General features: G+C 66.1%; 215 protein-coding genes, 2 pseudogenes and 1 riboswitch (1 of these 218 only partly in view). Of the genes and pseudogenes, 100 read left to right on the top strand and 117 right to left on the bottom strand.

Going from position 1 to position 225741, the window contains the following annotated elements; genetic code table 11:
* The first annotated feature begins 336 nt into the window (after positions 1-336).
* Positions 337-1263 carry a MerR family transcriptional regulator gene (locus tag AC6I21_RS13125; RefSeq protein WP_497762571.1) on the top strand — a complete coding sequence of 309 codons (927 nt, stop codon included), beginning with the start codon at positions 337-339 and terminating at the stop codon, positions 1261-1263.
* 43 nt (positions 1264-1306) lie between these two features.
* Here AC6I21_RS13125 and AC6I21_RS13130 read toward each other — a convergent pair whose 3' ends face one another.
* Complete coding sequence (locus tag AC6I21_RS13130) at positions 1307-1510, bottom strand: helix-turn-helix domain-containing protein (protein WP_054821201.1); 204 nt, start codon at positions 1508-1510, stop codon at positions 1307-1309.
* Between the two features lie 220 nt (positions 1511-1730).
* Between AC6I21_RS13130 and AC6I21_RS13135 the strand changes: the two genes are divergently transcribed.
* Positions 1731-2216, top strand: coding sequence for an Lrp/AsnC family transcriptional regulator (locus AC6I21_RS13135; protein WP_138175877.1), 486 nt, complete (start codon positions 1731-1733; stop codon positions 2214-2216).
* Positions 2217-2245: 29 nt separating this feature from the next.
* On the opposite strand, the gene AC6I21_RS13140 is transcribed toward AC6I21_RS13135, so the two are convergent.
* The 6 genes from AC6I21_RS13140 to AC6I21_RS13165 all read right to left on the bottom strand — a co-directional run bounded on the left by AC6I21_RS13140 (position 2246) and on the right by AC6I21_RS13165 (position 8590).
* Positions 2246-2863 (bottom strand): TetR/AcrR family transcriptional regulator, encoded by a 618-nt coding sequence (locus AC6I21_RS13140; RefSeq protein WP_138926771.1) that lies wholly within the window; start codon positions 2861-2863, stop codon positions 2246-2248.
* Between the two features lie 120 nt (positions 2864-2983).
* Positions 2984-4183: an MFS transporter gene (locus AC6I21_RS13145; protein WP_497762572.1), complete on the bottom strand. Its 1200-nt coding sequence runs from the start codon at positions 4181-4183 to the stop codon at positions 2984-2986.
* 10 nt (positions 4184-4193) lie between these two features.
* Positions 4194-4598, bottom strand: coding sequence for an arsenate reductase/protein-tyrosine-phosphatase family protein (locus AC6I21_RS13150; protein WP_138175873.1), 405 nt, complete (start codon positions 4596-4598; stop codon positions 4194-4196).
* A 119-nt stretch (positions 4599-4717) separates the two neighbouring features.
* On the bottom strand, positions 4718-6229 hold the full coding sequence (locus tag AC6I21_RS13155) for an APC family permease (protein ID WP_138175871.1): 1512 nt from the start codon (positions 6227-6229) through the stop codon (positions 4718-4720).
* 70 nt (positions 6230-6299) lie between these two features.
* On the bottom strand, positions 6300-7169 hold the full coding sequence (locus AC6I21_RS13160; protein WP_138926773.1) for a universal stress protein: 870 nt from the start codon (positions 7167-7169) through the stop codon (positions 6300-6302).
* Positions 7166-8590, bottom strand: a complete 1425-nt coding sequence (locus tag AC6I21_RS13165; protein ID WP_497762573.1) for a flavin monoamine oxidase family protein — start codon at positions 8588-8590, stop codon at positions 7166-7168. The genes AC6I21_RS13160 and AC6I21_RS13165 overlap by 4 nt, the downstream gene beginning before the upstream one ends.
* Before the next feature lie 107 nt (positions 8591-8697).
* On the opposite strand from AC6I21_RS13165, the gene AC6I21_RS13170 reads away from it, so the two are divergent.
* Both AC6I21_RS13170 and AC6I21_RS13175 read left to right on the top strand, forming a co-directional pair.
* Entirely contained in the window at positions 8698-9342 is a 645-nt protein-coding gene (locus AC6I21_RS13170; RefSeq protein ID WP_346921259.1) for a TetR/AcrR family transcriptional regulator, read from the top strand.
* A 2-nt stretch (positions 9343-9344) separates the two neighbouring features.
* Positions 9345-9560: a LapA family protein gene (locus AC6I21_RS13175; protein ID WP_343832281.1), complete on the top strand. Its 216-nt coding sequence runs from the start codon at positions 9345-9347 to the stop codon at positions 9558-9560.
* A 41-nt stretch (positions 9561-9601) separates the two neighbouring features.
* Here the strand turns inward: AC6I21_RS13175 and AC6I21_RS13180 are convergent, their stop codons facing one another.
* From AC6I21_RS13180 to AC6I21_RS13190, 3 genes are all read right to left on the bottom strand, one after another.
* On the bottom strand, positions 9602-9790 hold the full coding sequence (locus AC6I21_RS13180) for a hypothetical protein (RefSeq protein WP_138175861.1): 189 nt from the start codon (positions 9788-9790) through the stop codon (positions 9602-9604).
* A gap of 172 nt (positions 9791-9962) precedes the next feature.
* Positions 9963-10334, bottom strand: a complete 372-nt coding sequence (locus AC6I21_RS13185; protein ID WP_054821156.1) for a hypothetical protein — start codon at positions 10332-10334, stop codon at positions 9963-9965.
* A 418-nt stretch (positions 10335-10752) separates the two neighbouring features.
* A complete protein-coding gene (locus AC6I21_RS13190; RefSeq protein ID WP_054821157.1) occupies positions 10753-10995 on the bottom strand; it encodes a hypothetical protein in 243 nt (80 codons plus the stop codon).
* Positions 10996-11465: 470 nt separating this feature from the next.
* On the opposite strand from AC6I21_RS13190, the gene AC6I21_RS13195 reads away from it, so the two are divergent.
* On the top strand, positions 11466-12152 hold the full coding sequence (locus AC6I21_RS13195) for an SDR family oxidoreductase (RefSeq protein WP_138175857.1): 687 nt from the start codon (positions 11466-11468) through the stop codon (positions 12150-12152).
* Positions 12153-12248: 96 nt separating this feature from the next.
* Here AC6I21_RS13195 and AC6I21_RS13200 read toward each other — a convergent pair whose 3' ends face one another.
* The 5 genes from AC6I21_RS13200 to AC6I21_RS13220 all read right to left on the bottom strand — a co-directional run bounded on the left by AC6I21_RS13200 (position 12249) and on the right by AC6I21_RS13220 (position 16046).
* Positions 12249-12737, bottom strand: coding sequence for an Lrp/AsnC family transcriptional regulator (locus AC6I21_RS13200; RefSeq protein ID WP_374700247.1), 489 nt, complete (start codon positions 12735-12737; stop codon positions 12249-12251).
* A gap of 97 nt (positions 12738-12834) precedes the next feature.
* A complete protein-coding gene (locus tag AC6I21_RS13205; protein ID WP_497762574.1) occupies positions 12835-13317 on the bottom strand; it encodes a DedA family protein in 483 nt (160 codons plus the stop codon).
* Between the two features lie 10 nt (positions 13318-13327).
* Entirely contained in the window at positions 13328-14575 is a 1248-nt protein-coding gene (locus AC6I21_RS13210) for an MFS transporter (RefSeq protein WP_497762575.1), read from the bottom strand.
* Positions 14576-14591: 16 nt separating this feature from the next.
* The gene (locus AC6I21_RS13215; protein WP_497762576.1) at positions 14592-15728 is read right to left on the bottom strand and encodes an NAD(P)/FAD-dependent oxidoreductase; all 1137 of its coding nucleotides are present in this window, start codon (positions 15726-15728) and stop codon (positions 14592-14594) included.
* Positions 15729-16046 (bottom strand): bifunctional 3-phenylpropionate/cinnamic acid dioxygenase ferredoxin subunit, encoded by a 318-nt coding sequence (locus AC6I21_RS13220; protein WP_246049577.1) that lies wholly within the window; start codon positions 16044-16046, stop codon positions 15729-15731. It lies immediately after the preceding gene.
* Positions 16047-16230: 184 nt separating this feature from the next.
* On the opposite strand from AC6I21_RS13220, the gene AC6I21_RS13225 reads away from it, so the two are divergent.
* The 3 genes from AC6I21_RS13225 to AC6I21_RS13235 all read left to right on the top strand — a co-directional run bounded on the left by AC6I21_RS13225 (position 16231) and on the right by AC6I21_RS13235 (position 18804).
* Positions 16231-16680, top strand: a complete 450-nt coding sequence (locus tag AC6I21_RS13225) for a MarR family winged helix-turn-helix transcriptional regulator (protein WP_396277306.1) — start codon at positions 16231-16233, stop codon at positions 16678-16680.
* Positions 16681-16885: 205 nt separating this feature from the next.
* Positions 16886-17007, top strand: a riboswitch (SAM riboswitch).
* Positions 17008-17038: 31 nt separating this feature from the next.
* Positions 17039-17578 (top strand): OsmC family protein, encoded by a 540-nt coding sequence (locus tag AC6I21_RS13230; RefSeq protein WP_497762577.1) that lies wholly within the window; start codon positions 17039-17041, stop codon positions 17576-17578.
* Between the two features lie 68 nt (positions 17579-17646).
* Positions 17647-18804: a cytochrome P450 gene (locus tag AC6I21_RS13235; RefSeq protein ID WP_497762578.1), complete on the top strand. Its 1158-nt coding sequence runs from the start codon at positions 17647-17649 to the stop codon at positions 18802-18804.
* A 97-nt stretch (positions 18805-18901) separates the two neighbouring features.
* On the opposite strand, the gene AC6I21_RS13240 is transcribed toward AC6I21_RS13235, so the two are convergent.
* Complete coding sequence (locus tag AC6I21_RS13240) at positions 18902-19612, bottom strand: FadR/GntR family transcriptional regulator (RefSeq protein WP_138175845.1); 711 nt, start codon at positions 19610-19612, stop codon at positions 18902-18904.
* Positions 19613-19657: 45 nt separating this feature from the next.
* Complete coding sequence (locus AC6I21_RS13245; RefSeq protein ID WP_497762579.1) at positions 19658-21337, bottom strand: L-lactate permease; 1680 nt, start codon at positions 21335-21337, stop codon at positions 19658-19660.
* Between the two features lie 145 nt (positions 21338-21482).
* Here AC6I21_RS13245 and AC6I21_RS13250 point away from each other — a divergent pair, with 145 nt between their 5' ends.
* The 3 genes from AC6I21_RS13250 to AC6I21_RS13260 are packed head-to-tail and all read left to right on the top strand — an operon-like array spanning position 21483 to position 24345.
* On the top strand, positions 21483-22247 hold the full coding sequence (locus AC6I21_RS13250) for a (Fe-S)-binding protein (protein WP_054821375.1): 765 nt from the start codon (positions 21483-21485) through the stop codon (positions 22245-22247).
* Complete coding sequence (locus AC6I21_RS13255) at positions 22244-23716, top strand: LutB/LldF family L-lactate oxidation iron-sulfur protein (protein ID WP_212743883.1); 1473 nt, start codon at positions 22244-22246, stop codon at positions 23714-23716. Before AC6I21_RS13250 ends, AC6I21_RS13255 begins: the two co-directional genes overlap by 4 nt.
* Positions 23713-24345: a LutC/YkgG family protein gene (locus tag AC6I21_RS13260; protein WP_497762580.1), complete on the top strand. Its 633-nt coding sequence runs from the start codon at positions 23713-23715 to the stop codon at positions 24343-24345. The genes AC6I21_RS13255 and AC6I21_RS13260 overlap by 4 nt, the downstream gene beginning before the upstream one ends.
* Before the next feature lie 318 nt (positions 24346-24663).
* Here AC6I21_RS13260 and AC6I21_RS13265 read toward each other — a convergent pair whose 3' ends face one another.
* The gene (locus AC6I21_RS13265; protein ID WP_391495594.1) at positions 24664-26484 is read right to left on the bottom strand and encodes an L-aspartate oxidase; all 1821 of its coding nucleotides are present in this window, start codon (positions 26482-26484) and stop codon (positions 24664-24666) included.
* 98 nt (positions 26485-26582) lie between these two features.
* On the opposite strand from AC6I21_RS13265, the gene AC6I21_RS13270 reads away from it, so the two are divergent.
* The gene (locus AC6I21_RS13270; protein WP_497762581.1) at positions 26583-27530 is read left to right on the top strand and encodes a LysR family transcriptional regulator; all 948 of its coding nucleotides are present in this window, start codon (positions 26583-26585) and stop codon (positions 27528-27530) included.
* On the opposite strand, the gene bioD is transcribed toward AC6I21_RS13270, so the two are convergent.
* From bioD to arfB, 6 genes are all read right to left on the bottom strand, one after another.
* Positions 27496-28284: a dethiobiotin synthase gene (bioD, locus tag AC6I21_RS13275; protein WP_497762582.1), complete on the bottom strand. Its 789-nt coding sequence runs from the start codon at positions 28282-28284 to the stop codon at positions 27496-27498. The two genes, AC6I21_RS13270 and bioD, sit on opposite strands and share 35 nt — an antisense overlap.
* A complete protein-coding gene (locus AC6I21_RS13280; protein ID WP_497762583.1) occupies positions 28281-29468 on the bottom strand; it encodes a cytochrome P450 in 1188 nt (395 codons plus the stop codon). The genes bioD and AC6I21_RS13280 overlap by 4 nt, the downstream gene beginning before the upstream one ends.
* On the bottom strand, positions 29465-30694 hold the full coding sequence (locus AC6I21_RS13285; RefSeq protein ID WP_138926788.1) for an aminotransferase class I/II-fold pyridoxal phosphate-dependent enzyme: 1230 nt from the start codon (positions 30692-30694) through the stop codon (positions 29465-29467). The genes AC6I21_RS13280 and AC6I21_RS13285 overlap by 4 nt, the downstream gene beginning before the upstream one ends.
* Positions 30684-32024, bottom strand: a complete 1341-nt coding sequence (gene bioA, locus AC6I21_RS13290; protein WP_446753739.1) for an adenosylmethionine--8-amino-7-oxononanoate transaminase — start codon at positions 32022-32024, stop codon at positions 30684-30686. Before bioA ends, AC6I21_RS13285 begins: the two co-directional genes overlap by 11 nt.
* Positions 32025-32077: 53 nt before the next feature.
* A complete protein-coding gene (gene bioB, locus AC6I21_RS13295) occupies positions 32078-33346 on the bottom strand; it encodes a biotin synthase BioB (RefSeq protein WP_497762584.1) in 1269 nt (422 codons plus the stop codon).
* A 516-nt stretch (positions 33347-33862) separates the two neighbouring features.
* Positions 33863-34282 (bottom strand): alternative ribosome rescue aminoacyl-tRNA hydrolase ArfB, encoded by a 420-nt coding sequence (gene arfB, locus AC6I21_RS13300; protein WP_138926791.1) that lies wholly within the window; start codon positions 34280-34282, stop codon positions 33863-33865.
* A gap of 305 nt (positions 34283-34587) precedes the next feature.
* On the opposite strand from arfB, the gene AC6I21_RS13305 reads away from it, so the two are divergent.
* A complete protein-coding gene (locus AC6I21_RS13305) occupies positions 34588-34803 on the top strand; it encodes a hypothetical protein (RefSeq protein WP_497762585.1) in 216 nt (71 codons plus the stop codon).
* 124 nt (positions 34804-34927) lie between these two features.
* Complete coding sequence (locus AC6I21_RS13310) at positions 34928-35911, top strand: diaminopimelate dehydrogenase (RefSeq protein WP_138926793.1); 984 nt, start codon at positions 34928-34930, stop codon at positions 35909-35911.
* Between the two features lie 110 nt (positions 35912-36021).
* Here AC6I21_RS13310 and AC6I21_RS13315 read toward each other — a convergent pair whose 3' ends face one another.
* Positions 36022-36576 (bottom strand): YceI family protein, encoded by a 555-nt coding sequence (locus AC6I21_RS13315; RefSeq protein WP_246049585.1) that lies wholly within the window; start codon positions 36574-36576, stop codon positions 36022-36024.
* A gap of 369 nt (positions 36577-36945) precedes the next feature.
* Here AC6I21_RS13315 and AC6I21_RS13320 point away from each other — a divergent pair, with 369 nt between their 5' ends.
* Entirely contained in the window at positions 36946-37599 is a 654-nt protein-coding gene (locus AC6I21_RS13320; protein ID WP_138926794.1) for an isochorismatase family protein, read from the top strand.
* Between the two features lie 197 nt (positions 37600-37796).
* On the opposite strand, the gene AC6I21_RS13325 is transcribed toward AC6I21_RS13320, so the two are convergent.
* From AC6I21_RS13325 to AC6I21_RS13340, 4 genes are all read right to left on the bottom strand, one after another.
* Complete coding sequence (locus tag AC6I21_RS13325; protein ID WP_138926795.1) at positions 37797-38777, bottom strand: glycine betaine ABC transporter substrate-binding protein; 981 nt, start codon at positions 38775-38777, stop codon at positions 37797-37799.
* Complete coding sequence (locus AC6I21_RS13330; protein ID WP_138926796.1) at positions 38774-39502, bottom strand: ABC transporter permease; 729 nt, start codon at positions 39500-39502, stop codon at positions 38774-38776. Before AC6I21_RS13330 ends, AC6I21_RS13325 begins: the two co-directional genes overlap by 4 nt.
* On the bottom strand, positions 39499-40683 hold the full coding sequence (locus AC6I21_RS13335) for an ABC transporter ATP-binding protein (RefSeq protein WP_138176147.1): 1185 nt from the start codon (positions 40681-40683) through the stop codon (positions 39499-39501). Before AC6I21_RS13335 ends, AC6I21_RS13330 begins: the two co-directional genes overlap by 4 nt.
* Before the next feature lie 121 nt (positions 40684-40804).
* Positions 40805-41446, bottom strand: coding sequence for an ABC transporter permease (locus AC6I21_RS13340; protein WP_138926797.1), 642 nt, complete (start codon positions 41444-41446; stop codon positions 40805-40807).
* Positions 41447-41658: 212 nt separating this feature from the next.
* On the opposite strand from AC6I21_RS13340, the gene AC6I21_RS13345 reads away from it, so the two are divergent.
* The 3 genes from AC6I21_RS13345 to AC6I21_RS13355 all read left to right on the top strand — a co-directional run bounded on the left by AC6I21_RS13345 (position 41659) and on the right by AC6I21_RS13355 (position 44625).
* On the top strand, positions 41659-42516 hold the full coding sequence (locus tag AC6I21_RS13345; protein ID WP_138926798.1) for a fumarylacetoacetate hydrolase family protein: 858 nt from the start codon (positions 41659-41661) through the stop codon (positions 42514-42516).
* Positions 42517-42518: 2 nt separating this feature from the next.
* Positions 42519-43016 (top strand): ribonuclease E activity regulator RraA, encoded by a 498-nt coding sequence (gene rraA, locus AC6I21_RS13350; RefSeq protein WP_138926799.1) that lies wholly within the window; start codon positions 42519-42521, stop codon positions 43014-43016.
* A 103-nt stretch (positions 43017-43119) separates the two neighbouring features.
* A complete protein-coding gene (locus AC6I21_RS13355; protein ID WP_138926800.1) occupies positions 43120-44625 on the top strand; it encodes an alanine/glycine:cation symporter family protein in 1506 nt (501 codons plus the stop codon).
* A gap of 129 nt (positions 44626-44754) precedes the next feature.
* Here the strand turns inward: AC6I21_RS13355 and AC6I21_RS13360 are convergent, their stop codons facing one another.
* Positions 44755-45600, bottom strand: coding sequence for an HpcH/HpaI aldolase/citrate lyase family protein (locus AC6I21_RS13360; RefSeq protein WP_138175807.1), 846 nt, complete (start codon positions 45598-45600; stop codon positions 44755-44757).
* Between the two features lie 219 nt (positions 45601-45819).
* On the opposite strand from AC6I21_RS13360, the gene cycA reads away from it, so the two are divergent.
* On the top strand, positions 45820-47280 hold the full coding sequence (cycA, locus tag AC6I21_RS13365; protein WP_175419423.1) for a D-serine/D-alanine/glycine transporter: 1461 nt from the start codon (positions 45820-45822) through the stop codon (positions 47278-47280).
* A 38-nt stretch (positions 47281-47318) separates the two neighbouring features.
* On the opposite strand, the gene AC6I21_RS13370 is transcribed toward cycA, so the two are convergent.
* The 9 genes from AC6I21_RS13370 to AC6I21_RS13410 form a co-directional block, all read right to left on the bottom strand.
* A complete protein-coding gene (locus AC6I21_RS13370; RefSeq protein ID WP_138926802.1) occupies positions 47319-47741 on the bottom strand; it encodes a DUF4262 domain-containing protein in 423 nt (140 codons plus the stop codon).
* A 153-nt stretch (positions 47742-47894) separates the two neighbouring features.
* On the bottom strand, positions 47895-48344 hold the full coding sequence (locus AC6I21_RS13375; RefSeq protein WP_138926803.1) for a DUF4262 domain-containing protein: 450 nt from the start codon (positions 48342-48344) through the stop codon (positions 47895-47897).
* A gap of 217 nt (positions 48345-48561) precedes the next feature.
* Positions 48562-49737 (bottom strand): NAD(P)-dependent malic enzyme, encoded by a 1176-nt coding sequence (locus AC6I21_RS13380; RefSeq protein WP_138926804.1) that lies wholly within the window; start codon positions 49735-49737, stop codon positions 48562-48564.
* Positions 49738-50075: 338 nt separating this feature from the next.
* On the bottom strand, positions 50076-51677 hold the full coding sequence (locus AC6I21_RS13385; RefSeq protein WP_497762586.1) for a sulfatase family protein: 1602 nt from the start codon (positions 51675-51677) through the stop codon (positions 50076-50078).
* Positions 51674-52495, bottom strand: a complete 822-nt coding sequence (locus AC6I21_RS13390) for an ABC transporter ATP-binding protein (RefSeq protein WP_054820595.1) — start codon at positions 52493-52495, stop codon at positions 51674-51676. Before AC6I21_RS13390 ends, AC6I21_RS13385 begins: the two co-directional genes overlap by 4 nt.
* Complete coding sequence (locus tag AC6I21_RS13395) at positions 52492-53268, bottom strand: ABC transporter permease (RefSeq protein WP_054820594.1); 777 nt, start codon at positions 53266-53268, stop codon at positions 52492-52494. Before AC6I21_RS13395 ends, AC6I21_RS13390 begins: the two co-directional genes overlap by 4 nt.
* Positions 53265-54131, bottom strand: a complete 867-nt coding sequence (locus AC6I21_RS13400) for an ABC transporter permease (protein ID WP_360027453.1) — start codon at positions 54129-54131, stop codon at positions 53265-53267. Before AC6I21_RS13400 ends, AC6I21_RS13395 begins: the two co-directional genes overlap by 4 nt.
* Positions 54103-55191, bottom strand: a complete 1089-nt coding sequence (locus AC6I21_RS13405) for an ABC transporter substrate-binding protein (protein WP_497762587.1) — start codon at positions 55189-55191, stop codon at positions 54103-54105. The genes AC6I21_RS13400 and AC6I21_RS13405 overlap by 29 nt, the downstream gene beginning before the upstream one ends.
* 97 nt (positions 55192-55288) lie before the next feature.
* Entirely contained in the window at positions 55289-56872 is a 1584-nt protein-coding gene (locus tag AC6I21_RS13410) for an amidohydrolase (protein ID WP_497762588.1), read from the bottom strand.
* A gap of 314 nt (positions 56873-57186) precedes the next feature.
* On the opposite strand from AC6I21_RS13410, the gene AC6I21_RS13415 reads away from it, so the two are divergent.
* From AC6I21_RS13415 to AC6I21_RS13430, 4 genes are all read left to right on the top strand, one after another.
* Positions 57187-57834 (top strand): TetR/AcrR family transcriptional regulator, encoded by a 648-nt coding sequence (locus tag AC6I21_RS13415; RefSeq protein WP_497762589.1) that lies wholly within the window; start codon positions 57187-57189, stop codon positions 57832-57834.
* Positions 57831-58790 (top strand): formylglycine-generating enzyme family protein, encoded by a 960-nt coding sequence (locus tag AC6I21_RS13420; protein ID WP_497762590.1) that lies wholly within the window; start codon positions 57831-57833, stop codon positions 58788-58790. Before AC6I21_RS13415 ends, AC6I21_RS13420 begins: the two co-directional genes overlap by 4 nt.
* Positions 58791-58829: 39 nt before the next feature.
* Positions 58830-59246: a helix-turn-helix domain-containing protein gene (locus tag AC6I21_RS13425; RefSeq protein ID WP_497762591.1), complete on the top strand. Its 417-nt coding sequence runs from the start codon at positions 58830-58832 to the stop codon at positions 59244-59246.
* A gap of 145 nt (positions 59247-59391) precedes the next feature.
* Positions 59392-60639, top strand: coding sequence for an aminotransferase-like domain-containing protein (locus tag AC6I21_RS13430; protein WP_497762592.1), 1248 nt, complete (start codon positions 59392-59394; stop codon positions 60637-60639).
* 119 nt (positions 60640-60758) lie between these two features.
* Here AC6I21_RS13430 and AC6I21_RS13435 read toward each other — a convergent pair whose 3' ends face one another.
* From AC6I21_RS13435 to AC6I21_RS13445, 3 genes are read right to left on the bottom strand one after another with little or no spacing between them, the layout of a single operon-like run.
* The gene (locus AC6I21_RS13435; protein ID WP_342773560.1) at positions 60759-61544 is read right to left on the bottom strand and encodes an IclR family transcriptional regulator domain-containing protein; all 786 of its coding nucleotides are present in this window, start codon (positions 61542-61544) and stop codon (positions 60759-60761) included.
* Between the two features lie 23 nt (positions 61545-61567).
* Positions 61568-63409, bottom strand: coding sequence for a bifunctional sugar phosphate isomerase/epimerase/4-hydroxyphenylpyruvate dioxygenase family protein (locus tag AC6I21_RS13440; protein ID WP_497762593.1), 1842 nt, complete (start codon positions 63407-63409; stop codon positions 61568-61570).
* Complete coding sequence (locus AC6I21_RS13445) at positions 63409-64281, bottom strand: shikimate dehydrogenase (protein WP_138926813.1); 873 nt, start codon at positions 64279-64281, stop codon at positions 63409-63411. The genes AC6I21_RS13440 and AC6I21_RS13445 overlap by 1 nt, the downstream gene beginning before the upstream one ends.
* Positions 64282-64554: 273 nt before the next feature.
* On the opposite strand from AC6I21_RS13445, the gene AC6I21_RS13450 reads away from it, so the two are divergent.
* On the top strand, positions 64555-65895 hold the full coding sequence (locus AC6I21_RS13450) for an MFS transporter (RefSeq protein WP_138175775.1): 1341 nt from the start codon (positions 64555-64557) through the stop codon (positions 65893-65895).
* A gap of 18 nt (positions 65896-65913) precedes the next feature.
* Here AC6I21_RS13450 and AC6I21_RS13455 read toward each other — a convergent pair whose 3' ends face one another.
* Positions 65914-66699: a 3-hydroxybutyrate dehydrogenase gene (locus AC6I21_RS13455; protein WP_497762594.1), complete on the bottom strand. Its 786-nt coding sequence runs from the start codon at positions 66697-66699 to the stop codon at positions 65914-65916.
* A 169-nt stretch (positions 66700-66868) separates the two neighbouring features.
* On the opposite strand from AC6I21_RS13455, the gene AC6I21_RS13460 reads away from it, so the two are divergent.
* A complete protein-coding gene (locus AC6I21_RS13460) occupies positions 66869-67588 on the top strand; it encodes an NUDIX hydrolase (RefSeq protein WP_497762595.1) in 720 nt (239 codons plus the stop codon).
* Between the two features lie 42 nt (positions 67589-67630).
* On the opposite strand, the gene AC6I21_RS13465 is transcribed toward AC6I21_RS13460, so the two are convergent.
* Together AC6I21_RS13465 and AC6I21_RS13470 are read right to left on the bottom strand one after the other, a co-directional pair.
* Positions 67631-68077 (bottom strand): hypothetical protein, encoded by a 447-nt coding sequence (locus tag AC6I21_RS13465; RefSeq protein ID WP_497762596.1) that lies wholly within the window; start codon positions 68075-68077, stop codon positions 67631-67633.
* A 143-nt stretch (positions 68078-68220) separates the two neighbouring features.
* Positions 68221-68685, bottom strand: coding sequence for a hypothetical protein (locus tag AC6I21_RS13470; protein ID WP_497762597.1), 465 nt, complete (start codon positions 68683-68685; stop codon positions 68221-68223).
* Positions 68686-68856: 171 nt separating this feature from the next.
* On the opposite strand from AC6I21_RS13470, the gene AC6I21_RS13475 reads away from it, so the two are divergent.
* Positions 68857-69429 (top strand): MarR family winged helix-turn-helix transcriptional regulator, encoded by a 573-nt coding sequence (locus AC6I21_RS13475; RefSeq protein WP_497762598.1) that lies wholly within the window; start codon positions 68857-68859, stop codon positions 69427-69429.
* A 213-nt stretch (positions 69430-69642) separates the two neighbouring features.
* Positions 69643-69843 carry a hypothetical protein gene (locus tag AC6I21_RS13480; RefSeq protein ID WP_497762599.1) on the top strand — a complete coding sequence of 67 codons (201 nt, stop codon included), beginning with the start codon at positions 69643-69645 and terminating at the stop codon, positions 69841-69843.
* A gap of 137 nt (positions 69844-69980) precedes the next feature.
* On the opposite strand, the gene AC6I21_RS13485 is transcribed toward AC6I21_RS13480, so the two are convergent.
* The 5 genes from AC6I21_RS13485 to AC6I21_RS13505 all read right to left on the bottom strand — a co-directional run bounded on the left by AC6I21_RS13485 (position 69981) and on the right by AC6I21_RS13505 (position 74689).
* On the bottom strand, positions 69981-71117 hold the full coding sequence (locus AC6I21_RS13485; RefSeq protein WP_360027054.1) for an acyl-CoA dehydrogenase family protein: 1137 nt from the start codon (positions 71115-71117) through the stop codon (positions 69981-69983).
* Between the two features lie 101 nt (positions 71118-71218).
* Positions 71219-72061: an MBL fold metallo-hydrolase gene (locus AC6I21_RS13490; protein WP_497762600.1), complete on the bottom strand. Its 843-nt coding sequence runs from the start codon at positions 72059-72061 to the stop codon at positions 71219-71221.
* Positions 72062-72105: 44 nt separating this feature from the next.
* A complete protein-coding gene (locus tag AC6I21_RS13495; protein ID WP_138926821.1) occupies positions 72106-72903 on the bottom strand; it encodes an amino acid ABC transporter ATP-binding protein in 798 nt (265 codons plus the stop codon).
* Between the two features lie 2 nt (positions 72904-72905).
* Positions 72906-73766: an amino acid ABC transporter permease gene (locus AC6I21_RS13500; protein WP_138175755.1), complete on the bottom strand. Its 861-nt coding sequence runs from the start codon at positions 73764-73766 to the stop codon at positions 72906-72908.
* Positions 73763-74689 carry an ABC transporter substrate-binding protein gene (locus AC6I21_RS13505; protein WP_497762601.1) on the bottom strand — a complete coding sequence of 309 codons (927 nt, stop codon included), beginning with the start codon at positions 74687-74689 and terminating at the stop codon, positions 73763-73765. Before AC6I21_RS13505 ends, AC6I21_RS13500 begins: the two co-directional genes overlap by 4 nt.
* Before the next feature lie 113 nt (positions 74690-74802).
* On the opposite strand from AC6I21_RS13505, the gene AC6I21_RS13510 reads away from it, so the two are divergent.
* From AC6I21_RS13510 to AC6I21_RS13550, 9 genes are all read left to right on the top strand, one after another.
* Positions 74803-75555, top strand: coding sequence for an IclR family transcriptional regulator domain-containing protein (locus AC6I21_RS13510; protein WP_217496530.1), 753 nt, complete (start codon positions 74803-74805; stop codon positions 75553-75555).
* A 117-nt stretch (positions 75556-75672) separates the two neighbouring features.
* Positions 75673-76053, top strand: a complete 381-nt coding sequence (locus AC6I21_RS13515; protein ID WP_054821840.1) for a YidH family protein — start codon at positions 75673-75675, stop codon at positions 76051-76053.
* Positions 76054-76074: 21 nt separating this feature from the next.
* Positions 76075-76407, top strand: coding sequence for a DUF202 domain-containing protein (locus AC6I21_RS13520; protein ID WP_138175749.1), 333 nt, complete (start codon positions 76075-76077; stop codon positions 76405-76407).
* A 112-nt stretch (positions 76408-76519) separates the two neighbouring features.
* Complete coding sequence (locus AC6I21_RS13525; protein WP_396277340.1) at positions 76520-77128, top strand: NAD(P)-dependent oxidoreductase; 609 nt, start codon at positions 76520-76522, stop codon at positions 77126-77128.
* Positions 77129-77244: 116 nt separating this feature from the next.
* Positions 77245-78909: an ABC transporter substrate-binding protein gene (locus AC6I21_RS13530; RefSeq protein WP_497762602.1), complete on the top strand. Its 1665-nt coding sequence runs from the start codon at positions 77245-77247 to the stop codon at positions 78907-78909.
* A gap of 17 nt (positions 78910-78926) precedes the next feature.
* Positions 78927-79862 (top strand): ABC transporter permease, encoded by a 936-nt coding sequence (locus AC6I21_RS13535; RefSeq protein ID WP_396277342.1) that lies wholly within the window; start codon positions 78927-78929, stop codon positions 79860-79862.
* Complete coding sequence (locus tag AC6I21_RS13540) at positions 79859-80656, top strand: ABC transporter permease (protein WP_497762603.1); 798 nt, start codon at positions 79859-79861, stop codon at positions 80654-80656. The genes AC6I21_RS13535 and AC6I21_RS13540 overlap by 4 nt, the downstream gene beginning before the upstream one ends.
* Positions 80653-82284, top strand: coding sequence for a dipeptide ABC transporter ATP-binding protein (locus tag AC6I21_RS13545; RefSeq protein WP_497762604.1), 1632 nt, complete (start codon positions 80653-80655; stop codon positions 82282-82284). The genes AC6I21_RS13540 and AC6I21_RS13545 overlap by 4 nt, the downstream gene beginning before the upstream one ends.
* A gap of 79 nt (positions 82285-82363) precedes the next feature.
* Positions 82364-83293: a LysR substrate-binding domain-containing protein gene (locus tag AC6I21_RS13550; RefSeq protein WP_138175739.1), complete on the top strand. Its 930-nt coding sequence runs from the start codon at positions 82364-82366 to the stop codon at positions 83291-83293.
* A 50-nt stretch (positions 83294-83343) separates the two neighbouring features.
* Here AC6I21_RS13550 and AC6I21_RS13555 read toward each other — a convergent pair whose 3' ends face one another.
* The 3 genes from AC6I21_RS13555 to AC6I21_RS13565 all read right to left on the bottom strand — a co-directional run bounded on the left by AC6I21_RS13555 (position 83344) and on the right by AC6I21_RS13565 (position 87567).
* The gene (locus AC6I21_RS13555; RefSeq protein ID WP_346922417.1) at positions 83344-84681 is read right to left on the bottom strand and encodes an MFS transporter; all 1338 of its coding nucleotides are present in this window, start codon (positions 84679-84681) and stop codon (positions 83344-83346) included.
* Positions 84678-85718, bottom strand: a complete 1041-nt coding sequence (locus AC6I21_RS13560; protein WP_497762605.1) for an MBL fold metallo-hydrolase — start codon at positions 85716-85718, stop codon at positions 84678-84680. Before AC6I21_RS13560 ends, AC6I21_RS13555 begins: the two co-directional genes overlap by 4 nt.
* 160 nt (positions 85719-85878) lie before the next feature.
* A complete protein-coding gene (locus AC6I21_RS13565; RefSeq protein ID WP_138926833.1) occupies positions 85879-87567 on the bottom strand; it encodes a long-chain-fatty-acid--CoA ligase in 1689 nt (562 codons plus the stop codon).
* Between the two features lie 404 nt (positions 87568-87971).
* On the opposite strand from AC6I21_RS13565, the gene AC6I21_RS13570 reads away from it, so the two are divergent.
* Entirely contained in the window at positions 87972-89096 is a 1125-nt protein-coding gene (locus AC6I21_RS13570; protein WP_346922419.1) for a YkvI family membrane protein, read from the top strand.
* Positions 89097-89167: 71 nt separating this feature from the next.
* Here the strand turns inward: AC6I21_RS13570 and AC6I21_RS13575 are convergent, their stop codons facing one another.
* Both AC6I21_RS13575 and AC6I21_RS13580 read right to left on the bottom strand, forming a co-directional pair.
* Positions 89168-90583: a pyridoxal phosphate-dependent decarboxylase family protein gene (locus AC6I21_RS13575; RefSeq protein ID WP_497762606.1), complete on the bottom strand. Its 1416-nt coding sequence runs from the start codon at positions 90581-90583 to the stop codon at positions 89168-89170.
* 85 nt (positions 90584-90668) lie between these two features.
* Positions 90669-91439, bottom strand: coding sequence for an IclR family transcriptional regulator (locus AC6I21_RS13580; protein ID WP_138926841.1), 771 nt, complete (start codon positions 91437-91439; stop codon positions 90669-90671).
* 371 nt (positions 91440-91810) lie between these two features.
* On the opposite strand from AC6I21_RS13580, the gene AC6I21_RS13585 reads away from it, so the two are divergent.
* The 5 genes from AC6I21_RS13585 to AC6I21_RS13605 all read left to right on the top strand — a co-directional run bounded on the left by AC6I21_RS13585 (position 91811) and on the right by AC6I21_RS13605 (position 96863).
* Positions 91811-92827 carry a DNA topoisomerase IB gene (locus tag AC6I21_RS13585; RefSeq protein ID WP_497762607.1) on the top strand — a complete coding sequence of 339 codons (1017 nt, stop codon included), beginning with the start codon at positions 91811-91813 and terminating at the stop codon, positions 92825-92827.
* Positions 92828-92985: 158 nt separating this feature from the next.
* Positions 92986-93690: a CoA transferase subunit A gene (locus AC6I21_RS13590; protein ID WP_497762608.1), complete on the top strand. Its 705-nt coding sequence runs from the start codon at positions 92986-92988 to the stop codon at positions 93688-93690.
* Between the two features lie 2 nt (positions 93691-93692).
* The gene (locus AC6I21_RS13595; RefSeq protein WP_346922431.1) at positions 93693-94343 is read left to right on the top strand and encodes a 3-oxoacid CoA-transferase subunit B; all 651 of its coding nucleotides are present in this window, start codon (positions 93693-93695) and stop codon (positions 94341-94343) included.
* Positions 94340-95509 carry an acetyl-CoA C-acyltransferase gene (locus tag AC6I21_RS13600; RefSeq protein WP_138926843.1) on the top strand — a complete coding sequence of 390 codons (1170 nt, stop codon included), beginning with the start codon at positions 94340-94342 and terminating at the stop codon, positions 95507-95509. The genes AC6I21_RS13595 and AC6I21_RS13600 overlap by 4 nt, the downstream gene beginning before the upstream one ends.
* A gap of 160 nt (positions 95510-95669) precedes the next feature.
* The gene (locus tag AC6I21_RS13605) at positions 95670-96863 is read left to right on the top strand and encodes an NAD(P)/FAD-dependent oxidoreductase (protein WP_497762609.1); all 1194 of its coding nucleotides are present in this window, start codon (positions 95670-95672) and stop codon (positions 96861-96863) included.
* A 90-nt stretch (positions 96864-96953) separates the two neighbouring features.
* On the opposite strand, the gene AC6I21_RS13610 is transcribed toward AC6I21_RS13605, so the two are convergent.
* The 3 genes from AC6I21_RS13610 to AC6I21_RS13620 all read right to left on the bottom strand — a co-directional run bounded on the left by AC6I21_RS13610 (position 96954) and on the right by AC6I21_RS13620 (position 98392).
* Positions 96954-97517, bottom strand: a complete 564-nt coding sequence (locus AC6I21_RS13610; RefSeq protein WP_138175717.1) for a histidine phosphatase family protein — start codon at positions 97515-97517, stop codon at positions 96954-96956.
* A gap of 366 nt (positions 97518-97883) precedes the next feature.
* On the bottom strand, positions 97884-98150 hold the full coding sequence (locus AC6I21_RS13615) for a Txe/YoeB family addiction module toxin (RefSeq protein WP_497762610.1): 267 nt from the start codon (positions 98148-98150) through the stop codon (positions 97884-97886).
* Positions 98147-98392: a type II toxin-antitoxin system Phd/YefM family antitoxin gene (locus AC6I21_RS13620; RefSeq protein ID WP_054821143.1), complete on the bottom strand. Its 246-nt coding sequence runs from the start codon at positions 98390-98392 to the stop codon at positions 98147-98149. Before AC6I21_RS13620 ends, AC6I21_RS13615 begins: the two co-directional genes overlap by 4 nt.
* A 218-nt stretch (positions 98393-98610) precedes the next feature.
* Here AC6I21_RS13620 and AC6I21_RS13625 point away from each other — a divergent pair, with 218 nt between their 5' ends.
* Entirely contained in the window at positions 98611-99558 is a 948-nt protein-coding gene (locus tag AC6I21_RS13625) for a beta-ketoacyl-ACP synthase III (protein ID WP_138926847.1), read from the top strand.
* Between the two features lie 63 nt (positions 99559-99621).
* Positions 99622-100011 (top strand): VOC family protein, encoded by a 390-nt coding sequence (locus tag AC6I21_RS13630; protein WP_054821144.1) that lies wholly within the window; start codon positions 99622-99624, stop codon positions 100009-100011.
* Positions 100012-100105: 94 nt separating this feature from the next.
* Here the strand turns inward: AC6I21_RS13630 and AC6I21_RS13635 are convergent, their stop codons facing one another.
* Positions 100106-101203, bottom strand: coding sequence for an NAD(P)-dependent alcohol dehydrogenase (locus AC6I21_RS13635; RefSeq protein WP_497762611.1), 1098 nt, complete (start codon positions 101201-101203; stop codon positions 100106-100108).
* Between the two features lie 385 nt (positions 101204-101588).
* Between AC6I21_RS13635 and AC6I21_RS13640 the strand changes: the two genes are divergently transcribed.
* From AC6I21_RS13640 to AC6I21_RS13660, 5 genes are all read left to right on the top strand, one after another.
* Positions 101589-102293 carry a FadR/GntR family transcriptional regulator gene (locus AC6I21_RS13640; protein ID WP_497762612.1) on the top strand — a complete coding sequence of 235 codons (705 nt, stop codon included), beginning with the start codon at positions 101589-101591 and terminating at the stop codon, positions 102291-102293.
* Between the two features lie 56 nt (positions 102294-102349).
* The gene (locus tag AC6I21_RS13645) at positions 102350-103384 is read left to right on the top strand and encodes an asparaginase (protein WP_497762613.1); all 1035 of its coding nucleotides are present in this window, start codon (positions 102350-102352) and stop codon (positions 103382-103384) included.
* A gap of 120 nt (positions 103385-103504) precedes the next feature.
* Positions 103505-104920, top strand: coding sequence for an aspartate ammonia-lyase (locus AC6I21_RS13650; RefSeq protein WP_138175703.1), 1416 nt, complete (start codon positions 103505-103507; stop codon positions 104918-104920).
* Positions 104921-104941: 21 nt separating this feature from the next.
* A complete protein-coding gene (locus AC6I21_RS13655) occupies positions 104942-106435 on the top strand; it encodes an amino acid permease (RefSeq protein WP_138175701.1) in 1494 nt (497 codons plus the stop codon).
* A 158-nt stretch (positions 106436-106593) separates the two neighbouring features.
* Entirely contained in the window at positions 106594-106911 is a 318-nt protein-coding gene (locus tag AC6I21_RS13660; RefSeq protein ID WP_497762614.1) for a helix-turn-helix domain-containing protein, read from the top strand.
* Positions 106912-107009: 98 nt separating this feature from the next.
* Here AC6I21_RS13660 and AC6I21_RS13665 read toward each other — a convergent pair whose 3' ends face one another.
* A complete protein-coding gene (locus AC6I21_RS13665; RefSeq protein WP_497762615.1) occupies positions 107010-107792 on the bottom strand; it encodes a hypothetical protein in 783 nt (260 codons plus the stop codon).
* Between the two features lie 191 nt (positions 107793-107983).
* On the opposite strand from AC6I21_RS13665, the gene AC6I21_RS13670 reads away from it, so the two are divergent.
* Positions 107984-110086: an alpha/beta fold hydrolase gene (locus AC6I21_RS13670; RefSeq protein ID WP_497762616.1), complete on the top strand. Its 2103-nt coding sequence runs from the start codon at positions 107984-107986 to the stop codon at positions 110084-110086.
* Positions 110087-110139: 53 nt separating this feature from the next.
* On the opposite strand, the gene AC6I21_RS13675 is transcribed toward AC6I21_RS13670, so the two are convergent.
* The 5 genes from AC6I21_RS13675 to AC6I21_RS13695 all read right to left on the bottom strand — a co-directional run bounded on the left by AC6I21_RS13675 (position 110140) and on the right by AC6I21_RS13695 (position 115750).
* Positions 110140-110823 (bottom strand): DsbA family oxidoreductase, encoded by a 684-nt coding sequence (locus AC6I21_RS13675; protein ID WP_497762617.1) that lies wholly within the window; start codon positions 110821-110823, stop codon positions 110140-110142.
* 123 nt (positions 110824-110946) lie between these two features.
* Complete coding sequence (locus AC6I21_RS13680) at positions 110947-112368, bottom strand: dihydrolipoamide acetyltransferase family protein (RefSeq protein ID WP_497762618.1); 1422 nt, start codon at positions 112366-112368, stop codon at positions 110947-110949.
* A gap of 21 nt (positions 112369-112389) precedes the next feature.
* Complete coding sequence (locus tag AC6I21_RS13685) at positions 112390-113355, bottom strand: alpha-ketoacid dehydrogenase subunit beta (protein ID WP_138176137.1); 966 nt, start codon at positions 113353-113355, stop codon at positions 112390-112392.
* A gap of 14 nt (positions 113356-113369) precedes the next feature.
* Positions 113370-114515, bottom strand: coding sequence for a pyruvate dehydrogenase (acetyl-transferring) E1 component subunit alpha (pdhA, locus tag AC6I21_RS13690; protein ID WP_175419427.1), 1146 nt, complete (start codon positions 114513-114515; stop codon positions 113370-113372).
* Between the two features lie 119 nt (positions 114516-114634).
* Positions 114635-115750, bottom strand: a complete 1116-nt coding sequence (locus AC6I21_RS13695; protein WP_497762619.1) for a histidinol-phosphate transaminase — start codon at positions 115748-115750, stop codon at positions 114635-114637.
* 82 nt (positions 115751-115832) lie between these two features.
* Between AC6I21_RS13695 and AC6I21_RS13700 the strand changes: the two genes are divergently transcribed.
* Positions 115833-116216, top strand: coding sequence for a phage holin family protein (locus AC6I21_RS13700; protein ID WP_138175687.1), 384 nt, complete (start codon positions 115833-115835; stop codon positions 116214-116216).
* Between the two features lie 9 nt (positions 116217-116225).
* Here AC6I21_RS13700 and AC6I21_RS13705 read toward each other — a convergent pair whose 3' ends face one another.
* The gene (locus AC6I21_RS13705; RefSeq protein WP_497762620.1) at positions 116226-117578 is read right to left on the bottom strand and encodes an alpha/beta hydrolase family protein; all 1353 of its coding nucleotides are present in this window, start codon (positions 117576-117578) and stop codon (positions 116226-116228) included.
* A gap of 2 nt (positions 117579-117580) precedes the next feature.
* A complete protein-coding gene (locus tag AC6I21_RS13710) occupies positions 117581-117850 on the bottom strand; it encodes a hypothetical protein (RefSeq protein WP_396277366.1) in 270 nt (89 codons plus the stop codon).
* 161 nt (positions 117851-118011) lie between these two features.
* Here AC6I21_RS13710 and purB point away from each other — a divergent pair, with 161 nt between their 5' ends.
* On the top strand, positions 118012-119418 hold the full coding sequence (gene purB, locus AC6I21_RS13715) for an adenylosuccinate lyase (RefSeq protein ID WP_497762621.1): 1407 nt from the start codon (positions 118012-118014) through the stop codon (positions 119416-119418).
* 107 nt (positions 119419-119525) lie between these two features.
* Here the strand turns inward: purB and AC6I21_RS13720 are convergent, their stop codons facing one another.
* The 5 genes from AC6I21_RS13720 to AC6I21_RS13740 form a co-directional block, all read right to left on the bottom strand.
* Positions 119526-121070 carry a nucleobase:cation symporter-2 family protein gene (locus AC6I21_RS13720; protein ID WP_171021176.1) on the bottom strand — a complete coding sequence of 515 codons (1545 nt, stop codon included), beginning with the start codon at positions 121068-121070 and terminating at the stop codon, positions 119526-119528.
* A gap of 142 nt (positions 121071-121212) precedes the next feature.
* Positions 121213-122079, bottom strand: coding sequence for a xanthine dehydrogenase accessory protein XdhC (gene xdhC / locus AC6I21_RS13725; RefSeq protein WP_497762622.1), 867 nt, complete (start codon positions 122077-122079; stop codon positions 121213-121215).
* Positions 122076-124436, bottom strand: coding sequence for a xanthine dehydrogenase molybdopterin binding subunit (gene xdhB / locus AC6I21_RS13730; protein WP_497762623.1), 2361 nt, complete (start codon positions 124434-124436; stop codon positions 122076-122078). The genes xdhC and xdhB overlap by 4 nt, the downstream gene beginning before the upstream one ends.
* On the bottom strand, positions 124433-125944 hold the full coding sequence (locus AC6I21_RS13735; protein WP_446754630.1) for a xanthine dehydrogenase small subunit: 1512 nt from the start codon (positions 125942-125944) through the stop codon (positions 124433-124435). The genes xdhB and AC6I21_RS13735 overlap by 4 nt, the downstream gene beginning before the upstream one ends.
* 368 nt (positions 125945-126312) lie before the next feature.
* Positions 126313-126798: a nucleoside deaminase gene (locus AC6I21_RS13740; protein ID WP_054821614.1), complete on the bottom strand. Its 486-nt coding sequence runs from the start codon at positions 126796-126798 to the stop codon at positions 126313-126315.
* 474 nt (positions 126799-127272) lie between these two features.
* Between AC6I21_RS13740 and AC6I21_RS13745 the strand changes: the two genes are divergently transcribed.
* The 3 genes from AC6I21_RS13745 to AC6I21_RS13755 all read left to right on the top strand — a co-directional run bounded on the left by AC6I21_RS13745 (position 127273) and on the right by AC6I21_RS13755 (position 130004).
* Entirely contained in the window at positions 127273-127974 is a 702-nt protein-coding gene (locus tag AC6I21_RS13745; RefSeq protein WP_446754631.1) for a PepSY domain-containing protein, read from the top strand.
* 494 nt (positions 127975-128468) lie between these two features.
* Positions 128469-129263 (top strand): sigma-70 family RNA polymerase sigma factor, encoded by a 795-nt coding sequence (locus AC6I21_RS13750; protein ID WP_497762624.1) that lies wholly within the window; start codon positions 128469-128471, stop codon positions 129261-129263.
* An 18-nt stretch (positions 129264-129281) separates the two neighbouring features.
* A complete protein-coding gene (locus AC6I21_RS13755) occupies positions 129282-130004 on the top strand; it encodes a hypothetical protein (RefSeq protein WP_497762625.1) in 723 nt (240 codons plus the stop codon).
* A 21-nt stretch (positions 130005-130025) separates the two neighbouring features.
* On the opposite strand, the gene AC6I21_RS13760 is transcribed toward AC6I21_RS13755, so the two are convergent.
* Positions 130026-130994, bottom strand: a complete 969-nt coding sequence (locus AC6I21_RS13760; RefSeq protein ID WP_497763428.1) for a glycosyltransferase family 9 protein — start codon at positions 130992-130994, stop codon at positions 130026-130028.
* 206 nt (positions 130995-131200) lie between these two features.
* On the opposite strand from AC6I21_RS13760, the gene AC6I21_RS13765 reads away from it, so the two are divergent.
* The 8 genes from AC6I21_RS13765 to AC6I21_RS13800 all read left to right on the top strand — a co-directional run bounded on the left by AC6I21_RS13765 (position 131201) and on the right by AC6I21_RS13800 (position 139488).
* Positions 131201-131767 carry a D-glycero-alpha-D-manno-heptose-1,7-bisphosphate 7-phosphatase gene (locus AC6I21_RS13765; protein ID WP_446754634.1) on the top strand — a complete coding sequence of 189 codons (567 nt, stop codon included), beginning with the start codon at positions 131201-131203 and terminating at the stop codon, positions 131765-131767.
* The gene (locus tag AC6I21_RS13770; RefSeq protein ID WP_497762626.1) at positions 131764-132852 is read left to right on the top strand and encodes a glycosyltransferase family 9 protein; all 1089 of its coding nucleotides are present in this window, start codon (positions 131764-131766) and stop codon (positions 132850-132852) included. The genes AC6I21_RS13765 and AC6I21_RS13770 overlap by 4 nt, the downstream gene beginning before the upstream one ends.
* Entirely contained in the window at positions 132849-133862 is a 1014-nt protein-coding gene (locus AC6I21_RS13775) for a glycosyltransferase (protein ID WP_497762627.1), read from the top strand. The genes AC6I21_RS13770 and AC6I21_RS13775 overlap by 4 nt, the downstream gene beginning before the upstream one ends.
* The gene (locus AC6I21_RS13780) at positions 133859-135109 is read left to right on the top strand and encodes a glycosyltransferase (RefSeq protein ID WP_497762628.1); all 1251 of its coding nucleotides are present in this window, start codon (positions 133859-133861) and stop codon (positions 135107-135109) included. The genes AC6I21_RS13775 and AC6I21_RS13780 overlap by 4 nt, the downstream gene beginning before the upstream one ends.
* Positions 135109-135759, top strand: a complete 651-nt coding sequence (locus AC6I21_RS13785) for a D-sedoheptulose-7-phosphate isomerase (RefSeq protein ID WP_138926867.1) — start codon at positions 135109-135111, stop codon at positions 135757-135759. The genes AC6I21_RS13780 and AC6I21_RS13785 overlap by 1 nt, the downstream gene beginning before the upstream one ends.
* A complete protein-coding gene (locus AC6I21_RS13790; protein WP_497763429.1) occupies positions 135759-137138 on the top strand; it encodes a PfkB family carbohydrate kinase in 1380 nt (459 codons plus the stop codon). The genes AC6I21_RS13785 and AC6I21_RS13790 overlap by 1 nt, the downstream gene beginning before the upstream one ends.
* 59 nt (positions 137139-137197) lie before the next feature.
* Complete coding sequence (locus AC6I21_RS13795) at positions 137198-137902, top strand: SDR family oxidoreductase (protein WP_497762629.1); 705 nt, start codon at positions 137198-137200, stop codon at positions 137900-137902.
* Positions 137903-138156: 254 nt separating this feature from the next.
* Complete coding sequence (locus AC6I21_RS13800; RefSeq protein ID WP_497762630.1) at positions 138157-139488, top strand: MICOS complex subunit MIC60; 1332 nt, start codon at positions 138157-138159, stop codon at positions 139486-139488.
* Positions 139489-139596: 108 nt separating this feature from the next.
* On the opposite strand, the gene AC6I21_RS13805 is transcribed toward AC6I21_RS13800, so the two are convergent.
* Positions 139597-140784, bottom strand: a complete 1188-nt coding sequence (locus AC6I21_RS13805) for a glycosyltransferase family 9 protein (RefSeq protein WP_497762631.1) — start codon at positions 140782-140784, stop codon at positions 139597-139599.
* 257 nt (positions 140785-141041) lie between these two features.
* On the opposite strand from AC6I21_RS13805, the gene AC6I21_RS13810 reads away from it, so the two are divergent.
* From AC6I21_RS13810 to AC6I21_RS13820, 3 genes are read left to right on the top strand one after another with little or no spacing between them, the layout of a single operon-like run.
* Positions 141042-142451, top strand: coding sequence for an aldehyde dehydrogenase family protein (locus AC6I21_RS13810; protein ID WP_497762632.1), 1410 nt, complete (start codon positions 141042-141044; stop codon positions 142449-142451).
* Positions 142448-143995 (top strand): D-glycero-beta-D-manno-heptose 1-phosphate adenylyltransferase, encoded by a 1548-nt coding sequence (rfaE2, locus tag AC6I21_RS13815; protein ID WP_497762633.1) that lies wholly within the window; start codon positions 142448-142450, stop codon positions 143993-143995. The genes AC6I21_RS13810 and rfaE2 overlap by 4 nt, the downstream gene beginning before the upstream one ends.
* A 1-nt stretch (position 143996) precedes the next feature.
* Entirely contained in the window at positions 143997-144836 is an 840-nt protein-coding gene (locus AC6I21_RS13820; RefSeq protein ID WP_497762634.1) for a glycosyltransferase family 2 protein, read from the top strand.
* A 78-nt stretch (positions 144837-144914) separates the two neighbouring features.
* On the opposite strand, the gene AC6I21_RS13825 is transcribed toward AC6I21_RS13820, so the two are convergent.
* On the bottom strand, positions 144915-145193 hold the full coding sequence (locus AC6I21_RS13825) for a hypothetical protein (protein ID WP_138175643.1): 279 nt from the start codon (positions 145191-145193) through the stop codon (positions 144915-144917).
* 277 nt (positions 145194-145470) lie between these two features.
* Between AC6I21_RS13825 and AC6I21_RS13830 the strand changes: the two genes are divergently transcribed.
* Positions 145471-147072, top strand: a complete 1602-nt coding sequence (locus AC6I21_RS13830; protein ID WP_497762635.1) for a long-chain-fatty-acid--CoA ligase — start codon at positions 145471-145473, stop codon at positions 147070-147072.
* Positions 147073-147148: 76 nt separating this feature from the next.
* Here AC6I21_RS13830 and AC6I21_RS13835 read toward each other — a convergent pair whose 3' ends face one another.
* Complete coding sequence (locus tag AC6I21_RS13835; protein WP_497762636.1) at positions 147149-147964, bottom strand: enoyl-CoA hydratase/isomerase family protein; 816 nt, start codon at positions 147962-147964, stop codon at positions 147149-147151.
* 92 nt (positions 147965-148056) lie between these two features.
* Positions 148057-148839 carry an AraC family transcriptional regulator gene (locus AC6I21_RS13840; protein WP_497762637.1) on the bottom strand — a complete coding sequence of 261 codons (783 nt, stop codon included), beginning with the start codon at positions 148837-148839 and terminating at the stop codon, positions 148057-148059.
* Between the two features lie 152 nt (positions 148840-148991).
* On the opposite strand from AC6I21_RS13840, the gene AC6I21_RS13845 reads away from it, so the two are divergent.
* Positions 148992-150350 carry a CynX/NimT family MFS transporter gene (locus AC6I21_RS13845; protein ID WP_497762638.1) on the top strand — a complete coding sequence of 453 codons (1359 nt, stop codon included), beginning with the start codon at positions 148992-148994 and terminating at the stop codon, positions 150348-150350.
* Between the two features lie 172 nt (positions 150351-150522).
* Positions 150523-151023 carry a DUF456 domain-containing protein gene (locus AC6I21_RS13850; protein WP_138926875.1) on the top strand — a complete coding sequence of 167 codons (501 nt, stop codon included), beginning with the start codon at positions 150523-150525 and terminating at the stop codon, positions 151021-151023.
* A 19-nt stretch (positions 151024-151042) separates the two neighbouring features.
* Here AC6I21_RS13850 and AC6I21_RS13855 read toward each other — a convergent pair.
* From AC6I21_RS13855 to AC6I21_RS13870, 4 genes and pseudogenes are all read right to left on the bottom strand, one after another.
* Positions 151043-151649 (bottom strand): annotated as a pseudogene (locus AC6I21_RS13855) (response regulator transcription factor).
* Positions 151646-152770 (bottom strand): sensor histidine kinase, encoded by a 1125-nt coding sequence (locus tag AC6I21_RS13860; protein WP_497762639.1) that lies wholly within the window; start codon positions 152768-152770, stop codon positions 151646-151648. The pseudogene AC6I21_RS13855 and the gene AC6I21_RS13860 overlap by 4 nt, the downstream one beginning before the upstream one ends.
* Positions 152767-153522 carry an ABC transporter permease gene (locus AC6I21_RS13865; protein WP_138926878.1) on the bottom strand — a complete coding sequence of 252 codons (756 nt, stop codon included), beginning with the start codon at positions 153520-153522 and terminating at the stop codon, positions 152767-152769. Before AC6I21_RS13865 ends, AC6I21_RS13860 begins: the two co-directional genes overlap by 4 nt.
* Positions 153519-154436 carry an ABC transporter ATP-binding protein gene (locus AC6I21_RS13870; RefSeq protein WP_497762640.1) on the bottom strand — a complete coding sequence of 306 codons (918 nt, stop codon included), beginning with the start codon at positions 154434-154436 and terminating at the stop codon, positions 153519-153521. Before AC6I21_RS13870 ends, AC6I21_RS13865 begins: the two co-directional genes overlap by 4 nt.
* Before the next feature lie 162 nt (positions 154437-154598).
* On the opposite strand from AC6I21_RS13870, the gene AC6I21_RS13875 reads away from it, so the two are divergent.
* Positions 154599-155354 carry a DedA family protein gene (locus AC6I21_RS13875; protein WP_175419432.1) on the top strand — a complete coding sequence of 252 codons (756 nt, stop codon included), beginning with the start codon at positions 154599-154601 and terminating at the stop codon, positions 155352-155354.
* Positions 155355-155420: 66 nt separating this feature from the next.
* On the opposite strand, the gene AC6I21_RS13880 is transcribed toward AC6I21_RS13875, so the two are convergent.
* From AC6I21_RS13880 to AC6I21_RS13905, 6 genes are all read right to left on the bottom strand, one after another.
* Complete coding sequence (locus AC6I21_RS13880; protein ID WP_138926880.1) at positions 155421-155777, bottom strand: DUF2695 domain-containing protein; 357 nt, start codon at positions 155775-155777, stop codon at positions 155421-155423.
* Positions 155778-155908: 131 nt separating this feature from the next.
* A complete protein-coding gene (locus AC6I21_RS13885; RefSeq protein WP_497762641.1) occupies positions 155909-157099 on the bottom strand; it encodes a pyridoxal phosphate-dependent aminotransferase in 1191 nt (396 codons plus the stop codon).
* Complete coding sequence (locus AC6I21_RS13890) at positions 157096-157581, bottom strand: carboxymuconolactone decarboxylase family protein (RefSeq protein WP_497762642.1); 486 nt, start codon at positions 157579-157581, stop codon at positions 157096-157098. The genes AC6I21_RS13885 and AC6I21_RS13890 overlap by 4 nt, the downstream gene beginning before the upstream one ends.
* A 139-nt stretch (positions 157582-157720) precedes the next feature.
* Complete coding sequence (locus tag AC6I21_RS13895) at positions 157721-158362, bottom strand: CueP family metal-binding protein (protein WP_497762643.1); 642 nt, start codon at positions 158360-158362, stop codon at positions 157721-157723.
* A 77-nt stretch (positions 158363-158439) separates the two neighbouring features.
* Entirely contained in the window at positions 158440-159027 is a 588-nt protein-coding gene (locus AC6I21_RS13900) for a DUF305 domain-containing protein (RefSeq protein WP_497762644.1), read from the bottom strand.
* Positions 159028-159146: 119 nt separating this feature from the next.
* On the bottom strand, positions 159147-159602 hold the full coding sequence (locus tag AC6I21_RS13905) for a DUF6153 family protein (protein WP_138175618.1): 456 nt from the start codon (positions 159600-159602) through the stop codon (positions 159147-159149).
* Positions 159603-159855: 253 nt separating this feature from the next.
* Between AC6I21_RS13905 and AC6I21_RS13910 the strand changes: the two genes are divergently transcribed.
* The 11 genes and pseudogenes from AC6I21_RS13910 (at position 159856) to AC6I21_RS13960 (ending at position 171237) form a co-directional block, all read left to right on the top strand.
* Positions 159856-162135 carry a heavy metal translocating P-type ATPase gene (locus AC6I21_RS13910; protein WP_497762645.1) on the top strand — a complete coding sequence of 760 codons (2280 nt, stop codon included), beginning with the start codon at positions 159856-159858 and terminating at the stop codon, positions 162133-162135.
* 224 nt (positions 162136-162359) lie between these two features.
* Complete coding sequence (locus AC6I21_RS13915) at positions 162360-162983, top strand: TetR/AcrR family transcriptional regulator (protein ID WP_497762646.1); 624 nt, start codon at positions 162360-162362, stop codon at positions 162981-162983.
* A 151-nt stretch (positions 162984-163134) separates the two neighbouring features.
* Positions 163135-163893 (top strand): annotated as a pseudogene (locus AC6I21_RS13920) (MFS transporter); the annotation flags it as partial.
* A gap of 58 nt (positions 163894-163951) precedes the next feature.
* Entirely contained in the window at positions 163952-164644 is a 693-nt protein-coding gene (locus tag AC6I21_RS13925; RefSeq protein WP_497762647.1) for an MFS transporter, read from the top strand.
* 255 nt (positions 164645-164899) lie between these two features.
* Positions 164900-166231 carry an MFS transporter gene (locus tag AC6I21_RS13930; RefSeq protein WP_497762648.1) on the top strand — a complete coding sequence of 444 codons (1332 nt, stop codon included), beginning with the start codon at positions 164900-164902 and terminating at the stop codon, positions 166229-166231.
* Between the two features lie 56 nt (positions 166232-166287).
* Positions 166288-166938: a GntR family transcriptional regulator gene (locus AC6I21_RS13935; protein WP_497762649.1), complete on the top strand. Its 651-nt coding sequence runs from the start codon at positions 166288-166290 to the stop codon at positions 166936-166938.
* A gap of 358 nt (positions 166939-167296) precedes the next feature.
* Complete coding sequence (locus AC6I21_RS13940; RefSeq protein ID WP_497762650.1) at positions 167297-167974, top strand: DUF2848 family protein; 678 nt, start codon at positions 167297-167299, stop codon at positions 167972-167974.
* 4 nt (positions 167975-167978) lie between these two features.
* Positions 167979-169448, top strand: coding sequence for a 4-hydroxyphenylacetate 3-hydroxylase family protein (locus tag AC6I21_RS13945; protein ID WP_497762651.1), 1470 nt, complete (start codon positions 167979-167981; stop codon positions 169446-169448).
* Positions 169449-169465: 17 nt separating this feature from the next.
* Positions 169466-169819, top strand: coding sequence for a cupin domain-containing protein (locus AC6I21_RS13950; RefSeq protein WP_497762652.1), 354 nt, complete (start codon positions 169466-169468; stop codon positions 169817-169819).
* 3 nt (positions 169820-169822) lie between these two features.
* Positions 169823-170347, top strand: a complete 525-nt coding sequence (locus tag AC6I21_RS13955; RefSeq protein ID WP_497762653.1) for a flavin reductase family protein — start codon at positions 169823-169825, stop codon at positions 170345-170347.
* Positions 170348-170442: 95 nt separating this feature from the next.
* Positions 170443-171237, top strand: a complete 795-nt coding sequence (locus AC6I21_RS13960) for a carbon-nitrogen hydrolase family protein (protein WP_497762654.1) — start codon at positions 170443-170445, stop codon at positions 171235-171237.
* Positions 171238-171469: 232 nt separating this feature from the next.
* On the opposite strand, the gene rlmN is transcribed toward AC6I21_RS13960, so the two are convergent.
* The 5 genes from rlmN to AC6I21_RS13985 all read right to left on the bottom strand — a co-directional run bounded on the left by rlmN (position 171470) and on the right by AC6I21_RS13985 (position 177244).
* The gene (gene rlmN / locus AC6I21_RS13965) at positions 171470-172765 is read right to left on the bottom strand and encodes a dual-specificity RNA methyltransferase RlmN (RefSeq protein ID WP_497762655.1); all 1296 of its coding nucleotides are present in this window, start codon (positions 172763-172765) and stop codon (positions 171470-171472) included.
* 66 nt (positions 172766-172831) lie between these two features.
* Positions 172832-174007 (bottom strand): FAD-dependent oxidoreductase, encoded by a 1176-nt coding sequence (locus AC6I21_RS13970; RefSeq protein ID WP_497762656.1) that lies wholly within the window; start codon positions 174005-174007, stop codon positions 172832-172834.
* On the bottom strand, positions 173997-174707 hold the full coding sequence (locus tag AC6I21_RS13975; protein WP_497762657.1) for a class I SAM-dependent methyltransferase: 711 nt from the start codon (positions 174705-174707) through the stop codon (positions 173997-173999). The genes AC6I21_RS13970 and AC6I21_RS13975 overlap by 11 nt, the downstream gene beginning before the upstream one ends.
* Complete coding sequence (locus tag AC6I21_RS13980; protein WP_497762658.1) at positions 174704-175855, bottom strand: type III polyketide synthase; 1152 nt, start codon at positions 175853-175855, stop codon at positions 174704-174706. Before AC6I21_RS13980 ends, AC6I21_RS13975 begins: the two co-directional genes overlap by 4 nt.
* A 240-nt stretch (positions 175856-176095) precedes the next feature.
* Positions 176096-177244, bottom strand: coding sequence for a hypothetical protein (locus AC6I21_RS13985; RefSeq protein WP_497762659.1), 1149 nt, complete (start codon positions 177242-177244; stop codon positions 176096-176098).
* A 234-nt stretch (positions 177245-177478) separates the two neighbouring features.
* Here AC6I21_RS13985 and AC6I21_RS13990 point away from each other — a divergent pair, with 234 nt between their 5' ends.
* From AC6I21_RS13990 to AC6I21_RS14000, 3 genes are read left to right on the top strand one after another with little or no spacing between them, the layout of a single operon-like run.
* Positions 177479-179050 (top strand): carboxyl transferase domain-containing protein, encoded by a 1572-nt coding sequence (locus AC6I21_RS13990; protein WP_497762660.1) that lies wholly within the window; start codon positions 177479-177481, stop codon positions 179048-179050.
* Between the two features lie 2 nt (positions 179051-179052).
* Positions 179053-181068, top strand: coding sequence for an acetyl/propionyl/methylcrotonyl-CoA carboxylase subunit alpha (locus AC6I21_RS13995; RefSeq protein ID WP_138926893.1), 2016 nt, complete (start codon positions 179053-179055; stop codon positions 181066-181068).
* A 5-nt stretch (positions 181069-181073) separates the two neighbouring features.
* Positions 181074-181859, top strand: a complete 786-nt coding sequence (locus AC6I21_RS14000; protein ID WP_497762661.1) for an HpcH/HpaI aldolase/citrate lyase family protein — start codon at positions 181074-181076, stop codon at positions 181857-181859.
* Here AC6I21_RS14000 and AC6I21_RS14005 read toward each other — a convergent pair.
* From AC6I21_RS14005 to AC6I21_RS14020, 4 genes are all read right to left on the bottom strand, one after another.
* Positions 181856-182599: a sulfite exporter TauE/SafE family protein gene (locus AC6I21_RS14005; RefSeq protein WP_497762662.1), complete on the bottom strand. Its 744-nt coding sequence runs from the start codon at positions 182597-182599 to the stop codon at positions 181856-181858. The two genes, AC6I21_RS14000 and AC6I21_RS14005, sit on opposite strands and share 4 nt — an antisense overlap.
* 85 nt (positions 182600-182684) lie before the next feature.
* Positions 182685-184214 carry an APC family permease gene (locus AC6I21_RS14010; protein ID WP_497762663.1) on the bottom strand — a complete coding sequence of 510 codons (1530 nt, stop codon included), beginning with the start codon at positions 184212-184214 and terminating at the stop codon, positions 182685-182687.
* The gene (locus AC6I21_RS14015) at positions 184211-185320 is read right to left on the bottom strand and encodes an agmatine deiminase family protein (RefSeq protein ID WP_497762664.1); all 1110 of its coding nucleotides are present in this window, start codon (positions 185318-185320) and stop codon (positions 184211-184213) included. Before AC6I21_RS14015 ends, AC6I21_RS14010 begins: the two co-directional genes overlap by 4 nt.
* Positions 185313-186290, bottom strand: coding sequence for a nitrilase-related carbon-nitrogen hydrolase (locus AC6I21_RS14020; protein WP_497762665.1), 978 nt, complete (start codon positions 186288-186290; stop codon positions 185313-185315). Before AC6I21_RS14020 ends, AC6I21_RS14015 begins: the two co-directional genes overlap by 8 nt.
* 151 nt (positions 186291-186441) lie before the next feature.
* Here AC6I21_RS14020 and AC6I21_RS14025 point away from each other — a divergent pair, with 151 nt between their 5' ends.
* Positions 186442-187056 (top strand): TetR/AcrR family transcriptional regulator C-terminal domain-containing protein, encoded by a 615-nt coding sequence (locus AC6I21_RS14025; RefSeq protein ID WP_497762666.1) that lies wholly within the window; start codon positions 186442-186444, stop codon positions 187054-187056.
* Between the two features lie 28 nt (positions 187057-187084).
* Here AC6I21_RS14025 and glsA read toward each other — a convergent pair whose 3' ends face one another.
* Positions 187085-188119, bottom strand: coding sequence for a glutaminase A (gene glsA / locus AC6I21_RS14030; RefSeq protein ID WP_171021167.1), 1035 nt, complete (start codon positions 188117-188119; stop codon positions 187085-187087).
* 119 nt (positions 188120-188238) lie between these two features.
* Positions 188239-189246, bottom strand: coding sequence for an AsnC family transcriptional regulator (locus tag AC6I21_RS14035; protein WP_497762667.1), 1008 nt, complete (start codon positions 189244-189246; stop codon positions 188239-188241).
* A 109-nt stretch (positions 189247-189355) separates the two neighbouring features.
* Between AC6I21_RS14035 and AC6I21_RS14040 the strand changes: the two genes are divergently transcribed.
* The 7 genes from AC6I21_RS14040 to AC6I21_RS14070 all read left to right on the top strand — a co-directional run bounded on the left by AC6I21_RS14040 (position 189356) and on the right by AC6I21_RS14070 (position 196303).
* On the top strand, positions 189356-190831 hold the full coding sequence (locus tag AC6I21_RS14040) for an MFS transporter (protein WP_497762668.1): 1476 nt from the start codon (positions 189356-189358) through the stop codon (positions 190829-190831).
* Positions 190832-190923: 92 nt separating this feature from the next.
* Entirely contained in the window at positions 190924-192165 is a 1242-nt protein-coding gene (locus tag AC6I21_RS14045) for a M20 family metallopeptidase (RefSeq protein WP_497762669.1), read from the top strand.
* A gap of 143 nt (positions 192166-192308) precedes the next feature.
* Entirely contained in the window at positions 192309-192731 is a 423-nt protein-coding gene (locus AC6I21_RS14050) for an acyl-CoA thioesterase (protein WP_138175586.1), read from the top strand.
* Between the two features lie 236 nt (positions 192732-192967).
* Positions 192968-193387, top strand: coding sequence for a VOC family protein (locus tag AC6I21_RS14055; RefSeq protein ID WP_497762670.1), 420 nt, complete (start codon positions 192968-192970; stop codon positions 193385-193387).
* 116 nt (positions 193388-193503) lie between these two features.
* On the top strand, positions 193504-194775 hold the full coding sequence (locus AC6I21_RS14060; RefSeq protein ID WP_138926899.1) for a sensor histidine kinase: 1272 nt from the start codon (positions 193504-193506) through the stop codon (positions 194773-194775).
* Entirely contained in the window at positions 194763-195452 is a 690-nt protein-coding gene (locus tag AC6I21_RS14065) for a response regulator transcription factor (protein ID WP_054821067.1), read from the top strand. Before AC6I21_RS14060 ends, AC6I21_RS14065 begins: the two co-directional genes overlap by 13 nt.
* Complete coding sequence (locus tag AC6I21_RS14070; RefSeq protein ID WP_497762671.1) at positions 195449-196303, top strand: hypothetical protein; 855 nt, start codon at positions 195449-195451, stop codon at positions 196301-196303. Before AC6I21_RS14065 ends, AC6I21_RS14070 begins: the two co-directional genes overlap by 4 nt.
* Positions 196304-196437: 134 nt before the next feature.
* On the opposite strand, the gene AC6I21_RS14075 is transcribed toward AC6I21_RS14070, so the two are convergent.
* The 3 genes from AC6I21_RS14075 to AC6I21_RS14085 all read right to left on the bottom strand — a co-directional run bounded on the left by AC6I21_RS14075 (position 196438) and on the right by AC6I21_RS14085 (position 198677).
* On the bottom strand, positions 196438-197256 hold the full coding sequence (locus AC6I21_RS14075; RefSeq protein WP_497762672.1) for a PspA/IM30 family protein: 819 nt from the start codon (positions 197254-197256) through the stop codon (positions 196438-196440).
* A 230-nt stretch (positions 197257-197486) separates the two neighbouring features.
* The gene (locus AC6I21_RS14080) at positions 197487-197660 is read right to left on the bottom strand and encodes a hypothetical protein (RefSeq protein ID WP_497762673.1); all 174 of its coding nucleotides are present in this window, start codon (positions 197658-197660) and stop codon (positions 197487-197489) included.
* A gap of 174 nt (positions 197661-197834) precedes the next feature.
* Positions 197835-198677, bottom strand: coding sequence for a GNAT family N-acetyltransferase (locus tag AC6I21_RS14085; RefSeq protein WP_497762674.1), 843 nt, complete (start codon positions 198675-198677; stop codon positions 197835-197837).
* Positions 198678-199312: 635 nt separating this feature from the next.
* Here AC6I21_RS14085 and AC6I21_RS14090 point away from each other — a divergent pair.
* The gene (locus AC6I21_RS14090; protein WP_054821063.1) at positions 199313-199501 is read left to right on the top strand and encodes a hypothetical protein; all 189 of its coding nucleotides are present in this window, start codon (positions 199313-199315) and stop codon (positions 199499-199501) included.
* 43 nt (positions 199502-199544) lie between these two features.
* Positions 199545-199745, top strand: a complete 201-nt coding sequence (locus tag AC6I21_RS14095; RefSeq protein WP_054821062.1) for a DUF6480 family protein — start codon at positions 199545-199547, stop codon at positions 199743-199745.
* A gap of 129 nt (positions 199746-199874) precedes the next feature.
* Here AC6I21_RS14095 and AC6I21_RS14100 read toward each other — a convergent pair whose 3' ends face one another.
* The 6 genes from AC6I21_RS14100 to fdhD all read right to left on the bottom strand — a co-directional run bounded on the left by AC6I21_RS14100 (position 199875) and on the right by fdhD (position 207259).
* Positions 199875-200351 carry a pyridoxamine 5'-phosphate oxidase family protein gene (locus AC6I21_RS14100; RefSeq protein WP_446753423.1) on the bottom strand — a complete coding sequence of 159 codons (477 nt, stop codon included), beginning with the start codon at positions 200349-200351 and terminating at the stop codon, positions 199875-199877.
* A 151-nt stretch (positions 200352-200502) separates the two neighbouring features.
* Positions 200503-200967, bottom strand: a complete 465-nt coding sequence (locus AC6I21_RS14105) for a hypothetical protein (protein ID WP_138926903.1) — start codon at positions 200965-200967, stop codon at positions 200503-200505.
* A gap of 559 nt (positions 200968-201526) precedes the next feature.
* On the bottom strand, positions 201527-202717 hold the full coding sequence (locus AC6I21_RS14110) for a sensor histidine kinase (protein WP_497762675.1): 1191 nt from the start codon (positions 202715-202717) through the stop codon (positions 201527-201529).
* Between the two features lie 57 nt (positions 202718-202774).
* A complete protein-coding gene (locus AC6I21_RS14115) occupies positions 202775-204007 on the bottom strand; it encodes a CynX/NimT family MFS transporter (protein ID WP_497762676.1) in 1233 nt (410 codons plus the stop codon).
* A gap of 48 nt (positions 204008-204055) precedes the next feature.
* Positions 204056-206377, bottom strand: coding sequence for an FdhF/YdeP family oxidoreductase (locus AC6I21_RS14120; RefSeq protein ID WP_497762677.1), 2322 nt, complete (start codon positions 206375-206377; stop codon positions 204056-204058).
* A 51-nt stretch (positions 206378-206428) separates the two neighbouring features.
* On the bottom strand, positions 206429-207259 hold the full coding sequence (gene fdhD, locus AC6I21_RS14125) for a formate dehydrogenase accessory sulfurtransferase FdhD (RefSeq protein WP_421014344.1): 831 nt from the start codon (positions 207257-207259) through the stop codon (positions 206429-206431).
* A 461-nt stretch (positions 207260-207720) separates the two neighbouring features.
* On the opposite strand from fdhD, the gene AC6I21_RS14130 reads away from it, so the two are divergent.
* Positions 207721-208176, top strand: a complete 456-nt coding sequence (locus tag AC6I21_RS14130; RefSeq protein WP_138175560.1) for a DUF4383 domain-containing protein — start codon at positions 207721-207723, stop codon at positions 208174-208176.
* A 130-nt stretch (positions 208177-208306) separates the two neighbouring features.
* On the opposite strand, the gene AC6I21_RS14135 is transcribed toward AC6I21_RS14130, so the two are convergent.
* The 3 genes from AC6I21_RS14135 to murJ all read right to left on the bottom strand — a co-directional run bounded on the left by AC6I21_RS14135 (position 208307) and on the right by murJ (position 212663).
* The gene (locus tag AC6I21_RS14135; protein ID WP_497762678.1) at positions 208307-209605 is read right to left on the bottom strand and encodes a carboxylate--amine ligase; all 1299 of its coding nucleotides are present in this window, start codon (positions 209603-209605) and stop codon (positions 208307-208309) included.
* Between the two features lie 17 nt (positions 209606-209622).
* Entirely contained in the window at positions 209623-210768 is a 1146-nt protein-coding gene (locus tag AC6I21_RS14140; RefSeq protein WP_497762679.1) for a lipid II:glycine glycyltransferase FemX, read from the bottom strand.
* A gap of 122 nt (positions 210769-210890) precedes the next feature.
* Positions 210891-212663, bottom strand: coding sequence for a murein biosynthesis integral membrane protein MurJ (murJ, locus tag AC6I21_RS14145; protein ID WP_497762680.1), 1773 nt, complete (start codon positions 212661-212663; stop codon positions 210891-210893).
* 343 nt (positions 212664-213006) lie between these two features.
* Between murJ and AC6I21_RS14150 the strand changes: the two genes are divergently transcribed.
* The 3 genes from AC6I21_RS14150 (at position 213007) to AC6I21_RS14160 (ending at position 216299) form a co-directional block, all read left to right on the top strand.
* The gene (locus tag AC6I21_RS14150) at positions 213007-213336 is read left to right on the top strand and encodes a metal-sensitive transcriptional regulator (RefSeq protein ID WP_138175554.1); all 330 of its coding nucleotides are present in this window, start codon (positions 213007-213009) and stop codon (positions 213334-213336) included.
* 113 nt (positions 213337-213449) lie between these two features.
* Positions 213450-213776: a heavy-metal-associated domain-containing protein gene (locus AC6I21_RS14155; RefSeq protein ID WP_497762681.1), complete on the top strand. Its 327-nt coding sequence runs from the start codon at positions 213450-213452 to the stop codon at positions 213774-213776.
* 48 nt (positions 213777-213824) lie between these two features.
* Entirely contained in the window at positions 213825-216299 is a 2475-nt protein-coding gene (locus AC6I21_RS14160; RefSeq protein ID WP_497763430.1) for a heavy metal translocating P-type ATPase, read from the top strand.
* 182 nt (positions 216300-216481) lie between these two features.
* Here the strand turns inward: AC6I21_RS14160 and AC6I21_RS14165 are convergent, their stop codons facing one another.
* From AC6I21_RS14165 to AC6I21_RS14175, 3 genes are all read right to left on the bottom strand, one after another.
* Positions 216482-218101 carry an MFS transporter gene (locus tag AC6I21_RS14165; protein WP_497763431.1) on the bottom strand — a complete coding sequence of 540 codons (1620 nt, stop codon included), beginning with the start codon at positions 218099-218101 and terminating at the stop codon, positions 216482-216484.
* Between the two features lie 213 nt (positions 218102-218314).
* Positions 218315-219898, bottom strand: a complete 1584-nt coding sequence (locus AC6I21_RS14170) for a GMC family oxidoreductase (protein ID WP_343832611.1) — start codon at positions 219896-219898, stop codon at positions 218315-218317.
* A gap of 130 nt (positions 219899-220028) precedes the next feature.
* Positions 220029-220934 carry an EamA family transporter gene (locus AC6I21_RS14175; protein WP_497762682.1) on the bottom strand — a complete coding sequence of 302 codons (906 nt, stop codon included), beginning with the start codon at positions 220932-220934 and terminating at the stop codon, positions 220029-220031.
* A 219-nt stretch (positions 220935-221153) separates the two neighbouring features.
* On the opposite strand from AC6I21_RS14175, the gene AC6I21_RS14180 reads away from it, so the two are divergent.
* Both AC6I21_RS14180 and AC6I21_RS14185 read left to right on the top strand, forming a co-directional pair.
* Positions 221154-221699: a CGNR zinc finger domain-containing protein gene (locus AC6I21_RS14180; protein ID WP_054821190.1), complete on the top strand. Its 546-nt coding sequence runs from the start codon at positions 221154-221156 to the stop codon at positions 221697-221699.
* A 147-nt stretch (positions 221700-221846) separates the two neighbouring features.
* Entirely contained in the window at positions 221847-222155 is a 309-nt protein-coding gene (locus AC6I21_RS14185) for a hypothetical protein (protein ID WP_054821189.1), read from the top strand.
* Between the two features lie 120 nt (positions 222156-222275).
* Here AC6I21_RS14185 and AC6I21_RS14190 read toward each other — a convergent pair whose 3' ends face one another.
* The 4 genes from AC6I21_RS14190 to AC6I21_RS14205 form a co-directional block, all read right to left on the bottom strand.
* Positions 222276-222578: a hypothetical protein gene (locus AC6I21_RS14190; RefSeq protein WP_246049608.1), complete on the bottom strand. Its 303-nt coding sequence runs from the start codon at positions 222576-222578 to the stop codon at positions 222276-222278.
* A gap of 27 nt (positions 222579-222605) precedes the next feature.
* Positions 222606-223178 (bottom strand): DUF308 domain-containing protein, encoded by a 573-nt coding sequence (locus tag AC6I21_RS14195; protein ID WP_421014351.1) that lies wholly within the window; start codon positions 223176-223178, stop codon positions 222606-222608.
* Positions 223179-223273: 95 nt separating this feature from the next.
* On the bottom strand, positions 223274-224515 hold the full coding sequence (locus tag AC6I21_RS14200) for an alpha-hydroxy acid oxidase (protein WP_497763432.1): 1242 nt from the start codon (positions 224513-224515) through the stop codon (positions 223274-223276).
* Between the two features lie 71 nt (positions 224516-224586).
* Positions 224587-225741, bottom strand: partial view of an MFS transporter gene (locus AC6I21_RS14205; protein WP_497762683.1) — the 3' portion only. 168 nt of this gene lie beyond the right edge of the window; the window shows 1155 of its 1323 coding nt (coding positions 169-1323); the start codon falls outside the window, past its right edge; it ends in the stop codon at positions 224587-224589.

Genomic DNA, 225741 nt, shown 5'->3' on the forward strand with positions numbered 1-225741 from the left:
GCGGGTCAAGGATTTGCGGGGCCGACAGGTGGGTTGGGGAAGGACCGGGGAGACATGGGCCAAGAGCATCAATATTGCCGCGTCCGGAATAGCTACGGGCAACCGCTGAACATGCAGATGGTCCGAAACGCTTCGCTCTGCCACGAAGCCTTTCGGACCATCTGTAGTGTTTCTGCTGACCCGGTTCGGCTGGTAAGCGTCCTCTGCACCCTGAACATGAATATGCTTGGTTCGCGTTCCGGTGGGTCATCGGCCCCGCTGGCGGTAGCCCTCGGTTGCCTGTTCTGGTTCTAGTAAATACGCATTCGACAGACTGAGCAATAGGCACATTAATCGTTGATCAATCTGATCAAGCGACGACGAGTCGCCTGTCGATTCCTGGTCATTCTGCCGAAAAAGCTAGTGGATGTGACTTGCGACATATCTGATTGGACGCGAAACCCCCTTGACCCTGACGTTGCGTCAACCTTTAGCGTTGTGGGCATGCAAGCCAATTCCTCCCGCCCAGTCGAGCGCTACTCGATCCAACAGGTCGCCAAGGCCGCGTCGGTCACCAGCCGCACCCTGCGGCACTATGACCACATCGGGCTGCTTGAGCCGGTTGAGGTTTCCACCGCCGGATACCGCCTCTACGACCAGGCATCGATCGTGCGGCTGCAACGGATTCTGCTGCTGCGCAACATGGGCATGGAGCTCAAGGCCATCGGCGCCATCCTGGATCAGGAGCAGGACCAGATTGCGGCACTCACCGAACACATTGAGGTATTGAAAGGACAGCGCGCGGCCTTGGATCGGCAATTGGAAACCCTGCAGAAAACCATTGAAAGGCTCAACCGAGGAGAGAGCATGGACTTAAATGAATCCTTCGAAGGAATCAACGAACAATACCGGAAGGAGGTCATCGAGCGCTGGGGCGAAGAGAGCTACAGCGCTTCTGACCGCTGGTGGAAAGCCCTGTCCGCAGACGACCGGGGAGATTTCATGGCGCAGTCCAAGGCCCTGATCGCGGCGTGGACCAATGCCGGGACACGGGGCCTGAGCCCCGATTCGGCCGAGGCCCAGCAGCTGGCGGCAGAACACGTGCGGTGGCTGCGTGGCATTCCCGGCACCCCAGGCCACGGGAGTGACGACCCCAGCGTCCTGCACCGGTACGTGCGCAACCTCGCGGAAATGTACGTGGCGGATCAGCGCTTTGGCGATACCTACGGGGGCCAGGCACAGTTTGTGCACGATGCCCTGATCCACCATCTCGACCAGCAGTAGCCCCGACCGGGCACCGGTCAATCCCCGGTGCCCGGAAGGGTTCTCACTTGGTTTCGCGGGCAATGTCCTCCCGCGCCTCCGCGTACCGCCGTTGAATGTAGTTCTCCAGCTCCACACGCTCCACCCGCCACATCCCGCGTCCACCGATCTGGATCGCCGGCAGCTCTCCGCTTTTGACCAGGGCACGCACCTGGGGCAGCTTCACATTCAGCTCTTCGGCAACATCTTCGAGGCGTAGGAATCTCATAACCAACACGTTACGTCCATTAGCTGTCTTTGGGTTCGATTTACTGCGGTTTTGTGGATAACCGTGCGTTTCGGTTAGCCGAGAGGACCTTCCGGGCAGCCGACACATTACCGGTCATACCGTGCAACACGCTTGGGGGTGGCTGATCATTTTGACTAGTATTTCACGAAGGCAACCCGCCTGATTGTTCGATTTGACGCTACCGCGCAGGAGAGACCCCATGATCCCGGAGACGTATCAGCTCGATGAAACCGACCGGCGGATCCTGCTGGCGCTGGACAACGATCCCCGGGTGCCGATCATGATGTTGGCCCAGCAGTTGGGCCTGGCCCGCGGAACCGTGCAGACCCGGCTGGAGCGCCTGGCGCACTCCGGCGCCCTGCGCCCTAACACTGCACGCATTCGTCCGGCCGCACTGGGGCGTGGGGTCTCCGCTGTGGTCAGCGCCGAGCTGGATCAGGCGCGGCTGGATGAATCGATTGAGGCCCTGCGCCAGATTCCCGAGGTATTGGAGTGTGTGGCTCCGGCCGGGGACACCGACCTGCTGATCCGGGTGGCCGCCAAGGACCCGGATGACCTTTACCGCGTCAGCGAGGTCATCCGGCTGTGCCCGGGCATCACCCGCACCTCGACCTCGATGATCCTGCGCGACGTGATCCCCTACCGCACCACCGCCATGCTCAAGCACGACACCGCCACCAAGTAGCCGCGAGCCTTCCGGCTGCCCTGCCGAGCCTAGTTCACCGCAGCTTCTTCAGGCACATCCGCCCGCAATTCGCTGATGCGCCGGCGCAGGTGCCCGGCATGCTGTTGAATTGTTTCTTCCCGGTCATCAAGCTGAACCATCACGTGTGCCCCCACCGTCAGCGTCAGCAGCTCATCGGCCACCGTTGACGGGTCCCACCGGCTGTGCAGCTGCCCGAGGCTCACCGCCTGATGCAGGTACATCACGGCCAGGTTGCGCCAGGGACTGAGGTTGCGCAAGAATGCCTTGCTCAGTTCCAGGTTGCCAATGGACTGCTCCCAAAAGGTCAGCAGCACCCGGGCCAGTTCCTTGTTGTCCTGCCGGTCGGGCAGGGTCTGCTCGAAGATCGCCGAGACCGCGTCCATCCCCTGCAGCCCGGAGACAGTGCGCTGCAGACGCTCAACCAGGACCGCGGTGGCGTACTGGCTGGTGGCCATCAGGATCTCGTCCTTGCCCTCGAAGTATCGTTTGAGGGCACCATTGGCGTACCCGGCGGCCGCCGCGATCTCTCGCATGGTCGCCGCCCGGAAGCCGCCGTCGATGATCAGCTTTTTGGTGGCCAGCACGATTTCCAGGCGCCGCTGATCATGGTCGATAATTTTCGGCACCAAGTACCTCCTCGGGCTGAAGTTCAGCGTCGGGGTTTCCAGCTGGGAATTTCATGAGTGCAGTCCTCGTTCCCAGGGAACCTGTGATAGCGGGCCACACCAGCTTACTGAGCGTTGCGGTTAACTACCAGATTTTACCGGCTGCATCTTGGGTCCGGCCAACAGTGTCCGATTGCTGAGCACGCAAACCAAGCTGAGCACGCACAGCACCCCCAGCAGGAGGATGAAATACAGCGGGTCGGCGAACAGCCGCCACAGTGAGAGCAGCGTGGGAATCAGGAAGCCGATGTAGCACACCGAGTAAAACCGTCCAGTCAGCTTGCCCACCTCGCCGGGACCGGCCAACGCCAGCACCTGGCCCAGCCCACCCAGCAGCAGGATCCCGTTCGCGCAGCCGGCCAGCACCGAGGCCACCAGGCCCAGGGCGGTGGAACCGGTCAACGCCACGGAGATCATCACCAGGTAGGTGGTGATCGCGGTCAGCAGTCCAATGACCAGCAGCCTTGCCGTTCCCGGCCGGTCCCAGCGCCGGGCAAAGGGCTGGATCAGGGCCCCCAGGCCCATGGTGACCGCCACGGTGATGGTGGAGAACAACAGGCTCGCCCCGGCACCCCTACCGGTCAGCGCCGGGACCACCGCGAAGCCGCTGGTGGCCAGGCCAAAGACCCAGGGGGCCATGGGCAGTACCAGGCGGTTGAAGATCTTCAGGCCCTGCGCGCTGGTGCCCTGCACCGCCTGCTGCACCGGTTCCCGCCGGGGAGTGCCGGGTTGGAAGGCAATGAGCACCAGCCAGGCTGCGGCCGTGATCGCGTGCACCAGGTAGGCCAGTTCCGGGTTCCAGGTCGCCCCCACCAGGGCACCGGAGATCACCGGTCCGACCGCGAAGCCCAGCGACGTGCACAGTCCGGCGCGCACCGCACCGCTGGCCCCGGGGCTGACCTCCTTGATCCAGCTGGTCGCCGCAACCATGGCCAGGCCCATGCCCACCCCGGTCAGCACCCGGCCGGCATGCAGCCACACCTCGGCCTGGGCGCCGAGCATCAGCAGCACCGATCCCCCAATCGAGGCGATCAGCGCCAGCAGGGTGAAGGGCTTGCGTCCCAGCCGGTCCGCCCAGGAACCGGCGAACACCAGCATCGGCAGCAGACCCACCACGTAGCTGGCCAGCACCAGGAACGCGGCCACCTCGCTCAGCTCGCGGTGCTGCTGGTACCAGCCGATCAGGGAGACGTACTGGTTGGCGCACCAGCCGGTGAGCACCAGACAAATTCCGGGGAACCACCAGGAGCCGGCGCGCTGCGTCCGGATGGCCGCGGTCACCGCCGTGATGCTACTGCCCCAGGTCGTAGCTCAGCGAGCGGACCCGCTCGGCGATCTCGTCACGGATCCGGCGCATCCGCTCGGCCCCGGTGTAGCCCTCGTCGCTGGGTTCGGAAAGGATCCAGCGTTCGGTGCGCACCGAGGAGTCGAACGTCGGCTGCGCCTCGCTGCCCAGGATCACCACCCGGTCCACGGTGGCCACCACCTGCGGGTCGATGGCCTTGGGTGTTCCGGCGGACATGTCCGCCCCGGTTTCGGCGATCACCTGCACCGATTCGGGGTTGATGCCCCCGCCCGGGTTGGTCCCTGCGGAGTAGGCGGTGATCTTCCCGTCGGAGAAGTGCTCCATCAGCGCGGCGGCCATCTGGGATTTGCCGGCGTTGCGCGAGCAGATGAACAGTACTGAGTTACCCATGCAGTCATTCAACCACCCCAACGAACAATAGCGGCAACCCGCCGTCCAATTGTTATGCCGTGGCCATGGTGGCCGTCCGGCGCAACAACCTGGCGGGTGCCGCTATTGCGTGGGGGGTGCTAGCGCTTGGTCTTGATCGTCTCCCCGCGGAAGAACGCCGGGTGCTTGACGCGCATGACCAGCATGATCACCACGCCCAGGGCCAGCACGCCGACCCCGAGGATGAACACCATGCCCACCCCGCCAATCGAGGAGCCCGAACCGTAGGCCGGGTCCATGGAGTCGATGCAGGTGCGCACGAACATCACCAGCAGCACCACGCCGCCGATCAGCGGAGCCAGGAACTTGAACAGGATGTTGCGCACCGAGTCGAACAGTTCGGTGCGGAAGTACCACACGCAGGCCAGCGCGGTCAGCCCGTAGTAGAAGCAGATCATCATGCCCAGTGCGGTAATGGTGTCCCACAGCGCGTTCTCGGACAGGATGCGGGTCACCACGTAGAACCCGGCCGCGGCCACGGCCGCGGTGACGGTGGCCACCGACGGGGACATGAAGCGCGGGGAGATCCGCGCGTACTTCTCCGGCAGCGCCTTGTAGTAGCCCATGGACAGGATGGTGCGCGCCGGGGAGACCAGGGTGGACTGCAGCGAGGCGGCGGAGGAGGAGAGGATCGCCAGGCTCATCAGGATGGCCAGCGGACCCATCACCGGCCCGGAGAGCACCGCGAAGATCGATTCCTGGTTCTCCGGGTTGCCGGCGCCCAGGCCCTCGGTTCCGATGCCGGCGTAGTAGATAACGCCCAGGGACACGGCCATGTACAGGGCGATGATGATCAGCACCGTCAAGGTGGCCGCGCGCCCCGGAACCTTCTCCGGATCGGTGGTCTCCTCGTTCATGGTCAAGGTGACGTCCCAGCCCCAGAAAATGAAGATGGACAGGCTCACGCCCGCGGCAAAGGCGGTGAAGGACTCCACCGCGGCCGGGTTGAACATCTCCAGGGTGATCGGCGTGCGGTCAAAGGGCTCGGGGTTGGTGAAGCACATGATCGCGAACAACAGCAGCACCGCCACCTGGAAGCCCACCAGCACGTACTGGAACGCCTTGGTGGCGTTCAGCCCGCGGTAGGAGATCCAGGTCGCGGCCGCCACGAACACCAAGGTGGTGGGAATGTTGATCCACAGGTTGCGGGTCAGCTCCGCGATCCATTCCTGCCCGGTCAGCTGCGCGATGAGCAGGTAGAAGAAGTCCACCGCCACGGCCGCCAGGTTGGAGAGCACAATCACCGTCGCGGCGATCAGCCCCCAGCCGCCCATCCAGCCGATCAGCGGACCAAACGCGCGGGTGGCCCAGGTGAAGCTGGTGCCCGAATCGGGCATCACATTGTTCAGCTCCCGGTAGCCCAGCGCCACCAGCAGCATGGGCAGGAACCCGGCCAGGAAGATGGCCGGCAGGTTCGTGCCCACCTCGGCCACCGTCGGGCCCAGGGCGGCGGTGAGCGTGTAGGCGGGGGCGATACAGGAAATGCCGATCACCACGGTGCCCAGCACGCCCACGGTGCCCTTGCTCAGGCCCTTTTCATGCAGGCCGCTATCGGACCCCGGCGGGTGCTCCCGCTGCACATCGTTAGACATCTACGGTTCCTTGCTCGTCGTTGAGGTGTACATCCCGGGCAGCTGGGTGCGCGGGCAGGAATGGAAGGCGCTACCGGCCCGACCCGCCGCTGCGGTGTGGAACCACCGCCATCGGCACGGGCAGGTGGCGCAGCATGCGCTGGGCCTTGGAGCCCAGGAACAACCGGCGCGGCGGGGCCAGACGGGAGGAGCCGAAGACGGCCAGTTCCCCGTCCAGCCAGCCGATGGAGGCGATCGCCTCATCGATGCTGGCCCCGGTGACCACTTCCGGCTCCACGTGCTCGCCCAGCCCGCTGGTCAGCTCGTCGAGCTGTTGGCGGGTGGCGCGCAGCACCGGGCTGTCTTCCCCGGCCTGCTCCTGGCTGGTCACCAGCGTGGCCACGCGCAGCCCAATGCCCAGGCGTTCGGCGCTGCGCACCGCCTGGTCGATGACCTCCCCGGCCCCGGGCAGGTCCCCGACGAAGGCGGTGATCCGCGAGATCCTGCCCTTGGCCTGGCGCAGCGCGGCCACCCCGCGCGGGTTGGACATCAGCACCGGCACCGGTGAGGCGTGCAGCAGGCTGGTGGCCACCGCACCGGGGGCGAAGAACCCGGCCTTGTGGCGGCTGCGCCCGCCGAGCACGATCGCCTCGGCCCCGGTCTCGGCGGCCAGCTCGATCAGCCCGTGCGCCACCGAGGAGACGGTGCGGGCGGTGACCCGGGCGCTGATGCCCTCCGGCACCAGCGCCAGCGCCTGCTCGGCCCAGCGGTCCGCCTGGGCGGAGAGCACGGTGTGGTACCCGTGGTCCCCTCCCGGGTAGGTGGCCTGGAAGGGGGTGTCCTCCGGCAGCACCATGGCCAGTTCCAGCGAATCGACCGCGCGGTCGCTGATCAGCGCGCAGGCCAGCTCGATGGCCTCGGCCCCGCGCTCGTCTGCGGTGTAGCCGATCAGCAGTTTCATGCGTCGACCTTGTTGCCGGCCACGAAGGAGTCCACCCCGTCGTAGTTCTGGTCGTACTCGGTGCCCTCCAGGGCGGCCACGATGCGCGCGGCGGTGCGACGGCCCATGCGCACGGCCCCATCCACGTGCTGGTAGCCCTCTCCGGCCAGGTCGGAGGAGGAGAAGTAGATCGGGCCGACGTTATCGTTCTGTGCCGGGCCGAAGCGGTACAGCCCGCCCAGGTCATAGCTGGTGGCGTAGGCCCCGCGGGTCCATTCCTCGCTGCCGAAGTCGGAGAGGTAGAAGACCTTGGGCTCCAGGGCCTTGGGGCCCAGGTACTCGGCCATGGCCTTGAGGATGTGCTGCTTGCGTTCGCCCTCGTTGAGGGCGAAGACCTCATCGGCCTTCACGTCGGAGACGAAGCCGACCAGGGTGCCGGTACTCTCCCCGTGGTAGGTGTTGTCGTAGATTTCCTGGACCAGGCTGGTCGGGCCGAAGCAGGTGCCCGACAGTCCCTCTTCACGCCAGAACGGGGTGTCGTAGACCGCGTGCACCTTGATGACCAGGCCCATGGACTGGTGCTGGTGGGTGATGTGCTGCTTGCGCGGCAGCGGCGGCTCGTAGCTGATGCGCGAGTACAGGTTCGGCGGGATGGCCAGGATCACCTTGCGGGCCTTGACGCTCAGGTCCTTGCCGTGGGCGGTGACCCCGTCCTCGGACCATTCCAGGCGCAGCACCGGGTTGTCCAGGAACAGCACGCCCTCCTCCAGGCGGGCGGCCAGGGCCTTGGAGACTCCCTGCATGGTGCCCACGATGCGGCGGTCCAGGATGAAGTCCTCATCGACCAGGTTGTCGAAGGAGCCGGCGGAAGCGGCCATCAGCACGGCCTGCAGCGCGGAGAAGGTGTGGGCCGGCTTGGTGAGCATGCCCCCGGCGATGAACAGCCCCACGTTCTGGCAGGCGACCTCGTCATCGCTGTGCTGGGCCAGGAAGTGGTGGAAGGAGATCTTGTCCAGCTCCTGGGCCTGCGGGTGGTTCCACGGGTGGTCCGGATCCATCTGGGCGGAAAGGTCGTTGAGCAGCCCGATCAGCTTGTTCATCTCGGCCACGGTGGATTCGGCGACCGGGAAGTCCTCGCCCTCATAGCGGATGGACTCGCCCTCGGCGGTGCGGTAGACGCTCTTGCCCTGCTTGTGGCGCTCGAAGGTTTCCAGGCCCAGCTCACCGATCAGCGAGTACAGGGCGGTCTGGTCCGGGCTGATCCACTGCCCGCCGATCTCAATAGTCGCCCCGTCCATGGTCTCGGTCCAGGTGCGCCCGCCCACGCGGTCGCGGGCCTCGAGCACGGCCACGGACTTGCCCGCCTTCTGCAGTTCGTAGGCCGCGGTCAGCCCGGAAGGTCCCGCTCCAACGATGACAACGTCGCGTTCCAGCTGTTTCATGATCGATCTCTCCTGAAGACTATAAAATGAACATGATTCATTTACGCATTAAAGCATAGAATGTTTTCAGGCAAATGTGAAGCAGACCACGTCAGGGGAGACATTTCATGGGCACGACGGCACCGCGGCGCGCCGGCCGACCACGCACGGCCATCCTGGACCGGGCACGGATCACCCAGCACGCCATGGGCGTGGTTCTTGAGTCAGGCTACGAGTCTCTGACCATGCAGCGCCTGGCCCGATCCCTGGGGGTCTCCCCCTCGGCGCTGTACAACCACGTCTCCTCCAAGAACGACCTGTTGCAATGGATCCAGGAAACGGTGATGGATGAGGTGGACCGGGACTGCTTTGACACGATGGAGCTGGGTGCGGCCCTGGAAACCTGGGCGGTGAGCTACCGGTCGGTGTTTGCCCGGCATGTTCCGCTCATCCCGGTGATCGCGGTGCTGCCGGTGGCTGACTCCCCGAACACCCTGACCATGTATGAACGGGTGGCGCGGGCGCTGCATGAGCACGGGGTGCCCCAGGAGCAGATCGTGCCGATCATCGTGGCACTGGAGTCCTTCATTTTCGGCTCGGCCATCGACACCTCGGCGCCTGCGGACATCTTCGACCCCGGAGAGCATCAGGCCAGCGCGCAGTTCTTTAGTCGCTCGCTGGATGCCCAGCAGGCCACGGGACGGCGCAACTCGGATGACGCCTTTACGATCGGCCTGCGCGCGATGATCACCGGTCTGCTGAAGGGAAGGTAGGCATGCAGGAACAGAAACCGCACTGGATTCAGCGCATCACCATCAAGCAGTGGAGCGCGGTGGCATTGACCGTGATCGCGCTGGTCTTCATCCTGCAGAACCTCTACCGGGTCCGCGTGCAGCTGTTGTTCTTCCACACCAGCGCACCGCTGTGGGCGGTCATGCTTGGCACGCTGGTGGTCGGCTACTTGATCGGGCGCTTCTCCACCCGGCGGTGACCCGGCCAAGGCGGATGGGCTAGAACCTCCCGGACTCGACGCTATTCGTCGAGGATGGCCCACTCCCCCACGGCTTCGTTGTTCGAATCGAACACGTCCTCCTGGGCGCCGGCCTCCATGGGATACAGCTCCAGGTTCTTCGCCCAGTGCCGCAAGATCTCCTGCAGCTCCTCACGGGGCTTGAGCTGCATGGTTTCCGTGTCGAAATTTACCTCTAGGACGAAACGCATCAGGAACTTCCAATCTCTCGGATTGTGGTCATCCTATGCCTTCGTGCGCCGAAAAAGCGAGAAACGCACACGTGAGTCGCGCAATGGCCTTCAGAGGCAGCGGCGGGCATGAAAAAAGCGGGACCACTGGTCCCGCGATTTTTCTCCCCGTCCACGGCGATCGCCGTGGCCATTACATTGGGTAGTAGCTGTAGGCCGCCGACAAATTGTCCAGCAGCTCACTGCCTCCGACCTTGTAGGCCAGCAACAGCAGCCCGCCAAAGACTGCGCCGGTGAAGGCGCTGAAGCCCAGCGACAGCTTCGCCAGCGAGCGAACTTCCTTGCGGCTCACGGCGGCTTCGTCGTTCAGGTAGGTCTGCACGCTCTGCCCGAAGGTGGCTGCCGGAGTCAACGCCGGCACGCCCAGCACGTTGGCGGCGGTGTCAGTGGCCCCGTCCCGCAGGTACGCCACGGTCTGGCGGTTCTTGCGGTCCTGGCGCAGCTTTACGATGTTCGATCCGTGACGAGCCAAGAGGATGTCTTCACCGAGTGGGATCGTACTCATAATCGCTGCTCCTTAGAAAATTGTCGGGGTGTTATTTACAAGCTAACAGCCTTTTTTGACCCCTTAATACAAAACCCCGCTATTCGTTCACAACCTCACATGCCAATGTGAGCGGAACCGCATGATTCCGGGGCAAAACCGGTGACTTGGGGCACCTCACGCACCGCCGCGAAAGGATCTGGAGGCGGCCAAAACAAATGTTGTTGAACTTTTAACCAAACGTTTTTACCACGTTTGCTTGGTTCAGCGGAGGCAATGCTGTGGCAGGCGTCGGCCGCGGGTCGCTGCGTGGAAGGTCTTGCCGCCGCGCGACTACCGGTCGCCAAGGGGTGCGCCGGATGCCGGGCAGCGCATGGCAAAGGGTCCACAGCCTTCGCTGCGGACCCTTTGCGGTCTCTTGCTGTATTTCTAGGCGCCGCTACGCTGTCTTGGGCTTGCCGCTGCGTGCCTCGTGGCGCGCATGCTTCACCTGCGCGCGCAGCTCGTCGTTGCTCACTGCCGGATCCACACGCAACCCCAGCTGCTGGGCCTTGGCCAGCAGGTCCTCGCGGATCTCAGTGGCGTGCGTACGCCGGTAGCCCACGACCAGGACAGCACTGATGATTCCCAGCGCCACAATGGTCAATAATGCGGTCAGTACCAACACGTCAAATTGCTGCATCTGCCATCCTCCTTCCAATCTCCCACTAACTTCAACAACCGCAACCATCGATACATTCCCAAAACATGCCTAGTCACAACGGCAAGAGGGAAAACCCTGGAGCGGCAGAATCCAAAGAGGGGATTAACTATCCTAGCAAGAATATTCGAATAAAGCATACTTTGTGTTCAATTACGCTTTGGAGACGGACCTAGCCAGTACTGCACGGGAGGTGCCCAGGGAGGCGCCCCGGCTTTTATCGGTAAACCACCGGCGAAAGAACCTTCAGGCTTCGACAGCTTGATGCCGGTTCGGGGACGGGCTTCCTAACCCCCGCCGTCATGCCATCTTGTGAACGTCCTGGCCAGGCGGTAGCGTCCACAGTAGGTCCTGAAAGCCGGGACAACGAAGACCAACCACGTCGGAGGGCCGGCGGGCCCAGGGCCTGCCGCGAAGACAGAAACTGTCGCCGATCACGAAGGAGTCGGATCATGGCTGAAAAGCGTCGTGTCGTAATTGTCGGGGGTCACGGAAAGGTCGCCCTGCTCGCTGCCCCGCGGCTCGTCCGGGAGGGGTTCGAGGTCCATTCGCTGATCCGCAATCCGGAACACATCACCGATATCCGTGCGGTGGGTGCCACCCCGGTGGAAGTTGATATTGAAACCGCCAGTGCCGAAGAACTGGCCAAGACCTTTACCGGAGCCGATGCCGTCGTGTTCTCGGCCGGTGCCGGCGGCGGAGATCCCGAGCGCACCAACGCCGTGGACTATGAGGCGGCGGTGCGCACCATGCAAGCCGCCAAGCAGGCCGGAGTCAACCGCTATGTCATGGTCTCCTACGCGCGCGCCCTGGTGGACGTCGACAACCTGGACCCGAAGGATTCGTTCTATCCTTATGCCAAGGCCAAGCACGACGCGGATGAGTACCTGCGCGGCACGAGCCTGGAGTACACCATCCTGGGGCCCGGCGCCCTGACCCTGGAGCCGGCCACAAAGAAGCTGCGCCTGGCCGACAGCCGCGGCCGCATTTCCGGGCACGAACCGGCGGGCACCGAGGGGCGCACCGCCCGGGAAAACGTTGCGGAAATGATCGCGTACGTGCTGGCCCACAATGCCGGAATCCGCCAGACCGTGAATTTCTTTGACGGAGACACCCCGATGAGCAAGATCGTCTCCTAACGCTCAACAAACTTCAGTGGCCAGTTCCCAAGGCCTGAGCAACGAAACGTCCAGGGAAGCACCGTGGTGCGGCCCTGGACGTTTTGCTGCGGGACTTCAGTATTCGGCGCTGCCGTGGCTGTGCTCAAAGACCAGTGAGGTCTGGGTGGTCGCCACGGCCGGGTTCGAGGACAGGTAGTCGAGCACGAACTGGCGCACGTCCGCGGAGTTGCGCACCGCCACGTGCAGCACGAAATCGTCGGCGCCGCCCAGGAAGAACAGCTGACGCACTCCGGGCTTGGCCTGCATGTCCTGGGCGAAGGTCGACATCAGGTGCCGGGCGCCGGGACGGATGCGAACGAAGATTAGCGCCTCCAGCTCTCGTCCGAGCACCTGCGGATCCACCTCGATGGTGAACCGGGAAATCACGCCGGTATCACGCAGCTGATTCAGCCGGGCCAGGCAGGTCGAGGGGGCGATGCCCAGCTCCTCGGCCAGGGAGTTGTTCGTGCGGCGGGAGTTCTCCGACAGCAGCCTGAGCAGTTTACGGTCCAGCTCATCGAGCTGCGCACGCTTGATCTCGGCCGAGACCGGATTATTCACCACTGTCGCACCTGCTTTCCCCTGGTTCGGCACTTGGGCGCCGGCCTGCAGTGCCGATACCTGCACCTTTGACTGACGTTGTGATTCACCATCATAGGTCTCACTTGATTTCTTCCGGGCCTATTACCCGGCGGGCGCGCTTCCTGCGACGCAGGATCAGCCACAGCGCCATGGCCAGCAGCACCACGATGCCCACCAGCCACGGCCAGTCCAGCGCGATCCACGCATAGATGAACGCCAGGCCCACGGTGGTGTACACCAACGCCCAGATCAGACAGCCGACAATCACCGCCGGCAGGTAGCGCCGCAGCGGCATCCGGGTGATTCCGGCGGTCGCGTTCACCGCCGTCTGCACCCCCACGGTCAAGAAGCTCAGCGGCACGGCGAAGACGCCCCACCGGGCCAGCAGGGCCTGGGACTTGAGGTAGATCGGGCCGCGCAGCACCCGCTGGAAACGCGTCTGCTTCACCCCCGCGGCGATGCTGTGCCCGATCCAGTAGGTGGTGTTCGCGCGGATCATCGCCCCAAGGAAGAAGAACAGGTACGTCACCAGGTAGGGCGCGTCCTCGATCCACTGCATCATGGCAACGCGCCTACGGGACCATCTTGATGCGGCGCACCAGCAGCCCGCCGGCCACGCTGACCACCGCGGCGCAGACAAACAGGGTGGGGTACCCACCCAGCCAGCTCACCGCGATCCAGGCGATCAGGGGCGCGAAGACCTGCGGCAGGGAGTTGGCGATGTTGATGACGCCCAGGTCCTTGGCCCGGGAATCGGCGTGCGGCAGCACCTGGGTCAGCAGCGCGTAGTCCACCGCCAGGAAGGAGCCGAATCCCAGTCCGAGCAGCACCGCTCCGCCGATCGCCACCGGGAAGGAGGGGGCCACGGCCATGACCAGCGCCGCGGCGGCCACAATCAGGGAGGAGATCACCACGTAGCGCTTGCGCTTGCCGTCCCGGTCGGAGAGCTTGCCGGCCACCACCGAGGAGAGGATCACAAAACCGGCGTAGATGCTGCTGAGCACCAGCACCCCGGCGGCCGGTTCGGGATGATTCAGCCCATCCTGCAGGAAGTACAGCAGGTAGACCAGGATCAGCTGGCTGGAAAGGTATAGCAGGAAGCGGGTCAGCCAGGCCCAGCCGAAGTCCGGGTAGCGGACCGGGTTGATCCAGAAGCTGCGCAGGAAGCTGCCCCAGGCGAACTCCTCGCGGGCGCTGGCCGGCAGCACCACGTCCTGGCGCAGCAGCACGAAGGGCACCGAGCACAGGGCAATCACCACCGCGACGATCGCGTAGCCGAACACCAGGTCGCTGGCGGCGACCATGCCGATGCCGGCGCCCACCAGGATGCCCAGGGTCTGGGCCAGGGCGATCAGCCCACCCACGGTGCCGCGCTGGGCGACCGGGACCTTGTCCGGCACGACGGCGAGCACCGCGGCCAGCGCGGCGTTGCCCGCGGCCTGCATCAGTGCCCAGCCCAGCACCAGCACCGTGACGGTCTGTGCGGTGGACATCAGCAGCAGGGCCAGCGCACCGCCCAGGGTACCGGCCACGATCCAGGGGACGCGGCGGCCAAAGCGGGAGGTGGTTCGGTCGCTGAGGGCGCCGAACAACGGGTTCGCGATCATCGAGACGACCGCGCCCACGCCGGTCACCAGCGACAGGGTGGCGTTTTTCTGCTGCGGGGAGATCGCCTCGGAGTGCAGTCCCAGCAACACCTGGATGGGTGCGAAGAAGCCGACGTTGATGCCGATGTGCACAATCAGTACCGCGGCGATCCAGCCGACGCCCACGCGAGCGGTGGGGGTCCGGAGTGCTTCGACTGCCTTGTTAGATTCCATGCTGCTGCGTACCCGCCTACCGTTTGCGACCCAGATTGCGCGGAGTGATCCCCGGATCTTCCAGGTCGGTGATGGGCGGGGTGATCTCCTGTTCAATCAATTTTCGCACGGCCCGGCCCATCAGCCCGCCATCGACCATGGAGGCGGCCACCAGGCGGTCCTGCCCATCCAGGCCGAAGAGCACCTGGATCTTGCCCTGCCGGGTGTGGCGGGCCACGGTGCGCGCCACCGCGGTGAAGTCCCCGACGACTTCCACGTGGGATTCGTGGCGGTCGGACCAGAACCAGGGCACCTTGCGCCGTGGGGCGCTGGTGCCCATGATCGTTGCGGCGGCGAGCGCCGCATCCTCATTGGCCCGGTCCCAGTGGCGCAGGGGGCGGGCACCGGCCTCGCGGGCCACATCCCCGATCGCCAGCACCTGGGGGACGCTGGTGCGCATGCCCGCGTCCACAATGATGCCATTGTTCGTTTCCAGGCCCAGGGTGTCGGCCAGGGTGAGGTTCGGCTCCACCCCGATCGCGGCCACCACGACGTCGGCCTCGATGCTCTCCTGATTGACCTCGACACTGTTTTCGGTGATCCGCTCGGCCATCCCGGTCACCACCCGGATCCCGTTCAGCCGATGGTCCTCGTGCAGCTGGCGGGCCATGGGTTCGCCAAAGGCGGTGACCAGCGGCACCTGCTGGTTGCTGATCAAGGTGACCATGGCACCGAACTGTCGGGCCGCGGCGGCGAATTCGGCCCCGATGAGCCCGGCACCGATGACCACCACCTGGGTTCCGAAGGCGCCGAAGGACAGCTTCTGTGACAGGTCCTCGGCGTCCTTGGCCGTATGGATCACCCGGGCATGTTCGGCCCCGGGCACCTGCAGTCTCCTTGGCGTGGTTCCGGTGGCGAGCACCAGCCAGTCCTGTTCGGATTCCGGTGCCTGGACCTGGTCAATGCGCTGCGGCTGCAGCTGCACCGAGTGCTCAATAAACCATGCCGGGGGTGCGAGGTTGACCCGTTCCAGCGTCTTGCTCAGGGGCGGGCGATCGTAGGGCAGCCCCTCCGGATCGCTGAGCGTGATGTTTCCGGCATAGCCCGCCTGGATCAGCGTGTGGGCCAGGGAGAAACCGGCGACCCCGGCCCCGACGATATGCACTGAACCCATTTAGAAGTGCAGCTCCAGCATCCCGTCGATGACCTCCACCTTGTAGGTGCGCGCATCAACATAGGCTGGCAGGCACAGGACCTTGCCGGTCTTGAGGTTAAACCGGGAAGCGTGCAGCGGGCATTCGACTTCGCAGTCTTCAATCCATCCTTCGGACAGGGAGGCGACTTCGTGGGTGCACTCATCCTGCAGGGCGTAGAAGTTGCCGTCCTCCGCATGAAAGATGGCGATGTCCTCCTTGGCTCCGCTGTCATCGGATTCGACCTTCAGCGCCTCGCCGACCGGAATCATGTCGACTGGACCCACCGTGTAGCTCACTGCTTCTCCTTCGGTTCTAAAATTAGTCTTTCTCATCTTGTCACCTTCTGCGGACGCTCACGTAGTAGCTCGGTCACGTCCCGCTGGGCGTATCCCTGGGCCAGCGTTTCCTGTTCCGGCGTGGGAAGCCCGAACAGGTCGGGGCAGATCATGGCCGGGGTGTGCGCCCGCCTAGAATGGTTCCATGCATGACGAAGAACTTTTCACCACGGTGGAAAGAGAGTTCACCACGACCTTGTTGCGCGCCCGCCAGACCCTGGTTCAGCGCGCCAAGGCGATCCACCCGCAGCTGCAGGCCCCTGGTTACCGGATCCTGGCTATCCTGGTGCATCACGATTCCCAGCAGCAGGGGTTCCTTGCCGAATCGCTGCAGCTGGACAAGGCCACGATTTCCCGGCTGGTCAAGCAGTTGGAGACCCAGGGACTGATCACCCGGACCGCGGATCCCAAGGATGGCCGGGCCCAGCTGGTGTCCATCACCGAGCGGGCGCGCGACGCCTGGTACGCCAGCGGTCAGGCGCAGCGCCAGCGCCTGCGGGACAAGCTGGAGGACTGGTCCACCGAGGACGTGCAACGTTTCGCCGATCTGCTGCACCGTTTGAACGACAACTCCGACGCCGCCGACGCCGGTTAACCGCAGCCGCAGACAAAGGGTGCGCAGCGTGGTGCCGCTTGCCATGAGGGCCGGGGTGCTGCTGGACGCAACACCTCATTGGTCCACCGCCGTGCTCCCCCATCGCCCGGCCCGAACGTGACCTACCTCCGCACATGACTCGATGACGAAACATGACGCGGCTCGTTGTCCACCCCGCCCGATGCGGGATAGAACAGAAACACTGAATCACGAGTTCCGACCGTACAAGCCCTGGCTGGTCGGACGGCAACCCTATTTGCGCCATTGTGCGGGGTGCCCCAGGTGATGATTCGACGCTGTTGAAGGCCAGCAGCGTAAGCGATGGCGCCCCCTTGCGCCAGAAAGGGGAAGATTTCCCATGACCAGCACCCTGACCCTCGCCGAGGACCGCGCCCAGCGACTGGATGCCGCCGCGCAGGCATGGAACGAACGGCTGTCGGCCGACCCCGCCAACGGCAGCTTGTCCTTCACCGTCACCGGCAGCGGTACCGGTGCGGTCGCCAGCGACATCAAGGCCGGACGGCACACCTTCCAGGTCGACGAGCCGGCGCCGCTGGCCGGGGACGACGCGGCCGCCAGCCCGGTCGAGTACGCGCTGGCCGCGCTGGCCTCCTGCCAGATCGTGGTCTACCGCCTCTACGCCCAGCAGCTGGGGATCCAGGTGGATGACATCAAGGTCACCGCGAACGGAGATCTGGATGTGCACGGCCTGTTCGGCGCCGCCCCGTCGGTGCGCCCCGGTTTTACCGGTGTTCAGCTGGATGTGCAGCTCACCGGCCCGGAATCCACCGAACGCTATCTTGAGCTGCAGCGGGTGGTCGATGAGCACTGCCCGGTGCTGGACGTTTTCAAGAACCCGGTACCGGTGAGCGTCAACGTCCTCGTGTCCGGACGCTAGCCAGGGCCTTGTCCGGTCCGCCTGCCAGCGCGTAGCCTGAGGCCAGGCGAGCATTGGAGGAAAGCAGCATGTCAGCATCAGCCGCGCCGGACTGGGACCCACGGGCCCCGGAGGTGCTAGAGGACCAGATTGCCGCCTACGACCGCCTCCGGGCCCAGTGCCCCGTCGCCCACAGCGAGTTCCTCGGCTACTCGGTGCTGGGGCACGAAGATGCGCTGCGGGTGCTACGTGATCCGGAAAAGTTCAGCAACGCCGTCTCCCAGCGGCTGACCGTGCCCAATGGCATGGATCCACCGGAGCACACCGTCTACCGGGCGGTCAATGACCGCTACTTCACCCCGGAGCTGATGCGCCGCTTCGAGCCGGTGTGCCGGGAAGTGGCGCTCAGCCTGCTCCGGGAGCTGCCGCTGCACGAACCGGTCGACGTGATTGAGCAGCTGGCCGAGGTCTATGCACTGCGCGCCCAGAGCGCGTTCCTGGGGTGGCCGCGGGAGCTGGAGGAACCGCTGCGCGCCTGGACCGCGAAGAACCGCACGGCCACCTTGGCCCAGGACCGACCGGCGATGAAGGCCATCGCCGTGGAGTTTGACGGATACATTCGCCAGCTGCTCCAGCAGCGGCGCGAGGCCGGCCACCGCGCGCCGAAGGACCTGACGACCCAACTGCTGCATGAACAGGTGTACGGCCGGGCGCTGAACGACGAGGAGCTGGTCAGCCTGTTGCGCAACTGGACGGTCGGTGAGCTGGGCACCATTGCCGCCAGTGTCGGGATCCTGGCCAATTTCCTGGCCACCCACCCGGAAATCCAGACCCGTCTGCGCGAGGATCCCTCGCTGATCGGGGCGGCCAACGACGAGATCCTGCGGGCGCACGCCCCGCTGATTGCCAACCGCCGGGTGACCACCCGGGATGTGGAAGTCAACGGGCGGCTGATCCCGGCCGGTGAGCGGGTGACCGTGGTGTGGGCTTCGGCCAACCGCGATGAGAGCGTGTTCGGGGACCCGGATGAGTTCCGCCTGGACCGGGACCCGGGGCTGAACCTGCTGTACGGGGCGGGCATCCACATCTGCCCCGGGGCGCCGCTGGCACGGCTGGAGTTGCGGGTGCTGGTCGAAGAACTGCTCAAGCGCACCAGCAGCATTGCCCCGGCCCCCGGCGCCCAGGCACCGGCCCGGGCCCACTACCCCGGCAGCGGGTACTCCACGCTGCCGCTGCAGCTGGACTGAACCGGCCGCGGGCCACCAACCGCCAGCAGGCGCCGTCTCCTTTGGTGGGGGACGGCGCCTGCTGGCGGTAAGGAAACTGCCGGGTCCGGAACCCGGCCTAGAAGCGGGTCTGCTGGTAGAACCAGTTGATGTGTTCCTCCAGCATGTGCGCGGCCCGTTCCCGGTTGTTGTTGGCAAACGCGCGGTGGATTGCCTTGTGCTGGCGGCGCAGCACCTTCACGATCGGCTGCCAGGTCGCATCGTCCGGGATGGCCGAGGCCACGTAGTCGCTGATCGAGTGGCGCAGGGATTCCATCATCGCCTCCACCACTGAGTTGCCGGCCATCGAGGAGAGCAGCACATGGAACTCGGCGTCAATGCGGTGGAACTCGTCGCGGGAAAGCTGCGGGTCATCCATGCGCATGATCAACACCGCGGTGCGCTCGATCACCTGTTGGGCGTGGATCGGGTCGCGCGGGGTCATCTGCGCCGCCCAGGTCTCCAGCAGGATCCGGGACTCCACGATCTCCCGGACCTGGATGCCCTTGGCCGCCACGTGCAGGCGCAGCGCCTGGGACAGCCCGGCCGAGGGGTTGGAGATGATCACCGCCCCGGAGTTCGGGCCCGAACCGGTGGAGGTGCGCACCACGCCCATCACGTCCAGGATGCGGATTGCGTCGCGCACCGAGGCCCGGGAGATCCCGTGGGTTTCGGCCAGCGCCCGCTCCCCGGGCAGCTGATCGCCCAGATTCAGCTTCCCGGTTCGCAGGTCACGCTCAATGGCCTCCAGGACCACCTGGTAGGCACGCGGAGTTGGCTTTGTAGACATCAGAACCCATTTTAGTGTGTTGCGCCGTTGGCCAGGGCCACGGGCCTAGTGCGGCAGCATCCAGCTGAGCACCGGGGTGGACTGCAGGTAGACCAGCACGCACAGCACCAGCAGCATGCCCACCGACCAGCCGGCCACCTTCTTCAGGATCACCGACTCCTGGCCTTCCATCTTCACCGCGGTCGCCGCGATGGCCAGGTTCTGCGGGGAGATCAGCTTGCCGACCACGCCGCCGGAGGTGTTGGCGGCCACCAGCAGGGTCGGGTCGATGCCCGCATTGACCCCGGCGGTCTGCTGCAGCTTGGCGAACAGGGCGTTCGCGCTGGTGTCCGAGCCGGTCACCGCGGTGCCGATCCAGCCCAGGATGGGTGAGAGGAAGGCGAACGCGCCACCGGCCCCGGCCATCCAGGTGCCGATGGTGATGGTCTGCCCGGACAGGTTCATCACGTAGGCCAGGCCCAGCACCGAGAGGATGGTCAGCGCCGCGAAGCGCATGTTGTACACGGTGCGCCCGATCTCGACGATCGCGTTGCCCACGGCGATCGGGTACTTGCCCCCGTCATCGAACTTGGAGTACACGATGGCCACGATCAGCCCGGTGATCAGCAGCAGGGTGCCGGGGGTGGAGAGCCAGTTGAAGTTGTAGATCGTCGAGGAGACCGCCTCGCCGTTGCCGTCCACGATGTTCCCGTGCAGCCCCGGCCAGCCGAACTTCACGTCGGTGGCGGCCAGCGCCGCCGGGATGTCCACGCCCAGGCGCCACAGCTTGGCCACACCGAAGATCAGGATCACCAGCACGTAGGGGAACAACGCCATCCAGGTCGCCCCCGGGCGCAGGTTGCGGTTCGCGTCCACCGGCTTGGCCAGCGCCTCGGGGGTGAGGATGCGCTCGCGGGCCTCGTCGGCGCCCTTGGGCTTCCACACCTGCAAGAAGAGCACCGCAACGCCCAGGCCCACCAGCGAGGCGACGATGTCGGTCAGTTCATAGGAGAAGTAGGTCGCGCACAGCCACTGGGCGATGGCGAAGGAAATGCCGATCACCAGGGTCACCGGAAGGGTCTGGCGCATGCTGCGCCACCCGGCGATGACCAGCACCAGCACGGTGGGAACGAACAGGGCCAGCACCGGGGACTGGTGTCCGACGGTGGCGCCGATCTCCCCGGCCGGGATCCCGGTCAGCGCACCGGCGGTGGTGATCGGGATGGCCACGGCGCCAAAGGCCACCGGGGCGGTGTTGGCGATCAGCACGGCGCTGGCCGCACGCAGCGGGGAGAGCCCCAGGGCCAGCAGCATGGTGGCGGTGATCGCCACCGGGGCACCGAACCCGGCCAGCGCCTCCAGCAGGCCGCCGAAGCAGAACGCGATCAGCACGGTCTGGATGCGCACATCCCCGCCGCCGATCACGTCAAAGACCCGGCGCAGATCCTCGAAGCGCCCGGAGACCACGGTGACCTGGTAGAGCCAGATCGCCATGACCACGATCCACACGATGGGGAAGGCGCCGAACACCACGCCCATCACCCCGGAGTTGATGGCCAGCCCCACCGGCATCTGCCAGCCAAAGATCGCCACGATGATCGCGACCAAAAGGGAGCTGAGTCCGGCATAGTGGGCTTTGACCTTAACTACGGCCAGCATGACGAAGAAGGTGAGCAGCGGGATCAGGGCGACCAGCGCGGAAATGGCCACGCTGCCGGCGATCGGCTCGGTTGATGGTGTAAACACGGTGTGGGCGTCCTTACTAGTGATGGTCAGACCACATATGGTCAGACCACCGATAATACAAGGTGAGTGCTATCACAACAAGTCTTGACGGGATCCGGAAGATGCGCCTAGTATGGTCAGACCACACAGCGAGAGAGTTATTCTTATGCGTATTGCACTCTTTGCCACCTGCATCGTCGACGCGATGTACCCGGAAACGGCCAAGTCCACGGTGAAAATCCTGGAACGCCTTGGCCATGAGGTGATCTTCCCGGCCGGCCAGGCCTGCTGCGGACAGATGCACATGAATTCCGGCTACATGCCCGAGGCGCTGCCGGTGGTTGAAAACCATGTCCAGGCCTTCGAGCGCGCCGACTACGACGTGGCCGTGGCACCCTCCGGATCCTGCGTCTCCTCACTGAAGCACCAGCACGGCATGCTGGCCGAGCGGCTGGGCAAGCCGGACCTGAAGTCCCGCGCCGCGGAGGTCGCCGGACGCACCTACGAGCTCTCGCAGCTGCTCACCGACGTCTTGGGCATCACCAACGCCGCCGAACAGCTGGGCAGCTACTTCCCGCACAGCGTCACCTACCACCCCTCCTGCCACGGCATGCGCCTGCTGAAGCTGGGCGACCGGCAGCTGGACCTGCTCAAGTCGGTGGGCGGGATTACAGTGGAGGAGCTGCCCGAGGCAGACCAGTGCTGCGGCTTTGGCGGCACCTTCTCCATCAAGAACTCCGATGTCTCCTCGGCGATGCTGCAGGACAAGGCCCGCAACATCGCCTCCACCGGCGCCTCGCTGTGCGTCGGCGGAGACGTCTCCTGCCTGATGCACATCGGTGGCGGGCTCTCACGCAATGGCCAGAAGCCGGGCACCATGCACCTGGCCAACATCCTGGCCAGCACGAAGGAAGAGATGGTGGCACTGTGAGTCAGGTATTTTTGGGCATGCCGGCGGCCGGGGAAGGCAACCTGTTTGCCGATGAGTCCTTCCCGAAGGCCGCCCACCACGAGCTGCAGAACACCCAGCTGCGCGCGAACCTGCGCCACGCCACCCACTCCATCCGCGACAAGCGGCTGCGCGTGGTCGGCGAGCTGCCGGACTGGGAGTCGCTGCGCAACGCCGGGGAGGCGATCAAGAACCAGGCGATGGCACGGCTGGATGAGCGCCTGGAGGAGTTCGAGAAGAACTTCACCGCCCGCGGCGGCATCATCCACTGGGCCCGCGACGCGGCCGAGGCGAACCAGATCGTCACCGACCTGATCAAGCAGACCGGCTCCACCGAGGTGGTCAAGGTCAAGTCCATGGCCACCCAGGAAATCGGCTTAAACGAGCACCTGGAAACCCAGGGCATTGCCGCCTTCGAAACCGACCTGGCCGAACTGATCGTGCAGCTGGACCACGACAAGCCCAGCCACATCCTGGTCCCGGCGATCCACAAGAACCGCACCGAGGTGCGCGACATCTTCCTGCGCGAGATGCCGGATGTGGATCCGAACCTGACCAATGAGCCGGCCAAGCTGGCCGAGGCCTCGCGCAAGCACCTGCGCAAGAAGTTCCTCTCCACCAAGGTGGCGATCTCCGGGGCCAACTTCGCCCTGGCGGACACCGGCACCCTGGGCGTGGTGGAGTCCGAGGGCAACGGGCGCATGTGCCTGACCCTGCCCGAAACCCTGATCACCGTGATGGGGATCGAGAAGGTGCTGCCCTCCTGGCAGGACATCGAGGTCTTCATGCAGCTGCTGCCGCGCTCCTCCACCGGGGAGCGGATGAACCCGTACACCTCGCTGTGGACCGGGGTCACCGAGAACGACGGGCCGCAGAACGTGCACCTGGTGCTGATGGACAACGGGCGCACCCGGGCGCTGTCGGATCGCTTCGGGCGCAGCGCGCTGAACTGCATCCGCTGCTCGGCGTGCATGAACGTCTGCCCGGTCTACGAACGCACCGGCGGGCACGCCTACGGCTCGACCTACCCGGGCCCGATCGGCGCGATCCTCTCCCCGCTGCTGACCGGCATCGAGGCCGAGGAGAACAACTCCCTGCCCTACGCCTCCTCACTGTGCGGCGCCTGCTTTGACGCCTGCCCGGTGAAGATCAACATCCCCGAAATCCTGGTGCACCTGCGCGGGGAGGACGTGGATTCCCAGCGCGGCAAGAAGCTGCTGCCCACCCAGATGGACCTGCTGATGAAGGGCGGCTCCTGGGCGCTGGGCAAGGGCCGGAACCTGGACCTGCTGGAAAAGGGGCTGCCGCTGGGCAAGCTGGCCGCCGGCCGGGACAAGAAGATCAAGCGCCTGCCGGGCATCGCGGCGGGCTGGACCGCCAGCCGCGACATCCCGGCACCGCCAAGCAAGTCCTTCCGCGACTGGTGGAAGAGCGAGAAGGAGGGCAAATGAGCGCCAAGGAAGAGATCCTGGGCCGGATCCGCACCGCGCTGGCCGATAACCCGCGCGTGGAACCGGTGGTGCGCGACTACCGCACCACCTCGCAGCTCAGCGAAACCGAGGTCATCGAGCTGCTGGTGGACCGCCTGGTGGACTACAAGGCCGGGGTGGATGTCATCGAGGCCGAGCAGATCGCCACCCACGTCGCCGCGAAGCTGGCCACCGCCCGCTCGGTGGTCTACCCGCACGGGCTGGACACTGGTTGGCTTCAGCAGCTGCCCGAGTCCATTGAGCGGCGCATCGACGCCCCGGGCCACGCCCTGGACATCCCGGTGCTCGATGAGACCAGCGCCGTGGTGACCTCCTCGGCGGTGTCCATCGCCGAGTCCGGCACCATCATCCTGGACGGCGAACCCGACCAGGGCCGGCGCGCGATCTCCCTGGTGCCCGATCACCACGTGTGCATCGTGCCGGTCTCCACGATCGTGCAGCTGCTGCCCGAGGCCATGCCGCGCATGGACGTGACCCGCCCGCAAACCTGGATTTCCGGGCCGAGCGCCACCAGCGACATCGAGCTGGAGCGCGTCGAGGGCGTGCACGGGCCGCGCACCCTGGATGTGCTGATCGTGCGCGGGCTATAGACCCCTGCGCCCCCATTCGATGGCCGGTTTCCCCGTTCCAAAATCTCCAAGGGAAGCCGGCCATTGCTTGTACGACCGCCCAATAGGCTGCGCATCGCGCGCAGAAGATTCGGCTGCTCGGGAATGCTGGATGCTCTCCCTTACCCCTGGTCGCGACATGCTCCACTATGAGGGATTCTTGTGTCCTTTTGCCTCGGTAAATTGACGAATGCACGGTTTCTTCGGTGCCGAACTGGGCGAACTTCCGGTTGTTGTCCTCAGCCTGCTTAAAGCCCCGCAGGAGTGCGATGGCTCCAACGGGTCTCTAAACTCGCGGGACTACTCCACCAGCTTCCCGGCCGTGTCCACCTCACCGATCAGCTCACTGATCTCGGCGGGCACCGGCGGGATCGACTCGCGCACCACCCCGCCGTGCGGGGACCAGACCAGGTTCACCTGCAGCTGCGGATCCTGCTCGGGGTAGTCGCTGCGGTTGTGGCAGCCACGCGTTTCGCGCCGTTCCAGCGCCGCCTCCAGGGTGGCCCGGGCGGAGAGCGCCGCGGATTTCAGGTCATAGGCGTGCGCCAGGTCCTGGAAGCCGGCAATGTCCGGGTGGATTCCCACGTTGGCCATCCGCGCTTCGATCTCATCCAGCCGGCGCAGCCCTTCGAGCAGGCCCGCCTCGTCACGCACCACCCCGGCGCACTCGGTCATCATGTCCCGGATCGCCCGTTGCAGGGAGCGCACGTTTTCCTGTCCGTCAGCGGCCAGCAGCCGCTCCAGCTCGCTGCGGGCCCGTGTCACCGCGGCGGCCGAACGGGTGTGGGACTCAAGCCCGGCCGAATACTCGGCGGCCGCCCGGCCCACGATCCGCCCAAACACCAGCAACTCAATCAGCGAGTTGCCGCCCAGGCGGTTCGCCCCGTGCAGGCCGCTGGAGGCCTCACCGATCGCGTAGAGCCCCTCCACGTGCGTGGAGTGGTCTTCGGGACGCACCCACACCCCACCCATGGAGTAGTGCGCGGTCGGCGCGATCTCGATGGGTTCGCGGGTGATGTCCAGCATCTGCACCTCCAGCATGGTCTGGTACACCCGCGGCAGCCGCTCCATGATCAGCTGGCGCGGCAGATGGGAGATGTCCAGCCAGACCCCGCCCTTCTTGGTGCCGCGTCCTTCCTTGATTTCCGTGTAGGCCGCCAGCGCCACCCGGTCGCGGGTGGACAGTTCCATGCGCTGCGGGTCGTAGCGTTCCATGAACCGCTCCCCCAGCCCGTTGCGCAGGATGCCGCCCTCGCCGCGGGCTGCCTCGGAGATCAGGGTGCCGGCCGCGTTTTCCGGTTCAATGATTCCCGAGGGGTGGAACTGCACCAGCTCCGGGTCGCGCAGCCGGGCCCCGGCCTCCACCGCCAGGCGGAAGGAGTCCCCGGTGTTCTCATCGCGTCGGGAAGAGGTCCGCCGCCAGATGCGGTTGTGTCCGCCGGCGGCCAGGATCACCGCATCGGCGTGGATCAGGTAGCGGGTGCCGTTGTTCACGTCGAAGCCGTACGCGCCGAACACGCGGTTGTCATGAGTGAGGATGTCGGTGATGTACACGGTATCCAGGATGGGGACCTGCAGCTGTTCACTGCGGCGGACCAGGCTGCGCTGGATTTCCAGGCCCGTGTAGTCCCCGGCGAACGCGGTGCGGCGGAAGGTATGGGCGCCAAAGAAGCGCTGGGAGATCCGTCCGTCCTCTTCACGGGCAAAACCCATCCCGTAGCGTTCCAGGTCCGCGATGCCCTCGGCCGCTCCCTGCGCCACAATCTGCACGGTGTGCGGGTTGGCCAGGTAATAGCTTTCCTTGATGGTGTCCGCCGCATGCTGCTGCCAGCTGTCCTCGGCGTCCATGGTTCCCAGCGCGGCGTTGATGCCCCCGGCGGCCAGGGAGGTGTGGGCGTCGTGGCGGGGGCGCTTGCCCACGGCCAGCACGTCCACCCCCAGTTCGGCCAGTTCAATGGCTGCGCGCAGCCCGGATCCGCCGGTGCCGATCACCAGCACGCCGGTGGAGATCTTGCGTTCCCGGATCTTGCCGGTGCCGCCATCGAACCGGTGGCCGGTGGCGTTGTCGTTGGATTCGTTGTTCGTGGTGTCGCCGTTGTTGCCCGCGACGGAGCTGTTCATACCCATGGCTTCCACGCTAGAAACCCGGAAACCATTAGTCCAATGAATTATTTTTCTGGTTTCGATGCGTTTTTGCTATTGTCCTTTAGGTTGGAGCCATGAACCTCGACCAGCTCAAGAGTTTCCTGACCGTCGCGGACCTGGGTCACTTCACCCGGGCCGCCGAGCAGCTGCACCTGGCCCAGCCCTCGCTGAGTCGGCAGATCGCCACCCTGGAATCCGAGCTGGGATCCCAGCTTTTCCACCGCGCCCGCGGCAACATCACCCTCACCCCGGCCGGGGAAGCGCTGGTGCCGCTGGCTTCCCGGATGCTGGCCGATGCCGACCGGATCCGCCACCAGATGCAGGAGCTGGCTGGGCTGCGTGCCGGCCGGGTGCGGCTGGGTGCCCCGCCCTCGATGTGCATTTCCCTGGTCGCCATGGTGCTGGGTGAGTTCCACCGGCGCTATCCGGGAATCGAGCTGCACTTGAGCGAGGCCGGTTCGCGTCTGCTGCTGGAGCAGCTCTCGGCCGGTCAACTGGATTTGGCCCTGGTGGTGGCCTCCGAGCACGAACCGGCCGCCTTCGAGTCCCTGGATGACATTCCGCTGCTCTCGGAGGAGCTCATGGTCATTGCCGCCAAGGCCGGCCAGCTGCCGGCGGGGCAGGGCCCGCTGAGCCTGGCCCAGTTGGCCCCGGTCCCGCAGATCGCCTTCTCCCCCAGCTATGACCTGCGGGCAGCCACCATGCAGGCCTATCGCAGCTGTAATCTGGAACCGAACGTGGTCCTGGAGGGCGGGGAGATGGATGCGGTGCTGCGTTTCGTGCAGCTCGGCCTGGGTGTGGCGGTCGTACCGGCCACGGTGCTGCTGGACCGCAGCGAGTTCCATACCCGCCGGCTGGAGCAGCCCTCCCTGACCCGCACCATTTCCCTGGCTCACCGCAAGGATGTGGGGTTGACCCGGGCGGCGGCGGCCATGCAGCAGATGATCACCGCCACCGCCGCGCAGCTGGCCGGGCGCAGCCCCGCGATCAACGCCCTGGCCGCACCCGGTGCGCAGCGCTGACCCGCGCTTCCCACAGCTCCCCGGTCTGGGCAATCTTCTGCCCGGCGGCGTGCAGTCGTGCGGTGAGCGTTCCCGCGCCCTGCCGAACCACGCCAGCCGGCGGGCCGGGCGCCCACGTCCAGCCGAAGTTTGCGGCCAGCCCGCGCAGGTTCGCGCGGTTCACTTCGTGCAGCGCCTGCGGTTGCCCCGGCCAGCTGCCCATCACGAGCAGGCCCTCACGCAGCCCACGCTGGCTGGCCGCTTCCAGCGTCAGTTCGGTGTGGTTCAGGGTTCCCAGATCCGGTCGCGTCACCAGGACCGGCCGGGCGTGCAGTTCCCTGGCCAGGTCCGCCAAGGTCTGCTGCTGCTGCGTGAGCTTCACCAGCAGGCCGCCGGCCCCCTCCACAAGCACCACCTGATGGGTGCGGGCCAGTTCCCCCACCCGACGCACATGCTCCTGCAGACTCGGCAGTGAACCGGCGCCGCCGCTGGGACGACGCCGCGCTTCCTGGCCCAGCGCATCCAGTGGCGCCATCGCCGGGGCCAGACGCACCCCTTCGGCCACGGTGAGCTGGGCGGGGTGCGACAGCCAGCGCGCGACCGCCTGCACGTCCCCTTCCTCGCCCGGCCCCACCCCCGTCTGGGTGGGCTTGTAGACCGCCACGCGGTGGCCGCGCTGCAGGGCGGCTGCGGCCAGGACCGCGGTGACTACGGTCTTGCCGACCTCGGTATCGGTCCCGGTGACCGCCAGGATCCTGGCGGCATCCCCGCTCATGCCCGCACCCCGGCCGCAGCCAGCCGTGCCGGTACCGTGAGCGGGGCCTGGAAGGAGAGCAGATGCAGCCAAGGCGTTTCCGGCTCGGTCAGGGTCAGTCCCGGGAGCTGTTGCGCTGCGGTGCGCAGCACTTCCTCGGCCTGCATCCGGGCCAGCCCGGCCCCCAGGCACCGGTGCACTCCCAGTCCAAAGGCCAGCGAATCATCCTGCTCCCGGCCCAGTTGGCCTCCGGACAGCTGCAACACCAGCTGCTGGCCAGCCAAGAATTGCTCACCGCCACATACCGTGTCCCGGGCCACGACGCGCCGCCAGGTCGGCACCGAGGACTGGGCGGCCAGAACCGCACCGACCAGCTGCGCGGCGGTGTGTGGGTTGTGGGCGCACTGCTCCCAGCGGCCCCGGTCCAGCGCGGTGTGCAGGACGGTGTGGATGAGCAATGCCGTGGTCTCCTGGCCGGCGATGGTCAAAAAGTAGCCCAGCGAGCGGATCCGGTCCGCGTCCACCCCTTCCCGGTGCAGTTCGGCGTAGAGGTTTCCGTCCCCGGCGGCGATGGCCTGCAGGACGCTCTGGCGCAGCCAGGCGTGGAATTGCGCGGCGGTGCGTGCCAGCTCCAGCTGGCGCTGGTGATCCGGCCACCCCCAGAACAATTCCAGTGAGTGGCGGCTGAAGCGCTTGAGCAGGTCCGCCGGCGGCACCGGCACCCCGCTCAGGCGCTGCATCACCTCTGCCGGAATCGGCGCGGCCAGCCGTGCGCTCAGGTCCACCGGTTCCCTCTCGGTCCCGGCGGCCAGATCCTCGCAGATCTCCCGCGCCCGACGCTGCACGAACCCGCGTTGGGCGGCCACCTTGGCGGGGCTGAAGAACCCGGCAACGATGCGCCGCACCCGGCGGTGCTCCTGCCCGCTGGCGCTGGCCAGCACCGGTGGCAGGAAGAACTTTTCGGCCGCGAGGATCCGCAATGCGCTCGGGGCCAGGTCGATCGCGGTGAGCAGCGCATTATCCGGGGTGAACAGTTCCGGGCGCAGCAGGATCCGGCGCACCTGCTGCGGATCCTCGATGATGCGGTAGCGTTCGGTGATTTGTGGCGGGTAGGCCCGGTGCAGGTTTCCGCCCAACGGCGCCCGTCGTGTTGTCGTTGCCGGTGGGCCGGGCATGCTGGGTTCGGTGGCGAACGGGCAGCTCATGAATGCTCCTCCTGGGTGACGGTGCTGATGATGGCGTGCAGTGCCTCCTGCAGCACAGTGGTTTCATGGTGGGCGTGCCCGGTGATGCGCAACCGGGAGATGCCATCCGGAACACTGGGCGGGCGAAAGCAGGCCACGGAAATCCCCTGCACCGCCAGGCATCCGGTGGCGCGGACCGCGGTGGCGGGACTGCCCATCCGCACCGAAAGGATCGGCCCGGTCCCACGCTCCACCCGCGCGTCCCAGCCGGGAGCCGCGACCAGGGTGTTCCCGATCAGCTCAACGTTGCGCATCAGCCGGGCGCGCCGCGGGGCGTCGGCCAGCTGCAGGGCTGCGCGGGCGGCCCCGGCGGCGGCGGGGTTCAATGCGGTGTCAAAGATAAAGGTCCGTGCGGTGTTCAGCAGGTGCTCGCGCAGCAGGCCCGCCTGCTGACCACCGAGCAGCACTGCCCCGCCTTGGGCGGCCAGTGCCTTGGACAGGGTTGCGGTGACCAGCACGTGGGCGCTGTGCTGCAGCCCGGCAGCACGCACTGCGCTGCCGCCGGGGGTGGCCGCCAGGGAGTGCGCCTCGTCAACCACCAGCAACGCACCGTACTCTTGGCATAAGCGGGCCGCAGCGCCCAGGTCGGCACTGTCCCCCAGCACCGAGTACAGGGACTCAACCACCACCGCCACCCGTGAGGGCGCACGGCTTGCCCGGGCCTGCTGCCGGTGTTCCTCCAGGATCCGTCTCATCCCAGCCAGGTCATTGTGCCCGGCGGTGCGCACCGCGGCCCCGGAAAGCCGGGCGCCGTCCACCAGGCTCGCATGGGCGTGGGCGTCGAGGATGAACAGACTGCCGGGACCGCCCAGTGCCTGCAACAGGCCCAGGTTGGCGGTGTACCCGCTGGAGAACACCAAAGCGGCATCCCGTCCGGTGTAGCGGCACAAGGCGTCTTCCAGCTCCCGGTGCACCGGCAGCGTGCCGGTGGCGATGCGGCTGGCTCCGGCGCCGGCGCCCTGCTCCTGCAGCGCCTGGGTCGCGGCCTGCCGCACCGCCGGGTGCCCGCACAGCCCCAGGTAGTCGTTGGACGCCAGATCCAGCAGCCCGGTCCGACTGGTGTCGCGGCGTTGGAAGTGACGGACCTGGCGCACCCGTTGCCGCCCGGCGAGCCACCCGTGCCAGTGCTCCGGCAGTTCCCCGCCTCGTGCCGATTCCTGCGCTGGGCTGTGGAGGCTAGCGTCCATGGACTTGGCCTACCGCCGCCACGACCGCCTGCCCCAGCTGCTCCAGTTCCCGGCTGCCGGTGACATAGGGCGGCATCACGTAGAGGAGGTCGCGGAAGGGGCGCACCCACGCACCCCGGCGAACCGCGGCGGCGGTCACTTCGGCCATCCGCACCGGCTCACGCAGCTGGATGACCCCGACCCCGCCCAGTACCCGCACCTGGCGGACACTGCTGAAGCCGCTCGCTTCGCCCAGTGTCCGGCGCAGCCCGTCCTGCAGGGCGTTGACCTGCCCCTGCCAGCGGGCGGCGCCCTTGTCCTGCGGATCCGGTTCGCTCAGCAGCCGGAGCGACCCGTTGGCCACTGCGCAGGCCAGCGGATTGCCCATGAAGGTGGGCCCGTGCAGCAGCGGTGAACCGCTGCGCTCCAGTGTCTGGGCCACCGCGGTGGTGCACAGCGTCGCAGCCAGGCTCAGGTAGCCGCCGGTCAGGGCCTTGCCCACGCACATGATGTCCGGGATGACCCCGGCCCATTGGCTGGCGAAGAGGCGCCCGGTGCGGCCAAATCCGGTGGCGATTTCGTCAAAGATCAACAGCAGGCCGTGCTCGTCGGCCAGTTGGCGCAGTACCCCCAGCACCTGCGGCGCGTAGACGTGCATGCCTCCGGCGCCCTGCAGCACCGGTTCGCAGATGATGGCGGCCAGCTCCCCGGAGTGCGCAGCGATCCCGGCCCGCGCCTGGGTCTCCCACTCCGAAAGCTCGGTCTCATCAACCTGCCAGCCGCCTCCTGGTTCGGGCGCGGCGGAGGGCGGGCGGGGCAGAAATACGTGCTCGGGTCCCTGGCCGCTGAATTGCGCGTGCATCCCGTCCACCGGGTCGCAGATTCCCATGGTGGCGAAGGTGTCCCCATGATAGCCCCCGCGCAGGGCCGCGACGCGTTGACGTTCTCCTTGCCCCCGGGCGTGCTGGTACTGCAGCGCCAATTTGAGTGCCACTTCCACGCAGATGGATCCCGAGTCGGCCAGGAACACGTGGTTCAGGCTGCCCGGTGTCAGGGCCGTCAGGCGTTCGGCCAGTTCCACGGCCGGTGCGTGGGTCAGTCCCCCGAACATTACGTGGCTGAATTGCTCCAGCTGTTTCCGCGCGGCCGTATCCAGCCGCGGGTGGCGGTACCCGTGGACGGCGGACCACCAGGAGGACATGCCATCGATCACCCGGTAGCGCCCGGAGGCATCGGCGAGATTCAGCCAGACGCCCTCGGCCTCCTGCACCTCATAGCGGGCCCCGGCCCCCAGGGTACTGTACGGATGCCAGAGCAGCCCGGCATCCCTGTCCAGGACGCTGCCGGCCAAGGGCGGGGGCGGTGCCGCGGGTCCAGGGTGGAGCGCAGATTTCCCGGCGGGTTTCATGCGTTCGGGCTTTCGCTGGTGCCTGCACCGCGACGGCGCAGCACCGGTTCGACGCCCGCAGCCGGTCCCGCGGCGCCGATCGGGCATCCGGTCCCGGCGGTGCCGCAGGTGCTGGCGCATCCGCCGCCGCAGCCTGTGGCCGGTTGGCGGGCATCGCGGTTCTTCGAGGCGTGCACGCGGCGGGCCAGCTCGTTGGGATCCACGTCTTCCTGGCCCAACACCACGAATCCGGCGTCGGCGATCATCGCCAGGTCAGCGGCGGCCGCCTGCCCCTCGCTGGTCAGGTAGTCCCCCAGGAAGATCGAGTTGGCCACCTGCAGGGCGGCCGGTTGCTGCGTGCGCAGGTGCATTTCACGACCACCGGCCATGCGCAGTTCGGCCTGGGGGCAGGCCAGGCGCACCAGCGCCAGGATCCGCAGGCAGCCCAGGGGCGTCAGCAGCCACGTGCCTTCCAGCGGGGTCCCGTCGAAGGGCATTAGGAAGTTCACCGGGATGGAGTCGGCTTCCAGGTCACGCAGTGCGAACACGGCCTCGACCAGCTGTTCCGGGTTCTCTCCCAGGCCCACGATGAGTCCCGAGCAGGGTGAGAGCCCGGCGTGGCGGGCCTGGCCGACCGTGTCCACCCTGTCCTGGTAGGTGTGCGTGGAGCAGATTTCCGGATAAAGGGATTCGGCGGTATTCAGGTTGTGGTTGTACGCATCGGCCCCGGCGGCGTGCAGCTTCGCGGCCTGCCCCTCCTTCAGGATGCCCAGGCAGGCGCACACCTCCACCTCGGGGTGCTCGTCCTTCAACTGTCCAATCATGGTGGCCACCCGGTCCACGTCGCGGTCGGTGGGTCCCTTGCCGGAGGCGACCATGCAGACCCGCGAGGCTCCACCGGCCACGCCCAGTCCGGCCTGGTGCACCGCCTCCTGGGGTTTGAGCCAGGTGTATTTCAGGATTTCGGCCTTGGACCCCAGGCGCTGTGAACAGTAGGTGCAGTCTTCTGGGCAGAGCCCCGATTTCAGGTTGACCAGGTAGTTGACCTTGACGGTGTTGCCGAAAAATTTCTGGCGCAGCCTGCCGGCGGCCGCCACCAGGGTGTGGGTTGCCGCATCGGGAACTCGCAACACGGCCAGGGCCTCCTCCCGTGTCAGCCGGTGCCCTGCCTCAATGCGTGCAGCCAGCTCATACACGTCCAGCTGCCCGTCCAGGGTCGGCGAGGCGGCGGCCTGCTGAGATAGCGGTGGCGCTGCGGCGTGCGTCCTGCTGTTGATGGTGGTCATAATGTGGCCGGCCTTTCGCGCGGTACATGTGCCCGGCACACCAAGAGCGGAATGCTGAACACTGTTCAATAAAAGGTATGTCAACTGTATACCGTTTTATTGAACAGCGTTCAAGTCTTTGCCGCGAGATGCCGTCTCCACGAGCTGCCACCGACGCACCGCAGGCATCGCGGACCGGTACGCGTGGTCTCTCAGCATGATGGCACGCCGAGTGAACTTTTCTGCCAAACCAGATTGCTCAAGTGGTCGGTTATGCTCCGCCACCTCGGAGCGCCCCGGAGAATTCATTGCCGTTCTCCATCTCGACCAGCTGCGTTCCACAGCAGAATCGAAGTCCCACCGCAAAAGACGCTCTGTGCGATGTGCGAGACCAACGGCCAACGGCCAACGGCCGAAAATACGACGCGTTGCGCCTGGGCATGGCCCCATGCTTCGCCGGGAACTGATGGAATCTCGCAGGCATGGGAGCGGCCCTGATTGCGGCACATTCGTCGGATGAGCGTGCACCGCCTCGGCTTACAGGGTTGGCCGCCGCCGCTGCGCCTTGGTCTGCGAGCGCTGGGCCTTGGCCTCCAAACGGCGGCGTTGGGATCCCTTCGTTGGCTTCGTTGCCCTGCGCTTGGGCGGATCCGGGGCGAGCGCAGCGGCGATGATCTGACCCAGCTTTTCCTGGGCGCTGCGCCGATTGAGCAGCTGCGAACGCTGCTCCGCGGCCGAAACCGTGATGCTCCCGTCGGTCAGCCGGGAGGACAGCCGTTCCAGCAGGCGTTCGCGCTGCCCCGGTGAGAGGGCATGGGAGGCGGCGATGTTCCAGGACAGTTCGACCCGGGTGGACGAGGTGTTCACATGTTGGCCGCCGGGTCCCGAGGCCCGCGAGAATCGCCATTCCAGCTCGACGGCCGGAATGCTCAACGTGCGAGAAACCCTCAGATCCATCCTTCCAGCATGGCACACCCACGCACCCAGGCCACCCTGGGAGCCTAGAACTCACCGCAGTGGCTGGTCGCCCGGTGGCGAACCTGCTTGAATTGAAATCAGCCGCCACCAGTGGAATGAGAATCGACATGTCAACGCCGAGCAACGAACCGACCAACCCGTACTCATAGGGCGCACCGTCCTACGACTCGGGTTCCTTCAATCAGCCGCCCCAGTTCCATGGCCAGACCCCCGGCGGCACGCAGCAGCCGCAGCAGTACAATTCCCGCGAACAGTTCACCGGCGGCCAGCTGGCCCAGACCTCGATGATCCTGGGCATCCTGGCCTTGGTGTTCAGCGCCCTGGGCATCATCCTGGGGCCGATTGCCATCTCCAAGGCCAACAAGGCCGAACGCGATTACAATACGGCGGCAACGGTCGGAAAGGTCACCGGCTGGTTGGGCACCTTCCTTGGCGCACTGTGGGTGCTGGCCGGGCTGCTCGTGCTCTTTGGCATGGCCAGCTTCTACTCCAATAGCTAGCTTCACCCAGTTCCAGGCCGGCGCCTTCCCACGCGCCGGTAATATCCGTTCCTGCGTTTAACCCCCGCCGTGGCCAACGGCTAGCGTAAGGGAAGGAATTATTGCGCCAAGGAATAGGAAGCACGTGCCTGAGAAGATTCGAATTGGAATTGCCGGTTACGGGAACCTGGGCCGCGGGGTCCAGGCGGCCGTGGCGAAGAATGCCGACATGGAACTGGTGGGGGTCTTCACCCGCCGCGACCCGCAGAGCCTTGAGCTGGCTTCCCCGGCCCCGCGCTACGCGATGGCCGAGCTGGATGCCCACACCGACGCCATTGACGTGCTGATTCTCTGTGGCGGTTCCAAATCCGATCTCCCCGAGCAGGGACCGGCGCTGGCCGCGAAGTTCAACACCGTGGACAGCTTTGACACCCACGCCAGGATCCCGGAGTATCACGCGGCCGTGGACGCCCCGGCCCGGGCCGGCGGCAAGACCGCACTGATCTCCGCCGGGTGGGATCCGGGAATGTTCTCCATCAACCGCGTCTACGGCGAGGCGCTGTTGCCCGACGGGGAAACCTACACGTTCTGGGGCCGCGGGCTGAGCCAGGGCCACTCCGACGCGGTGCGCCGCGTGCCGGGGGTGGCCGCCGGGGTGCAGTACACGATCCCCAGCCAGGAAGCGATCGACCTGGTGCGCGCCGGCCAGCGCCCCACGCTGAGCACCCGGCAGAAGCACCAGCGCGAATGCTATGTCGTGCTGGAGGATGCAGCGGATCCCGAGGTGGTGCGCGAGGCGATTGTGAGCATGGAGCACTACTTCGATCAGTACGACACCACGGTGCACTTCATTGACGCCCAGACCCTGGCCGCCGAGCATTCGGACATGCCCCACGGCGGATTCGTGATCCGCTCGGGCAACACCAGTGCCGAACAGAACCAGGTCATCGAATACTCCCTGGCGCTGGGTTCGAACCCCGAATTCACCTCCAGCGTGCTGGTGGCCTACGCGCGGGCGGTGCACCGGATGAACCGCGCCGGGATCACCGGCGCGCAAACCGTGTTCGATGTGGCCCCGGGGCTGCTGTCGCCCAAGTCCCCGGACCAGCTGCGCGCCGAGATGCTCTAGCAGCGCGCCTGGCCCGCAACGGCCCTTAAAACAGCGCAACGCCAGCGACCTTTTTCATGGAAGGTCGCTGGCGTTGCTCATTCTTGCGGTGTGTGCCCCCAGGCGGTGTATTACTCGGCAGCCGGCAGGACGAAGGCCGCGTCGATCTCGATCTTGACCTTGTCGCTGACCAGCATTCCGCCGGCCTCCAGGGCGGCGTTCCAGGTGATGCCGAATTCCTTGCGGGAAATGGTTGTGGTGGCGCTGAAGCCGGCCCGGGTCATGCCGAACGGGTCAACGGTCTGGCCGCCGAACTCCGCCTCCAGCTCAACTTCCTTGGTGACGCCCTTGATGGTCATTTCACCGATCAGGGTGAATTCGTCCCCGCCCTCGGCGCGCAGCGAGCGGAAGCTCATGACCGGGAAGTTCTCCGCGTCAAAGAAGTCCTCACCCTTTAGGTGGGCGTCGCGGTTCGCATCCTTGGTGCTTACCGAGGCAACCTGGATGGTCGCCTCAACGGCGGAGTCGGCCAGGGAGTCACCGACGGTCAAGGTGGCGTCGAAGTCAGTGAAGTTGCCGCGGACGCGGGAGATGCCGGCATGGCGAACGACGAAGCTGACTTCACTGTGGGCGGCGTCCAGGTTCCAGGTTCCGGTGGTCAGGTCGGTAGCTGCGGCAGTAGTCAAAAGGTTGCTCCTTGTGTGTCGTATGGGCGGTAGCGCAACGCCAAAAAATGATTGACGCTTCAACTGATTCGCTCTTAACCATTGCACACCCGATGGTGATGCGTCAACTAATTCGCCACACTTCGACATATCCCGTAGTGCGTCAGCCGCCTCCGGCTGCCCCAAAGCACCCCGCGCACCGCGGCACTCGACACGGGGCGGACCCGCCGCTATCGTGACGCCCACGACACAGCTCCCGGTGGCGCACCTCATGCGCGGGGCCGGGAATGGATCGGAAACCCAATGGGTTACAGGATCTACATGCAAACACATGGAAATCGGATTCCGAGGGCACCCGCCCGCGGGACACCAACCGAAAGGCAGGACAAGATGACCGAGCTAGCCGGATACCCCAATGACCGCCTGACCCCCGAGAACACAGCCATCCTGCTGGTCGACCACCAGTCCGGGTTGATCCTCGGCGTACAGGACCACGATCAGCTCGAAGTACGTCGCAACGCCCAGGCCCTGGCCAAGATCGGCAAGGTCTTCGATGTACCCGTCGTCGCCACCACTTCCGCTCCCACCGGCCCCAACGGTCCGCTGATCCCGGAGCTGACCCGAGAACTGGGTGATGAAACCCCGATCATTCACCGCACCGGTGAAGTCGACGCCTGGGACGACCCGGCCTTCGAAGAAGCGGTGAAGGCCACCGGGAAGAAGAACCTGGTGATCGCCGGCGTCATCACCGATGTTTGCCTGATGTTCGCCTCCCTTTCGGCCCGGGCCCGCGGCTACAACGTGCATGCCATCGTTGACGCCTCGGGCACGACCAACAAGCTCGCCCGGGAAACCTCGCTGCTGCGCCTGCAGCAGGCCGGGGTCACCCTGAACAGCACCGTCGGTGTCATTTCCGAGCTGCTGCGCGACTGGAAGAACCCGGGCGGTGCGGGCACCGCGGAAACCTTCGCCGAACTGGCCATGCCGTTCTACGGAGCGGTCATCGAAAGCCACACCGCGGCCAGCGGCGGCGAGGAGAAGTAGTCTTCCCACGCCGCTCGGTGCCGGGGCGGCGGACAGACCCCGCCGTCCCTGCACCCCTCACCCGTTCCCCCGCATCACATCCTGAGCGCTATCCAGTGCGGGGGAACGCAAAGAGCACAGGGCCCGCAGAGTAATCTGCGGGCCCTGTGCTCTTTGCTGGGCGCGGATCACCGGCTCCTCGCCGATCCGCGGCCCGGTCAGGGTTCGGTGACCAGGCCTTCCTGGACCATCCATGCGAAGGCCACGTCGGCCGGTTCCCCGCCCTCAACGTCAACCTGGTAGTTCAGGTCCATCAGCACCTCATCGGTGAGCAGCGGGGCGATCTGTGCCATCACGTCCGCCACCTGCGGGTACTGCTCATAGAACTCACCGTTAATGACCGGGGCCATGTTGTAGCTGGGGAAGTACTCCACGTCATCCTCCAACACCGTCAGGTTCAGCGCCTTGATGCGCCCGTCGGTGGTGAAGACCTCGCCAAAGTTGCACGCCCCGTCCGCGGTGGCCGAGTAGATGGCCCCCACGTCATAGAGCCCGACGTTGGATTCGGGCACGTCGCTGCCGCGCTTGAGCCCGATCGCCTCCAGCATCGGGGTCAGCCCGTCACGCCGGGAGTTGAACTCGGGGTCCACGCAGAACGTCAGCTCGGACTTGTCCAGGTCCTTGAGCTGGGAGAGCTTGGTGACCCCCAGCTCCTTGGCCGTCTCTTCATTCATCGCCATGGCGTAGGTGTTGTTCAGCGGCGCCGGAGCACCCCAATAGAGCCCGTTCTTGGCGTCCTCATCACGCACCGCCTTCCACTGCGCCTCGGCGCCGGGCACCGGCTCCTCGTGGCCCAGGTAGGTCAGCCAGGCGGTGCCGGTGTACTCCCAGACCATGTTGGCCGCGTTGCTCACCAGCAGTTCACGCGCCGGCTGCGAACCAGGCACGTTGGTCAGGTCGGTGACGTCGAACCCGGCGGTCTGCAGTGCGATGACCGCGATTTTGCCCACGATCAGCTGCTCGGTGAAGGACTTGGAGGTCACGGTGACCTTCGGCTTCTCCTCGGACAGGCCCGGGATGGGCTGGATCTCGCCGGGGGCGGAGGGCGGCACGGTGCCGGTGGACGGGGAGAGCCCGCAACCGGTCAGGCCGAGCAGCGCCGCAGCGCCCAGCGCGGTCAGCTTCAGCTTGTTTTTCACGACAGTCCTTTCGGTCGAGCCGCGGTTTCCACCACGCGTCCGATCCAGTCAACGCTCACCGCCAGCAGGGCCACCAAGAGCGAGCCGGCCACCAGCACCGTGTTCAGCGACAGGTTCACCCCGGTGGTGATCAGGATGCCCAGTCCGCCGCCGTTGATGAACGTGGCCAGGGTGGCGGTACCCACCAGCAGCACCAGGGCGGTGCGGATGCCCGAAAGCATCACCGGAACCGCCAGCGGCAGCTCCACCTTGAACAGGACCGCCATCTGGCTCATCCCGATCCCGCGGCCGGCTTCCACCAGCCGCTGGTCGACCTGCTGCAGGCCGATGATGGTGTTGGACAGGACCGGAAGGATCGCGTAGAGCACCAGCGCCACCACGGCGGTCATCGGCCCGTAGCCGAGCCAGAACGCCAGCAGCACCACCAGGCCAATGGCTGGGGCGGCCTGCCCGACGTTGGCGATCGCGCGCACCGTGGGCGCCGCCTTGCGGATGCCGGGACGGGTGAGCAGGATCCCCAGCGGGATCGCGATGACCAGCACCACCAGGGCGGCGAGCACCGTGATCTGCAGGTGCTCCACCGTGTACCCCCAAATGGTGGACGGGTCCAGCGTCTGGCGTTCGGTGTCGCTCAGGTCTGCGGTCAGCAGCCAGGCCACCAGCAGCCCGAAGGCCACCAGGATCCCGATCAGCTGGTAGAGCAGTCCACGTCGTTCGGCGGTCATTGGTCCTCACCGTCCTGCAGGGCGACCTGGCTGATCGCCCCGGAGTTCAGGCCCACCGGTGCCTCGTGGTCCGCCCCGGCGGCCGCGTTGGCCGCGGAGATCGCCTCCATCACCGTCTGCACGGTGATGATTCCGGCGTATGCATCGCGCCGTCCGGTGACGATGGCGGATTCGGTGCTGGAGACCAGCATGGTGTCCAGCGCGTCGTTTAGGGTCGCCTGCCAGCCCACCGACGGCAGGTTCGGGTCATAGGTGCCCTCGATGATCTGCGCGCGGGAGAGCTGGCGGCGGGTGAGCCGGCGCAGCGGGCGGCCGCGCGAATCGAGCACCACCGCGTACTTCGCCCCGGCGCCCTGCACCTGGGAGAGCACATCGGAGGCGCGCTGGCCGGGGGTCGCGGTGACCGCGTCCTCCAGCTCGACCTCGTTCACGCGGGTCAGGGTCAGCTGCTTCAGCCCGGCACCGGAGCCAATGAAGTTCTCCACGAACTCGCTGGCCGGGTTGGCCAGGATGCGTTCGGGCGAATCGTACTGCTCCAGCTGGGCGCCCTCGTTGAACACGGCGATCCAGTCGCCGAGCTTGACGGCCTCATCGAAGTCGTGGGTCACGCACACGATGGTCTTTTGCACCTCGGACTGGATGTTCAGCAGCTCATCCTGCAGGCGCTGGCGGGTGATCGGGTCCACGGCGCCGAACGGCTCATCCATCAGCAGCACCGGCGGGTCGGCGGCCAGGGCGCGGGCCACGCCCACGCGCTGCTGCTGTCCGCCGGACAGCTCCTTCGGGAAGCGGTCGCGGTACAGCTCCGGATCCAGGGAAACCAGCTCGAGCAGCTCGTCCACGCGGGCTGCGATCTTCTCCTTGGACCAGCCCAGCATCTTGGGCACCATGCCGATGTTGGTGGCCACCGTCATGTGCGGGAACAATCCACCGGCCTGGATCACGTAGCCGATGCGCCGGCGCAGCTCATCACCGTTCATCTTGGTTACGTCATCGCCGTTGATCACGATCTGCCCGCTGGTCGGCTCGATCAGCCGGTTGATCATCTTCAGGGTCGTGGTCTTGCCACAGCCCGAGGGGCCGACGAACATCACGATGGAGCCGGCCGGAATCTCCAGGGTCAGTCCGCCCACCGCGGACTTCTTCTGCCCCGGATAGGTCTTGGTGACTTCCTGCAGCATGATCGAGGCGCCGGTGACGCCCTCAGCGGCGCCGTTCGCGGCGGTGCTGCCGGTGCGGGCACCGTCCTGGCCTGCGGTCTTGCCGTTAGCGGCCATGTTGTTGTCTTCTCTAGCGTTGTTCTCAGACACGGATACCTCGCGGGGTTGTGAGCCGGCCGATGCCGATCAGGATCAAATCAAGAATCAGGGCCAGGATGACCACTCCCACCACGCCGACAACGACGGATTCCAGGGAGTTGGCGCCACCGAGGCGGGAAAGGCCGGAGAAGATCATTCCACCCAGACCCGGGCCGAGCGAATAGGCGGCGATCGCCGCGACGCCCATGACCATCTGGGCGGAAATCCGGATGCCGGTCAGGATCACCGGCCACGCCATGGGAATCTCAACCTTCAGCAAGGTGCCCAGGCGGGTCATTCCGATGCCGCGGGCGGATTCGACCAGGCTGGGTTCAATATTGTTCAGGCCCACGATCGCGTTGCGCAGGATCGGCAGCGCGGCGAAGAAGGTCACCACAATGACCGCGGGGGTAACGCCGAAACCGACCGGCACAATCAGCAGGCCGATCAGCGCGAAGGAAGGGATCGTCAAACCAATGGCGCTGATGCCGTTGGCCACGCCCGCCAGCGCCTTGCTGCGGTACACCAGCACCGCCAGCACTACGGCAATGACGGTGGCCAGGATCAGGCATTGACCTACCAGCGAGAAGTGTTGCCAGGAGGCCAACAGTATTTGGCGATATCGCTCGCCAATGAAATCTCCCACATCAAAACCTGCTTCACTCTAGTTACGAAAAATGCACCAAATCCGCGGAATTTCGCGGTCCGGCATCCTCTAGCTTAGCTAGTTGGCTAGATCACTTCCAATTGATACACCGGTATTTCTCGTCTGACTTGGGCTTATTAGTTCACTCACGAACCACAATAGAAAATGACATCGACTGGCGTGCCGCAGGCCACTTGTAGTGAGATGGGGGCATGAAACTTGCCACCCTTCGCACCCCCGATTTAGCGGCGCCCACGGCCGCCGCGCTGATCAGCGACCACGGCGCCCAGCTGCTTCCCGGATTCCCGGATGTGCAGCATTTCCTGCGGGCCGAGGAGGAGCGGCGGCAGCAGGCCCTGGAGCAGGCCCGGGCCAGCCAGCCGCAGCCGCACGCCGGGCTGGTGTACGCCACACTGATCCCCAATCCCTCCAAGGTGCTGTGCATTGGGCTGAACTACCGCAACCACATCGCCGAGGTCCAGATGGAGGAACCGAAGTACCCCACCATCTTCGCCAAGTTCGCCTCCAGCCTCACCGGCGCCAACGACAGCGTGGAAATCCCCGGCGAGGACCACCGGGTGGACTACGAGGGTGAGCTGGCGGTGATCATCGGCGCCCCGGGACGGCGGATCCCCGCCGAGCACGCGCACCGGCACATCGCCGGGTACGCCATCTCCAATGACATCTCCATGCGCGGCTACCAGGGCCGCACCCGGCAGTGGCTGCAGGGCAAGGCCTGGGACGCCTCCACCCCGGTCGGCCCATGGCTGGTCACGGCCGACGAATTTTCCCCCGGGGCGCGGATCACCACGAAGGTCAACGGGCAGCTGGTCCAGGACGACTCCACCGATGACCTGGTCTTCAATGTGGCCGAATTGGTCAGCTACATTTCGGCGATGACCGAACTGCAGCCCGGGGACCTGATCCTGACCGGCACCCCGGCCGGGGTGGCCGTCTCACGCAAGGACGAAAACGGCCGCCGCCCCTGGCTCAAGGCCGGCGACGTACTGGAAACCAGCATCGAAGGTCTGGGCACCAGCCGGCTGACCTTCCACCCACAGGAGGACTAGGCATGCACAACACCAACGCTTCGGCACCCCAGGATTTTTCCACCTGCGATCTGTTCGACGACGACGAGACCCTGCAGTCGGTCTCCACCCAGCTGCGCAACTTCGGCGGGCGGACCAAGTTCAGCGGCCCAATCCGCACCCTGCGCTGCTACCAGGACAACTCCATCCTCAAGCAGATTGTCGCCACCCCCGGCAACGGGCAGGTGCTGGTGGTTGACGGAGCCGGATCCCTGGACTGCGCACTGCTCGGTGACATGGTCGCCAAGACCGCACTGGAGAACGGCTGGGCCGGATTGGTCATCCACGGCGCCGTGCGGGACTCGGCGGAACTGGCCACCTTGGACCTGGGAATCAAGGCGCTGGGCACCAACCCGCGCAAGAGCCAGAAACTGGACTCGGGCTCCCCTGACGTGGAACTGCGCTTCGGTTCGGTGACTTTCCGTCCCGGGCTGATGCTGCACAGCGACGAAGACGGGATCCTTCTGGACCCGATCGGCTGAGCCCGCAATAAATGGAGATCCAGGTCACCATGATGGGTTAGTGTATTACCTTGACGCCACCAGCGTCATGAACATCACACTCGCATCACTGGAGGACCAACACATGGAAGCCCTCACGACCCTGTTTGGCGACATCTCGTCCGTCATTTGGGGGCCATTTGTCCTGATCCCGCTTCTGCTGCTCACCGGGCTGTACCTGACGATCCGGCTGGGCCTGATCCAGCTGGTCAAGCTCGGTCCGGCACTGCGCCTGGGGATCATCAAGCGCAAGGACGCCGGTTCGGAGGGAGACGTCTCCCAGTTCCAGGCTTTGACCACCGCCCTGGCCGCCACCGTGGGCACCGGCAACATCGTCGGGGTGGCCACCGCCATCGGCATCGGCGGGCCCGGTGCGCTGTTCTGGATGTGGATCACCGGCATCTTCGGCATGGCCTCGAAATACTCGGAGGCCTTCCTGGGTGTGCGCTTCCGCGGCACCGACGCCGCCGGTGAAAAGTCCGGCGGCCCACAGTACTACCTGCAGCGCGGCATCAAGGGCCCGTTCGGCAAGTTCCTGGCCCTGTTCTTCGCCATCGCCGCGGCGATCGCCAGCTTCGGCATCGGCAACCTGACCCAGGCCAACTCGATCTCCGCGAACCTGGAGAACTCCTTCCAGGTGCCGCTGTGGGTCACCGGCGCGGTGCTGACCGTGCTCTCCCTGGCCGTGCTGGTCGGCGGCATCAAGTCCATCGGCCGCATCACCGCCGGGTTCGTCCCGGTGATGATCATCTTCTACGTGGGCGCCGCCATCTACATCCTGCTGGCCAACCTGGGCCAGATCCCCGCCGCGTTCGCCACCATCTTCACCGACGCGTTCACCGGCACCTCCGCCGTGGGTGGCTTCGCCGGCTCGGCCATCATCATCGCCGTGCAGTTCGGCGTGGCCCGCGGCATCTTCTCCAATGAGTCGGGCATGGGCTCGGCGGCCATCGCCGCCGCCGCTGCACAGACCAGCCACCCGGTGCGCCAGGGCCTGGTCTCGATGACCCAGACCTTCATCGACACCATCATCGTGGTCACCTGCACCGGCCTGGTCATCATCACCACCGGCACCTGGAACATGATTGACCCGGAGACCGGGGAGCAGATCTCCGCCGCGCTGATGACCGGCCAGGCCTTCACCCACGGCCTGCCTGGCCAGTGGGGACACTGGATCGTGACCATCGGCCTGGTGATGTTCGCCTTCTCCACCATCCTGGGCTGGTGCTACTACGGTGAACGCCAGATGGAGCGCCTGTTCGGTCGCGCCCTGGTGATGCCGTTCCGCGTGGTGTTCTCCCTGGTCGTGTTCGTGGGCGCCACCACCGAGCTGGCCGTGGTGTGGAACTTCTCCGACATGATGAACGGGCTGATGGCCCTGCCGAACCTGTTGGGTCTGCTGATCCTCTCCGGACTGGTGGCCCGCGAAACCAAGTGGTACCTGAAGAACGACCCGAAGCTGGAAGCCACCAAGGACCAGATCGAGACGTTCATGGCCGGACGTCCGGGCTGGGATGAGTGGAAGGCCGGCGACGTCATCGGCTCCGCCCATGCCCAGGCCACCGGCAAGACCGAGGTCCACGAACGCTAAGGGCGGGCGCTGCCAGCTGCCCCTCAGACACAAGAGCCAGTCCCGTTCAGGGACTGGCTCTTGTACTTTGTTCAGGTATTCAACGGCTGTTGCGCCCAAGCCGGCCGGGCGCCGCGAGCAGCTAGGCGGCTAGGCGTTCCACAGGCCGTAGGAGTCGGCCAGGTCGGCGATCTTCTGCGCACGGGCCAGACGCGGCAGGTAGGACCCGTCGCCCACTGCGGCACCGGCGGCGTGCGCCTCCAGCAGCTCCATGGCCCAGGACAGCTCATCGGCACTCGGGGCCAGGGCGGCGTTGATGCCATCCACGTGGTCCCGGGAGAGCGAGAGCTTGCCGGTCATGCCCATCGACGCGGTCACCTGGGTTTCCTCGCTGACCACCCCGGCGTCGGCCCCGGCCGGGGGTGGGCCGTCGATCGCGCCGGGCAGCTTGCCCACGCGGGAGGCGACGACCAGCTTGCCGCGGGCGTAGGCCAACGCCAACGGAGAATCCGAGACACCGGTGTCCTTGCGGAAGTCGTTCACGCCAAAGGCCAGACGGAAGGTGCCGGGGGCCGAGGCGATCGCGGTGGCGTTTTCGATGCCCAGCGCCGATTCGATCAGCGCCAGCACCGGGGTACCGGCACGCAGGCGCATGGCGCTGAGCGTGACCTGCTCAGGCTTCTCGGTCATGGCCAGCATGATGCCACGCAGTCCCGGCGCCTCGGAGAGGGCTGCCAGGTCATCGGCCCAGAACTCGGTGTCAATGCCGTTCACGCGCACCCAGGCGGTCATTCCCGTGGACAGGGCGTTGACCACCGCGTCGCGGGCCTCGCCCTTCTTGTCGTCGGGTACGGCGGCTTCCATATCGAAGATGACCGAGTCCGCCTCGCAGGCCAGGGCCGGCCCGAATTCCTCTGGCTTCGCGGCGTTGACCAACAACCAGGAACGGGAAAGTTTTGCGGGGAGAGCTGCTGCTCGACGATTACGGAATGCCATACCACTACCCTACTCACTACGCATCACCGGCACCCAGAACTGCCTGCGGTGTTGCGGCCGCTCACTAGGGCATGTGACGCCAATTACGGTTTTCTCCAGTTAGAGAGTAACGTGTTTTCCCGGGTTCGGTGGTTTAAGGGAACGACCATCGGCTTCAGGGACGCATAATTTTGCCTTAGCACCGTGAGCACCGGGGCGGGGCCGAGGAAGGAGACGACCGTGGCTGGCGAAATCACGCAGCAGACACAGTCGCAGGACAATCAAAAGCTCGAACGGGCGCTGTCCAACCGGCACATCCAGCTAATCGCCATCGGCGGGGCCATCGGCACCGGCCTGTTCATGGGTTCGGGCAAGACCATCGCCGTCGCCGGCCCCTCGGTGATCTTCGTGTACATGATCATCGGGTTCATGCTCTTCTTCGTCATGCGGGCCATGGGCGAGATCCTGCTGAGCAACCTGGAGTACAAGACCTTCTCCGAGTTCGCCGGTGACCTGCTCGGTCCGTGGGCCGGCTTCTTTACCGGGTGGACCTACTGGTTCTGCTGGGTGGTCACCGGGATCGCCGACGTGGTGGCGATCGCCCACTATGTGGCCTTCTGGTGGGGCGACCTGCCCCTGTGGATTCCGGCACTGACGTGCATCGTGCTGCTGGTTGCCCTGAACCTTCCCAGCGTGAAGAACTTCGGTGAAACCGAGTTCTGGTTTGCGCTGATCAAGATCGTGGCGATCCTGGCGCTGATCGTCACCGGGCTGGCCATGATCGTGCTCGGTTTCGAGGCCGACGGAACCCGCGCCTCGTTCTCCAACCTGTGGAACTACGGAGGACTGTTCCCCACCGGCATGATGGGCTTCATCGCCGGATTCCAGATTGCCGTGTTCGCCTTTGTGGGCATTGAACTGGTGGGCACCACTGCAGCGGAAACCAAGGACCCGGAAAAGACCCTGCCGCGCGCGGTGAACTCGATCCCGCTGCGCATTATCCTGTTCTACGTCGGCTCGCTGGTCATCCTGATGTCGGTCACTCCCTGGGTCAAGTTCTCCCCCGAGGAATCCCCGTTCGTGGGCATGTTCGCGCTGGCCGGACTGGTCGGTGCCGCCGGCGTGGTGAATTTCGTCGTGCTCACCTCGGCAACCTCCAGCGCCAACTCCGGGATCTACTCGACCTCGCGCATGATCTACTCGCTGGCGGTGGACGGGGATGCGCCCAAGCGCTTTGGCAAGCTGACCAAGAACCAGGTGCCGCGCAACGCCCTGCTGTTCTCCTGCATGTTCCTGCTGGCCGGCGTCGTGCTGCTCTACACCGAGGGCTCGGTGGCCGAGGCCTTCACCCTGGTCACCACAATCTCCGCACTGTGCTTCATGTTCGTGTGGACGATGATCCTGCTCAGCTACCTGGTGTACCGCAAGCGCCGCCCGCACCTGCATGATCAGAGCAAGTTCAAGATGCCCTTTGGCATGCTGATGCCCTATGTGGTGCTGGCGTTCTTCGTGTTCATCCTGTGGACCTTGACCACCCAGCCCGACACGCTCCAGGCCCTGCTGGCCACCCCGGTCTGGTTCGCCATTCTTGGGGTGTGCTACCTGAAGCTGCGCAAGAACCCGCAGCATCAGGCCCTGCGCCAGGCGCATGCCGCCAAGGTCGAGGAGGAGAACCAGGCCGCGGCACTGTACCGCGGCTAATCTCCCCGCCTCCCCTGGCGGTTCAGGGCAACCGTTGCTCAGGCGGCCTCGTTCGGTGCTTTCCGGACGGGGCCGCCGTGCTTCATCAGGTGCACCTCCAGGACCCTTGCCACCAGCCCATAGCGCCGGTGCACTCCCAGGGTGTACTTGCCCGCACCGGTCTTCAGGGCGAAGTACATCAGCCGCCCGTCCTTCCAATCCGCGGTGTGGCCGTGGTCGTAGTATTCGCCGCGCAGCACCTGGCGTGCCAGCCCATTGAGCATGATCAATGTGTCTTCTTCGCTGATGCCCCGCACCAGGAATTCCGGCTGCCCCAGGCGGGTCAGACCCACGGTGTACCCGAACACGCGTTTGGGGTTCGGGTCCTGGATGCAGTAGACGGCGTAGCCGTTCTGGGCGATCTGCCCGTTGATGTGTGCTTCAACTTCGGCGGCGGACATGCCATCGCACATCATGCACATGGTCCTCACTCCTTGGATGGTGTTTGCTTCTCCGGCTTTCCCAGTGTTGACCCGGGCAAGGGTGTTCTTGGGCTTGATCGCGGATTTGTGGATAACTTCCTTCGTGGGGACCGCTGCCTCCAGCCGGGCAACACCCCACCGGCTTGACCGGGTTCACCGACCGCGCCGGTCGTAGGGTTCATCCTCGTCCTCCAGTTCGAGGTAACCCCCGTCCTGCTCCTCGGCGGGGACAACCATGAGCACCCTGGTCCCTTCGCCGTAGCGGCACATGGCGATCGGGGCGATTTCCTCAACGTTGACGATCTCCTCGAAAGTCAACGCGAACCCGAACCAGTAGGTGATGTCATCACGTTCGAAGCGTTGGCCATGGTGGACGATGCCGTGCGCCAGGTTGCGCAGCATCTTCACCACGAACGTGGTGTCTTCCTCCCAGATCATCAGCTCCGGGTGCCCCTTGGCGCTGAGACCGATGGTGTGCCCGAAACGCGTTGTCTCGTCCGGGTTTTGGTACAGCATCACGCTGCATCCGTCGTTCTTGATGTCCTGGCTGATGTCCCGGTTCAGTTGAGCCTGGGGCGAATCAGGGGCGCAAATCGTGCACATCTGAAATCACTTCCTCAATCGGCGCGCAGCCGTTGGGCGGTTCCACGGCGGTCGTCGCGGATAGATTCCAGTGTCGTGCCGATATGCCTCGGCAAACGGTGCCCGGCAAATCTGTGGATAAGAAAGCGCGCTTAAAACGAAGGACGCACCCACGGTGATCCGTTGGATCGTGGGTGCGTCCTTCGTGCGGCCGTGGCCCGGCCCTATAGCATGCTGCCTACTGGGCGGATTCGGCCGCCGCGCCAACTGCCTTGGCTACCGCGGGCATGACCCGCTCGTCCAGGGCGGAGGGGATGATGTAGTCGGCTGCCAGATCCTCGCCGACCAGGTCGGCGATCGCATGTGCGGCGGCCACCTTCATCTGTTCGGTGATCTTCGCAGCCCCGGAATCCAGTGCACCGCGGAAGATGCCCGGGAACGCCAGCACGTTGTTGATTTGGTTCGGGAAGTCGCTGCGCCCGGTAGCGACCACCGCCGCATACTTTTTGGCGTCCTGCGGCATGATCTCCGGGTTGGGGTTGGACAGTGCAAAGATGATCGCGTCCTTGTTCATTCGCGCCACGGCTTCCTCATCGAACTTCGACGAGGACAGCCCGACGACCACATCGGCGCCATCCAGTGCCTCGGCCAATCCGCCCATCACGTCCTCATGGTTGGTGATGGCCGCCAGCTCCGCCTTGGTTGCATTCAGGTCATCCCGCTCACGGTGGATGGTGCCGCGTGAATCCAGGACGATCACGTCCCCCACACCGGCCTGCAGCAGCAGCTTCGTTACCGCCACGCCGGCCGAGCCGGCACCGGAGATGACGACCTTCAGCGCGGAGAGGTCGCGCTGGGTGTAGCGGGCCGCGCCGATCAGGGCCGCCAGCACCACCACTGCGGTACCATGCTGGTCATCGTGCATCACCGGGATGTCCAGGGCTTCAATCAACCGGCGTTCGATTTCAAAGCAGCGGGGAGCGGAAATGTCCTCCAGGTTCACGGCACCAAAGCTGGGACGAAGACGGATGATGGTGTCCACAATTTCGTCCACGTCGGTGGTTTCAAGAACCAGTGGAATCGAGTTCAGTCCGGCAAATTCCTTGAACAGCGCGCATTTGCCCTCCATGACCGGCAGTGACGCGGCGGCCCCGATGTTCCCCAGGCCCAGGACCGCAGTGCCGTCGGAAACCACGGCCACCAGGCGGGAGGCCCAGGTGTGTGAATCATGCTTGGCCGGGTCGTCCGCGATGGCCTGGGAAACCTTGGCCACGCCCGGGGTGTAGGCGATCGACAGATCGCGCTTGCTGCGCAGGGGCATCTGGGAGATGACGCTCAGCTTGCCACCCTCATGGGCTTCGAAAACTTCGGCGTCGGTGATCTTGGACAGGTCTTGGGTGGAGTCAACAGACATTGGACTTCTTCTTCCTTCAGAAAGTGCTGAAAACGGCATAACGCATTGCCCACGAAACTTGTGGCATAGCGCAGGAACGCGCAAAACCAAGCATCCGGCCACGTTCAGGTAAAGCGAGCACGCATCAGGCTCGAACTTCACGTCACAAACGCACGAAACAACAACGCCGTTGCCAGGTAAGGCATCTCGTCACGTCATTGCGTGCCGCAATGATGGTTGGTCAGTACTTTCTTTAGACCTTGGTTTCCACCATACGGGAACCGTTCATCGCGTGACAACTCCCGCTCGTCGCATATGCGTCATAAATTCCCCAGCCGTCCTACCTCGTTTTCGCTCCATTAGGCGGCTGCTGTGGGACGCGACCGTGCTGTTGCCAGGTTGACCAATTGTTCGCTCAAGGCGGTCTGCAGGCGATGGGCCAGTTGAGTCCCCTCCACGGTGCCGGCGAGGTTCTGCAGTTCATCAGGGTCCGATCGATGGTCGTAGAGTTCGCTGATTGGCGTTCCCATGTACCGGGTCAGACGGCCCTCGCTCGTGATTACAGTTCGCATGCGCACCGGGGCGGGAAGTCCGTCGAGGGAGAACGGCTGGTCCTCCTCGATGAGCAGTGCTTCTGCTCCGGTTCCCAGCGCAAGGTTCCCGTGACCGTCGACCAGGCTGCGGCCCTGGATACCGCGAAATGCCGGCACGCCAGCCAAGTCGAGCATGGTCGGTGCGAAGTCAGCACTGGAAACCAGTTCGCTGCTCCGGCGTTGATCGTCTTGCCCGGGAACGCGGATGATTAGGGGAACACGCGTCACCGCCCGATAGTGGGAGAAGTGCTTGAGCATCAAGCCATGGTCCCCAAAGAGGTCCCCGTGGTCCGCGGTAAACACAACAATGGTGTCCTCCGCCTGACCGGTCTCCTGCAGTGTCTCCAGCACCTTGCCGATCTGCTCATCCATGAACTCAATCAGCCCATACTGTGCGGCCGCGGCGGCCCGATACTGGTCTTCGGTCACGGCGAAAGTCATGGTCGGATCGCTGTTCGGCGTTCCGCGTTGTTGATGCATGCGACGAATGTGTTCGGGGGACCGGGCATGATCCTGGTCGAACCCCACCGGGAGTGTCAAGTTCTTCGGGTCGTACCGGCGCGCGTACTCACGTGGCGGCGCGAATGGGTGGTGTGGGTCCGGGAACGAAACGAACATGAAGAACGGTTCGTCGTCGCGTGCGGCGGCCCGCACGCGTTCCACCGCCTTCTCGCCAATGTAGCTGGTGGGATGCACCTCGGCGGGAATCGCGGAGGTATAGACCTGTTCCCAGCTGGCCAGAACATTGGACCCCGCTGCCGGGCCCCCCAGTTCCCGTGGCTCGACTCCCTTTCCACGAGCCCAATGCAGCCAATGCCCGCCGGGGGCGTCTCCGTGACCGATGACCAGGTCTACGTCCTGGTAGCCGTAATAGTCATCGGGCATCGCGACGTATCCGGCTTCATGTCGTGCACGGTTCTCCCATTGGTCCCAACCGGGTTCACGCCGTGCGACGACGGCATCGGGCAGTTCGGGATCGAGAAGTCCCGGTGCGCTTTCCAGGATTTGCTGCCGCTGTTCCGGTTCGAAGTCCCATCCCATGTTTTGGTGATGGAGTTTTCCCACAGCGCTCGTGCGGTAGCCGCAGCGGGAAAGCTGGCGCACGAAGGTGGAGGCATCAGGATTCACTGGAATCCCGTTGTACTGTGTGCCATGCCCGCTAGGCCAGCGGCCCGTGAGCAGGCTGGCCCGGTTCGGCATGCAGGTGGGGTTCGCGACATGCGCGGAGTCGTAAACGGTGGAAGACGCCGCCAACCGGTCCAAGTTCGGTGTGCGCACCTCGGCGTTGCCGTAGGCTCCCAGGTGATCCGCCCGCAGCTGGTCCGCAATAAACACCAGAATGTTGGGGGACTTGCTCTTTGGGCTCATACCTGGGCCTCCCGGATCAGGGAGAGCACCTTGGTGCGCTGCTCAGAGAATTCGGGCAAGGCGCGGGTGGTGATCTGGTTACGGGACCGCGGAAGGTCCACATCCATGACTTCCAAGACGGTGGCGGGCTTATGCCCGATCGCGACAATTCGGTCGGAGAGGTAGACCGCTTCATCGATGTCGTGCGTTACCAGCAAGATCGTCATCCCCAATTCATCACGAATCTTGAGGCAGAGGTCCTCCAGCTCAAAACGGGTTTGTGCATCAACGGAGGCGAAGGGTTCGTCCATGATGAGGATCTCGGGGCGGTAGGCCAAGGCCCGGGCGATCGCCACACGCTGCTGCATGCCGCCCGAGAGCTGCCAGGGATAGCGTTTTGCGGCGTGGCTCAAACCGACTTCGGCGAGGGCCGCTTCCACTCGGGCGCTGACCTCCGTCGCGGGAAGGCGCAGGTGCCGAAGGGGTAGGCGCAAGTTTTTCTCGACCGTCAGCCACGGCATCAGCGAGCGCGAGTAGTCCTGGAACACCAACGCCATTTCCGCTGGCGGGCCACTGACCACCTTGCCGTCAATCTTCATGCTGCCGCCGCTGCAGGAATGCAGCCCGGCAAGGCACTTCAGCAACGTCGTTTTGCCAACCCCGGAAGGGCCAACGATGCACACCATTTCCCCGGCGTTGACGCTGAACGACAGGTTTTCGATGACCTCGACCGATTTTGGACCCGTGCCGTAGGTTTTGGCTAGTGCCTCGACTTGCAGTCGCGGCACCCGTGTCGTGGGCTCGGTGTGCTGAGTCGGGTTGTCAATCGTGGAGTTCACTGTACTTTCTCCAGTTTCTTGGATCCGATGTACCAGGACAAGGCCCGGTTCTTGAAGATGTCAAAGACCATGTTGCTGGCGAAGCCGATGAAACCCAGCAAGAGAATCCCGGCCCACATGTCCGCAGCCATGAAGGTCTGTTGGGCCAACAGCGTCATGGCACCGATCCCCTGTGCAGTGCCCATCATCTCCGAGGCGATCATGACGATGAACGCCACCAACAAACTGACCTGCATGCCCGCTGCAATCTGCGGTCCGGCGGAGGGAAGATACACGGACATGAGCCGGTCGCGGCGGGACAGCTGGTACACGGTGCACACATCCTTCAAGGAAGAATCCACCGCTTTGATGCCATCCATGGTGGCGATCATGGTGGGAAAGACCGCGGCGATCACGATGGAAGCAATACGCATCTCGTCACCAAAACCGACCAAGGTGATTAGAATCGGCACCAGCGCCACCGGCGGAATCCCGCGCAACAGGTGCAGGCTGGGTTCGAACATGGCCCGCAACAACGGGACCGTAGCCAGGACGAACCCGATCAATACACCGAGCACTACCGCGATAAGGAACCCCAGAACGAGATTTTTCATACTCGGCAGAATGTCACTGACAAAGTGCTCGAATAACCATAGATCGGCGAAGCGGGAAAGAATTTGCCGCAGGGGTGGGAAGAAGGCATTGGTCGATGAGTTGGAAGCTCCGAACCAGGCAGCGATCAAAACAATCGGAGTCAGTACCGCCAACGTGAGGTTGAGAAGATGCCGTTTCACTTTGCTTCCTCCCTGAAGGCCGGATGCCAGTGCAGAACCTTGCGTTCAATCAAGACGGCCCCATTCTGGGCAAGCAACCCGAGCACACCCAGCACCAACACCAGTGCGTACACCCGAGGAAAGTCCCCTGCCGCCTGGGCGCCATAAATGCTACTGCCCAATCCTGGAGCACCGCCAAGGAGCCCGGCGACCACAACGATAATGAGCGCCGAGGGGGCGCCGATGCGAACGGAGGTGCCGATATAAGGGGACGCCGAGGGCAACGTGATGCGCCACAGGCGTTCGGCGGGCCTCATGCCGAAGGATCGTGCAGTGTTGGTTGCGACCGGGTCGGTGTCGTTGACGCCCGCGATGACCTGGATTGTGGTGGACAGGACCGTTCCGATGAGCACCAGTACCAACGCCATCTGGCTGGTCGGTCCCCAGATCATGACGCAAAGTGGCAAGACGACGATCGGCGGGATCGGTTTGAGAAATTCTACGACTGCCAGGGTCGCGTAGCGCACCGTGCTCAGGGAGCCGATAAGCAGCCCCAGGATGACTCCGGCGACTATCGAAAGTACAAGTCCGAGCAGGGCGAGCCAGATCGTGATGGCCGTTTCGCTCCAGAATTCGGAGCTGGCAAGCAGTTGGGTCAGTTCCCCCAACGTCGCGCTGACGGTGGGTAGTCCCGTACCGAAGATTCCCGCGGCGGCTGTTGCCTGCCAGAACCCGAGGAGCAGCAGTGCTCCCAGCGCGCCAAGTGCAGCTTTCGTTGCCGGAGTTTCCAGGGTATTTGCTGCCCTTGCGGTAGTCCGGCGCGCGGGGGTTGCCCTCCGGCCGCTCATCCGCGGGCTAGTTTGCACTGAAGATGACGGAGTCATCAAGATTCACTCCCTTCGGAAGGTAACCGAGCTGCACCAGCTGTTCATCCACGTGGGTCAGGTCATCAAGGGCAACTTCGGATGGCCAGTAGTTATCCGCCCCGGTGCTGATGGTTTGCTCATCAATCCCGGTGATCTTGGCGGCCTTCTTCTCCATTTCCTCCTGGTGTTCGTTGGCATAGGCGTTGGCCTTCACGATGGCACGTTGGAAACCGGCCATGGCTTCGGGGTTCTGCTCCACCTTTTCGCCGCCGGCAACCCATAGGCCCACGGCGCCGGGCCCGAAGAATTCCAGTCCTGGGCTCCCGAGCAGATCCATACCCTCGGCCCCGGCATTTGTAGAGAACGGGGCAACGAGGCCGGCGGCATCTACCCGTGATTGCTGCAACGACTGCAGCGAGCTGGCGGGGTCGAGCACCATCCAGTTGATCTTTGAAGGATCTCCACCGTCCTTGCTCACCATGTTGGCGATGGTGACTTCCAGCTGGGCCTTTCGAGCTGGCACTGCCACCTTCCTGCCTTCCAGATCCTTGGCTCGGCTGATCCCGCTGTTGGGGCGCACGAAGAGGCCCGTGTCATCGACCTTGGCCGGTGTCTCATCCTTCAGGGCTGCGGCGTCGTAACCGTCAGCGGGACCGACCACCTTGAGATCCACGGATTGGGACATTGCGTTGATCAGCGGGATGGAAGGGGTATATGCCAGGTCCAGCTGACCGGATTGGGCTGCGGCGATGCCCGCTGGCGGGTTTGCGACGACGGTGGTCTTCACTTCGAGGCCCTCGTCGGCAAAGTAGCCCTTCTCAATGGCGGTGTTGATCGCAGCGTCGGAGGCAATGCCGATGGTGCCGACGTTCAGCGTAATGTTCCCGTCCGCGTTCGGCTCGGCTGCCGCCTGATCCTGAGAGGAACATGCGGTGAGGCTGGCCCCCAAGGCCAGTGAGGTAACAACAGCTGCAAGTGTTTTCGTTTTCATGGAGGTACCTATCGGGTGAGAAATCAGTGGTGTAAATGGTGCGCAGTTGGGCTCGCGCCCCTGATCGGGAAAATGGTTCGGACCCACAAGCGGCTCTGCGCCTGAACCGTGACGCTGGCAATCTTTTGCGAGGTCCCGGTGGGCGGTGCTAGCAGTTGCCTGATACGACCGGGGTTCCCGGCCTTCAGCCCCGTTCGTAGACGACGTTCCCGCCCACGATGGTGTAGCTGGTGGGGTTATTCAGCAGCTCTTCCACCCGGGCACTGAGCGGGTCGCGCAAAATGCACAGGTCGGCTAGATATCCCTCACGGATCCAGCCCTTGTCCTGCTCAGCGTGGTCTTGCCAGGCTGGAGTTTGGGTCATCATCGCCAAGGCTTGGGCCTGGGTGAGCCGTTCCGGCTCCCCGTCTCCCGGTCCCGCGCTGGTGTTGCGGGTAACTGCGGCAATAACGCTCTGGCGCCAGTCGGGGCTGGTCACCGGTGAGTCGGAAGCCAATGAAACACTGACTCCCCGTTCTGCCGCTGTGGCCAGGGGCTGCTGCGCTTCGAAGCGTTGCTGTCCGAGGAGCCTTTGCATCAGCGCTCCAGCTTCCGAGCGGATCGAGGGATTGGTGCTGTAACCGATACCGGCTCGGGCCATGCGTTGCAGAACGGAGTTGTCAGCGAATGCTCCATGTATGACGTAGTGCCGATTGTTTTTGGCCCCGCGCGGATCCGGTAGTGACTCGACGGCCTCGATAAACGCCTCGGTGGCCGCGTCTCCGGTGGCATGGACACCGGCCTGCAAACCTGCGGCGTCGATGTGTGCAAGAATCGCACGAAACTGGTCGACGCGATCTTCGTCGCTCGTTCCCTCAAGCACTAATGCGCCGTGCCCGTGGCCGCAGGGGAGCTGATACTCGTCATGGAACCAAGCTGTGCCTGAGCGTGGGATGCCGTCAGCGAAAACCTTGACCCCTGCGATACGGAGGCGCAAGGGGTCAACATCTTCGGCCAGGGCGGGTAGAGCGCTCTCAAGCCCCTCGCGCACCGACTGCGCCGACTCACCGCCGGTGCCAGCAAAGAGCAGCAGGCAATTCACCCGCAAGCTCAGCAGGCCATCCCGTGCGAGCTCCGTCAGGATCTGCAACGATGGCGTGTCACAGCTGGCAGCCATGAGAGTTCGACCTCCGGGCCCCAGTCCGGGATCCGTCAGTGAAGTGACGCCCAACATATGCAGTTCGTCTTGGAACCGCAGGAACGCTTGACGCAGTTGGTCTTCGGCAAATGGCGGCAGGGAATCGTTGACCAGGCGCATGGCTGCGTCTGCGAATCGGCCATTGACGCTGCCGTCGTGGTTTCGACCCACTACTCCCCCAGGCACGTCCGGAACTTTTTCTCCCAGATCCAGGCGACGAAGCGCTTCACCGTTCACCATCACCTGGTGGCCGGAGGCATCGAAGGCAACTACCGGTGTATCAGGCCGAGCCGTGGCCAGGTTCTCGCTGCCATCGGTTCCCAGCACCGCTTCATCCCATCCGGCAGCGCGTACCCAGCCGCCGGGGTCGGGGGAAGCTGCCTCAATGCGGTCAACGACTTCTTGCCAGGACTGCGCATCCTTGAGCTGAAGGTGCGCGTATCGGGTCATCGCACTGGCGGCAAAATGCAGGTGACCATCATTGATGCCGGGCAAGATTGCCCCACCCTGTGCATCGATGATCCTCGTCGATCCATCGGCCAGCTGCAGCAATTCGTCACCACCGGTGGCGGTGATTCGGCCATCGCTCATCGCAACCGCGCTCGGCCTTCCGGCCACCTCCGTAGCGTTTGCCCCAGAGTCAAGACCGAGCTCAGGTACAACTCCTCCGTGCACGATCAACTGTGCCGCCATGCCGTCGCCTCCCTCGTCATTCTCGCCAACGAAATGTGATCCGCCTTACAACTTCCAGTAGTATGTCAAATGACTTAGTCACTTGACCAGCTTTTGTTGGAAAATGTTAAAAATCAGTGCTTCATCGGCTGATGAACAGCGAGAAACAGTGCTTGGGTTAGGGTCATATCAGGCGTGGATCTTTCCTGGCCGGGCAATGAAAGGAATGAAGTATGGCGCGAGTTTCGGTCGAAGAGCGTAGCCGTCAGTTCATCGAAGCTGCTGCCCGCGTCATCGCAGCTGAGGGAATGGCAGCGGCAACGACCCGTCGAATAGCCGCTGAAGCAGGCGCCCCACTCGCTGCCCTGCATTACTGTTTCCGGAACAAGGATGAACTACTCAACGAGGTCTACAACTACCTAAGCCGGGACTACGCGCGCGAGCTTGACCCGATGCCCGGTCCCACGAGTCTGGATGACGCAGTTGAACGACACATCCGGCGTATCTGGCGGCGCATGCTATCCGCCCCGCATGAGCAGGTCACGACCTTTGAACTGCTCCTGCGTTCAACCCGACTCGTGGATGAACAGGAAATTGCCGCGGCAAGGACGATCAATCGTTCCATGTATGGCGCATGGATCGCCTCCACCAGCGCGATCTTCCGCAGTGCCGCTGAAGCAATGGGCGAAGCTGCCCATATCGATTTTGATACCGTCTCGCGGATGGTGATCGCAGGGATCGACGGTATCAGTCTGCAGCATCTTTCGGACCCGGATGAGGAACGCACCGATCGGCTCATCGACGCGCTCTGCGATTCAGTCAAGCATTTGCTGCACCAGCAAATCGACACCCCGCGTACCGAGCCGGCCCCACGATCATGAGCTGTTGCCACCCGAGTCCCAGAGCAACTGGGTCACCGTCAGGACCCGCAGCCGTTGGCTCATCGTCCGGTTCGGTGCTCGTAAACGGTCGATCACCTGGACTGCATGCGCTAGCTCAGGTTCATCTACCCTCCGGCAGCTTCGAGATGGGCGACCATTTTGCTGAAGGTTATCCAGCCGACGGTGAGTTGCCACTACACCGGGTTCAGGTTTCTGGATTTTCCATGGACGCCACCCTGGTCACCAACGAGCAATTTGCTTGTTTTACTGAAGCCACCGGTTACCTAACGGAATCTGAGCGGCTCGGATACTCAGCAGTCTTTCGCGGATATCTCAGCGCACCGAGCTCCGATGTCATCGGATCCGCAACTGGGACATCGTGGTGGCTCGGGGTTCGCGGAGCGAACTGGCGCCATCCCACCGGCCGCGGCTCTTCCTGGCAGGACCTCGCGGATCATCCGGTCGTCCAGGTTTCATGGAATGACGCGATGGCCTACTGCCGCTGGGCTGGGCGGGCGCTGCCCACCGAGGCCCAGTGGGAATACGCCGCGCGTGGGTTGGTCAAGGGGCAGCGCTACGCGTGGGGCAACGAGTTGATGCCGGGAGGTCGGCATCAGTGCAATATCTGGCAGGGGAACTTCCCCCAGCACAATTCCGCCGAGGACGGCTACACAGGCACTTCTCCGGTCAAAAGCTATCCGCCCAACCCCGTAGGACTCTTCGACGTTGCCGGGAACGCATGGGAATGGTGCAGCGATTGGTTCCTCCCCAAGTACTATCGCAATAGCCCGCTCAAGGATCCGACCGGCCCCACGATCGGAGATGGGAGGGTTCTTCGCGGCGGCTCCCACCTCTGCCACGATTCCTACTGCAACCGCTACCGCGTGTCGGCGCGCAGTCATAATTCGCCCGACTCGGCCAGCAGCAATACCGGTTTTCGTACCGTCAACAGGTGAAGCAGTGCGGCCCACCGGCAACTGGGGCAAGATGGAAGTATGGCTTCCCCCACCGCTGCATTAAGTAAGGTACGCACCTTCGACGCGTTAGAAGATAAACAGGCCAAGAAGCTGGCCCGCGCCCTGGCTGAGGCACAAGACACGACGGTCTTCGTCAACGGAACGGCCCTGCAGCTGCCAGCCGCCGCACAACAGGTCCTATTGGAGGCGCTGCGCCGGCTTTCGGAAGGAGAAGCGATCAGCATCGGTACCCCCGAGCTGCTGCTCAATACCTCGCAGGCCGCGCAGATGGCCGGCATCTCCAACAGCTATCTTCGCAAGCTGACCGATTCGGGCATCATACCCGTTGAGTATCGGGGGACGCACCGCCGGATCCGCCCGGCCAGCATTGAGGCCTGGCTGGCCAGCCGCGAACAACCCCCGACCGGTCAGCAGGATGACAAAAGCCAGAATTGACGCCAACTAGTGCCAAGCGTGCGTTTTCCTGTCAGAATACTTAAGTAGTTCATCGGAAAACTTCGGCAGTGTCGCCGCCCACCGGGTTCCTCGCGCGGGCTTCCCGGACGCCACCGCCGACACGCCACGCTAGTTGAGGAGCACCATGTCGGTCTCACCCGCCAACGAGTCCATCATCGCCCAGCACGAAACCCTGTTCTCCGAACGCGCCGCCGGCATCAAACAGTCGGCCGTCCGCGACGTTTTCGAGCTGTCATTGGACCCCTCACTCGTTTCCCTTGCCGGAGGCAACCCCTACCTGCAGTCCCTCCCCCTGGCGAAGCTGGGCGAGATCGCCCGGCGCATCATCGTTGAGCAGGGGCCGGTGGCCCTGCAATACGGTTCGGGCCTGGGCACCGAGGAGCTACGCGGCCAGATTTTGGAGGTCATGGCGGCCGAAGGCATCCACAACGTCGACTTCGATGACGTGGTGGTGACCAACGGTTCCCAGTCCGCCCAGGACATGGCCTGCAAGGTCTTCTGCGATCCCGGCGACACCGTGCTTTGCGAGGACCCGACCTATGTCGGGGCCCTGAACACCTTTGAGGCCTACCAGGTCAAGGCAGCCCCGGTGCTGACCGACGAGGACGGAATTGTTCCCGAAGCCCTGGAACGTCGCATCGAGGAACTACGCGCTGCCGGGGAACGGGTGAAGTTCCTGTACACCATCCCGAACTTCAACAATCCCTCGGGGATCACCCTGGCCGCCGAACGGCGCCAACGCGTCGTTGACATCTGCCGCGCCGCCGGAGTGCTGGTGCTGGAGGACAACCCGTACGGCATGCTGCGTTACGAGGGCGAGCCCGCCCCCACGCTGCGCAGCCTGGATCCGCAGAACGTCATCTACATGGGCTCGTTTTCCAAGATCCTCTCCCCCGGCCTGCGCATTGGCTGGGCCGCGGTTCCCACGCACCTGTTCCGGCGCTTCTACCTGGCCGGGGAGGCGGTGGCGCTGTGCCCACCGACGCTGAATCAGATGATCATCAGCGACTACCTGAAGGAACACGACTGGCGGGGCCAGATCGATGACTACCGCCAGCTGTATGCGGCACGCCGTGATGCCATGCTCAGCGCACTGGAGCAGTACCTGCCCGAGGGTATCAGCTACACCCGCCCGGAAGGCGGGTTCTTCATCTGGCTGACCCTGCCGCAGGGCATCGACACCTACCAACTGTTGCAGGAGGGCGTGAAGTCCGGGGTTATCTTCATCCCCGGCGCCGCCTTCAGCCCGGGAGAGGAGTCCAGCAACAAACTGCGCCTGGCATTTTGCGCGGTGGACGAGCCGACCATCACCGAGGGCGTGAAGCGCCTTTCGGCCCTGCTTGAACAGGAGATTGCGGCGCTTTCCGCCTAGCCGCCCAGCCGTGGACGAGCAGGGCGCATTGCCGTTGCACCGCTCGTCCACGGCCCGCTGTCCGGCCCGGCCGCCGCTCTGCGGTCTGCGCGTCTCCTGGCCAAGGAGGGTTGGCGCAGCTAGTTCGCGGCGATCCGCCCGCCGAAGTCATCAGCAATGTCCCGGGCGGTCTGCAGCATCAGGGGAATCATCTGCTCGGTAATGGAATCCGAGCCAACCCGCCCGGGCTGCACGGAGACGTTCAGGGCCCCGAGCAGCTGCTGGCCGCGATACACCGGAACCGCCAGGCCGCGCAGCCCCTCGTCCAGCTCCTGGGCGACCATCGACCACCCCTGGTCCGCCACCAGTTCCAGCTCCTCGCGCAGCTCATCGATGCTCGCCACGGTTTTGGAGGTGTAATGGGTCAACTCGATCCGCGAAAGGAACCGTTCCCGCTCATCGTGCGGCAGCCCTGCCATCAGTACCCGGCCCATGGAGGTGACCCAGGCGGGCATCCGGTTGCCGATGGCGGTGTTCAGCGAGTGCAGGCGCGGGGAAAGCACCCGCTCGACGTACAGGATGTCCTGCCCGTCCAGCACGCACAGCGAGGTGGTTTCCTCCAGCTCGCGGGCCAGGCGCTGCAGGTGCGGGGCCGCGACCTGCGGCAGCGTCAGCCCGGAGAGATAGGAGGCCCCGATGTCCAGCACCCTGGGGGTTTGGCGGAACGCGTTGCCCACGCTTTCCAGGTAGCCCAAATCCACAAGGGTCAGCAGGAAACGCCGGGCGGTGGCCCGGGTGACGTCGGTGGCCGCGGCCACCTGGGACACCGTCAGGGGGTCGCTTTGCGCGGAGAAGGCCAGCAGCACCGCCAGGGTCTTCTCGGCCGACTTCACGTAGTAGTCTGGTTGTTCGGCCACGCGCAGCATCCCCGCTTCCACTTTGTCGTTGGTTATCGACCGGTGAGGCGGTTCCTTTCGAACTGCGCCGCCAGCCGTATCGGGGCGTTCGGCGCCCCGTACCCATCGTAGCCGTCACGGCGTTCCACGACTTCGAAGAACAGATTTCCCACGGTGGCGGTGTAGAAGTGCAGGAACACGCCGTGCTCGTCCCGGTCGAAGAGCAGATTCAGTTCGCGCAGCGTCTGCAGCTGCTCTTCGGACAGCTCGAAGCGGGAAGCCAGGTCCTCATAGTAGTTTTCCGGCACGGGCAGGAACTCCATGCCGGCCTGCACCGCCCGGCGCGCCAGCGCGATGATGTCGGTGGTGGCCACCGCGATGTGCTCCGGGTATTCGTGGTTGCGCTCGATGGTCGCCTCCAGGCCCTGGGGCACGATGTTCAGGGCCAGGCGCACCGCGGCGTCGGGGGTGCGCAGCACCTGGGAACGCACCAGCCCCATGGGGCTGGGGACCTCGGTTCCGGCGATGGCCTGCAGGTTCAACGTGCTGGTGTAGAACAGCACGGATTCATCGAATGCCTGCCAGGGCTGGGCGAGGTTCACGTGGTCAATTCCGGTGATCGGCCCGGCCGGGGTGGCCGGGGTGCCAACCCCGAATTCCGCCTCCCAGGCGGCGGTGGCCTGGGGGCTGGAGAAGAAGACCTCGGTGTCATCCGGGGCGAGGAACCCGGTCAGCTCCTGTTCGTCACTGGTGTGGTGCCGCGGGACCACCGGGGCCAGCAGTGCTCGGGCGCGCTCGGTGCTCGGTCGTGCGTCGGGCACCTGGATCCCGAAGCCCGAGACCTGGGCGGTGACCCCGCGGCTGCGCTGGGTGTTGATGATGATGCGCGCGTTGCCGGCCTTCCACAGCTGGACCGGCTTGCGCCGGTGCTGGCCGTGGAAGCTGAAGCCCAGTTGGGCCAGCATCCCGGCGACCAGTTCGGGGTCCTCGGTGCGGATCTCGGCGTAGTCGAACCCTTCCGGCGCCTGCGCCTCGGGCAGGGCGCGCAGCTGCAACGGATAGCCGTTGGCTTCGCTGCCCATCAGTTCCATGGTGCGGTCCTGCAGCCAGATCAGTGAGCGCAGCCCGTCCACGGCGGTGCGCACGACATTGGATTGGCGGAAGACGTCATTGAAGATTTCCAACGACACGATCCCGTCATAGCCTGAGCGCACCAGCTGGGCCATGAACTGATCCAGCTGGAAGCCGCCTTCGCCCGGGAACACCCGGTAGTGGCGGGACCAGGAGAGCACATCCAATTTCATGGCCGGGGCATCGGCCAGCTGGACAAAGAAGATCTTCTCCCCCGGGATCCGGGCAATGTCCGCCGGGTCATCCCCGCGGGAGAGGATGTGGAAGGAGTCCAGGCAGATCCCCACGTTTGGCCGGTCCACCAGCTGGGCGATGCGCCAGGAGTGCTGGTAGGTGTTCACGTACTTGCCCCAGGCCAGCGCCTCGTAGGCAATGCGCACCTGGTAGCGCTCTGCCAGGTCGGCCAACTGGCGGATCTGGTCGGCAAACAATTCGTCATCGTTGATGGTGGCGGTGGCGACATTGGAGCACAGCAGGATCAGATCCATGCCCAGGCGCTGCATCAGCTTGAACTTTTCCTCGGCCCGGCGCAGGTTGGCCGCCAGCGTGGCCGGGTCGACCCCTTCAAAGTCGCGGAACGGCTGGAACAAGTCCAGGCTCAGTCCCAGACGCTGGGCCAGGGCGCGGACCTCCTCCGGGGACTTGGGGCTGACGGTCAGGTCCTGTTCAAAGATCTCGATGCCGTCGAACCCGGCCTTGGCGCAGGCGAGCATCTTTTCCTCCAGGGTGCCGGAGAGGCAGACGGTGGCGATGGAGGTGCGCATCAGAGTCCGGCCTCCAGCATCTGCAGCAGGTGTTCACGCATCCGGACGGCATCGGGGCGGATTCCGGTGATGATCTCGAACGCGTCCACGGCCTGACCCACCGCCATGTTGCCGCCATCGAGCACCCGGCAGCCGCGTTCCCGCGCGGTGGTGATCAGTTCGGTGTCCACCGGACGGTAGACGCAGTCCGCCACCCAGTGGCGGGGTTCGAGGTTTGTCAGTTCCAGCGGCAGGCCCGGATGATGGTGCATGCCAATCGGGCTGGCGTTCAGCAGCCCGTCCACCTGCGCCAGCAGCTGCGGAGCCTGCTGGGGCGTGGCGGTGCTGATCTGCCGGTTAGGGAAATTCTGGCTCAACGCGGCCGCACGTTGCCCGGCGCGTTGCTCATCCGGGTCAACGAGGATCAGGTGGCGCACCCCGGAATCCAGCAGAGCGTAGGCAACGGCCGCCCCGGCACCGCCAGCCCCCAGCTGCAGCACGGTCTCCAGCGGCACCTGCGGCAGCCCGGTGGCCAGTGCCCAGCCAAACCCGGAGGCGTCGGTGTTGTGCCCGTGGAACTTCCCGTCCCGGATCACCACGGTGTTCACGGCCCCGATGCTGGCCGCGTTCGGGCTGATCTCATCCAGGTGTTCCATCACCAGCTGCTTGCAGGGGTGGGTGATGTTGAAGGCGTTGTAGCCCAGCTCCGCGGCGGCGCGCAGCAGCTGCCCCACGTCCTGTGCGGGGCGATGGATTTCGGTCAGGTCAATGGGCCGGTAAAGATAGCGCAGCCGGTGCTGATCGGCTTCGCGTTCATGCAGCGGCGGGGTCAGCGAGGGCATGACGCCGTCGCCGATCAGACCGACCAGATAGGACTGTGCTGTGGTGCTCACCGGGTGCTCCCCATTCTCGTTCTTCAACCCTTCACCCGACCCGCCGGATGGGGCGGGTCAGTTGCTGCTGGCCCTGCCTCCATCTTCAGACAGCGTCCGATGGCGTGGCAATCGCTGGTGCCGGACCGCGATGCGGACGTTGCGGCGAAGGGGATTGTCTCGATTGTGATTTAGCTCTACTCTATATCCATGTACGTTTTACGCACAAGTGTACGCATAGCGCACAAGCGTAGAATTTCAGTAGGACCCAGGACCTGATTCGAGGAGATCTTGATGTCACACATCCACCAGGGGGCGGACGCCAGCAATCCGCCGGTCCCCCAGCGCACGCCGGTCAAGGCGGCGTTGGCCAGCTTCATGGGCAGCGCCGTCGAATACTATGACTTCTTCATCTTCGGATCCGCCGCGGCCCTAATCTTCCCGCACATCTTCTTCCCCGACGCGGACACCAATGCCGCGGTGATGTCCCTGGCGACCTTCGGCTTCGCCTACATCGCCCGACCCATTGGTGCGGTGATCCTCGGACACTTCGGGGACCGGATTGGCCGGCAAAAGGTCTTGATGTTCACCCTGGTGATGATGGGCGCGGCCACCTTCGCCATCGGCTGCCTGCCGACCTTCGACCAGGTGGGTTGGCTGGCGCCGATCCTGCTGGTGCTGGCCCGGCTGCTGCAGGGGCTTTCCGCCGCGGGCGAGCAGGCCGGGGCCTCCTCACTGAGCCTGGAACACGCCCCGGATCACCGCCGCAGCTTCTTTACCTCCTGGACGCTGACCGGCACCCAGGGCGGGCAGATCCTGGCCGCCCTGGTGTTCATCCCCGTGGTGGCCCTGCCCGATGAGATCAAGTTCGGCATCGGCTGGCGCATCCCGTTCTGGCTTTCGGCCGTGGTGGTCATCGTGACCTACTTCATCCGCCGCTCCCTGCACGAGACCCCGGAGTTCGAGGCCGCGAAGAAGAACAATGAAATCGCCAAGCTGCCGCTGGGCGTACTGCTGCGCTTCCACTGGCGGGACGTGCTGCGGGTGATCCTGTGCGCGTTCATCGCCGCCGTCTCCACCGTCTACGGCACCCTGGCGATCTCCTACGGCAAGACCATCGGCCACCTGGATGAGTCGATCACCCTGTGGCTGGTGGTCGTGGGCAACATCGGTGCGCTGTTCACCCAGCCGCTCTTTGGCATGCTGGCCGACAAGATCGGACGCAAACCGGTGTACATCTACGGCGCACTGGGTTCGGCCGCCTTCATGCCCTTCTACATCCGTTCCATGGAAGGCGGCAACACGCTGCTGCAGTTCGCGTTGTCCCTGCTGGTCTTCTCCTGCGCCTACGCGGCCGCCAATGCGGTATGGCCCAGCTTCTATGCGGAGATGTTCTCCTCCCAGGTGCGCTTCTCCGGCCTGGCGATCGGCACCCAGCTCGGATTCCTGATGGCCGGCTTCGCCCCCTCGATCGTTGCGGCGATGGGTGGACTGGAGCCCGGGGGCTGGGTGCAGATCAGCCTGTTCACCGCCGCGGTCGCCCTGGTGGCCAGCATCTCGGCGCTGACCGCCCGGGAAACCTTCCGGGTGCCCACCCACCAGCTGGGACACCGGGTGCAGAAGGTCGCCGGCTAGGGTGGTTGGGCCGCGGCGCTAGTGCGCGGTCCAGCCCCCGTCCATGGTGTAGCTGGCCCCGGTGACCATGGCCGCCGGCCCGGCGGCCAGCCATGCGGCCAGCTCGGCCACCTCCTCGGGCTCCACCAGGCGCTTGATCGGACTTTCGGTGAGCATCACCTTGGCGACGACTTCGGATTCGGGGATGGAGTGCGCCGTGGCCTGGTCGGCGACCTGGCGCTCCACCAGGGCGGTGCGCACATAGCCGGGGTTGATGCAGTTGCTGGTGACCCCGTGCTGTGCACCTTCCAGGGCGGTGACCTTCGATAGCCCCTCCAGCCCGTGCTTGGCGGCCACGTAGGCGGACTTGTAGGCGCTGCCAATCAGCCCGTGGGCCGAGGAAATGTTGATGATGCGCCCGAAACCTCGCTCATACATGCCCGGCAGCACCGCTCGGATCAGCAGGAACGGGGCCTCGAGCATCAACCGGTGGATCAGCCGCCAGTCCTGCGGATCGAATTCATGGATCGGCGCGACCCGCTGCACCCCGGCATTGTTGACCAGGATGTCCGCCGATAACTCCAGGGTCTCCAGCGCCCGGGTGTCGGACAGATCCACCACCCATGATTCCCCGCCCACCTCGGCCGCGGCCGCGCTGGCCGCGGCCTCGTCCCGGTCGGCCACGATCACGTGCGCTCCGCGCCGGGCCAGGGCCCGCACGCAGGCCAGGCCGATGCCGCCGCCCCCACCGGTGACAATGGCCCGACGCCCGGCGAGCCCTTCATTGCCCGGTACCTGCCCACGGGCGGTTTCATTGGTTGTCATGGCATTTTCCTTCCGGGGTACGGCGTCCTCTTGATTCCCATCGTGCCAAGGCTCGCGGCGGGAACAACACCCCGGCGCCGTGTATTTTTGCAAAGCCGCGGTGCGCGGCTTCTCCCGGTGCCCCACGCCAAGGCGGCACTCACCGTCCAGATCGGCCATACTGGGAGCCATGGAGCAGAACTGGCCAGAACCGCAGCGCACCGCAGCACAGCGGGCGGCGCACGAGGCGGCAACGGTGCAACGGGCCGCCAGCGTGCTGCTGCTGCGGGAATCGGTCCACGGGCTGGAGGTCTTTATCCAGCACCGGACCCGGACCATGGATTTTGCCCCCGGGGTGGTCGTGTACCCCGGCGGGCGCGTCGACGAGCAAGACGCGGCGGCGGTAGACACGATTCCCGAACCGGTGGCTGCCGGACACGCCCAGCTGTGGCGGAACACCTCGCTGTGGGCCTTGGGCGAACAGCAGTCGCACTTCGCGTCCGCCGTCGTGGCGGCCGCAGCCATCAGGGAGGTCTGGGAGGAAACCGGCGCCCGCCTGCAGCCCCGCCAGCTGGTGCCGTGGGCGAACTGGATTACCCCGCTCGGCCACCCGAAGCGTTTTGACACCTTCTTCTATGTGGCCGGACTCGACGCTGGCCAGCAGCCGCGGCACCAGACCACCGAAGCCCTGGATTCGCATTGGATCACGCCTCGCCAGCTGCTGAAGGACACCGACTCCGGCAGGTTGCGGCTGATGGCTCCCACGCGGGCCACCCTGCTGGCGGTCATGAATGGCGGTACCCTGCCCGAGGTGCTTGACCGGCGCGAACCGGTCAGCCCCGTGCCGCCTGCGCACCTGCCCACGGAGGGTGCGGCGCTCAACGCAGCAGACCGGGGCCGCGGGCGATGACCGGGCAGGCGCGGGCCAGCATCAAGGCTTGAGGCGGTCCTGCTAGCGCATCGTGGCAAAGCGGTACCCCCGCTGGGACACGACCTCGCGAAAGACTTCGTGGGAAGGTATCTTGTGCGCCACGACCGAGTACTTCCACTGCGGCACCCGGAAGGTCATGACGCCATCAGCCTGGGTAAGCCTCCCGAAAAATTCACCCATCCCCATCTCCTGGGGCATCGCACCAACGGTCCGAAGATCCGGCTGCTGAGTGCTCAGGTGCAGCATCATCAGTTCATCCGTGTGCCGATCAATCATGGCAATAAACACTGCCCGGCCATGGATGGAGGCCAGGCCCATGGCATCAGCCAATGATTCTGAGGCCTGAGTCATCACAATGGGAACTCCGGGCTTCCACTCGAAGAGCCCCAAATACTCTTTGCCCTTGTTTGTTGCCAATACCTGCGCTACCCGCTGCGCAGTCTGTGTTCTGATGATACGACCAGGCATGTCTTGGTTCCCTATCTCTAAGAACGACTAATTTCAGAAATCTACAAACACTGCACTGCGGTCTGGACGGCAGCGTTGCGGAGCGCCTGTGGTCACTTTTTGACTCGCGTCCGCCGGGCAAATCACCGTTTGAAGCAGTGCGCTTAGCTGAGGATCTTCTTCTGTGCCTGCGTTGCTTCACTGCGCAGGGTCGGGGAGGCAATAATTGGCTGTTCTCCGGTCGAGAAGGGATCAATTAGCCAGCCCGCTTCGGCAGTGCCCACCTGGGCCGCCTGCCCTGCCACCACGGCGGGGGCGGGATGCTGACCCTGAACGGCGAATTGCAGGTTCCGCACCTCAAATTGAATGCCGATGACTTGTTCCAGCTGCGGCAGAAGTTCGTCATTGACGAACTGCACCAAATCCGCAACGTATCGCTCGTGCGTCGCGGTGCACGCAAAATTGATGACCAGTTGACCCGGGTCACCGGTGATTGAGCACTGGCAGGAATGCACGTCTGCCCGTCCCCCACACTGGTAGCGGGCATAGCGGGCCACTTCGGACAACTTGCGTGACCAGGCCTTCCCGGCCGGAGGGTGATCCAGGTGCTCAAGATGATTAGTTGTCATGTCTCACTCCTCGTTTATCGCGATGTTCCATAGTAAAATAACACTTAGCCTGGCTAACTTTTAGAAAGGCTATATGTAAGATTGTGATGTATCAAGCTGGAGATTGAAAAAACGGACTGGACCGTGGTTCCCAAGGTCTAAAGAACAGAGCACTCCAGTAGAAAGGCCCCGATGAGCGCACTTCAAAGCAGCGGTTACTGGTACCCACAAGGGTCCGAGGAAACCACGCCGATCGATCTGCTCAACCTGCTGCGCCGCTATCGAAGTGCGGAACGCAAAATGCGGGCGGCAACCAGGGACTCCATGGGAATGGGCGAAACGGATCTTCTCGCTCTGCGCTTCCTGCTCAAGGCCCATCAATCCGGGCGGATACTGCGCCAAAAGGACTTTGCCAGCGAACTGGAGATCTCCAACGCCTCGGTATCGGCACTGATTGACCGCTTGTGCCGCGACGGCTATGCACAGCGTGTGGTGCACCCCGAGGACCGCAGGTCGGTGGCGATCATGCCCACCAAGCACACGGATCAGGAGGTGCGTGAAACTCTTGGTCCCATGCATCAGCGAATGCTCGAAGCGGTGGAAAGCCTTACCGCGGATGAACGCACCGCAGCGGCCAAATTTCTCCATGGAATGATTCGAAGCGTAGAGAAAGTCGACACGTCGACGCCGACCACGCCGACCACGCCGAAAGCACCATCTTCCTCGGGCACCAAGGCTGCGGCCACGGCTCATACCGCTTCTTGAGCCGAGGTTCGCTAGAGCGTCATTCCAACCTCCGGCAAGCGCGCGAAGCGGTTCTTTGCCAAAGCGCCCGTCAGCGCATGCCGGAGGTACCGATGAGCGGATGGCTTCTGAGCGGATCAGCCCTTCTTTGCGGGGCATTTCAGGTTTCCAACAACATCAGACGCGAAGGAGCAACCCAGAGAACGCGGAAGTCGACGAAAGGAGCATCAGCGGATGCCAAAAACCACCCTCCAGCTCACCCTGACCAAAGATCAATTCGACGACCTGTCCAATGCACTGGAAGATTACCGCGACCAGTTCGCCCAACGTGCCGGAGAATCGGAGTTTGACCTCCTACTCGGCTCCGCATATTGGGAAGATCGGGCGCAGGAAGTTCAGGAACTGCTTGAGCGCATCCTCCAGTCGCCAAGCTAGTGGCTATAGAACCGGGTGTGGCGGCACCAAGAATCCTGCGGGCAACGAAGTTCCGGCACGCCCGCATGCTGGCACAGGGGAACTCATCGAACGGCCTTCGCGAGACGGGGCCCGCCCCGCTGCAGCCCACGTCCGATCTAGGACTCGATCAGCGAACGACCCACGATCAACTGCATGATTTCGTTGGTGCCCTCCAGGATCTGGTGCACCCGCAAGTCGCGGGCAATCTTCTCCAGGCCATACTCGCTGAGGTAGCCGTAGCCGCCATGCAGCTGGATGGCGCTGTTCGCGGCGTTGAAACCCGCATCTGTGGCCATTCGTTTGGCCATGGCACACAATCGGACAGCATCCGGAGCCTTGGCGTCCAACGCGGCGGCGGCGCGGCGCAGCAGGGTGCGCGCCGCCTCAAGGCGCATCTCCATGTCGGCCAGTTCGAAGACCAGCGCCTCCTGCCGGGTCAGCGGTCCGCCGAAGGCCTGGCGTTCCTTCAGATAGGCCACGCTCTTTTCCAGCGCGTGCTGACCACCGCCCAGTGAGCATGCCCCGATGTTCAGTCGCCCGCCATTCAGCCCGCGCATGGCAATGGAGAATCCCTGCCCCTCGGCGCCGAGCATCTGGTCCGCCGCGACCCGCACGTCATCCATGATCACCTGGCGGGTGGGCTGGGCCTTCCACCCCATTTTCTTCTCGTTGGCGCCGAAGGACAGGCCCGGCGCGTCCGCGGGCACCAGGAAGGCGCTGATCCCCGCGGCCCCGTCCTGGGAGGTGCGGGCCATGACGATGTACAGCGCCGCTGATCCGGCCCCCGAAATGAACTGCTTGACGCCGTTGAGCACGTAGTCATCGCCCTCGCGCCGGGCCCGGGTGCTCAACGCCGCCGCGTCGGAACCGATCCCGGGCTCGGTCAGGCAGTACGCGCCCAGCTGCTGCATCTGCAGCATCCCCGGCAGCCAGCGCGAACGCTGCTGCTCGGTGCCGAATGCGTCGATCATCCACACCACCATGTTGTGGATGGAAATGTAGGCTGCAATGCTTGGATCGGCCTTGGCCAGCTCCTCAAAGATCAGCACCGCGTCGCTGCGGGTCAACCCGGAACCGCCGTGTTCCTCACTGACGTAGATGCCGCCCATCCCCAGCTCCCCGGCCTCGGCCAGCACATCGGTGGGAAAATGGGAAGTTGCGTCCCATTCCAGGGCGTGCGGGGCCAGCTTGTCCGCCGCGAAGTCCCGAACCATCTCCACCAGCGCCTGCTGGTCCTCATTCAGTTCAAACATTGCCGAACCCCTCCCTGACCACCAACGGCTACTTGTGACCCAGACTACATCCTGTCCGTGTGCTGCGGGTGGGGCTGAATCCGGGGACGCGGTCGGGGCACCTAGATTTCCATCAGGTCCGCACCCACGGTGATCGGCCCGCTGAAGTCCTGCTGCACGTCTTGCAGCCAAACCTGGTCGGGAACCTGCGGGGCACTGGGCACGAAATGTGAGAGCACCAGGTGCCCGACCTCGGCGCGGGCCGCCACCGCGCCCACATCCGTGGAGGCGGTGTGGGAGTCGATCAGGTGTTCGCGCAGCCGCTGCCCGTTGGAGCGTTGCAGCAGGGGATCAATGCTGGGGATGTGCATCACCTCGTGCACCAGCACGTCGGCGCCGCGGGCCAGCTCCACCAGGGAGTCGCACGGCGTGGTGTCGCCGGAAATGACGTAGCTGCGGTCCTCGGTGTCGATCCGGTAGGCCAGCGCCTCGATGGGCGGGTGGTTAACCCACGCCGCGGTGATCCGCACCCGCTCGTCTTCGAACACCAGGCCGGGCTCGGTGACGTTGCGGGCGCTGATCAGCGAGGCGAAGTCCGGCCGCCCCTCGTCCACGATGCGGATCTGCACATCCCGGCGCGCGTAGTCCAGGAAGGAGTCCCACATGCTCTGCCAGGGGGCCGGGCCAAAGGTCTGCACCGGCCGGTCCAGATTGGCGCACCAGGCCAGGTGCAGCAGCGTGCCCACGTCCGCGTTGTGATCCGAGTGGTGGTGGGTGATCCCCACGGCGCGCAGCGAGTTGAAGGCCAGCCGGGCGCGTGCCAGTTGCCGGGCCACCCCGTTGCCCGCGTCGATGATGTAGGTGGCATCGCCCACGACGACCGCGTTGCATGCGGCATTGCGTTCGATCTTCGGGGTGGGCCCGCCCCCGGTGCCCAGCAGCACCAGCTTGCTCTTGGTGGTCATGATCCGCCTTTGGTTGTTCGTTGTTCTCAAATGCCTAGGAGCCGCTAATGGACATGGCGCAGGAAGTCGCGGGTGCGTTCATGGCTCGGGTCGTCGAAGACCTGGGCCGGGGGCCCGGATTCGAGGATCACCCCGTTGTCCATGACCACCACCTGGTCCCCGACCTCACGGGCGAACGCCATCTCGTGGGTGACCACGATCATCGTCATGCCCTGGTCGGCGAGCGCCTTCATCACCTTGAGCACCTCACCGACCAGCTCGGGGTCCAGCGCGCTGGTCGGCTCGTCGAAGAGCATCACCCGCGGCTTCATGGCCAGGGCCCGGGCGATGGCCACCCGCTGCTTCTGCCCACCGGATAGGGACGCCGGGTAGGCGTTCGCCTTGTTGGCCAGACCGACCCGTTCGAGCAGTTCCATGGCCGTGGCCTTGGCTTGGGTGGCGTTGGACTTGCCCAGCAGGGTGGGAGCCAGGGTGATGTTCTGCAGCACGGAGTAGTGCGGGAACAGGTTGAAGTGCTGGAAGACCATGCCGATCTCCTGGCGCTGCCGATCGATTTCCCGGCGGCGGCGCAGGTGCATCTGCCCGCCGCGCTCAAAGTAGGACAGTGTCTGCCCATCCATGGTGATCCTTCCGGCATCCACGCTCTCCAGGTGGTTGATGCACCGCAGCAGCGTGGACTTGCCGGACCCGGAGGGGCCGAGCAGGCAGGCGACCTGGCCTTCATTCACCTGCAGGTCCACGCCCTTGAGGACATGCAACGGGCCGAAGAACTTGTGCAGGCCGCGCACCGTGAGCAGCGGCCTCGTGCTGGTCGCTGACGGGGCGGAGGTGGAATGGGCCATGACTACACCGAGCCTTTCCGCTGGCCGCGGGCCAGACGTCGTTCCAGGAAGCTTTGCCCAATGGTCGCGATGCCGGTGACCACCAGGTACCAGAGGAAGGCAACCACGAGCAGCTCCAGGGTGCGCAGGTTGGTGGCGGCGATGTTTTGGGCTTCGGTCAGCAGGTCGCCGCCGGCGATGACCGAGACCAGGGAGGTCATCTTGATCATCGTGATGAACTGGCTGCCCGTGGGGGGAATGATGATGCGCAGCGCCTGGGGCAGGATGACCCGGAACATGGTGCGCAGTGGCCCCAGCCCCAGGGCGTTGGCCGCCTCCTGTTGGCCGGTGTCCACCGCGGAGAGCCCGGAGCGGATGATTTCGGCCATGTAGGCCGCCTCGTTCAGCGCCAGCGCGATGATCGAGGCAACGAACGGGGTGATCAGGTCATTCATGTCCCAGCTGTACCAGAGCTCGCCGGTGATGGGGTTCAGCACGTCAATGCCCGACCAGAACAGGGAGATGTTCCCGACGAACAGGATCAGCAGCAGCAATGGGATGCTGCGCACGATGGCGACGTACGCGAAGCCGATGGCCCGCAGCACCGGGTTCCGCGACAGGCGCATCAGCGCCACGATGAACCCAGCCACGACCCCGATGACCATGGAGATCAGCGCCAGCACAATTGTGTTCTTCAGTCCGCTCATGATGCTGGGGTAGGTCAGGTACTCGGCGATGGTGGAGTGATCCAGTGCCCGGTTGCCCCACAGGCCGCGGGCGGCCATGATCACCAGGGCAATCACCAGCAGCCCGGACACCAGCCGCCAGGGGTGGCGCTGGCGGGCCACCGGGTCCTTGAGCTGTGAAATCTCAACGGTGCTCATTGGCCTGCCCCTGTCTCCTCATTCGCCTCGTCCTGTGGCGCATCCAGCGCCAGGTCCTGGATTTCCCATTTGGCCAGCAGTTCGTCCACGGTTCCCTCGGCCTGCATCACGTCCAGGGCGGACTGGATGGACTGCTTCAGATCGCGGCGGTCCTTGGCGGTGATGATGCCGATGGGCTGGCGCTGGTAGGTCGCTTCCCCGCCCATCTCGAAAACCTTGCTGGTCGCCTTGTTTTCGGCGATGTACCGCATCACCGGGGTGTTGCCCAAAAACGCTGCGGTGCGTCCGGCCTGCACGGAAAGCCGTGCATCACCCGGGGCGGAAAACTGGTTGATCTCGATCGGCTTCTTGCCCTCCTGCAGGCACTTGTCGTTTTCGTCCTCGGCCAGCTCCAGCTGAACCCCGCCGCGGACGATCGCGATCGGCAGCCCGCACAAATCAGCGGCGGATTCGATGCCGTGGGGGTTGCCGCGCTGCACCAGCGGGGAGGTGGCCTGGTTCATGTAGTTGGAGAAGTCCACGACCTGGGCCCGCTCCTGGGTGTCGCCGATCAGGTCAACGCCGGCGTCGATCTGCTTGGATTTCACTGCCGGGATCAACCCGGCGAACGGCAGCTGCTTCCAGCGGATCTCCACCCCGAGCAGGTTGCCGATTTCTTCGACCACGTCGACGTTGATTCCCTGGTAGCCCTTGTCCGCCGGGAAGTTCATGGGCGGTGAGGCCAGTTGCGAGCCGAAGACCAGGTAGCCGCGCTCCTTGACGCTTTCGGGCAGCGGCACCACCTCGGTGTAGGCCTGCTGGGCACCGGCGCTCTGCGCCGGCTCGGTCCCGCCCTCGCGCAGCACGACGCAGCCGCTGAGCCCCAGGGTCAGGGCCAGCGCGCCGGCCAGGGCCGCAACGAGGCGTGATGATCGATGAAGCATGAAAACCCCTGACTTCGCAGAGCGAAAATACTTTTCGGTGTGCGTAAAGTATGATTGTGACCGTCGTCTCAGGTCAAGAGGCGGCGTTGATGTTTCTTTGCGGAAGGATTCCGATGCCCGTGCCCCATGACTCCCCCACGGGAGTACAGTCCTTCGCCCGCGGGTTGAGCGTGATCAAGGCATTCACCGGTTTTCCGCTCACCCTGAGCGAAGTCGCTGAACGCACCGGCCTGGCCCCGGCTGCGGTGCGCCGCTACCTGGCCACCCTCACCGAGCTTGGCTACCTTGCGCAGCACGGGTCATTGTTCAGCGCACGGGCCAAGCTGCTGGAGCTGGCCCAGCCCTACTTGACGGCCAATGAAACCGCCCGCAAGGCCGAACCGATCCTGCGTCAGCTCTCGGACACGGTCAACGAAACCGCCACCCTCACCCAATATTCCAACGGGGAGGTCATTAACGTGCTGGCCACCCAGACCACCCAGGAGCTGGCGATCCAGGTCAATGCCGGACGCCACCTGCCCGCCTACTGCACCGCCATGGGGCGGGCCATGCTTTCCCTGTTGCCCGCCGAGGAGGCCCGGGCGGTCATTGAGTCCTCGACCCGCATCGAATTGACCTCGCGCACGTTGACCGACAGCACCCAGATCATGGAGCAGATCGAGCTGGCACGGCAACGCGGATACTGCTTCGTGGAAGAAGAACACACCCTGGGCATCCGCACACTGTCCGTTCCCCTGCAGCTGCCCCAGGGGCCGCTCATCGCCCTGAGCGCGCCCACCCCGACCGCACGGGAGGACCGGGAGAGCTACCTGCAGCGGGTGCTGGAGCCGCTGCAGCTCGCGGCCTCCCGGATGCGGGCCGAATAACCGGTTAATAATTGCCGTCTGCAACCACTTTTCAGGTGCCGCCATCCCCGGACATGATGAACTTAGATGCAGTCCGCGTGCCGGCGACCCCACTTCCGACCCCTTCCAAGGAGGATCATGTCCACCCATGAACGCAGCCGCCTGGCCCGGTGGCTCCTGCCCAGCGGCAAGGAACCTGACCCTCGCTTCACCCTGGCCAATGAGCGCACGTTTTTGGCCTGGATCCGCACGTCCCTGGCCTTCCTGGCTGGCGGCATCGCCCTGGAGGCCTTCACCGCCGCGTCCTTCTCCACTCCGCTGCGCACCTGGCTGGCGCTGATTGTCATTGGCATCGGCATGCTGATCGCCGGCGGAGCGGCCTTCCGCTGGCTGCGGGTCGAGCGCCGGATGCGTGAGGACTCCCCGCTGCCGGTTCCGGCGATCGTGCCGCTGCTGGGGTTCGGGGCGGTGGCCGCGGCGGTGGCGGCCGTGGCAATGATCCTGGCCAATGGCTTCTAGGCCACCGGGGAGGCAGAACTCATGAAGGATGTGCGCATTTCGGATCCCGGGCTGCAGCCCGAACGCACCGTGCTGGCCTGGGGCCGCACCCTGATCTCCTTCCTGGTCGTCAGCGCCGTGTTCCTGCGTTGGCTGCCGCATTACGGGCAGTCCCTGCTGGTGCTGGTGGGCATCGCCGCGCTGGTCTCCGGCGGCATCTTCCTCTCCCAGCGCCGCCGCTACCGACGGATGGCCCACGGGCTGGAGGCCGGAAGGGTACAGGCCGACGCGGTGGCCGTGTTCGCCACCGCCGCGGCCACCCTCGCGTTGGGAGCCACGGCCCTGGTTCTGCTGCTCGGCCCGCTGCTGCGCTGACCCCCCGGGGCGCGGTGTCCTTTGATGACCGGGACGTTGTTCGCCTGGCGGCACACTGGATAATCTGGTCTGGAATGGGCCGCCGGCCCGCGCCAATCCGAAAGGACCGAGAATGAAGATTGCAGTGTACGGAGCCACCGGGGCCGTGGGCAGCCAGGTGGTCGCCGAAGCCCTCTCCCGCGGACACGAGGTCACCGCGGTAACCCGTTCGGGAACCTCGGTTCAGGGCGCCACCGCGGTGAGTGCCGAGCTCTCCGATGCGGGCACCTATCGCGAACTGGGCAAGAACCATGACGCAGTGGTCATCGCGGTGCCCCCATCACGCACCGGAGGGGACCACCAGGAGTACCTGGATGCCTTCGAGGAAATCACCGAAACCCTGGTCCCGGCCCGCCTGCTGGTGGTCGGCGGCGCCGGGGCAACCGAGATTGACGGGGTGCGTCTGCTGCAGACCCCGGACTTCCCCGACGCCTACAAGGCCGAGGCCGAGACCAGCGCGCAGGTCTATGACATGTTCACCTCCGTTTCCGGGATCACCTGGACGGTGGCCGCCCCGGCCCCGGAAATCGCCTCCGGCCGCCGCACCGGCAGCTACAGCCTGGGCACCGATTCCCCGGCCGGGGACTTCGTCTCCACCCAGGACTTCGCGGTGGCGATCCTCGATGAGCTGGAGAGCCCGGCCCATGAGAACCGCCGGATGACCGTGGCCAGCCAGAAGTAGGCGCGCGGGCATGCCGGGTGTGATCTGGAATACCCGACATGCCCGGCCCGGGCCCGGGTGACTATTGTGGAACCCAGGACTATCCATCATTTTTCGCCCCACGAGGTATTTTCCCCTTGAAGCAACGCACCGCCCGTTCCCGGCGCCTGGCCCTTGGCGCGCTGTCCATCCCGTTGAGCCTGGCCGTGCTGGCCGGATGTTCCAGCCCCACCAGCCCCTCCCCGCAGGGCGAATCGGCGGACCCGGTCACCGGCGGCACACTGATCTACGCCTCCGGGGACGCCGAACCAACCTGCCTGGACCCGCACGTGGGCGGCAACTACCCGCAGGCGCTGGTGGCCTCGCAGTACCTGGAGACGCTGTTCACCAAGGACGCGAACGGCCAGATCGTGCCGTGGCTGGCCGAGTCCACGAAGGTGTCCGAGGACGGGCTGGTGCGCACCATCACCGTGCGTGACGGCATCACCTTCCACGACGGCACGAAGCTGGGCGCCGAGGCGGTCAAGGCCAACATCGAGCACCTGCAGGACCCGGACACCGCCTCCTCCACCGGGTACCTGGCGGTGGGCAAGGTCGACCAGATCAAGCTGGTGGACGAGCGCACCGCCGAACTGCACCTGTCCACCCCGGACAACGCGCTGCTGGAGTCGCTGTCCATGCCGTGGACCGCCATCCAGTCCCCGAAGGCGCTGGAGCGCGAGCAGTCCGCGAACTGCGCCTCCCCGGTGGGCACCGGCCCGTTCAAGGTCGATTCCTGGGACCGCCAGGACGCGGTGCACCTGGTGCGCAACGAGGACTATGTCTCCCCGGCTCCCCAGCAGGGGCGCGAACAGCAGGGCGCCTACCTGGACGGGATCACCTGGCGCTTCATCCCGGAGACCGCCACCCGCTACGCGGCCCTGTCCTCCGGTGAGGTCGACGTGATCGACAACGCCCAGCCGGACACCATCTCCTCGGCCGAGGGCGCCGGGCTGGGGCACCTGGACGCCCCGCGCCCGGGCGCCTCAAACCGCATTGAGCTGAACAGCGCCAAGGCCCCGTTTGACGACATCAAGGTGCGCGAGGCGTTCATCCGCGCGCTGGATGTGAACGCGGGCATAGACGCCCTGTTCTTCGGCACCGCCCCGCGCAGCTACTCGCTGCTCTCCTCCGTGGAGCCGCTGGGCATCTCCCAGGAGGCGCTCTTCGCCCCGGACGTGGCCAAGGCCGAGCAGCTGCTGGACGAGGCTGGCTGGAACCAACGTGACGCCGAGGGCTACCGGGTGAAGGACGGCAAGCGGCTGAGCGTCAGCTTCCCGGTGTCCACCAACCAGTCGGTGCCGGCCGAACAGTCCCTGTTCGAACAGATCCAGGCCTCGGCGAAGAAGGTCGGAATCGAAGTGAAGATCAACCTGCTGGACCTCTCCAGCTGGTACGGGGCACTGGCCAAGCACGAGTACAACCTGGTCTCCGCGCCGTACACGAAGGTCGGGCCCAGCGTGCTGCGCATCCTCTACCATTCGGACTCCACCGTGCCGGCCCCCTCGGGCTACTTCGCGAACAACGCCCAGCTCAAGGACCCGCAGATCGACCAGCTGCTGACCGAGGCGGAGCAGACCGAGGATGAGGACGAACGCGCCGAGAAGTACCGCAAGGCCCAGGAGCTGATCCTGGGCGGCTACTACGTGCTGCCGCTGTACGACCAGCAGAACCACTTCCTCTACGGCAAGGACGTCAAGGGCATGGGCGCGACCACCGCGGTCTCCACCCCGGTGTACTACGACGTGTTCCTGGACCGCTAGGGTCCACCGGGCAACCGATGATGGGTACGCTGCGGTGGCTGGGCCGACGGCTGGGCGGGGCGCTGGTGGTGCTGTGGCTGGTGGCCACCGCCATCTTCCTGGGCATCCGGCTGATCCCCGGGGACCCGGCCGAGGCGATCATGGGCGGTCCCGGCTCCCAGGCCTCGGCCGAGGCGCTGGCCGCGGCCCGCGCCGAGTACGGACTGGATCTGCCGTTGCCGGCGCAGTACCTGATGTTCCTGGGCAAGCTGGTGCGCCTGGACTTTGGCACCTCCTATTCCCTGAAGGACCCGGTGCTCACGGTCATGGGCGAGGTGCTGCCCTCCACCATGGTGCTGGCGCTGCTGGGACTGGTGCTGGCCTGGGTGCTGGCGCTGGTGTTCGCCGCGCTGTCGCTGCGCGCCAACCGGTTCGGTGAACTGCTGGGCAACACGGTGGAGATCGTGGCCGCCGCGGTGCCGCACTTCTGGCTCGGCGCGGTGCTGATCATGGTGTTCTCCACGATGCTGGGCTGGTTGCCGGCGGTGGACAACGGCAGCGCGGCCGGGCTGCTGCTGCCGGTGCTGACCCTGGCCCTGCCGCTGGCCGGGTTCCTCACCCAGCTGATGCGCGATTCGCTGGCCTCCGCGTTTTCCAGCCAGTTCGCGCTGGCCGCCCGCGCCCGCGGGGCCAGCCGGCTGCAGCTGTTCTGGCGCCACGGGCTGCGCCACGCCGCGCTGCCGGCGCTGAGCCTGACCGGCTGGGCGTTTTCCTCCCTGCTCTCCGGGGCCGTGGTGGTCGAAGCCGTGTTCGCCCGCCCGGGGCTGGGCCGGGCGCTGCTCTCCGCGGTGCTCTCCCGCGACATCCCCATGGTCACCGGCATCGCCTTGTTCTCCGCCGCCAGCTACATGGTGGTGATGGCCGTGACCGAGGCCGTGGAACGGCTGATCAACCCGGCCGGGGTCCGGGCATGAGCCGGCTGGCGAAGCTCGGGACCGGGGTGTTCCTGATGCTGCTGGTGGTGCTCGCGCTCTTCCCGCAGTGGCTGGCCCCGGGCGACCCGCTGGCGGTGAACCCAGCCGAGGCGTTCCAGGCCCCGAACCTGCACCACGTGATGGGCACCGACGAATCCGGGCGCGATGTGCTCACCCGGATCGTGCACGGCGCCCGGGACTCGCTGTTCATCGGGGTGGCGGCCACCGCCCTGGGCATGGGCATCGCGGTGCTGCTGGGCACCGCCGCCGCCCTGTCCCCGCGCTGGCTGGACGAGGCGATCCTGCGGGTGCTGGAGGCGCTGTACGCGATTCCCTCGCTGCTGATGGCGCTGCTGATCATCGCGTTCACCGGCCCCGGGGTCGGTCCGGCGATCGTCGCGGTGGGCCTGTCCACCGCGCCGGGCTACGCCCGGCTGGTGCGCAGCCAGATCCGCACCCTGAAGGCCTCGGAAATGCTGGAGGCCGCCACCGTGCTGGGCCGCGGCACCCTGGCCAAGGTGCGCAACCACCTGCTGCCCAACGCCCTGCGCCCGCTGCTGGCGCTGATCACCCTGGGGGTGGGCCAGGCGGTCATCTGGGCCTCGGCGCTGTCCTTCCTGGGGCTGGGCACTCCCCCGCCGGCCCCGGAATGGGGTGCGATGCTCGCCGCCGGGCGCACCTACCTGCACCTGGCCTGGTGGCTGAGCTTCTTCCCGGGCCTGGCCATCGTGGTGGTGGCCGCCGGGGCAACGATGATCGGCCGGGCACTGGGCGGAAAGGTGAACGCGGCATGAGGGCAAGCACCACGAAGCGGGAAAACCCCGGCGCTGCGCCGCTGATCGAAGTCGAGCAGCTGGCGGTGCGCTTTGGCGCGCAGCGCGCGGTGGACGGGGTCAGCTTCACCCTGCACGCCGGGCAGTGCCTGGCGCTGGTGGGCGAATCCGGGTCAGGCAAGTCGGTGACCGCCCGCAGCCTGCTGGGGCTCAGCGGCGGAACCGTCACCGCCGACCGGCTGCGGGTGCTCGGCCAGGACGGGCTGAGGCTGGGTGAAAACGGCTGGCGGACCGTGCGCGGGGCGCAGATCGGCATGGTGCTGCAGGACGCGCTCTCCGCACTGGACCCGCTGCGCCCGGTGGGCCGGGAAATCTCAGACGCGCTGCGTGGAACGCGGCGCGCCGAACGCCGCGCCCGGATGCTGCAGATGCTGCAGGCGGTGGGCATGGATGACCCGGCCCGCCGCGCCGCCCAGCGCAGCGGGGAACTGTCCGGCGGCATGCGCCAGCGCGCCCTGATCGCCCAGGCGCTGATCGGGGACCCGCAGGTGGTGATCGCCGACGAGGCGACCACGGCCCTGGATGCGGGGCTGACCGCCCTGGTGCTGCGCCAGCTGCGTGAGCTGAAGGCGCAGGGCCGGGCGGTGCTGATGATCAGCCACGACCTGGCCCAGGTGGCGCAGGTCGCGGACCGGATCGCGGTGATGCGCGGCGGGAAGATCGTGGAAAGCGGTCCTGCCGAAGAACTGCTGGGCGCCCCGCGCCACGAGTACACCCAGACCCTGTTGCGCGCCGTCCCCTCCGGGGTGCCGCGCTTCACCCCGCTGGCGGCCAGCACCCCACGCCCGGCGCCGCAGCCGGCACCGGCCGCCACCGCGCAGACCGAGTCCCGGCCGGAACCGGCGCTGCAGGTCAGCGGGCTGTCCAAGGCCTTCGGCGGCCAACTGGCGGTGGATGACGTCAGTTTCACGCTGCCGCGCGGGGCCACCCTGGGGATCGTGGGCGAATCGGGCAGCGGCAAGACCACCACCGCGCGCATGGTGCTGGGCCTGCAGCGCCCGGACGCCGGCACGGTACGGCTGCTGGGGCGCGGGTTCGTGCCCGCCCGGGAAGCCGAACGCCGCCCGCTGCGCCGGGCCATGGGCGCGATCTACCAGAACCCGCTGGGCTCCTTCGACCCGCGCTACACGGTCGGGGCGCTGCTGGCCGATGCGCTCACCTCCGGGCGCAGCCGGCGCCTGGGCCCGGTGCGCGATCAGGTCCACGCACTGCTGCGCCAGGTGCAGCTCGACGAGCAGCTGGCCGCCCGCTACCCCACCCAGCTCTCCGGAGGCCAGCGCCAGCGCCTGGCGATTGCCCGGGCCCTGGCCCCCAGACCCGCGGTGCTGGTGCTGGACGAACCGGTCTCCGCGCTGGATGTGTCCATCCAGGCCACGGTGCTGGACCTGCTGGATGAACTGCAGGTCCAGACCGGGACCAGTTACCTGTTCATCAGCCATGACCTGTCGGTGATCGAGCACATGAGCGATCAGGTGGCGGTGATGTACCAGGGCCGGTTCGTGGAGAACGGACCCACCGCCGAGGTGTTCGCCAATCCGCAGCACCCCTACACCCAGCGCCTGCTCTCCGCGGTGCCGCGGCTGCGCTAGCCAGAGAACCATTGCGCCTGCCTCTTCCCGGCGGGGACACGGTGCCCGCCGGCGCCCGGGCGCTGGCTAAACTGGCCAGGTGATCAACTACACCCTGCGCCAGCTGCACTACTTCCTGGCGGTGGCCGAGGCCGGTTCCATTTCCGCGGCCGCAACCGCCAGCCACATCTCCCAGGCGGCCATGTCCCAGGCGATGGATGATCTGGAACGCGCGGTCGGCGCCCAGCTGCTGGTGCGCCGCCGCGCCCGCGGGGTGGAGCTGACGGCGGTGGGCACCGTGTTCCTGCATGATGCGCGCGAACTGATGCGCCACGCCGAGGAGGTGCAGGGGCAGATCATTGAACGCCAAACCACCCTGGCCGGCCCCCTGGTCATCGGCTGTTATTCCTCGCTGGCGGCCTTCTGGATCCCGGTGATCTGTGAAAAGTTCACCAAGCCGAACCCGGGCCTGAGCGTCACCCTGGTGGAGGGTGACGGGGCGGAGCTGCAGCAGCAGATGCTCAAGGGGCACCTGGATGTGGTGCTCACCCACACCCGCCACCTGCTGCCCCAGGTGCACCACCGCACCGTGATGTCCGGCCGGCCCTATGTTCTGGTCGCCGCCAACCACCGGCTGGCCGCCCGCTCCTCGGTGCGGCTCAGCGAACTGGCCGAGGAGGATTTCGTGGGCCTGGACCTGCCCACGGTGCGTGATAACCAGCTGGTGAACCTGCGCATGTCCGGCCTGGATCCGAAGGTGCGCTGGAGTTCGCAGAGCTTCGAGGCGGTGCGCGGCATGGTGGCCCGCGGTCTGGGCTACACGGTGCTGGTGCAGCGCCCGCCTGTGAACGTCAGCTATGACGGGCTGCCGCTGGCGGTGCTGGAGATCGAAGGCCCGGTGGGGGTCAGCGACATCTGCGTCGCCTACACCGCCTCCGAACGCCCCAGCCTGCGGCTGCGCGCCTTCCTGGACTTCTGCGAACAGGTGGGCGCCGAACGCGACGCCGGGGACGCCCGGGGCTCTTCCTAGGAAAAGCTCCCGGACGCCCCCGGTGCAGTCGCGTTCGGCCGTGCGCGCTCCTACATCTGTTCGGCCATCAGGTCCGCGTCCTTGCCTTCCTTGACGTTGCGCATCGCCAGCGCGGCGATCACGAACGTCGCGGCCCACACGATGCCCACCAGCCACAGCGATCCGCCGCCAAGCAGCACCAGGGCGGCCACGATCATCGGGGTGAACCCGGCGCCGACCGTGGAGGAAAGCTGGTAGACCAGGGAAGCACCCGTGTAGCGGATCCGGGTGGGGAACAGTTCGGCGGTGAACGCCCCGAACGGGCCAAAGATGAACGCCTGGATCAGCCCGTTGGCCACAAACAGGGCGATGGCGAATGCCCACAGCGCACCGAGCTGCAGCAGCCACATGATCGGCAGCGCCGCCAGCGCCCCGGCGGCAATGCCCACCAGCATCACCGGGCGGCGTCCCAGCTTGTCCGAATAGCGGGCCGCGAACCAGATGCCGACCACGGTCAGCGTGGCGCCGACGGCCTTGATGTTCAGCACCGCGGTGCGGTCCATCCCCATGTCCTCCACCACGTAGGAGATCGCCCAGACGGTCATCAGCCCCTGCACGGTGTAGGAGCTCATCCCCACCAGGGTGCCGCGCAGCACCGACTTCGGGTACTGGGTGAGCACCTGCATGATCGGGGTCTTCTTTTCCTCCGCCTTGTCCTCCAAAGCCAGGAACAGCGGGGATTCGGCTACCTTCAGCCGGATGACCAGCCCGATGCCCACCAGCAGCACCGAGAGGATGAACGGGATGCGCCAACCCCAGGAGAGGAACACGTCATTGGGCAGCAGCGACACCGCGGAGACCGCCAGGGTCGCCAACACCGCACCGGCCGGCCCGCCCATGTTCGCGAAGCTGGCGGCGAAGCCGCGCCGTTCCTTCGGCGCGTGTTCCAGGGCCATGAGCATTGCCCCACCCCATTCACCGCCCACGGCCAGGCCCTGGAGGATGCGCAGCAGGATCAGCGCAATCGGGGCGACCATGCCCACCTGGGCGGTGGGCGGCAGCAGCCCGATGATGGTCGAGGCCCCGCCCATCATCACCATGGAGGTGATCAGCACGCCCTTGCGTCCCACCTTGTCGCCAAAGTGGCCAAAGACGATGCCGCCCAGCGGCCGAGCCAGGTAGCCCACGGCCAGCGTGGCGAAGGAGGCGAACAACGCCACCCCGGGGGTCAGGTTCACGAAGAAGACCTTGTTGAACACCAGGGACGCGGCGGTGGCATAGAGGATGAAGTCATAGAACTCGATGGCGCTGCCGATGAAGCTGGAGGCCAGGATGCGGCGCATCTGCGGGGAGTTCAGCGACGGGACCCGCAGTTCGCGGTCCTGCTGCTGGTCGGTGAGGTTGCTCATGAGACTGCCTTTTCTGCCAGGGCGCGGGCGAAGGAAATGACCTGCAGGTCATCGGGGACCAGGAAGCTGCCGGAGAAGTCCCGGGCGTGGGAGAGCCAGGTTTCCAGCGGGGTGGTGCCGGGCACCAGGTGGTGCAGCGCCAGGGTGCGGGCCCCGGCCTGTTCGGCCAGGGCGATCGCCTGGGCGGCGGAGGTGTGCGAGCGGCGGTGGTGGTCCATGGAGGCCTCCGCCTCCTCGGTGCCCAGCGAACCGTAGGCGCGCTGCACCCACTCGAAGTCGATGGCCTCATGCAGCAGCAGGTCCGTGTCCCGGGCCAGGGTGACCAGGTTCTGGCAGGGGGCGGTGTCCCCGGAAATCGTCACCGAGCCCTCTTCGGTGTCAAAGCGGAAGGCGAACGCCGGGGCGATGGGCGGGTGCTGGACCAGGGTGGCGGTGACGGTGACCAGTTCATCGCGGTAGATCTCAAACGGTTCCAGTCCCGCCGGGGTTGGGTTCTGGTTCGGGTGGTACCCGCTGTGGGCAGGGATCTGGATGTCGCTGGCCTGGAAGTACTCCAGCGGGGAGGGGCGCAGCGCATCAATAACGCGGTCGTTCAGGTCGGTGGCGTAGGCCTGCATCAGGTGGCTGAACATGTCGGCGGTGCCCGGAGTCGGGTTGTGCGGGTAGAGCGGCTGCGGTGCCACCTGGGCGCGCGGCGAAACCGGCGGCAGCGCGCCGCGGTCCCCGGGGCCCAGGATCTGGATGGGCCGCTTGCCGGCGGGGATGGTGAACAGCCCAAAGATCGCCAGCGAGGCCAGATCGATGGTGTGATCCGAATGCAGGTGGGTCAGGAAGATCCCGCGCAGGTCCCCGGGGGTGAACCCGGCCTTCATCAGCTGATTGCCCACCCCGGAACCGGCATCGACCAGGTAGACGGCGTCGCCGACCACCACGGCGGTGGAAATTCCGGCGCGTTTGCCGGCGTTGGCCCCGGTCCACCAGCGGGGGCCGCCGGCGGTGCCCAGGGTGACGACGTGGGGTGCGAGGTTGGAGGCCACGGGCCCTGTCCTTTCAGTCGGGAAGCGTATTGCTTCCATACTGAATGGAATAGATCACATCCGTAAAACTGTTTTTTACGTCCTAATACATAGGTTTTACCTGTTTGAACATGCAAAGAGGGGCCCGCAGGTCACCCCGCGGGCCCCGGCCAAGTAACCGCTAGTCGGTGCCGCCCAGCTGCTCGCGCACCTGCTTGCGCAGGATCTTTCCGAGCATGGAGCGCGGCAGCTCCTCCACCTGCCGGATCTTCCGGGGCACCTTGTAGGCGGCCAACAGTCCGCGGCAGTGCTCCCGCAGCGCCTGCTCATCCAGCTGCGCGCCTTCGTTCAGCTCCACCGCGGCGACCACCATTTCTCCGCCGCGGGCCAGCGGCTCACCGAACGCGGCCGCATCAGCCACATCCGCATGCTGACGCAGCGCCGCCTCCACCTCGGTGGGCGAGACATTGAAACCGCCGGTGATGATCAGTTCCTTGGCGCGGTCCACGATCGTGGCAAATCCGTCGTCGTCCACCGTCACCACGTCCCCGGTGTGCAGCCAGCCCTCGGCGGTAAGCACCTTGGCCGTCTCCTCCGGGTTGTTCCAGTAGCCGGAGAACACCTGCGGCCCCTTGATCAGCAGCTCGCCGGGCTGCCCGGGTTCCACCGCTTCGTGCGGCTCCTGGAGACTGACCACCTTCATGTCCGTGGAAGGGAAGGGGATCCCAATGGTCCCGGTGCGCCGTGAAGGGTGGAAGGGATTGCCCAGCGCCACCGGCGAGGATTCGGTCATCCCGTAGCCCTCCACCAACAGTCCGCCGGAGACCGACTCCCACAGCTCGACCACGTGATCGGGCAGGTTCATCGCCCCGGAAATGCAGTATTTGGCCGATCGCAATGAGATGCCGCGCTCCAGCGCCCCCATGGCGGTGCGCTCATAGATCGGCGGCACCGCGCAGTACACGGTGGCCGGGGACTTCTTCCAGGCATCAAGCACCAGCTTCGGCTCGAACTTGGGGAAGAGCACCAACAGGCCCTGCTTCTTAATCCCGAACGTCAGGTACAGCGTCATCCCAAAGGCATGGAACATCGGCAGGATCGCGTAGAGGACTTCCTTGCGCTCCTCCGCCCCGAGCATCCACGCCTCTCCCTGCAGCGCATTGGAGTACAGGTTGTAATGGCTGAGCATGGCGCCCTTGGGGTGCCCGGTGGTGCCGGAGGTGTACTGGATAACCGCCAGGTCATCCACCTCGGGCATCGGGTGGCGTGGGTTCAGCCGGTCGGACTTGGCCAGCTGCTTCCAGCTCATCGTCCCGGGGGCCGGTGCGGTCAGCCCAGCCCGGGCCTCACGCAGCTTCTTCACCGGCAGACCCAGCGCCAGGCGCTTGGTGGCCGGGAACGCCTGCAGCAGATTGACCGCGACGATGGTGTCGATCTGCACATCCTCGGGGAATTGCTGCAGGGCCGGCACCGCCTTGTCCCAGGCGATCACCACCCGGGCCTGGTGGTCCTCGAACTGGTGGCGCAGTTCGCGGGAGGTGTACAGCGGATTGTGCTCCACCACCACGGCGCCCAGGCGCAGCACCGCGTAGAACGCGATCACATGCTGGGGGCAGTTGGGAAGGATCAGGGCAACCCTCTCCCCCGCGGTCACACCGAGCCGGCGCAGCCCCTCGGCCACGCGCTCCACCTGTTCGCCGAGTTCGGCATAGCTCATCTGCCGTCCGAAGAATTCGGTGGCCGGGCTGTCCCCGGCCTGGGCGACGGAGCGGGCGAACATGTGGGCCAGCGATTCGGTGGGCAGCTCGATCTCGGCGGGCACCCCGGGCTGGTAGTTCTTGGTCCACGGATGCGCGGATGTGTTGTGCATGTCCCCATCATGCCCCTTTGGCGCGATCTGCGCGATTCTGGCGGTCCTAACCAGAGCTCGTTGAACGAGCCGCCTACATTCAACGCACCGCAACGGGCGCCAGGATGGCCGACCCCTTTGTGAGCAAACGCGCTCGCCGGGCTGTCCACCATCGCCCCGCACTCCAACAGGCTTGCAGCACCACCATGGAAATCGTGATCCGATCACCGGGTTCCAGCGAGCCGCTGCGCGAAGCATCTATCAGCTCAGCCATGCGCCTTGCGTTCCTTGGACATGGGCGCGAAATCTTCACTCAAACTGTTGACTGGGTCACACGGCCACCCTAGTGTGATGCAGGACACTGATATATCAATTGCTTATTAATCACCGATCATACTTTTGCTGCTGTGGAGGAAAAATTGCCCATGCCAGATAGAACCGCGACCCGCGCCGGGTTGGGCACAACGGAAAAGACCAACTTCCTTCGGTTGGCGACCTTTGCCGGAGCCATCATTGCCTTCCTGATCGGCTCGGGTTTTGCCACCGGCCAGGAAATCCTGCAGTACTTCACCTCATACGGTTATTGGGGCGTCTTTGGCACGGGACTGCTGGTTTTGGCCCTGATGACCTACGTGGTCATCGAGTTCTTCGTCGTCGGGCAAGCCAAGAAATTCGAAAAGCCCTCGCGGATCTTCCACTACTACTGCGGCCGGTACCTGGGCACCTTCTTCGACTTCTTCTCCATCGTGTTCGTTTTCCTCAGCTTCACAGTGATGGTTTCGGGCGCCGGAGCCGTCTTCGAGGAACACTACGGGCTCTCGAAGTACCTCGGCGGCATCGGCCTGGCGCTCGCTGTGGGAATCAGCGTCTGGTTTGGCCTGAAGTCACTGGTGGACGTCATTGGCAAGATCGGGCCGCTGATCGTGGTGATTGCCATTGGCTTGGGCATCACCGGAATCCTGCGCAACCCGCAGGGGATCTCCGAGGGGCAGGCGCTGTTGCCCGGCCTGGAGTTGACCCAGGCCTCGAGTAGCTGGTTCATGGCCGGGCTGTCCTACGTCGGGTTCTGCATGCTGTGGCTGGCGGCGTTCCTGACCGCACTGGGCAAGACCGCCCGCAGCAAGAAGGAGGCCGCCGCCGGAGGCGCAATGGGCGCGGTGGCTTTCTCGGTGGCGTGCATTATCGTTGGGCTGGGTCTGCTGGCCAATATCGTGAAGGTCGGCGGCACCGAGATCCCGATGCTGGTGCTGGCCCGGGACATCAGCCCGGTGCTGGCCTCGGGGATCTCGGTGATGATCCTGGCGGGCATCTACACCACCGCGGTCCCGCTGCTGTGGACCGTCTCCAGCCGCTTCTTCCCCGACAGCACCCCGCGCTTCAAGTACCTGACGATCGCCCTGGCGGCGCTGGGCACCGTGATCGGCCTGGTGCTGCCCTTCAGCCAGATGGTCAACATTGTCTACGTCATCAATGGCTATGTGGGAGTGCTGCTGCTGGTGCTGATGCTCGTGAAGACCGGCACCCGCCTGGTACGCCGCGAGAAGCTCTAGACCTGGCCTGGGAAGTCCACCGGTCCTGCACCCCCGCGGCCCCGGCCGGCGGGGGTGCCGTCTCATCCGGCTCAGTTTCCTTCGGCCACCTGCCGCAGGTCCCGCCACAGCTGTTCCACGTGGGAGCGCTGCGTGCCCAGGGCGCCAATGGAAACCCGCACCATCCAGCGGCCCTCCAGCACGGCCGGGGAAACATAGGCACGACCGGAGAGGTTCAGCTGCCGGGCCCAGTGCTGGGTGTGCTCATCGACCTGCTCGGCGCTGGCGCCCTGCGGTTCGTGCACCACGCACACGGTCTGCAGGTTGACCGGGGCGGCGAGCTTCCACCCTGGGGTGGAGCTGACCTGTTCGGCCAGCCACCGAGCGTTTTCCAGGTCGCGGCGCAGCCGGGCGCGCAGCTGCTCGGCCCCTTCGGCGCGCAGCATGAACCACAGCTTCAGGGCACGGAAGCGCCGCCCCAGCGGGATCCCCCAATCGCGCAGATTGGTCACCTGGTCATCACGTTCGGAACGCAGGTAGCTGGGGTTGGTGCCCATGACGCGTTCCAGATGCTGCGGGTCGCGCACGAAGTACAGGGAGCAGTCGAACGCCACCCCGAGCCACTTGTGGGCGTTGACCACGACCGAATCGGCGTACTCGATCCCGTCCCACATCCAGCGGTACTCGGGCAGGATCATCGCCGAGCCGGCCATCGCCGAATCCACGTGGAACCAGATCTCCTGACGCGCTGCGATCTCTCCCAATTCCCGCAAGGGGTCAACAGCGGTCGTGGTGGTGGTGCCGGTCGCGGCCACGATGGCCGCGGGGATGCGTCCAGCCGCGCGGTCCTGCGCGATGGCCGCGGCCAGTGCGGCCGGGTCCATGGCGTGGTTCTGGTCCGTGTCGATCCAGTGGATGTTCTGCCGGCCGAACCCGGCCAGCAATGCGCCCTTTTCCACCGAACTGTGGGCATAGCGGCTGGCGTAGACGATAAGGGGCGCTTCCTCAGCCTGCAGGCCGCCGCGGGCCAGGGCGAAATCGGTGGCGCGTTCCCGCGCGCACAGCAGCGCGATCAGGGTGCTGCTGGAGGCCGAATCCTGGATGGAGCCACGGAACTGCTCGGGCAGCCCAAAGAGCTGGCGGGTCCAGTCCACTACGGTCTGCTCGATCTCGGACAGGGCTGGGCTGGATTCCCAGGACAGGCCGAGCACTCCCAGCCCGGTGCCCAGCATGTCCCCGAGCACCGAGGACAGCTCCGAGTTCGACGGGAAGAATCCGAAGAAGCTGGGGTGTTGCCAGTGAGTGAGCCCGGGCATCACGATGCGCTGCACGTCCTCTAGCAGCCCCGCCCCGCCGTCGCCCTCTTCCGGCGCCTGCGCGGGCAGCTGCGCGGCCACCTGGCCGGGTTCGACGGTGGACATCACCGGTTGCTGGTCGATGCCGGCGCGGTAGTCGGCAATGAAGTCCACCAGTTCGTGGGCCTGGCGGCGGAATTCCTCCGGTGTCATCTAATCTCTTTCCCTTGTGCCTGATGGCCTTCCTGCATGGTATCGGCCGCACCGGCGCTGGGCCGATTCCCGTTGCGGGTTCAAACTACCCGCGGCGCAGCTGTTGGGAGAGCTCGTGGGCGTGGTGCAGCAGCAATGCCCCCAGTTCCGGGCGGCGCCCGGGGGTGAAGCGGGATTCAATGCCGGTCACGCTCAGGGCCCAGGCCGGGGACCCGGAGGCGTCAAAGACGGCGGCTCCCATCCCCCAGCTGCCCTCGACAATCAGCCCTGGGTTGACCGAGTAGCCCAGTTTGCGGGTTTCGCGGACCTTCTCGCGCAGCCGGGCCGGGCTGTGCGCGTCTCCGTAGCGTTCGGTGAAGTCATTGGCCTGCAGGTAGCGCTCCACCACCGGGGCGGACAGGAAGGCCAGGATCGCGATCCCGGCCGAGGCCACGCCCAGCGGGAAGCGTTTGCCCTCGTAGAGTACGAACGAGCGGATTGGGAAGGCGCCGTCCTGGCGCAGCAGGCACACGGTCTCGTCCCCGCGCCGTGCGGAGAGAAAGGCGCTTTCCCCGGTCGCTTCGGCGAGCGCGGCGACGTGCTCCCGGGCCATGTCGCTGATGTCGTAGCGTTCGGCCGCGACCGCTCCCATCAGGTAGAGTTCCGGACCCAGCAGCCAGCGCCCGGCCTGGTGGTCGTGGTCGCAGAACCCCTCTGCCACCAGTGCGCCAAGCAGCCGGTGCACGGTGGGGCGCGCCAGCCCGGTGTGCCGGGCGACCTCGGTCGTGGTGATGCCCTGCGGCATGGCCCCGCTGACCGTGCGCAGCACCGCGGCCAGCCGTCCGACGACTTGGGCACCTGCGGGAGTGGGAGTCATGATCACATTATGGACGAGCCGCGTCCACGGCGCTGCCGTGTGACGTGCCGCTTGACTTCGCTAAGCGGCGCGTTTCCCATCAGGCGGACCATGCGGCCCGGCACCGGTTGGATGGTGCGCGCCCGGCTTTCGGCGGCTCGCGCAGGCCGGTCAAAGCGGTGGCCACTTCGGTAAAGCCGGCGGTCCGCACCGGTCCCCACGCCCGGGCAACTGCGTCACTATCCAAGACGCGAAGGTGCCGGAACCGCCGCCGGCCGGCACCCGCTGGCGCCCGTGGGCCGCGGCCGCTGGTAGTTCGCTGGGCGCGGCGGGACGGCGGGCACCGATTCGGTAGCCTGAGCGCGAAATGCTCGGGGCAAGGAGGTGGGACGGTGGCGCGTGGTTCCGTTCGCCGCAGGCGCGGTCGTCTGCAGATTTCGCGGCAGCTGCGGCGCGGGGAGTTCGTGTATCTGCAGCGCGGGGAGCAAATCACCGATCCCGAGGAGCTGGAACGCATCAAGGCCCTGGTCATTCCGCCGGCCTGGCATGACGTGCAGATCTCCGCCTCGCCCAGCGCCAAGGTGCTGGCCCGCGGGGTCGATGACGCCGGACGGCGCCAGGCGATCTACCACCCCTCGTTTCGGCGCCGCCGCGAAGAGGAGAAGTTCGCCAAGCTCGGTGAGTTCGGCCAAGCCCTGCCGGCGCTGCGCAAACAGGTGGCGGCGGACATGGAGCGGCGCGGAACCAGCCGCGAGAAGGTGGTAGCCTGCGTGATCAAGGTGCTGGACAAGGGGTACCTGCGCATCGGCACCCCGAAATATGCCCGGCAATATCGCTCCTATGGGGCAACCACGCTGCGCCGGCGGCATACCCGCATCAAGGGAACCAGCGTTACCTTTGATTTCAACGGCAAGAGCGGACAGCACCAGACGGTGACGATCGAGGACGCGCAGATGGCCCGCTTCGTGAAGAAGCTGCGGGAGATGCCCGGCTATGAAGTCTTCCGCTTCACCGATGATGAGGGACAACTGTGTTCGGTGCGCAGTGAGCATGTCAATGAATACCTGCATACGAACATGGGCAGCCAGTTCACGGCGAAGGACTTTCGCACCTGGGGCGGAACGCTGACAGCCTTCGCCTCCCTGCTGGACGCCGAGGTTGACGGCGCCAGCCCGCAGCGGGAGCTGACGCGTGCTGAACGCGAGGCGGTGAAGCAGGCCGCCTCGGTGCTGGGCAACACCCAGTCCACGGCGCGCAAGGCCTACATCGCCCCGCGGGTGCTGAAGCTGGCCGGGGACCCCGAGAAACTCGAGGACCTGCGCGGTGAGCGCAAGCGCCGGCGCGCGCGCAAGTACCTGAGCGTCGATGAGCAGTGTCTGCTGCAGCTGCTGGAAGAAGACAGCGCATAGCCTGCTCCTCCCCTTCCTGCTGTTCATATTGTGGACGATAGATCCTCTTTTCTTCATCCATCGAGCACTCGGGCTCCATTTATTGAGGCCTTTCGCCGTCTTGGCTAGGTTCATTGGTAATGATGAGCGCTTCCACAAAGTGGACGTAGGAGGAAACCATGGCAAGCAAGTACCGGCAGGACGCCGCAGCGGCCCTGGCCGAGGTCGTCCAGGACGGGATGACCATCGCGGTCGGCGGCTTCGGTCTGAGCGGGATACCCACCCGGTTGATCACGGCACTGCGCGATTCCGGGGCGAGGAACCTGACCATCGTGTCGAACAATATGGGGGTAGACGGCAAAGGCCTGGGCCTATTGATCGAAAATCAACAGGTCGCCAAGGTCATGGCCTCCTACGTGGGTGAAAACAAGCTGTTCGCCCAGCAGTTCCTTTCCGGCGAGCTCGAGGTGGAGTTCGTTCCCCAGGGCACCCTTGCCGAGCGGCTGCGCGCCGGGGGTGCCGGGATCCCGGCGTTCTACACGCCCACCGGTGTGGGCACCCCGGTGGCAGAGGGGAAACCGGTCATGGAGTTCGACGGGAAGCCGGCCATTCTCGAACGTGGAATCGTTGCCGACATCGCCCTGGTGCGCGCCCACCAGGCGGACGCGGAAGGCAACCTGCGGTACCGGATGACCGCGCGGAACTTCAACCCGCTGGCCGCCATGGCCGGGAGGTACACGTTCGCCGAGGCCGAGCACATCGAGCAGGACTACCTGGATCCGCAGCTGGTGGACACCCCGGGGATCTTCGTGCAGTGCCTTGTCGAGGCGGACCAGATCAAGGACATCGAACAGCGCACCGTGCGGGTGCGGCAGGAGGCATGAGCATGTGGACCAGGGATGAGATGGCAGCCATCGCCGCCAGCGAGCTGGTGGACGGGCAGTACGTCAACCTGGGGATCGGCATCCCCACACTGGTGGCCAATAACCTGCCCGAAGGCGTGTCGGTAAAGCTGCAAAGCGAAAACGGCCTGCTGGGCATGGGACCTTTCCCCTACGCGGGTGAGGAGGATGCGGACCTGATCAACGCCGGCAAGCAGACCGTCACCGTGCTGCCCGGCGGCAGCTTCTTCGACTCCGCCACCAGCTTTGGAATGATCCGCGGCGGCCACGTGCAGACCGCCATCCTCGGCGCACTGCAGGTGGCGGGCAACGGGGACCTGGCGAACTGGACTATTCCCGGCAAGCTGGTCAAGGGCATGGGCGGGGCCATGGACCTGGTGGCCGGCACCCCGCGGGTCATCGTGATCACCGACCACGTGGCCAAGGACGGCACCCCGAAGATCGTGGAACATTGCGACCTGCCGCTGACCGGCGTCGGCGTGGTGGACCGGATCATTACCGACCGCGCCGTGTTCGACATCGAAGACGGGCGGCTGATCCTACGCCGCCTGGCAGAGGGCGAAAGCCCGGAATCAATCAAAGACATCACCGCAGCAAAGTTCAGCATCGACCTTGAGGAGTCACAGGCAGCATGAGTGTAAAGATCGCCGGATACGCCCGCACCCCCTTCATGCGCTTCAACGGCGCACTGGCCGGCGTTGAGGCCACCGAGCTGGGGGCGCACGCGGCCAAGGCAGCCCTGGAACGCGCCGGGGTTCCGGCCGAAAAGGTTCAGTACGTGATCGCCGGCCAGGTGCTGCAGGCCGCGGCCGGGCAGAACCCGGCCCGGCAGAGCGCGGTCGGGGCGGGGATTGGCCTGGACGTCCCGGCCATCACGCTGAACGCGGTGTGCCTTTCGGGCACCGAAGCCGTCGTGGCGGCCACCCGGATGATCAACGCCGGGGAGGCCGACATCGTCCTGGCCATTGGGCAGGAATCAATGTCACTGGCGCCCCACGCACAACGCGCGCGGGCCGGCACCAAGTACGGGGCCATCGAAATGGTCGACACCCTGGAGTTCGACGGGCTGACCGACGCGTTTGAACGTCGTTCCATGGGCGCCTCCACCGAGGAGCACAATCAGAAGCTCGGGATGACCCGTGAAGCGCAGGACACCCTGGCCGCCGCCTCCCACCAGCGGGCCGCGGCCTCCGCCGAATTCCTGGCCGGGGAAATTGCGCCGTTGACCATCACCACCCGTAAGGGGCAAAGCGAACACGCCGCCGATGACGGGGTGCGCCCGGACACCACGGCACAGTCCCTGGGCAAGCTGCGCCCCGCCTTCGCCAAGGAAGGAACGATCACCGCCGGGAACTCCTCGCAGATCACCGACGGCGCGGCGGCCCTGGTGCTGGTCAGCGACCGGGCCGTAACCGAGCTCGGCTTGGAGCCGATCGCCGAGGTCCTCTCCCATGCCTTCGTGGCGGGCCCGGACCGCACCCTGCATGAGCAGCCCTCCAACGCCATCCAGGCCGCGCTGCAGCGCACCGACTACACGACCGCAGATCTGCAGGCCGTGGAAATCAACGAGGCCTTCGCCGCGGTGGGAGTACGCTCCACCGAGCAGCTGGGCCTGAGCGAGCAGATCGTAAACCGCCATGGCGGGGCGATTGCGCTGGGCCATCCGATTGGCGCCTCCGGCGCGCGGATCATCGGTACCCTGGCCCGCCAGCTGCAGCAGCAGGGCGCCGGAGCCATCGGTGCCGCCGGAATCTGCGGCGGCGGCGGTCAGGGCAGCGCGGTGGTCCTGCGCGCTGTGTAGCCGGAGCACACACCTCTACAAGCCGTTCCATGCTGTACGCATCTTCATGCAGTGGATGCGTACAGCTGTGTGCTTCCTGACTCATTCCAGACTCTTCCCATTAACCCCTGCGCTTTCGCTACAGTGCATCTCAATCCAGGTCCTTCTTGAAGGAGATGAAATGTCCAGCGTCAAGCATGATGTTGTGGTTATCGGCGGCGGAAACGCCGGCATTTCAGTTGCGGCGAGGATGTTGCGCAAAGGCAAGCTGGATGTCGCGATTGTCGAACCCCGCGACCAGCACTTCTTTCAGCCCTTGTTCTCCCACATTGCCGCTGGTGCCGCAAAGATGAACGAGGCGGTCCGCCCCCAGCATTCTGTAATGCCCAAGCGGGCGCGGTGGATTCAGAACCGAGTCACCCATGTTCAGCCCGAGGAAAACACGGTGCTGCTGGCAGATGGAACGCAGGTTGAATATAAGCAACTTATAGTCTGTCCCGGGCTGCAGTTGGACTTCAACGCAATCCCGGGACTTCCTCAGGCCATGGATGGAGTGACGGGCAGCTCGGACTATGATCCTGCACTCGTCACCCGAACCTGGTCAATGATTGAGGGGTTGTCCAAGGGCACCGCGGTATTTGTGCAACCGCCCGGGCCCGCCAAATGTGCGGGTGCCGCCCAGAAGGTGGCCTACATGGCCTGCGATTATTGGCGTTCTGCCGGGCGTCTGGCGGACATTGAAGTACACCTGCTGGTTCCCTCCCCCACAGTATTCGGCATGCCTGATGTGGACGCCGAGCTCAACCGAAAAATCCGTGAGTACGGCATTGAACTGCACACCTCAAGTACCCTGGAGTCGGTCAATGCAGAAACACGTTCCGTGAACCTGGACGCCGGAGCGGAAAAGGTGACCCTTTCCTATGACCTTCTCCATGTAGTGCCGCCCCAGTCAGCCCCCGACTGGCTGAAAGCTACGGACCTTTCCCGTCCGGAAACTTATGGGGGATTCGTCGATGTCGATGATCAACATTTGCGCCATCGCAGGTATCGGAATGTCTGGTCGCTAGGGGACGCCGCCGGCAGCTCGAACTCGAAGTCCGGCGGAGCGTTGCGCAAGCAGACAAAAGTCGTCGCACTGAACGTGCTGGACGTCTTGGCGGGCAAGGAACCGCACCATTCATACAACGGGTATTCGGTGTGCCCCTTTACATTGAGCCGGGGAACAGCATTCTTTGCCGAGTTCGATCAACAGTACCGGTCCATGAAGTCCTACCCGGTATTGAAAATGGCCAAGGAACGACGCTGGCAGTGGGTCATGGACCGGTGGATTTTTCCCCAGATCTATTGGCACATGATCCTCAAAGGTCGCGCTTAGCCTCCCGACGAAGGCGCAGCGCGATCAAGGCGAGAGTTGTTCGTAGTCCAACAGCCATCTGCCGTGGACGTCCTGGAACTAGGGCCTCGTTTACTGCTGGACGAACTCGTGCAGGCGGTCGGTATTCAGTTCCAGGATCTGTCCGTTCAGCACGTGGGGGTGCGGGGTGTCAGAAAGCGCGCCGAGCACCAGCCGGATCAGGGTCCCGTGGCAGACAATCACCACACGGGAGTCGCTGTTCTCTGCAACCAGCTTGCGCAGGGCACGCACGGCCCGGACCACAACCTCATCCTCGGGTTCGGTCTGCGCCATCAGCTCTTCAAGTTCGGCGGCACTGAGCCCATCGGTGCTGCGGCCTTCGGCAGCACGGTAGTCGCGCTCCACCAGGTCATCGACCTCCAGGATCCGCCAAATGCCCAGGTAGTCGGCGATGATTTGGGCGGTCTGATGCGCGCGGACCAGCGGAGAACACACAACCAGGTCCCAGGGGCCTTCCTTGGACAGCTCTACCCCTGCGCGTTCGGCCTGTTGCCGCCCGGTCGAATTCAACGGTACGTCGCTGCGGCCCTGCAGCCGGTTGGCCACATTCCAGGCGGTTTCGCCGTGTCGAACCAGAACCCAGCGTTCCTCAACCGGCTCGTGTTCCTCGCTCATGCTGTCTCCTGCCTTTGTCCCAGACGGGCCGGCAAACGATGCCGGTCAACGTCACTACTGCGTTCTGCGGACGGCCGGCAGGCCGTCGCTTCCGCGACTGAAGCGGGCCTGATCCCGTGGACCGGGCCCGTCTCCTATGGTGATTTGACCATATCGGCTTTGCCGAGACTAGCGGTAGCTCGTGTCACCGCTCTTTCAGGAACCTTCCACCGACGCCTGCTCCCAATGCCGCAGCAGTATGCCGCTGAGGATGAGACGCCGCAACGATGTCTGCTTGCGCTAGATCAGGCGGGAACAGGAGCGGCCCTGAAATCTCAACGACCACCGCGCGCCGCACGCACTGTTCGATTCACGTGTTCAGGGTACTTAGTAGTGATACCGCGCCTGCAAGATCGTCACTGCGCGGTCATCAGCAATATAGGCGAGCCGATTGACTGCATCGATGCGCCGCAACCATGCGCCAGCCAAGGCGTGTTTTAGGGCTTCGGGTTTGCCGATCCCTTCAGGGGGATCATCGCCCAGGATGTCTTCGATCAGCGCGTTGATGCGCTTGAGCGTTTTTCTGTCTTGGGTTTGCCAGTAGAGATCGTCTTCCCATCCCGCTTCAGTCCATGCGAGCACTCTGTCGCTCATGGGTCAATGAGCCCATGCTCAGTTGATTTTCCTTCCTGCGCTGATTGAAACGCTTCAAGCAGGCGCAGTGCGTTCTTGGGAGACCTCAGTAAGTAGCTTGTCTCGACCAAGGCGTCGTATTCGTCTTTCGACATTAGGATCGCCGAGTCCCGCTTGGACACAATCTCAACTTCCGTTTGGTCAAGATTGACCTTCTCCAACCCAAACAAAGCACGACGCGCTTCACTCGCTGTTATCGCCACAACCCCTCCTAGTCGTCCCGGGTGTGGTACCACTCTGGGATCGCTTGGACAGCTCTCAGAGCAGACATTTCTTGGGCAAAGTGTTGGTACGCCGGCGCGAAGCACCTTTGCCTTGTACCGGCTCCAGCCGTCGTGGTGCGTAGTCTCACGGCGCGCAGCCGGTCAACGGACTACTCTTAAGGGGAGAAATCTTTCCCCGCATTTGTAGGAGCCCCTCCATGACCGGCAGCAAAGTTGTTTCCTTCGGCCACTACCAGCCCGAACGGATCGTGCCGAACTCCGAGCTGGAAAAGCTGGTGGAAACCAGCGACGAGTGGATTACTCGCCGCGTCGGGATCCAGGAACGCCGCTGGGCCGGCGAGGGTGAAAGCGTGGACTTCATGGCCACCGAGGCCGCCAAGATGGCCCTGAACAACGCGGAGGGCATCGAGGCCAGCGACATCGATCTGGTCGTGGTGGCCACCTGCACTGCGCTGGACCGCACCCCGAACATGGCAGCTCGGGTGGCACTGGCCCTGGGCATGGAGCAGAACCCGGCCGTCATGGACGTGAACACCGCCTGCTCGGGATTCAACCACGCCCTGGCCACCGCCCAGCACGCGATTATGGCCGGCAGTGCCACCAAGGCCCTGGTCATCGCCTCCGAACGACTGACCGACGTCACCGACTTCACGGACCGCACCACCTGCGTGCTCACCGCCGACGGCGCGGGCGCCGTGGTGGTGACCGCCTCCCAGGAGCAGGGCATCTCCCCGGTGCTGTGGGGCTCGGTGCCGCAGATGTCCGATGCGGTGCGCATTGAGCACTCGAACAACGACAAGTTCGCCCAGAACGGGCAGAGCGTCTACCGCTGGACCGTCACCCAGCTGCCCAAGATCGCCAAGCAGATCATCGAGCGTGCCGGACTGGCCCCGGAGGAGATCGGTGCGATCGTGCTGCACCAGGCCAACCTGCGCATCATCGAACCGCTGGCCGAGAAGATCGGGGCCCCGAACGCACGGGTGGCCACCGACGTGGTCTACTCCGGTAACACCTCGGCCGCTTCGGTGCCGCTGGCGTTGTCCAAGATGATGGCGGACGAGCCGCTGCCCTCGGGCACCAAGGCCCTGCTGTTCGCCTTTGGCGGCGGCCTGACCTACGCGGGCCAGGTCATCACCATCCCGTAACCAGCACCGCGCAGGTGCCGGCCCCTGGCCGGTCCGGTGCCTGAGTTGATTGGAGTGCCCAGCATGGAGATCCTGAGCAGCCGGGTGCTGCTGCGCCCGGTGGACCCGGTGGCCACCCAGCATTTCTACCGGCACACGCTCGGGCTGGCGGTGGCCCGCGAATTTGGCCCCGCCAACGCACCGGGCCTGGTCTTCCACCTGGGCAACGGGTTGCTGGAGGTTTCCGGAGCGCGCACCGCCAGTGAGCCGTCCTCCCTGCAGTTGTGGCTGCAGGTGCGACAGGTGGGCGAGGAGGTGCGGCGGCTGAGGACCGCCGGGGTGAAGGTGCTGCGCGAGCCGCGCACCGAACCGTGGGGACTGATTGAGGCCTGGATCCAGGACCCGGACGGGACCCGCATCGTGCTGGTACAGATTCCCGAGGATCACCCGCTGCGCCGGGATCAGCGTAGCTAACGCAGCGGCGGCCGGGCCGAGAACCAAACTAGGCGATGGGCGTGGACACCAAGGGTGTCCACGCCCATCCTCGTGCCGCGTTGCGTTCAGGACTTTAGAAGGTGATGACCGGCTTCAGCGTCGACCCGTTCGCCGAGTCGGCGAATGCCTGGTTGATGTCGGCGAAGTCGTACTTCTTGATCAGCTTGTCGAACGGGAACAGGCCCTGCTGGTGCAGGCTGACCAGTCGGGGAATGAATTGCTTGGGTACTGCGTCGCCCTCGATGACCAGATGCAGGTTGATCCCGGCCAGCAGCTGGGTGCCGATATCCACCTTGGCCTCCGTCCCAAGCTTCGCGGCCCCAACCAGCGCGCCGTGCCCACGGGTCGCCAGTGAGTTCGACATCTGGGTGAAGACCATCGGCACGCCGGTGGTGTCCAGGGCGAATTGGGCACCGCCGCCGGTGATTTCCTTGATCGCCGCGGCCGGGTCGGTCTCCTTGGAGTTGACCACGTGGGTTGCCCCGAGCTCCTTTGCCAGTTCCAGCCGCGACGGGACGATGTCCACCATGATGATCGTGGTGGCGCCCGCGGCCTTGGCGGCCATCATTCCGGCCATTCCCACGGCTCCGGTGCCGAAGATCGCCACGGAGGAGCCGGGGGTCGGCTTTAGCACGTTCAGCACGGCCCCCGAACCGGTCATGATGCCGCAGCCCAGTGGGCCGAGAATGTCCAGGGGCACCTCATTGGGCACCTTCACCGCACCGCGGGCCGGGACGTTGGTGAACTCGGCAAACGAGGACTGGCCAAAGAAGTGCGAGCCAACCGGACCGTTTTCATCGGAGAAGGCCTTGGAGCCGTCCGGGCGCTGGGCGCCGAAGTTCTTGTCGTAGAAGTTCACGCAGTACATGGGGTGCCCGGCCACGCACTGTTCGCAGTGGCCGCAGTAGGCCGGGCCGACCACGACCTTGTCCCCCACGCTGAATCCCTCAACGTCATCTCCGACGGCTTCAATGATGCCGGAGCCTTCATGTCCCAGGACGACCGGCAGCGGGACCGGGTACCACTGGTCGCGGATAATGGCATCGGTGTGGCAGACACCGGAGGCGACCATGCGCACCCGCAGTTCATCCGGGCGGGGCTCATCAAGTTCGAGTTCACGGATTTCCAGGTCGGTTTGTGGGGCCGTGGCTACGGCTGCTCGGGTCTTCATGGATCGCCTCTTTCCTCGGGGTAAGGGCGCTGCCGGACACGACCGGCAGCGCGGATGCCGGGTCCCGTGACGGCCTGGAAGCAACCACCGGTTCCGACATGATTTCCATGCCGCGCCCAGCTGTTGTGTCCCGGCCAAACAGGACCCAAGCACAGCCTAAACCGTCAAGGTGAAATTTTCATTGACGCGTCACGTAATTGTGGTGAAGCCGCTTCACGCGGCACGGGAGCACCCGCCTCCCCTGCCCCCAGCGGCCATCGAAAAAGTCCTCCGGCTCGGCGTCCGCAGCGGCTGGGCATCCACGTGAGACGCGTTCACTTGGGTCTTTGCAGACTTCTACAGCCAGATTTGACGTAGGCAGCATCACATTGTCATACTCGACACCGTGAACCTGTCAGACAGCTGGACACCCGGACAGCAGCCGATCTCCCGCACCAGTGCCTCCGAGGCCGTTTTCCAGTCCCTGCGCACCGCCATTGAAGAACAGCGCATCCCGCTGGGCAGCAAGCTGGGCTCGGAAGCCAGCCTGGCCGCCGACTACTCGGTCAGCCGCTCGGTGATCCGCGAGGCCCTGCGCTCCTGCGCCGCCTTGGGCCTGACCCGCACCGAAACCGGGCGCGGCACCTTCGTGGTCTCCCACCGGCCCAACCGGGAACTGGTCCTTGGCGGGTTCTCCTCCTCCGACCTCTATGAGGCCCGGCCCCACATCGAAATCCCGGCCGCCCGGCTGGCCGCCAACCGGCACACCGAGGAGGACCTCGAACGATTGCGCGGGTTGATTGAGCAGATGGAAGTCGAAGACGACGCCGCCGCCTGGGTGGAATTGGACGCCGCCTTCCACGCCGCCGTGGCCCGCGCCAGCGGCAACTCCGTCTTCGACCGGGTGGTGGGGGACATCCGTGATGCGATGGCCCGCCAGTCCGAGACCGTCAACCTGGTCACCGGCCGCCGCGGCCCCTCCAACCTGGAGCACCGGCTGATCGTCGAGGCGATCGCCTCCGGCGACGGGGACGCGGCAGGAGCAGCCATGGGTGAGCACCTGGGCAAGGTCCAGCAGGCCGTCTCGCTGATCGTGCGCAGCACCCCGTGAACCAGCCACCGAACAAGCCACCGCAAGCCCACCAGGATGAAGTGAACCAGGACGCCATGACCCCACCGCCTTCCAGCCAGTCCGCGACCGAGCAGGCCGCGGCCACCAGCCACCCCTCCCTGCAGGAACTGGCGGCCTCCGGGCTGCCCGGGCACGTTCCGGTCGCGGCGGTGACCCGCGGAGAGACGATCGAGTCCGTGCACTACGGTTCGGCCGTGCTGCTGGACCCGCAGGGCCGGATCCTGGCCTCGCTGGGTGACACCAGCTCGCGCTTCTACCCCCGCTCGGCGCTCAAGCCGCTGTTCGCGGTGGGAATGCTGCGCGCCGGGCTGGAACTGGACGACGAACAGCTCGCCCTGGCCGCCGCCAGCCACTCCGGCTCCCAGCGCCACCAGGACGTCGCGCTGGGCACCCTGCACGCGGCCGGGCTGCAGGCGGCGGACCTGGGCAACTCCACCGACCTGCCCTACGGTCCCGCCGAGCGCACCGCCTGGCTGGCCGCCGGGGGCACAGCCACCCAGCTGGCGCAGAACTGCTCGGGCAAGCACGCGGCGCTGCTGGCCCTGTGCAGGCTCAAGGGCTGGGACACCGCCACCTACCTGGCCCCGGGCCACCCGGTCAGCGAACTGCTGGCCGAGACCGTGCAGGAGCTGACCGGGGAACAGATCACCAGCGCCAGCGCGGATGGCTGCGGCACCCCGGTCTACCCGTTGAGCCTGCCGGCCCTGGCCCGCGGCTTCGCCCGGCTGGGCAACGCCCCGCAGGGCAGCGCCGAGGCCCGGGTGGCCGCGGCGATGCGCCGCCACCCCGAACTGCTGGCCGGGGAGGGCCGGGATGTGACGGCGCTGATTCGCGCGGTGCCCGGGCTGATCGCCAAGGACGGATTCGAGGGCGTCCAGGCCGTGGCCCTGGCCGACGGGACCAGCCTGGCGGTGAAAATCGCCGATGGCTCGGACCGGGCCCGGATGCCGGTGACCGCCAAGCTGCTGCTGGAGCACCTGGGCGACTTGGCCCCCGCGGGGCTGCGCCAGCTGGCGAGCTCCCCGGCCTACGGCGGCGGAGAAGTGGTCGGCGAGCTGGCCGCACTGTAGCCGGCCGGGCTTTAGCGCACCGGCGGCCTGCGGGCTTGTCCCGCCCCACAGTTTTGGCAGCGCGCCCGTGCTGCCCCATGAAGTTTCACGCAACAGATTTCACAAAGGAGTACATCTGCCATGTCCACCACCCTGCTGTCGGGACAGACTCGCACCGAGCATGACCTGATCGGTGACCTGGAAATTCCGGTGGAAGCCTACTGGGGCGTGCACACGCTGCGCGCCAAGGAGAACTTCCACATCACCGGCACCACCCTCGAGGGCAACCCGCACCTGATCAACGCGCTGGCCCGCGTGAAGCAGGCCGCCGCCCGGGCGAACCACGAGCTGGGGCTGCTGGACGCCGAACGCGCCCAGGCAATTGACCGGGCCTGCGAGGCGGTGGCCGGCGGGGCGCTGCACGACCAGTTCATCATCGACCCGATCCAGGGCGGGGCCGGGACCAGCACCAACATGAACGCCAATGAGGTCATCGCCAACCTGGCCCTGGAGATCCTGGGCCACGCCAAGGGCGAGTACCAGTACCTGCACCCGAACGACCACGTGAACCTGTCCCAGTCCACCAATGACGCCTACCCGACCGCGGTGAACATCGCCACCTACTTCGCCACCCAGCCGCTGCTGGCCGCGATGCAGCAGCTGGAGGATTCCTGCCTGGCCAAGGCCACCGAGTTCCGCACCGTGGTGAAGATGGGCCGCACCCAGCTGCAGGACGCGGTGCCGATGACCGTGGGCCAGGAGTTCGGCGGCTGGGCGGTGACCCTGCGTGAGGACCGGGACCGGCTGGCCGAGTCGCTGAGCCTGGTCACCGAGATCAACCTGGGCGCCACCGCGATCGGCACCGGGCTGAACGCCCCGGCCGGCTACGCCGAGGCCGCCTGCCGCCACCTGCGCGAGCTGACCGGGCTGCCGCTGACCACCAGCCCGGATTTGATCGAGGCGACCAGCGACGTGGGCGCGTTCGTGCACCTGTCCGGCGTGCTCAAGCGCGTGGCGCTGAAGATCTCCAAGATCTGCAACGACCTGCGCCTGCTCTCCTCCGGCCCGCGCGCCGGGCTCTACGACCTGCAGCTGCCGGCCGTGCAGTCCGGGTCCTCGATCATGCCCGGCAAGGTGAACCCGGTGATCCCCGAGGTCGTGAACCAGATCGCCTACCAGGTGGTGGGCCACGATCTGACCGTGACCATGGCCGCGGAGGGCGGGCAGCTGCAGCTGAACGCGTTCGAACCGGTGATCGTGCACTCGATCGGGCTCTCGCTCAAGCACCTGACCAACGGCTGCCTCACCCTGGCCGAACGCTGCATCGACGGGATCACCGTGGATGAGGCGGCGCTGCGCCGCGAGGTGGAGAACTCCATCGGCCTGGTCACCGCGCTGAACCCGCGCCTGGGCTACGCGGCGTCGACCTCGATCGCGATGGAGGCGCTGCACACCGGACGGGGTGTGGCCGAGCTGGTCCTGGAACGCGGCCTGCTCTCCGCCGAGGACCTCAATGAGCTGCTCTCCCCCGAGCGCCTTGCCAATCTTTCCGACTAATCCCCCCACCCAAGGATACTGATGGAGCATTCCACCACTGGGAACACCCCCGTTCCCGACGCCTCGCTGACCGCCGGCGACGCGGACTACCACAAGGGCCTTTCGGGCCGGCAGATGCAGATGATCGCGATCGGCGGGGCGATCGGCACCGGACTGTTCATGGGGGCCGGCGGACGGCTGGCGCAGGCCGGGCCGGGCATCGTGATCAGCTATGCGGTCTGCGGCTTCTTCGCCTTCCTGATCCTGCGCGCGCTGGGCGAACTGGTGATGCACCGGCCCTCCTCGGGCTCGTTCGTCTCCTACGCCCGTGAGTTCTACGGGGAGAAGGCGGCGTTCGCCACCGGCTGGCTGTACTGGCTGAACTGGTGCATGACCTCGATCGTGGACATCACCGCCGCGGCGCTGTACATGAACTTCTTTGGCAAATACGTGCCCTGGATCGGCGCGGTGCCGCAGTGGCTGTGGGCGCTGGCCGCCCTGCTGCTGGTGCTGTCGATGAACCTGATCTCGGTGAAGGTCTTTGGTGAGCTGGAGTTCTGGTTTGCGCTGATCAAGGTGGTGGCGCTGGTCGCGTTCCTGCTGGTGGGCTGCTACTTCGTGATCTTCGGGACCCCGATCGAGGGCCACCAGGTCGGCTTCTCGTTGATCAGCGACAACGGCGGGCTGCTGCCCAGCGGCCTGATGCCGGTGCTGGTGCTGATGCAGGGCGTGGTGTTCGCCTACGCCTCGATCGAGCTGATCGGCACCGCGGCCGGGGAGGCGAAGAACCCGGAAAAGGTGATGCCCAAGGCGGTGAACACGGTCATCGTGCGCATCGCGGTGTTCTACGTCGGTTCGCTGGTGCTGCTCTCCCTGCTGCTGCCCTACACCGCCTACAAGGACGGCGAGTCCCCGTTCGTGACGTTCTTCGGCGCGATCGGCGTGCAGGGCATGGATGTGGTGATGAACCTGGTGGTGCTCACCGCGGCGCTGTCCTCGTTGAATGCCGGGTTGTACTCCACCGGCCGGATCCTGCGCTCGATGTCGCTGAACGGCTCGGCCCCGCGCTTTGCGGGGCGGATGAACAAGGCCGGGGTGCCCTACGGCGGCATCGTGATCACCGCGGTGATCGCCGTGTTCGGTGTGCTGCTGAACGCGATCGTGCCGGCCAAGGCGTTTGAGATCGTGCTGAACTTCGCCGCGATCGGCATCATCTCCGCGTGGGCGATGATCGTGCTGTGCCAGATGGCGCTGGTGAAGAAGGCCCGCGCCGGCCAACTGCAGCGCCCGTCCTTCCGGATGCCGCTGGCGCCGGTCTCCGGGTGGGTGACGCTGGTCTTCCTGGCCCTGGTGCTGGTGATGATGGCGTTCGACAACCCGGTGGGCACCTGGACGATCGCCTCGCTGGCGATCATCATCCCGCTGCTGGTGATCGGCTGGTTCCTGTGCCGTGACCGGATCAACGAGATCGCCGCCGCCCGCCTGGCGGCCGAACGCCGGGTGCAGGAAGACGAGGCCGAACACAGCCGCCTCTAGGCTGGAGCGGCCCTTGACCCTCCCAAGGGGCCCGAATCCGCAGTGCGCTGCGGGTCCGGGCCCCTTCGGCGTTGTTGCGGCACCACGGATGAGCCGGTGATTCTGGGAGAGTGGGCCAAGCCCTTCACTTTCACCCGCCCGCTTGGGATGCTGGGGCCATGACGCTCTTTAATCCCATTATCCGTCCAGGCCAGGCCCGGGCTGCCCGGGTCCTGGTGCAGGTAACCCCGGACTATCTGAGCCAAAAGTCCGGGTTCGATCTGGCCCTGTTGCGTGACTTCGAGGCCGGGCGCGTGGAGCTGGACGCCGACCAGCAGGAGAAGCTGCGCGCCGCACTGGAGGGCCTGGGCGCCGTCTTCCTGCCCGAGGACGAGGAGTTCGGCCATGGTGTGCGCCTGAAGTTCAACTCCCGCAAGGCCCATTCGATTCGCACCTGGGAAGGTGAGGGCGGCGCGGCCCAGCCCGACGTCGTCTAGGGGCTGCGGGCCGTAACCCGGCATGGTGCACCGGTCCCGCGGCCAGTCGGCGCCCGAAGGGATCCTGCCTTCGGGCGCCGGCTGCAGGCGTGCACGGCCTAGGCCGGACGCAGGCTGAGCATGATCTGCCGCACCGTCTGGTATTCGGGGCTCTGCACGATCTGGCGGGCCTGGTCCACGGTGACGTGGTCCTCGTCAAAGCCCAGCAGTTCGGGCAGGTCGCCGGTGGATTCCATGACCGAATACAGGTCCTTCTTGGGACTGAAGTAGGACAGTGCCGGCTGCTGCCCGCGTTCGGCGATCATCTCATCGTTGATGAGCATGACCAGGAATTTCTCCTCGGTATCCCCGTCGGATTCGGTGCTCACGTAGTGCTCGGCATAGAGGCTGGCCGGTTTGCTGAGCTTGGCCGGCAACGCCTCCTGTTCAATCTTGGTGCGCTGGTACGTGCCCACGTCTCCGTCGGTGTCCTCCGCGGAGTTGGCCTTGAACTCGATCAGGGTTCGGCCCTTCTCGTTCTTGACCTTCCACTCGGTGAACGGGTTGTCCATCGGATCCTCGTTCGGGTCGCAGTGCTCGCAGTCATCGGGAACGACGCTCCAGTCCTTCGGATGCTTGAAGCTCAGGCCCTGGGTGGAAAACTCCTGCCACTGCGACGTCTGGGTTTCGCTGGGCTGCGGGGTCGGGCTGGTCTGGGTCTGGGTTGGTTCACTGGACGGGGATGCGCTGCTCGGCGGTGCCGAGGTGGTGGGGGATGCGGTGGCCGGGGCCGAGGTGGGCGAGGGGCCCGGGTCGGCCGGGGTGGTGTTGCAGGCGGCCAGCAGGAACATGGCGGCCGCGGCGCCACCAAGGTATAGGGCGGGGGTCTTTCTCGGATTCATGAAAATCGCCTCCTGGATCCACCTTGCCCGAGCCCCGGCGCAGTTCCAAGACCCCGGGACCGGATTCCGCGCGAACTCCATGAATCGGTGCGGAATCGTTATGAGTCAAGCCAGGGGTAACGAAGCCGGAAAGCTGGTCTCTTTGCCGCGTGGACTAGTGCCTAGGCGTATTCGGTGGAATGATATGTGAGGTGGAACACTCTAAGCATTCATTTCATAATCTGGATTCGTATATCGCACTGCAGCGCCTGAACGGGCTGCGCCTCTCCCCCGACGGCAGCCGGCTGATCACCACGGTGGCCGCACTGAACGAGGAAGGCACCAAGTACCTGAACTCGTTGTGGGAGCTGGACCCGGCCGGCCGGCAGCCGGCGCGCCGTCTCACCCACGGGGAGCAGGGCGAATCCCAGCCCCGCTTCAACGCCGCGGGCGACCTTTTGTTCGTGGCCAAGCGTTCGGAGAAGGAGGACGCGACCGCCGGGGTGTGGCTGCTGCCCCGCAACGGCGGAGAAGCCCAGCTACTGGCCGAGCACCCGGCCGGGATCGACACGTTCACCACGCTGCCCCACGCCCCGGCCGGACGCCGCGAGAACCTGGTGATCACCGCGCACTCGTTGCCCGGGGCCCGGGACATCGAGGAGGAAAAGGCGCTGCGCGAGCTGCGCAAGGACAAGAAGGTTGATGCGATCCTGCACACCGGCTACCCGGTGCGCTACTGGGACACCGATTTGGGTCCCCAGCGGCCCAACTACTACACCGCGTCGGTCAGCCAGGACCCCGCCACACCGGCTGAACTGCACAACATCACCCCCGGGGCCGGCGGGCACCTGCTGGAGGCCGGGATGGACGTGGCCCCCAACGGCCAGTTCCTGCTCACCGACTGGAGCCTGCCCGAAGGCCGGGGAAGCATCCACACCGGCATCATGCGCATCGACCTGGAGACCGGGCAGCGGGAGCTGCTGCTGAGCCCGGATGAACGCTACGAATACGAGATGGGCAGGATCAGCCCGGACTCCTCCCAGCTGATCTACACCCGCGCCGAACGCTCCACCCCGCAGCGCCCGGTGCACCCCACACTGTGGCTGATGAACCTGGACAGCGGCGAATCCCACCAGGTCGCCGTCGGCTGGGACCGCTGGGCCAGCTCCATCACCTGGCTGCCCAACGGCACCGGGGTGCTGCTCACCGCCGATGACACCGGCCGCGCCCCGGTGTTCCACCTGGCCCTGGAATCGGACAAGGTCACCCGGCTGACCACCGAGGGCGCCTACAGCGACGTGGCGATCTCCCCGGATTCACGTTCCGCCTACGCGCTGCGTGCCAGCTACGAGTACCCGGCCGAACCGGTGAAGCTGGACCTGGCGCACATCTCGGCGCTGGAGGAGGGCGAGCAGGTGCAGCTGCAGGAGCTGGATTCCCCGGTGCAGCGTCCGCAGCTGCCCGGCACCCTGCAGGAGGTGGACACCACCGCCGCGGACGGAACCAGCATTCGCGCCTGGCTTGCGGTGCCGCATGAGGCCGGAGCGCAAAATCCGGCGCCGCTGCTGTTGTGGGTGCACGGCGGGCCGCTCTCCTCCTGGAACAGCTGGAGCTGGCGCTGGAACCCGTGGCTGCTGGTGGCGCAGGGCTATGCGGTGCTGTTGCCGGATCCGGGGCTGTCCACCGGGTACGGGCAGGAGTTCATTGCCCGCGGCTGGGGCATGTGGGGCGAGCATCCCTACACGGATCTGATGGCAATCACCGACGCCGCGGAACAGCGCCCGGAGATCGACGCCAGCCGCACCGCGGCGATGGGCGGCAGCTTCGGCGGCTACATGGCCAACTGGATCGCCGGGCAGACCCGGCGTTTCAAGGCCATCGTCACCCATGCGAGCCTGTGGGACTTGGACGGGTTCGGCCCGACCACCGATGCGGCGTTCTACTGGGCCCGGGAAATGCAGCCGGAAATGGTCACCAAGTACTCGCCCAGCCGGTACGTGAAGCAGATCCGCACCCCGATGCTGGTGATCCATGGGGACAAGGACTACCGTGTGCCCATCGGCGAGGGCCTGCGGCTGTGGTACGAGCTGCTCTCCCTATCCGGGCTGCCGCAGCAGGCCGACGGTTCGACCGCCCACCGCTTCCTGTACTTCCCGCAGGAGAACCACTGGATCCTCTCCCCGCAGCACGCCAAGCTCTGGTACCAGGTGGTGATCGGCTACCTGGCCGAACATGTGCTGGAGCACGAGCCCCAGCCGCTGCCCGAGGTGCTGGGGCTGCGGCCCCCGCAGAACCCGGAGCCCCAGCGAGACTAGGCCGGCTCCCTCCCGGCCCCGGCGGCATGGCCAGGGGCCAGGGTCGGGGCCGGCTACTGCCGCACGGCGCGGCGCACCAGCTGGGCGTACACCTCGGGGTCGTCCTCATCGACCACAAGGAACCCGGCACCGGGCTGGCCAACCTGGCGCATCGTGATGCCGGGGTTGTGGCTGCTGCTGCCATCGGGCAGGAAAAAGTGCGGGCTTCCCTGTACGTCTTCGCGGCAGTCCAGGTAGGTGCGCATCATCGCTGCCCGGGCCCGGCCGGTATCCAGTGCCTCGCGCAGCCGGTTCACATCGACCCGGTCGCAGTCCTTGGCAATGTCCAGGATTTCGTGGCGCATGCTGATGCACCGGCTGTCGCGCCAGAACCCCAGGCGCAGCGCCATGTCCAGCTGTTCGGCGGCCCGGGCGGACTGTTCCTTCGCCGCGTGGACCGCCTCATTGGCCGGCAGGCTGGTGACCGGGTATTCGGAGGGGTCCCGCTGCCAGGGCTTGAACCCGAGTTCCTCGGCCAGCGCGCCGACAACCGGCTTTTCCCCTTCAATGATCTTGGTGTTCAGGGCCATCCGGTTCACGTCCTCCAGCAGGAACAGCTGGGGGTCCAGCGTCAGCTGGTCTTCCAGGCCCGCCGCTTCACGGGCCTGGTAGAAACGGTGGAAGGCAAGGGTGGACCAGCCGCACATCACATCGGTGAAGGCGACCACGGTGCCCGGTGATACTTGTGGTGGTGTCATCTGCCCAGCGTGGCAGGATCCCACCGGCAGGTCACCGGTGTTGCGGCAATTGGCAGGTTCGCCCGGCACCCGTCCCCCGGCAGCGGTGGACGGGTGCCGGCCTGGCCTCCAGAGAGCGCCGGATCAGTCCAGCAGCAGCGCCGGTTCCTCCATGATGGCCGCGACGTCGGCCATGAACCGGGCCGAGAGGTCCCCGTCCACCACGCGGTGGTCGAAGGAGCCGCCCAGGGTGGTGATCCAGCGCGGCACCACTTCCCCGTCCACGACCCACGGCTTCTGGCGGATCGTGCCGAAGGCGACGATCGCCACCTCACCGGGGTTGATGATCGGGGTGCCGGTATCGATGCCCAGCACGCCAATGTTCGTGATGCTCAAGGTGCCGTTGCGCATGTCCTCCGGGGCGGTCTTCCCGGCCCGGGCGGTGGTGGCCAGCTCGTTCAGCGCGATCGCCAGCTCCCGCATGGACAGGTTCTGCGCGTCCTTGATGTTCGGCACCAACAGCCCGCGCGGGGTGGCGGCGGCGATGCCCAGGTTCAGGAAGTGCTTCTGGTGGATCTCCGCGCCGTTCTCGGTCTCCACCCAGCTGGCGTTGACCGAGGGGTTGCGGGCCGCCGCCCAGATCACCGCGCGGGCCAGCACCAGCAGCGGGGAGACCTTGATGCCCTCGAAGTCGCGGGACTTCTTCAGCCGGGCAATGTATTCCATGGTCCGGCTGGCGTCCACGTCCACGAAGATGGACACGTGCGGGGCGGTGAACGCCGAGTCGACCATGGCCTTGGCCGTGGCCTTGCGCACCCCGCGCACGGTGATGCGCTCGATGCGGGTTTCCTGGCTGGCGCCCTTCTGCCAGTACAGTGGTGCCGCGTCGCGTTCGGCCGCGCGCTGGGCGTTGTAGCTGTTGACGTCCTCCCGGGTGATTTCCCCCTGGGTTCCGGTGCCGACCACGTCCTGCAGGTCAATGTTCAGTTCCTTGGCCAGGCGCCGCACCGGCGGCTTGGCCAGCACCCGGTCCATGAAGTTGGCGACCGCCGGCTTGCGCTTGTCCACTTCCCGGGCGACTGCCGCCCCCAGGCCCTGGGCGCGGCGCGAAATCTGGTCGGCCAGGGCGGCCGGGGCGCTTTCGGCGCGCACCGCGGCGGTGCGCTTGCCCGACTCGCTGGGCGCCGGGCGGTTCACCCGCTGGCGGCGGTGCGAGGCGTCCGCGGTGGGGCCGGAGCCGACCAGCGGGCCGGGTTCCTCGCTGGCCACCGGGGCGGCGGTGGCCAGGGCCTCGGCCGGTTCCGGAGTTCCGGTGGGGGCCGGTTTGTTCCCCTCCTCGTCGATGGTGATCAGCGGGGAGTCCACGGCCAGGGTTTCCCCCTCGGCCGCGTGCAGGTCGGTCACCACCCCGGCATAGGGGCTGGGCAGCTCCACCAGCGACTTGGCGGTTTCGATCTCAACGAAGACCTGGTTGACCTCCACGGTGTCCCCCACCGCGACCTTCCAGGCGGCAATGTCGGCTTCGGTCAGTCCCTCGCCCACATCGGGCAGGTTGAAGGTAGTCATGATTTTCTCCTTGGACCGTTTCTAGTATGCGAAGGAGCGGTCGAGCGCTTCGAGCAGCTTGTCGATGTCGGGCAGGTACTGGGATTCCACCTTTGAGATCGGGTAGGGCATGTGGAACCCGCCCACCCGCAGCACCGGGGCCTCCAGGTACAAGAACGCCCGTTCGGTGATGCGCGCGGCGATTTCCCCGCCCAGCCCGCCGAAGGTCGGCGCCTCATGGGTGACGATCAGCCGTCCGGTCTTCTGCACCGATTCGGTGATGGTGTCAAAGTCAATGGGTGAGAGTGAACGCAGGTCGATGACCTCGACCGAACGCCCGTCCTCCCGGGCCGCCTCGGCGGCGGCCAGCGCGACCGGCACCAGCGGACCGTAGGCGACAATGGTTGCGTCCTCGCCGGGGCGCACCACCTGGGCCTTGAAGGCGTCCAAGGTCGGGGTTTCGGTGTCCACCTCGCCCTTGAGCCAGTAGCGGCGCTTGGGTTCCAGGTAGATCACCGGGTCCTGGCAGGCGGCGGCCTGCTGGATCATCCAGTAGGCGTCGTGCGCGTTGGAGGGGGTGATGACCCGCAGCCCGGCGGTGTGCACGAACAGGGCCTCCGGGGATTCGGAGTGGTGTTCAATGGAGCCGATGCCGCCGCCGTAGGGGATGCGGATGACCACCGGCATGTTGATCCGCCCCTCGGAGCGGGTGCGCATCTTGGCCAGCTGGGTGGTGATCTGGCTGAAGGCCGGGAATACGAAGCCGTCGAACTGGATTTCGGCCAGCGGGGTGTGCCCGCGCAGGGCCATGCCCACGCTGGCGCCCACGATGCCCGCCTCGCCCAGCGGCGAGTCGATCACCCGGTGGGCCCCGTACTTGCCCTGCAGTCCCTCGGTGATGCGGTAGACGCCGCCGAGTTTGCCGATGTCCTCACCGATCAACACGGCGTGGTCATCGTTTTCAAGGATCTTGTCCAGCCCGGCGGTGATCGCCTTGGCCAGGGTCATGGTGGTGCTCACGGTTACTTGCCCTCGTTTCCGGCCTGGTCGGCGAAACCTGCTTCGTACTCCAGGTGCCATTGCAGTTCTTCCTTCACCAGCGGGTGCGCCTCGGCGTAGACGTGCTCGAAGACCTCGGCCAGGGACGGGACCGGGAAGGCCATGGCGTCCTTGCGCACCCGGGCGGCCATCTCATCGCCGTCGCGGGCCAGCTGCTCGAAGAACTCGTCATCCACCAGCCCCTGCTCGCGCAGGTAGGTTTCCAGGCGGACCAGCGGGTCCTTGGGGTCCCAGGACTGCTCCTCCGCGCTCTGGCGGTACTTGGTCGGATCATCGGCGGTGGTGTGCGCGCCCAGGCGGTAGGTGATCGCCTCGATGAGCACCGGGCCCTTGCCGCTGCGCGCGTGCTCCAGCGCCCAGCGGGTGGCGGCCAGCACTGCCAGCACGTCGTTGCCGTCCACCTGCAGGCCCGGCATCCCATAGCCGGCGGCGCGCTGCACCAGCGGCACCTTAGACTGGACCTCGAACGGCACGGAGATGGCCCACTGGTTGTTCTGGCAGAAGAAGACCACCGGGGCGTTGAAGCTGGCGGCGAAGACCATGGATTCGTGGGTCTCACCCTCCGTGGAGGACCCGTCACCGAAGTAGGCCATCACGGCCTCGCCCTCGGTGGCGCGGCGCTGCTCATCCCAGTCGTGCTGTTCCAGATTCACCGCCATGCCGTATCCGGTGGCGTGCGGCAGCTGGGCGGCGAGCACCATGGTGTACATGTGGAAGTTGTTCTCCCGCGGATCCCAGCCCCCTCCGGAGATGCCGCGGAAGAGGCGCAGCATTTCGGAGAAGTCGACGTTGCGGGTCAGCGCCACCCCGTGTTCGCGGTAGGTGGGGAAGATGTAGTCCCCCGGGCGGGTGGCCCGGCCCGAGGCGATCTGCGCCGCCTCCTGCCCGCGCAGCGGAACCCAGAGGCACAGCTGCCCCTGGCGCTGCAGGGCGGTGGCCTCCGCATCGAAGCGGCGGGTGAGGGCCATGTCGCGGTAGAAGTCCCGCAGCATTTGCTCGTCCACATCCTGCAGGTAGGCATCGTAGAACTCATGGGAGTGCCGTTTGCCGTCCGGAGTCAGTAACTGGATGAACTCCTGATCCGATGCCTCGGCTGCACTAGAGGGCATGCGTTTCCCTTCAATCAAATATGCCTCATGCGGAATACATTCCGCATGAGACATATACGGCTTGTCCTGGGATCAAGCCTAGCGGCACCGCCGTGCCAATTGCGAGATTTGGCGCGGTTCTACGGGGTTAGCAATCCCGCATTCTCCCGGCATAGTTCCAGGAAGCGGTCGTTGGCCTCGACCTCGCCAATCGAAACCCGCACCCCTTCACCGGCGAAGCCGCGCACCGAGAGCGCGCGTTCCTCGGCCAGCGCCACGAACTGCATCGTCTGCTCCCCCAGCGGCAGCCAGACGAAGTTCGCCTCGGTCACCGGGATCTTCCAGTCCAGCTCCTTGAGCCCGGCCACAACCCGTTCGCGTTCCTCCACCAGCGAGTCCACCCGGGCCATCACCTGGTCCAGGCGCTTCAGCGAGGCAATCGCCGCCTGCTGGGCCACGCTGGAAACCGCAAACGGGGTAGCGACCAGACGGATGTAGTTGGTGATTTCGGGTTGCGAGATCGAGTAGCCGACGCGCAGGTTCGCCAGGCCATGGGCCTTGGAGAAGGTGCGCAGCACCACTACGTTGCGGTGCTGCTGGTAGGTCTTCACCCCGTCCACCGCCTGCGAGTCGCGCACGAACTCGGTGTAGGCCTCGTCCAGGACAATCAGCACATTCTTCGGAACCCGGGCAATGAAGTCATCGACTTCCCGCTGCGTCAGGATCGGACCAGTCGGGTTATTCGGGGTGCACAGCAGGATCACCGAGGTGTTCTCGTTGATGGCCTCGGCCATGGCCTGCAGATCGTGGCGGCCGTCCTCCAGCAGCGGCACCGGGACCGGAAGTGCTCCGGCGGTCTGCACCACGATGGGGTAGGCCTCAAAGGAACGCCAGGCGAAGATCACCTCATCTTGGATTCCGTCCTCGTTGGCGCCGGCGAAGGTGGCCAGGATCTGGGTCAGGGCACCGAGCGATCCGGCGCCGGTGACGATGTCCTCGGCCGGCACGCCCAGCATCGGGGCCAGCTGGGAGCACAGCTCGGTGGAGGCGGTGTCCGGGTAGCGGTTGATGAAGGCCTCGGCGGCAATGGCTTGGCGAACCTCCTCCAAGGGCCCGAAGGGGTTCTCGTTTGAGGCCAACTTGTAGGGGGTCAGCCCCGGCACCTGCACCGGCGGCTTCCCTGCGGCATATTTCGGCAACCGGGCAACCACGGGACGGGGCTGCACCGGATCATGGGTTACGGGGTTCTCACTCATGAAGCCAGCTTATCGGTGCGCAGCCCCAGCGGGCATGGTGTTTTTCCAGCTCATACCCCGGTGAATGTGAAAAGCTAGTGCCATGAGCTTCCTGCTACGAGTCATCGTCAACGCCTTGGCCTTGGCCGCCGCCGTCTGGGTGGTTCCGGGCATCAACGTCATTCCCGCCGAGGACACCACGTTCTCGCGGGTCATCGCCTACCTGGTTGTCGCGCTGGTCTTCGGGCTGGTTAATGCGCTGATCCGCCCGGTGATCGCCTTCCTGTCGCTGCCGCTGACCTGCTTGACGCTGGGGATCTTCACGATCATCATCAACGCCGGCATGTTAATGCTCACCGCCTGGCTGACCCAGTTCCTACCAGTGGGGCTCAGCGTCAACGCCTTCTGGTGGGACGCGATTTGGGGCACGATCATCGTCTCCATCGTCTCGGCGATCCTGGGGCGTTTCGCCCTGATTGAACGGTAGCCAGCGGCCCTAATGCGGTGGGGCGATCTGCCCGAGTTTGCGGTAATTCTCGTCCCTACCAGTGGGCGTCTTGGGACGTTCCGGTGGGATGCGTCGCAAGGTGAACCCGCGCAGCTGCATCGGGCCCGGTTCAAAGCGCAATCCGCGCAGCACCGGGGATAGATCCCGGGCCGGTTGCCGCTGTAGCTGCCGCAAATGATTCCCGTAGTTTTGCAGTGTATGCCCGGGCCCGAAGGTGCCCTTGGGCAACGCCCCGGGGTTCTCCGGCCCACGAAAGGTCACCGTCAGCTGCCGGGGCCGGCGCCGGTTGGCGCGCCCGTCCAGCCCGGGGACCGGGTCGGAGGCGTCCTCCACGTGCAGGGCCATAATCTGCTGCGGCAACTGCACGTTGCCGATTGGCGCTCCGAGGGTGAGCACCGCTTGGACTTTGAACTTCTGGCCAATCAGCGGGTTCTTGGCAAGGTTCACCGCGTGCACCCCGCCCTGGGAGTGGCCGCTGAAGATGATCCGGCTGCCCTCCCGTGCACCGCTTTGCCGCAGCGCCTGCAGGACCGGAGGAATATAGTTCCCGGAATCCTGGCCCAGCGAATCCAGGATTCCCCGGGCGTCAAAAGGGTTCTGCTCCCCAAGCTCGCCGTGGGTGCCCGGAAGGATCACCACGAAGGTCTCCTCACCATCCTGCAAGGTCTTGCCGACGAGGATCCGTGACTCCTGGCGCAGCACCTCGGCCTGCAGCCGGTAGTAGCCCTCCAGGCCCCCGTCCAATTCCAGGGGAGGCAATGCTTCGCTGTGCCGGATCCGGATGGGCTGCACTGGCAGCTGCTGATTCCCATCCAAGACGCGGGTGAGGTCTTCCAGGAACTCGTCCACTTGGCGCTGGTGCGGGTCGGGTTGATTGAACGGGTCAAGCGGGGCCCGCAGCAGCGCTCCGAGCAGTTCCAGCATCCGCTCGGTGCTGTCCCGCGGCGGGCTGCCCCGGGTGCTCCACCACTCGCCGACGAATTCGGTGATGGTGCGCGGTGAACTCAGCAGCGCCAGCAGGGTGACAACCCGGTGCTCCGCGGCCCGGGCGTTGTCCATCGCCTGCCTCACCCTTGTCCCCAATTCCCCGGCATTGCCCTGGGCGTCGTTGGCGGCAACCGTGCCCTGCTGCACCAGCTCGGCCAGCTGGGTCAGATGCACCAGCGGTGGGGCCAGTCCGGCCTGGGCCGCAGTGAGCCTGGCCTCGGCGGCGCTGAGCAGGATCCTGCCCCGGGTGGAGGCCAGCAGCTGCTGCACCCGGTGCAGCGCCTCGGCGGCGCGGGCACAGCCGTGTGCGGCGGCCGCGTAATCCTTTTCGCTGTAATTGATCTCATAGCCCATGGCTACGCCGCCAGCTGCAGCCGCAGGATCCGGGTCTCCAGTTCATCAAGTTCGCGGCGGGCCGCATGGAGCTCGTCCTGGGTTTGGGTAATGTGTCCGCAAAGCCGGTTGATCTCCGCCGCAAGCTCGCCGCTGCGCCGGATGAAAGCCTGCCCGGTCTCGGTGTGCCATGTCAGGGCATGGATTGTCGTTAATTCCCGGATCGCCAAATCAGCGGCTTCCCGGGCCTCGGCCAGGGCGGCCCCCACCGAATCCAATGTTGCGTTGAACATTGCCGTGCACCTCCAGTGTGAAAGTTCTGCGGGCCTCACCTCCCGTTCTGACCCAGCATGGGTGCTGCCCGCCGTTGCGGGCGGTCCCATCCCGCGGGTTGTGGAGGGTGTGGGGCGCCGTAAAAGATGTGCTTGGCCACAAGTGATGAAAGAATATGGGCATGTCTGAGAATGCGCGCACTTCCCTTGCAAATGAACCGTTGGCACTTGGTGCTCTCGACGGCCGCTACCGTTCGGCGGTCGCCCCGCTGGTCGATTACCTCTCCGAAGCGGCCCTGAACCGCGACCGGGTCCATGTTGAGATTGAATGGCTGATCCACCTCACCGATCATTCGGTGTTGCCCGGGACCTCGCCGCTGAGCGATGAGCAGAAGACCGCGCTGCGCAAGATCGTCACCGACTTCGACGCCGACTCGGTCAAGGAACTGGCCGAGATCGAGGCCGTGACCGTGCATGACGTGAAGGCCGTGGAGTACTACATTGCCAACCGTCTGGAGGGCATCGGCATTGCTCAGCTCAAGCCCCTGGTGCACTTTGGCTGCACCAGCGAAGACATCAACAACCTCTCCTACGCGGTGGGCATCAAGGGCGGGATCGAAAACGTCTGGCTGCCCGCGGCCCGCGACCTGGTCGCCCAGCTGACCAAGATGGCCGAGGAGTCCCGCGAGGTGCCGATGCTTTCGCGCACCCACGGCCAGCCGGCCACCCCGACCACCCTGGGCAAGGAACTGGCCGTGTTGGCCTGGCGCCTGACCCGTCAGCTTCAGCGCATCGCCAAGACCGAGTTCCTGGGCAAGATCAACGGCGCCACCGGCACCTACGCCGCCCACTACGCCTCGGTGCCCGGCGCCGACTGGCAGCAGGTGTCCAAGTCCTTCGTCGAACACCTGGGCCTGACCTGGAACCCGCTGACCACCCAGATCGAGTCGCACGACTGGCAGGCGGAACTGTACGCGGACATCGCCCGCTTCAACCGGATCCTGCACAACCTGTGCACCGACATCTGGAGCTACATCTCCATCGGCTACTTCGTGCAGATCCCGGTGGCCGGGGCCACCGGCTCCTCCACCATGCCGCACAAGGTCAACCCGATACGCTTCGAGAACGCCGAGGCGAACCTGGAGATCTCCAACGGGGTGCTCGACACCCTGGCGGCCACCCTGGTCACCAGCCGCTGGCAGCGCGACCTGACCGATTCCTCCTCGCAGCGCAACATCGGCACCGGAGTGGGACACTCGCTGCTGGCCATCTCCAATGTCGCCAAGGGCCTGGATCGCCTGGATGTTGCCGAGACCGTGCTGGCCGAGGACCTGGACCACAACTGGGAGGTGCTGGCCGAGGCCATCCAGATGGTGATGCGTGCCGAGGCCATCGCCGGGGTCCAGGGCATGGACAACCCGTACGAGCGGCTGAAGGACCTGACCCGCGGACACCGCGTGGACGCCGCCCGCCTGAAGGAATTCGTGGGCGAGCTGGGGCTCTCGGCAGAGGCCGAACAGCGTCTGCAGGCGCTGACCCCGGGGACCTACAACGGGATCGCCGCCCAGCTGGTGGATCACCTGAAGTAGACCCGGCAGCAGCCGTTAAGACCCGTGGGCCGGGCGCCTGTTCTCAGGCGCCCGGCCCACGGGTTTGGTCCGGGTCTCGGCGTTCTCACGGGCCGGACCCGCGCCGCTTACCGTTCCTCGACCTCGGCCTGGAACCTGCGCGGCTCCGGCAACGGCAGCGCCCCGGTCTGGATTTGCTGGAGTTCCTCCTCGGTGACCACCGGTACCTCGTACCCGTCCTTGTCGACCAGCTTCCCGGAGGCGAAGTAGTCCCCGTCCAGCAGGCCGCACACTTCTTCCTCCCGCACCATGCGCGGTGGGGCGGCGGCAAACACGGAGGCGTCCTTGGCCGGGGTCCCGAATTTCATCTCATTGAACAACAGGTTCAGCAGCACGGCCATCAGTGCGGCCGAGGAGATCCCCGAGTCGAAGATGGTGGCGAACCATTCCGGGAAGTTCTGGTAGATGCCGGGACTGACGATGGGCAGGCAGCCAAACGCGATGGAGGCGGCCACCACCACCAGGTTCAGCCCGTCATACTTCACGCTGGACAGGGTGCGGATGCCCGAGGCGGCCACCGTGCCGAACAGGACGATGCCTGCGCCACCCAACACCGGTGCCGGCACCGCGGCCACCACCCGGCCCAGCACCGGCAGCAGGCCCAGGACCACCAGGATGCCGCCGCCGGCGGCCACCACGAACCGGCTGGTGACACCGGTGATGGCCACCAGGCCCACGTTCTGCGCGAACGCCGTCTGGGTGAAGGTGTTGAAGATCGGGGCCAGCACCGAGGAGGCCATGTCCGCGCGCAGCCCGTCGGCGATGCGCTTTGAGTTCACCTTGGTCTTGGCAATCTCACCCACCGCCAGGATGTCGGCAGTGGTTTCGGTCAGGGTCACCAGCACCACGATGGTCATCGAGATGATCCCGCCGATTTCAAACACCGGCCAGCCGAAGGCCAGCGGCTGCGGGAAGGCGAAGAACGCGCCCTCGCCGACCTTGGAGAAGTCCGCCATCCCGGTCAGTGCCGCGATGATGGTGCCGATGACGATGGCCAGCAGGATCGAGAGCCGGGAGATGCCCGGAGAACCGATCTTGGACAGCAGCAGGACGATGGCCAGGGTCAGCGCGGCCAGCCCGATGTTGGCCAGGCTGCCGTATTCCGGCGCACTCGCGTCCCCGCCCATGGCCCAGTTCGCCGCCACCGGGGTCAGCGACAGCCCGATCATGGTGATCACCACGCCGGTGACCACCGGCGGGAAGAACCGGATGATCCGGGCGAAGAACGGGGCGATGATGAACCCGATGAGCGAGGCGACCAACACCGCGCCGAAGACCGCAGGCATGCCCCCACCGCCGTTGACGATGGCCACCAGGGTGGCGACCGAGGCGAAGGAGACCCCCTGCACCAGAGGCAGCTGGGCCCCGAAGAACGGGATGCCAATGGTCTGCAGGATGGTGGCCAGCCCGCCGATGAACAGGCAGCTGGCCACCAGCACACCGATTTCGGCGCTGCTCAGGCCGGCGGCCCCGCCAACGATCAGCGGCGGGGCGATGATCCCGCCGTACATGGTCAGCACATGCTGCAGACCATAGGCGAAGCTGCGGCCCAGCGGCAGCTTCTCATCTTCCGGGCGTCTGCCCTTGATGTCCTTGCCTTGTAGTGCACCCACTATGACCTCCTAGTGATGGTGGTGTGGTTGGTGATGACGGTTAATGGTGAAGACGGTAGAAGGGGTGTTGCCGGTGTTTTTGGCATCGCCAAAGAGCGCACGGCTCCTCAAGGCCGGGCGTTGAAGACGGGTTATTGGGTTATCAGCAGGCCGCTGGTTGTTCGGCCCTTGGGTGGCTGTCCGTGTGGGACGTTGGTTCTGTGGCGTTGGTCGGTGCTGCCGCCCGGCTGAGCCGGGCCAGCAGGTCGGCGGCGACACTGACCGCGATGGTGGCCGGGGTTTTCCCGGCCACCTGCGGCAGCCCAATGGGGCAGTCGATTCTTTGGATGTCGCGCTCTTCATGGCCGCTGGCCGCAAGGTTTTTGCGGAATCGCTGCCATTTGGCATTGGAGCCGATCAGCCCCACCGAGCCGAGGTCCGTGCGGCGCAGGGCCGCATCGCACAGGTGGAAGTCCTCGGCGTGGTCGTGGGTCATGATCAAAACATGGGTTCCGGCCGGCAAGCGGGTCAGGACCTCCTCCCCCAGCAGCGCCGGCTGGGCGTGGAGGCGGGCCACCGGGGGTTCCAGGGCCGCCAACTGCTCCAGCTGTTCGGGCCGGGAGTCGCTCAGGTACAGTTCCATGTCGTGGCGGGCCAGGATGCGGGCCAGTTCCATGCCCACGTTCCCGACCCCGAAGATCGCCACCGCGGTGGGCACCGCCTGGGGTTCAAGCAAGATGGTCACCTCTCCTCCGCAGCACTGCCGGCCGTAGGTGGCCGGGGCCTTGTCGTTTAGCCGCAGCGTGAACATCTGCGGTTCGCTGCTTCCCTCCGCCAGCAGCTGCCGGGCCCGGGTGATCATGCTCATCTCCAGGTTGCCGCCGCCGATGGTCTGGAAGATCGCCTCGGCGGTGACCACCATCTTGGCCCCGGCCTCGCGCGGGGCGTGACCGCGCACGGCTGCGACGGTCACCAGCACGGCCGGGGTGCGCTGCTCACGCAGCCGGGACAGATCCTGCATCCAGGTCATGGCGTCAGGCTCACCGCCGGGGATGCGGCGCGCTGGCGGACCGCGTCAATGGCCCAGTAGACGGCTTCCGGGGTGGCCGGGGAGGCCAGCTGCACCCCGGTTCCGGCAGCGGCGAAGGCCGCGACCGCCTGGCGCAGCGCCTCCCGCACGGAGAAGGCGAGCATGAACGGCGGTTCACCCACCGCCTTGGAGCCGTAGACCGCCCCTTCCTCGTGGGCCTTGTCCAGCAGGGCCACATTGAAGGTCTCGGGCATTTCGGAGAAGCTGGGGATCTTGTAGGTGCTGGCCGCCTGGGTGGCCAGCCGGCCCCGGGTGGGCCGGTCGCTGGTGTCCCAGCGCAGGTCCTCCAGGGTGAGCCAACCCAGGCCCTGCACGAACCCGCCCTCAATCTGTCCCACGTCGATCATCGGGGAGAGCGAGTCCCCCACGTCGTGCACGATGTCCACGCGGCGCACCGTGTAGGAGCCGTCGAAGCGGCTGACCTCCACCTCGGTGGCGGCGGCCCCGCAGGCGAAGTACTTGAATGGCTCCCCGCGCATCGCGCCCAGGTCCCAGTGCAGCCCCTCCGTGCGGTAGAAGCCGGCGGCTGAGAGCTGGATGCGCTGGAAGTAGGCGGTGCGCACCAGTTCGCCCCATTCCAGGGTTTTCTTGGTGCTCAGGCCGGTGATGATCCCGCTCTGGAAGCGGACCTCATGGGCCGGCACGCCCAACTGCACGGCGGCGACCTGCGCCAGCCGGGCCTGGATCTGTTCACAGGCGTCCTTCACCGCCCCGCCGTTCAGGTCGCTGCCGGAGCTGGCTGCGGTGGCCGAGGTGTTGGGCACCTTGTCGGTGCGGGTCGCGGCGATGCGCACCGTGGACAGCGGCACCCCCAGGCTGGTCGCGGCGACCTGCAGGATCTTTTGGTGCAGGCCCTGGCCCATCTCGGTGCCGCCGTGGTTCACCAGCACGGTACCGTCCTTGTAGACCAGCACCAGGGCCCCGCCCTGGTTGAAGGCGGTGAGGTTGAAGGAGATCCCGAACTTGACCGGGGTCAGCGCCAGCGCACGCTTGGTGTGCTCCGTGCCGGCATTGAATTCGGCGATTTCCTTTTCCCGGCGGACGATATCTGCCTCGTCGAGTACCTGCTGCCACACGGCGTCGATGCGCTCGGCGTGGCGCACCGGCTGGTAGTAGGGGGTGTCCTGCCCCTGGGTGTAGAAGTTTCGCCGGCGCAGCTCACGCGCCGGGATCCCCAGCTGCGGTGCCACCCGGCCCAGGATGTCTTCCATGATGAGCATGCCCTGCGGCCCGCCGAAGCCGCGGAACGCGGTTTGGGAGGTCTTGTGGCATTTGGCCACCCGCCCGTGCACCCGGATGTTCGGGATCCAGTAGGCGTTGTCGATGTGGCACAGCGCGCGGGTGAGCACCGGTTCGGACATGTCCAGGCTCCACCCGCCATCGGAGGTCAGCGTGGCATCCAGCCCCAGGATCCGGCCGTCCTGGTCGAACCCGATCTTCCAGCTGGCGTAGAAGCCGTGGCGTTTGCCGGTCATGGTCATGTCCAGGGTGCGGTCCAGGCGCACCCGCACCGGCCGGCCGGTGAGCAGCGCCCCCAGCCCGGCCAGGGCCGCATAGCCGTGGGACTGCATTTCCTTCCCGCCGAACGCCCCGCCCATGCGCAGCACCTGCACGGTGATCTGGTGGGCCGGCAGATCCAGCACGTGCGAGACGATGTCCTGGGTTTCGGTGGGGTGCTGGGTGGAGGACTGGATCATCAGCTGCCCGCCCTCATCCACGTAGGCCAGCGAGTTCTGGGTTTCCAGGTAGAAGTGTTCCTGCCCGGAGAACTCAAAGTCCCCCTCGAACACGTGTGCCGCCTCCGCCAGCGCGGCCCCGGGTTCACCCTTGTTGATCACCGGTTGGATGCCATGGAAGCTTTCGGCGGCAATCGCCTCGGACAACGTGATCAGCGAGGGCAGCGGCTCGTAGTCCACCGCAACGGCGGCGGCCCCGGCCTTGGCGGCCTCCAGGTCTTCACCGAGAACCCAGGCCACCGCCTGGCCGTAGAACATGACTTCTTCGGGTGGGATCATCGGCTCGTCATGCTTCGTGCCCTGGTCGTTCACCCCGGGGATGTCCGCGGCGGTGATGACCCTGACCACACCGGGGACCTTCAGGGCCGGGGTGGGGTCCAGGCTCAGGATTCGGGCGTGGGCGTGGGTGGACTGCACCGGGTAGGCGTGCAGCACGCCGACCATCCGCTGGCACAGGTCATCGGTGTACAGGGCGGTGCCGGTCACGTGCGCGAGAGCGGATTCGTGCGGGTGGCTTTCGCCGACAATGGCCCCGGTGGGGCGCTGCGATAGCTGGCTCATGAGTGGTGCTCTCCCTTCGAAGCTGGGGTGCGGCCAAGCTGCTGGGCAAAGAAGCGCTCCAGGGAGGAGCCGAGCATGGCCTTGCGGTAGTTTGAGCTGGCGCGGTGATCATCCATGGGGGTTCCCTCCTGAGCCATGACCTCGGCCGCGGCGTGCAGGGTCTCCAGCTGCCAGGGGCGGCCTTCGAGCATGGCCTCGGTGGCGGTGGCGCGCAGCGGGGTGGCGGCCACCCCGCCCAGCCCGATGCGGGCCTTGGTGATGACCCCGTCCTGGACGTCCACGGCATAGCCGATGGCGACGCTGGAGATGTCGTCGAAGCGGCGCTTGGCGATCTTCTGGAAGGAGGTCAGCGGCGCCAGCGGCGACGGGATGCTGATGGCGGTGATCAGTTCCTCGGGGGCCTTGACCGTTTGCCGGTACCCGGTGAAGTACTGGGACAGCGGCACCATCCGCTGCCCGGCGGTGGAGCTGAGCACCAGTTCGGCCTCCAGGGCCAGCAGCGCCGGCGGGGTGTCCCCGATGGGTGAGCCGGTGCCCAGGTTGCCGCCGATGGTGGCCCCGTTGCGGATCAGCCTGGAGGCGAACTGCCCGAACAGCTGGCCCAGCAGCGGGACGCGCCCGGCCAGCCCGCGTTCCAGTTCGCTCAGCGTGCAGGCCGCGCCGATCACGATTCGGTCCTGGCGCACCTGGATCTGGCGCAGTTCGGCCAGCCGGTCGATGGCCAGCAGCGAGCGGGCCCGGGCTCCCTTCAGGTTGACCTCCACACCCCAGTCGGTGCCACCGGCAATGGGCAGCACGTCGGGTTCCTCGGCCAGGATCTGCAGCGCCTGCTCCAGGCTGGCCGGCCGGCGATAGCGTCCGGGTTCACCGGTGGGGGTGTCGGCCCTATAAAGGTCGGTGACGGCCGGTGCCGGTGCGGCCTGCTGACGGCGCAGGGCCAGTTCGTCCCCGGCCTCCGGCTGCCCCAGCGCGTAGGCGGCGTCCCGGATCGGACGGTAGCCGGTGCAGCGGCACAGGTTGCCGGACAGGGCATGCAGGTCAAACCCGTTGGGTCCGCATTCGTGCTCGGCCAGCTGGCCGTCGTGTTCGGCGTTCCGGGACGGTTCGGCGCGTTCGGGGCGGTAGTATTCGGCGGCCATGCTGCATACGAATCCGGGCGTGCAGTAGCCGCACTGGGAGCCGCCGCGTTCGGCCAGCTGTTCCTGGACCGGGTGCAGGTCGCCCGGTCCACCCAGGCCTTCCGCGGTGAGCACTTCCTGTCCGTCCAGCGCCGCGGCCGGCAGCAGGCAGGAGTTCAGTGCGGTCCAGCGGGTGCCCTGCCCGTCGGGGCGGGCGACCAGGATGGCGCAGGCGCCGCATTCGCCTTCGGCGCAGCCTTCCTTGGCTCCGGTCAGCCCCTCGCCGCGCAGGAAGTTCAGCGCGTTGGTGTGCGGTGGGCCGGTGAATTCGCGGGCGGTTCCATTAACGGTGACCTGGCACCGGGTTTGTTCAGTGATCTCGGCGGTCATGCCGCTTGCCTCCTACTTCCCCAGAGAGGGAAGCACAGTGGGTGAAAGTGAGCTGGTGGTCATCTTCGCCGGGGCAACGCGTTCGGCGAAGGGGCAGGCAGCGGCCTGGGCACCAGTTGGGTGGCCGGAGTTCAATGACTCAACGGAAAACTGGCTGGCGGCGCGCTGGCGCCGTTAAGCTCCGTGGGCAATCTGTCCCTTCGCCCAGACAACGGATCCACCCATGACGGTCCTCCAAGAAATTTCGGATCGCGAGAAATCGATTTCAAACGATTGTTGTGAAGCATATCACAGCAGGCTTTGGTGCACCATGGTTCGCTGCTTCCGGAGGACGTTCGTGACGCCAGCGGCCTGCCGGCAGCGACGGCTTAGTATTCCGTGCGTACTTCCAGGCCATCCCAGATCTCGAACGGCTGCAGGTGCTCTTCGGCCTCGAACAGCTGGCGTTCCACCGGCATCAGGGAGCGATCCGAATCGGGGCCAAAGTAGTCATAGAACACCGCGTCATCGAAGCCGGAGCGTTCGGCGTCATGGCGGTCCGCGGCGAATACGACCCGGTCGACGCGGGCCCAGAGCGCGGAGGCCAGGCACATCGGGCAGGGCTCGCAACTGGTGTAGAGGATGCAGCCAGCCAGGGTGAAGGTGCCCATTTGCTCGGCCGCGGCGCGGATGGCGACCACTTCGGCATGGGCGGTGGGGTCGTTGTTCGCGGTGACCCGGTTGACGCCTTCAAAGGTGCGCCCGTCGGGCGCCAGGATCAGCGCGCCAAAGGGGCCGCCGCTGTTTTTGACATTGTTACTGGCGATGTCAATGGCCATTGACAGGTACTTCTGGTCGGCAATGGTCGCACTCATCTGGGGCTCCTCGCGGCTCGCACGGCAGGCCGGCATGCCGCCGGATACGGACAGCAACTCAGCCCACCAACTCGGTAGGTTCAACAGCATGCCCGGTAGATAGCCCCTGATCCGGGGCCCGCCGTAGCCATGATCCGAGGGTAGCAGTCCACTGTGAGCCACGCCATATTGTGTCGTTACCTCGCTTCGTCGTACCGGTGCACACCCGGACGCATGGCACCGGCACGGCCAGCGGATGAACGCCAGGTGGACGCTGACTGCCAGAGTCCCGCCGGTGCTTGACCTGTCGGGGAACCAGTGGAAAACATGGCCTTGGGTGCTCGCTAAAGGCGGCACCGCGCGACCAGGCCGGTGAACCGGCCGGGGGATGACCCGGCGGCGGGCTTCCCGCGGCGACCCGGCAATGAACCGATCCGAGACATGAAGTCCCGCATTTTTAATGTTGGGCCTTCCCAGGGAATTAGGGAGCGAATCATGAAAACCAGTGCCATGAAGAAGACCACGACAGTGCTCACGTTCGCGTTCGCCACTGCCTTGCTGGCCTCCGGATGTTCCGGCAACACCGGTGACAGTCCCGAACCAACGACGGCCACCAGCAGCCAGGCGGCGGCACCCAGCACCAGCGCGTCCCCCACCGAAGATGCCTCGCAGTCCTCCGCCTCCCCGACCGGTTCGGCCACGCAGAGCCCGGAATCGCAGAGTCCGGGCTCGCAGAAGAGCGACCTGTCCCAAACCAGTTTCGACACGTCCTGGCAGGATGCGGTGGACAGCGCGAAGAAGAAGTTCTCCGGCGAGGTCTCGAAGATTGAGCTGGAGGCCAATGACGCCGGACGGTATGCCTACAAGGTCGAGGTCATCAACGACACCCAGAAGTACGAGACCCACATTGATGCGAACTCCGGGGAAGTGATCAATGAGGAAACCGATGATCTGGATGATGATGAGCGCGGCACCGAGAAGGACAAGAAGCGCCTGGACCTGGACAAGGTCGTCTCCCTGGACGATGCGATGAAGACCGCACAGCAGGAACAGGCCGGGGCGGTGAACAAGTGGAAGCTGGAAGGCAGGTCCGCCGGGCCGCGCTACGAATTCGACATCACCCCGGACGGCGCGAACGAGGACCGCGAGATCAAGGTCGATGCCATCAGCGGAAAGCTGGTTTCCGGCGACGACTAAGCCCCCTAGCGGTCAGGTTCCGCCGCCGGCGATGGGCCGGACTGAGGGGACGTACACACTGCCCACACAGCCATGCCCTGTTCCCCTTGGGGACAGGGCATGGCTGTGCCTTTGACCGCTGTTGCCGCTCGCCTGGCCACGGACCCGATACAGAACCGGCCGGGCGCCCTTGGCAAAACGGCGCAAATGCGCTAGCTCTTCAAAACCGCACTCTCTTCCAGCGTCGAAGCGCTTGTTTGCGGGGAAGCAGCAGTGTCCCTCCCCGCCCGCCCCGGCACCGCGCCGGCCCGCGTTGCGCTCCCCGCAGGACGGCGACCTTAGAACTCTCCTAAAGCGCTCCCCGCCGATTGGCGCAGGGGGCTAGCGTGTTGGCGGGATGAAACGGAAGCCGCGGAGCATCCCGAAAAATCCATCGGCCATCGGGGACCGAGACCAGTAATCGGTACGGTTCGGCCGCAACAGCAGGCGCCAGCAGCAGGAAGGGAAGGAAGCCAGTGACACAGCACCGGAGCGCAGAGGTGGGCACCGCCACCGCCCCCAAGGGCGCGCTGCGCACCGCGACCGAGGAGCAGGCGGTGCACGAATACCTGCCGCTCGCCGACGGCATTGCCCGGCAGATGGGCCAGCACGGCCCGGACCTGGAGGACCTGATCCAGGTGGCCCGACTGGCCCTGGTCAAGGCGGCCCGCCGCTTCGACCCGCGCCTGAACTCCAATTTCGTGGCCTTCGCCCGTCCCACCATCACCGGGGAGCTCAAACGCTACCTGCGCGACCACTCCTGGGTGATCCAGCCGCCGCGCGAAGTCCAGGAGCTGCAGATAGAAATCCGGCGTGAACATCCGCTGTTGTGCCAGGTGCTGGGCCGTGAGCCGCGTCTGGATGAACTGGCGGCTCACCTGGGGCAGCCGATCCCCCGGGTCGCCGAGGCGGTGGTGTCCCAATCGGGCCGCCACCCGGATTCGCTGGATGTGGTGCACAACGGGCGCACCTTGGAAGAACAGCTGCCCGATGCCTGCAATGACGAGTTCGCGGCACTGGATGATTCACTGATGCTTTCCGGGGCCCTGCGTCAGCTGGACCCCGATGAGAAGCTGATGCTGCGCCTGCGCTATTTCGAGGACGAAAGCCAGCAGCGCATCGGTGAACGGATGCGGATGAGCCAGGTGCAGGTCTCCCGGGCGCTGGCCCGGATCCTGCAAAAGCTGCAGCGCCACATCCTTGCCCAATTTCCGCACACCGCCGGCGAGCGCGGCACCCGGGCACGCCTGCACCGGCCCCGGGTCGCCTAAGGGCGGCGCCGCACCACCGTGGCACCACGTGAGCACCGCCGGGAATTGCATCCGGCCCTCCCGGACCGGGGCGCAGCCCGGATCCGGGCCGCCGAGCACCTGGCCGACCGGCTGGATAGGCCCATGGGCTTGTTGGGGGTGTTCTTCCTCTTTGTGGTGCTCGGGCAGCTGGTGGTCACCGAACCGCTCTGGGCCCAGGCACTGGCCGTTACCGGCTGGATCTGCTGGGTCGTATTCGTCCTGGAGTTCCTGTTGCGCGCCTATATCGCCCGCTTCCAGGCAACGTTCTGGCGGCACAACTGGTGGCAGGTGTTGTTCCTGCTGGTGCCGTTCCTGCGTTTTGTCAGGGCCCTGCAGGCGGTGCGCACCCTGCGGGTGGCCCGGCTGGGCGGGATCGTATCCGCCGGGGTGCGCGGCTCCAGGTCGGCCGGAAGGCTGCTGAGCAGCCGGATCGCCTGGCTGGCCGCGTTCACCGCGATTGTCATCCTGGCCGCCAGCCAGCTGCTCTACGCAATGGGCTCCCATACCCGGTACTCCACGGCATTGTTTGAGACCGCCATGGCCACCATCACTGGTTCGGGCATCAGCGCCGATGACCCCTTCTCCCGGATCCTGCAGGTGGTGCTGGCCGTGTATTCGGTCGCGGTGTTCGCCACCCTGGCCGGGTCGCTGGGCGCGTTTTTCCTGCGCAGCGAGGAAGCGGCCGAGCGGAATATGGGCCAGGAACCGGAGCAGCGCTAGGTCCCGGGCCCCGGACGACGCTTAGCTGCCCGGCAGTATCTGCGCGCGCCCGGCGTCCTGCAGGATCCCCAGTCCCCGCAGCGCCTGGATGACATCTTCGCTCTGCACCGCCAGCAGGGCCGGGTCGGGGTCTGTGGCGAAGGTTTCCCCGCGGCGCAGGCTCTCATCGGTGAGCACCACGTGCGGGCCCGGGGGCGGGCCCCAGGAGGAGACCGGGGCCGGGCCAAAGAGCACCACGGAGGGCACCTGGTAGGCGGAGGCCAGGTGGGCAGCCCCGGTGTCGGCCGAGACCACGCAGGCAGCCTCGGCCACCAGGGCGGCAAACTCGTCCAGCCCCAGCGTGCCGGCCAGCACCGCCTGTTCCCCCAGCCCGCAGGCCTCCGCCACGGCCAACGCGCGCGGACGTTCGGAGGAGCTGCCGGTGAACACCACCTGGTGCCCGGCCTCGTGCAGGGTGCCGGCGACCTCAGCGAAGCGCTCCACCGGCCAGTGCCGGCTGCCGTAGGCGGCGCCCGGGTGGATGACCACGGCCCCGGGGGCCGGGCTGGGCGCGGCGGGGCGCAGCAGCAAGTAGTCGGCCGGGTCGGATGGGATGCCATGCCACTGCACCAGCTGGCTCCAGCGCACCCGTTCGTGGGCATCCGGGTCCCATTCCGGGCCCTGCTGGCCGTCGGCCCGGTGACCTATCACCCGGTTGGCCTCCAGGGCGGCGATGCGCGAACGGCTCTCCAGGCCGTTGCCGTGCAGGTTCACCGCCACATCCACGCTGCCCGGCGACCGGTCGATGGGCACGTCCAGGCCGTGGGTGTCCAGCAGCTCGATGCCGCCCACCAGGTCCACGATGGGGCGCAGCCAGGACTGGGCGGCGTAGGTGATCCGGTGTTCGGGGAAGGCGCGGCGCAGCGCCCGCAGGGCCGGGACCGCGACCAGCAGGTCGCCCAGCTTCAGTGCCCGCAACACCAGCACTTCATCCTTCTTCTCACCCACCAGATGCTCCTTTCGCGACGCTTGAGTACAGCCCAATCCGTGCGGCATTTCCCGGCGATCCGTCGCTGACCGGCACCGGTTTGTGCCATACGGTTTCAGGCAAATCCCAAGGGAAGCACACATTTCCTAAAAATTCACAGAAGCTGGGAGAACCCAAAGAAGTTCTTCTCGGCTGATTATCCCCCGGTGTGACGGGTACCTCAGGTCGTATGGGCAATGAAACAGTTTTTCCCCGGGCGGTGCTCTTCGACCGCGATGACACGCTGGTAGTGGACGTGCCGTACAACGGCGACCCCGATCTGGTGCGGCCGGTGCCCGGCGCCGGGCAGGTGCTGCAGGCGCTGCGCGCGTCCGGGGTGCGCTGCGGGGTCATCAGCAACCAGTCGGGCATCGCACGCGGGCTGATCAGCGCAGAGCAGGTGGCCGCGGTCAACGCCCGGGTCAGTGAACTGCTCGGCCCCTTTGACACGTTCCAGTTCTGCCCGCACGGCCCCGAGGACCGCTGCCGGTGCCGCAAGCCCGCCCCCGGGATGGTGCACCGGGCGTGCGAGGAACTGGGGCTGGAGCCCTGGGAGGTGGCCGTGGTCGGGGACATCGGCGCGGACGTCGCGGCAGCCAAGGCCGCCGGGGCACGCGGGGTGCTGGTGCCCACCGCAGTCACCCGGCCCGAGGAGGTACGCGATGCCGACCTGGTGGCCGGCAGCCTCGCCGAGGCCATGCGGCTGCTGGGCGGGATCCCGGCCCCGGCCGACCAGGGCGCGGGAGGCCGGGCATGAGGCGGCTACTGGTGGCCCGGCTGGACTCGGCCGGGGACGTGCTGCTCAGCGGACCTGCGGTGCGCGCCGTCGCCGCCGCCGACACCCGGGTCAGCTACCTGTGCGGCCCGCAGGGCCAGGCCGCGGCCCGCTCCCTGCCGGGAGTGGATGAGGTCTTCACCTTCAACAGTCCCTGGATCACCGCCCCGGCACCGGCGGCCACCGATGAGCACCTGCAGCCGTTGCGTGACTTCCTGGCCGAACGGCAATTCGACGAGGCGCTCATCCTCACCTCCTTCCACCAGTCCCCGCTGCCGCTCGCGCTGCTGCTGCGCCTGGCCGGGGTGCCGCGCATCACCGGGGCCTCGGTCGACTATCCCGGCTCGCTGCTGGATGTGCGGTTGCGCCCCGGCGAGGACTTTGCCGAGGACCAGCCCGAGGCTTTGCGCGCCCTGGGGATCGCCGAGGCCGCCGGCTACCGGCTGCCTGCCGGGGATGACGGGGCGCTGGCGGTGCGGGACATCCCCGATACCCGGCACCTGACCGGAACCAAACCCTATGTGGTCATCCACCCGGGCGCCGCCGTGCCGGCGCGCACCTGGCCGGCCCTGCACCACGCGGCGCTGGTGGAGTTGCTGGACGCGGCCGGCTGGCTGCCGGTGGTCACCGGCGGCCCCTCCGAACGCCAGTTGACCGCCACCGTGGCCGGCACCGCCGGACTGGACTTGGGCGGGGCCACCGACTTCCACACCCTGGGCGGCGTGCTGGCCGGGGCCGAGGTGGTGGTCACCGGCAACACCGGGCCCGCGCATCTGGCCGCGGCCGTGGGCACCCCGGTGGCCAGCCTGTTCTCCCCGGTGGTCCCGTCGATCCGCTGGGCGCCGTACAAGGTGGCGGTGGAGCTGCTCGGGGACCAGCAGGCGCCTTGCGCCTTGAGCCGGGCCCGCGAATGTCCGGTCCCTGGCCACCCCTGCCTGACACAGGTCACCCCCGAAGAGGTGTTCGCCGCGGTGCAGCGGCTGGGTTCCGGCGTCGCGTCCTTCACCACCCGCCGCCAGCTGCGCCGCAGCAACGAGGTCGTTGAGAACGAAAGGAAGAGATCGTGAAAATCCTGATCTGGCATGTGCACGGCGGATGGATGGACTCCTTCGTGCACGGACCGCATGAATACCTGGTCCCGGTCAACGCGCAGCGTGACGCCTGGGGGCTGGGCACCGGGGGCCGGGACTGGCCGGCCTCGGTAAGGGAAGTCAGCCAGGAGCAGCTGGCCGAGGAAAACATTGACGTGGTGGTGCTGCAGCGGCCCGAGGAGCTGGCCGAGGTGCACCGGCTCACCGGCCGGGCGCCGGGCAGCGAGCTGCCGGCGGTCTTCCTGGAGCACAACACCCCCAAGAGCGGGAACGTGCCGAACTCGGTGCACCCGCTGGCCGAGCGCAGCGACATCCCGATCGTGCACGTCACCCACTTCAACCGGCTGTTCTGGGACTGCGGGCGGGCCCGCACCCTGGTCATTGAACACGGCATCGTGGACCCGGGCTACCAGTACACCGGCACGAACCCGACCCTGGGGGTGGCGATCAACGAACCGGTGCGCCGCTGGCGGGTCACCGGCACCGACCTGCTGCCCGGCTTCGCGCAGATCGCCCCGCTGGAGGTGTACGGGATCGGCACCAAGAAGCTGCCCGAGGCCCTGCAGCTGCCCGAGGGGCAGCTGATCATCCGCGGGGACGTGAACCCGGCCCAGCTGCACGGGATGCTCGGCCAGGCCCGCGCCTACCTGCACCCCTTCCGCTGGACCTCGCTGGGTCTGGCGCTGCTGGAGGCGATGCACCTGGGCATGCCGGTGCTGGCGCTGGGGGCCACCGAGGCGTTCCGGGCGGTACCGCCCGAGGGCGGAATGGTCAGCAGCGACGTCGCCGAACTGCAGCGCACCGCGCGGGTGCTGCTCAACGACCCGCAGGAGGCGGTGGCCCGCGGCCGGGCGGCGCGCGAATTCGCGCTGAAGCACTACGGGCTGCAGCGCTTCCTGACCCGCTGGGACACCGTGCTGGCCGAGGTGGGCGATGTGCGTTCCACGCAGCTTGCCGAAGAATTGACGGAAGGATCAACCCCATGAAAATCGCAATGATTTCCGAGCATGCCAGCCCCCTGGCCGCCATCGGCGGCGTGGACGCCGGAGGGCAGAACGTGCATGTTGCGGCGCTGTCCACGGCGCTGGCCGAACGCGGGCACCAGGTGAGCGTGTACACCCGCCGCGATGATCCGCAGCTGCCCGAACGGGTACAGGTGTGCCAGGGCTTCGAGGTGGTGCACGTGGATGCCGGGCCGCCCGAGCCGATCTCCAAGGACCTGATCCTGCCCTACATGGGGGAACTGGCCCGCGCGGTGGCCGCCGACTGGGGCACCACCCCCCCGGCGGTGGTGCACGGGCACTTCTGGATGTCCGGGCTGGCCGCACTGCAGGCCGCCCGCCTGGCCGAGGCGCCGGTGGCGGTGGCCCAGACCTTCCACGCGCTGGGCACCGTCAAGCGCCGCCACCAGGGGGCGGCGGACACCAGCCCGGAGGAACGCTCCTGGATGGAGCCGGCCGTGGCCCAGGATGTGGACTGCATCGTGGCCACCTGCTCCGATGAGGTGTTCGAGCTGCGCGCCATGGGCGCCGAGGGCCAGCGCATCTCGATCGTGCCGTGCGGGGTGGACACCGACCTGTTCACCGCCCAGGGCCCGGCCGAGGCCCGCGGCCGGCGCTACCGGATCGCCAGCATTGGCCGGCTGGTGCCGCGCAAGGGCGTGGCCACCGTCATTGCCTCCCTGGCCGAACTGGCCAAGCTGGGCATCACCGACATTGAACTGGTGATCATCGGCGGGGCCGGCGGCGCCGGATCCCTGGAATCCGACCCGGAGGCCGCCCGGCTGCGGGACCTGGCCAACGAGCTGGGCGTGGGTGATCAGGTGATCTTCCGCGGCCAGCTGCCGCGCGAGCAGATGCCGCAGCTGATCCGCAGCTGCAACGCCGTGGTCTGCGACCCCTGGTACGAGCCCTTCGGCATCGTGCCGCTGGAAGCGATGGCCTGCGGGGTGCCGGTGATCGCCAGCACCGTGGGCGGGCTGGTGGACACCGTGGTGGATTCGGTCACCGGGCTGCACATCCCGCCGCGGGATGAGACCGCCCTGGCCCAGGCACTGCAGCGGCTGCTGAACGACGAGCAGTTCGCGGCCCGGATGGGCGCGGCCGGCCGGGAACGGGCGGTCACCCGCTACAGCTGGCAGCGCATCGCCACCGACACCGAACGGGTGTACGGCCAGCTGGTCTCCCGCCCCTCGGCGGCACGCGAAGAACGGATGATGGGAAGGGCACAGTAATGGAACAGGCAGTCAATGCGGCAATCAACCTGGACACGGTGCGCGCCCCGCAGGCGGCGCGGCTGGTCACCGGCCACCTGGACGCGCTGGCCCCGGCGGTCAGCTCACTGCGCGGCTCGGCTGACACCCTGGCCCGCTGGGGCACCGTGCTGGCCCAGAAGCTGGCGGCCGGGCAGCGGCTGCTGGTCGCCGGCAACGGCGGTTCGGCCGCCGAGGCCCAGCACCTGACCGCCGAACTGGTGGGCCGCTTCGACGGGGAGCGCGGGGCCTACTCGGCGATCTCGCTGCACGCCGAGACCTCCGCGTTCTCGGCAATCTCCAACGACTACGGCTACGATCAGTCCTTCGCCCGCCAGGTGCGGGCCCACGGCCGGGAAGGGGACGTGCTGCTGCTGCTGAGCACCAGCGGACGCAGCCCCAACCTGCTGCAGGCCGCCCAGGCCGCCCGCCAGGCGGGCCTGGCCACCTGGGCACTGGTCGGCCAGGGCCCAACCCGGCTCTCCGACCTGTGCGATGAGAGCGTGGAAATCCAGGGCCCCTCGGCCAGCGTGCAGGAATGCCACCTGGTGGCCATCCATGCGATCTGCCGGGTCTTCGACGCGGCCATCGCCGCGCATGAGCGTGAGGCCTCGAAGGGAGCGTGGCAGTGATGCGTATCGCCGTCGTCGGTGACCTGCTGCTGGACCGCGACCTGTCCGGGCAGGCCACCCGGCTCAGCCCCGACGCCCCGGTGCCGGTGGTCGATGTGCAGGATGACAGCTACCGGGCCGGCGGCGCCGGACTGGTGGCCAGGATGCTGGCCGGGGACGGGCACCAGGTGGTGCTGGTCTCCGTGCTCGGGGATGACGCCGCCGCGCACCGGCTGCGCGGGGCGCTGGCGGGCCTGGAACTGGCCTGCGGGCCCTCGGGGGCACCGACCCCGGTCAAGAGCCGGGTGCGCGCCAACGGCCAGGGCGTGGTGCGCTTTGACGAGGGCTGCGCCCTGCCGCCGGTGCCGCAGGCCACCAGCACCATGCTCGGGGCCATCGCCGGGGCGGACGCCGTGGTGGTGGCCGACTACGGGCGCCGGGTGGTGGAGAACCCGCGCATCCGCGCGGCCCTGCAGGCCAAGGCCGAAACCCACCCGGTGGTCTGGGACCCGCACCCGGCCGGGGCCCGGCCGGTGCCCGGCTGCAGCGCGATCACCCCGAACCACTCGGAGGCCCTGAAGTTCGCCGGCGCCCTGGGCACCGAACCGGCCCAGGAACCGTCCGCAGCGGCCGCTGCGCTGCACACCGAGTGGGGGTGCCCGGTCGTGGTCACCCTGGGTGAGCACGGCGCCCTGCTGCAGCACCAGGACGGGCAGCCGGTGCGGCTTCCCGCCCCGCAGGTCGGCGCCCACGACCCCTGCGGCGCCGGGGACCGGTTCGCCTCCGCGCTCGCGGTGGCCCTGGCCGAGGGCCAGGAGCTGCCCGAGGCGGTGGCCACCGCAGTGGATGCCGCCGCCGGGTTCCTCGGTTCGGGCGGGGTCGCGGCGCTGGGCGAGCTGCCGGCCGCCACGGCGCAGCCGATGGACGTGGGCACGGTGGCCGGGGAACCGGACCCGTGGCGGGTCATTGAACAGGTGCGCGGTGCAGAGGGGACCGTGGTCGCCACCGGCGGCTGCTTTGACCTGCTGCACGCCGGGCACACCCGGACCCTGCAGCAGGCCCGGGCGATGGGTGACTGCCTGATCGTGCTGCTGAACTCGGATGAGTCGGTGCGCCGGCTCAAGGGCAGCACCCGACCCATCATTGCCGGAGACGACCGGGCCGAGCTGCTGCTGGCCCTGGACTGCGTGGACGCGGTGGTGATCTTTGACGAGGACACCCCGCACGCGGTGCTGGAACAGATCCGGCCAGATATCTGGGTCAAGGGCGGGGACTACGACGCGCAGACGCTGCCGGAAACCCCGCTGATTGAATCCTGGGGCGGGCGCAGCGTGACCGTCCCCTACCGGGTGGCGCGCTCCACCACGTCGCTGGCAGCCGCGCTGGCCCGGGTCGGCTAGCCCCGACCAGGATCAGCGGCACAAGAATACCGAACAACCACTACCGCAAGGAGTTAGTTTTGTCCCAGGACAACCAGAAGCACAATCCCGGACGCGTGCTGATCACCGGCGGCAGCTCCGGGCTGGGCGCCGCCGTTGCCAAGGCGGTCGCCGAGGCCGGCGGCACCCCGGTGGTGCTGGACATCCAGGCGCCGGCCGAGGCCCAGGCGCAGTACTACGAAGTGGATGTCACCGACCGTTCAGCGGTGGAGCACACCGTCGAGCAGGCGGCCGCGGACGGCGGGCTGGACGCGGTGGTGACCGCCGCCGGCATTGACCGCTGCGGCAAACTGGATGAGGTCCCGGCGGACCAGTGGGAGCTGGTGCTGGGGGTCAACCTGCTCGGCACGGTCTCCACGGCGCGGGCCGCGCTGCCGCACCTGGAGAAAAGCCATGGGCGTCTGGTGACCATCGCCTCGACCCTGGCGCTGCGCGGGGTTTCGGATGCGACCGCCTACTGCGCTTCGAAGTTCGGGGTGCTCGGGTTCAGCAAGGCGCTGGCCGCCGAAACGGCCGGGCGGCTGGGGGTCACCACGATCATCCCCGGCGGCATGGACACCCACTTCTTCGATGACCGCACCGAGCAGTACCGCCCGGCGGACAACTCCCGGCTCAATGACCCCTCGCGGGTGGCCGGCGCCATCCTGTTCGCGCTCTCCCAGCCGCGGGGCTGCGAGGTGCGCGAACTGCTGATCTGCCACGAAGGTGAGGATTCCTGGCCGTAAAGAGCGGCCCCAACCACGCTCATTGAAGGCAAGGACGCAGCCCCGCACCCGTTGGTGCGGGGCTGCGTCCTTGACTGAAACAGACCGGCGGCTCAAGTCATTCTTTGCGTCTGCTTTGTGCCGGGTAATAAGTACGCTAGGTTGATCTTTGTCACGCGTTCACTTCAAGAGCACGCGATCGGCCGGGGCCTTTTCTTCCACCTTTCAAGGGTCGCAGTCCCAGCCGCTGTCTTTGCGTATAGAACAGGAAAACCATGACCTCTCGCGTCTCCGGAGCGCTCCTCTCCACCGCCGTCGTTTCGGGCCTACTGTTGTCGCCCGCTGCGGCGCAGGCCGACGAAACCGTGCAGTCCCCCACCGCAATTGCGGCCGAATCAAGCGCCCTCCAGGAACCGGCGGCCAATGCACCGGCCGCCCTTCCGGTGCCGTCGGAACCGGTACAACTGAGCGCGGCCGACGTGGCTGAACCGGTGACAGCGGCTGCCAGCGAGCAGGCCCCGCCGGAGAACGAGCCGGCTGAAGCGGCAACCGACCCGGCCGCTTCGCCTGAGGAAACCGCGGCACCAGCCGAGAACGGCACCGAGACAGAGCGCACCGAACCGGGACCGGCAGAATCCGCCGCACCCACCGCTGCGGATCAGCCCACCACGGATCAGGCCCCGGCAAACGGCTCCGGGACGACAGATGAGGACAACTCGCTGGTCACCGAGGTTCCCGGGTCCGCGGAGAAGAATGTCCCCGCCGCCCAATCGGAGGATGGGCCGGTGCCGAAGAAGCAGGAAAAGCTGAACCAAGCACCGGAACCGGCCGCGGAAACCCGTGGGGATGACACAAGGAATCTTGCATCCCTCTTCGCGGCCAACGTCAATGGCGTGTCCTTCGACGACGAGGACGCGTTCTGGGATTACCTTGATGAACGCTTCCCCCAGGTCGATGAAAATTGGACGGAAGAACAATGGGAGGCCTTCTTCAAGACTGCTCAGGGCCGGGAATGGGACCGTCTCGTCGATGAATATCTGGAACAGTCCAGCATCGAGGACCCGGACCTCTCCGATGAAGAACAGGCCTGGCTCGATGAGGTGCTGCGCCTGCTGCCGGAAGGCAGCGAAAGCTGGGACGAAGCACAGTGGGAGCAGTTCTTCAGCACCGATCAGGGTAGGGAACTGCTCGGGATCTTCCTCGGCATCGAGTTCGATATGGTCCAAAGCGAGGCCGAGCTGAAGGAACTGATCGAAAGCTACCGGGAGCTCTTGGAGGGCGAGGACGCTGCCTGGTTTGAGGACTTCCTCGCCTGGTACTTCGGCGATCAGACCGAGAGCGGCAACGACAAGGGCAAGGGTGAGGTGAAGCCCTCCAGCAATGCGTCACCACAAGCCGCCAAAACACCGGAGGCCACGATCGTCGGCGCAGCCGTTGCGCACAAGGTCGACACCGAAGACGCCGCCGCTCAGGCCAAGGCCCCGGCAAGTGATGCCGCGCTGGCCGACACCGGGTTTGGCGGCGTGCTCGCCGCCGGTGCCGGCCTGCTGGTGATCCTTCTTGGCGGCGTGTTCCTGCGCCTGGCCCGGAAGAACACCGCCCGGTAGCGGCGTCGTTCCGCTAGCGGCACTCAATGACGCGGGGCGAAGCGGACCGGTAGACGGTTCGCTTCGCCCCGCGGTGTTCTCCTCTGCGTTTCCGGCTGCGGGCGTTGGCTACTCGGTCGCGCTCTGCAGGTGGCGTCCTGCCGAGAGCAGCTCGCCGCTGGCGGTCAGGTCGGTGATATTCGCATAAACCTCATCCACGCTCACCGCAGCGGTCAGCGGGAAGGTGTGGTCGCAGCGCGGCGCATTCCATCCCACCTGGGTCACGTCGATGCCGCATTCCGGGCAGTGCGTCACCCAGCCCAGGTGCACCCGGTGGCGGCTGCGCTCCAGCGGGGCGGCCATGATCATGTTCCCGGCCCAGAAGATTCCCACGGTGGGGGTCCCCACCGCCTGGGCCAGGTGACGCGGCCCGCTGTCATTGCCCAGCATGACGTCCGCGGACTCCAGCACCCCGACCAGGCCCGGGAGGCTGAGCTTCCCGGCCAGCACGTGCACGGCCTCGCGCTGCTCGGCGGGCACCTGCTCCCAGATCCGCCGGCACAGTTCGGCCTCCGCCCCGGCACCGACCAGCAGCACCTGGTAGCCGTCGGTCACGGCCCGGGTGGCCAGGGCGGCGAACGATTCGACCGGCCACTGCCGGCGTGCGTCGGAGGCTCCGGGGTGGATCACCAGGCGCGGTGCCCGGCGCCCGGCGGCGTCCGGCAGGCTGCGCGCCAGTGCCTCCAACGCCGTGCGTGCCTCGTCCCGATCGTGTTCGGTCACCTCGATGCGCGGGCTCAACGCGGTGGTGGTGGCCCCGGCCATCCCGGCCACCTCCAGGGCCCGAAGCACCTCGTGCTGGTAGTAGTGGTACGGGATGGTGCGTTCAAGTTCCGCCGCGTCCTCGGTGCGGGTGCCCACCGTGTGCTTCGCGCCCAGTTCCAGCAGGAAGGGGTTGGAGAACCGCCCCCCGCCGTGTACCTGCACGGCCAGGTCGAACTCGTGTTCACGCATCCTGGCCAGGAAGTCCTGCACCTGCTGCGCATCCGCGGCCGTGTCCCCGCTGCCGCCCGGGCGCACACCTTCGGCGAAGGGCAGCACCGCCACCTCATCCACCGGTCCGGGCCTGCCGGCCAGCAGTTCGGCATGCAGCGGAGTGCCCAGCAGCGTGATCCGGGCCTGCGGATAGGCCGCGGCCAGCGCATGGATGGCCGGCATGGCAAACAGCAGGTCTCCCAACCCGCCGCCACGTAGCACGGCGATGCTCCCAATGGATTCGAAAGGTGGGGCCACGGGCCCGACGGCGGTCTCGTTCATTATCTCCTTGCCTTTCCTGCCACACGTGCTCCCGGGGCGCATTCGCGCCGTCAGATGGGCTTCTGAGGGCATACCCTACCGCCGGGCGGAGGTTGGCAACGTGATCCTGAGCACTTGCCGGGAACTTGGGTCCGCGGTGACTGAAATGCCGCCAAGCGGGTACCTCAGCGGTAGCAGGGCCTTGTGGACACCTTGGGTGCCCGGGGCCGCTGAACCAGAGCTTTGAGAGCTGATTTTCTGACTGAAGGAGGAACGCGATGTCCACCGCTCCGGCACCAAGCACGCAAGCAGACCGCGACACCGGGCAAATGGTGATCATGGATCCGGCCACCGGCGAGCAGGTCGGCTCCCTCCCCATCGCCGGCCCCGAGGAAGCCCACCGGGCGCTGGCCGCCGCTCGCACGGCAGCCACCGACTGGGCCGCCACCAGTCCTGCCGAGCGCGGCCAGCTGCTGCACCGGGCCGCGCAGGCCCTGGAGGACGCCGCCGAGGAACTGGCCGAGCTGAACCGCCGGGAAACCGGCAAGCCGCTGCAGGATTCCCTGGGCGGGGTGCAGGCCGGGGCCGCGACGCTGCGCCAGTACGCCGAGCTGGGCCCGGTGCACCGCGGGCACTCCCTGTGCGGTGACCAGCTGGCCACCAACTACACGGTCAGCGAACCGCGCGGCGTGGCACTGCTGCTCACCCCCTGGAACGACCCGGTCGCGGTGGCGGCCGGGCTGATCGGGGCCGCACTGGTCACCGGCAACACCGTGGTGCACAAGCCCAGCGAACGCTGCCCGCAGGTGGGGGCGCGGCTGGGTGAGCTGCTCGAACCGATCTTCGCCCCCGGGGTGTTCAGCACCGTGCTCGGGGATGCCGCCACCGGGCGGGTGCTAAGCGAGGCCGGGCAGGCGCAGGTGATCGCCCACGTGGGCTCCAGCGCCACCGGCGCCCGGTTGGCCGAGGTCGCCGCCGCCACCTCGGCGCATCTGATCCGTGAAAACGGTGGCAACGACCCGCTGCTGGTGGATGCCGGGGTGGACCCCCAGTGGGCGGCCGAGCAGGCCGCGCTGGGCTGCTTCGCCAACGCCGGACAGATCTGCACCAGCGTGGAACGCATTTACGTGCACCGGGACATCGCCGCCGAATTCTGCCGGGCCCTGACCGAGCAGGCCCGCCAGCGCAACGCCTCGGGCGACTTCCAGCCGCTGGTGGACGCCGCCCATCGCGAGGGCGTGCACGAACAGGTGCGCCAGGCACTGGCGAGCGGCGCGGTCGCCGCCGAGGGCGGAATGCTGCCCGAGGGACCCGGCGCCCACTACCCGGCCACGGTGCTGCTGCAGTGCGCCTCGGGCATGCGCGTCATGGACGAGGAAACCTTCGGACCAATCGCCCCGGTGGAAGTCGTGGACGACTTCGAACAGGGACTGGCCAAGGCCCGCGCCGGACGCTATGGACTGGCCGCCAGCGTGCTCACCGCCGACATCGCCCACCTGCAGCAGGCGGTCGCCGGGCTGCCGGTGGGCACCGTGAAGGTCAACGCGGTCTTCGGCGGGGCTCCGGGCGGAGCTGCCGAACCCCGCGGGGACAGCGGCGCCGGTTTCGGCTACGGGCCGGAGCTGTTGGATGAATTCACGCTCACCAAGGTCGTCCACGTGAGCGCCCCGGAACGGAGGACCCCATGAAGTCGCCACTAGACCAACTGCACGCCCTGACCGAACAGGTCCCCCAGCTGCTGGCCGAGGCCGCCCCGGTGGTGGCCGTGGTCGGCGATGTCATGCTTGACGGCTGGTGGCACGGGGACATCGAACGCTTCTGCCGTGAGGCCCCGGCCCCGGTGGTGGAGGTCCGTGAACGCTCCTACGCGCCCGGCGGCGCGGCGAACACCGCCATGAACGCCGCCCGGCTGGGCGGGGCGGTGCGGATGCTGGGGCTGGTGGGCCGGGACCGGGCCGGCATCCGGCTGCGCCAGCTGCTGGAGCAGGAGGGCATCGACACCAGCGCCCTGGTGGAGCACGAGCAGGCGGCCACCACCACCAAGGACCGGATCATCGGCGGGGACCAGATCCTCTTCCGCCTCGACGAGCAGTCCCGCACCGTGCCCGCCGAGGCGCTGCAGGCGGTCGCCGACCGGGTGGCCGCGGCCGTGAAGGGGGCGGACGTGGTGGTGGTGTGCGACTACGATTCGGGGATGCTGCGCGGCCAGGTGCATGACGCGCTGGTGGCCGAGCTGGCCGACCGCGACCCGGACCAGCTGGTGATCATTGACGCCCACGACCCGCGCCCGTGGGCCGCGCTGGTCCCGGACCTGGCCACCCCCAACGCCCAGGAGGCCCTGGGCCTGCTGGGGTGGGAGGGCCAGCGCCCGCAGGACCGGGTGGCGCTGCTGCGTGAGCGGCACACCGAGCTGCTGGCGCAGACCGGGTCCCGGGCGGTGGTGGTCACCCTGGACCAGGAGGGCACCATCTACTTCACCGCCAGCGGCCGCGAACACCGCACGTGGGCGCGGCCGGTGACCGAGAAGCAGGCCTCGGGGGCCGGGGACACGTTCGTGGCCGCCCTGTCGCTGGGCTGCGCGGCCGGGCTGCCGCGCAACATCGCACTGGAGCTGGCGCAGGCCGCGGCCACCGTGGTGGTGCACCGTCCGGGCACCTCGGTGTGCAGCACCGCGGACCTGCGGGCCCACCTGGGCGGCGCGTCACGGGTGCACTTCAATACGGGGGATCTGGCGCGGGCCATTGGCCGGCACCGTGAGGACGGGCAGAGCGTGGTGCTGACCAACGGCTGCTTTGATGTGCTGCACCGGGGGCACACCAGCTACCTGGAGCAGGCCAAGGAGCTGGGTGATGTGCTGGTGGTGGCCCTGAACTCGGATGAGTCGGTGCGCCGGCTCAAGGGTGAGGGGCGGCCGGTGAATCCGGTCGCCGACCGGGCCGCGGTGATTGAGGCGCTCAGCTGCGTGGACTATGTCACGGTCTTCGACTCGGACACCCCGGTGCCGTTGATCCAGTCGCTGCAGCCGGAGATCTACGCCAAGGGCGGGGACTACACCGAGCAGATGCTCGCCGAGAGCGCCAGCGTGCGCGAGTACGGCGGTCAGGTGCGGATCCTGGACTACGTCTCGGATCATTCCACCACCGGGCTGCTGCGCCGCATGTCCCAGCAGGGGGCGGCCGGCAACGGCGCGGCGGCCAAGGTCGCCGAACAGTCCCCGGAAGCGGGAGGCTGAGATGGCCGGCACAACCCCAAGTCTGCAGGTGTTGATTCCCAGCTTCGCGCGGGAAGCGGAACTGGCGGTCACCCTGGCCGGATTGGCCGGCCAGCAGGACTGTGAGTTCGGCGTGATTATCGCCGACCAGAACGACGCGACGCCCGGATGGGAGCACCCTGCCGTGGAGGCGATGGTCCGGGTGTTGCGCACCCAGGGCCGAACGGTCGCCCTGGAACGCAACCTGCCGCGCCGCGGCATGGCCCAGCAGCGCGACTTCCTGCTGCGCCGGGCCACCGCGGAACGGGTCCTGTTCCTGGACAATGACATCTGGCTCTCCCCGCAGGGGATCAGCCAGCTGCAGCAGGCCATGGACTGGGCCGGTTGCGGTTTCATCGGGGCCGCAGTGCAGGGGCTGTCCTACCTGAAGGACCGCCGGCCCCAGGAGCAGGAGCCGTTCGAGCTGTGGGAGCAGCCGCCGCGGCCGGAAAGGCTGCGTCCGGGGGATGCGAACTTTGAGCGCTGGACGCTGCACAACGCCGCGAACCTGTCCCACATTGCCCAGCAGCTGGGGATCGCGCCGCAGCAGTGGCGGCTGTACAAGGTCGCCTGGGTGGGCGGCTGCGTGCTCTTTGACCGGGCGAAGCTCGAGGAATGCGGCGGGTTCGAATTCTGGCGCCAGCTGCCGGCGGCGCACGCCGGTGAGGACATGGTGGCCCAGCTGCGGGTCATGGAGCGCTTCGGCGGGGCCGGGCTCATCCCCTCCCCCGCGGTGCACCTGGAATCGGAGACCACGGTGACCGACCGCTCCACCGAAGCGGCCGATGTGGTCCTGGATTCCCCGCGGCCCGTGAAGGGCTAGAACCACGGCACAGGCAAAGACCCGGCCGACGGCACTGCTGCCGTCGGCCGGGTCCTTGCCAGCTGACCTGACTGCCGGTCAGCGCTTGACGATCTTGAAGAAGGTGCTCGCCTCCCCGTCGGCCTTGTGCTCCTGGTAGAGCAGGGCCAGGCGTTCGGCGTCGAACTTGTCGAACCAGTCCTCCCAGGAAATGTGCTGCAGGGCGTCCTCCCCGGCGCCCCCGGGGAAGTCGAAGCGCAGGATGCCCGGGTCATCCGCGTCCCCGGTGGAACGCACGCAGGCAGGGCTGCCCTCGTTCTTCTCCACCCACTGACGAATCTCATCGTGGTCCACGGTGGTCTTCGATTCGGAAGCCATGTTCCCTCCTAGTACTCATCGGTGTTTGCCGCGGGCACCGGGGCGTGTGCGATGACAGGTCGCGGTGCCCATAGGCGCCACGCTACGCAGGCGCGCGCCGCGCTGGCCACGACCACCGGGAACTTTTCAGGTTCACCGAACACCCCTGCTGGCGCGGTTTGACGCCCCCGATGACCCAACATGACACTTCATGCCTTGAATTGATACCCAGTTTCACTACTATGGAGTAATCACAATTTGTGACTGGACTCACACTTCCATCCCGCAAGGAGTACCGATGACTCGCCCAGCATCAAACCTCACCATGTCCGTTGCCGCGATCCTCGCCGAATCAGCCACCCGCTTCGGCGAGCGCAATGCCATCACCATGAGCGGGGTGAGCACCACCTACGCGCAGCTGTGGGATGAGACCCGGGCATATGCCGGCGCCCTGCGGGAACACGGCATCACCGAAGGGGACCGCGTCGCGGTGCTGATCCCCAACGTCACCGACTTCGCGCGGGTCTACTATGCGGTGTTGTCCTTGGGGGCCGTCGTAGTACCGATCCACGCGTTGCTTAAGCGGCACGAGATTGCCTACGTGCTGGAAGATTCGCAGGCCACCCTCATGATCTGCGCCGCCCCGCTGCTGGGCGAGGGCAGCGCAGGCGCCCAGGCCGCCGGGGTGCAGGTCTTCAGCGTCATGGCCCCGGAAGAGCTGGGCTCGGACCGGTTGGAGGACCGGGCCCAGCGCGCGGAAGCGATCACCACCTATGTTCCGCAGCACCCGGAGAACATGGCCACCATCTTGTACACCTCCGGCACCACGGGCAAGCCCAAGGGGGCCATGGGTTCACACCTGGCCCTGGTGGAGCAGACCAACACCCTGCTGGTGAACACCATTGACATGCGCGCCGGAGACAAGATCTTCGGCGGGCTGCCGCTGTTCCACATCTTCGGGCAGACCGCGGTGCTGAACACCGGGCTGCGGGCCGGCAGCGAACTCATGCTGCTGCCCAAGTTCACCGCGCAGGGTGCCCTGGACCTGCTGCTGGATGAGGAAATCGACGTGTTCATCGGGGTGCCCACCATGTATGTGGCGCTTTTGGAGGCTGGACGGCAGCGCACCGACAAGCCGACCAAGCTGCGCTACGGGGTCTCCGGCGGCGCGTCGCTGCCGGTGGCGGTGCTCGAGGCGTTCGAGGCCCGCTTCGGGGCGCGCATCCACGAGGCCTACGGGCTGACCGAAACCTCCCCGGCCGCCACCTTCAACCATGTGGGCCGCGAACCGCGTCCGGGCACCATCGGCACCCCGGTGTGGGGTGTGGATGTGGAGATCGCCGACCCGCTGGTTCGCGATTCGATCAAGCTGCTGCCGCGCGGGGAACTGGGCGAACTAGTGGTCCGCGGCCACAACATGTTCTCCGGCTACCTGAACCGGCCCGAGGCGACGGCCGAGGCAATGGTGGACGGGTGGTTCCGCACCGGGGACCTGGGAACGAAGGACGAGGATGACTACCTGCGCATCATGGACCGCACCAAGGACATGATCCTGCGCAACGGCTACAACGTCTATCCGCGAGAGGTGGAGGAGGTGCTCATCAGCCATCCCGAGATCTCCAACGCGGCCGTCTACGGGGTGCCGCACCCCACCCATGGCCAGGAGGTGGCCGCTTCAGTGACACTGGAAGCCGGTTCAAACCTGGACGCCCGGAGCATCGGCACGTGGATCAGCGAACGGGTCGCCGCCTACAAGTACCCCCGCCACATTGAGGTCATTTCCGAGTTCCCGCTGGGTCCCAGCGGCAAGATCCTCAAGCGCGAGCTGGTGGCACGCCACGGCCAGGAGGACGCGCCGGGCCGGGGCACGCTGGCCGGGCAGGACAGCGCCACGGTTTAAGCCCGCCTGCCGGCCGGGACGGTTCGCACCCTGCGGACTGTCCCGGCCGGAGCGTGGCGTGAAGCAGTGTGGACCTTCAGGAATCCTGGCCCGCCCCGCCCTCGGGTCGGTGGGTGGAAAAATCGGGTCGGCGGTGTTCAAGGAACGCCCGGCGCCCCTCGGTCAGGTCCGTGCTGGCCGCGTTCTGCGCCCACAACCGCCGCCAGTGCTCCGTCACCTGCCCGTTTGCAGGACCCATCCCCATGACCTGCTTGGTCTGCCGGATGGAGAACGGTGAATTGGCCACCAGCCGCCCGGTCAGGTCCTCCAGCGCCCGCTCCATGCCGTCGGCCGGCACCAGGTCGGTGAAGAGATTCCAGTCCACGGCCTTCGCCGCGCTGATGGACGCGGCGCTGAACAGCAGGTAGCGGGCTCGGCTCTGGCCGACGCGGTCGCGCAGGCGCTCAATGCCGCGCTGCGGGTAGACCAGCCCGAGCTTGGCCGGGGTGATGGCGAAGCGGACGTTCTCCGCCGCCAGCTGGATGTCGCAGGCCGCGGCCAGCTGCCATGCTCCACCAAAGCAGTTGCCCTCCACGGCCGCCACGGTGGGCACCGGGCAGCTCACGATGGCCATATCGAGCAGGTCAAAGTGGTTCAGCGGGTTGCCCTGCCGATCCTCATCGAAGAGCACCCGGTCCATCTCGTTGATGGCGATGCCGGCGCTGAATTCCTTGCCCTCTCCGCGCAGAATGATGCACCTGATGTGCGGATCCTCCCCCAGGCACGCCAGGGCCTGGATGAGTTCCTGGCACATGCCCAGCGTCAGCGCGTTGTGCTGGGCCGGATTGCGCAACCAGATGGTCGCGACCTGCCCGCTTTTGTCCACTGCTATTTCCTGGAAGGTTTGCGTCATCCCCGTGCCTTGGTTTCGTGGTTCGCCCGCGGCCGATTTTTTCCGGCCGCACGGCCCCTTGGCCTCGTCCTTGCGGTCATTGTCCGGCAAGCTCATCCCCAGCGTTCCTGCCCGGTTCCCGCCGGCGCATGCAGCGTCCGCTGATAGTTGCCCGGGGTCACCCCCACCAGAGCGGTGAATGCATCAATGAAGGTGCTGGGGTTGCTCCACCCGCAGGCCGTGGCGGTATCGAGCACGGACACCCCGTCGGTGAGCAGCAGCAGGGCGTGATGGATGCGCAGCTGGGTGCGCCACTGTCGGAAACTCATTCCGGTTTCGGCCTGGAAAAGGCGGCTGAGGGTGCGTTCGCTCGCCCCGACGCGGTGCCCCAGTTCCCTCAGGCTGGCCGGGTCGGCCAGGTCGCGTCCCACCAGGCGAGTGACGGCGCGCAGCCGGTCGTTGTGCGGTTCGGGCAGGTGCAGGGGCTGTTCCGGCGTCACGGTGAGTTCATCAATGATCACCATGCGCAACCGGTCACGCACCGCCGCTGCCCGCCGCCGCTGCCCGGTCAGGGCAAGGGTGGCCTCACGGGCCAGTGGCGAGACGGCCAGCACGGCCGGGCGTTCGGGCAGCAGCGCGGCGAAACGCTCTCCCATGAAAACGATCCGCATGTCGGTGTGGCCGTGGGCGCGGTGCTGATGCATGAACCCTCCGGGGATCCACACCGCACGGTTCCAGGGGGCGATCCAGGATCCGGCATCGGTGAGCATGGATAGCACCCCGCTGGCCGGATACACCAGGTGGCCTTCATCGTGAAGGTGGGCGGGCGTGAAGTGATCGTGCCCGAGCAGCAGCGTCTGCTCGGGTGAAAGCAGGTCGTGGCGAGTTTTCAGCATCAAGAGTCACTCTACCGGTTGAGCGTCAAGGGTGGCGGGCGAAAACATGGAAGCACAGTGCACCACCGCGCCTAAGGCCGGCGACCACGGCCAGGGATCTGGCCCAACGCACTTTTATCCCCCCCCCCGAACGATGTTGAAGCAAGGATCCGATGACCCCGCGCCCCGAAGACGCCGCTGCCCTGGAAACCTATCCCGTTCCCGGCGGTGAACCTCCCTCCGCCCCGGAGGTGGGCCAGCCCGCCGAACGCGCCCATGGCCGATGGGCGCTGCTGCTGCTCGGTGCGGGGCTGATCCTGATCGGCCTGAACCTGCGCATTGGCGTGGCGGCGATCGGCCCGGTCCTGGCAGAGATCCGCCAGACGCTGGGCCTGTCGGCCACCGCGGCAAGCCTGCTCACCACCATCCCGGTCTTCGCCTTTGGGCTCTTCGCTTTCCTCACCCCCGGGCTGACCCGTCGGATCGGGATGCACCGGCTGCTGGGCGTGACCATGCTGACGCTCGCGGCGGGAATCCTGCTTCGCCTGCACCCCAGCCTGCTGGCCCTGTTCGCCGGCACCGTGCTGGTGGGCGCCGCGATCGCGGTGGGCAATGTGGTGATGCCCGCAGCCATCAAACAGGACTTTGCGCACCGTGCGGGGTTGATGATGGGCCTGTACTCCACCGCGCTGTTTGTCGGCGCCGCCCTGGCATCGGGTCTCACCGCACCCCTGGTCACCGCGCTGGACGGAAAGTGGCAGGCGGCCCTGGCGCTCTGGGCGGTGCCCGCGCTGCTGGCGCTGCTGGTCTGGATCCCGCAGCTGGGCCGCTTTCCGGGACGGCTCAAGGCCAGCCCGGCCGTGGCCGATGCCCCCACCGAACGCGGTGAACCGCCGTTCCGGGCAATGCTCGCCGATCCGGTGGCGATCGCGGTCACGGTTCTCATGGGCCTGCAAAGCGTCAGCTACTACGTCGCGCTGACCTGGGTTCCCACGATGCTGCAGGATGCCGGCATGGATGCCAGCACCGCCGGGTGGATGCTTGCCTACTCCGCCTTCCCCGGCATCGTGGCCTCACTGTTCACCCCGGCCCTGGCCGTGCGGGTGCGGGCCACCTGGCTGCCGGTGGTGCTGGCCGTGGCCCTGACCGGCGCCGCCTACCTCGGTCTGGCGTTCCTCCCCGCCACCGGCGCGCTGGTGTGGATGACGCTGCTCGGGTTGGGGCAGGGCGCCTCGATCAGCCTGTCGCTGTCCTACATTGTCTGGCGCTCACCCAACACCCATTTCACCGGCCACCTCTCGACCATGGCGCAGGGCTTTGGCTACCTGCTGGCGGGCCTGGGGCCCATCGGCATTGGCGCGCTGCACGGGCTCACCGGTGAATGGGTCGTGCCGATCGGCGTCCTGGGCGTGCTGCTGGTGGCCCAGCTGGTGGCCGGCATCGCCGCCAGCCGTCCCCGGCTCGTGCAGGCCCGCGGATGGCAGGACCCGGAATCGCCAACCCCGGCGGTCACCGAGCGCGTGGAAGCCTAGGTCCCTAACCTCCGGGCAGCCAGCGCACCGGCCACCGCTGGGCGGGGGGCAACCGTGGTGTTGCGTGGCCCGTTCCCAGCCCTCGTGCCCCAGTCCTGGCTTGCCCTGCCCCCGGTGAGCGGTGGCAGGGCCAATGGGGGTTCCACCGGGGATGGCATGTCACACTGTAACCGTGGACGCACAGATCATTTACACCATCCTTGCCGGCGTGCTGCTGGTGGTTTCCGCCCTGGGCACCATCTTCCCGGTGCTGCCCGGCTCCCTGCTGGCGATCCTGACCCTGCTGGGGTGGGGTTGGCTGCTGGGCAGCGCCGCCTCCTGGTGGGCGGCCGGCCTGGGCATGCTGATCGCCGCCCTGGGGTGGTCCGCCTCCGCGGTGCTCACCGGGCGCAAGCTCAAGCAACACCGGGTGCCGCGCGGCTCCATCTTCTGGGCCCTGCTGGGCGCGGTGATCGGCGCCTTCGTCATCCCGGTGCTCGGACTGTTCGTCGGCTTCGCGGTGGGCCTGTTCGCCGGCGAAGCCCGCCGCCACCGGGATCTGGGCACCGCCTTTGACTCGTCCTGGTCGGCGCTGAAGGCGATGGGCTGGGGCATCCTGATTGAATTTGGGTGCGTGCTGTTGGCCAGCTCCATTTGGGTCATCGGCCTGATCACCCACTTCGCCACCCGCTGATGCGGAACGGAAAACCGTCCTAGATCCAGCCGTTGTCCTGCGCCACCCGGGCCGCTTCGATCCGGTTCGCCGCACTGGTCTTGCCAATCGCACTGGATAGGTGGTTGCGCACGGTGCCCACGGAGAGGTGGATCTGCGTGGCGATCGCGGACACCGGCTGGCCGCTGGATGCCAGGGCCAGCACTTCACGTTCCCGCTCCGTCAATGGGTTCACCGCCGACTGGACACTGATCATCGCCAGCTTCGGATCAACCACCCGGCCCCCGGCGTACACCCGGCGGACCGCGGCGGCCAACTCGGCCGGGGGAGGCGTCCTTGACCAGGAAGCCGTGGGCACCGGCGTCGAAGGCCTGGCGGAAATATTCCGGACGGTCAAAGGTGGTGACAATCAGGATCTTCACCCCCGGATGCTCCGCCCGCACCTGCACCGCGGTGCTCAACCCGTCCTGCCGGGGCATCTGGATATCCAGCAGGGCCACGTCCACCGGGTGTTCAGCCAGGGCCGCGGCCACCTCGTCCCCGTCGGAGCATTCGGCGACCACCTCAATGTCCGCCTCCAGGCTCAGCAGCGCGGCCAGCGCCCCGCGCACCAGATGCTGGTCATCGGCGATCAACACCCTGATCATGTATTGCTCCCCGTCCGCCCAAAATCAATGTGCACGCTGGTGCCGCCCAGCGCCGACTCCCCCACCGTACAGCTGGCCCCAAACAGCCGGGCCCGTTCGCGCATGCCGCGGATGCCGTGACCTTCGGCGGCGGCGCCCAGCCCGTCCCCGTCATCATCAACGCTGACGCTGTGCTGCTCCAGGCGCACCCACACCGCGGAGGCGTGGGCATGGCGCAGCACATTGGTCATGGCCTCGCGCACCACCCAGGCCACATGGGAGCGCAGCGCGGAGGGAATGTGTTCGGCGTTGCCCACCAGGTTGAAGGTAATCCCGTTATCGGCGCACGCCCGACGCAGCTCCTCCAGCTCCGCACCCAGATCCTCCCGGTTGATCCCGTGCACCGTGGTGCGCACCGAATCCAGGGCGGAGACCGCCAGGCTGGACAGCTGCTCCACCTCGCCGCGGGCCCGCTCGTACTGCCCGGCGTCCATCAGCTGCAACGCCAGCTGGGCCTTGAGGTTCAGGGCAGTCAGTGAATGCCCCACCCCGTCATGCACGTCGCGGGCCATTCGTTCCTGTTCGCTGAGCACCAGGTAGTCCGCCCGCAACTGTTCGGCCGCCACCGAATGCTCGATCGCGCTGGAGGTGACGTAGTAGATGACCATCAGCACCAGGTTCAGGCCGATCAAAAACAGCATGTCCAGGAAATCGCCAAAAATGACCGGCAACGCAAAGCAGAGCACCGTGGCCACCGCGTAGGTGGGGTACAGGACCCTGCGCGGCAGCAGGAAAGCGGCATAGGAAGTGATGAATGGAATCAGGCCCAGGCTGCCGCTGCGCAGCACCGGGATGCCCAGCAGCACAATGCCCACCAGCGCGCCGAAGTACCACAACGCCTCCGCCTGGCGGGCACCGCCAAAACCTACCGCCCAGGAAAACCGGGCATAGCCGCGCAGGTACACGGCGGCGAACACCGCGGTCAGACCCAACCCGATGACCCGGATGGCGGCGGGGTACTCCCCCTGGATCAGCTGCAGGACCGGGAAGATCAGAAACAGGATCCAAACCCCGGAGATCCACCAGCCAAAACGGGCCCAGAACTCATCGGCCTCGCGTTGCGAGGCCTCTAATCCCGTCACTGCCGCGCCCGCGCCTTGCGGGTCGCAACGACCGCGAACACCGCGAAGATCACTGCCCATAGCACCAGATTAGTCACTGGCATCCACAATGGGTCGGGGGCGAACCCGGTTTCCGGGGCCACCTCGCGCAACTGCAGGTAGCGGATCAGCGCCACGTAGCCGTACATCGGGGTGAACCGGGCAATGTCCAGCATCATGCCCTCCAGCGGCATGAACACGTTGCCGAAGAAGGCGAAGAAGACCATCAGCCCACCGGCCAGGCCCAGTGCGGACTCGGATTTGAAGACCATGCCCACCCCGATTCCGTAGCAGGCAAAGATCAGCGAACCGCCGATGGTGATCAGGTAGCTGGCCGCCCAAATCCAGTTCTCGCTCACCTGCGCCCCGGTCGCCGCACCCAGGGCAAAGACCAGGGCCGAGGAGATCGCGGCCACCGTGGTGGCCACGAGCATCTTCGAGGAGACAAATGTCGCCGGCGGCATGCGGGTCAGCGCCACCTGGCGGCCCCAGCCCTGCATGGTTTCGGTGGCCACGGTGCCGGCAATCGCCACCGTGGAGACGGCCGCACCGTAGGCGGCCATGGACACCATGACGTAGAACTTCACGTTGCCGAAGCCCAGTTCCTGATCCGTGTAGGAGGGGATGTTGCCAAAGAGCACGTACATGGCGCTGGGCATCAGCAGGGAGAAGACCAGGTTGTAGCCGTCGCGCAGGTGCCGGGCGAACTCGACCCGGATGTAGGTGGCGTTCATGATGCGTCCTGCGTGAGGTGAATGAAGGCTTCCTCCAGGCTGGGCGCGGTGATCTCCAGGTCGTAGGCCCCGCACTCGGTCAGCAGAAGGCGGGCAAAGGCGTCCGAGTCCTGGCAGCGGAAGGTGGCGCGAAGGCCGTTGCGCTCCTCCAGCCGCACCTGGCCTGCACCGTTTAGTGCGTGGTCAATCGATGCGGCGGTGGGCAGGGTCGCCACGACCTTGCGCCCGGAGATCATCTGGCGCAGCTGTTCGGTGGCGCCGTCGGCAACCACCTGGCCGTGGGCCATCAGCACCGTGCGTTCGGCGAAGTTTTGCGCCTCTTCCAGATAGTGGGTGGCAAAGATGATGGTGCGCCCCTCGGTGGCCTCGGCCCGCATGGTTTGCCAGAAGTCACGCCGGGCCCGCACATCCATGCCGGCGGTCGGCTCGTCCAGGATCAGCACATCCGGGTCGGGCAGCAGGGCCAGGGCGAACTTGATGCGCTGCTGTTCACCGCCGGAGCATTTGCCGACCCGCCGCTTGCCGATGGCGTCCAGGCCAGTGCGCTGCATGACCGCTTCAACCCGTTCGGGCATCCGGTGCATGGAGGCGATGACCGTGATCGTTTCGCGTACCGTCATGTCCCGCAGCAGCCCTCCGGTCTGCATGACCGCCGAGACCCGTCCGCTCTTGACCGCGCGGTGCGGGTCCAGACCCAGCACGCGGGCGGTGCCGCTGGTTGGCGGGGTGAGCCCGAGGATCATGTCCACCGTGGTGGTCTTGCCCGCGCCGTTGGGGCCCAGCAGCGCGACGATCTGCCCGGTGGGGATCACCAAATCCAGGTCCCTGACCGCCTCGACGCGGGTGCCGCCGGCGCTGAAGGTCTTGCCCAACCCCTGCAGGGTGACGGCGTCGGCTTTCGTCAGTGTTTGCATGTTTCCCAGTCTGGTTTGGGCGGGCGGCAACGCGGAGAGCCAAAAGTCATGAGCTGGGCATGACGAATGTCATGGGGCGGCATCGCGTCTAGCGCCGGCGGGGGCGGTGATTTCGCTCAATTGGCTGGGAAACTCTCAGAATAATCCCGTAATCTTCTTACCGTGCCTGATCTTTCTTCCCTAGCCTCTTTTGCATCCCAGGGCGGCGTACTGCCGCTGGGTGCCGCGTTTCTGCCTGACTGGCTGAACCCTGCCGTATTCCTGAACGACCCTGCCCTCGGCCCCTGGGTGCTGCTGCTGGTGTGCGGCATCGTATTCGCCGAAACCGGCCTTTTGGTCGGTTTCTTCCTGCCCGGGGACTCCATGCTGTTCACGGTGGGAATGCTCATTGCCACCGGAACCATTCACATCCCGCTGTGGCTGTTCTGCCTGGCGATTTTCGTCTGTGCCTTCGCCGGTGACCAGACCGGTTACATGATCGGCAAGAAGACGGGGCCCGCGATCTTCAAACGCGAGGACTCCCGCTTCTTCTCGCAGTCCAATGTCCGGCGTGCCCACGACTTCTTTGAGCGCTTTGGCGGCCGTGCTGTGGTCCTGGCCCGTTTCGTGCCGGTGGTGCGCACGTTCGTCCCGGTCATCGCCGGTGTGGCGAAGATGAAGCACAGCACCTTTGTGTGGTTCAACCTTCTCGGTGCCCTGCTCTGGGGCGTCGGGGTGACCATGCTGGGCTACTGGCTGGGACAGATCGAGTGGATCGAGCAGAACATCGACCTGATCTTCATCCTGATCGTTTTCATCTCGATCATCCCGATCGTTTTCGAGTTGGTCAAGGCATCGATGACCGCGCGGAAGAACGCCAAGGCCGAGAGCCAGGATGCTCCAGCTCAGGAATCCCGCTCGAACTCCACCAACAACTAGATCACCACGGCTGCCGGGCATCCTGCGTCCGGCGAACCGCCTTCGGGGCTCCCGGCGCAGGGAGGGCTAGGCAGAACGGCGGCGGAACTGTCCGCCGCCCCATTGCACGCCGCGGCGCATCAACCACTGGTCACAGGGTTGGATGCAGCCGCGGCGTACTCCGTGGCAGACAATGTCGGCGGCATCATCCAACAGCCGGGCCGTGGCCGCACCGGCCGGGCGTACCGCGTTCATCAACACCTCGCAGTCACAGTACGCACCAAGCAGATTGATCTTGCGTTCCAGGGCAGTGGCGCGTGGTGCCGCGGTGTTCCGGTAGTGGATGAGGAACCGCAGCGTGCAATCGCAGTCAAAGTCCCGGGCCATTCGGTACAAAAAGCAGATCAGACATTCGTGGTCCACGGGTTCGGGCAGATCCGACATGTCGGCTCCTTTACTGCTGGAGGGATCAGGTCCCTGCCAGCTTCACCGCTTCACGCCCGCGCCGCGGCCAGTCGCCGCCGGTTTGTGGACAACCACCCGCAATGGGTCTCTTGCCTACAGATCCCAGTTGACTAACCTACATGCCTTGCAAGGAATGCTTCGACGCGGTCCAGCGCTTCGGCCACGCGCTCGTACCCGGCGGCAAAGGACAGCCTGATGTACTGGTGTCCTGCAAAGGGATCAAAATCGCCGCCCGGGGTCAGGGCCACTCCCGCCTCCTGCAAGAGGGCGGTGCAGTAGTCCGAGGCCGTTTCAAATTCGCCCAACACCTCCTGGGCGAGCTTCCCGTAAAGGTAGAACGCGCCGTCGGCAGGGGCCGCCTGGCTAATGCCGAGCTTGTGCAGCCCCTCCAGGACCAGGGCGCGGGTCCGGGCGAACTCCGCCACTCGTTCCTCGGCCTCCCGGTAGCTGGATTCCTCGAATGCCGCGAGCACCGCCTGTTGTGCCGGGGCCGGGGCGCACAGCGCCAGGTTTGAGGCCAGCGCATCCACGGCCTCGACCAGGTCGTCGGGCACCAGCATCCAGCCCAGCCGCCAGCCGGTCATGCCCCAGTATTTGGAGAAGGAAGAAACAACGATGGCGCTGTCCGAATACTTCCAGGCGGTCTGCGAACGACGCTCGGGGTCAAACTCGATGCCGTGGTAGATCTCGTCGCTGACCAGCCGCACCCCCTGCTCGTGGCACCAGCTGGCAAGCTGGTCCAATTCGGCTTCGGAGAACATGGTGCCGGTCGGGTTGTTCGGTGAGGCGATGATCAGCCCGTCCAGTCGTCCGTGTTCGGCCCGGGCCTTTTCCAACAGTTCGACACTGGGTTGGAAACGTTCGGCCGGCCCGGTGGGCAGATCCACGACTGTTAGCCCCAACGCCTGCAGGATGTTGGCGTAGGCCGGATATCCGGGCCGCGCCAGCGCGACCACGTCTCCCTGGTCAAAGGCGGCCAGGAACGCCAGCTGGAAGGCTCCGGAGGAGCCGGTGGTCATCACCACGTTCTCCACCGGCACCGGCACCGCGTACTGGCGGTGGTAGTGCCCGGCCACCGCTTGGCGGGTGGAGGTCAGGCCGCGGGCGGGGGTATAGCCAAATTCCTGGTGTTCGCCGTGCAATGCGGCGGCCCGGTCGTTCACGGCCCCGGGGGCGCCGCCACCGGGTTCGCCAACGCACAAGGAGATCACGTCCTGGCCGTGGGCGCGCAACACCGCCACCTGCTCGACAATCTTCATGACTTCAAAGCCCGGAACCTGGGCGCGGCGGGAAACCTTCATTTCTTGGCCTGCACCTTGAATTCGCGCGGGCGCACCGGGTGGCGGGAGAGGATGGAGATGCGGTTGAACGCATTCATGGAGATGGCCAGCCACTGGATGACGGAGAACTCCTCGTCGCTGAGCACCATTCGGGCGCTGGCCAGTGCGGCGACCCGCTCGTCGTGGCACGGCAGCTCCGTCGCGGCTTCGGCGATGACCAGGGCGGCGCGTTCGCGCTCGTCAAAAAGATCCGCGTCCTCCCACACCCCCAGCAGGGCGATGCGCTGCATGCTCTCCCCGGCCTCCAGGGCGCGGCGGGTGTGCAGGTCCAGGCAGTAGGAACACCCGTTGATCTGTGAAACCCGCAGGTTCACCATTTCTGCCAAGCGGGCGTCAATGCCGGCCTTGCGGTACGACTCCCCCAGCTGCTCGGAGAAGGCGACGATGGAGCGCCACAGCTCGGGATTGGACTTGTCCAGGAACAGCGGATCAGAAACAGCCATAAGCCGAGTCTAGTATGCGCCCCCGCTCCCCGAGCCAGCGGATGCCGGCGGGCCGTGCCGGTTCCGGCACGGCCCGCCGGCGTGAGTCCCCAATTTCCTTTCGCTCCCGGTCAGCGTGCGACTGCCCGGGTCCGAGGGGCTAGGTCAGCTGCAAGGTGGTCAGGCAGGTCGCGTCCTCATCGGAGACCGTGGAAATGTTGGTCGTTCCGCTCTTGCCCTGTGCCTCGACCGTCAGAGTCCCCTCCATGCCGCGTGGCAGCCAGAGCCCCACAAATCCGTTGTCGAAGGTTTGCATGGATTCGTCCACGAGCTTCTGCCCGGTCTTGTTGTCGGTGACGGTGACCTTCACGTCGGAGTTCTGCATCTCCCCCAGGCAGGTGGTCAGGCTGTGGAAGTGGCAGTCGTGGGTCTGCTGCTGGTAGGGGGCGAAGGACAGGTAGAACTTGTCCTCCGGCATCGGCAGGGTGACTTCCTGCTGGTCATCCATGAGAACCAGTCCCGCGGGCCGCACCGAGGCGATCAGGCTTTGGCTGCGTTCGCTCACCGGCAGGGCATCCAGGCGGTCGACGATCTGGGTGGTGTTCAATCCGTCGAGCCCCTGGGCGCTCAGGAACTGCTGCGTGGAGTCGGCGGCCTGCACGCTGGTGGTGGGGGCCGGTTCCGGGGTGCTGCTGCACCCGGTCAGGGCCAGCGCCCCCACGGCGAGCACTCCAAGGACACGGGCTGTGTGTCCGGCGGCGGTGCGGTGGCGGTTGTGCTTGGGTGTTGTCGGCTTTGCCATGGTGGTTCCTCGTGCTGGGGTGCGCGGTGGGCCAGGGGCCCACCGCGCGTGGAGTGGAGTGGTTTTTTGGGGGTCGGTTACAGGCCGGCCAGCATGTCCTTCATCTGCTGAATTTCGGCCTGCTGATCGTTGACGACCTGTTCGGCCATATCGATGGCCGGTTGGTAAGACCCGTCGCGAATCTGGTCCTCGGCCATGGTCACGGCCCCCTCGTGGTGGGCAATCATCTGCTCAAGGAACAGCTTGGAGGCGTCCACCCCTTCGGCTTCCTGCAGGGCCTGCAGGTCTTCCTCGCTCATCATCCCGTCCCCGTGGCCCATGTCGTGCATGTTGTGGGACTCTTCCACGCCCCACTCCTGCTGCCAGGACTGCAGTTTCTCGATTTCCGGGCCCTGGGCTTCCTTGATCTGCTCGGCCAGGTTGGTCACCTGCGTGTCGATGCCCTGCTTGGCCAGGATGATGTCGCTCATTTCGATGGCCTGCTCGTGGTGAACGCTCATCATCGCGGCAAAGGACTTGTCCGCGTCGTTAACGCTTGCTGTCCGGGCGGAGGTGGCGGTCTGCTCCGGGGTGGCCCCCGGGTCCTGATCCTGGGTGGCGCACCCGACCAGCACTGGGGTAAGGCCCAGGCTCAGGGCAGCAAGAACGGCAATTGGCTTCTTCATGTGGGTTTTCTCCGTGATTTCGCATCGCTGAGGGCACGAACGGATCGAAAGTCCGTGTGCCGGGGCATGGGTTTTCGACTCCCGCCGGAAGCGCAGGAAGGCGCGCGGGAGCCTGCCGATCAGGTGCGGCTAATACACAGCGCGTGCAGCGATGGGCTTGGCCGGAAGCGCCGTGCCCGGAGGCGGTACCCGGGTCCTGCCCGGCAGAACCCGATGCGGCGGGCCCAGAAGGCTGGCAGCACGCCGAGGGTGAGGAAAAGCAGCAGCAGCGCGGCGACACAGGCGGCGCTCACCACCTGCTGGTCACCGCTTTTCTGGCATTCGGCGCATCCCACGGCAGAGGTATCGGCCAGCAGATGCTGGTTGTCGGTGGCCGCCGGTGTCTGTGCCAGCTGCCCGGCGGCGGTGAAGGGATGGGCCTCATGGGCAGGTGCGGTGCCGTGCAGGTTCAGTCCATGCATCAGCAGCAAACCCACCACGACGGCCGCGGCCAGCAGAATCCCACGCAACATGCCGGGCAGGGTGCCGGGCACCGACGGCGCCGGCGGCTGCCGCAGGACGGGTGGGATGTTCATATCTGCAGATTCTAGCCACATGGACTGTGAGCCCCCTAAGCAGGGAAGTTCCATCTTCACGCCGGCGCGTGGGCTGACAGGGGCCTTGTCTGTTCCTGATGATTCGCTCACCCTCACTGGATTTAATACCCCTAGGGGGTATAGTCTCGACTGTGGTGGAGGAAATGAAGAGCACTCAAGCCGCCACCGGCAGCTCTAACCAGGACGAGCAACCACAACCCATGGTTTCCACAGCGAACGCGAAAGGGGCATCATGAGTACCTCCGAGAACGAAGAGCACCAAGGCCGCCACGGCCACTCAAGACAACCGCAATCTTCAGCGCACGCAGAACACCGCCAAGGGCGCCAGGAACATGCCCTGCATGCCGGAGCAGGGCATTCCGCCCAGCACGCGGAGCACTTGGAGCACCAGCATCCGGCGGATCACCAGGATCACGCCGGGCACGAAGACCATTCGGCACATGCCAGCCACGGCGGACATGGTGGACATGGTGGCCACGGCGATCACGCCGCCGTATTCCGCAAGATGTTCTGGATCAGCATGGTGCTGTCCATTCCCGTGGTCTACTTCAGCCCGATGTTCGCCGACTTGCTCGGCTACCAGATTCCCCAATTCCCCGGGGTCCAGTGGATTGCCCCGATCCTGGGCACCGTCATCTACTTCTACGGCGGCTGGCCCTTCCTCTCCGGAGGTGTTTCTGAACTGAAGTCCCGCCAGCCGGGAATGATGCTGCTGATTGCCATGGCCATCACCGTGGCCCTGATCGCCTCCTGGGCAACGAGCCTGGGCATTGGCGGGCTGATGCTGGACTTCTGGTGGGAGCTGGCGCTGCTGGTGGTCATCATGCTCTTGGGACACTGGATGGAGATGCGCGCCCTGGGCGCGGCCTCCGGCGCGTTGGATGCGCTGGCCGAACTGTTGCCCGATGAGGCGGAGAAGGTGACGGAGAACGGCACCGAAACCGTGACCCTGGACCAGTTGCAGGCCGGCGATACGGTCCTGGTCCGCTCCGGCGCCCGCGTTCCGGCCGACGGACGGATTGTGGGTGGCGGCGCGGAGTTCGACGAGTCGATGATCACCGGCGAGTCCAAGACCGTCTACCGCGACGCCGGGCAGAACGTGGTGGCCGGAACGGTGGCCACGGACAACTCGGTGCGCGTTGAGGTGCAGGCCACCGGCGAGGACACCGCGCTGGCCGGAATCCAGCGCCTGGTCTCCGAGGCCCAGCAGTCCTCTTCCCGCGCCCAGGCGCTGGCCGACCGGGCGGCCGCCTGGCTGTTCTGGTTTGCCCTGGGTGCCGGCATCCTGACCTTCATCATCTGGATGCTCATCGGCCAACCCGATGACGCGGTGGTGCGCACCGTGACGGTGCTGGTCATTGCCTGCCCGCACGCGCTGGGCCTGGCCATCCCGCTGGTGATTGCCATCTCCACCGAACGCGCCGCGCGCTCCGGGGTGCTGGTGAAGAACCGCATCGCACTGGAGCGCATGCGCAACATTGACGTGGTGCTCTTTGACAAGACCGGCACCCTGACCGAGGGCGCCCACGCGGTGACCAGCACCGCGGCGGTTTCCCCGGTTTCCGAGGGCGAGCTGCTTTCCGTGGCCGCCGCGGCGGAAGCCGACAGCGAGCACCCGGTGGCCCGCGCCATCGTCGCCGCCGCCAAGGAGCACCCCCAGGCCTCGGCCCACCAGCTGCACGGCAGTGACTTCTCCTCGCAGACCGGCCGGGGCGTGCGCGCCACGGTGGACGGCGCAGAGGTGCGCGTGGGCGGACCGAACCTGCTGCGCGAGCTGGGCGTGGAATCCCCGGCGGAAATTGCCCAGGAGATCAGCACCTGGACGCAGCGCGGCGCCAGCATCCTGCACGTGCTGCGCGAGGGAAAGGTGATTGGGGCACTGGCCCTGGAGGATCAGGTGCGCGAGGCCTCCCGCGACGCGGTGGCGGCCCTGCACCAGCGCGGGGTCCAGGTGGCCATGATCACCGGGGACGCCCAGCAGGTGGCGGACGCGGTCGCGGCCGAACTGCAGATCGATGAGGTGTTTGCCAACGTGCTGCCGGAGGACAAGGACAGCAAGGTGGTCGAGCTGCAGCGCCGCGGCAAGTCGGTGGCGATGGTCGGTGACGGGGTGAACGACGCCCCGGCCCTGGCCCGCGCCGAGGTGGGCATCGCCATTGGCGCCGGCACCGACGTGGCCATGGAATCGGCCGGGGTGGTGCTGGCCGGCAACGACCCACGCGCCGTGGTCTCGATGATTGAGCTCTCCCGCGCCAGCTACCGCAAGATGCTGCAGAACCTGGCTTGGGCGACCGGCTACAACGTGTTGGCGGTGCCGCTGGCCGCCGGCGTGTTGGCCCCGATTGGCTTCGTGCTCTCCCCGGCGGTGGGTGCGGTGCTGATGTCGCTGTCCACCATTGTGGTGGCGCTGAACGCCCAGCTGCTGCGCCGCGTGGAGCTGGACCCGCAGAAGCTGGCCGGGACGGCAGGCCGGACCCCGCAGCGGGAACCGGCCACGGCCGGGCAGCGCTAGCAGCATCGCCCCCACCGGCCCCAAGTGCCCCGGCGGCAACCCGGGCAGGGAGCCGGCCCCCCGTGAATCGAGGCGCAAGCGGCGGTGGCCGGTGTCCTGCGCCAGACACCGGCCACCGCCGCCTGGTCCCGGATTCCCGTCCCCGTGACCGGCAACACGCGGAGGGCTGCCCAACGCCCGAGCGCCCCGTCGGCCTCGCGCCGCCCGCTGGCTACACTGGCAGGGTGAGTGATCAAGCAGAACCCGCCAATCCCCCCGCCGCCTCTTCCCCTACCCCGCGCCGCGGGCGTCCCCGGGATGCCGCGCGCGATCAGCAGATCCTCACCTGCGCCCAGCAGGTGCTGGCCGAGCAGGGGTTTGCCCAATTCACCATGGATGAGGTGGCCGCGCGCATCGGCGCCTCGAAGGCCACCGTGTACCGCCGCTGGTCCTCGCGCACCGAGCTGCTGGCTGCGGCGATCAGCTCCCTGGAATGGAACACCGCGGCCCCGGACACCGGGTCGCTGCGCGAGGACCTGATCCAGCTCACCGCCATCTGGTTCGCCCAGGATCCGATGCGCGATGCGATCTTCGTGAACCTGTTGGCGGCCCTGCCCAGCGACGAGCAGTTGCACGAGCTGTACATGGCCAATATCGCCACCCCGCGGGCGCACCTGGTGCAGACCGTGGTGGAGCAGGCACGGGCCCGCGGGGAGCTGGGCGCGCAGTCCAGCACCCAGTCCACGCGGGGCATCCTGCCGGCCATGGTCTTCCACCGCCTGGTGGTCGAACGCCGCCCGGTGGACCGCGCCTATGTGGAAAGCGTGGTGGACGAGGTGATCCTGCCGGCGATGCATCACCAGAAGTAGCCCCGCCCCCTGGCTGCCGGCGGTGCCGGAGCTCACCCCGCCACCGCATTGCCATTAACGAAACCGCTCAGTATCGTTAATGGCAATGCGGTGCCCGCTGCTGTGCGCCGCCCCGTATCCACACCCCTTGGCAGGGAACAGATGGCAGGCAATGACTAAAAAACTTCTGGAGAACCGCGAGACCACTCGCACCGGCGGCTTCAAGCTCGTCTTCGCCGGACTCATCCTGGCCGTGCTGCTCAACGCACTGGACCAGACGATCGTGGCCACCGCGCTGCCGACCATGGTCGGTGAACTGCACGGATTCGACCAGCTGGCCTGGGTGATCACCGCCTACGTGCTGGCCTCCACCATTGGGCTGCCGATCTACGGCAAGCTCGGCGACCAGTTCGGGCGCAAGCCGGTGTTCGTCTTCGCGATCGCGGTCTTCCTGGCCGGCTCGGTGCTCAGCGGGATGGCCGGATCCATGCCGCTGCTGATCGCCTTCCGCGCCCTGCAGGGCCTGGGCGGCGGCGGGCTGATGATCGGCGCGCAGGGCATCATCGCGGACCTGGTCCCGCCGCGGGACCGCGGCAAGTACATGGGCCTGCTGGGGGCCGCGTTCGCGGTCGCCTCGATCAGCGGGCCGCTGCTGGGCGGAATCATCACCGAGGCGTGGGGCTGGCGCTGGATCTTCTACATCAACCTGCCGTTGGGCGCGATCGCGCTGGGCTTCATCCTCAAGTACCTGCACGTGCCCGGCACCCCGCGGCGCACCGGAACCCTGGACTACGCCGGCATGGTGCTGCTGAGCATCGCCTCGGTGCTGGTGGTCCTGCTGACCAGCTTCGGCGGCGAGCAGGGCTGGGGCTCCGCGCTGGTGCTGGGGTTGGGCGCGGGCCTGGCGCTGACGGTCATCGCCTTCGTGCTGGTGGAGCGCCGCGCCGCGGCCCCGGTGATGCCCGGCAGCCTGTTCCGCAACGGGGCAGGTGCTGCTGGCCACCACCATCGGCGTACTGGTGGGCGTGGTCATGTTCGCCACGATTTCCTACCTGCCCACCTACTTCCAGCTGGTCAACGGCGCCAGCGCGGTGATGTCCGGGCTGATGCTGATCCCCATGACCCTGGGCAACGTGGTCGGTTCGATGGGCAGCGGCTGGCTGGTCTCCCGCACCGGACGCTACAAGGTCTTCCTGGTCTCCGGGCCGGTGCTGATGCTGGGCGGGCTCGCGTTCCTGGGCACCATGGGCGTGGACACCGGCTACCTGTTCGCCGCCACCGGCATGCTGCTGGTGGGCTTCGGAATCGGGGTAATGATGCAGAACCTGGTGGTGATTGTCCAGGCGCAGGTGCCGCATCAGCAGCTGGGGGTGGCCACCAGTGCGACCAACTACTTCCGCATGATTGGCGCCTCGACCGGCATCGCCGTATTCGGTTCGGTGTTCGTCTCCACCTTCGCCGGCAACCTGAACGCCTCCGGGGTGCAGCTGGATGCCGCCGGCGGCGGGGTGGGTTCGCTGACCCCCGAGCTGATCGCAGGGCTGCCGCAGCGCAGCCAGGAGCTGGTGGCCCAGGCGGTGGCCGGGTCCATGCCGCAGATCTTCCTGATTGGGATGTTCCTGGCCGGGGCCGCGCTGCTGCTCTCCATGCTGATCCGCGAATCCCCGCTCGCCGCCCGGTAGCGGAGGATCCGCCAACACGCACAGAAGGCCGCGGGGCGTAGGCAGTGACAAAGTCACTGCCTACGCCCCGCGGCCTTCTGTGCGGCAGTAACACCTTTTTTAAACGGGGAAAAGAGAACAGAAAAATTTCGGTACCACCTGTAGACAACTTGTATACAGGTGGTCTACAGTTCTATTTAGTGAAGCGCATCACTCTTGTATGTCGGCTGTCTTCGATAGCCACTCACCCTTGACCCTCTAGACGAGGAGAGACTGATGACACGGACGGCATCTTCTCCAAAAATCAAAACGCACACGTCTCTACCAACGGTCGCTGCGTCCAGCCTCGCTGGAACAGCAGTGGAATGGTATGACTTTTTCCTTTACGGCACAGCTGCCGCGCTGGTTTTCAATAAGCTTTACTTTCCTAGCGATGATCCCTTTGTGAGCACCATGCTGGCCATGGGGACTTTCGCAGCAGGCTTTCTGGCGCGTCCCTTGGGGGCCATTGTTTTGGGTCATCTCGGGGACCGCAAGGGACGGAAAGCTACGCTTATCGCAAGTTTGATGCTGATGGGAATCTCGACAACACTCATCGCCCTCATCCCTCCCTACGAAGCTATCGGGGTAGCCGCTCCGCTGATCCTTTTGCTGATGCGACTAGTTCAGGGCTTCGCATTGGGCGGCGAATGGGGCGGCGCAGTCTTGCTCGTCTCCGAGTACAGCAACGACTCAAAGCGCCGCGCGTTCTGGGCGTCCTGGCCGAATGTCGGCCCTCCGCTAGGAAACTTGCTAGCGGCTGGCGTTCTAGCGGTACTTTCAGCCACAATGACTCAGGAATCTTTTCTCGCCTGGGGATGGCGAATTGCGTTCGGCCTTTCCGCATTGCTAGTGCTCATCGGTCTAATCCTGCGTCTTTACGTGGAAGAGACTCCTCTATTCAAGGCTTCGCAGGAAAAACAAGAAAGCTCACACAAGGGACCTCGGAAACTGCCACTGGCAACTTTGTTCCGGAATAACTGGCGTGAAATTCTCATCGCTGCCGGGAGCCGAATGGGCGAGAACGCAGGCTTCTACATCTATTCATTGTTCATCATCACGTACGTAACCGAAATCCTGAAGATAAGCCGAGGTGTAGGCCTGACGGCAGTAATGATTGGACAAGGTGTAGCCGTAATCGCTATCCCTCTCCTCGCAATGCTTGCTGACAAACTCGGAAGAAAACCGATGCTTTTCGCCGCATCGATCGCCACTGTCGTGTGGGGCTTCGCATTTTTTGCGCTGCTCGATACAGGAAAAACGTCCTTGATTATTCTTGCGGCTATCGGCGGGCTTCTGATATTCGCGGCTTACAGCTCGGTCATCGGCGCATTTTTCTCGGAATTGTTTCCCACTCAAGTCCGATACAGCGGAACTTCGGTAGCGTACAACATCGCATCGCTCATTGCAGGCTCGCTGTCGCCTCTGATTGCTTTGGCACTTTACCGGGCGTTTGGAACGGGAATGGCAATCGGTCTTTATCTCGCCGCCATGGGATTGATCTCCATCATCTCCGTTGCCTGTGCCAGAGAAACGAAGCACATCAAGCTCAGCGATCTGGACGTCTAACTAGTAGGATAGGCAGACTGGCATTGAATCAGTACCCGCAAGTCAGGACATGGACTATGAGCATCTTCCAGAACCCACCGGTAACGGCACCTGAGCGCGCCTACCAGTGGCTGAGGAAGGAAATCTCAAAACTGCCGTGGGACCAAGAAGCTTTCCTGAGCGAAAACTCTATCGCCGATGCAGCAGAAGTTTCACGAACCCCCGTCCGTGAGGCATTGTTACGGCTAGAGGCCGAGGGCCTACTTCGGCGAATTCCACACAAGGGCGTGTACATTCCTGCCATGAACGAGTCGGATATCGATGAAATCATGGAAGTGCGCCAGGTAATTGGCGAATGGGCCTCCCGAAAAGTCGCTGAAAGCCAGCCAGCGATATTCGATTCGTTACGAGAACTATTAGCCAAACAGCGCAGGCACATTGAGGACCCGACGAAGTTCATTGAACTCGATGTTGCTTTCCACCGGACTATCGTTCTCGCTGCCGCAAACCCAGTCCTTGCGCAAGTCTATGAATCGCAACGAGTCAAACAAGAACGTGTGGGCATCCAAGCAGTCCTAGCGACTGCAGAACGGTACCAACACGTGATCGAAGAGCACGGAACACTGATCGAAGCGATGGCTTCCGGCGATCCGCAACGGGCGACCGCAGCGGCTAGGAACCATATCCACTCAACACGCTCGGCGATCAGCTCCCGCTCGATTCTCTAACGATTACTCACTAGCAAACCTTACTTAGTTCCAGCCCCGTCGGGCCATGGGCGTATCCTTGCGCACCCAAAAGTGCCTGTAGCAACGCCTCCTTCCATCAGGACGAATCGATCCGTCCGATAGCAATCTTCTGCACCCAAAAACCTGTCCGAGAGGAAAACTATGGTTTACAAACTCGCCCACGTTTCGCAAACGAACATTAAAGATTTGCAGTTTGCAAACTTCGGCCAGCGACTTTGCGCAGGTAATGATCCCACGCTTCTTGACCACGGCGAGTGCGCGGAAACTGCAGCCAATGAGTCCTGATACTCAAGCACCCCAAGAGAATGTTGCTCACTTTATTCAGAGGAAGGTTCCAATGAAGACTGAACTTCAATCATTAACGTTCACTGTGCGCGGCAGTCACAGAGAAATAGTGCTCTCTGACTTTGCTGGGATGGTCGCCGGCTACACCGGACGCGACTCAAAGGCAGTACAGGAACACATCGATGAACTAGCGGCAATCGGAATTGCACCCCCGCCTCGCGTCCCAATGTTTTATCCAGTGGAATCCGAGACATTCACCTCTAATCCCACATTGGTTATTGCCGGCTCCAATACGAGCGGTGAGGTAGAACCGCTTTACATTCGTCACCAAGGAAACTACTACCTAGGCCTGGCATCAGACCACACAGACCGTCTTGTGGAAGCCACTGACATAGGAGCGTCTAAGAGAGCTTGCCCGAAACCCGTGGCCCGAGAAGTAATCCCAATTTTTGACATCCAGGATTTCCGGCTGGATGAAGCCCGAGCGCGAGCTTGGGTCGATGGCGAGCTTTATCAGGACGGGAAGCTCAATAACCTTCGGACGCCAGCAAATGTAGTCGAGCTGTTTCTACAGCAACACCGATTAGGCGATCAAGATTTTGTTTGTCTCGGCGGCACGTTGCCAGTCATAGGTGGCGAGTTTAAGTACGGATCGCATTGGCGAATCGAGCTTGAGCTTCCCGTCGGTCAAACCCTCGTCCATACATATTCCATTGCGAAAGGAAACTGAAATAATGCGCACCGGTAACGAATACCTGGCTTCCCTGAAAGACAACCGAACGGTCCTGCTTGACGGCGAAATCGTGAACGACGTGGTCAGTCACCCGGCTTTTAGCAAGGTGGCTCAAACCGTAGCTGAGCTCTACGACATTGCTGCGGATCCCGCTAATGGGATGCAGTACCATAGCGACGAAATTGACGGCACGGCGAATTTGGTGTTCAGTGCACCTCGCACAGCTGAAGAAATGAAGGCCCGCCGTAAGGCGGTTGAACGCTGGGCAAAGCACACCCACGGCTGGGTAGGCAGAAGTCCCGACCATGTCGGTACGTTCTTTGCTGCATTTGGAACTCATCCGGAAGTCTTTGAGCATGCGGAGCGCGATTTCGCAGGTAACATGCGGCGATACTACGAGCGGATCCTGCGGGAAGACTTGTACGTTTCATACGCAATCATTCCTCCCCAATATTCACGGGCAACCACGGCCTCTGGTTGGGAAGGCGACTTCATTCAAGTAGGTGTAGTCGGCGAGACGAACGAAGGCATCATTGTCCGGGGTTCGCAGATGTTAGCAACGGGAGCTGCGATCGCCGACGAAGTCTTTGTGACCTGTATCAAACCACTCGGTCCCGATGACGTCGACTTTGCTATCTCCTTCGCTCTTCCAGTCGACACGACCGGCCTGAAGCTTCTCTGCCGACGGCCGTATGCGCCTCAGGCTTCTAGCGACTTCGACTATCCGCTGACAGCACGTTACGACGAACCGGACTCCTTGTTGATCTTCGACGATGTTCTGGTGCCTTGGGACAGGGTATTCGTCGACCGTGACCCTGACAAGCTACGCCGCCAATTCTTTGACACAGGTGCACATGCGCTGGGCAACTGGCAGGCGCAGACACGACTGACAACGAAGCTGCAGTTCATTGGAGCAGTAGCGCGCAAAATCACTCAGGTCAACGGGACAGACAAAATTCCCGGCGTACAGGAGAAATTGGGTGAGCTCGCAGCGACCATTTCTTCAGTTGAATCCGCCCTCTTGGCTTCGGAATACACAGCAACGGCAGACGATCAGGGCTTTATGATTCCGGGGAAGCGCTCGTTGTATGGAGCGATGGGATTACAGTCAGAAATCTACCCAAAGGTTATCGAAATTCTGCGGGACCTTGTCGGTGGCGGTGTGCTCCAGATGCCTTCGGGCATAAGCGACATGTTAAGCGCAACGACTGCCCAGGATGTCGAAAGGTACATTGCTTCGCCATCAGTCAGTAGCGAAGAACGAATCAAACTCTTCCGCCTGGCCTGGGACATCATCGGCTCCGAGTTTGCAGGACGGCATCAGCAGTACGAGATGTTTTATGCCGGCGCTCCGTTCGTTGTGAAGGGCGCCTACACCTACCGAAATTACGGCTACGAACGCCATGTGGCCGAACTGGACCAGTTCCTCGCTGGCTACAGCGTCAAGTCCGTGGAACATGCAACCAACTAGATCTTAGGAGTCATGGAATGGCAAAGCCAGAGTTCGAATTCTCACCTACGTCGTCCGTAGAATTCACCAATTGCGAGCCGCATATCGATGGTCTTTCTGAAGCAATTCTCGCCCGGGACGATTCCAGCGACGCCGTCACACGCATTCTCAAGTTCGAGCCGGGAACCGACACAAGTCCGAACGGAGCACTTACCCATGATTTCTGGGAAGAAGTTTTCATCTTCGAGGGTTCGTTTGTGGATCAACGCCTAGGCCGTACTTTCCGTGCAGGTGATTGGGCAACCCGCCCCCCAGGCATGGAACACGGTCCATGGGTTTCGGAGAACGGGGCCAAAATGTTTGAAGTTCGCTACTACCCGAAGGAGAACTAAGTCATGGTTATAACCAAGAGTTTTGAAGCACCTGACTCTCTAGGAATGCGACAAGCCATGGGTCGTTTCTTGACCGGGGTGGCAGTAGTAACTTCAGTTCACGAGGATGAAGCCTTCGGAATGACAATTAATTCGCTTACCTCGATCAGCTTGGAGCCACCAATCTTGATGGTCTCCTTGAATTTCAACACCCGTACCGGGGACGCGATCCGGGAATGCCGCAGATTTGCCATTTCCATCCTCGGGGCCAAGCAAGAAGCCGTCGCGCGACAATTTGCAGTACGTGGTGGCGCTCGGTTTGAAGCTGGTACTTTCGACACCACCCCGACCGGATTGCCCGTCGTCGGTGAAGCACTCAGTCAGCTCGAATGCGAGGTGGTTAACCAATACGATATCGGAGATCACCAGGTATTCTTCGGACAGGTAAAAGCTAGCCGCGACCGCAATGGCAGCGGTTTAGCCTTCAACGCCGGTAAGTTTGGCTCGTTCGAGGACTTCAACCACGAACGCGCGCCCTGGCTGTTTTGATAGCGAACATGTGCGGTAGTCGGGCGAGGGGGCACGACTACCGCACATGTGTTCCTGATCGTTAATCGGTAACATCTAGATTTAGGATTATTTTAATGAGAATTGCTTTAGCGCAAATTTTAAGTACAAACGAGCCGTATCTTAACTTAGAGCTGATTAGAAGTGAGACCTCTCGAGCAGCGGCGAAGGGGGCACGGCTAATCGTCTTCCCAGAAGCAACAATGTGCGCTTTCGGAAATAATCTTCGAGAAATTGCTGAACCTACTACCGGCCTTTGGGCAAACAATGTCAGAGAAATAGCGGCCGAGTTCAACGTGTGCATCGTCACCGGTATGTTCACTCCAGGGGTTGGGCAGCGAGTGAAGAATACCTTATTAGTCGTCGGCTTAGGGATCGACACCCATTACGATAAGATCCACCTCTACGATGCTTACGGGTATCAGGAATCGGAGACAGTGACCGCAGGCTCCGGCCCTGTGTCTTTCGAGCTTGAGGGATCTACGATAGGCCTTGCCACTTGTTATGACGTTAGATTCCCCGAACTCTTCATCTCAAACGCCCTAGCAGGGGCAAGAATCAATATCGTATGCGCTTCATGGGCGTCGGGGCCAGGTAAGCGCGCCCAGTGGCAGCTTGCAATACGTGCTCGCGCGATGGACAGCACCTCGTACGTTATCGCGGTGAATCAGGCCGATCCCCATTCGGTTCACACCGATGTCCCTCTTGGAGTGCCCCTAGGAGTCGGATATAGCGCGGTCATCTCCCCCTTGGGGGAAGTCATAGGGGAGCTAGATGCCACGCCGACGACGAAAATCTTCGAAATCGACCCTGAATTCGTCGAAGAAGCAAGAGCTCAGTTGCCAGTACTGGCAAATGGCAAACTTCGCTAATCCGAGCACAACTAATTTAATTAGGAGCAATCGGCATGGATCAATGGTGAAAGCCTGAGTTTCACGCTCTTCAATTGATCCTACGGAACTGGACTGCTCAGAGTTCGAAATGTCATTCCAAAATTGGATCGACGCTCAAGCCTCATCATTTTCCTTTTACATCTGCACTACCGATCCCCAAGCCGGTGAATAGTATTCACCGGCTTGGGGATCACTAGTGTGGCTGGGGCGCCTAGTCGTCGTCGGCGGCCAGCTGGCCGCAGGCCCCGTCGATTTCCTTGCCGCGGGTATCGCGCAGGGTGGTGGGCACGCCCAGCTCATCCAGGCGGTGCACGAACTTGGAGGTGATGTCCGGTTCGGAGCGGGTCCAGATGGATCCGGGCACCGGGTTCAGCGGGATCGGGTTCACATGCACCCAACCGCGGCCGCGGGCGTTGAGCTTCTTGGCCAGCAGCTCGGCACGCCACTCGTGGTCGTTCATGTCCTTGATCAGCGCGTATTCAATGGAAACCCGCCGTCCGGTCTTCACGTAGTAGTCGTGCGCGGCGTCCAGCGCCTCGTCGACCTTCCAACGCGAGTTCACCGGGATCAACTCGTCACGCAGCTCGTCGTCCGGAGCGTGCAGGGACAGGGCGAAGGTGACCGGGATGTTTTCATCAGCGAGCTTGCGGATCGCCGGGACCAGCCCAACGGTGGAAACGGTGATGCCGCGCGCGCTCATGCCCAGCCCCTCCGGGGCGTCGGCCACCATGCGGTGCACCGCGTTCATGACGCGCTTGTAGTTGGCCAACGGCTCACCCATGCCCATGAAAACGATGTTGCCCACCCGTTCGTCCGGGTGCTTCTGGCCGCCCAGCCCGCCTTCGGCGATGACGCGGTTGGCCTGGACAATCTGGTCCAGGATTTCCGCGGTGGACATGTTGCGGGTCAGCCCCGCCTGGCCGGTGGCGCAGAACGGGCAGTTCATGCCGCAACCGCACTGCGAGGAGATGCACAGGGTGATGCGGTTCGGGTAGCGCATCAGCACGGACTCGACCAGCGAGCCGTCAAACAAACGCCACAGGAACTTGATGGTCTTCCCGTCATCGGTGGTCAGCCGCTTCACCTCGGTGAGCAGGGTCGGGAACATCGCCTCGGCCAGTTCCTCGCGCCCGTTCTTGGGCAGGTCGCTCATCTTGGCCGGGTCGGTGGTGTAGTGCTGGAAGTAGTGCACCGAGAGCTGCTTGGCGCGGAACGCCGGCAGCCCCAGTTCCTTCAGCTTCTCCTGGCGTTCGGCCAGGGTGAGGTCCGCCAGGTGGGTCGGCGGCTGGGAGACGCGGCGCTTGGCGGCGAACTGCAGCTGCGGGCGGCCATCGGCGCCCATCTCCTGCTTCCAGCCTTCGGGGGTGGGCACCACCTGGGTGCGGCCCTCGGCCTTGGCGCGGGACTGCGAGATGCGCAGCTGCTGGGCGCGCTGGGCCGCGGCCTGCTCCTGGCGCAGGGCCTTGCGTTCAGCCGCGGAAAGTGTGGAAGAGTCGATAGAAGTCATCGTTTCCATTGTTTCATGTCTTGCCTGGCAATGGGCGGTGAGTTGCCGCACGCCGATGGCGGGCGCTCAGCGCCCGGGCGTCCCGGTGCCCTGCGCCCAGCGCATGGTGAAGGTGCGGGCCACCGCGGTGCGGAAGCGGTCGTTGGCGGCCAGCGCCGTAAAGAGCCGGTCCCGGACCGGGACCAGGGCGGTGGGCAGCGGACGGCCAAGCAGCATGTTCAGGTGGGCCTGGTATCCGGCCCGGCGGGCGGCGCGCAGCCTCATGCTGCTGAAGTGGTTTAGCTGCTGCGTCGTGGCGCCGGTGATCAGCAGCCGGGCCAGCTGCTGCGCGTCCCCCAGCCCCAGGGTCATACCCTGCCCGCCGATCGGGCTGACTTCATGGGCGGCGTCCCCGATCAGCACGGTGCGGCCGTGCACCATGCCGGGAACCCGCCGGTTGGCGGTGCAAAAGGTGCTGCGCATGGTGCAGGTGCGTTCCTCCAGCCGCCAGCCGGTGCGTTCGTGGACAATCCGGGGCAGGTCCCACGGCCCCTCCAGGGCGGCGTGGCGGCCCACGTGCGCCACCCAGCGGCGGCGGTGCTGGGGCAGCGGAAACGATTCGATGATGCCATGCGGGTGCAGGAAGAGGGCGGCGCTGGGCCCATAGCCGGTGGTGTCCGGGTAGTCGCCCATGGTGTAGGTGTCCGGCAGTGCCCGGCCGGACACCTGTAGGTTCAGGGCGCGGCGCACCGCAGAATTGGTGCCGTCCGCGCCGATCAGCCAGCGGGACCGCAGCTGCTGCGCGGCGCCCGGCGCACCGGGCGCGTTCTCCTGGCGTACCGTGACGCTCAGGTCTCCCTGGCCGTCCTGGCTATGCCCCAGGTAGCCGGTCCCCTCCTGCAGGGCGTGCCGGTCCAGTTCGTGCAGGCGCTGGCGCAGCAGGGTGACCGTCTGGTTTTGCGGCAGCGACAGGACGTAGCGGTGCGCTCCGCCGATGACCGAGAAATCCAGGGCCCCGATGACCCGGTTGCGGGACAGCCCGGCCCCGTCACGGATTTTCACGCCCTGGTGGCGGGCGGCCTCCCCGACCCCCAGCCGGTCCAGCACGGCCAGCCCCGGCGGGTGGATGCCGATCGCCCGGGAGTGCTCTCCCACCCCGCGGCGCTCATCGAGCACCCGCACCCGCCATCCGGCCTCGGTGAGCAGGATGGCGGCGGCCAGGCCGGTGGGCCCGGCCCCCACGATCAGCGCATCAAGCTTCATGGGGCGCTTCGGGTTGGTAGACGGCCAGGTTCCTGAACGGCGCGGCCGTCTCGGCGCGCCAGCCCGCAGGCAGCTGCCGCGCCAGTTCCACATGGTTGAAGCTGCGGCGGATCGAGGCGAGCCCGTCCCGGCGGATGAAGGAGCTGCCGGCCAGCGGCAGGGTGCCGGCACCGAACAGGGCCAGGGCCAGCCGGCTGCGGCGGATGTCGGCGTGCAGGGCCAGGCGCCTGGCCAGGCTGGCCGAGTCCTGCCACAGGCCCTGCAGCTGCCGCCCATCCAGGTGGTGCAGCAGGTGGTTGGAAACCACCACGTCAAAGCGGCCCGGTTCGGCCAGCAGTTCATGGCTGTAGGCCTGGCGGAATTCCAGGGAGCCCGCGGGCAGATCCCGGTGCCCGGCATGCTGCGCCGCGTAGCGGTAGGCCCGTTCATCCGCGTCAATGCCCAGCACCCGGATCTGCAGCCCGTCGGCGTGGGCCCAGCGGGCCAGGGCGGTGGTGATGTCCCCGCCGCCGCACCCGATGTCAAGGATGCTCGCCGGCCCGCCAGCCGGAAGCAGTGGGCGGATCCGCTGCCGGTAGAGGGACCGCCACCCGGAGACCACCCGGTTCACCAGCCAGAATTGCCGGTAGGTGCGCTCCAGCAGCTGGGGGTCGCAGTCGGGAAGGTCCATTTGTTCCACGGCGTCGGGTTGGCGTCTCATTCCACCTCGATTTCCCGCTCGGGCAGCAGGGTCATCAACGCGCTTTCCACGGTCAGCCCCGGGCCGAAGGCCATGGAGCACAGCTTCTCCCCCGCGGGGTCCGCCTGGGACAGGTGCCGGTCCATGATGTCCTTTAGGACGAACAGCACCGTGGAACTGGACATGTTCCCGTAATCACGCAGCACGTCGCGCGCCGGGGCCAGTTGCCGGTCATCCAGACCCAGCCGTTTTTGGACCTTGTCCAGGATGGAGCGTCCACCGGGATGGATGGCCCAGTGTTCAATGTCGCTGGCCGCGGAGTCGATCTGCGGGTCGTGGGCCAGCAGCGGGGCCAGCGCCCCGGTGATGTGCTCGTCGATGATGTGCGGGACATAGGTGCCCAACACCATTTCGAACCCCTCATCGCCGATGTTCCAGGCCATGGATTCCTCCCCCACCGGGGTCAGCACGGTTTCAAAGGCATCCAGCCGCAGCCCCGGGGCCCCGGTGTCCCGGCCGGTGATCAGCGCGGCCGCCGCGCCGTCCGCGAAGAGCGCCGAACCCATGATGGTGTCCGGGTCGTTGGAGGAATGCACGTGCAGCGTGCACAGTTCCGCGCACACCACCAGCGCCACCGCGTCCGGGTTTGCCTTGCAGTAGTCGGCCGCCGCCCGCAGGCCCGGGAAGGCCGCGTAGCAGCCCATGAACCCCAGGTGGTAGCGGCGGGTGGCCGGGTTCAACCCGAGCGCCCGCACAATCTGGTAGTCCGGGCCCGGGTTGTAGAAGCCGGTGCAGGACACGGTGATCAGGTCCGTGACCTGGGAGGGATCCACGTCAGGGCAGGCTTCCAAGGCCTTGCGCGCCGCCTCAATGTACAGCGCCGGCGCCTTGGCGGCATACACCTCGTTGCGGGTGCGGGTGCTGGGGCGGCGCAGCTCATTGGTTTGCCCGTCGTAGAACACCGCTTCACCCTCCACCGGCTTGTCCCGTTCAAACTCCTCCACCACGGTGTAGCGGGTGTCAATGGCCGCGGAGTCAAAGGAGGTGGAGATCAGCCGCTGTCCCAGCCGGGTCAGCCCGGGCTGGGCGGCAAAGACGTCACGAACCTCGGGCTGGTGCAGGACAGTGGACGGCACGGCCGTCTGAATGGTTCTAAGCATGACCGACATGGGCCGAGCCTATGCGGTGGCTAGGGGGCGGTAAAGGACGTTCAGCAATTCCCAGTGGATCCGAACCTTCACCCCACACACCTTGCAGCACCTAGCCTCTGCCTCGCCGTGCTGCCGTTGCCGACGGTCCCCGTGCTGTCCACCCCCAGGGCGTCGACCTCGGCAACTTGGCCACCGCAGCTGAACTGGCCGGTTGAACACATCTCGGCCTGCCTCGGGCACCGACTGTCAACCGGGCTTTCACCGGATCGCGTCCGCAGCCTCTTCCTCGGCCTGCAGCTTCTGCATGGTCACCTCCAGCAGCGCCGCCGTGGTGCGGATGAACGCACTGATCCAGCCGAACAGCACGGCCACCGCCGCCAGTTCAAATCCGGTGAGGTTGAAGTAGTCCCAACGGGCCCAGAGCATCATGGACAGCACCAGCCCGCCCAGGGCGGCCAGGGAAAGCAGGTGGAAGATCGCCGGAAAGCCGGGGAACAGGAAGACGGAGCCGGCCAACAGCACCACCAGGGCGGCGCTGGCCGCCCACACTCCGCTGGCGTGCAGGTCCCCGAGGGTGTTCACCGGCACCACGGCGGCGAGCATCACCCCACCGGCCACGATCAGCAGGCACCAGCGCACCACCTTCGGCCGGGGCCGGAAGACCCGTGAGAGCCGCTGCCCGCGCACCCGGGCCCGCCGGTCATAGGCCTGGGCCAGCCGGCTGAGGTCCCGCAGCAGGAATTCGCTGAAGGTCGCCAGCACCAGGCCGGTGACGAACAAGGTGGTGTTAAACGCCCAGAAGGAGCGCACCCCGCTGTCGAAGGTGCCCAGGGTGGAGAACATGGTTTTCCACCAGATCGGGTTTTCGGCCACCAGCATGCTGAGCATGACCCCGGAGACCATGAACCCGCCCAGCACCACCGACAGGGTGTGCGAGCTGGTGCGGGCGGTGGCCTCCAGGGAGATGTAGGCGCTCAGCCCCGTCCCGAGCCCCACCATGACACTGCCGGCGAACATGTCCACGGTCAGCCCGAAGAAGGAACGCTGGATCAGGTAGAAGAAGACGTTCAGGGCCATCACGGCAATGGCGGCGTGCACCAGCAGCAGGGCGAACATGGCGTTCAGCTCCCGCCAGCGCGGCAGTTCGCACAGCCAGCGCTCCCGCTGCACCAGCAGGTGCCGGAACCCCCAGACGCTGCTGCCGGCCGCGGCAACGCCCCCGGAAATGGCGCCCAACGCCCCCACAGACAGCCCGCCGTAGAGGGTGGGTCGACCACCGGCGAAGAGCAGCAGGCCCACGGACGTGCCCAGCAGCGAGCAAATCAGTCCGGCCCAGAGCGCCTGGCGCTCAATGTCCAGTTCAACGGCAGGCGAATGGCGGGTATCCGAAGGGCTGAGGGTAGACACCCCTCTATTGTGGCTTTTTGCCGCCGCGTTTTCATTTTTGGGTCCAGCCCGGACCGCCACCGCCAGCTCCCGGACCCCTTCCCGGCCCGCCTCGGTGCCCTGCCCGCCGGGGAATGCGGGCAAAACACGGTGGCGGCATTGACATGGCGCGCGTCACACTGTTGGCTAGAAGAGTAAATGACCCTTAACTGAAAAGCGGGTCGCTTCTTACCTCCACCCGATGGGAAGTGACTGATGAGCACACCAACTCCGGACACCGCACCGAGCATGAGAGCCCTGGTCGATGAGCTGCGCGAAAAACTGGCGCGCAGCGCCCTGGGCGGCAGTGAAAAGTCCCGGGCACGCCACGTGTCCCGCGGCAAGCTGCTGCCGCGCGAACGGATCAGCCGGCTGCTGGATGAAGGCTCGGATTTCCTGGAGGTCGCCCCGCTGGCGGCCCACGGGCTCTACGACGATGCGAGTCCCGGCGCCGGGATGATCACCGGCATTGGCCAGGTCGCCGGGCGCGCGGTGATGGTGGTGTGCAATGACGCCACGGTCAAGGGCGGAACCTACTTCCCGATGACCGTGAAGAAGCACCTGCGGGCCCAGCAGATTGCCCTGGAGCACCGCCTGCCGTGCATCTACCTGGTGGATTCGGGCGGTGCCTTCCTGCCCATGCAGGATGAGGTGTTCCCGGACCGCGAGCACTTCGGGCGGATCTTCTACAATCAGGCCCAGCTCTCCTCGCGCGGCATCCCCCAGCTCTCCGCGGTGCTCGGCTCCTGCACCGCCGGCGGGGCCTACGTGCCGGCGATGAGCGATGAAACCGTGATCGTGCGCGAGCAGGGCACCATATTCCTGGGCGGCCCGCCCCTGGTGAAGGCCGCCATCGGCGAGGAAGTCAGCGCGGAGGAGCTGGGCGGCGGCCAACTGCACGCCGAGGTCTCCGGGGTGGTGGACCGCCTGGCCGAGAACGATGAACACGCCCTGTCGATGATCCGCGACATGGTGCGCACCCTGCCCGAACCGACGCCGGGCCCGGAACGCGACTGGAACGAACCGGCCAAGGACCCGGCCGGGCTGCTGGAGGCGGTCCCGGTGGACGTGAACGCCTCCTACGACGTGCACGAGGTCATCGAACGCATCGTGGACGGCGGGTCGGTCAGCGAATTCAAGCCGGACTACGGCACCACGCTGGTGACCGCGTTCGCCACCATCTACGGGATGAAAGTCGGAATCCTCGCCAACAACGGGGTGCTGTTCTCCGAATCGGCGATGAAGGGCGCGCACTTCATCGAGCTGTGCGACCAGCGCGGCATCCCGCTGGTGTTCCTGCAGAACATTTCCGGGTTCATGGTCGGGCGGGACGCGGAGGCCGGGGGCATCGCCAAGCACGGGGCGAAGCTGGTCACCGCGGTGGCCACCTGCCGGGTTGCGAAGTACACGATCATCATCGGCGGCTCCTTCGGGGCCGGGAACTACGCCATGTGCGGTCGGGCCTACTCCCCCCGCTTCCTGTGGATGTGGCCCAACGCCCGGATCTCGGTGATGGGCGGATCCCAGGCCGCCGGGGTGCTGACCACCATCCGGGCCGAGGCCCGCGCCGCGGCCGGGGACCCGATGAGCCAGGCCGAACAGGATGACTACGCGGCCCCGGTGCTGGCCGACTACGACCGGATGGGCAGCCCCTACTACTCCACCGCCCGGTTGTGGGATGACGGGGTGATCGACCCGGTGGACACCCGCCGGGTGCTGGGCATGGCCCTGTCCCTGTCCGACGGTGAACAGCTGCCGGACACCAACTTCGGAATCTTCAGGATGTAGCCGTGGACCTGTTTGACAAAGTTCTTGTGGCGAACCGCGGTGAAATCGCCGTTCGCGTGATTCGTACCCTCAAGGCCCTGGGCATCCACGCGGTCGCCGTCTACTCGGCCGCGGACGCCGCCGCCCGGCACGTGCAGGAGGCCGACAGCGCGCACTACCTGGGCCCGGCTCCGGCCACCGACAGCTACCTTGACATCGACAAGGTGGTGCAGGCGGCGCGGGACAGCGGGGCGGCGGCCGTGCACCCCGGCTACGGTTTCCTCTCCGAAAATCCGGTGTTCGCCCGGGCCCTGCAGGCCGCGGGCATCACCCTGATTGGCCCGCAGGTCTCCGCGCTGGAGGCCATGGCGGACAAGATCAAGGCCAAGGAGCTGGTGGCCAGCCGCGGCGTGCCGCTGGCCGCCGGGTTTTCCGCCGCCGGACTGGATGATGAGCAGATCACCGCCCGCGCCATTGAGGTCGGCTTCCCGTTGCTGATCAAGCCCTCCGCCGGCGGCGGGGGCAAGGGCATGGTCCAGGTCCACCGGGCCGAGCAGCTGCCCGGGGCGCTGGCCGCGGCCCGCCGGGTGGCGGCCACCGCGTTCGGGGATGACACGCTGCTGCTGGAGCGGCTGATCGAAACCCCACGCCACATCGAGGTGCAGGTGCTCGGGGACACCCACGGGAACATCGTGCACCTGGGTGAACGCGAATGCTCACTGCAGCGGCGCCACCAGAAGGTCATCGAGGAGGCCCCCTCGGCGCTGCTCGGCGACCTGCCCAACGGTGAGGCGCTGCGCGCCGAACTGGGGGCCGCAGCAGTCCAGGCGGCCCGGGCGGTGGACTACGTGGGGGCCGGCACCGTGGAGTTCCTGGTCTCCGCCCAGCGCCCGGAGGAGTTCTTCTTCATGGAAATGAACACCCGCCTGCAGGTGGAGCACCCGGTCACCGAACAGGTGGTGCGGGTCCGGGGGCGCCAACTGGACCTGGTGGAACAGCAGGTGCGCATCGCCGCCGGGGCGCCGCTGGACTTCGGGCAGGAGGCGGTCAGCCTGCACGGCCACTCCATTGAGGCGCGGCTGTACGCCGAACGCCCGGAACACGACTTTGTGCCCTCCACCGGCACCATCACCGGGTACCGGGAACCCGCCGGCGCCGGGCTGCGCCTGGATTCGATGCTGGCCACCGGGGCCACCGTCTCCGCGCATTATGACCCGATGCTGGCCAAGCTGATCGCCACCGGAAGCGACCGCGCCGCCGCCCTGCAGCGCCTGCGCACGGCGCTGGATGAGCTGCTGGTCACCGGGGTGCACACCAACACCGAATTCCTGGCCGCCCTGCTCGATGACCAGCAGGTGCGCGCCGGGCAGCTGGACACCGAGCTGATCGCCCGCTTCCTTGACCGCTGGCAGCCGGCCGTCCCGGATTTCGCCGACTACGCCCAGGCGGCGGCCGCCTGGCTGGCAGCCCAGCCGGTGGGCCGCGGCCCCTGGTCCGGCACTGGGTTCAGCAGCACCGGGCCGCTCAGCCGCACCCTGCTCCTTGAACACGACGAGCACTCATGCCAGCTGCAGGTGACGGCCACGCCCGGCGGCTGGCAGCTGCGCCACGAGGACCAGCGGTGCGAGGTCAGCACCGGTGCGGGCCCGGTGCTGGTGGATGGCCGGGCGCTGCGCGCCCAGCTGGACCCCCAGGGCACCGCGTGGGTGCAGCGCGGGGCGGCGACGTTCGCGCTGCGCCGCGTGGACCGCGCCGAGCAGCTCTCCCGCTCCCTGGCCCTGCTGCAGCGTGCCGCCTCACCGCTGGATGCCCAGCTGCTCTCTCCCATGCCCGGGGCGGTGTGCGTGCTCAACGTGCAGGACGGCCAGCAGGTGCAGGCCGGCGACGTGCTGTTGGCGGTGGAGGCCATGAAGATGGAACACGAGATCACCGCACCGGCGGACGGAACCGTGAAGCTGCTGGTGGGCCTGGGTGACCAGCTCACGGCCCGGCAGCCGGTGGCGCAGATGCACTACGCCGAGGCGGCCGAGGAAGGATGAGCAGCATGGGCCCGGCATGGCTTTTCTGTCCCGCAGACCGTCCCGAACGCTACGGCAAGGCGGCCGAACGCGCCGACGTGGTGATCCTGGACCTGGAGGACGCGGTCGCGCAGGACGCAAAACACCAGGCCCGGCAGTGGGTGGGCGAATCCGCACTGGATCCGGCGCGCACCCTGGTGCGGGTCAATGCCGCCGATTCCCCGCACTTCGCCGAGGACCTGGCCATGGTGCGCACCAGCGGCTACACCCAGGTGATGCTGCCCAAGGCCGAGGACCCGCGGGTGCTCGCCGAGCTGGAGGGGCTAAGGGTGTACGCGCTGATTGAGACCGCGCGCGGGGTCTTGGCGGCCGAGGACCTGGCCGCCCATCCGGCGGTCCACGGGCTGATGTGGGGTGCCGAGGACCTGGTCGCCTCCCTGGGCGGGACTTCCTCCCGGCGCGCCGACGGCGGCTACCGGCAGGTTGCCGTGCACGCCCGCGCCCGCGTCCTGCTGGCGGCCCGCGCCTGGGACAAGCAGGCGCTGGACTCGGTCTACCTGGACATCCCCGACCTGGCCGGGCTCGCGGTCGAGGCGGAGGACGCGCAGGCCAGCGGGTTCACCGCCAAGGTGCTGATCCACCCCTCCCATGTGTCGGTGGTGCGCGAGGCGTTCGCCGGCACGCAGCGGCGGCAGTGGGCGCAGCGGGTGCTGCAGGCCGCGCAGAACGAGCGTGGGGTCTTCAGCTTTGAGGGCCAGATGGTCGACGAGCCGGTGCTGCGCCAGGCGCGGCAGATCCTGGAACGGGATTAGCCCAGCATCTCGCGCACGCCGCTGGCCAGCAGGGTCAGCGCCCCGGCGAACGCGATGATCACCACGAAGGCGCGGCTGACCTTGTGCGGGATTTTTGGGGCCAGCCAGTTGCCCAGCAGGATGCCGCACACCATGGCGATGGCGCAGCCCACCCACTGGCTCCAGTGCAGCTGCGGCATCCCGCCCTTGGCGATCAGCGAGGCAATGGAGAGCACAAAGAAGTACAGCTGCACCGAGATCGCGAACTTCGCCTGCGGCCAGCGGCTGGCCACCGCGTAGGCGGCAATCGCCGGGCCGGAGACCGCCGCGGTGACCGACATGAACCCGGACACCGCCCCGGCCCCAATGGCCAGTCCCTTGCTGTCGGCGGATTTCAGGTTCCGCAGCAGGAAGCTGGATCCCAGGGCCAGCATCACCATCAAGGCGATGGCGATGGAAAGTTTTGGTCCGCCCAGCTGGCTGGCGACCCAGGCGCCGGGGACGGTCATGATCACCGCCGGGACCAGCAGCAGCATGACCTTGCGGTATTCCACCTCACGGAACACCTGGGCCAGGATCAAGAAGCTGCTGCAGGTGCCCAGGAAGTTCACCAGCATGACCCCCTCGAAGGGGCCGAGCACCATCACGATGAAGGGTGAGGAGACCAGGGCGAAACCCATCCCGCTCACCCGCTGGGTCGAGGCGCCCACGAAGGTGGCGGCGCTGAGTGCGAGAATTGCACCGATTGTCACCGTACCCACCGAGCGCGCCCTCCCAAAAGACATTGTCCGGGACTGAAACCAGCCCCGGACAACGCTACCTCATTGGCCGCCAGGGCGACCGGGCCTAGTTCCCCGGCCCCGGTTCGGCCGGCGCACACTGGGCAACCGTGGTGTAGAAGCGGGGGCGGCGGTGCCGCGCCCGGATCAGGAACAGCGCCCCGGCGGCCAGGATCCCGGCCCCGACCAGGAACACCAGCCCAAACCCGCCCAGCTGCGTTCCCGAGCCGTAGGCCGGGTCCAGGGAGTCGATCACGGTCTGGAAGAACACCGCCGCCAGCGCGATCCCGCCCAGCAGCGGGGCCAGCCCGCGCAGCATCATATTGCGCACCGACCCGCGCAGGGTGCGGCGGAAGTACCAGACGCAGGCGAACGCGGTGATCCCATAGTAGAAGCAGATCATCATGCCCAACGCCAGGATGGTGTCATTCAAGACGTTCAGGGAAACAAAGCGCATCAGCGCGTAGAACCCGGTGGAGAGCACCGCGGCGATTACCGTGGCAAACGCGGGAGTGCCAAAACGCGGGTGCACCCGGGTGAAGGCCTGCGGCAGCGCCCCATAGTGCCCCATGGCCAGCAGCGAGCGGGCCGGGGAAATCATGGTGGACTGCAGGGAGGCGGCACAGCTGGACAGGGTGGCCAGCGACAACAGGATCGCGGCCGGCCCCATCACCGGGGAGGCGAGCACCGCGAAGATGTTCCCGGCATGTTCCGGGTTTGCCAGCCCCAGCCCCGACGTACCGATGCCGGCGAACACCGTGGCCGCCACCGCGCTGAGCAGATACAGGCCCAACACCACCACCGCGGTGATCCCGGCGGCCAGGCCGCTGGTGCGTTCCCCGGCCTTGGTTTCCTCATTCATCGTCAGGCACACATCCCAGCCCCAGAAGGCGAAGATGGACAGGCTCAGCCCCACCGCCAGGGCGGAGAACGAGTCGATGCCCATCGGGTTGAACCACTCCAGGCTCACGTGGGCGGCCGGGGCGGAGGTGGACATGGCGGCGACAATGAACCAGCCCAGCACCACCAGCTGGAAGCCCACCAGCAGGTACTGCACGATGCCCGAGGCATGCAACCCGCGCACCGACACCCAGGTTGCGGCGAGCATGAACACCAGGCAGGTGGCCACGTTGATCCAGGGGTTCGCGGCCAGGTCCGCCAGTTCCGGGCGGGAGGTGAGCTGGGCCAGGAACAGGTAGAAGAAGTCCACCGCCACCCCGGCCAGGTTGGAAAGCACAATGATGTTCGCCGCCAGCAGCCCCCAGCCGCCCAGCCATCCGGCCTTCGGGCCGAACGCCTTCCACACCCAGGTGAAGGTGGTGCCATTATCGGGCAGCGCCCGGTTCAGTTCCCGGTACCCCAGGGCCACCAGGAACATGGGGATGAAGCCGACCAGGAAGATGGCCGGCAGGTGGGTGCCCACCACATCGGCTGTGGGGCCCAGCGTACTGGTGATGACGTAGGCCGGGGCGATGGTGGAGACCCCGATGACGGTGGCGGTGGCCAGGCCAATCTGGCCACCGCGCAGGCCCTTGCCCTGGGGGCGCTGCTCGCGCACCGGCGCGGCCGGCCCCGTGGTTCTGGTCAGGGTGCTCATTGTTCCCCACCGCCTGCTTCCGGGCTGCAGGCTGCGGCACGGCGCGCCGGCAGCTGTTGGGTGATGCAGTGGATGCCGCCGCCGCGGGCGAACAGTTCGCGGGCGTCCACGCCCACGACCTCACGGCCCGGATAGGCCCGGCGCAGGATGCCCAGCGCCAGGTCGTCATTCGGATCATCAAAGGTGCAGGCAATGACCCCGTCGTTGGTGACCAGGTGGTTGAGGTAGGAGTAATCCACCCACCCTTGCGCATCCCGCAGGGCCCGCGGCGCGGGGACCGGGATGAGCTTCAGCTTCCGCCCGGCCGCGTCCGTGGACTCAGCTAGGACCTGGCGGATTTCCTCGGAGATGACGTGGTCCGGATGCGCCGGATCGCGCTGGTCATGGTAGAGCACCACCCCGGGCGCGGGGAAGCAGGCGGTGATGTCCACGTGCCCGCGGGTGCCGAATTCCTGGTTGTCCCGCGTCAATCCCCGCTCAAGCCAGATCACCGTGGAGGTCCCCAGCTGGCGGGCGAACTCCGCCTCGATCTGCTCCGCGCTCAGTCCCGGGTTGCGTCCCGGGTCCAGTTGGACGCTGCGGGTGGCCAGGATGGTGCCCTCACCGTCTACGTGGATGCCGCCGCCCTCATTGGTGATCGCGGAGCGGATGCGCCGCGCGCCGGCGAGCGCGGCGACCTCTGCCGCGATCCTTGAGTCCTTGCCCCAGGTGGCCCACCACTGGGCGCCCCAGCCGTTGAAGTTCCAGTCAATGGCCACCCGGTTTCCCTGCGCGTCGGCAACGAAGGTCGGGCCGATGTCGCGCATCCACGCGTCATCCAGGGGGCGCAGTTCATAGTGCACGTCCTGTCCCAGGTGCCGCCGGGCATCGGCTTCGGCCGCGGGATCCACGATCATGGTCACCGGAGTGAAGCGGGAAACGGCGCGGGCCACGTTGGCCCAGGCGGTGCGGGCCGCCTCGGCCTGCTGGCGCGTATCGCCCAGGGTGTAGCCGCCACTGGGGAACGCCATGAAGATCCGTTCATGGGGTGCGGTTTCCGGCGGCATGCTCAGGACGGGTTGCTGGGTCCGGTCGGTGGCCGGGCTGGCGGTGCTCTGCCTACGCATTGGTCTTCACCTGCTCCCCCAGGGGTGAATCGGTCTTCGGGTCGGTGAGGGCCTGGTAGGTTTCCGGGCGGCGGGTGCGCAGGAAGGGGAACAGGCTCAGCCAGTCGCGGCGGGCATCCAGGTCCAGCGTGGCCACCAGCACCGCGGACTCATCGCGCGGTGCCCGGGCCAGGATTCGTCCGTAGGGGTCGGAGATGAAGGAGGACCCGTAGAAGTTCAGCCTGCCCTCGGTGCCCCAGCGGTTGGGGACGACCATGAACAGGCCGTTGGCGATGCCGTTGCCGATGATCGTCTGGCGCCACAACGGTTCGGTGTCGAAGTCCGGGTGGTCCGGTTCGGAGCCAATGGCGGTGGGATAGGCCAGCAGGTCGGCGCCGCCCAGCGAATAGATGCGCGGTGGTTCGCTGAACCATTCATCCCAGCAGGTGGGCAGGCCCATCCGCAGCCCGGGGATGCCCGAGAGCTCGTGCACCGGGTAGGGGTCTTCGTTGGGGCCTTCACGGAAGTAGGTGTGCTCGTAGTAGCCGGCCGTGCGCGGGATGTGCAGCTTGTTGGTGGCCGCCACCAGTTCACCCTCCGGGCAGATGATGATGGCCGTATTCAGTCCCAGGCCGTCGGCCGCCTGGGCCTTGCGGAATAGTGAGATGTGCACATACAGGCCGTGCCTTGCGGCCTGTTCGGCGGCGAAGCGGTAGGTAGGGCCGGTCAGCAGGTCTTCGGCCTGGGCGTCGGCCTGCCCGGGCTGCGGCTTCTGGAACGCCGGATAGCGGCTGAGGGTCAGTTCGGGAAGGAAGACAATGCGCGCACCGTGGGCGGCCGCCTTTTCAATGCCTTCGGCCAGTTCGGCGCGGGTCACCGCCTCATCCTCATGCCAGCGGTGCTGGACGGCGGCCACCGTCAAGGTGCCGCGCTGCGGTGCGGCGGCACGTGCCGGGGAGGGTGGAGGGGTCAGTGCCAATATTTCCTTCATGGGATCCACGTCCTTGAAAATCCGATAACGAATGTGATTCGTTTTTCAGCATAAGGTGAGCCAGACCACAAGAGCAAGAGTTTTAACGAATTAAATTCGTTTAGTTCTGATAGGCTCAGTTCATCCCCCTCAGATAGGTAGGTAGACACCCATGGCCCGCCCCTCAACCCCCAAGCTCAGCAGCGAACTCATTGCCGCCGCCGCGCTGAAGCTGGTGGACAAGAACGGGGAATTCACCATTCCGCAACTGGCCAAGGCGCTGTCGGTATCCGCGTCCTCGCTCTACAACCACGTCGGCGGCAAAGATGAAATCATCGAGCTGATGCGCGGTCAGGCCATGTCCCGGGTCCAGCTGCCCGAAGCGCCTGGCGGCCACTGGCGGGAAACCCTGCGGTTGATCGCGGTGTCCTACTTCGAGTCCTACTCCCGGCACCCGCGGCTAATCCCCCTGTTCACCAGCCACACCGTGCGGGACCGAACCACGCTGCGCGTCTATGACGCCCTGGCCCAAACCCTGGCCGATGCCGGCTTCGACCCGGCGGCACGGTTGACGGCGATCACCATCATTGATTCCTTCGTCCTGGGCTCGGCGCTGGATGCTGCCGCCCCCGATGAGGTCTGGGCGACCGATGTCGATTCCTCAGCGTCATTCACCGAAGCCCTCGAAGAGGGGCTGGGGTCGGCCGAACGCGCCGAGCAGACCTTCGGGCAGGGCCTGGACATCATCCTGGCGGGGCTCGAAGCCCGGGTCTCCGCGCGGGGGTAGCGGGCCCCTGATCCGCGCCGGGTTCAGATCAGCTGGTGGCCGGACGCTGCGGCGCGGAGGCGAAGAGGTTCAGTCCCAGCGCGCGGGAGAGGTGGCCGATGGCCAGCTGGGAGCGCACCGAGTTGCCGGCATTGTCCAGCAGCGGCGAGAACGCGCCGATCGCGCCCTTGCCCGGGGCCATGGCCACAATGCCGCCGGAGACCCCGGACTTGGCGGGGATGCCGATTTCAAAGAGCCATTCACCGGACTTCTCGTAGAGACCATTGGTGGCCACCACGGCCAATACGTCCCGGCATACGTCCGCGGAGATTACCCGCTCCCCGGTGACCGGGTTGACCCCGCCGTCGGCGAGCGTGGAGCCCATGATCGCCAGGTCGTGGGCAGTGACCTTCAGCGCGCACTGACGGGTGTAGATGTCCACGATTTCCAGCGGTTCGCCCTCCAGCTGCCCGTGGGCCTTCAGGAGCCGGCCCAGCGCCTTGTTGCGCTCGTTGCTTCGGGATTCGGAGCGGTAGACCTCGCCGTCCATCTTCAGGTGGCGTCCGGCGAAGGCGGAGAGGCATTCGCGGATGTTCTCCCACTTCTCGGCCGCGGTCTGCCCCGGAACCAGCGCCGCGGTGGCCAGCGCCCCGGCATTGACCATGGGGTTCATGGGATGCCCCTCGTTCAGTTCAATGGCCATCACCGAGTTGAAGGACATGCCGGTGTTGTTCACCCCGATGTAGTCGCGCACCGCGTCATGTCCCAGCTCCTGCAGGACCAGCGCGTAGACGAACATCTTGGAGATCGACTGGATGGAGAACTCGTAGTTCACGTCCCCGGCGCATAGCACGTTGCCGCCGACGTTGGACAGGGCCACGGCAAACAGGGAGGGGTCCACTTCACCGAGGATGGGAATGTAATAGGCCAGCATGCCTTCGTCGATGTCGGCGTAGCGGGCGTGCACATCCTGCAGCAGCTCCTCGATGCGAGCCTTTTCCGGCAGGGAGCCGGTGGAGACTTGCTGTTTGACATCACTGTAGTCATTTGGAATCACTGACGCCCCCTGTCCCTTGCCGTACATGGTCCGCTCCTGCCTCTACAGGCTATACCGGGGCGCCCTGCCCCGCCGCCGAGTTGAGTTCGGTGTTTCCAGTATCCGTGCCCGATCGGCGCCACCACAAACCACGGTGTGCCGCGCGCCTAGCCGCGGACCAGGGAAACGATCTGCCCGGTGGCCCGCCCGGAGGGGGCCAGCAGGTGCCCCAGGTGCTTGTGCACCCTGATCACCGTGGAGCGGTCCGCCACCCGGGCGCCGGGAATCCTGGATTCCAGGACCGCCTCCAGCCGCAGCGCGTCGGCCCGGCTGCGGCTGGTGAGCGCGACGATGAGGTTGAATTCCCCGAAGGCCACCCCGGCGAACTGGATCTCGGGCATGGCCAGCCACGCACCGTCCCCCTCCACCAGGGAGGCGACCGGGACCTGCAGGAAATACCAGGTCACCGCCGGCCAGTTCGAGTACTGCTGGGCAACGTGGATGCGCAGATCCAGTGCCTGCTGCATGCGCAGCGTGGCCAGTGCGTCACTGGCCCGCTGCCCGCTGATGCCCAGCTCCCGGGACAGCTCGGTGTTGCTGGCGCGCACGTCCTTTTCCAGCACCCGCACGATGCCGGTGGCCAGCTGTTCGGGCACCACCTTGGCGGCGGCCGCCCGCGGCGGGCGGAAACGCGGAATGCTGTTGACCTGGGCTGCGGAAAGGGCCTGCACGGTCCAGTTAGCGCCGAGTTTGAGAATGGAGTTCAGGATATAGGTGCGGGTGGAGCGCACCCCGGGCAGGGCTCCCAGTCGGGTGAGGATGTATTCGGCCAATTCGTCATCGTCGCGTGCGGTCAGCGTCATCACGATGTCCCGGCTGCCGCTGGTCAGGTCGATGGAGATGATGTCCCGGTCAAGGCTCGCCTGCCCAGCGGTGCGCAGCACCTGGCCGGGATGGCACTGCACTTCCACGATGGCGGTGCTGCCGCGGTGTCCGGCGTCCTCCATGGCCACCGACCAGGCGCAGCCGCTGGAGATGATGCGTTCCCAGCGCCGGGCCAGGGTCACCGAGTCCAGCCCGAGGATCCCGGACAACGCCGTCCACGGGACGCGCGGCTCGATCTGCAGCGCATTAATAATCTGCAGGTCGATCTGCTGGAGCTCGAAATTCTTCATACTTGCCCGCCCTTGGGGAATTTTCCTTCATTTTAACCACAACCGTTGCTCGGCCTGTCATTGTAATACGGGTCACGTCCGAAGGACGCACACGCAGAAGGAGAACGACATGGAAACCACTGGACACCGCTTGGGCACACGGGCGGTGGGAACGTACCGGCTACTGGTTCCCATCCTGATTGGCCTGGAGTTCTTTTCCGGGCTTGTGCAGGGATGGATTGTCCCGCTGCTCGGGGAGATTTCCCGGGTCTACAGTGTTCCGCTGGGCCTGACCAGCTGGGTGCTGGCCGTGGGCCTGCTCTCCTCGGCCGTCAGTGTCCCCTTGATCTCCATCCTCGGCGACCGCTTCGGCCCGCGCCGACTGCTGGTGGTGGCGGTGAGCCTGGCCGCAGCCGGTTCCATCCTGATCGCCCTGGCCCCGAACTTCGCCTGGCTGCTGGTGGGCACCGCGATCCAGGGCCCGGTCGCCGCGTTCCTTCCGCTGGCCATGGCGCTGCTGAAATCCCACCGCCCGCAAAGCGCAAACCGGGATGTGGGTCTGATCGTGGGCACGCTGACCTTTGGTGTTGCCGCCGGCAGCATCTTTGGCGGCATCGCCATGGACGCGATCGGCCGGCTGCACACGGTGCAGCTGATCCCGGCGATCGCCCTGGCCGTCTTCGTCCCGTTGGTGCTGTTCTTCGTCGCCGAGTCCCAGGCCGATGCCACCCGCAGTGTTGACTGGCTGGGCGCCCTGTTGCTGGGCATCGGCCTGGTGGGCCTGATGTACGGCCTGTCCGAAGGTTCGCAGTCCGGCTGGCTGGCAGCCGCCACCGTGCTGCCCATCGCGGTGGGCGTGGCCGCGCTGGTGCTGTTCCTGATGGTCGAACGCCGCGCGCTCTCCCCCATCGTGGACATCCCGGCGATGCGGGCGGCCGGTCTGGCCAATCCGATCTTCATCGGCTTCCTGGTGGCGCTGACCATGTTCGGCAACCAGTCCCCTCCGGTCATGTTCCTCACCGCCAATCCGGCCGAGCTGGGCTACGGCAACGCCATGCCGGCCTCCGGGGTGGGACTGGTGGTGGCCGTCTCGGCCGGCAGCCTGACCCTGGGCTCGTTCCTGTCCAGCATGATCTCCAAGAAGCTGGGCCGCACCAGCACCCTGGCCCTGTCCTGCCTGGCGGCGGCCGCCGCCCTGTTGTGCATGGCCTTCGTCCCCTCCTCCACGCTGCTCTTTGCCCTGTGGCTGGCGATCTGCGGGGTGGGCACCGGCATCGTAGTCGGCATCCTGCCCGGCGTGGTCATTGAGCGTTCCCCCGAATCCGCCGCGGGCTCCGTGGCCGGGGTCTACAACACCGGACGCACCATTGGCGGTTCGCTGGCCGGCGCGTTCGTCGCCTCGGTGACCACCATGCTGGTGATCAACCCCGGCAGCGGGGCCGAAGCGGCGCCGGCACCCTCCCTGGCGGCCTTCCAGGTGGTGTGGGTCTGCTTCGCCGCCGTGAACGTGGTGGCCGCCGCCGCCTCGCTGTTCATCGGGCGCAAGGGTGCCGCCGCGCCGGCCGAACCGGCCAATGTTGCGGCCCCGGACGCGGTCGCCAGCTGATTTCGGCGCAGTCGTTCACCACCTGGCACCCCTGGACACCCGAACCTTTCGAACATCCCCGACCAGCCGACATCTTTGAACAAGGAGTTCCCGTGAGCAACACCGAAGAAATCCGCGACCAGATCCTGGCCACCATTGAACAGCGCCAGCAGCAGCTGTTGTCGCTGAGCCACGGCATCAGCAGCCACCCCGAATTGGCCTTCGAGGAATATTGGGCCTCCTCCGCCGTGGCCGAACTGCTGGAGAACGCCGGGTTCGCGGTCCAGCGCGCCGCCTACGGCCTGCCCACCGCCCTGGAGGCCGTTTACGGGCAGGGCGAATTCACGGTGGCGGTGGTGGGCGAATACGATGCCCTGCCGGAAATCGGACACGGCTGCGGCCACAACATCATCGCCACCGCCGGCGTCGGAGCTGCCCTGGCCTTGAAGCCCGTGGCGGACCGCCTGGGACTGCGCATCAAGTTCCTGGGCACCCCGGCCGAGGAAATCGGCGGCGGCAAGATCCTGATGCTGCAGCAGGGCGCCTGGGACGATGTGGACTTCTCCCTGATGGTCCACGGCAACACCGGGGCCCAGTACCGGTGCTTCAGCCAGGGCACCCAGGCCTATGAGCTGCTGGATGTCACCTACACCGGGCGCACCGCCCACGCCGCGGCGGCACCCCACGAGGGAATCAACGCCGGCTCGGCCGTCACGCTGGCCCAAGTCGCCTTCGGGCTGCTGCGCCAGCAGCTGAAGTCCAGTGTGGTGGTCTCCTCCTTCGTGGTCAGCGGCGGCACCGCCACCAATGTGATTCCCGGGGAGGCGAAACTGCAGGTGGAGATCCGCGCGACGCAAAGCTCGGACTGGGAAGATGCCCGGCAACGGGTGCGCGCCTGCCTGGAGGGCGCGGCGATCGCCACCGGCTGCCAGCTCTCGGTGGTGCAGCCCGAGCTGCCCTATGAGCCGATGCGCCAGGACCCGGCGCTGGCCCAGTACTGGGATCAGAACCTGGAGCGGCTGGGCTACCAGATCAGCGGGGAACAGCCGCCCACCGGCGGCTCGACCGACATGGGCAACATTTCCCAGTACCTGCCGGCCATCCACCCGATGCTGGCGGTCAGGAACAGCGACGCGGTGATGCACACCTCCGATTTCGCCAGGGACGCGGCCAGCACCGACGGTGATGAGGCGGCCCTGAACGGGGCGCGCGCCCTGGCGTTGACCGTGGCCGATGTGGCCAATGACCCCGAACTGGTGCAGCGCCTGCGCGCGGCCCGCGAGCAACGTCCCTCCGCAAAGCTGTCCAACCGGTCCGGGGACGCCGTGCCGGCCCAGGTCGGCTCCCCGGCCTAGATCAAACCGTTCCCGCCCGGTGGTGGCCAGCGCACCACCGGGCGGCAGGGGCAAAGCCTCAGGCGGTGGCGGGAAATGTGTAATCCCCTACACTGTTTTGCAGGTTACTGCGCGCCGGGGCGCGGGCACCTAAGGTTTAATACATGGCTGAAGCAATTACCTTTCACACCCGCAAGTGGGTCCGCCCCGAGGACCTGAACGCCAACGGCACGCTGTTCGGCGGTTCGCTGCTGCGCTGGATCGATGAGGAAGCGGCAATCTACTCGATCATCCAGTTGGGCAACAAGCACGTGGTCACCAAGTACATGTCCGAGATCAACTTCGTGGCCTCAGCGAAGGAAGGCGACCTGATTGAGATGGGGCTGACCGCCACCGACTTTGGGCGCACCTCCATCACGCTGCGCGCCGAGGTGCGCAACATCTTCACCCAGGCCAAGATCCTGACCATCGACAAGCTGGTCTTCGTCAACATCGGTGAGGATGGCACCCCGGAACCGCACGGCTACGACCACATCACCTACACCCGGGACCGCATCCCGCTGGAGATCACCAAGTCCCTCGTCTAGCACGCGCTGAAAGCCCTACCCGGCCCCTTCAGCCACCAGGTTCCCAGCAGCTGACCGGCGTGGTTTTGACGGTAACCCACCGTCAAAACCACGCCTTTCTCATGCCCCCGGGCGCGCCGGGCCGCTCGCGGCGAAGAAAATCTTGCCAGCCCTTGCCGCACCACGCGGGTCTCGAGCACAGTAGTAGGTGCCCGGGCACAACAGTGCCGGACATCCATCCAGCTTGCGAGGTCCCCATGAGCCGCATGATCTTTGTCAACCTGCCCACCGCCGACCTGGCGAAGGCCGATGCCTTCTATGAGGGGCTGGGGTTTACCAAGAATGAGATGTTCTCGGATTCCAACGCCACCTCCTGGATGATCAGTGACACGATCACCGTGATGGTGCTGCACCGCGACTTTTTCGCCAGCTTCCTCATCGATGGGGACATCCCCACCGTGGGCAGCGGCACCCGGGAAGTGCTCAACGCCCTGTCCGCCGATTCACGCAGCGAAGTCGATGATTTCGTGGCCAAGGCCGTGGCCGGCGGCGGCGCGGTCTACCGGGAGGCCAGCGAACCGTTCGAGGGCATGTACCAGGCAGCCGTCAAGGACCCGGACGGGCACGTGTGGGAAATCGCGTGGATGAGCCAGGAGGCCATGCAGGACGAGGCCTGATCCATCGATCGCACCGAAGGCACCCTGCCCCAGGCAGGGTGCCTTCGGGTTTTCCATAATGAAGTTCTCCGGATCCCTCCGTGTTGCCCGGCCCGGCCAGTACCTAGGGTTGAGGTATGACTTCGACACCGTTACCTTCTCCCCCGGGCACCTGGCGCCCGCCGCTGCGGTTGGGGCTGACCCTGCTGCAGCTTGCCGTGATGGGCACCCTTGGGGTCGCCGCGATCACGCTGTTGGCCGTCTGGCTTCCGGCCAGCCTGGCCCTGGTGGTCCTGCTGGGCCTGGGCCTGCTGATGCTGGTGGGGCTGGTCTATGCGATCTTTGCCCTGTCATGGTTCGAGACCCGCAGGGTCACCGACCTGTACGAGCTGCCCGTCGCCGAGCTGCGCTGGCAGCCCAGCCAGGGTCCCGGCTTCGGGCAGTACCTGCGCAGCCTGGGCCGCAATCTGTCCAGCGGGCGGATGTGGGCGGCCTTTGGCAGCTTCGCCCTTTCCGTATTGCTGGGTGCCGCCACCCTCAACGTGGCCCAGTGGACCATTGAGTCCCTGGTTCTCTCCTTCGCGCCGCTGACCGGGGCCGAGGAGGTTTCGGGTCCGTTCGGCTGGCAGCTTCCGGCCTCCCAGGCCCCGCTGATGCTGATCATTACCCTCGTTGGATGCGCGGCGCTCGTGGGCCTGGCATTCCTGCACCGGGCCATCACCACCGCCATCATCGGTTCGGTGGCCCGTGAAACCGACCTCAGTGCCCGGGCCTACACCAGCTCCGCCCAACGGGCCGGGGCGCTGCGGGCCGCGGAACTGGAACGCACCCGCATTGAACGGGACCTGCATGACGGGGTGCAGCCCCGGCTGGTGTCGGTGGGCATGGCCCTGGGCCTGGCCCACCAGCAGATCGACACCAACCCGCAGGCCGCAAAGGAACTGGTGGCCGAGGCGCACACCTCCACGAAGGCGGCCATCACCGAACTGCGCCAGCTCACCCGCGGCATCTACGCCTCCGTGTTGGAGGACCGCGGACTGGATGCGGCCCTCTCGGCCGTGGCCGGACGGTCCCACATCCCGGTGAAATTGGATGTAGACCTGCCCGGGCGCTGCGAGAAGACCGCGGAAGCGGCCGTCTATTTCTCCATCGCCGAAGCCCTGAACAATGCGGCCAAGCACTCCCGGGCCTCCGAATGCCGGGTTACCGTGCGGTTGCGTGCGGAACAGGGCCAGTCCCGGCTCTGGGCGCGGGTGGAGGACAACGGGGTGGGCGGGGCCGCGGTCCTGCCCGGCGGCGGCCTTGACGGGATCACCAACCGGGTGCTGGCCGCCGGCGGCACCGTCCACCTGGACAGCCCGCACGGCGGGCCCACCGCACTGGAGGTGAACGTGCCATGCGCGTACTGATTTGTGAGGACTCGGTGCTGCTGCGCGAAGGGCTGGTGCGGCTGCTGGAACACTCCGGCCACGAGGTGGTCGCCGCGCTGCCGGACGCCGGTGGGCTGAGCGGTTTCATGCAGCAGGCGGACCCCGCCCAGTTCCCCGAACTGTGCATCCTGGATGTGCGCCTGCCCCCGAGCTACACCGACGAGGGGATCCGCGCGGCACTGCAGCTGCGGCGCAGCTACCCGCAGCTGCCGCTGCTGGTGCTCTCGCAGTACGTGGAGGAACGCTACGCCGCCGAACTGATTGCCATGCAGTCCGGGGCCCTGGGCTACCTGCTCAAGGACCGGGTGGCGGACGTAGCCGAGTTCATTGAATCCCTGGAACAGATCCGTTCCGGCGGAACCGTGCTCGACCAGGAAGTGGTGGCACAGCTGTTGACCCGACGAAACCATGACGACCGCATGCAGCGGTTGACCGAACGCGAACGCACGGTGCTGGCCGCCCTGGCCGAGGGCAAGTCCAACCAGGCGATCGCCAGGCTTCTGCACTTATCCGAAGCCAGCGTGGAGAAGTACATTACCTCCATTTTCCAAAAACTCGACCTGGAAGCCGATGGCACCGGCAACCGGCGCGTGCTCGCCGCCCTGGCGCATATCCAGGACACGGGCACCGGCAACACCGATAGGAGCACCCCATGACCACCCCCACCACTCCACCGCCCGTTGGGGACACCCGTCAACGCCGGCCCCTGGGCCCCGTGGGCATTGTGCTGGCCGTGCTGGGCGGACTGATCCTGCTCGGCGTGATCGCCGGAGCTGTCAACCAATCGGTTGCCACCCTCTCCCGCAGCCACACGGTGCTGACCGCCGATGCCAAGGGAACCACCAACCTGAAGGTCAACGCGGAGGCCGGACAGTTCACCCTCGAATTCGCCGACACCCCCGAGGCGGTGCTCGATGTGCGCAGCTCCCGCGGCTCCTGGTCACTCGAGCGCCGCGGCAACACGCTGGAGGTGAAGCCGCCCGGCGGATGGCAGAGCTGGTGCTTCCTGGGCTGCGACCGCTCCCGCAACGACGTAAAGCTCACCCTGCCCCGGGAGCTGGACAATGGACAGCTGAACGCCACCCTGAACCTGGAGGCCGGTGAACTGCTGGCGAACGGAAACTTCGCGCGGCTCGATCTCGACGTTGATGCCGGATACCTGCGCGCCAACGGCTCGGCCACGAGCCTGGATGTGGATCTGGGGGCCGGGCAGGCCGACGTGGTCCTGGCCGATGTCGCGGACGCCACCTACGCCGTCGCCGCCGGACGACTGAACAGCGAACTGACCGGCAAGGCACCGGCCACGGTTGACGCACAGGTCAGCGCCGGACTGTTGGATCTGACGCTGCCGGACACCAGTTATGCGGTGGCCAGCGAGGTCTCCGCCGGAAGCGTGGATAACCGCTTGCAGGTCAGTTCCAATTCCAGCCATCAGGTGGGCCTGCAGGTATCGGCGGGCTCGGTGCTGCTGCACCCCGGCGCCCCGCCCGCCGGGGACGGCCGGTAGGGTCCGACCACCCCGGCTCGGAAAGCCCGAACGCCGGGGATCCGGAGCCGCAACGATACAGGCCTCCGCCGCTAAACCGCAGGGTTTAGCGGCGGAGGCCTGTATCGTGGTGCTCGTCGCTGGAAGCCAACTGGCTAGGAACGGTCCTTCTTCAGCGCGGCCAGCCGGGCCTCCACCTCGGAAGGCTGTGGGGAACCCGCGGCGATTTCGCCGCTGGGCGCCGGGGCCTCGTCCACGATGTCCGCACTGGGCTTCAAAGCCGCCAGGCGGGCCTCCACCTCCGCGTCCTGGCCCAGATTGTCCAGTTCGGCGAACTGCGCGTCCAGCGAGGAAGCCGCCAACTCGGCGGCGCCGCGGGCCTTGGCTTCCTCCTGGCGCACCTGAGCCTCAAACCGACCCACCTCGGAGGTTGGGTCGCTCATGTCCAGGGACTTGAGAGCATCCAGCATCTGCCCCTGGGTCTTGGCGTTGCGGGCCCGGGCCACCAGTTCATCGCGTTTGGACACCAGTTCCTGACGCTTGGACTTCATGGAGTTCAGCCCGTCCTTGAGCCGGGCCACCACCTCGCGCTGGGTCTGGATGGTGGGTTCCAGTCCGGCGGCCCGCTTCTCGCAGGACATCTGGCGTTGGATGGCCACGGTCGCCAGCTGGTTGAACTTCTGTGCGTTCTGCTCATCCCCGGCCGCGCTGAACTCGTCGGCCTTGTTGGAGGCCGCCAGCGCCTTCGCTCCCCAGTCCTTGGCCTCACGCAGGGCCTTGGCGTGGTCTTCTTCCTGCATGCGCAGGTTGCCGATGGTCTGGGCCACCGCGGATTCAGCTTCGGCAATGTTGTTCGTGTAGTCACGCACCGTCTGATCCAGCATCTTCTTCGGGTCCTCAACGGCGTCCAGGGCTGCGTTGGCGTTGGCCTGGCCCAGCTTGAAGATCCGCGCGAAAAATGAACGTATAGACATGGTGTTCCCTTCGATTGCCGCAGGTTTAACTCTAGGCGACGAACCCCCGCCAACTGAACTCGATTTCGGTTCCTTCAAAGGATGCGGCGGTGAAAATCAGGAACGGGGTCAGGCAGACCACCTTCAACAGTTGTGCTCAATGCGGAACGCTAATTTTCCACGCGGGTAGTCCGCAGGTAACAGGAGAAGTTCCGCCGGAGCCAGCCTCGATCTTATCGCCAGGCTATAAGCTATTCGACGCGCAGCTCGCGCTCACGCGCACGGCGCAAGTACGCGACTTCGTCGATCACGCCGCGGGCCGCGGCAGTGAGGGCCTCGATGTCTTCGCGGCTTGGGATCCGTCCTTCCGTGCCATGCTGCAGCAAGTGACTGCTGCGCAAACAGTTCTGGCCCGCGTTGCTCAACCTCGAACTTCTCAGGCACGGCTGACTGCCTTCCAAAATGGTCCTACTGCTATTTGGCCGAATCGCCCGAAAACGGTTCATAGAGCTTTTCCCGCGATTTTGGTTCCGGATACAAATTTCGGGCAGCTTTACTCCGGCTTGCCACTCGAAATAGTGAGCTCCAGCCGGAACGTCTCAAAAACGAGCGTTCTCGAGACGCTTGTCAGCAGGTAAAGCGTACTCGGTGAAGTAACCGCATGTGGTGAATCCGAGGCGTCGATAGACCGGTTCCCCGTCCGCAGACGCCTGCAGCACTGCGGTCTCATAACCGGCCCCGAGCGCAGTACGCATTGTGGCCAGGGTGATGGCTCCGCCGTATCCTTGGCGGCGTTCTGATTTGAGCGTTGAGATGTTGTAAATACCGGCGACCCCATCGCTGAAGAAAACTTCAGCCGAGCAAACGGCCCGGCCATCAACATAGCCAACCAAGTAGCGCGCCGGGGAATCAGCGGCTAAAGCCGCGTCCGAAGCGTCGGCATAGAAACGCTTCACCGTAATCGCTGGTGGATTCCAGTTGGCGGAAAGCACGGTTGCATAATCAGCAAGTTCTTCTGGCGTCCTCACTAACCGTATTTCGAGACCATCAACCTGCACTTCCGGGAAATTGCCCCGCAAGTCCTTCCACATGCCAGACTCAGTTTCAGAAGCCTCTAAACCGGATTTCTCGAGGTAATGGGCCAGATCATCTGGAGCACTGGCGGGGCCAACCCACCATGAAAATGGGCGTTCGGTGGCACCCAGGACCTGGAGCGTCTCTGCAACGCGAGTAGGTGCAGTAGTAGCGGTGAAGCGGGCGGCCGCAACGATATTGAAAGTGTCGTCGCTGAGGCCGCTATCCGCAATCACCAGATCATCTGTTTCAGTGACAGTTGCGCTGTCCAAGTACCGGTGCAGATGGCACGCGTGCTCAGCCAAGTTCTGCTCCATAGCGAGTTGAAGACGAGGTAGATCTACTGACGACTGCTTATCCAATTCCATAATGATCTATCTAAACATCCAGGTTCGACGATTACTCAGGGAGCAAGTGCAAAACAAGTTGCTTTGGGGGAAATCTCATCGCTAGTAACCGGCGGCGCACTCTAGTAAGTTGCTAGTCCAACACACCAAATATCGACCGTTCTGGGTTTCCCACAAGAGGAAAGAGCACTGGGATGATCGCGCCAAGGAGCCCGGACAGAGCACTGAGGCTCCGTTGCTCTGATTGCATATGAACCCAGGCCCCCTGGGCTACGATCAACCCGTCGATGGTGAGCTGGTTCAGACTTGGTGCGCAACCGGTCAAGGCTAGGTCCTAGTCCTCCGCACCGGTGGCCAGGGCCTCCCAGATGCAACCGGCAAGCTTGCCCGGCACTCAGCAGTTCATCGCGCACAGCGCCAACGGTGACGCCGGAGGTGGCCATGACGTGAACGGCGGTCCAAGTGCTTGGCGCAACGCCACCCACTCTTCCTGAGAAAAACATGCATGATTTCACGAGCCATTGATTGCGCCGTGCGGCGCTGGTTAGTCTCCACGTAGGTGCTGGCTTCGACCAGAAGGAACCGCCCTGCCAAGGGTGTTCATTCTGGACCGGCCTTCTGCCGCACAATGTCCGATCACGAGCGAAGGAAGAGAAATGACCCAGGAACCAACCTCGGATGATCAGCAGAACCAGAATCTGGACGAGAATGACCAGCCGGACAAGGCAACCGAACAGCAGGACCAGGGTGCCAAGAAGCGCAACGGCAAGGGCGAAGACGAGGGCATCGTGAAGGAATGGGAGAAGGAATCCTTCCCGGCCTCCGACCCGCCGGCCAACTACTAGGCCTCACCGCCAGGGAAACCGACTACGAACAGGAAGTGTCCCGATGACAAAGCATTCTTCATCCCGTCCGGGAAGCGACAAGGACGAGGAAAACCAGGTCGACAAGAAGCAGGCCGGTGCCACCTCGAACCCTGACCCGGTCAAGGACAACATCACCGGATTGGAACCGGGCGGCGGCGTACCGCCCGGAGAGACCCCACCGGCCGAGGGCTCCATGAGCCAGGATCAGGGGCATGACGAATAAACGGCATCCCTGATGCCAGTGGCCCGAACAGCAGGCTGGGCACCGACAGAGGCGTAGCCTCGACCTTCCTCCTAGGGGATCTGGTCGAGGCTACGCCTCTTTTTATCCTGTGGGCAGGGCCGGTAGGGGCTACAGGTCCACGGTGCCCGAGTCGCCCGGGTGGGCGCTCTTGTCGGTGAACTTCTCCTTGACCCAGCTGGCCACCACGCTGGCTGCACCGCCGGGGTTCTCCCAGTATTCCGCGGAGTCGGAGTCCACGTGCACCAGCACCACGTTGGAGGCCTCAGGGTCCTCTCCCACGAACGTCTCGACCATGGAGTTCCAAAGTTCACGCTTCTTTTCAACGTCCCGCACGATGCGGGCGTTGCCTGCCACGGAAACCCACTTCTTGTTCCCGGCAAAGGACACGTTCACTTCACTGCGCGCTTCAATCTCGCGGACCAGATCGGTTTCGGTGACCGTGAAGAACCACAGGTCCCCGTCCTCGGTGACGTCGATGACGGTCAGCGGGCGGCTGTAGAGCCGGTCCGGTCCGTGGGTCGTCACCATGGCGACGCGAATGTCCTTCAGGATCTCAACTACCTTGCGCGTATCGTCATTGGACATGCTGGTTCTCCTTCACAGTTGGCAACCTCGGTCACCGCCCACGTTACGGATTTCCAGGACACGCGAAAGGGTTTTGAGCATCTACCCAGCGGAGGCAGGGAGCATCACCAGCGGTTGCCCCGGATCGGCAGGCTTCGCTGCCCGCCGGATGCTAATTCACGCAGGGATCAACCCGTGTTGAGACCAGCTCGTGCCGATAGAAGCCGCGCCGTTCGCAGCCCTGAACGCTAAAGGGCGGAAGGACGTGCGCAACGGCGCTGGAACTCCAATGGCTGATCCGAAAGGTGACCAGGCAGGAACGGGTGGCTTGTTCGACAAGGTCCCACACCACCATGTCCTGGGGTGTTGCCTCCACGGGCTGCAGGTCGGCGCAGGACCGGGAAATGTGCAGCATCCGCAGTGCGTCATCGTTCTTTCCCAGCACCGCAAGCAGCACCGAACCGTCGTAGCGGGCGGTGAGGGCCAGCGCCTCTTCCAGCGGCTGGAAGGGTTGGGTGACAAGAATGGGCATCCCGTGGATCCATTCATTGGATTCCAGGTACTGGCGGCCCTCACGGGACCCAAGCAGCTCCCGAACACGGGCGTTAACAGGCGAATTTCCAGAAAATGGGGACATGATCAGGCCTTTTCGTCGTCGCGACGATAGGGGTCTCCCCCTTCTCGTCGCGCCGCAGGCTAACATGTCCCTGACGAACAAGGACCACCAGGTGGCTGGCGGCTTGTTCGATGTTGGCTAGCAGAGCTTGTTTCCAAGCGTACGGGTTTATGGTGACTCGCGCCATGCCCGAAAGCTCATTTTTGGCTCAAGTCCGCGGGGCCAGCGCCTGCGGGACGGACTCTGGACGGCGGTCCGAAGCGCGGCTGGCCCCTATTGCTGCTTCTCAGCTGGGCTAGGCGGTGCAGGCCTCATTTGAGCAGCCGGCATCGCGTGGAATGTATTTATCCGTCCCCTCCACCTGCTCCCAGATGACGTGCCGGTGTTGGCCGCAGCGTTCGCATGACGGCGCCAGATACGTGGAGCGCTCCTGCATGGTGTACGCCCGAAATTCCCCCATCGTGACCTCCTGACGGTACCGGCCTTCCGACCAATCGTTCCCGCCCTTGCGCGGTGAGCTCACTCTAGCCTGAGCACTGCGGCGGAACCAGAGCCACCGGCCTTTGCCCGGAATGGGGGCTCAGGACTTGTCCGTCTGCGTGGCTCGAATTTCTGCGGAAAGCAGGAAGTGGCGCCCCAGCCGGCCCCATTCCACGCTTCCGTCGGCTTCACTGATCTTTTGACGCAACATGGCCAACCCCAGACCGTCCACGGCGTCCTTGGCCCCTCGGCGCACACCATCATTGCGCACGGAGACCAACCAATGCTCCTGGCCCTCGGACTCTTCCAGGCGCAGGAACACCACCAGGTGGGTGGTGTCGGCATGCCGCACCGCGTTGATGGCCGCTTCCCGGACCAGGCGCAACAGCAAGATCGGCAACCGGTCATCCAGGTCCACCCCGGGGGCGCTGACTTCCACCCGCAATCCGGCGTCCCGCAGCGTGGAGGCCAGTTCCTCAATGTCGCCCAGGGTACCTGCGTCCCGGTCCCCCAGCCCGTCCTGGTCCATGGAGTCCACGGTGCGCCGCAGCTCCTGCAGCGCCTTGGCGGAGGAATCACGGACGTGTTCCAGGTTGACGGTCGCCGCCTCATCCCCGGACACTTCCTCCAGGGCGGCGTTGGTGTGCAGGGAGACCAGCGCCAGATGGTGGGCGAGCTGGTCATGCAGCCTTCGGGAGACCCGCAGCCGCTCCCCCAGGTGCCGTTGCCCGGCCTCGGCCCGGGCCCGCAGGGTGGCCAGGCCCTTGAGTTCGTGCCGGCTCTCCTGCAGCTTGTCGGTGCGGTCGACCAGCCGGCGCCGGGTGGCGATCATTTCGCCCAGGGCGACCCCGAGCAGGCTCAACGCCAGGATGGCGAGCAGTTCATAGCCCAGCACCACCTGGGTCTGCTCCCCGCGCACCAGCCGCACGCCCAGGGAGAGGATGATCAGCCCCAACATCACGGTCAGGGCAAAGAAGCGCAGCCCGGCGGCCGTCGCGGCGGCCGGGAACAGCAGGAGCGGCACCACCAGCCCCAACGCGGGAAACCCCACGCTCAGGTACCCGCAGATGCCCACCGCGGCAAGGATCAGGGTCAGCCGTGAGCCGCGTTGGCCCAACGCGGTGAGCAGGGCGAAGCCCAGGGAGAAACCGCCCAGGCCCAGCAGGTAGCCCAGGTGTCCGGCACCCCACCAGCGGGCGGGATCGGCAAGCAGCGCCAGCAGCAGGACGGCCAGGAAGACGGCCGCAGACCACAGCAGGCTGGCGATGCGAGAGCTACCTGAACCTTCCACAACCCCAGTCTATGACGCACCGCAAATCCCGGCAGGGTGCCGCGCCACAACCGGCGGCTACACCCGCACCAGCGTGCTGTCCTCCACGTAGCGCGGCTTGCCGGCCATCATCCCGGACACGGTCTGCAGCACCATCAGCGCCCCGAGCAGCAGCACCGGGGCCGTCCACGAATCGGTCATCTCATGCAGGGCACCGACGGCGAAGGGTCCGGGGAAGGCGATCAGGTAGCCCACGCTCTGCCCGAAGGCGGACAGCTTGGCCACCCCGGCGGCGGTGTGCGCCTTCAGCCCGATCATGGTCAACGCCAGCGGGAAGTTCGCCCCGGCCACCCCCAGCAGCACCCCCCACAGCATCGCGCCCTGTGCCGGGTACGTCAGCAGCCCGGCCACCGCCAGCACCCCGGCCGTCCCGGTCACCAGCACCAGGGGGCGCTGGTTGCGGAACCGTCCGGCCAGGGCCGGCATGATGAACGAGAGCGGGACCCCCACACCCAGGATCACGGCCAGCAGCGCCCCGGCGTACCCGGGCGCCAGCCCGTAGCCGGTAAAGATCTTCGGGGCCCACCCCATGAAGATGTAGGCGGCCGAGGCCTGGGTGCCGAAGAAGATGGCCACCCACCAGGCGGTCGCGTTGCGCCACATCGGCCCGATCCCGTTGCCCTCACTGAACGCGCCGACCTGCTGTTGGCGTGCCGCGATCTGGTTGCGCAGCCCGAAGTACACCACCAGCCAGACGCCCAGGGCCAGGGCGGCCAGTGTGGCCCACACGCCCAGCCCCACCCGCCAGTTCCCGCCCAGCGCCTCGTTGACCGGCACCGCGATCCCCGCCACCGCCGAGGCGCCCAACGCCACCGCGGTGGTGTAGGCCCCGGTCACCATTCCCACCCGGTGCGGGAACCAGCGCTTGACCAGTACCGGCATCAGGATGTTGCCCAGTGCGATGCCGGTCAGCGCCAGGGCCGTGCACAGCAGGAACAGCCAGGTGCTCGGGGCGATGGAACGCAGCACCATGCCCAGCAGGATGGCGGCCATGGCACCGATCACCACCAGCTCCGGCCCGCGCCGCCCGGCCAGGCGCGGTGCCAACGGCCCGAGCAGCGCAAAGCACAGTGGCGGCACCCCGGTGAGCATGCCGGCCACGAACCCGTTCATTTCCAGCCCGTCAATCACCGGGTCCAGCAGGGCGCCCAGTGAGGTCACCGCCGGGCGCAGGTTCAGCGCCGCCAGGATGAAGGCGATCACCAGCACGGCGGCGAAGCCGCGCGGTGGTGCGGTGGCAGTGGGTTTCATGGGCCTCGATATCAGGTGTGGTGGCGGCGGGGGCATGGGCTGGCCGGCTTAGCTGTCCAGGGTGGGGCCGGGCTGTTCGGTGTGCGGCACGAAGCGCACCATCATGGCCTTGAATCCCGGCGTGTTGGATTCGCGGGCCACCAGGTCCCGGTGCACCAGGGCGTTGGCCTCGGGGAAGTACGCTGCGGCGCACCCCTTCGCGGTGGGGTAGGAGATCAGCCGGAAGCGGTTGGCGCGGCGTTCGGTGCCGCGGAACGTGGAGATCACATCCACCAGCTGGCGGTCGGTGAACCCCAGGTCCTGCAGGTCCTGCGGGTGCACCAGCACCACCCGGCGCCCGTCCTTGATGCCCCGGTAGCGGTCATCCACCCCGTAGAAGGTGGTGTTGTACTGGTCGTGGGAACGCATGGTCTGCAGGATCAGGTGGCCTTCGGGGGCGTGCAGGGCCTCGAACCCGCTGACGGTGAAGCGCCCGCGCCCAATGTCGGTGGCGAAGGAGCGCGAATCGCGCGGCGGGTTGGGCAGCACGAACCCGTTCTTCTGCCGCACGCGCCGGTTGAAGTCCTCAAACCCGGGCACCACCCGGGAAATATGCTCGCGGATCACGTCATAGTCCTCGGCCATGGCCCGCCAGTTCACCGGATGGTCCTCGCCGAGGATGGCGGTGGCCATGCGCGCCACGATCACCGGTTCGGCCAGCAGGTGTTCGGAGACCGGGCTCAGCCGCCCCTGGGTGGAGTGGATGACGGACATGGAGTCCTCCACGGACAGGAACTGGGCGCCGCCGGGGTGCTTGTCGTCCTTGTCGGTGCGGCCCAGGGTGGGCAGGATCAGGGAGGTCTGCCCGTGCACCACGTGGGAGCGGTTCGGCTTGGTGGAGATGTGCACGGTGAGCTTGGCCCGCTGCATCCCGGCTTCCAACAGCTCGGTCTCCGAGTTCGCCAGGGCGAAGTTCCCGCCCATGGAGACGAACACGTCCACTGCGTCGTTCTCGAACGCGTGCAGGGTTTCGGTGGAGTCATACCCGTGCTGGCGCGGGGCGTGAATCCCGAACTCGGTGTCAATGGCCTTCAGCAGCGCTTCGCTGGGCTTCTCCCAGATGCCCATGGTGCGGTCGCCCTGGACGTTGGAGTGCCCGCGCACCGGGCAGGCCCCGGCCCCGGGCTTGCCGAAGTTGCCCTGCATCAACAGCAGGTTGATGATCTCCTTCAGCGTCGGCACGGAGTGCGGCTGCTGGGTCAGCCCCAGCGCCCAGCAGAAGATGGTGGCCTTGGAAGCGATCAGCAGCTGGGCGATTTCGGTGATCTGCGCCCGGCTCAGGCCCGTGGCCCGCTCGGTGGCGTCCCAGTCGATGTGCTGGCGGGCCCGGCGGTAGGCTTCAAACCCGTCGGTGGACGAGTCGATGAAGTCCCGGTCAATGACGCGGCCCGGATCCTGTTCCTCGGCCTTCAGCAGCAGGTGCCCGAACGCCTGGAACAGGGCCAGGTCCCCGCCCACCTTGATCTGCAGGAAGTCGCTGCTGACCTCCTGCGGCCTGCCCAGCATGCCGCCGACGGTCTGCGGGTCCTTGAAGCCGAAGAACCCGGCCTCCGGCAGCGGGTTGACCGCCACCACCCGGGCCCCGCGCTTGCGGGCCTCGGACAGCGCGGAGAGCATCCGCGGGTGGTTGGTGCCCGGGTTCTGGCCCACCACAAAGATCAGTTCGGCATGCTCGAAGTCCTCAAGGGACACGGTGCCCTTGCCGATGCCGATGGTCGGGTTCAGTGCCGAACCGGAGGATTCATGGCACATGTTCGAGCAGTCCGGCAGGTTGTTGGTGCCCAGCGACCGGGCCAGCAGCTGGTACATGAACGCGGTCTCGTTCGCGGTGCGCCCCGAGGTGTAGAAGACGCAGCGTTCGGCCGTGGTGGCGTTCACGTGCTCGGCGACGGTGGCAAAGGCCTGGGACCAGCTGATCGGGGTGTAGTGGGTTTCCCCGGCCCGGATGATCATGGGGGTGGTGATCCGGCCCTGGGAGCCGAGCCAGTACTCGGTTTTCTCCCGCAGCACGCTGATCGGGTGCTCGGCCCACCACTGCGGGGTGACCACCCGGGCACTGGCTTCCTCGGCGATGGCCTTGGCCCCGTTTTCACAGAATTCGGCCGGCTTGCGCCGCCCGGTGATCGATTCGGGCCAGGCGCAGCCGGGGCAGTCGAAGCCGCCGCGCTGATTCACCCGGGCCATGGAGCGCAGCGTGCGGCTCACCCCGGCTTCGGCGAAGCCGCGTTCCATGGAGACCATCACCGCCTTGGCCCCGGCGGCGCTGCGCTGGGGCTCGCTGACCTTCAGTTCCTCTTCATTGATGTCCTGGGTGGGGGCCGGACGGTGCAAGGGGTTCCTCCATGATCTGGGTGCGGGCGGTGCTGCTGGTGCGGGTGTCGGTCAGCTTCCGGTGACGCGTTCGGGGTGGGTGTACAGGTTGACGCTGCTGCCCCGGGAGAAGGCGGCGAGGGTCAGTCCGGTGTCCTCGGCCAGCCCCACCGCCAGGGAGGAGGGGGCGCTGACCGCGGTGAGCGTGGGGATGCCGGCCATGGCGGCCTTTTGCACCAGTTCGAAGGAGGCCCGCCCGGAGACCTGCAGCACAGTGTCCTGCAGGGCCAGCTTGCCGGCGCGCAGGGCGGCGCCCAGCACCTTGTCCACCGCGTTGTGCCGCCCCACGTCCTCGCGCAGCACCAGCAGCTTCCCGTCGGTGGAGAACAGTCCGGCGGCGTGCACGCCCCCGGTGTGGCTGAACAGCTTCTGGGATTCGCGCAGGGTGTCGGGCATGGCCAGCAGCACCTCCAGCTGCACCTTCCCGTCCTGTGGGCCAATGCGGAACGCGGACTTCTTGCGCACCTCGTCTATGGAGTTGGTGCCGCAGATCCCGCACGCCGAGCTGGTGACCACGTTGCGCATGGCGGCCAGTTCGGGCGGGTGCGCTCCGGGCCCGAGCTGCACCTCGATGACGTTGTAGGTCTGGTTGCCCTCGGCGTCGGTGCCGGCGCAGTAGCGCATTGAGCTGAGCTGTTCGCTGCCGCTGATGATGCCCTCGGCCAGCAGGAACCCGGCCACCAGGTCGAAGTCGTCCCCCGGGGTGCGCATGGAGGTCGTGTAGGCGGTGGCGCCGAACCGGATTTCCAGGGGTTCCTCCCCGGCCAGCTTCTCCTCGCGTACCTTTCGGGCACCGTCAAGGGTGGCGCGGATGACGCGCCGACGCACGATTTTGCGTCCCATGACTGTGCTCCTTTGCTGCAGACCAGACCGGGGTTCGAGGTTCGGGCTCGGGCAGAACCCCTGCCCCTAAGTTAACCCACCAGCTTCGTTGACACGGCTCGGAACCGCAAAGTATTACGGGCGGGCAGGAAACCGGTACCCAAAGACGGACCGGTGGCTTGAGAAGTTCAGCGTATCAAGGGCCGCGCCCCGGGGCGTAGCCGGTGCCGGCCCGGGGCGCTCAGCGGGTGCGGGAGCCATGCTGGATGTCCGCTGTGTCTTGTCACCCCCGTCTTCTGGTCCCCTGACGGCGGCGGTAGCCTCAACGACACATGGTGAGAACGCCGGACCCGCACCGAGGAGTCCGCCACCACGAGGTTCTGGCCGATTCGTGTCGGAGAAAGGCGTGCTTTTTCCAAAGAACTGCCACCTGAGTCGGTGTTGCCCGTTTCACCCGAACCCCTCTTCAAGGAGTATCAGCCATGTCCACGAATCATCCAACAACTAGTCGCTCACGCGCCGCCGTGCAGGTCGCCGCACTGGTGGTCGGCGTGGTGTTCCTGCTGGTCGGCATCCTGGGTTTCATCCCGGGAGTAACCACGAACTACGATGCCCTCTCCGGCGCCGGCCACCATTCGGAGGCGAAGCTGCTGGGCATCTTCCAGGTCTCCTACCTGCACAACGCGGTCCACCTGCTGTTCGGCATCGCCGGCCTGGTGATGGCCCGCAGCATCGGGGCGGCCAAGGGCTACCTGATCGGCGGCGGCATCATCTACCTGCTGCTGTGGATCTACGGTCTGATCATTGACTTTGACAGCACCGCCAACTTCATTCCGCTCAACGACGCGGACAACTGGCTGCACCTGGTGCTGGGCGTGGGCATGGTGGCCCTGGGCCTGGTGCTCTCGCGCGGCCAGCACCGCATCGAATACCACTAGCCGGCCGCCCAAAAGGCGCTAACCGGTCATGGCAGTGCCCGGGGAACTCATCATTCCCCGGGCACTGCCATGTTCCCCCAGTGTTCGCAGCTGCTGGCGGGACTTGCCGCCTGGGCTGGCGGGGTGGCCGCTAGGCCGTGCGCGGCGGGAACTTGCGGTATTTGCGCACGTGGTTGACGGCGTTCAGCAGCAGGTAGAGCTTGCGCCGCGGGTTCTTCTCGGCCCGGTACTTCAGCGGATTGGAGACCTTGCCGGCCTTTAGCAGCGCGGCGGCCTTCCGGCCGGTCGGGGTGTCCAGGTAGCGGCGCAGCAGGGCGTGGGGCAACACCGTGAACAGGCGCTCCTCCCGCAGCTGGGCCATCCCGTCCTGAAGCACCACCGCCGGTTGCCGGCGCACGTCGAAAGCGTCGTACTGGGGGCCGAGGAACTCATTGACATAGAACCGGGCCGGGTTGATGCCCGCGGCGGTGAGGTAGAAGTGGTTGCGGCCCAGTCGCGGGTTGATCTCAAAGAACTTGACCTGCCCGTCACGGTGGTCGTATTTCGCGTCGATCATCGCCACCCCGTGCCAGCCAATCTCCCGCAGCATCCGGGCCCCGGCCTCGGCGACCTCACGGTGCCGTCCGGTGACAATCGCCGCCGAGTTGCCCAGCACCAGCGGGGCGTGCTCCTCGATCACCACTTCCCCGTACCCGGCAAAGACGACCTCGGTGCCCGAATCCGACTCAGCGGCGAAGTAGGTGCACAGGCGCATGGCGTCATCCCCGCCGGGAATGTACTCCTGCAGGATGTAGCCCGAGTCGTAGCCGCTGGCGTCGATGCGCGAGAGCAGGTCGGTGAGCTGCTGGAAGTCCTTGAGCGTGTGGATCTTCTGCTTGCCGGCGAACTTCGCGGCAATCCAGTCCCCGGAACTGGAGGGCTTGCCGATCAAAGGGAAGTTCAGGCCCTCCACCACGGTGGCCACCGCGTTGCCCGGACGGTAGACCCGGGTGCGCGGGTGCGGCACGCCGAGCCGTTCGGCCAGTGCATAGAAGTTCTCCTTCAGCGCCGCCTGTTCAATGACCTCAAGTTCCGGATACGGGATCACGTAGTGGGCCGAGAGCCCCTCGCGGTGCCGGGCGATCAGCATGACGTGGTAGTCCAGGGAGCCGAAGAGCAGCAGCGGCCGTTCGCCCTCGCCGGCCAGTTCCTCCGCGAGCTTGCGCAGCGCATGGACCACCCGGGCCTCATCCGCCATGGAGCCGATGGGACGCAGCTCGATGGCCACCGAATGCTCAATGACCCCGTTGCCGGCGGCGGGCATGACCACCGAACGCACCCCGTAGGCCTCATGGAATTCCCGGGCCAGGGTGTAGGTGCCGATGTCCCCGCCAAGGATGACCGGGACGAAGGGCTGGGCGGGGTCAATCGAGGTGGATGGGTTGGCCATAATCTCTGCTTCCTTGCCTACTTCTTCGCGCGCCAGGTCATGTACTTGTCAAAGGCCCAGGCCAGCGGCTTGATCAGCGCCAGGTCCCATTCCCCGGTGGTCTGGATGATGTCACAGCCGGTGTTGGTCTTGAACTTGGTCAACCCCGCCAGGTGGTGGCCGGCCTCCAGGGTGGGGCTCACCCCGCCCTGGTCCAGGTAGCGGCTGCCGGCGGCGATGGAGTCGGCGATCATGCGTTCCATGATGGCCTTGGGGGCAAAGAGCTTGCGCTGTTCGGAGGACGAGGCGCCATAGATGTACCAGGACAGGTTGGCGGAGCGGATCACGATGGAGGCGGCCAGGTCGGTGCCCTCGTGGCTGGCCAGATACAGCGTGCAGGAGCCGGGCACCGCCCGGTTCAGCGCCAGGTACATGTTCTTGAAGTAGGACAGTGGACGGCCGGTGAACTCGTTGCGGTCCGCGGTATGCCGGTACAGGGCATGGAAGCGGTCCATGTCCTCCAGCCCGCCAACCTCCACCTCCAGCGGCCCGCGCAGGGCCTTGCGGGCCTCGTTGCGGGTGGTGGAGGAGTATTTGGCGCGCACCCCGTCCGCGTCCAGCGGCTGGTCCTGCTCATCATGCAGGTCGATGCGGGCCACGTATTCGGGTTGCCCGGCAGCGAAGTCCATGCCGGTGTCCTGCTTGGCGAAGCCCATGGCCTGCAGCTCGTTGAGAACCGCATCGGCGGTGGCGCAGGTGTGCTTGGGCTTCAGGTCCGCCAGCGCGTGCATGCCCTCCTTGCCCAGCGCCTTGCGCACGGCGCCCGGCGCCCAGGAACGCACCATCAGCCCGGGGCCCAGCCGCAGCTGGAAGGCCCCGTGGGCCTTGAGGTAGTCCACCAGCGGGGACAGCACCTGGCGCGGGGCGTAGGTGGAAAAGTCGATGACCGGGCCATCTGGAATGTAGGCCAGGGTCCTGCGCACCACCGGCAGCCCGCGGTGCAGCACCAGCGCGGCGCCCACCAGCTCATCCGCGGCGAACCAGCCCAGGGACTCGCCCCGCCATTCGCCCTTCACCTGGGCCCATTCGGGCCGCTGCAGGAAGCTGACCTGGCTGGTGCGCTCCAGGAAGGCGGTGTGTTCGGCGGTGGAAATCGGGCGCAGATGAAGATCTATCGTGCTCACACGCCCCAGCTTACCGTGCACGCACCGCGATTCCCGGCAGCCCGGCGCCGCCCAGAACGCCGGGTAGGCCACACCGTTTCCGGGCATCGGGGGTGAACGCCGGCCCGGGTTTGCACCTGCGGTTAGCGGCGCAGGTTCGGCACGAAGCGGGCCAGCGGGCCCAGGAAGTTATCCAGTTCGGCCGAGCGGATCATGCGCAGCAGCAGCAGGTAGACCACCAGCATCACCACGCCCACCACGGCCAGGGTCAGGAACGAGGCCGGGATGGAGGACCAGGCAAAGCCCCAGCTGTAGCCGCCCATGATGCCCAGCGCCACGGCGCCGACCACCCCGGAGACCACGGCCATCGCCCCGATGCGGATATAGGTGTCCAGCACGTGCACTATCCCGTAGTCCCCATAGCGGCGCACCAGCAGGAAGTGGGCGATGATGGCCGAGATGATGTTGGTGACCCCGTAGATCAGGGCCACCGCAGCGGTGATCTGCACGGCCGGCAGCGTCACGGTGGCGGTGAAGGCCAGCGCCACGCCCAGGGCGGCGATGATGCTTTGGATGATCATCGGGGTCTTGGTGTCCTCGTCGGCGAAGAACACGCGCAGCATGAAGAAGTGCGCGGACTTGAACGGCAGGCCCAGCGCGGTCAGCAGCAGCAGCTGGCCGATGGCCGCGCCCTGCAGCATCGCGGTGGAGGAGCTACCGGCGAACAGCCGGCCCAGCGGGCCGGCCAGCACGATGAAGGCGACGGTGGCGAACACCACCGGCACCGCGGAGGTGCGCAGCCCCTTGGACAGCAGCGGCCCGATCTCCTCGGTGCGCTGCTCCTGGAAGGACTTGGTGAACTCGTTGAAGTAGATGGTGGCCAGGGCCAGCACGAACACCGAATGCGGCAGCACGGTGATCAGCTGGGTGGTGTTCAACGCGTATTCGCCGGGCACCGAGGCGCCCCCGTTGGGCATGGCCAGGCGCGCCGGGGTGGCGGCGGAGACGAAGCGGGAGTTGACCAGCGAGGCGATGTTGCCCACCGTCATCGAGCCCAACGTCCAGATCGCGATCTTGCCCACGTGGCGCAGGCCCATGCCGCGCCAGGCGAAGTCCGGGCGCAGCTTCAGGCCCAGGTTGCGCAGCGGCCAGAACAGCACCACCGCCTGCAGCGCGATGCCCAGGGTGGAGCCGCCGGCCAGCAGCACGGTCTTGGCCGCGCTCCAGTTCTCCAGCTGGTTCGCATCCCCGCCGTACGCGCCGAACAGGGCGATGAAGGCACCGATCACCCCGATCTGCACCACGTTGTTCACCACCGGGGCCCACATGAACGCCGCAAAGCGCCCGTGCGCGTTGAGCACCTGGCCCACCACAGCGTAGACCCCGTAGAAGAAGATCTGCGGCAGGCACCAGAAGGCGAACGTGGTGCCCAGGGCCAGCATGGCCGGGGTCCACCCCAGGGTGAGCACCTTGATCAGCGGCCCGGCCATCAGGGTGAGCAGCACTGTTGCGGCGCCGACCACCACGATGGTCAGGGTCAGCAGCTTGGAGGTGTAGGAGCGCCCGTTGTCGCTGTTCTTCGAGGCCTTGATCAGCTGCGGCACCAGCACCACGTTGAAGATGCCGCCGGCCAGCAGCATGAAGATGATGGTGGGGATGACGTTGGCTTTTTCGAAGATGTCGGCCATGGTGGTCGACGAGCCGATCGCCACCGCCAGCAACGCGGTGCGCAGGAACCCGAGCACGCGCGAGACGATGGTCCCGGAGGTCATCAGCGCATAGACCTTCGAGGAGTGCTCCCGCTTCACGCTGGCGGCAGGGGGCACCGCCTCCTGGGGGGCCTGCGTGGCCACCGCCTCGGTCTGCGGGTCCTCGATCCGGGTGTTCTCGGATCGGCTCTTGGATACCTGGGACATATTCTGGAAAGCTTCACCCTATTGTTTCGGCGCACGCCCGGCCCGGTCCCGTCCCGGCTGCCCGCGGCAGCCCCGGTGAGGGCCGCACCCGTGCAGCGGGCCCTGTTAAAGGAATCCCGCACCGCCGCCGGGGACCTGCCGGTCCCCGCTGCGCCTGTGGCACCGGCCGGTTGCCCGGTCGGCGGCCGCCGGGCACGCCGGCGACAAACACTCATTGTAACGATCCCCGCTGGTCGTCAAAGCGGAAAAACCTAGGCCACGTGCTTACCGGACCTCAGGTTGCGATCCACACCACACGAATTCCACTTGATACCCCATACCCCCTAGGGGTATAGTCTTGATCATGGAACACGAAGCACAGAGCCATGATGCCCACGAGGGCCATGGCTACACCAGCGACAAGGCCGCGGTGCTGCGTCGCCTGAAGCGCATCGAGGGACAGGTGCGCGGGGTGGCGAAGATGGTCGATGACGAAAAGTACTGCATCGACATCCTCACCCAGATCTCGGCCATCAACGCGGCCATGCACAAGGTCAGCGTCCAGCTGATCGAGGAGCACATCGGACACTGCGTGGTCTCCGCGGCCAACCAGTCCCGGGACACCGGCAACCCGGACATCGTCGTGGACAAGGTCACCGAAGCCAGCGCGGCCATCTCCCGGCTGCTGCGCTAGAAAAACCACGGACCGCCGGCAAACCACCGGCGACCAGCGGGCTCGGGGAGAACCCCGCCCCGCCGCACACCAGCGCCCCCGTGGGCGCACAACCATCACACAGGAGAACAATCATGGGAACCCAGAACGGATGCGGCTGCGGCTGCTCGGGCGAGTCGGCAAACAAGACCAATGAGGGCCTGAAGATCACCAGCCGCCCCGACGGGCAGGCCGAAGCGGTCCGCACCCAGGTGCAGATCAACGGCATGACCTGCGGGCACTGCGTGGCCTCCGTGACCGAGGAGCTGGAAGAGCTCTCCTCGGTATCCGGCGTGGACGTCCAGCTGGTCGCCAACGGCACCTCCACCGCCACCATCACCTCTGCCGCCGCCCTGGACGATGCCGCCATCCGCTCGGCCATCGACGAAGCGGGCTACGACGTGGTAGCAATCAGCCGCTAATTGCCCCAGCAGCAGGCGGCACACCTCTCCAACACCAAGGGATTGATGATGTCCACCCAAACCGAACAGAACCTGCCAACCGCGGGTGAGCGCACCGTTGACCTGGACATCCAGGGCATGACCTGTGCCTCCTGCGTGAACCGGGTTGAGCGCAAGCTCGGCAAGCTGCCCGGGGTCACCGCCTCGGTCAACCTGCCGCTGGAAAACGCGAAGGTCACCGTCCCGGCGGACATCAGCGACGAGAAGCTGATTGAAACCGTCAAGGCCGCCGGCTACCAGGCCAGCGTGCGCCAACCCCAGAACCCCACCCAACGCACCGTTGACCTGGACATCCAGGGCATGACGTGCGCCTCCTGCGTGAACCGGGTGGAGCGCAAGCTCGGCAAGCTGCCCGGGGTCACCGCCTCGGTGAACCTGCCGCTGGAAAACGCGAAGGTCACCGTCCCGGCGGACATCAGCGATGAGATGCTGATCGAGACCGTCAAGGCCGCCGGCTACGAGGCCAGCGTGCGCCAACCCGAGCACGGGCACCAGAGCGCCGCGCCGGAGGAACCGGCTGGGACCAAGCCCACCGAGCACGGCAACCTGCGCAACCGGGTGATCTTCTCCCTGATCTTCACCATCCCGCTGTTCGTGATCTCCATGATCCCCGGCGCCCAGTTCCCGCATTGGGGCTGGGTGGCGTTCGCGCTGTCCACCCCGGTGGTGTTCTACGGCGCCTGGCCGTTCCACAAGGCCGCGGCCATCAACGCGCGGCACCTGACCAGCACCATGGACACCCTGGTCTCCCTGGGTGTGCTGGCCGCCTACTTCTTCTCGGTCTTTGAACTCTTCCGTGACCCGATGATGACCGCCCATACCGGCGGCGGGATGCACGAGCACACCCTGTACTTTGAGACCGCTGGCGTGGTGGCGACCTTCCTGCTGATCGGCCGCCACCTGGAGGCCCGCGCCAAGAACCGCGCCTCGGATGCCCTGAAGACCCTGCTGGACCTGGGGGCCAAGGAGGCGGTGGTGCTGCGCGATGGCGTGGAACACCGCATCCCGGCGAACCAGCTGCAGATCGGGGACCAGTTCGTGGTCCGCCCGGGCGAGAAGATCGCCACCGACGGCAAGGTCATTGACGGGGCCAGCGCCGTGGACACCTCCCTGCTGACCGGTGAATCGGTGCCGCAGAAGGTGGCGGCCGGGGATGAGGTCACCGGCGCCACCATCAACACCTCCGGACGCCTGGTCATCGAGGCCACCCGCATCGGCGCGGACACCACCCTGGCCCAGATGGGCCGCCTGGTCTCCGAGGCCCAGTCCGGCAAGGCGCCCATCGCCCGTCTGGCCGACCGGATCTCCGCGGTCTTCGTCCCGATCGTGCTGGGCATCGCGGTGCTCACCTTCCTGGCCTGGTGGCTGTTCAGCGGCGACGTGCTGGCCGCCTTCACCGCCGCGGTGGCGGTGCTGGTCATCGCCTGCCCGTGCGCGCTGGGCCTGGCCACCCCGATCGGCCTGCTGGTCGGCACCGGGCGCGGCGCACAGCTGGGCATCCTGATCCGCGGCCCGGAAGTGCTGGAGGACACCCGCAAGCTGAACACCATCGTGCTGGACAAGACCGGCACCGTGACCACCGGGGTGATGACCTACCTGGGCACCACCGCGGTGGAGGGGGTCAACCCGGACCGGGCGCTGGCCGTCGCGGCCGCCGTGGAACACCACTCCGAGCACCCGATCGCCCAGGCCATCGCCACGGCCGGGGCCGAGCTGGGAGCGCTGGCCGAGGTCAGCGGCTTCGATTCGGATCCCGGCGGCGGGGTGAAGGGCATCATCGACGGGCACAAGATCGTGGTCGGACGCTACAGCTGGCTGGAGTCCGAAGGCACGGTGCTGGATGAGGCGGCCATGCAGATGCTGCACTCGGCCGAGGAGGCCGGGGCCACCGCCATCCTGGTCTCGGTGGATGACAAGTTCACCGCGGTGATCTCCGTGGCCGACAAGATCAAGGATTCCTCCGCCGAGGCCATCCGCGCCCTGCAGCAGCGCGGGCTGCGCGTCATGCTGCTGACCGGTGACAACCAGCAGGTCGCCACGAAGGTGGCCGGCAGCGTCGGCATTCAGCCGCAGGACGTGTTCGCCGGGGTCTTCCCGGCCGACAAGGCCAAGGCCATCGAGCAGCTGCAGTCCGAGGGCCAGGTCGTGGCCATGGTGGGCGACGGGGTAAACGACGCCCCGGCACTGGCCCAGGCGGACCTGGGCATCGCCATGGGCTCGGGCACCGACGTGGCCATCGAGGCCGCGGACATCACCCTGATGGGCAATGACCTGCACCAGGTCAACGACGCGATCGCGCTGTCCGAAAAGACGCTGTCAACGATCAAGACGAACCTGTTCTGGGCCTTTGCCTACAACACCGCCGGCATCCCGGTGGCGGCCCTGGGACTGCTCAGCCCAATGATCGCCGGTGCGGCCATGGCGGCCAGCTCGGTGCTGGTGGTGCTGAACTCGTTGCGGCTGCGCCGCTTCGGCAAGAAGTAGCCACCGGGCGCTGAACCCAACACCACAAGCCACGGTGTGGCTGCTCCCCCTTGCGGGACGGCAGCCACACCGTGGCTTTATGCGTTAATCCCCGGCACGGGCACTGGCCTGGAGCACGCGAAGGCATGGCAGCCGGTCTAGGCCCGACCCTGCCCGCCGGAACCGGCGACCAGCCGCTCGCCCTAGTCGTTGGGGCGGGACGATGCGCGGCGCTGCAGCACGAGCATGCGCCAGGCTCCCAGCGCCCCAAGGACCAGAAACACCGCCGCAGCGATCATGGACACCCGCGTGGCATCGGCAAACCCGGCCGCCAGCGCGTCCACGGCCGGGTTCGACTGCCCGGCGCCCTGGGCGCGCAACTGGCTGATTGTTGTGCCGGCCGACTGCCGGGTCGCCTCGGCCAATTCACCGGCCTTCGCTCCCGCCACCCCGGCACCGGCCAGGCTGGAAGGCAACGTGAGCGCCAGGCTCGCGGCCAGCACGGCCCCGGAAATCGCGGTTCCCAGCGCCGAACCGACCTGGCGCACCGTGCTTTGGGTTGCCGAACCCTGGCCCGAGATCTCCACCGGCACCCCGGAGAGCACGGTTCCGGTCAGCTGGGCCGAGGCCAGGCCAAGACCCAGCCCATACAACACCAAGGGCGCCGCAACAGCCAGCGGCGGGACGCCCGCGGAGAGCACCACGGCCAGGATCAGGACGCCAAGGGTTTCCATGCCCAGGCCCAGCAGCACTGTCCCGGCCGCGGAAATCCTGGCGGCCAGGTGACGGGCCAGAGCCCCGGAAATGAACGCGCCCACCGCCATGGCCACCAGCACCAACCCGGAGGACAGCACGGAGAGCCCCAGGGCATTGACCAAAAACAGCGGCAAGACGAACAACAGCGCGAACTCACCAATCGCCACGCTTGCGGCGGTCAGGTTTCCCCAGGAGAACGTGGGGACGGTAAACAGCTGCAGTTCCAGCAGGGCCGAGCGGCGCACCCGTGCCCGGTGCCGTTCCCAGAAGATGAACAGCACAATGGCCGCTGCCGCAATCAGCAGGGCAACCGGGACAATGGATATCGCGGCATCCGCGGGCCAGATGAAGGGGCCCACGCGCAGCTCGGACTTCGGCTTCCACCAGCCGGTCTCGGGTCCTTCGATAATGGCGAACACCAGGGCACCCATCCCCAGCGCACTGAGCAAGGCGCCGTCCACATCCACGCCGCGGGCCGGCTTTCCACCCTTGGTTTCCGGGACGAAGACCAGCGCCAGCACCAGCAGCACCGCGCCCAGGGGCAGGTTCACCAGAAAGATCCAGTGCCAAGAGGCATATTGCGTCAACAGGCCGCCGGCCAGGGGCCCCACGGCGGCGGCGCCGGAAATCACCGCACCCCAGATGCCAAACGCGGCGGCGCGCTGCTTGCCCTGAAACATGGCATTCACCGTGGACAGCGTGGCCGGCATGATGCAGGCAGCGCCCACCGCCTGGGCCGCGCGGGCCGCAATCAGGGGTCCCGCCGCCCCGGCCCCCGCGGCCAGAAGAGAGCCAAGCGCAAAGAGCAGCAGTCCACTGACGAAGAGCTTCTTGCGGCCCCACCGGTCGGCCAGGCTTCCGGCGGACAGCAGCAGGGCGGCCAGCACTACCGCGTAAAGACTGTTGACCCATTGAGCATCGCCCAGGTCCAGACCGATATCGGCAATGATCTGCGGCAGGGCGACCCCGACAATGGTCCCGTCAAGGACCACAAGCCCCAGTCCGGCGGCCAGAATAGCCAAGGCTCCCCACGGGTGTGATGCCTGCGGGGAGCCCTGAGGGTTCATGGTGTCCGAAGTAGCCACCGATGCGTTCCTTTCGATACCCAAGTTTCAAGGTCGTGGTGCTGCTGCACCGCACTATCGACTCTAGGTGGACGAAAAGTTGCTGCCATCAACCAAATGGTTGATCGGTTGCCGTCGTCAAATCCAGCTCACGAATAATTCGGCGCCCGCCTGTGCCTTTCAGCGCCAGGCGGGCCGGTCTGTTCCGGTTCAGTGCTACGAAAGCGGGGTCTTCTCCATCTGGACGGCCTGCTCCTTCTCGAACGGTAGCAGCCCGGTGATTGCCGTGGCACACCGCTCACCGATCAGCACCGAGGGGGCGTTGGTGTTGCCGGTGGTCACCTGCGGCATGACCGATGCATCCGCGATGCGCAACCCCTGAACCCCATGAACCCGAAGGCTTTGAGGGTCCACCACCGCCGTTGGCCCAATGCCCATGGCGCAGGTGCCCACCTGATGATGGTAGGTCGTCGTGGTGCGACGAATGTACTCGATGAGTTCCTCTTCGCTTTGCACCTCGCGCCCCGGATGCACTTCCACAGCTCCGTGTTGCCTCAGCGCCGGCTGCGCGGCAATGTCGCGGCATTGCTTGAGGGAATAGAGCATCGCCTGCAGATCGTCCTCCTGCGCGTAGGCGGCCAGATCGATGTTCACCCCATCCCCCGGGGCCGGGCCAGCCAGCGTCAGGGTGCCACGTGATTTGGGTCGGACGAGTCCGGCCAGCAGTGAAAAGCCCGTCTCCGGTCCTTCCATTAGCGGCTCAGCCGAGTTGGTGTACATCGGCAGGCTAAAGAAGATCGGCTGAGTATCGGCCACTGGCAGGTCGGGGATGGACTTTGCGAAGAAATGCACTTGTGCCGCTGCGACTTCCGGCATCGGCAGAGGGTCTTGTGTTGTGCAGACGACGGGGACGAGTAGATGGTCGTGGAGGTTCTTACCCACGGCGGGGATGTCCTTGATTACCGCAAGGCCCAGCTCCTCCAGGTGCTCCCGGGGGCCGAGACCGGAGCGCAGCATGAGCTCCGGCGATCCGATGGCTCCGGCAGTTAAGATCACTTCATCTGCTTCCACGGTGAAAATCTCTCCGTCGCGGCTGAATTCCGCTCCGGTGACGTTCAGCCCTTCCAAGAGGAGACGACGTGCCGTGGCCTCGGTAATCAGGGTGAGATCTTCGTGATCCGCGATGGGCTTGAGGTAGGCGCGCCAGGTGTTGAAGCGGACACCGTCACGAACATTCAATTGCATCCATCCGGCACCTTCCACGGAGCCGGAATTGTAGTCCGGATTCGCGGGGACGCCCGCCTGCAGGGTGGCATCGTACATGGCCTGCTGAATTGGATGCCGGGGATAGTCGTAAGTGACATCCAAAGGCCCCTGGGTGCCATGGACCTGTGGGTCGCCTCCTCCGCCGTCCTCGGCGTGAAAGTTCTCGATGGCCTTGTAAAAGGGGAGAACATCGTCCCATGACCACCCCTGGCAACCTTGCTCCGCCCAGGTGTCGAAGTCCCAGCGATCCCCGCGAACCCAAATGGTGGCGTTCAGCGCGTGGGAACCGCCCATCACCTTGCCTCGCGGCACGTGCACGCGTCGATCGTTCAGTTGCGGCTGAGGCGTGGTGAAGTAGTTCCAGTCCTCAGCACCGCCCCACAGCATACCCAACCGTGAGACGTCGTCAATGTCGGCGTTGGTGTCCTGTCCCCCGGCTTCGACGAGGGTGACCTTGTTGCCGGCATCCAGTAAGCGGCGAGTGAGGACAACTCCAGCCGACCCGGCGCCAATGACCAAATAATGTGATTGCACACTTCCTCCTGGAATTCCCGTATTCTCGTGGGATTACCCTATGCGGAGTAAGCCATCTCACACTTGGCAACGCATGCAGGCTTCTTGGCATCCGATGCAGACCTGTCCCGGCAGCAATTGGTCGGCGCGGCTAATGGCCGACCGGCTGACGCAGCTCATCCACGCGCACCAGCACGACCCCGCCGACGATCAGCAGACCACCGAAGAGCTGGATCAGCCCGGGTAACTCTCCAAGCAACAGCCACGCCCACAACACCGCAAAGAGCACTTCGGTCAGTGAAATGAAACTGGCGACCTTGGATCCCAGGGCACGGGCGGCCATGATCCCCGTGACATAGGCGATGACCGTAGACAGGATGATCATTCCGCCCAGGGCGACCCACCATTGCGTCTGCAGACCAGCCAGGTTCACCTCAGTGAACGTCACCTCCATGGGCAGGATGCCGAACAACCCGATCAGGGCCATCATCAGCGAACCGACCAGCAAACCACCGGCGGACAGCATAATCGGCGGCAGCGCGCCGTTGACCCGGGCGCTGACAAAGAAGTAGACGGTCAGGCCAATGGCTGCGCCGATTCCCCACATCACCCCGATGGGATCAATGCTCGTGGTTCCGGCAATATCCAGCACGGCCATGAGCCCCACCAGTGCGACCAGGGTGCCGGCGATGGTGGGAATGCGCGGACGCTTCTGGTGCCTGATCCACAGCACCAGCACAATGAAGACCGGCGCCAGGTATTCGAGCATCAGCGCCACCCCGACATCCAACCGCTGCACGGCCAGGAAGTAGCACAGCTGGCAGGCGGCCACCCCGAACAACCCAAAGAGCAGGATCGGCGCCCAGTTCGTGCGCAGCAGCGTCCAGCGCCCCCGCATCGCGATGATTGCGGGGATGGCCAGCACCAGCGCAGCACCGGCCATTCGCCAGGTTACCGCCGCGGCCGGAGACCATCCGGCCTCCATCAGGGCCTTTGCGAAGGAACCGGATAGGCCGAAGACCGCGGAGGACAGCAGCGCGATCCACACTCCGAGCATGTTCCCGGTTTTGCGGGGCTTGGAAGCAACATGCGGAAGGGCCTCGGGGGCTGAAGATGTCTCGGGCATGGGTGCTGGCTTTCGGAACGGGCTCCCGGTTCCCGCGCGCCCCTCAGAGCACGACCCGCGCACGGGAGTCAGGAGTCATTGAATGTATGATCATGACAATACGATTCTGCCGAAATGCTCGTCAATCCATGACGACTTACAGGAGTCACAATGACCTTTGCACCTGACACACAGGCTTCGCTGCGTACCGTGGTCAACCTGCTGAACACCAACTCCGGACTGGTGGACAAGCTCGAAACCGTCGGGGACCTGGACTACTTCCTGGATACCGAACGCTTCACCGGGGCCCGGGCGAACAACCTGGCCGAGCTGCGTTCCATCCGCCAGCTGCGCTCCCAGTTGCACGACATCTGGACCGCGGATGAGGACAACGCGGTGCGCCGGGTCAATGCCATCCTGCGCAACGCGCAGGCCCTGCCCCAGTTGATCAAGCATGACGAGTGGGACTACCACCTGCACGCCACCACCCAAAGCGCCCCGCTCTATGACCGCATGGCTGTGGAGGCCGCCATGGCCGTTGCCGAGGTGATCCGCTCCAAGGGGCTTGAGCGCCTGCGCATCTGCGCTTCACCGGACTGCCGGGCGGCGCTGGTCGACCTCTCCCGCAACCGGTCGAAGCTGTACTGCGACACCGGCAACTGCGCCAACCGCGAGCATGTCCGGGCCTACCGGGCACGTAAGGCCAGGCGCGCCTGAGGTTTTCACGCACGGGATAATTCCCGTGCCGGTACTCGCCGCAAAACTGCGGCACCTTTAGGATGAAACCACGAACAGACTTGATCTGCAGATCCACTTCCCGGTGTGCAGGACCTGGCACCGGAAAGTACGTCGGAGGGATGGACCATGAACGAGCACCACGCGTCTGAGGACTATGAAGCACGACTGGAACGCACCGATGATTCGCCCTTGAAGGCCGCAGCCCGCTGGACGGCGGCAGTGGCTTCGGCGGTCCTGGGCGATGCGGAGTTTGAACCCTCCGGTTCCAGCGTGGTGGTCTACTCGCGCACCGATGATTCCCGGGTCCTGACCCTGCCCACCTCGAACCTGGAAGAAGCCGAGCGGCTAATTGCCCTGGTGCGCCGGGATCTGGGGGAACTGAGCCCGGAGGACTTCCTCTCCGAATGGGGTCCGGCCGACGAGCCGGAGGAGTAGGCGCCGGCCCGCCGCGGGCGGCGGCAAGCCGAAACCCGGCCGATGACAATGGTGGGCCGCCCCTTGCTCAAGGGGCGGCCCACCATTGTTTATGGCTCTGCGGGTGTTTCCGGCGCCTAATCAGTCCTTCTCGTGCGGGCGATCCGAGGCGCGGTTCACGCCGGATCCCTTGCCGAGGGTCGGGTCGTTTTCCTTCGACGCCATGGTGAGCACCGAGATCACCAGCAGGCTGGCGATGAAGGCGATGCCAAAGCAGATCAGCCCGACATCGATGCGCAGGTCGTTCTCGGAGCCGCCGGTCACGCTGATCATCCCGACAAAGGCGGCAACGATTCCCAGCACCAGCGAAAAGACCAGTGGAGCCTTGATCGACTGACTCCATGGTTGCTTCTTGGGTGAATTATTTGACACCAGGATCTCCATTTCTATTTCCTCGTGTTGCCATCAAGTCTAGTCAGTTTCGGCCGCAGGGTTTTTGCGGGAGTCATGCAGGTGCCCAAAGGCCGCGATCAGTTCAAAGACGGCAAAGACCACAGCGCTGCCGCCAATCATCCCCAGTACCCCATGGGTGTCCAGCTGTCCGGCGAAGGCCAGAGCCACACCGACCCCAGCGGCCACCGCGCCGCTGATCAGCTGGTTGCGGAACGGCGGGAACTCATGACGGTACTTGGCGAACACGACGATTTCCGAGACGCCACCGACCAGCAGGCCGACCGCAGCCATGTAGGCGACCATGGCCGGGGTGGAGGCGAACAGCGTGGTGATGCCGGCCAGCAGCATGATGCCGGCACCAAAAGCATAGGGGGCCCGCGCCTTGGCCGGAACGGTGGCTACGGAGGCGTACTGCCACATGAACACGCCGGTAAGCACCAGCAGGCCGGCGGTGGAATAGGACAGGACCTTTAGGTCGGCGCCGATCCAGAAGATGGAAATCAGCGCGTAGGCGGCGGCAGTCAGGCCGCGCAGCAGTACGGGCCGGAAAACTTCTTGGGCTTGGGTTGCAGTGGATTTTGGTGCAGGCACACGCCTATTCTACGCGGTATAGAAGACCCTGACACCTGAGCCTGGGCTGGGTGACCGGCGGCACATTTAACAACGCCGGTCACCGCGATGACCCGCTAGCGGTTCAGTGCCGGACTGGCCGTACGCCCGGCGCGCACCCGGATGAGCTCGGGGGTCAGTTCCCGGATGGATCCGGCTCCCATCAGCTGCATGTTGACCTCGACTTCCTTGGCCAGCAGCTCGATGGCTCTTTCGACCCCCTGCTGTCCGCCGGCCATCAGCCCGTACAGGTAGGCCCGGCCGATAAGCACGAAGTCGGCGCCGGCGCACAGGGAGGCGACGATGTCCGCCCCGGACATGATGCCCGAGTCGAGGATGATTTCCATCTCCAGACCCACCTCCTGACGCACCTGCCCCAGCGCCTCGAACGCGATCGGGGCGCGGTCCAGCTGCCGCCCTCCGTGGTTGGAGACCACCAGTCCGTCCGCCCCGGCGGCCACCGACTTGCGGGCATCCTCCACGGTGAGCACCCCCTTGACGAACAACTTGCCCGGCCACAGGTCGCGGATCCAGCGCAGGTCATCGAAGTCCAGCGAGGAGTCGAACATGGAGTTGATGATGGTGGGCAGATCAGAGGAGGTATTGGACAGTGAGGCAAACTTCAGCGAATCGGTGGTCAGGAAGTTGAACCACCATTCGGGCCGGTAGGAGGCATCCAGCACCGTCTTCAGGCTCAGCTCCGGCGGGATCTTCATCCCGTTGCGCACATCGCGCAGCCGCTGGCCGGCCACCGGGGTGTCCACCGTGACCAACAGGGTGTCAAAGCCGGCCAGCGCGGCCCGTTCCACCAGGGCCCGGGACTTCTCGCGGTCCTTCCACAGGTAGAGCTGGAACCACTTGCGGGCGTTTGGGGCGGCGCTGGCCACTTCCTCAATGGAGCGGGTGCCCATGGTGGACAGGCTGAAGGGGATCCCGGCCTTCTCCGCGGCCCGGGAACCGCCGATCTCACCCTCGGACTGCATGAAGCGGGTGAAGCCGGTCGGTGCGATCCCAAAGGGCAGTGCCGAATTCCCGCCGGCGATCGTGGTGGACAGATCCGAGTGCGCGGTGCCGTGCAGGATGCGCGGCAGCAGCTCCACCGAGTCAAAGACCTCCCGCGCCCGGTCCGCGGTGATTTCCCGGCCGGCGGCGCCGTCCACGTAGTCGAAGGCCGCGGCCGGGGTGCGGCGCTTGGCGATCTTGCGCAGGTCCCACAGGTCGGCGGCCTTCGCCAGCCGGGCCTGGCGGCGGTGCAGGGTGGGCAGGGAGAACTTCATCAGTGCGGCCAATTCCTTGACATCAGGTATTTGGCGCTGCAGGTTCGACACTGCGGGTTCCTTTCATTGACAACAAATCTGGTTCTGGGGGCCCGGCTCGCCCCGGCGTTCATCTATGCCCGGCGGGTGGCCCTGGTTCCAAGGAAAATCGCCACGGCAGAGCTCAGGCAGCACAGGGCCAGGAACCCGGCGGGCAGGGTAATCGCCCCGCCGCCCAGCTCCAGCAGGGTGGCGGCAATCAGCGGTGACATGCCGGCGACCAGCGCTCCGTTGAGTTCCCGGGCAATCGCGATCCCGGTGAAGCGCACCTGGACCGGGAACAGTTCGGTGAGAAACGCGCCCTGCGCCCCACTGGTGCAGGGGATGACCAGCGCATAGCCCAGGGCAATGGCCAGCATGCCCAGCGTGAACTGGCCGGTGGCCAGCAGCCAGAAGATGGGGAAGGCCAGCAGCAGGCCGCTGATGTTCCCGGCCGCCAGGGTGCGCGAAGTTCCCCAACGGTCGGCCAGCCGGCCACCGACCGGGGTGAGCACCACCGAGACCAGGGAACCGACTGTCACGGCCAGCAGGGCATGGCTGCGTTCCATGCCCGAACCGACCATCAGGCTGATGGAGAACACGGCCAGGATGTAGTTCACGGCGTTGTGCCCGGTGATGGCGAAGAACCCGAGCAGCACTTCGCGCCAATGCCCGGAGAAGACCTTCAGCACCGGGAGCTTGCCGGTGCTGCCGTGCTCTTGCGCCCGTTGCATGGCCCGCGCGTATTCGGGGGTCTCCTCCAGCCGGTTGCGGATGTACAGTGCCAGCAGGAACAGCACCGCGGAGATCAGGAAGGGGATTCGCCAGGCCCAGCCAAGCAGGGCGGCGTCCCCGAGGGCTGCCACGGCAAAGAAGCTCACGGTGGCCAAGGCGATGCCCAGCGGCGGGGTGGCCAGCACCAGTGAGGTGTACCAGCCGCGCTTCTTCGGTTCCACGTATTCGGCGACCAGTGTCATGGCACCGGTCAGTTCGGCTCCGGCCCCGAAGCCCTGGATGAGGCGGAAGAGCACCAGCAGGGCCACCGCCCACACCCCCCAGGAATCGGCCGTGGGCAGCAGGCCAATGCCGACGGTGGCAATGCCCATCAGGATCACCGAGAGCAACATGGCCGGACGCCGCCCGAACTTGTCCCCCAGGTGTCCAATGATGACCCCGCCGAAGGGGCGGGCCACGAAGCCCACCGCGAAGGTGGCGAAAGCGGCCAGCGCCTCACCGGTGGAACCGGCGGC

Source organism: Glutamicibacter sp. St.4D3 (assembly GCF_059728615.1).

Coding starts and splice junctions, on each gene's coding strand:
- AC6I21_RS13130 (WP_054821201.1), bottom strand. CDS start 1,510: ATGAGATTCCTACGCCTCGAAGATGTTGCCGAAGAGCTGAATGTGAAG.
- AC6I21_RS13135 (WP_138175877.1), top strand. CDS start 1,731: ATGATCCCGGAGACGTATCAGCTCGATGAAACCGACCGGCGGATCCTG.
- AC6I21_RS13150 (WP_138175873.1), bottom strand. CDS start 4,598: ATGGGTAACTCAGTACTGTTCATCTGCTCGCGCAACGCCGGCAAATCC.
- AC6I21_RS13155 (WP_138175871.1), bottom strand. CDS start 6,229: ATGTCTAACGATGTGCAGCGGGAGCACCCGCCGGGGTCCGATAGCGGC.
- AC6I21_RS13160 (WP_138926773.1), bottom strand. CDS start 7,169: ATGAAACTGCTGATCGGCTACACCGCAGACGAGCGCGGGGCCGAGGCC.
- AC6I21_RS13165 (WP_497762573.1), bottom strand. CDS start 8,590: ATGAAACAGCTGGAACGCGACGTTGTCATCGTTGGAGCGGGACCTTCC.
- AC6I21_RS13170 (WP_346921259.1), top strand. CDS start 8,698: ATGGGCACGACGGCACCGCGGCGCGCCGGCCGACCACGCACGGCCATC.
- AC6I21_RS13175 (WP_343832281.1), top strand. CDS start 9,345: ATGCAGGAACAGAAACCGCACTGGATTCAGCGCATCACCATCAAGCAG.
- AC6I21_RS13180 (WP_138175861.1), bottom strand. CDS start 9,790: ATGCGTTTCGTCCTAGAGGTAAATTTCGACACGGAAACCATGCAGCTC.
- AC6I21_RS13185 (WP_054821156.1), bottom strand. CDS start 10,334: ATGAGTACGATCCCACTCGGTGAAGACATCCTCTTGGCTCGTCACGGA.
- AC6I21_RS13190 (WP_054821157.1), bottom strand. CDS start 10,995: ATGCAGCAATTTGACGTGTTGGTACTGACCGCATTATTGACCATTGTG.
- AC6I21_RS13195 (WP_138175857.1), top strand. CDS start 11,466: ATGGCTGAAAAGCGTCGTGTCGTAATTGTCGGGGGTCACGGAAAGGTC.
- AC6I21_RS13205 (WP_497762574.1), bottom strand. CDS start 13,317: ATGATGCAGTGGATCGAGGACGCGCCCTACCTGGTGACGTACCTGTTC.
- AC6I21_RS13210 (WP_497762575.1), bottom strand. CDS start 14,575: ATGGAATCTAACAAGGCAGTCGAAGCACTCCGGACCCCCACCGCTCGC.
- AC6I21_RS13215 (WP_497762576.1), bottom strand. CDS start 15,728: ATGGGTTCAGTGCATATCGTCGGGGCCGGGGTCGCCGGTTTCTCCCTG.
- AC6I21_RS13225 (WP_396277306.1), top strand. CDS start 16,231: ATGCATGACGAAGAACTTTTCACCACGGTGGAAAGAGAGTTCACCACG.
- AC6I21_RS13230 (WP_497762577.1), top strand. CDS start 17,039: ATGACCAGCACCCTGACCCTCGCCGAGGACCGCGCCCAGCGACTGGAT.
- AC6I21_RS13235 (WP_497762578.1), top strand. CDS start 17,647: ATGTCAGCATCAGCCGCGCCGGACTGGGACCCACGGGCCCCGGAGGTG.
- AC6I21_RS13240 (WP_138175845.1), bottom strand. CDS start 19,612: ATGTCTACAAAGCCAACTCCGCGTGCCTACCAGGTGGTCCTGGAGGCC.
- AC6I21_RS13250 (WP_054821375.1), top strand. CDS start 21,483: ATGCGTATTGCACTCTTTGCCACCTGCATCGTCGACGCGATGTACCCG.
- AC6I21_RS13260 (WP_497762580.1), top strand. CDS start 23,713: ATGAGCGCCAAGGAAGAGATCCTGGGCCGGATCCGCACCGCGCTGGCC.
- AC6I21_RS13265 (WP_391495594.1), bottom strand. CDS start 26,484: ATGAACAGCTCCGTCGCGGGCAACAACGGCGACACCACGAACAACGAA.
- AC6I21_RS13270 (WP_497762581.1), top strand. CDS start 26,583: ATGAACCTCGACCAGCTCAAGAGTTTCCTGACCGTCGCGGACCTGGGT.
- bioD (WP_497762582.1), bottom strand. CDS start 28,284: ATGAGCGGGGATGCCGCCAGGATCCTGGCGGTCACCGGGACCGATACC.
- AC6I21_RS13280 (WP_497762583.1), bottom strand. CDS start 29,468: ATGAGCTGCCCGTTCGCCACCGAACCCAGCATGCCCGGCCCACCGGCA.
- AC6I21_RS13285 (WP_138926788.1), bottom strand. CDS start 30,694: ATGGACGCTAGCCTCCACAGCCCAGCGCAGGAATCGGCACGAGGCGGG.
- bioB (WP_497762584.1), bottom strand. CDS start 33,346: ATGACCACCATCAACAGCAGGACGCACGCCGCAGCGCCACCGCTATCT.
- arfB (WP_138926791.1), bottom strand. CDS start 34,282: ATGGATCTGAGGGTTTCTCGCACGTTGAGCATTCCGGCCGTCGAGCTG.
- AC6I21_RS13305 (WP_497762585.1), top strand. CDS start 34,588: ATGATCCTGGGCATCCTGGCCTTGGTGTTCAGCGCCCTGGGCATCATC.
- AC6I21_RS13320 (WP_138926794.1), top strand. CDS start 36,946: ATGACCGAGCTAGCCGGATACCCCAATGACCGCCTGACCCCCGAGAAC.
- AC6I21_RS13330 (WP_138926796.1), bottom strand. CDS start 39,502: ATGACCGCCGAACGACGTGGACTGCTCTACCAGCTGATCGGGATCCTG.
- AC6I21_RS13335 (WP_138176147.1), bottom strand. CDS start 40,683: ATGCTGCAGGAAGTCACCAAGACCTATCCGGGGCAGAAGAAGTCCGCG.
- AC6I21_RS13345 (WP_138926798.1), top strand. CDS start 41,659: ATGAAACTTGCCACCCTTCGCACCCCCGATTTAGCGGCGCCCACGGCC.
- rraA (WP_138926799.1), top strand. CDS start 42,519: ATGCACAACACCAACGCTTCGGCACCCCAGGATTTTTCCACCTGCGAT.
- AC6I21_RS13355 (WP_138926800.1), top strand. CDS start 43,120: ATGGAAGCCCTCACGACCCTGTTTGGCGACATCTCGTCCGTCATTTGG.
- AC6I21_RS13360 (WP_138175807.1), bottom strand. CDS start 45,600: ATGGCATTCCGTAATCGTCGAGCAGCAGCTCTCCCCGCAAAACTTTCC.
- AC6I21_RS13370 (WP_138926802.1), bottom strand. CDS start 47,741: ATGTGCATGATGTGCGATGGCATGTCCGCCGCCGAAGTTGAAGCACAC.
- AC6I21_RS13375 (WP_138926803.1), bottom strand. CDS start 48,344: ATGTGCACGATTTGCGCCCCTGATTCGCCCCAGGCTCAACTGAACCGG.
- AC6I21_RS13380 (WP_138926804.1), bottom strand. CDS start 49,737: ATGTCTGTTGACTCCACCCAAGACCTGTCCAAGATCACCGACGCCGAA.
- AC6I21_RS13385 (WP_497762586.1), bottom strand. CDS start 51,677: ATGAGCCCAAAGAGCAAGTCCCCCAACATTCTGGTGTTTATTGCGGAC.
- AC6I21_RS13400 (WP_360027453.1), bottom strand. CDS start 54,131: ATGACTCCGTCATCTTCAGTGCAAACTAGCCCGCGGATGAGCGGCCGG.
- AC6I21_RS13410 (WP_497762588.1), bottom strand. CDS start 56,872: ATGAGCGATGGCCGAATCACCGCCACCGGTGGTGACGAATTGCTGCAG.
- AC6I21_RS13415 (WP_497762589.1), top strand. CDS start 57,187: ATGGCGCGAGTTTCGGTCGAAGAGCGTAGCCGTCAGTTCATCGAAGCT.
- AC6I21_RS13420 (WP_497762590.1), top strand. CDS start 57,831: ATGAGCTGTTGCCACCCGAGTCCCAGAGCAACTGGGTCACCGTCAGGA.
- AC6I21_RS13425 (WP_497762591.1), top strand. CDS start 58,830: ATGGCTTCCCCCACCGCTGCATTAAGTAAGGTACGCACCTTCGACGCG.
- AC6I21_RS13430 (WP_497762592.1), top strand. CDS start 59,392: ATGTCGGTCTCACCCGCCAACGAGTCCATCATCGCCCAGCACGAAACC.
- AC6I21_RS13435 (WP_342773560.1), bottom strand. CDS start 61,544: ATGCTGCGCGTGGCCGAACAACCAGACTACTACGTGAAGTCGGCCGAG.
- AC6I21_RS13440 (WP_497762593.1), bottom strand. CDS start 63,409: ATGCGCACCTCCATCGCCACCGTCTGCCTCTCCGGCACCCTGGAGGAA.
- AC6I21_RS13450 (WP_138175775.1), top strand. CDS start 64,555: ATGTCACACATCCACCAGGGGGCGGACGCCAGCAATCCGCCGGTCCCC.
- AC6I21_RS13455 (WP_497762594.1), bottom strand. CDS start 66,699: ATGACAACCAATGAAACCGCCCGTGGGCAGGTACCGGGCAATGAAGGG.
- AC6I21_RS13460 (WP_497762595.1), top strand. CDS start 66,869: ATGGAGCAGAACTGGCCAGAACCGCAGCGCACCGCAGCACAGCGGGCG.
- AC6I21_RS13465 (WP_497762596.1), bottom strand. CDS start 68,077: ATGCCTGGTCGTATCATCAGAACACAGACTGCGCAGCGGGTAGCGCAG.
- AC6I21_RS13470 (WP_497762597.1), bottom strand. CDS start 68,685: ATGACAACTAATCATCTTGAGCACCTGGATCACCCTCCGGCCGGGAAG.
- AC6I21_RS13475 (WP_497762598.1), top strand. CDS start 68,857: ATGAGCGCACTTCAAAGCAGCGGTTACTGGTACCCACAAGGGTCCGAG.
- AC6I21_RS13480 (WP_497762599.1), top strand. CDS start 69,643: ATGCCAAAAACCACCCTCCAGCTCACCCTGACCAAAGATCAATTCGAC.
- AC6I21_RS13485 (WP_360027054.1), bottom strand. CDS start 71,117: ATGTTTGAACTGAATGAGGACCAGCAGGCGCTGGTGGAGATGGTTCGG.
- AC6I21_RS13490 (WP_497762600.1), bottom strand. CDS start 72,061: ATGACCACCAAGAGCAAGCTGGTGCTGCTGGGCACCGGGGGCGGGCCC.
- AC6I21_RS13495 (WP_138926821.1), bottom strand. CDS start 72,903: ATGGCCCATTCCACCTCCGCCCCGTCAGCGACCAGCACGAGGCCGCTG.
- AC6I21_RS13500 (WP_138175755.1), bottom strand. CDS start 73,766: ATGAGCACCGTTGAGATTTCACAGCTCAAGGACCCGGTGGCCCGCCAG.
- AC6I21_RS13505 (WP_497762601.1), bottom strand. CDS start 74,689: ATGCTTCATCGATCATCACGCCTCGTTGCGGCCCTGGCCGGCGCGCTG.
- AC6I21_RS13510 (WP_217496530.1), top strand. CDS start 74,803: ATGCCCGTGCCCCATGACTCCCCCACGGGAGTACAGTCCTTCGCCCGC.
- AC6I21_RS13515 (WP_054821840.1), top strand. CDS start 75,673: ATGTCCACCCATGAACGCAGCCGCCTGGCCCGGTGGCTCCTGCCCAGC.
- AC6I21_RS13520 (WP_138175749.1), top strand. CDS start 76,075: ATGAAGGATGTGCGCATTTCGGATCCCGGGCTGCAGCCCGAACGCACC.
- AC6I21_RS13525 (WP_396277340.1), top strand. CDS start 76,520: ATGAAGATTGCAGTGTACGGAGCCACCGGGGCCGTGGGCAGCCAGGTG.
- AC6I21_RS13535 (WP_396277342.1), top strand. CDS start 78,927: ATGATGGGTACGCTGCGGTGGCTGGGCCGACGGCTGGGCGGGGCGCTG.
- AC6I21_RS13540 (WP_497762603.1), top strand. CDS start 79,859: ATGAGCCGGCTGGCGAAGCTCGGGACCGGGGTGTTCCTGATGCTGCTG.
- AC6I21_RS13545 (WP_497762604.1), top strand. CDS start 80,653: ATGAGGGCAAGCACCACGAAGCGGGAAAACCCCGGCGCTGCGCCGCTG.
- AC6I21_RS13555 (WP_346922417.1), bottom strand. CDS start 84,681: ATGAGCAACCTCACCGACCAGCAGCAGGACCGCGAACTGCGGGTCCCG.
- AC6I21_RS13565 (WP_138926833.1), bottom strand. CDS start 87,567: ATGCACAACACATCCGCGCATCCGTGGACCAAGAACTACCAGCCCGGG.
- AC6I21_RS13570 (WP_346922419.1), top strand. CDS start 87,972: ATGCCAGATAGAACCGCGACCCGCGCCGGGTTGGGCACAACGGAAAAG.
- AC6I21_RS13575 (WP_497762606.1), bottom strand. CDS start 90,583: ATGACACCGGAGGAATTCCGCCGCCAGGCCCACGAACTGGTGGACTTC.
- AC6I21_RS13580 (WP_138926841.1), bottom strand. CDS start 91,439: ATGACTCCCACTCCCGCAGGTGCCCAAGTCGTCGGACGGCTGGCCGCG.
- AC6I21_RS13590 (WP_497762608.1), top strand. CDS start 92,986: ATGGCAAGCAAGTACCGGCAGGACGCCGCAGCGGCCCTGGCCGAGGTC.
- AC6I21_RS13595 (WP_346922431.1), top strand. CDS start 93,693: ATGTGGACCAGGGATGAGATGGCAGCCATCGCCGCCAGCGAGCTGGTG.
- AC6I21_RS13600 (WP_138926843.1), top strand. CDS start 94,340: ATGAGTGTAAAGATCGCCGGATACGCCCGCACCCCCTTCATGCGCTTC.
- AC6I21_RS13605 (WP_497762609.1), top strand. CDS start 95,670: ATGTCCAGCGTCAAGCATGATGTTGTGGTTATCGGCGGCGGAAACGCC.
- AC6I21_RS13610 (WP_138175717.1), bottom strand. CDS start 97,517: ATGAGCGAGGAACACGAGCCGGTTGAGGAACGCTGGGTTCTGGTTCGA.
- AC6I21_RS13615 (WP_497762610.1), bottom strand. CDS start 98,150: ATGAGCGACAGAGTGCTCGCATGGACTGAAGCGGGATGGGAAGACGAT.
- AC6I21_RS13625 (WP_138926847.1), top strand. CDS start 98,611: ATGACCGGCAGCAAAGTTGTTTCCTTCGGCCACTACCAGCCCGAACGG.
- AC6I21_RS13630 (WP_054821144.1), top strand. CDS start 99,622: ATGGAGATCCTGAGCAGCCGGGTGCTGCTGCGCCCGGTGGACCCGGTG.
- AC6I21_RS13635 (WP_497762611.1), bottom strand. CDS start 101,203: ATGAAGACCCGAGCAGCCGTAGCCACGGCCCCACAAACCGACCTGGAA.
- AC6I21_RS13645 (WP_497762613.1), top strand. CDS start 102,350: ATGACCCCACCGCCTTCCAGCCAGTCCGCGACCGAGCAGGCCGCGGCC.
- AC6I21_RS13650 (WP_138175703.1), top strand. CDS start 103,505: ATGTCCACCACCCTGCTGTCGGGACAGACTCGCACCGAGCATGACCTG.
- AC6I21_RS13655 (WP_138175701.1), top strand. CDS start 104,942: ATGGAGCATTCCACCACTGGGAACACCCCCGTTCCCGACGCCTCGCTG.
- AC6I21_RS13660 (WP_497762614.1), top strand. CDS start 106,594: ATGACGCTCTTTAATCCCATTATCCGTCCAGGCCAGGCCCGGGCTGCC.
- AC6I21_RS13665 (WP_497762615.1), bottom strand. CDS start 107,792: ATGAATCCGAGAAAGACCCCCGCCCTATACCTTGGTGGCGCCGCGGCC.
- AC6I21_RS13675 (WP_497762617.1), bottom strand. CDS start 110,823: ATGACACCACCACAAGTATCACCGGGCACCGTGGTCGCCTTCACCGAT.
- AC6I21_RS13680 (WP_497762618.1), bottom strand. CDS start 112,368: ATGACTACCTTCAACCTGCCCGATGTGGGCGAGGGACTGACCGAAGCC.
- AC6I21_RS13685 (WP_138176137.1), bottom strand. CDS start 113,355: ATGACCCTGGCCAAGGCGATCACCGCCGGGCTGGACAAGATCCTTGAA.
- pdhA (WP_175419427.1), bottom strand. CDS start 114,515: ATGCCCTCTAGTGCAGCCGAGGCATCGGATCAGGAGTTCATCCAGTTA.
- AC6I21_RS13695 (WP_497762619.1), bottom strand. CDS start 115,750: ATGAGTGAGAACCCCGTAACCCATGATCCGGTGCAGCCCCGTCCCGTG.
- AC6I21_RS13700 (WP_138175687.1), top strand. CDS start 115,833: ATGAGCTTCCTGCTACGAGTCATCGTCAACGCCTTGGCCTTGGCCGCC.
- AC6I21_RS13705 (WP_497762620.1), bottom strand. CDS start 117,578: ATGGGCTATGAGATCAATTACAGCGAAAAGGATTACGCGGCCGCCGCA.
- AC6I21_RS13710 (WP_396277366.1), bottom strand. CDS start 117,850: ATGTTCAACGCAACATTGGATTCGGTGGGGGCCGCCCTGGCCGAGGCC.
- purB (WP_497762621.1), top strand. CDS start 118,012: ATGTCTGAGAATGCGCGCACTTCCCTTGCAAATGAACCGTTGGCACTT.
- xdhC (WP_497762622.1), bottom strand. CDS start 122,079: ATGACCTGGATGCAGGATCTGTCCCGGCTGCGTGAGCAGCGCACCCCG.
- xdhB (WP_497762623.1), bottom strand. CDS start 124,436: ATGAGCCAGCTATCGCAGCGCCCCACCGGGGCCATTGTCGGCGAAAGC.
- AC6I21_RS13735 (WP_446754630.1), bottom strand. CDS start 125,944: ATGACCGCCGAGATCACTGAACAAACCCGGTGCCAGGTCACCGTTAAT.
- AC6I21_RS13740 (WP_054821614.1), bottom strand. CDS start 126,798: ATGAGTGCGACCATTGCCGACCAGAAGTACCTGTCAATGGCCATTGAC.
- AC6I21_RS13745 (WP_446754631.1), top strand. CDS start 127,273: ATGAAAACCAGTGCCATGAAGAAGACCACGACAGTGCTCACGTTCGCG.
- AC6I21_RS13765 (WP_446754634.1), top strand. CDS start 131,201: ATGGGCAATGAAACAGTTTTTCCCCGGGCGGTGCTCTTCGACCGCGAT.
- AC6I21_RS13770 (WP_497762626.1), top strand. CDS start 131,764: ATGAGGCGGCTACTGGTGGCCCGGCTGGACTCGGCCGGGGACGTGCTG.
- AC6I21_RS13780 (WP_497762628.1), top strand. CDS start 133,859: ATGAAAATCGCAATGATTTCCGAGCATGCCAGCCCCCTGGCCGCCATC.
- AC6I21_RS13785 (WP_138926867.1), top strand. CDS start 135,109: ATGGAACAGGCAGTCAATGCGGCAATCAACCTGGACACGGTGCGCGCC.
- AC6I21_RS13790 (WP_497763429.1), top strand. CDS start 135,759: ATGCGTATCGCCGTCGTCGGTGACCTGCTGCTGGACCGCGACCTGTCC.
- AC6I21_RS13800 (WP_497762630.1), top strand. CDS start 138,157: ATGACCTCTCGCGTCTCCGGAGCGCTCCTCTCCACCGCCGTCGTTTCG.
- AC6I21_RS13805 (WP_497762631.1), bottom strand. CDS start 140,784: ATGAACGAGACCGCCGTCGGGCCCGTGGCCCCACCTTTCGAATCCATT.
- AC6I21_RS13810 (WP_497762632.1), top strand. CDS start 141,042: ATGTCCACCGCTCCGGCACCAAGCACGCAAGCAGACCGCGACACCGGG.
- rfaE2 (WP_497762633.1), top strand. CDS start 142,448: ATGAAGTCGCCACTAGACCAACTGCACGCCCTGACCGAACAGGTCCCC.
- AC6I21_RS13820 (WP_497762634.1), top strand. CDS start 143,997: ATGGCCGGCACAACCCCAAGTCTGCAGGTGTTGATTCCCAGCTTCGCG.
- AC6I21_RS13825 (WP_138175643.1), bottom strand. CDS start 145,193: ATGGCTTCCGAATCGAAGACCACCGTGGACCACGATGAGATTCGTCAG.
- AC6I21_RS13830 (WP_497762635.1), top strand. CDS start 145,471: ATGACTCGCCCAGCATCAAACCTCACCATGTCCGTTGCCGCGATCCTC.
- AC6I21_RS13835 (WP_497762636.1), bottom strand. CDS start 147,964: ATGACGCAAACCTTCCAGGAAATAGCAGTGGACAAAAGCGGGCAGGTC.
- AC6I21_RS13840 (WP_497762637.1), bottom strand. CDS start 148,839: ATGCTGAAAACTCGCCACGACCTGCTTTCACCCGAGCAGACGCTGCTG.
- AC6I21_RS13845 (WP_497762638.1), top strand. CDS start 148,992: ATGACCCCGCGCCCCGAAGACGCCGCTGCCCTGGAAACCTATCCCGTT.
- AC6I21_RS13865 (WP_138926878.1), bottom strand. CDS start 153,522: ATGAACGCCACCTACATCCGGGTCGAGTTCGCCCGGCACCTGCGCGAC.
- AC6I21_RS13870 (WP_497762640.1), bottom strand. CDS start 154,436: ATGCAAACACTGACGAAAGCCGACGCCGTCACCCTGCAGGGGTTGGGC.
- AC6I21_RS13880 (WP_138926880.1), bottom strand. CDS start 155,777: ATGTCGGATCTGCCCGAACCCGTGGACCACGAATGTCTGATCTGCTTT.
- AC6I21_RS13885 (WP_497762641.1), bottom strand. CDS start 157,099: ATGAAGGTTTCCCGCCGCGCCCAGGTTCCGGGCTTTGAAGTCATGAAG.
- AC6I21_RS13890 (WP_497762642.1), bottom strand. CDS start 157,581: ATGGCTGTTTCTGATCCGCTGTTCCTGGACAAGTCCAATCCCGAGCTG.
- AC6I21_RS13895 (WP_497762643.1), bottom strand. CDS start 158,362: ATGGCAAAGCCGACAACACCCAAGCACAACCGCCACCGCACCGCCGCC.
- AC6I21_RS13900 (WP_497762644.1), bottom strand. CDS start 159,027: ATGAAGAAGCCAATTGCCGTTCTTGCTGCCCTGAGCCTGGGCCTTACC.
- AC6I21_RS13905 (WP_138175618.1), bottom strand. CDS start 159,602: ATGAACATCCCACCCGTCCTGCGGCAGCCGCCGGCGCCGTCGGTGCCC.
- AC6I21_RS13910 (WP_497762645.1), top strand. CDS start 159,856: ATGAGTACCTCCGAGAACGAAGAGCACCAAGGCCGCCACGGCCACTCA.
- AC6I21_RS13930 (WP_497762648.1), top strand. CDS start 164,900: ATGACACGGACGGCATCTTCTCCAAAAATCAAAACGCACACGTCTCTA.
- AC6I21_RS13935 (WP_497762649.1), top strand. CDS start 166,288: ATGAGCATCTTCCAGAACCCACCGGTAACGGCACCTGAGCGCGCCTAC.
- AC6I21_RS13940 (WP_497762650.1), top strand. CDS start 167,297: ATGAAGACTGAACTTCAATCATTAACGTTCACTGTGCGCGGCAGTCAC.
- AC6I21_RS13945 (WP_497762651.1), top strand. CDS start 167,979: ATGCGCACCGGTAACGAATACCTGGCTTCCCTGAAAGACAACCGAACG.
- AC6I21_RS13950 (WP_497762652.1), top strand. CDS start 169,466: ATGGCAAAGCCAGAGTTCGAATTCTCACCTACGTCGTCCGTAGAATTC.
- AC6I21_RS13955 (WP_497762653.1), top strand. CDS start 169,823: ATGGTTATAACCAAGAGTTTTGAAGCACCTGACTCTCTAGGAATGCGA.
- AC6I21_RS13960 (WP_497762654.1), top strand. CDS start 170,443: ATGAGAATTGCTTTAGCGCAAATTTTAAGTACAAACGAGCCGTATCTT.
- rlmN (WP_497762655.1), bottom strand. CDS start 172,765: ATGACTTCTATCGACTCTTCCACACTTTCCGCGGCTGAACGCAAGGCC.
- AC6I21_RS13970 (WP_497762656.1), bottom strand. CDS start 174,007: ATGAAGCTTGATGCGCTGATCGTGGGGGCCGGGCCCACCGGCCTGGCC.
- AC6I21_RS13975 (WP_497762657.1), bottom strand. CDS start 174,707: ATGAGACGCCAACCCGACGCCGTGGAACAAATGGACCTTCCCGACTGC.
- AC6I21_RS13980 (WP_497762658.1), bottom strand. CDS start 175,855: ATGTCGGTCATGCTTAGAACCATTCAGACGGCCGTGCCGTCCACTGTC.
- AC6I21_RS13990 (WP_497762660.1), top strand. CDS start 177,479: ATGAGCACACCAACTCCGGACACCGCACCGAGCATGAGAGCCCTGGTC.
- AC6I21_RS14000 (WP_497762661.1), top strand. CDS start 181,074: ATGGGCCCGGCATGGCTTTTCTGTCCCGCAGACCGTCCCGAACGCTAC.
- AC6I21_RS14010 (WP_497762663.1), bottom strand. CDS start 184,214: ATGAGCACCCTGACCAGAACCACGGGGCCGGCCGCGCCGGTGCGCGAG.
- AC6I21_RS14015 (WP_497762664.1), bottom strand. CDS start 185,320: ATGCGTAGGCAGAGCACCGCCAGCCCGGCCACCGACCGGACCCAGCAA.
- AC6I21_RS14020 (WP_497762665.1), bottom strand. CDS start 186,290: ATGAAGGAAATATTGGCACTGACCCCTCCACCCTCCCCGGCACGTGCC.
- AC6I21_RS14025 (WP_497762666.1), top strand. CDS start 186,442: ATGGCCCGCCCCTCAACCCCCAAGCTCAGCAGCGAACTCATTGCCGCC.
- glsA (WP_171021167.1), bottom strand. CDS start 188,119: ATGTACGGCAAGGGACAGGGGGCGTCAGTGATTCCAAATGACTACAGT.
- AC6I21_RS14035 (WP_497762667.1), bottom strand. CDS start 189,246: ATGAAGAATTTCGAGCTCCAGCAGATCGACCTGCAGATTATTAATGCG.
- AC6I21_RS14040 (WP_497762668.1), top strand. CDS start 189,356: ATGGAAACCACTGGACACCGCTTGGGCACACGGGCGGTGGGAACGTAC.
- AC6I21_RS14050 (WP_138175586.1), top strand. CDS start 192,309: ATGGCTGAAGCAATTACCTTTCACACCCGCAAGTGGGTCCGCCCCGAG.
- AC6I21_RS14055 (WP_497762670.1), top strand. CDS start 192,968: ATGAGCCGCATGATCTTTGTCAACCTGCCCACCGCCGACCTGGCGAAG.
- AC6I21_RS14060 (WP_138926899.1), top strand. CDS start 193,504: ATGACTTCGACACCGTTACCTTCTCCCCCGGGCACCTGGCGCCCGCCG.
- AC6I21_RS14065 (WP_054821067.1), top strand. CDS start 194,763: ATGCGCGTACTGATTTGTGAGGACTCGGTGCTGCTGCGCGAAGGGCTG.
- AC6I21_RS14070 (WP_497762671.1), top strand. CDS start 195,449: ATGACCACCCCCACCACTCCACCGCCCGTTGGGGACACCCGTCAACGC.
- AC6I21_RS14075 (WP_497762672.1), bottom strand. CDS start 197,256: ATGTCTATACGTTCATTTTTCGCGCGGATCTTCAAGCTGGGCCAGGCC.
- AC6I21_RS14085 (WP_497762674.1), bottom strand. CDS start 198,677: ATGGAATTGGATAAGCAGTCGTCAGTAGATCTACCTCGTCTTCAACTC.
- AC6I21_RS14090 (WP_054821063.1), top strand. CDS start 199,313: ATGACCCAGGAACCAACCTCGGATGATCAGCAGAACCAGAATCTGGAC.
- AC6I21_RS14095 (WP_054821062.1), top strand. CDS start 199,545: ATGACAAAGCATTCTTCATCCCGTCCGGGAAGCGACAAGGACGAGGAA.
- AC6I21_RS14100 (WP_446753423.1), bottom strand. CDS start 200,351: ATGTCCAATGACGATACGCGCAAGGTAGTTGAGATCCTGAAGGACATT.
- AC6I21_RS14105 (WP_138926903.1), bottom strand. CDS start 200,967: ATGTCCCCATTTTCTGGAAATTCGCCTGTTAACGCCCGTGTTCGGGAG.
- AC6I21_RS14115 (WP_497762676.1), bottom strand. CDS start 204,007: ATGAAACCCACTGCCACCGCACCACCGCGCGGCTTCGCCGCCGTGCTG.
- fdhD (WP_421014344.1), bottom strand. CDS start 207,259: ATGGGACGCAAAATCGTGCGTCGGCGCGTCATCCGCGCCACCCTTGAC.
- AC6I21_RS14130 (WP_138175560.1), top strand. CDS start 207,721: ATGTCCACGAATCATCCAACAACTAGTCGCTCACGCGCCGCCGTGCAG.
- AC6I21_RS14135 (WP_497762678.1), bottom strand. CDS start 209,605: ATGGCCAACCCATCCACCTCGATTGACCCCGCCCAGCCCTTCGTCCCG.
- murJ (WP_497762680.1), bottom strand. CDS start 212,663: ATGTCCCAGGTATCCAAGAGCCGATCCGAGAACACCCGGATCGAGGAC.
- AC6I21_RS14150 (WP_138175554.1), top strand. CDS start 213,007: ATGGAACACGAAGCACAGAGCCATGATGCCCACGAGGGCCATGGCTAC.
- AC6I21_RS14155 (WP_497762681.1), top strand. CDS start 213,450: ATGGGAACCCAGAACGGATGCGGCTGCGGCTGCTCGGGCGAGTCGGCA.
- AC6I21_RS14160 (WP_497763430.1), top strand. CDS start 213,825: ATGTCCACCCAAACCGAACAGAACCTGCCAACCGCGGGTGAGCGCACC.
- AC6I21_RS14165 (WP_497763431.1), bottom strand. CDS start 218,101: ATGAACCCTCAGGGCTCCCCGCAGGCATCACACCCGTGGGGAGCCTTG.
- AC6I21_RS14175 (WP_497762682.1), bottom strand. CDS start 220,934: ATGCTCGGAGTGTGGATCGCGCTGCTGTCCTCCGCGGTCTTCGGCCTA.
- AC6I21_RS14180 (WP_054821190.1), top strand. CDS start 221,154: ATGACCTTTGCACCTGACACACAGGCTTCGCTGCGTACCGTGGTCAAC.
- AC6I21_RS14185 (WP_054821189.1), top strand. CDS start 221,847: ATGAACGAGCACCACGCGTCTGAGGACTATGAAGCACGACTGGAACGC.
- AC6I21_RS14190 (WP_246049608.1), bottom strand. CDS start 222,578: ATGGAGATCCTGGTGTCAAATAATTCACCCAAGAAGCAACCATGGAGT.